The sequence below is a fragment of the Aquariibacter albus genome, assembly GCF_014145335.1.
In the GTDB taxonomy this organism is placed as follows: Bacteria; Pseudomonadota; Gammaproteobacteria; order Burkholderiales; family Burkholderiaceae_C; genus Aquariibacter; species Aquariibacter albus.
Window position 1 is genome coordinate 56,938 of the sequence record NZ_JACIVI010000003.1, and the last position, 218,556, is coordinate 275,493.

Sequence of the window (218,556 nt, forward strand, 5' to 3'; positions counted from 1 at the left end):
CGACGATGCCACACATGAAAGCCTCTCCCGCACCCCGGACCGTCCGGGGCCGAAGGGGGATGCTAGGTCAGGTGGTGTGGAATAGGCTTTCCTTCAAGCCAGTCTGATGAATGATTCATTCCTGTGAAGATTCGAGTGAATGAATCAACCGATCGGATGCTTGATGAGAAACAATCTGCCACATGCCCACGGATGAAGCCCCCCCGCCGCTGGATGCGGCCGACCTGCGCCTGCTGGCCCTGCTGCAGGCCGATGCCGATCGCTCCAACCAGGCCCTGGCCGAGGCGGCCGGCCTCTCGCCGGCCACCGCGCACCGGCGCGTGCGGCGGCTGAAGGCGCAGGGGCTGATCGAGGGCATCGTGGCCCAGCTTGCACCGGCCGCGATGGCCGCCGCCGGCTTGCCGCTGCTGCAGGCCCTGGTGGAGGTGACGCTGGACGTGCAGGCCACCGAGCGCCTGCAGGCCTTCGAAGACGGCGCCCTGGCCGAGCCGGCCGTGCAGCAGTGCTGGCGCGTCTCGCCCGGACCGGATTTCGTGCTGGTGCTGGCGGTGCCGGACATGCCGGCCTATGCCGCACTGGCCGAGCGCCTGTTCAGCGCCGACCTGAATGTGCGCAGCGTGCGCGCTTTCTTCGCGGTGAAGCGGGCGCGTTTCGGCAGCGCGCTGCCCTTGCCGGCCGCCCCACGCGGCTGAGCCGCGGGCCCGGCGCCTCAGCCGGTCGTCTCAGCCCTTGGGCACCTTCACCGGCCGCTGCCAGCCGGGCAGGCTGAGCTGCTTGGGCCGGGCCACGGTGAGCTGGCCGGCCGGCGCATCCTTGCCGATCGTGCTGCCGGCCCCGACGGTGGCGCCCGCGCCCACGGTGATCGGCGCCACCAGCACGCAGTTGCTGCCGATGTGGGCGTCGTCGCCGATCACGGTGCGGTGCTTGTTCGCCCCGTCGTAGTTGGCGGTGATGCTGCCGGCGCCCACGTTCACCCGCGCGCCCACGCTGGCGTCGCCCAGGTAGGCCAGGTGGTTGGCCTTGGCGCCTTCGGCCAGGGTGCTGTTCTTCACCTCGACGAAGTTGCCGATGTGCACCTCGGCGCCCAGCACGGCGCCGGGGCGCAGGCGGGCGTAGGGGCCGATCAGCGCACCGGGGCCGACCTGCACGCCCAGGGTGTCGCCGTCGATGTGGGTGTAGGGGTGGATCACGGCGCCGTCGCCGATCACCGCGTTGCGGATCACGCAGTGCGCGCCGATGCGCACCTCCGCGCCCAGCTGCACCCGGCCCTCGAAGAGGCAGCCGATGTCGACCTCGCAATCCGGTCCGTGCTGCAGCGTGCCGCGCAGGTCGAAGCGGGCCGGGTCGGCCAGGCGCAGGCCGGCGTCCATCAGGGCCTCGGCCTGGCGGCGCTGCAGGCGGCGCTCCAGCTCGGCGAGCTGGCTGGGGCTGTTCACGCCAGCGACCTCCACGGGGTCGGCGCAGCGGCTGGCCACCACGGGGCAGCCTTCGGCGACCGCCATGGCGACGATGTCGGTGAGGTAGTACTCGCCCTGGGCGTTGTCATTGCGCAGTGCGGCCAGCCAGCGGCGCAGGGCGGCGGTGGGCGCGGCCATCACGCCGGTGTAGACCTCGCCGATCGCGCGCTGCGCGGGGCTGGCGTCCTTGTGCTCGACGATGGCCTGCACGGGCGCGTCCGGCCCCTCGCCGGCGCGGACGATGCGGCCGTAGCCGCTCGGATCCTCGGGCTGCATGGTCAGCAGGGCCAGGCGCTCGCCACCGCAGGCCTGCACCAAGGCGCGGGCGGTGGCCGCGCCGATCAGCGGCACGTCGCCATTCAGGATCAGGGTGGTGCCGGCCTCGCCCAGCACGGGCAGGGCCTGCTGCACGGCATGGCCGGTGCCAAGCTGCGGTTCCTGACGCACGAAGGCCAGCGGCAGGCCGGGGAAATCGGCGCGCATCGCGGCTTCGACCGCGTCGGCGCCATGGCCGGTCACGACGATCAGGCGCCGGGCCGCCAGCCCCGCGGCGGTGGCCAGCACATGGCCGAGCAGCGGCCGGCCGGCCAGGCGGTGCAGCACCTTGGGCTGGGCCGAGCGCATGCGCGTGCCCTTGCCGGCGGCCATGATGACGAGGTCGAGCATGCGGGGGGACATCCTGGGTTCGGCGTCGGGGAAGACGCTGTCCGTCCGGGCTGGACGGACCTCCTGCCGCGATTATCCCGGCCCCGCTCGGCCGCCCTGCGGGGCCGCCGAGGGCGGGGGCCGGGCCTCAGTTCGGCGGCAGTTGCAGCGTGAGGGTGCGCGGGCCGGGGGCAGCCTGCGGGAAGTCCTTCAGTGCGGCCTCGAACATCAGGGGGACGACCCGGTCGCTGCTGCCGCCCAGCAGCCGGGCGCGGGTCTCGAAGATCACCTTCTGGCTGCTGCGGTCGCGGATCAGCACCGCCGTCTCGCGCTGGGTCTGCGTCAGCTCGGGGCCGAAGCCCAGTCCGATACTGCTGCCGCGGTAGTAGCGGGACCCGTAGGCGCCGCCGACGTAGACGCCCGGGCCGCGCCACCAGGGGTAGCCGTAGCCGCCGTAGAAGGGGCCGCCCCAGCCCGGGTAGAAGGGGTCCGGCGTCACCACCTTCTGGCTGCGCGAGGCCAGCTGCACGAGCAGCTCGGCCTGCTCGGCCGGCACCTCCTTGAACCCGGCCAGGCTCAGGGCCGGGCGGGCGGCATCCTCCAGGGCCTGCTGGGCGGCCAGGTCGGTCTGCTGCGAGGGCAGGCGCTCGATGGCATAGCTGCCCGGCGTGCGGCCGGCCGGCCAATCGCCGTGGCTGGACACCTCGACCTGCACCTGGTTGAGCGTGGCACAGCCGGACAGCGCACCCAGCGCCAGCACCAGCAGGCTGCCCGTCAGCAGGGCCAGGCGGCGGGATCGGGCGCCCGAGGCGGCCTCGGGCAGGGGAAAGCGTGACATCGTGGACTCCTCGGCGGGACGGCTCGCCGGCTGAAGCCGGCGTGGAACGGAAAGGCAAGGGACCCTCGTCCGGCCGGCAAGTTTCCCGCGTCGGCCTTGGGCGGGTGGGCCCCGGGGTCAGCCGCCCGCGATGCCGGCGGCCACGTGGCCGGCCGGCACATGCGGTGCGGCGTTCTCGACATGGCGGGTCTGGTCGTCGAAGAAGAAGTCGGGCTCGAATTCGGCCAGGAAGGCGCCCTTGTCGAGTCCGCCCAGGAAGAGCGCCTCGTCGACCTCGATCCGCCAGTCCATCAGGGTGCGGATGGCCCGTTCATGGGCCGGCGCGCTGCGCGCGGTGACCAGGGCGGTGCGCAGGCGCATGGCCGGGCGGCCATCGCGCTGCGCCGCCGCACCCGCCGACTGCAGACGCTGCAAGGCCTGCAGCAGGGGCTTGAAGGGGCCGGCGGCCAGCGGTGTGGCGGCGCGGTCGCGCTCATGGGTCTGGAAGGCCTGCAGGCCGCCGCGCTGGAAGACCTGCTCGGCCTCGTCGGAGAAGAGCACCGCGTCGCCGTCGAAGGCGATCCGCACCTCGTCCGGATGCGCGCCCGAGGCCCGCGCCGCATGCGGCAGCACGCGGGCGGCGGGCACGCCCGCTTCCAGCGCGCTGCGCACATCGGCCTCGTGCGTGCTGAGGAAGAGCTGGGCCTTCAGCGGCTTCAGGTAGCGCCAGGGCGAGGCGCCGCGGGTGAAGACGCCGCGCTCGATCGGCAGGCCGTAGTGCTTGGCCGAGCGGAACACGCGCAGGCCCGAGACCGGGTCGTTGCGCGAGAGGATGACCACCTCCACCACCGGCCGGTCGGCGAACTCCTGCCCGGCGGGCGGGTTGAAGGCCAGCAGCTTGCGCACCAGCGAGAAGGCCACGCCGGGCGGCGCCGGCTGCTCGACGCGGTCGAGCTGCACCCGCATGTAGGCGCGGTCGTCGCTCGACTCGAAGAGCCGGTTCTCCTCCTCGAAGTCGAAGAGGGCGCGCGAGGAGATGGCGACGACCAGACGATCGTCCAGGGTCACGGGCATGGCGGGATGGTAGGGCCGCGCCGCGTGGGTCGCAGACATGAAAAAGCCCCGCCGCGGCGGGGCTTGTGTGGAGCCGGTGCCGGACTCAGGCCTGCGGCTTGGCGCGGCGGCGGGCCAGGAAGCCCAGCAGGCCCAGGCCGCCCATCATCAGGGCGTAGGTGCCGGGCTCCGGCACGGGGGGCGTCACGGGGGGCGTCACGGGGGGCGTCACGGGGGGCGTCACGGGGGCCGCCACCAGGCGCAGGGCGGCACTGCCGATACCGGAAAGCGAGGTCACCGCCGTGCCACCGATGCTGTAGCTGCCGGCCGACAGCAGGAAGCTGCCGGAGCTCCAGCGCGGGTCGGCCAGGGCGGCTTCGTAGTCGTCAAAGATCTGGTCACCCAGGCCGGTCGGCACGGAGGTGAGGCCCAGCGAGGTGACGCCGTCGAAGACTTCGAAGCGGTCCCCGGCCTGGAAGGCGTCCGTCACCTGCAGGAGGGCGTCGGTGGCCAGGACGAAGTCGAAGGTCCTGTCCCAGGCGCTTCCGGCGCCACCAAAAATGAAGGTTTCGAAGCCACTGCCGATGGACAGGGCTTGGGCGGGCAGCGATGCGCAGGCCGCCAGGGCCAGCGCGCTCAGCTTGACGTTTATGGTTGTCATTTCTCACTCCTCCTGATGTGTCGCGAACGACTTAGGGGGTATATCACGGCATGGTCTGAAGCTCCGATCCCTAGTTCAAAGGATGGACGACGCTACTGAACGAAACCGATGGGCTTGCGCTTGCCCCCGCCGGCCTCGGGCAGGTCGGCCGGCTGGATGTGGTCGCGGCCGGCCAGCTTGGCATTGCCGAAGCCGGTCATCCAGGCACGCCGCATCTCGCGCGGGGCCAGGGCGGCCAGCAGGGCCAGCACCGCCTCCGAGGGCTCGGGTACGAAGCGCTCGCCCCAGTGGTGCTCGCCGCGGATGGCCTGGTAGAGCCGCAGGGCGATGCGCCGTGCGGCCTCCGGCTCGGGCATCGCCACCTCGTAGACATTCATCCGGTTCAGGATGGGTTCGGGGATGCCGCGCGCGTCATTGGCCGTGGCCACCCAGATGACCTGGCTGGCGTCGATGGCCACCTCGGCGAACTCGTCGGTGAAGGCCTGGGCGGTGTCGTGTTCGAGCAGGCTGTAGAGCGCGCCGAGCGGGTCGTAGGCCTGTTCGCCGCCGGCCTTGTCGATCTCGTCGACGACCATCACCGGGTTCGCATACTCGCCATCCACCAGGGTCTCGAAGACCTTGCCGGGCCGCGCGCCCTTCCACTGGCTGGATGCCCCCCCGACCAGCCATCCGGCGGTCAGCGAGGACATGCTCATGAAGCCGTAGCCGGTGGCCAGCAGCTTGGCCACTTCGCGTGCGAAGTGCGTCTTGCCGACCCCGGGCGGGCCCAGCAGCAGCATGGGGGTGATCTCCAGCGCGTCGCGGCTGTCATGGCAGAGGGCCAGCTGGCGCCGCAGGTCGTCGAGCACGGCGTGGAAGTTGGGCAGCTCGTCGTAGAGCGGGTCCATCACCGGCAGGCCGCCGGGTTTGACCTGGAAGCGCTCGGGGCCCTTCTCCAGCATGCGCTCGTAGGTGGCGCGCAGGCTTTCGTGCTCCTTCTGCGGCAGCTTGTCGAGGCGCTTCTCGACATCCCCCAGCCGGTAGACCGGTCGCATCTGCGCGATCGGGATGCCGCGGTGCGGCGCCGGGACGGTGACCAGATCGGTGGACGGTGCGGACATCGGAATCCTCCAGACGCACGTAGCCTAGAACGCAAGCCCATTCCAGCAGAAGCCCCGGGGTTTCAGGCCCGCAACAGCGGGGTGAATCCGGGCTTCTGGCTTGCGCGGGCTTGTGCAAGCCACATGCCATGCCGCCGCCCAAAGACCGAGGGCCCGGGCCCGCGTTCCCCGGAAGGAAGGCAGGCCCGGGCCCTGCGGGGCACCGGCATCCGGCGGGGCCTGCGCCCCGCCGGACCGTGTCATGGATCAGCCGGCCAGCGCGGCTTCCAGCTTGGCGCGGTGCGCCGGCAGCTCGGCCGGCAGGCCCTGGGCCAGCAGCGTGAACAGCTCGCTGTGCAGCGTCAGCTCCTGCTGCCAGGCGGCGCGGTCCAGGTTCATCACGCTGTCGAAGGCTTCGCGCGAGAAGGCCAGGCCGTCCCAGCGCAGGTCCTCGTAGCGCGGGCTCAGGCCGAAGAGCTGCTCCTCGGCCGGGGCCTGGCCTTCGACGCGCTCCAGCATCCAGGCCAGCACGCGCATGTTCTCGCCGTAGCCGGGCCAGACGAACTTGCCGTCCGGGCCCTTGCGGAACCAGTTCACGCAGAAGATCTTGGGCAGCTTCGCGCCCGAGCCTTCCAGCTTGCGGCCCAGGTTCAGCCAGTGCTGGATGTAGTCGGCCATGTTGTAGCCGGCGAAGGGCAGCATCGCGAAGGGATCGCGGCGCACCACGCCCTGCGCGCCGAAGGCGGCGGCGGTGGTCTCCGAGCCCATGGTCGCGGCCATGTAGACGCCTTCGGTCCAGTTGCGGGCCTCGGTCACCAGCGGCACGGTGGTCGAGCGGCGGCCGCCGAAGATGAAGGCATCGATGGGCACGCCGGCCGGCTGGTCCCAGTCGGCGTCGAGCACCGGGTTGCAGGTGGCGGCCACGGTGAAGCGCGCGTTCGGGTGTGCGGCCTTGGCGCCGGTTTCCTTGGCGATCGCCGGGGTCCAGTCCTGACCCTGCCAGTCGATCAAGTGATCGGGCGCGGTGTCGGTCATGCCTTCCCACCACACGTCGCCGTCGTCGGTCAGCGCGACATTGGTGAACACGACATCGCGGGCCAGCGAGGTCATGCAGTTCGGGTTGGTCTTCTCGTTCGTGCCCGGGGCCACGCCGAAGTAGCCGGCTTCGGGGTTGATCGCGTACAGGCGGCCATCGGCGCCCGGCTTGATCCAGGCGATGTCGTCACCGATGGTGGTGACCTTCCAGCCCTCGAAGCCCTTGGGCGGCACCAGCATCGCGAAGTTGGTCTTGCCGCAGGCGCTGGGGAAGGCGGCGGCGACGTGGTACTTCTTGCCGGCGGGGGAGGTGACGCCCAGCACCAGCATGTGCTCGGCCAGCCAGCCCTGGTCGCGGCCCATGGTGGAGGCGATGCGCAGCGCGAAGCACTTCTTGCCCAGCAGCGCGTTGCCGCCGTAGCCCGAGCCGTAGGACCAGATCTCGCGGGTCTCGGGGTAGTGCACGATGTACTTGGTGCTGTTGCAGGGCCAGGCCACGTCGGCCTGACCTTCGGCCAGCGGTGCGCCGACGGTGTGCACGCAGGGCACGTAGTCGCCGGTCTCGCCGAGCACGTCATAGACGGCGCGGCCCATGCGGGTCATGGTGCGCATGCTGACGGCCACATAGGGGCTGTCGCTCAGCTCGATGCCGATGTGGGCGATCGGCGAGCCCAGCGGGCCCATCGAGAAGGGCACCACGTACAGGGTGCGGCCCTTCATGCAGTCCTTGAACAGCGCGGGCGTGCCGTCGGGCTGGCCGGTCTCCAGGATGCCGCGCATCGTGGCCGGCTCCATCCAGTGGTTGGTCGGGCCGGCGGCTTCCTTGGTCGCGCTGCAGATGAAGGTGCGGTCTTCGACGCGGGCGACATCGCTCGGCGCGCTGCGGGCCAGGTAGCTGCCCGGGCGCTTGGCCGGGTTCAGCGGAATCATCGTGCCGGCGGCGACCAGCTGGTCGCACAGCGCGCGGTACTCCGCCTCCGACCCGTCACACCAATGGATGCGCGCGGCGCCGGTCAGGCGGGCGATGCGGGCGACCCAGGCGATCAGGCCGGCGTGCCGGACGTACTCCGGGGCCTGCACGGCCACAGATTCAGGAAGGGTGTTGTTCATACCGGGTCGGGAAAAGTAAAACTGAATCGGGGCGCCGGATTCGAGGCCATCAAACCCCGGCGAAGACATGGGAGCGCCATGCGCGACGCGCCGCAGGCCCGGTGGGGCGCGGCGTCAGCGTCGGTACGGAGGGGGTGGCCGGTGGCGGCCGGGTGGCCCGTCGGCGCAGTTCGTGGCTGCGGCAGGTGCAGGGATTCTTCTGCGTGACCCGGCGAAGGCCTACCTGAGGACATCCCAGGCAAGCTCCCCCGAGCTTACCGCCAGCACCCCACGTTCCGCTGACGAAGGGGACATCCTGTGTCGCATGCCGGCGGCAGGGCTGTGACAAGCTGCCACAGGCACGGGGAAATCGGCCCGGGAACGGCCGCGCGCGCTCAGCGGGCGGCCCGTCGGGGCAGGAAGCGACCGCGGCCGCGGGCGTAGTCCGCGTAGCCGGGATGGACGCGGCCCATCCAGGCCTCCTCCATCGCCGCTTTCCCGTGCAGCACGCCGGCCAGCAGGACCAACAGTCCGATCGCCAGCAGGGGCGAGGCAGCGACCAGGGTCGCAGCCCCGCCGCACAGCATCACGGCGCTGTACATCGGATGGCGCACCCAGCGGTAGGGGCCGCCGCAGACCAGCCGGCCGCCCGCCTGCGGTTCGGGGTGGATGCGGAAGTTGCCCAGGCCCTGCGCGCCGACCGCGGCGGCCATCAGCGCCAGCCCGGCCAGGCCCAGGCCGACCGCCGCCCCGCCCTGCAGGGCGGACGCCGTCACCCAGCCGCTGGCGGCCTGGGCCAGCAGGCCGGCGATCAGCAGGCACTGCAGCGCCACCAGCCCCCGGCCGAGGCGGCGGGCCGCGGATTCGCTGCCGCCGCGCAGGCCCGCCGGGGCGCTCATCGCACCCAGGTGTTCAGCTCGATGATCGGCAGCAGCACGGCCAGCACGATCACCATCACCACCACGCCCATGCCGACGACGAGCAGCGGTTCCAGCAGCGTGGCCACGGCCATCGCGCGCCGCTGCACCTCGGCGCCGAGCTGGCCGGCCGCGCGGTCGAGCATCTCGCCCAGGCGGCCGGTCTGCTCGCCCAGCCGGGCGAACATGGCCAGCAGGCCCGGGAAGCGCTTCTTGCCGGCCAGGGCCGCGGCCAGCGGTGCACCCTCCCGCACCTGCACCAGGGCAGCGAGGGCATCGGCCCGCATGGCGCGGTTGTTCAGCGTCTCGGCGGCGGCCTGCAGGGCCTTGAGGATGGGCACGCCCGCCCCGGCCAGCAGGGCCAGGGTGGCTGCGAAGCGGGCCGCGTTGTAGCCACGCGCGAGGCGCCCGATCAGCGGCAGGCCCAGCCAGGCCGCGTCGAAACGCAGTCGGAAGGCTTCCTGCCGCCGGGCCTGCAGCAGGCCCAGCACCGCGCCGGTGCCCAGCAGCAGGCAGAGCAGGCCCCATTGCCGCACGAAGTCGCTGACGGCGAGCATCGCCACCGTCAGGAAGGGCAGGGCGCGCTTGCCACCGGCAAAGACACCTGCCACCTGGGGCACCACATAGCTGACGAGGAAGGCCACGATCAGCACCGCGATGCCCGAGACGATGGCCGGGTAGAGCGCCGCCCCGATCAGCTTGGCGCGCAGGGCCTGCCGGGCTTCCAGGTCCTCGGCCAGGCGTTCGAGCACGGCGCCGAGCGCGCCGCTCTGTTCGCCGGCGGCCACCACCGCGCGATAGACCTCATCGAACTCCCGCGGGTGCGCGCCCAGCGCGCGGGCGAAGGGGCTGCCGCCATTCACCTCGGCCCGCAGCTCGGCCAGCAGCTCGCGCAGCGGGGCGCCCTCGGCCTCTTCGGCCAGCGCGGTCAGCGCACGTTCCAGGGGCAGGCCCGCGCCGACCAGGCCGGCGAGCTGCCGCGTCCACAGCGCCAGGCCGGTGCCCGAGAAGATGCGCCGCCGCAGGCCGAAGCTGCGGCGCCCGCCGGCCTCGGCGGCTGGCCCTGCCGCGACCGGCGAGACCGCCATCGGCACCAGGCCCTGGGCCCGCAGCAGGCCGCGCAGCGCACGGGCGTTGTCGGCCTCCAGCAGGCCCTTGCGGGGACGGCCGTCGGCGTCGAGGGCTTCGTAGCGGTAGGCCGGCATCGGGGATCGGCCCGCGGGCTCAGGCGGCCGGGGGGTGGTCGGCCTCGGGCGCGCGGGTGTGCTTCAGGAAGAGCTGCGCCGCCCAGATGCCGACTTCATAGAGCAGGCACATCGGGATGGCCAGCGCCAGCTGCGAGATCACGTCCGGCGGCGTGACGACCGCCGACAGGATGAAGGCGCCGACGATGAAGTAGCTGCGGAACTTGCGCAGCTGCTCGACCGAGACCACGCCGATGCGCACCAGCACCACCACCGCCACCGGCACCTCGAAGGCCAGGCCGAAGACCAGGAAGAGCGTGATCACGAAGCTGAAGTACTGCTCGATGTCCGGGGCGGCCGAGATGCTGCTGGGCGCGAAGTTCTGGATGAACTGCGACATGCCCGGGATCACGATGAAGTAGCAGAAGGCCACGCCCGAGAAGAACAGCAGCGTGCTCGATACCACCAGCGGCAGCACCAGCTTCTTCTCGTGGCTGTAGAGCCCGGGGGCGACGAAGGCCCAGACCTGGTAGAGCACCGCCGGCAGCGCGACCATGAAGGCGGCCATCAGCGTCATCTTCAGCGGCACCAGGATGGGCGAGATCACATTGGTGGCGATCAGCGTCGTGCCGGGCTTGAGGTGGGCCACCAGCGGCGCGGCCAGCAGGTCGTAGAGGCCCGAAGGCCCGGGCCAGACCGCCAGCACGGCAAAGGCGATGCCGACCGCGATCAGCGCGCGGATCAGGCGGTCGCGCAGCTCGATCAGGTGAGCGACGAAAGGCTGTTCGCTGCCTTCGAGCTCGTCGCGGGGTTCAGGGGTGCTCACGCTTGCGGGGACGGCAATTGGGGGCAGGGCCGGAGGGCCCCGCGGGCATCAGCGCGAGGGACGCGGCGGACGGAAACGGGCCACCCGCGCGGCGCCGGACTGCACATGGCCGCGCACGCCGTGGCGGTGGCGGTACCACTGCGGCACGGCGGCACGCTTGGCCCGCCAGTTCTTGCGGGGCGCGCGGGCGCCGGGCGGTTCGCGCAGCGGATCGTTGTAGCCGGCCGGGGTGTCGACGGACTGCACCGAGCCGTCCAGGGCCTGCCAGCCCGGGTCGAGGGCGTTCTGGGTGTCGCGCAGCTCCTGCTGCACGGTCTGCTCGACGTTGCGCGCGGCCGTCTCGACTTCGCGGCGCATCTTCTGCAGCTCTTCGAGCTCCATCGAGCGGTTGACCTCGGCCTTCACGTCGGCGACGTAGCGCTGCGCCTTGCCGAGCAGGTGGCCCACGGTGCGGGCCACCTTGGGCAGCTTCTCGGGGCCGATGACGATCAGCGCCACCGCGCCGATCAGCGCGAGCTTGTCGAAGCCGAAATCGATCATCGCCGGGCGGTCGGGTCAGCAGCCGGCGTTCAGCCGCGGGTCTTCGCGTCGACGTCGACGGTGCGTGCCGCGTCGGCGGCCTGCTGGGCCGTGACCTGCGCGGGGGCCGGAGCATTCGCCTCGCCCGCCGGGGCGCCGCTGCTGCCGTCCTTCATGCCGTCCTTGAAGCCCTTGACCGCGCCGCCCAGGTCGCTGCCGATGTTCTTGAGTTTCTTGGTGCCGAAGACCAGCACCACGATGAGCAGCACGATCAGCCAATGCCAGATGCTGAAGGAACCCATGTCAGATCTCCTGAAGGCCCGCGCCAGCGGGCCAAAGTGGTGAGTTTAGGGGAGGGCCGATGACGGCTTCAGCCGCGGGCCCAGGGGCGCGGACCGCCCATGAAGTGCAGGTGCAGGTGGCCGACTTCCTGGCCGCCGTCGGCGCCGGTGTTCACGATGGTGCGGAAGCCGTTCGTCACGCCCAGTTCGGCCATCAGCCGCACGCCCACCGTCATCATGTGGCCCAGCAGGCCGGCATGCTCGGGGCCGGTCTCGGCCATCGAGGCGATGTGCTGCTTCGGAATGATCAGGATGTGCACCGGCGCCCAGGGCGCGATGTCGTGGAAGGCGAGCATCTGCTCGTCCTCGAAGACCTTGCGGGCCGGAATCTTGCCGTCGACGATCTTGCAGAAGATGCAGTTCGGGTCCTGGCTCATGGGGAGGGTCTTTCGCAGTCAGGCCGGCTCGTCGATCGGCCGACGGTCGTTCAGGTGGATCCAGCCGCGCACGATGCGCACGAGGAACCAGACGGAGATGCCGGTCCAGGCCAGCCAGCCCGGCAGCACGAAGAGGAACCACAGCGGGAAGGTCAGCAGGTAGAGCCCGCCGGCCCAGAGCACGCTGCGGATGCGCCAGCGGAAGTGGCTGGCCTGCCAGGTGCCGGCGGCTTCCTCGCGCTTGACCAGGTCGAGCACGATGGCGATCAGCAGCAGCACGATGCCTGGCTGCAGGCTGGGGATCACCGCCCCCACCGCCACCACCGCATGCAGCAGGTAGCTGACCACGCCGACGGTACGCAGCGCACGTTCCTGGTCTTCGGGCAGCACGATCATGGCTTGCGGGTCCGGCAGGGCCGCTCAGCGCTCGCCGGCTTCGCGGGCCTGGGCCTTGCGCGCGGCGAACTCCTCCAGCCCCGAGAGTCCTTCCCGGCGGCGCAGTTCCGCCAGCACCTCGGCGGGCCGCACCCCGGCATCGGCCAGCGCGATCAGGGCGTGGAACCACAGGTCGGCAGCCTCGTAGACCACCTGCTGGCGCTCGCCTCCCTTGGCAGCGATCACCAGCTCGGTGGCCTCCTCGCCGACCTTCTTCAGGATGCTGTCGCGGCCCTTGTGGAAGAGGCGGGCGACATAGCTCTTGTCGGGGTCGCCGCCGCGGCGCTGCGCGATCACGTCGGCCAGGCGCTCCAGGGTGTCGTCGCTGTTCAGGTCGTGACTCATCGGGCGTAGATGGTGTCGGGGTCTTTCAGCACCGCGTCGACCGCCTGCCAGCGGGCGTCGGCGCCCCGCCCTTCGAGCCGCTCGAAGAAGCAGCTGTGGCGGCCGGTGTGGCAGGCGATGCCGGGTTCGTGCCCGAGCTGGGTGACCTTCAGCAGCACCACGTCCTGGTCGCAGTCCAGGCGGATCTCGTGGACCTGCTGCACATGGCCGCTTTCCTCGCCCTTGCGCCACAGGCGCTGCCGCGAGCGGCTGTAGTAGACGGCGCGGCCCAGCTCGGCGGTCAGCGCCAGGGCCTCGCGGTTCATCCACGCGAACATCAGCACGTCGCCGCTGCCCTGCTCCTGGGCGATCACCGGCACCAGGCCGTCGGCGTCCCAGCGCACGGCATCCAGCCAGGCGCCGGCCGGCGTGCTCGGGCCCGCGCTCATTGCCGCACCGGGATGCCCCGGCTCGCCATCAGGGCCTTGGCCTCGCCGACCGTGTGGTCGCCGTAGTGGAAGATGCTCGCGGCCAGCACGGCATCGGCGCGGCCGAGGGTCACGCCGTCGGCCAGGTCGTCGAGCTTGCCGACGCCGCCCGAGGCGATCACCGGCACCGGCACCGCATCGCTGACCGCGCGGGTCAGGTCCAGGTCGAAGCCGCTGCGCGTGCCGTCGCGGTCCATGCTGGTCAGCAGGATCTCGCCGGCGCCGAACTCGGCCATCTGCCGGGCCCAGGCCACGGCATCGAGGTGCATGTTCTTGCGGCCGCCGTGGGTGTAGACGTCCCAGCCCGGGCCCTTGGCCGCCAGGTCCTCGCCCGTGCGGCGCTTGGCATCGATGGCGACCACGATGCACTGCGCGCCGTAGCGCTCGCTGGCCTCGCGGATCAGCTCGGGCCGCGCGACGGCGGCGGAATTGAAGCTCACCTTGTCGGCCCCGGCATTGAGCAGCCGGCGCACATCGTCGACGCTGCGCACGCCGCCGCCGACCGTCAGCGGAATGAAGACCTGCGAGGCCACCGATTCGATGATCGGCAGGATCAGGTCGCGGCCGTCGCTGGTGGCGGTGATGTCGAGGAAGGTCAGCTCGTCGGCGCCCTGCTCGTTGTAGCGGGCCGCGATCTCGACCGGGTCGCCGGCATCGCGCAGCTCGACGAAATTGATGCCCTTGACGACGCGACCACCGGTCACGTCCAGGCAGGGAATGATGCGTTTGGCGAGCATGATCGATTCAGTGTAGGTCAGGGGCGGCGCCCGCCGCGCCGCCCCGTCCCGGGATGCCCTGCCCCCAGGGCATCCGGCCCCGTGCTCAGTCCGCCTGCTTGCGCAGGAAGGCGGGGATGTCGTAGTCGTCCACGCCGCTGCTCGACAGCGCGTCGACCCGTGCCGCGGCCGTGCGCCCGCTGCGCCAGACGCTGGGCACCGAGCTCGGGTCGTAGGGCTGGCTGGCGCTGCCGGCGCCGGCCGGCCCGCTCATCGTCACGGACACGCCAGCCGCCGGCGCCAGGCCGAGGTTGTCGGTGCCGGTGCGTGCCACCGGCTGGGCGACCGGCGCGGAATGCACCACGCTGATCGGCAGCTGCTGCTGGTGCTTGGCGTCCGACAGGCCGGTGGCGATCACGGTCACGCGCAGCTGGTCGCCCAGGCTCTCGTCGTAGGCGGCGCCGAAGATGACGTGGGCCTCGTCGTGCGCGTACTTGCGGATGGCGTTCATCGCGTTGCGGCTCTCGGACAGCTTCAGCGTGGCCTTGCTGGCCGCGATCAGCACCAGCACGCCGCGCGCGCCCGACAGGTCGATGCCTTCGAGCAGCGGGCAGGCCACGGCCGCATCGGCGGCCTTGGTGGCGCGGTCCGGGCCGCTGGCGGTGGCCGTGCCCATCATGGCCTTGCCGGGCTCGCTCATCACCGTCTTCACATCCTCGAAGTCGACGTTGATCGAGGCGTCGACATTGATGATGTCCGCGATGCCGCCCACCGCGTTCTTCAGCACGTTGTTGGCCTCCTGGAAGGCCTCGTCCTGGGTGATGTCGTCGCCCAGCACCTCGAGCAGGCGCTCGTTGAGCACGACGATCAGGCTGTCGACATTGGCCTCCAGCTCGGCCAGGCCGGCCTCGGCCTGCTTGGTGCGGCGCTTGCCCTCGAACTCGAAGGGCTTGGTCACCACGCCGACGGTCAGGATGCCCATCTCCTTGGCGATGCGGGCGATGACCGGGGCGGCCCCCGTGCCGGTGCCGCCCCCCATGCCCGCGGTCAGGAAGACCATGTTGGCGCCCGCGATCGCGTTGCGGATGCGTTCCTCCGCCTCGTGCGCGGCGGCGCGGCCCGCATCGGGCTTGCCCCCGGCGCCCAGGCCGTTGGCGCCGAGCTGGATGATCACGTCGGCCGCGCTGCGGTTCAGGGCCTGGCGGTCGGTGTTCGCGCAGATGAACTCCACGCCCTGGACCCCGGTGTCGATCATGTGGGCGACGGCGTTGCCGCCGCCGCCGCCGACGCCGATCACCTTGATCCGGGTGTCGATCGGGTTGTCTTCGAGCATCTCGATGGTGTTCACGGGGTCCTCCTGGGGGGCTGGCGGGGGTGGGGCGGGGGGAAGGGGGCGGGACGGTGCGCGGCTCAGAAGTTGCCGACGAACCAGTCCTTCAGACGGCCAAAGAGCGTGGTGACGGATCCAGCCTGCTGCGCGGCCTTGAAGCCGCGGCTGCGGGCGAGACGGGCTTCTTCGAGCAGGCCCATCACGGTGGCGGAACGGGGGTTGGCGACCATGTCGAACAGGGCGCCGCTGTAGGTCGGGGTGCCCTTGCGCACGGGCTTGAGGAAGATGTCCTCGGCCAGCTCGACCATGCCCGGCATCACCGCCGAGCCGCCGGTCAGCACGATGCCGCTGGACAGCAGTTCCTCGTAGCCGCTTTCGCGGATGACCTGGTGCACGAGCGAGAAGATCTCCTCGATGCGCGGCTCGATCACCCCGGCCAGGGCCTGGCGGCTGAGCATGCGCGGTGCGCGGTCGCCCAGGCCTGGCACCTCGACCTGGTCGGCCGGGTCGGCCAGCAGCTGCTTGGCGATGCCGTACTCGACCTTGATCTCCTCGGCATCCTTGGTCGGCGTGCGCAGCGCCATCGCGATGTCGCTGGTGATCAGGTCGCCGGCGATGGGGATGACGGCGGTGTGGCGCACCGAGCCCTCGGTGAAGATCGACACATCGGTCGTGCCGGCGCCGATGTCGACCAGGGCCACGCCCAGGGCCTTCTCGTCCTCGGTCAGCACCGCATGGCTGGAGGCGCTGGGGTTGAGCACCAGCATCTCCACCTCCAGCCCGCAGCGGCGCACGCACTTGATGATGTTCTCGGCCGCGCTCTGCGCGCCGGTCACGATGTGCACCTTCACCTCGAGGCGGCCGCCGGACATGCCGATCGGCTCCTTCACCTCGTGGCCGTCGATCACGAACTCCTGGGGCTCGACCAGCAGCAGGCGCTGGTCGTTCGGAATGTTGATGGCCTTGGCCGTCTCGACCACGCGCGAGACGTCGATGGGCGTGACCTCCTTGTCGCGCACGATCACCATGCCCGTGGAGTTCTGGCCGCGGATGTGGCTGCCGGTGATGCCGGTGTGCACGCGGGTGATCTTGCAGTCGGCCATCATCTCGGCCTCCTTCAAGGCCTGCTGGATGGCCTGCACCGTCGCGTCGATGTTGACCACCACGCCGCGCTTGAGGCCGTTGGACGGCGCGATGCCGAGCCCGGCCACCCGCAGGTCGCCGTCCGGCATGACCTCGGCCACCACCGCCATCACCTTGGCGGTGCCGATGTCGAGTCCGACGACGAGGTCTTTGCTTTCCTTGGCCATGGGGCGTTCTCAGTTCGTGGGCTTTTCACCGGGGGCCAGCGTGCCCAGGCCGCGCAGGCGCAGCGCGTAGCCGGCGGCGTGGCGCAGGTCGGCATGGGCCAGCGGGCGGTCGTGCTTGCGGATCAGCTCCTGCGCGGTCGTGACGAAGGCGCGGGTGCGGGTGGCCAGTTCCTCGGGGCTGCCGCGGCCGAACTCGACGACGGCCCCCTCGCCCAGCTCGCCGCGCCAGGAGCCCCGTGCCGTCAGGGCCAGGCTGCGCAGCTCGGTGTGCATCGGTGCGAACAGCGGGTTCAGGCTGCGCCACATCGACAGCATCGCGGCCGCGTGCCGCGCCGGGCCCTGCAGGGTCGGCAGGGCCTGCTCGTCGACATCGCCGGCATTGGCCTCGAACAGCTCGCCCTGCTGATTGACCAGGCCTTCCACCCCATCGTCGCCGCGCCACAGCGCGGCCGGCTGATGCTCTTCCAGCGCCACGGCGAGCCGGTTCGGCCAGAGCCGCCGCACCACGGCACGGCGCACCCAGGGCACGGCCTCGAAGGCGGCTTGCGCATCCTCCAGGTCCAGCGTGAAGAAGTTGCCCTTCAGCCGGGGCAGGGCCTGGCGGCGCAGCGCCTCCGGGCTGCTGCGCTCCAGCGGCTGCTCCACCACCAGACGCTGCAGCGCGAAGGCCGGCCGCTGCACCAGCAGGCCGAGACCCGCCACCAGCAGCAGCAGGCCGGCCAGCGCGAACAGCGCGGTGCCGGCACGCCGCATCAGGCGCACGTCGCCCGGCAGCGGGCGGGCGGCCTGCGGCGATCGGGGGCGGCGGAGCTCGGGCATGGAGGGCTCAGGCGTCCAGGGCGGCCTGGGCCAGCAGGTGGCTGCACAGGGCCTCGTAGCTCATCCCCGCCTCGCGGGCCGACATCGGCACCAGCGAATGGCCGGTCATGCCGGGCGAGGTGTTCATCTCCAGCAGGAAGACCTTGCGGTCGCTGCGGCGGACCATCAGGTCGGCCCGGCCCCAGCCGCGGCAGCCCAGGGCACGGTAGGCACCCAGGGCCAGGCGCTGGATCTCGCGCTCCTCGGCGGCCGGCAGGCCGCTCGGGCAGAGGTAGCGGACCTCGTCGGTGAAGTACTTGTTCTTGTAGTCGTAGCCGGCCTCGGGCGGCACGATGCGGATCACCGGCAGGGCATGGGCCGAGTCGCCGGCGCCGAGCACCGGGCAGGTCACTTCCTCGCCGTCGATGAAGGCCTCGCACAGCACATCGGGGTCGTACTTCGCGGCCAGGGCCACGGCGGCCGGCAGGTCCTCGGCCCGGCTGACCTTGCTGACGCCGATCGAGGAGCCCTCGCGGGGCGGTTTCACGATCAAGGGCAGGCCGAGCTGGGCCAGCACCTCGGCCAGGCGCGCGGGGCCGTGGTCGCCGGCGCGCAGGTGCACATGGGCCGGCGTGCTCAGGCCCTCGGCCAGGAAGATGCGCTTGGTCATCACCTTGTCCATCGCGATCGCGCTGGCCATCACGCCCGAGCCGGTGTAGGGAATGCCCAGCAGCTCCAGCGCGCCCTGCACGCAGCCGTCCTCGCCGTGGCGGCCGTGCAGGGCGATGAAGGCGCGGTCGTAGCCGGCGCGCTTGAGCTCGTCGAGCGGCCGGTCGGCCGGATCGAAGCCATGGGCATCGACGCCGCGGCCGCGCAGCGCGCTGAGCACGCCGCCGCCCGACATCAGCGAGATCTCGCGTTCGGCCGAGCTGCCGCCGAAGAGCACGGCGACCTTGCCGAGTGCGGCCGGGTCCACCGGCGGCGGCGGGAAGGTGGCAGCCGGCGAATCGGCGCGGACGGGGTCTTGGGGGGCGGCGCTCATCGCGGGGCGTCCTGGGGGGCAGAAGAGGGGGGCAGGGGCAGGGCGGCCAGTAGCGCGGCGGGCAGGCCGCCGATCGAGCCGGCGCCCATGGTGATCAGCACGTCGCCGTCGCGCAGCGACTCGGCGGCGGCTTCGGGCATCGCCTCCATGGTGTCGACGAAGACCGGCTCGACCTTGCCGGCCACGCGCAGCGCACGGCTCAGCGCGCGGCCGTCGGCGGCGACGATGGGCGCCTCGCCGGCCGCATAGACCTCGGCCAGCAGCACGGCATCGGCCGTACCCATGACCTTGACGAAGTCCTCGAAGCAGTCGCGCGTGCGGGTGTAGCGATGGGGCTGGAAGGCCAGCACCAGGCGCCGGCCGGGGAAGGCGCCGCGCGCGGCGGCCAGCACGGCGGCCATCTCGACCGGGTGGTGGCCGTAGTCGTCGATCAGCGTCGCGCGGCCGCCGTCGCGGGTGGCCAGCTCGCCGTGGCGCTGGAAGCGCCGGCCCACGCCGGTGAAGGCGGCCAGCGCCGCCACCAGGGGCGCATCGGGCAGCTCCAGCTCGGTGGCCACCGCGATCGCGGCCAGGGCATTGAGCACGTTGTGGCGGCCGGGCAGGTTCAGGGTGATCGGCAGGTCCGGCATCACCGTGCCGTTGCGGCGCTGGGCGATGAAGCGCATCTGCCCGCCGGGCAGGGCCTCGACCTCGACGGCGCGCACCTGCGCGTCCTCGCCGAAGCCGTAGCCGACCACCGGCCGCGAGATCATCGGCAGGATCGAGCGCACGCCCGGGTCGTCCACGCAGAGGATGGCCGCGCCGTAGAAGGGCATGCGGTGCAGGAACTCGACGAAGGCTGCCTTGAGCCGCGCGAAGTCGTGGCCGTAGGTGTCCATGTGGTCGGCGTCGATGTTGGTCACGACGCTGAGCACCGGGTTCAGGTTCAGGAAGGAGGCATCGCTCTCGTCGGCCTCCACCACGATGAAGTCGCCGGCGCCCAGGCGCGAGTTCGCGCCCGCGCTCAGCAGCTTGCCGCCGATCACGAAGGTCGGGTCCAGGCCGGCCTCGGCCAGCACGCTGGCCACCAGCGAGGTCGTCGTCGTCTTGCCGTGCGTGCCGGCAATGGCGATGCCCTGCTTGAGCCGCATCAGCTCGGCCAGCATCACCGCGCGCGGCACCACCGGGATGCGGCGCGTGCGGGCGGCGATGACCTCGGGGTTGTCGCCCTTCACGGCGGTGCTCGTCACCACCGCCTCGGCGCCGGCGATGTGTGCTGCGTCGTGGCCGATGTGAACGCGGATGCCCAGGCCGGCCAGGCGCTTCGTGACCGCGCCCTCCGACTGGTCCGAACCCGAGATGGCGTAGCCGAGGTTGTGCAGGATCTCGGCGATGCCGCTCATGCCGGCGCCCCCGATGCCCACGAAGTGGATGTGCTTGACCGCGTGTTTCATGGCTGCCCCTCGCCCGACGAGTACGTCGGTCGATCCCCCGAGGGGATCCGGGCCGGCTTGGGAGCGGCCCGGCGCTCGGCCCGCTGCGGATGGAAGGCGTTCATGACTGCGTCAGTTCTTCGAGCTCGTCGGCCACGCGCGCGGCTGCGCGCGGCCGGGCCAGGGCGCGGGCGCGCTCGGCCATGGGAAGCAGGGTGCTGCGGTCCAGGCCGGCCAGGGTGGCAGCCAGGCGCTCGGGGCTCAGCTCGGTCTGCGGCAGGTGCAGGGCCGCGCCGTGCTGGGCCATGAACTGGGCGTTGTCGCGCTGGTGCGCGGTGGTGCGGGCGATGAAGGGCACCAGCAGCGAGGGCACGCCGGCCGCGCAGAGTTCGCTGACGGTGATGGCGCCGGCCCGGCCGATCACCAGGTCGGCCGCGGCCAGTTCGCCGGCCATGTCCTCGATGAAGGCCCGCACCTCGAGGCCGGCCTCGGGCCGCGGGTCCAGGCCGGCGGCGCGGTAGGCGTCCTGCACGGCATCGCGGTTCTGCGCGCCGGTTTGATGCAGCACCCGGGGGCGCTGCGCCGGGGCCAGCAGGGCCAGCGCCCGCGGCAGGGTCTCGTTGAGCACGCGGGCGCCCAGGCTGCCGCCGACCACCAGCAGCTTCAGCGGGCCGCTGCGGCCGGCATAGCGTTCGGCCGGCGCCGGCAGGGCCTCGATCTCGGCCCGCACCGGGTTGCCGGTGACGCGGCCGCGGCGGCCGGCGCGGAGGGCATCGGCGCCGTCGAAGCCGAAGGCGATGCGGTCGGCCACGCGGCCCAGGGCCTGGTTCGACAGCAGCAGGGCCGCGTCGGCATTGACCAGCACCAGCGGCTTGCGCAGCAGCCAGGCCATCAGGCCGCCGGGGACGCAGACATAGCCCCCCATGCCCAGCACCGCATCGGCCCGGCGCGCGCGCAGGATGCGCAGGCTGTCCCAGAAGGCCTTGAGCAGCCGCAGGCTGCCGGTGGCGCTGTGCAGCCAGCCCTTGCCGCGCAGGCCGGTGAAGGCCAGCACGTCCATCGGCAGGCCGCTGGGCGGCACCAGCTTCTGCTCCAGGCCGCTGGGCGTGCCCAGCCAGCTCACCGTCCAGCCCCGGGCCTGCATCTCGCGGGCCACGGCCAGGCCGGGGATCACGTGGCCGCCGGTGCCGGCGGCCATCACGACGAGGTGGCGCGCGCGGCTCATGCCCGGCCCCCCCGCATCAGCTGCCGGTTCTCGGCATCGACCCGCAGCACGATGGCCAGCGCGATGGCGTTCATCACCAGGGCCGAGCCGCCGTAGCTCATCAGCGGCAGGGTCAGCCCCTTGGTCGGCAGCGCGCCCAGGTTCACGCCCATGTTGATGAAGCCCTGGCCGCCCAGCCACAGGCCGATGCCCTGGCAGTAGAGGCCGGCAAACACGCGGTTGAGCATGATGGACGCGCGGCCGATCACGAAGCAGCGCCGCACCAGCCAGAAGAAGGCCAGCATCACGGCCACCACGCCCACGAAGCCCAGCTCCTCGCCGATCACGGCCAGCAGGAAGTCGGTGTGCGGCTCGGGCAGGTAGTGCTGCTTCTCCAGGCTGTCGCCCAGGCCCTGGCCGAAGAGCTCGCCGCGGCCGAAGGCGATCAGCGACTGGGTGAGCTGGTAGGCCTTGCCCGCGGCATTCGTCGGCTCCCAGGGCCGCAGGTAGGCGAAGATCCGTGCGCTCTTCTCCTCGCTCGATGCGATCACCGCGACGAAGCTCAGCACCAGCACGGCCGCGCTCAGCAGGAACATGCGTCCGTTCACGCCCCCGAGGAAGAGCACGCCCATCGCGATCACCGCGATCACCATGAAGGCGCCCATGTCCGGCTCGCGCAGCAGCAGCACGCCGGTCACGGCCAGGGCCACGGCCATCGGCCAGACGGCGCGGAAGAACTTTTCCTTCACGTCCATCTTGCGCGTCATGTAGCTGGCTGCGTAGAGCGCGATGCCGAGCTTGGCCAGTTCGCTGGGCTGGAAGTTCATCACCCCCAGCGGAATCCAGCGCCGCGACTTGTTGACCACCTTGCCGATGCCCGGCACCAGCACCAGCACCAGCAGCAGCAGCGCGACGACGAAGATCCACGGCGCCCAGCGTTCCCAGACGCTCAGCGGCACCTGCGCGGCCAGCAGGCCCGCCATCAGGGCCAGCAGCAGCTGCACGCTGTGGCGCAGCAGGAAGTGATAGGGCTTGTAGTCGGCGTACTTCGGGCTGTCGGGCAGCGCGATGCTGGCGCTGTAGACCATCACCAGGCCGAGCAGCATCAGGCCCAGCACCACCGCGACGAGCGCGCCATCGACCCCGGAGGCCGGCCGCGGCGTGCCACCGCCGGCCAGGCTGTCGCGCACCGGCAGCAGCGTGCCGCCCTCGCGGCGGCCGGCCAGGCGCTCGCGCAGGCGCGCGAGCCAGGCGGCGGGCCGGTGCAGCGGGGTCGCGGGGGTGCTCATGCCAGCGAGCTCCCGCGGGCCTCGGCCAGGGCCTGTGCCGCGCCGGCGAAGACCTCGGCGCGGTGCGCGTAGTTGCGGAACATGTCCAGGCTGGCGCAGGCCGGGCTCAGCAGCAGCGCGTCGCCGCTGCGGCATTGGGCGAAGGCCCAGGCCGTGGCGTCCTCCAGCGTCGCGAAGCGTGCGCGCGGCAGGGCCGCGGCCTCGGGGTGGGCCAGGATCGCGGCTTCGAGGGCCGGGGCGTCGCGGCCGATCAGGGCGATCGCGCGGGCATGGGCGGCCAGCGGTGCGGCCAGCGGTGCGAAGTCCTGGCCCTTGCCCTCGCCACCCAGCACGATGGCCAGGCGACCGGGGGCCTTGTCCTCGCCCAGGCCGCGCAGCGCGGCCACGGTGGCGCCGACATTGGTGCCCTTGCTGTCGTCGACGATCTCGATGCCGTCGAGCAGGCCGATGGGCTCGACGCGGTGCGGCTCGCCGCGGTACTCGCGCAGGCCGTGCAGCATCGGCGCCAGCGGCAGGCCGGCGGCGCTGCACAGGGCCAGCGCCGCCAGGGCATTGGCGGCGTTGTGGCGGCCGCGGATGCGCAGGGCATCGGCCGGCATCAGGCGCTGCAGCAGCAGCGGCTCGGCCTCCCGTTCGCGGCCGCGGCGCGGGGTGTCGTCGGCCGGCTGCGCGCGCACCAGCCAGACGATGCCGCCTTCGCGCTGCAGGCCCCAGTCGCCCGGCGCCTGCGGCGCGTCCAGGCCGAAGCGCTGCACCTGGCGTGCCTCGATGCGGCTGCGCTGCCCGCGGGCGGCCGGCTTGTGCACGCGGGGCTCGGGCACCAGGGCCTCGACGGCCGCGTCGTCGCGGTTGACGACCATCACCGTCTCGCGGCCCTGCACGCTGGCCCAGCTGCCGTGGATGCGGCCCTTGGCCTCGGCGTAGGCGGCCATCGTGCCGTGCCAGTCCAGGTGGTCCTGGCTGAGGTTCAGCACGGCGGCGGCCGTCGGCCGGAAGCCGCCGGGGCCGTGGGCCACGCCGTCGAGCTGGAAGCTCGAAAGCTCCAGCACCCAGACCTCGGGCAGGGCGTTGAACACCGCGGCGCGCGGCGCGGCGGGGGGCAGGGCGAGGGCTGCGCCCGCATCGGCTGCGGCGGGCTCGGCCTCGGCCTCGGCGGGAAGCGGGTCGATCGGGTCGGCCTCGACGCCCTCGGGCGTGCCGGGGGGCTCGGCCGGATCGGCATCGAGGGCCTCGGCGGCCTCGCCGGCCGGGTCCTCCGGGGCGGGCACGGCCCCGGCGGCCTGCGCTTCGACGGCCTCGGCGGCCTCGACCGGTGCCAGCCAGTCCGGCGCGAACAGGCCGCCGGCCGGCGCCTCCCAGCCCGGCTGTTCGGCATCGAGCGCGGCGGCCAGCGTGTCCAGCAGGGTCGGGCCGACATTGCCGGCCACGGCCACGCGGCGACCGGCGCGCTCGGCCAGCCGGCCGCAGAGCATGGTGGTCGTGGTCTTGCCGTTGGTGCCGGTGATGGCGATCAGCCGGGGCGCATAGCGCAGCCGGGCCTCCAGCGTGGCCAGGGCGCTGGCGAAGAGGCCCAGCTCGCCTTCCACCTTGATCCCGCGCCCGGCCGCGGCGGCCAGCAGCGGCGCCAGGGCCGGATCGTTCGGGGCCAGGCCGGGGCTCTTGAGCACGCGGTCGCAGCCCTCCAGCAGGGCCGGGTCGAAGCCTTGCACGCGTTGCGCCGCCGGCACGTCGGCGGCCAGGCGCGCGGCCTGGGGCGGCTCGGCGCGGCTGTCGGCCACGGTGATCGCCGCCGCGCCGAGGCGCCGCGCCCAGCGCGCCATGGCCAGGCCCGAGTCGCCACAGCCCAGCACCAGCAGGCGCTGGCCGGCGAGCAGGTCGGGGGCGAAGGGCAGCAGGCTCAACGCAAGCTCCTCAACGCAGCTTCAGGCTGCTCAGGCCGATCAGGCAGAGCAGCATGGTGATGATCCAGAAGCGCACGACGACCTGCGTCTCCTTCCAGCCCCCCTTCTCGAAGTGGTGGTGCAGCGGCGCCATCCGAAGGATGCGCTGGCCGGTGCCGGTGCGGCGCTTGGTCCACTTGAACCAGCTCACCTGCAGCATCACCGACAGGGCCTCGACGACGAAGATGCCGCCCATGATGGCCAGCACGATCTCCTGCCGCACGATGACGGCGATGGTGCCGAGCGCCCCGCCCAGGGCCAGGGCGCCGACATCGCCCATGAAGACCTGGGCCGGATAGGCGTTGAACCACAGGAAGGCCAGGCCCGCGCCGGCCATGGCGGCGCAGAAGATCAGCAGCTCGCCGGCCCCCGGGATGTGCGGCAGCAGCAGGTAGTTGCTGAACACCGCATTGCCGGTCACGTAGGCGAACAGGCCCAGCGCCGAGCCGACCATCACCACCGGCATGATGGCCAGACCGTCGAGCCCGTCGGTGAGGTTCACCGCATTGCTGCTGCCCACGATGACCACATAGGTCATCAGCAGGAAGCCGGCCACGCCCAGCGGGTAGCTGACCTGCTTGAAGAAGGGCAGCAGCAGGTTGGTCTTGTCCGGCAGTTCGCCGCGGAAGCCGCTGACCACCCATTCGAGGAAGAGCTCGGCGACCCGCGCGTTCGAGGTCTCGGCAATCGAGAACAGCAGATAGAAGGCCGCCAGGCCGCCGATCAGCGACTGCCAGAGGTATTTCTCGCGCGAGGACATGCCCTCGGGGTTCTTGTGCACGACCTTGCGCCAGTCGTCGGCCCATCCGATCGCGCCGAAGCCGAAGGTCACGACCATGACGATCCAGACGAAGCGGTTGCTCCAGTCGAACCACAGCAGGGTGCTGACCGCGATGGCCAGCAGGATCAGCACGCCGCCCATGGTCGGCGTGCCGGTCTTGGCCAGGTGTTCCTGGATGCCGTAGGCCCGCACCGGCTGGCCGATCTTCAGCGCGGTCAGGCGACGGATCACCGCCGGGCCCAGGGCCATGCCGATCAGCAGGGCCGTCATCGCGGCCATCACGGCGCGGAAGGTCAGGTACTGCACGACGCGCAGGAAACCGAAGGTCTGCGGATCGAGGGCCTGCAGCCAGGCGGCGAGGGTCACCAGCATGGGCGGCTCCGGGTCGAGGGGGTGGGGGCCTGTTCAGCCATGGCCGGCCTCCGGGGCGGCACGCAGGGCAGCCACCGCGCGTTCCATGCGCATGAAGCGCGAGCCCTTGACGAGCACGCTGGCCGCCGCCGGTGCCTCGCCGAGCGCCGCCACCAGGGCGGCGGTGTCGGCGAAGGCGCGTGCGCCGGGGCCGTAGGCGCGCGCCGCTTCGGCGCAGGCGCTGCCGGCGCACCAGAGCTGCTCGATGCCCTGCTCGCGTGCATGGGCGCCGACCTCGGCATGGAAGGCCGGCCCCTGGTCGCCCACCTCGCCCATGTCGCCCAGCAGCAGCCAGCGCGGGCCGGGCAGGCCGGCCAGCAGCTCGATGGCCGCACGCACGGAATCGGGGTTGGCGTTGTAGCTGTCGTCGACCAGGGCGATGCGGCGGCCGTGCAGCATGGCCGTGCCCAGGGCCGAGCGGCCGGCCACCGGGCGGAAGGCTTCCAGCCCGGCCACCACGGTGGCCAGCGGCACGCCGGCGGCCAGGGCCGCGGCCGTGGCGGCGAGGGCATTGCGCACGTTGTGGCGGCCGGCCAGGGCCAGATGCAGATGGGCCGGGCCGGCCGGCGTCTGCAGCGCGACGGCCCAGCCCTCGCCGGCCCAGCGGGCCTGGCCCTGCACCTCGGCACCGGTCGCGGGGGCGCCGTCCTCGGGCAGGGCGAAGCGAAGCTGCGGCCGGCCAGCCGCCAGGGCCTGCCAGCGCGCGGCATGCGGCTCGTCGGCCGGGTAGACGGCCGTGCCATCCGCCGGCAGGGCGGCGAAGACCGAGCCGTTCTCCTCGGCCACGGCCTCGACGCTGGCCATGAACTCCTGGTGCTCGCGCTGGGCGTTGTTGACCAGGGCCACGGTCGGCCGGGCGAGGGCCGCCAGCTCGGCGATCTCGCCCGGGTGGTTCATGCCCAGCTCGACGACGGCGGCACGATGCGTCGGCCGCAGCCGCAGCAGGGTCAGGGGCAGGCCGATGTCGTTGTTGAAATTGCCCTGGGTGGCCAGCGCCGCCTCGCCCTGCCAGGCGCGCAGGATGGCGGCCAGCATCTGGGTGACGGTGGTCTTGCCATTGCTCCCGGTCACGGCGATCAGCGGCAGGCTGAACTGCGCGCGCCAGGCCGCACCGAGCTGGCCGAGCGCACGGCGGCTGTCGGCCACCACCAGGCCGGGCAGGCCGGCGGCGGCCAGCCGGTCCGCGTCGTCCACCAGCGCGGCCAGCGCGCCGGCGGCACGGGCCTGCGGCAGGAAATCGTGTGCATCGAAGCGTTCGCCGCGCAGGGCCACGAAGAAGTCGCCGGCCTGCAGGCTGCGCGTGTCGCTGTGCACGCGGGCCAGCGGGGTTGCCCCCTCGCCGACGAGGCGGCTGCCGGGCAGCAGGGCGGCCAGCTGGTCCAGCCGGGCCAGGGGGGGGACGGCTTGGGCGGGCAGGCTCATGCGCGGGCTCCGTTCAGCCAGGCCTGCAGGGCGGTCTCGGCCTCGGCCACGTCGGACAGGGGATGCTTGACGCCGGCGATCTCCTGCGTCGTTTCGTGGCCCTTGCCGGCGATCAGCAGCACATCGGCCGCCGTGCAGGCCGCGACGGCGGCGGCGATGGCGGCGCGGCGGTCGGGCTCGATCATGGCCAGCTGCGGCCGCTGCAGGCCGGCGGCCACCTCGGCCAGCAGGGCCTGCGGGTCCTCGCTGCGCGGGTTGTCGCTGCTGAGCCAGACGCGGTCGGCGCCGGCCTCGGCGGCGGCCGCCATCCGGGGGCGCTTGCTGCGGTCGCGGTCGCCGCCGCAGCCGAAGAGCACGGCCAGCCGGCCGCCGCGGGCCGTGGCCAGGGGGCGCAGCGTGGCCAGGGCCTGGGCCAGGGCGTCGGGGGTGTGCGCATAGTCGACCAGCACCGCCGGCTGCGGCGCCCTGCCGAGCTGCACGCGCTGCATGCGGCCGGGCACCGGGCCGAGTGCCGCGCAGGCCGCGACCACGGCCGGCAGCGGGTGGCCCAGCGCGCGCAGCGCGCCGATCACGCCCAGCAGGTTGTCGACATGGAAGTCGCCGAGCAGGCGGGTGGCCAGCGGCAGGCGGGTTTCGCCCGCCGGGCCGTGCTCGACCACGGTGAAGGCCAGGCCGTCGGGACCGAGCTGGTGGTCGACCGCGCGCAGCCGCGCGCCGGCCTGACCGCGCGCCGAGGTGGTCCAGCAGGCCGGGCCCTCGCCACGGGCTTCGCGGACGGCCAGCCCGGCCGCCTGCGCGGCGACCTCGGCGTCGTCGACGTTCAGCACCGCGGCCTGCAGGCCGGGCCAGTCGAAGAGCCGACGCTTGGCCGCCGCGTAGGCGGCCATGCTGCCGTGGAAGTCCAGGTGGTCCTGACTGAAATTGGTGTAGATCGCGACGCGGATCGGCAGGCCGTCCAGCCGGGACTCGACCAGGCCGATGGACGAGGCCTCGATCGCCACCGCCTTCAGCCCGCCGTCGACCATGCCGCGCAGCGCGCGCTGCAGCTGCACCGGGTCGGGCGTGGTGAAGCCGGTCGGCACCAGCATGGCCGCGCCGCCGCCGACCGGACCCAGGCCCAGGGTGCCGATCACGCCGGCCGGTCGCTCCAGGGCGGACAGCAGCTGCGCGATCCACCAGCTCGACGAGGTCTTGCCGTTGGTGCCCGTGACGGCGACGACGTCCAGCGCCATGCCCGGCAGGCCGAAGAAGGCCGCGGCCAGCGGGCCGGCGGCGGCCTTCAGTCCCGCCACGGCGGCGGTGCGCTGGCGGATGGGCAGGGGCCAGTCGGCGCTCCAGGCGGCCAGGCCTTCGGCCTCGACCAGGGCCACCTGCGCGCCGTGCAGGAAGGCGTCATGCACGTGCGCGCGCGGGTCGCGGGCCAGGCCGGGCCAGGCGATGAAGGCCTCGCCCGCCGCCAGGCGTCGGCTGTCGCTGGACAGGCCCTTCGAGCCGCTGGCACGCAGCCAGGCCAGGGCCTCGCCGACGCTGCCGAGCTGCACCACGCCGTCGAGCGGGCCGAGGGTTTGCGGGGCGGGCATCAGAAGCTCTCCTCCACCGCGCCCTGGCCGCTGCCCCGTGCGACGATGCGCGGCTCGACGGCCAGGTCCGGCGTGACCCCCAGGGTCTGCAGGCTCTGCTGGACGACGTCGCTGAAGACCGGTGCGGCCACCAGGCCGCCGAAGTACTGGCCCTTGCTCGGCTCCTCGACCATCACCGCGACGACGATGCGCGGCGCGCTGACCGGCGCCAGGCCGACGAACCACGAGCGGTAGCGCTTGGCCGCGTAGCCCTTGCCTTCCTGCACGTGGGCGGTGCCGGTCTTGCCGCCCACGCTGTAGGCCTGCGTCTGCGCGAGCGGTGCGGTGCCGCCGGGGCCCGCGGCCAGCTGCAGCATCTGGCGCACCTCGCGGGCGGTCTCGGCGCTGAACACGCGCTCGCCGGCGGCCGGTTCGCTGCGGCGCTGCAGGGTCACGGGGATGATCTCGCCGTCGCGCGCGAAGACGGTGTAGGCCCGCGCGAGCTGCAGCAGCGAGGCCGACAGGCCGTAGCCGTAGCTCATCGTCGCCTTCTCGATCGGCCGCCAGCTGCGGTAGGGCCGCAGCCGGCCGCTGGCGGCGGCCGGAAACTCGACGCGCGGCTTCTGGCCCAGGCCGACCGCGGTGAACAGCTCCCACATCTCGCGCGATTCGAGCGTCTGCGCGATCTTCACCGTGCCGACGTTGCTGGACTTCTGCACGATCTCCGCCACCGTCAGCACGCCATGCGGATGCGCGTCGCTGATCGTCGAACCGGTGATGCTGATGCGGCCCGGGGCGGTGTCGATGCGCGTGTCGGGCTGGATGCGGTGACGCTCCAGCGCAAGCCCTGCGATGAAGGGCTTCATCGTCGAACCGGGCTCGAAGGTGTCGGTCAGCGCGCGGTTGCGCAGCTGCTCGCCCTTCAGCCGGGCACGGTCGTCCGGCCGGTAGCTGGGCAGGTTGGCCAGGGCCAGCAGCTCGCCGGTCTGCACATCGAGCACGACCACGCTGCCGCCCTTGGCGCCATGCTGGGTCACGGCCTGCGCCAGGCGCTGGTAGGCAAAGAACTGGATCTTGCTGTCGATCGACAGCCGCAGATCCTGGCCATCGACGGCCGGCAGGGTTTCGCCGACGGCCTCCACCACCTCGCCGAGCCGGTTGCGGATCACGCGGCGGCTGCCGTCCTGGCCGGACAGGCTGCCGTCGAAGGTCTTCTCGACCCCTTCGAAGCCGCGATCCTCGGCGTCGGTGAAGCCGACCACATGCGCCGCGGCCTCGGCCTCGGGGTAGAGGCGCTTGTCCTCGTGCATCAGGTGCACGCCCGGCAGGGCCAGGCCCTGCACGGCCCGGGCCGTGTCTTCGCTGACGCGCCGGCGCAGGTAGACGAACTTGTCGTTGGCGGCCAGGCGCTGCTCCAGCTCCTCGGGCTTGTAGCCGAGCAGCTTGGCCAGCGGCCGGCGGGCGGCACGGTCGGCCGCACGCTGGCCCATGTCCTTGGGAATGGCCCAGACGGTGGGCGCTGCGACGCTGGTGGCGAGCAGCAGGCCGTTGCGGTCCATGATGCGGCCGCGCTTGGCCGGCAGGTCCAGCTTGCGGGCGTAGTTGCGCTCGCCCTTCTGCTGGTAGAAGTCGTTGTGGATCAGCTGGATCCAGGCCGCCCGGCCCACCAGGCCGAGAAAGCCCAGGCCGATCAGCGCGACCAGGAACTTGGCGCGCCAGGGCGGCGTGCGCGAGGCCAGCAGCGGGCTGTTCGAATAGCGCACGCTGCGCACATGCGCAGCCGCCGTCTGGCGCCAGGGCGCGGCGGTGCTGCCGCGCGGGCTGCGTTCGGCGCGGCTCACCGCAGCGCCTCCGAGGCCACGGCCTCCGGCTGCGAAAGGGCGGTCCGCTCCGCCGCCGGCCGCTCGCCCAGCTGCGGGCCCTGGCTGGCCGGCCAGCGCGCGATGCCGGCCGGCAATTCGATGTAGAGGGTGTGGCCGGGGCTGGCGGGCTGCATGGCCAGCTTCTCGCGCGCAAGCTGCTGCACGCGCATCGGCGTGGCCTGGGCGCGGCGCTCGGCCTCCAGCACCTCGCGCTCGGCCTCCAGGCGCAGGGCCTGCTGCTCGGCCACGAAGATCGCGTGGGTCAGCATGCGGCTGCGGTAGCTGACCTGGACCAGCCAGAGGCTGCTGGCCAGCAGGGCCAGCAGCAGCACGGTCGTCAGGCGCAGGTTCATGCCACGGCCTCCCCGTCGAGGCGCTCGGCCACGCGCAGCACGGCCGAGCGTGCGCGCGGGTTGCGGGCCAGTTCGGCCGCGCCGGGCTTGATCCGCCCGATGGCACGCAGCTTCAGCGCGGGCCCGCGGCCGCCGGCCCAGTAGTCGGGCGAGCGGCGGTCGACCACCGCCCGGCTTTCGCCGGCGATGAAGGTCTTGACGATGCGGTCTTCCAGCGAGTGGAAGCTGATCACCGCCAGGCGGCCCCCGGCACGCAGCCGGGCGAGGGCTGCGGCCAGCGCCTCGCGGAGCTCGTCCAGCTCGGCATTGACGCGAATCCGAAGGGCTTGAAAGGTGCGAGTCGCCGGGTCCTGGCCGGGCTCGCGGGTCCGGACCGCACTTGCCACGACCGTGGCGAGCTGGCGGGTGCGCTGCAGCGGCTCGCCGCGTTCGCGGCTAGCGACAAGCGCCCTTGCAATCGGGCCAGCAAACCGTTCTTCGCCGTAGTCACGGATCACCTCGGTGATTTCGCGCAGCTCGGCGCGGGCCAGGAAATCGGCGGCACTCTCGCCGCGCGTCGGATCCATGCGCATGTCCAGCGGGCCGTCGAAACGGAAGCTGAACCCGCGCTCGGGGGTGTCGATCTGCGGGCTGCTGACGCCCAGGTCCAGCAGCAGGCCGTCGATCTGCGGCAGGCCCCGGGCTTCGAGCACCGTGGCCAGCTCGCTGAAGGGCGCATGCACGATGCTGAAGCGCGGATCCTCGATGCGGCGCGGGCCCTGCTGGGCGTCGGCCACCGCGTCCGGATCGCGGTCGATCGCGATCAGCCGGCCCGCCGGGCCGAGGCGTTCAAGGATCGCGCGGCTGTGGCCGCCGCGGCCGTAGGTGCCGTCCACGTACAGGCCGTCGGGCTTGTGCACCAGGGCCTCGACCGATTCGTTCAGCAGCACCGTGGCGTGCGCGGGCGAACCGTCGCCATGGCTCGGGGCGACCGGCGCGGGGGCGGGCCGGGGAGGGCGCTTTGCCATGCCGACCTCAGAAGATCGCGTTGGCCAGCGACTCGGGCATCGGCTGGGCGATGACCTCGGCCTCCTGGGCGGCGTAGCGGACCGGATCCCACAGCTCGAAGTAGCTGCCCATGCCCATCAGCAGCACGTCGCGGACCAGGCCGCCGGCGCTGCGCAGTTCGGGCGAGATCAGCACGCGGCCGGCGCCATCCACGCTGACGTCCATGGCGCTGCCCAGAAAGATGCGCTTCCAGCCGTCGGCGCTCATCGGCAGCGCCACCAGCTTCTCGCGGAACTGCTCCCAGACCGGGCGCGGATACAGGCGCAGGCAGCCGCTCGGATGCTTGGTGAGGGTGAGCTCGCCTTTCGCGGACGCGTCGAGCAGCTCGCGATGGCGGGTCGGGACGGTCATCCGTCCCTTCCCGTCCAGCGCGAGCGCTGAGGTCCCCTGAAAGTGCAGCAGCGACACACAACTCCACTAAAGTGCATTTTTTCCCACTGTAGCGGAGGGGCAAGCCCGGGGTCAAGCTGCGCACATGTGATTTCTTCAATGAAATCAAGCACTTATCGGCGATTTTTGCGACGCGGAGCCGCTGAAAAAATCAGCCAGAAACAAGGACATGCAAGCATGTCTGGAAGTGCAAAGTGAAGACCCTAATGCAAGCGAGGCCCTCAAGGGGCCTCGCTTCTTCGGGGGGAGGCGGGTCGATCCGCGAGCGCTTGCGGGGACGCGCTCGCGGACGGCTTCAGGCCCTCACCGGGTCTCCGGCGGCCGCGAGACCGTAGTGCGCCTCGATCTGCGCCCAGGCTTCCTCGGCGGTCTCGACGAAGTGGAAGAGGGCCAGGTCCTTGGCGCTGATCATGCCGGTCTCGACCAGCCAGTCGAAGTCGATCAGCCTTTGCCAGAAGCTGCGGCCGACCAGCAGGATGGGCCGCCGCCGCACCTTGCCGGTCTGCTGCAGGGTCAGCACTTCGAACAGTTCGTCGAGCGTGCCGAAGCCGCCGGGCAGGCAGACCAGGGCGATGCTGCGCATCAGGAAGTGCATCTTCCGCAGCGCGAAGTAGTGGAAGCGGAAGCTGAGTGCCGGCGTGATGTAGGGGTTCGGCGCCTCTTCGTGCGGCAGCACGATCGACAGGCCGATGCTCGGCCCGCCCGCTTCGGCCGCGCCGCGGTTGCCGGCTTCCATGATGCCGGGGCCGCCGCCGGTCACGACGACGATGGGCTGGGCGAGCGTGCGCGAGGCGGTGGTGGCCAGCGCCGCGAAGCGCCGCGCTTCTTCGTAGTAGGCCGACATGGCCAGGCCCTGGCGGGCGCGCTGCAGCGCCGCTTCGGCCTCGGCGCGGTCGGCGGCCGCGCCCAGGGCGGCTTCGGCCTCGGCCAGGCGCTGCCGGGCGACGGCGGGCTCGGCGATCCGGGCGCTGCCGAAGATCACCACGGTGGCCTCGATGCCGTGCTCCTGCTGGATCAGCTCGGGCTTGAGCAGCTCCAGCTGCATGCGCACCGGGCGCAGTTCCTCGCGCAGCAGGAAGTCGCGGTCGGTGAAGGCCAGCTCGTAGCTGCTGCCGGGCTGGGGCCGTCCGGGAGGGGGCGGGGTGAGGGTGGCTTCCTGCTGGGCGCTGGGGAAATTGCGGCCGGCCAGGGGTTCGGGCGACACGGATCGGGCTTCGTTCATGCGCCGCAGCTTAACGGCCGGCGACCGCGGCCCCGGGCACGGCCGGGTCGCAGACGCTGCAGCCCGGCCGGCGCTTCAGGCCGATCTCGGTCCATTCCATGCTGCGGCCGTCGAGCATCTGCAAGCGGCCGGCCAGCGAGCGGCCGCTGCCGGCCAGCAGCTTGATCGCCTCGGCCGCCTGCATGGCGCCGACGATGCCGACCAGCGGCGCGAACACGCCCATGGTGGCGCAGCGCACGGCATCGGCCGGCGCCTCGGGCGGGAAGAGGCAGGCGTAGCAGGGGGCGTCGGCCGGCACCGCGGGGTCGCCGTCGTGGCCGCGGCTGTCGAACACGCTGATCTGCCCGTCGAAGCGGATCGCCGCGCCCGAGACCAAGGGCTTGCGATGCGCGACGCAGGCCCGGTTGACCGCATGGCGGGTGTCGAAGTTGTCGCTGCAGTCCAGCACCACGTCGGCGCCAGCCACCAGCGCGTCCAGCTGCTCGGGGCCGGCGCGCTCGACCCGGGCCTCGACCTGCACCTCGGGGTTGATCGCCGCCATCGACTGGGCGGCCGAGCGGGCCTTGGGCTGGCCGACCCGCGCCAGGTCGTGCGCGATCTGGCGCTGCAGATTGGTCAGGTCGACCACGTCGGGATCGACCACGGTGATGCGGCCCACGCCCGCGCTGGCCAGGTAGAGCAGCACCGGCGAGCCCAGGCCGCCCGCGCCGATGACCAGGGCGTGGGCGGCCAGCAGGCGTTCCTGGCCCTCGATGCCCAGTTCCTCCAGCAGGATGTGGCGGCTGTAGCGCAGCAGTTGCTCGTCGTTCATCGCATGGGACGGCCCGCGGGGACTGTAAACGACAAGGACCGCCGCCGCGGTCCTTGGGGGGGAGGGGGCGGTCGCATGGACCCCCGCCCTCAGTTGGCCTTGGCGTCCTCGGCCTTGCGCTCGGTCTGCGTCTTCGACACGACCACCGGCTTGCCCTTCAGGCGGTTGAGCGCCTGCTGCAGCGGAAAGTCCTCCGCGGTGCCGAACTCGGGCAGCGGCTTGGGGCCGTCCTTGGACTTGGCGGCTTCCTCCAGCTTCTTCAGCGCCGCCTCGCGGGCCTTCTCGCGCTCGGCATCCTTGGCTTCCTCGCCCTGGCCGCTGGTGATGTGCTTTTCCAGGTCGGCTTCGCGGGTGCGCAGCACGCTGAACAGATTGCCCTCGGCGGTCTCGTCGATCCAGACATCCGGCACGATGCCCTTGGCCTGGATCGAACGGCCGCTCGGCGTGTAGTAGCGGGCGGTGGTGATCTTGAGCGCGGTGTCCTGCGTGATCTGGCGCACGGTCTGCACCGAGCCCTTGCCGAAGGTCTGGCTGCCCATGACGGTTGCGCGCTTGTGGTCCTGCAGCGCGCCGGCCACGATCTCGCTGGCCGAGGCCGAGCCTTCGTTGACCAGCACCACCATCGGCACGTTCTTCAAACCCGCCGGCAGCTTCTTCAGCGGGTCGTCGCCGCGGCGCGAGTAGTCGCCCGGGTTGGCCTTGTAGGTGGCCTTGGAATCGGCGATCTGGCCGTTCGTCGAGACGACGGTCACGTCCTTGGGCAGGAAGGCCGCCGAAATCGCGACGGCGCCCTCCAGCAGGCCGCCCGGGTCGTTGCGCAGGTCGAGCACGAAGCCCTTGATCGTCGGGTCCTGCTTGTAGAGCTCGGCCACCTTGCTGGCGAAATCCTCGACCGTGCGGTCCTGGAACTGGCTGACGCGGACCCAGGCGTAGCCCGGCTCGATCAGCTTGGCCCGCACGCTCTGGGTGCGGATCTCCTCGCGGGTGATCGTCACCGGGAAGGTCTTGCTCTCGGCCTTGCGGAAGATGGTGAGGATGACCTTGGTGTTGGGCTCCCCGCGCATCTTCTTGACCGCCTGGTCCAGGCTGAGGCCCTTGACCGCGGTGTCGTCGATCTTGGTGATCAGGTCGCCGCTCTTCAGGCCGGCCCGGAAGGCCGGCGAGCCCTCGATCGGCGAGACGACCTTGACGAGGCCGTCTTCCATGCCGATCTCGATGCCGACGCCGACGAACTTGCCCGTCGTGCCTTCGCGGAATTCCTTGAAGCTCTTCTTGTCGAAGAAGACCGAGTGGGGGTCGAGGCCGGAGACCATGCCGCTGATCGCGTCGGTGATCAGCTTCTTCTCGTCCACCGGCTCGACGTAGTCCGACTTGACCAGGCTGAAGACCGCGGCCAGCTGCTGCAACTCCTCCAGGGGCAAGGGCGAGAGCTGGCCACGCGCAGCCGCCTGGAACTGCATGGTGGTCAGTGCGCCCGCCAGGGCGCCGACCGCCACGAAACCCGCCATCTTCAAAGTCGCACCCATGAGCCAACGCTCCTCGAAATCCTGCGATCCAGTATAGGACCCGGTCCAGAGCCCGACCGGCCAGCGGGGACCCTCGCCCCCGCTTTGTCGGCCCGGCGCCCCGCGGGCTTCCCCGGGGCGCGGATCCCGTGATTTCAGGCTTCGCGCGGAAAGGTCACCACGTGGTCCACCTCGGCGCGGATGCCGATCCACTCGCCGAGCTGGTGGTCATGGTGGCTGGGCACGTGGGCCAGCACCTGCTCGCCGCTGGCCAGGCGCAGGGTGTAGAGAAACTCCGAGCCGCGGAAGGCCTTGCGTTCGATGCGGGCCTTCACCGGGCTCGCGTCGTCGTGGACGATGTCGTCCGCCCGCAGCAGCACGTCGCAGTCGCCGTCGCGCACCCCTTCGATGGCGGCGTCGCGCAGCGGACCCAGGGCGGTGTGCACCTGCCATGAGCCGGGGCCGCCCTCGGCGCGGGCCGGGGTGAAGACCCCGTGGCCGATGAAGTCGGCCACGAAACGGGTGGCCGGCCGGTGGTAGAGCCGGTAGGCGCTGTCCCATTGCGCCAGGCGGCCCTGGTGCATCACGCCGATCACATCACCCAGGGCAAAGGCTTCGAGCTGGTCGTGGGTGACGAAGAGCGCGGTGGTGCCGGTCTGCTTCAGGATGCCGCGCAGCTCCTGGGCCAGGCGCTCGCGCAGGTCCACGTCCAGGCTGGAGAAGGGCTCGTCGAGCAGCAGCAGCGCCGGCTGGGGCGCCAGCGCCCGGGCCAGGGCGATGCGCTGCTGCTGGCCGCCGGAGAGCTCGTGGGGCGCACGCTCGGCGGCATGGCCCAGGCCGACCAGGTCCAGCAGCTCGGCCACGCGGGCCTTCTGCGCCGCGCGGGGCTGGCCGTGCAGGCCGAAGGCCACGTTCTGCGCCACGGTCAGGTGCGGGAACAGGGCGTAGTCCTGGAAGACCATGCCGATGCGGCGCTGCTCGGGCGGCAGCTGCAGGCCCGTCGCGGCCTCGCCGATCACCCGCTCGTCCAGCACGATGCGGCCGCCGGCCAGCGGCTCCAGGCCGGCGATCGCCCGCAGCAGCGAGGTCTTGCCGCAGCCCGAGGGGCCGATCAGCACGCCGATCTCGCCGGCCGCCAGCAGGAAGCTCACGGCGTCGACGGCCGGGGCCTGCGGCGCCCGGCCGTAGCGCAGGCTGACCGCCTCGACGGCCAGCGCCACCCGACCGCCGGCGCCGCGCTCGGCGGCCGGGCTCAGCGGCGTGCGGGAATAGGCCGGTCCTTGCATCCGCCTATCATAGCGACCGGACCCCGAATGACATTCGTTCGCATTCTTGTTGACCCGCCGGTTGCCGCGGGCGCCCCCTGCCCATGCGTGGCCTGAGCCTGTTTGCCTGCGCCCTTCTGGCCCTGCCCCTGTTCGGGGTGCTGGGGGCATGGGTCCATCCGCAGGCGGGCAGCTGGGCCCTGCTGCTGCACCAGCTGCAGACCGTGCTGCCGGCCTACGCCCTGCAGTCCCTGCTGCTGGCCGCGGGCGTGGCGCTCGGCACCGCGCTGCTGGGCGGCATGACGGCCGCGGCGGTCACCCTTTTCGAATTTCCCGGCCGACGCGTCTTCGAATGGGCGCTCTTGCTGCCGCTGGCCATGCCGGCCTATGTGCTGGCCTATGCGGCGACCGACTTCCTGCAGTTCAGCGGTCCGCTGCAGACCGGGCTGCGCGCGCTGACCGGCGCCCAGGGCCCGCTCTGGCCCGATGTGCGCAGCCTGCCCGGGGCGATCGTGCTGTTCACGCTCGCGCTCTATCCCTACGTCTACCTGCTCACGCGCGGCGCCTTGCTCGAACGCGGGGTGCACCTGATGGAGGCGGCCCGTCTGCTGGGGGCCGGCCTGGGCCGCCGCATCACCGCGGTGGCCCTGCCGCTGGCCCGGCCGGCCCTGGCCGCGGGCGTGGCCCTGGCGCTGATGGAGACGCTGGCCGACTACGGGGTCGGCAGCTACTTCGGCCTGACCACCTTCACCACCGGCATCTACAAGGCCTGGCTGGTGGCCGACGACCGCATCGCCGCAGCCCAGCTCGCGACCGTGCTGCTGGCGCTGGTGGCCCTGCTGCTCACCCTGGAACGCCGGGCCCAGGCCCGGCTGCGCTTTGCCGGCAGCCGCCGCGGCGCCGCGGCCGCGCAGGAGGCCCGCCCGGTGCGCCTGCAGGGCCGCCGCGCCGTGCTGGCCTGGGCCCTGTGCGCGCTGCCGGTGCTGCTGGGCTTTCTGCTGCCGGTGGCGGTGCTGCTGTTCCAGGTGGCCCGTGAATCGATGCATGGCGGGCCCGAGGGCCTCGGCGGCCTGCCCGGGAACCGTTTCGGCGACTGGGCCCGCAACAGCCTGAGCCTGTCGGCCAGCGCCGCGGCACTGGCCGTGCTGCTGGCCCTGCTGCTGGCGGCGGTGCTGCGCGGGCTGGGCCGGCGGGTCGGGCCGCCGGACTGGGGCGCGCGCCTCGGGCCGCCGCTGATCCGGCTGACCGCGCTGGGCTATGCGGTGCCGGGCGCGGTGATCGCCGTCGGTCTGCTGCTGCCGCTGGCCACGCTGCAGGCCCTGGCGCCCGGGAGCGCCCTGGCGCAGACCCTGACCAGCGTCTTCACCGGCACCGTCACCGGCCTGATCTATGCCTACCTGGTGCGCTTCACCGCGGTGGCGCTGCAGTCGGTCGAAGCCGGCTATGCGCGCATTCCGGTCAGCCAGGACGACAGTGCGCGCATGCTCGGGGCCGGTCCGCTGCGGCTCTTCGCCGGCGTGCATCTGCCGCTGCTCGGCCGCTCGGCCGGTGCCGCTGCGCTGCTGGTCTTCGTCGACGTGATGAAGGAGCTCCCGGCCACCCTGGTGCTGCGCCCCTTCGACCGCGACACCCTCGCCGTGGTGGCCTACAACCTGGCCCGCGACGAGCGCCTGGCCGAAGCGGCGCTGCCCTCGCTGGCCATCGTCGCCGTCGGTCTGGTGCCGGTCATCCTCTTGAGCCGCGCCTTGCGCGCGCGCTGAAGCCGGCCCGCTGTCCGCCATGTCGCGCCGGCTGCACGAAGACGACAAGGTCTCCAACCCGAGCGACGTGCCCTCGCTGGCGGCCCTTGCCGCGGCGGCCGGCGCCGACGGCCCGCGCCGCCGCCTGCTGCTCGGCGGCCTCGGGGCTGCGCTGCTGCCGGCCTGCGCGGCCGGCGGGGCCGGCCAGGTCGTGGCGCCGGCCGCTGGCGAGGCCGGCGAGCGCATGCTCGGCTTCCGCCCGGTGCCCAGCGCCACCGGTGACCAGGTTCTCGTGCCCGAGGGCTACCGCGCACAGCCCCTGCTGCCCTGGGGCACACCGATCGATGGCCGCGCGCCGCCCTTCCGACCCGATGCCGGCAACACCGCCGAGGAGCAGCTGCGCCAGATCGGCGACAACCACGACGGCCTGGCCTACTTCGGCTTCGACGCCGACGGCCGAGGCCCGGGCCTGCGCAGCGACGAAGGCCTGCTGCTGATCAACCACGAGTACATCAACCCCGAGTACTTCTTCGGCCCGCCGCCCCCCGGCCTGTCGGCGGACGCGCTCGCCCGCGAGCGGGTCCGCAAGGCCCAGGCCGGCCATGGCGCCTCGGTCGTCCATGTGCGGCGGCAGGCCGACGGTCGCTGGCAGCAGGTCGAGGGGGCCCGCCTGAGCCGCCGCCTGCATGCCCACACGCCGATGCGCCTGTGCGGCCCCGCCGCCGGTCATGTCCTGCTGCGCACCGCCGCCGACCCGGGCGGCCGCCAGGTGCTGGGCATGCTCGGCAACTGCGGCAGCGGGCGTACGCCCTGGGGCACCTACCTGAGCTGCGAGGAGAACTTCCACGGCTACTTCGGCTGGTCCGGCCGGCGCGCCGCGACCCCGCTCGAAGCGCGCTATGGCCTGAGCCGCGAGGGCTTCGGCCTGGCCTGGCATGCCTGCGATCCGCGCTTCGACCTGGACCTCCATCCGCACGAGGCCCACCGCTTCGGCTGGGTTGTCGAGATCGATCCCTTCGACCCGGATGCCCTGCCGCGCAAGCAGACCGCGCTGGGCCGCTTCAAGCACGAGAACGCCGAAGTCGTGCTCGACCCCGACGGCCGGGTCGTCGTCTACATGGGCTGCGACGAGCGCAACGAATACCTCTACAAATTCATTTCCGAGGGCCGCTTCGACCCCCGCGCGCCGCGCAGTGCGGCCAACCGCCGCCTGCTGGAGCGCGGCACCCTGCATGTCGCCCGCTTCGAATCCGGGGGAGGCCACTGGATTCCGCTGGTCCATGGCCAGCACGGCCTGACGGCGGCCCACGGCTTCCACGACCCGGGCGAGGTGCTGGTGCGCGCGCGCCAGGCCGCCGACCGCGTCGGCGCGACGCCGATGGACCGGCCCGAGTGGATGGCCGCCCATCCGCGGGTACCCGGCGAGGTCTATGCCAGCCTGACCCACAACCCGCAGCGCGGCGGCGACACGCTCAATCCCATCGACGGCCGCGGCCCAGCCGGTGCCGCGCGGCCGCCGGTCGACGGGCCCAATCCGCGCCCCGACAACGTCTGGGGCCACATCCTGCGCTGGCGCGAGGCCGGGGGCCGGGCGGCCGCGCTGCACTTCGAATGGGATCTCTTCGCGCTGGCCGGCCAGCCCGGAATCGGCGGCGCGCGCGCGCCCTCGGCCAATCTGCACGCCGGCAACCTGTTCAACAGTCCGGACGGCCTGGCCTTCGATGCCTTCGGCCGCCTGTGGATCCAGACCGACGGCAACTGCAGCAACCGCGGCGATTTCGCGCAGATGGGCAACAACCAGATGCTGGCGGCGGATCCCGCCAGCGGCGAGATCCGGCGCTTCCTCGTCGGACCCTCGGGCTGCGAGGTCAGCGGCCTGGCCTGGACGCCTGACCGCCGCACCCTGTTCGTCAACATCCAGCATCCGGGCGAGATCGCCCGCGGCCCCGGCCGCCATCCGCGGCTGGCGGCCGACCCCGATCCGGCCCGCCTCGCGGCCGAGCCCACCCTGATGTCGGCCTGGCCTGCCTCGCAGACCGGCGAGCCGCCGTCCCGGCCGCGCTCGGCGACGGTGGCGGTCTGGCGCGAGGACGGCGGGCCGGTCGGCGGCTGAGCGCACGCCACGCCGCGGCCCCGGGGGCTGTCACCCGGCTTTCACGAAGGCTCCGAAGAATGGCCGGCGTCCTGACGACCCACCGACCGCGCCATGAGCCTCGAACCGAACACGCCGAACACCTACGACGACGACGCCATCGTCAACCCCTCCGCCAACGTCCATTTCGGCGAGGTCGTCGCCGCCCGCCTCAGCCGCCGCCAGGTGCTGCGCAGCGGCTTCGGCGCGACGGCCGCAGCCCTGTTCGGCAGCAGCGCGCTGAGCGCCTGCGGCGGGGGCGGCGGCAGCGACGAGCCGGCCGCGCGCACGCTGCGCCTGGGCTTCACCGCGGTCGACAAGAACCAGAACGACCTGGTGACCGTGCCGGCGGGCTACCAGGTCGCGATCCTCCACGCGTTGGGCGACCCGCAGCACTTCGGCGATGCGTCCTGGGCCGGCGACGGCAGCGAGAGTGCCGACTCCTACAACCGCCGCATCGGCGACGGCCACGACGGCATGCACTTCTTCGGCCTGTCCGAGACCGGCAGCTACCAGGCCGAGCGCTCGGATCGCGGCCTGCTCTGCGTGAACCATGAGTACGTGGTCGCGCCCTACGGCCTCCACCCGAGCGGCATGACGGCCGGTGCGGTGCGCGTGGCGTCCGAGGTCGACAAGGAAATCGCCGCCCACGGCGTCAGCGTGGTGGAAGTCCGCCGCGGCAGCAGCGGCAACGCGGTCAGCATGGTGCGCGGCTCGCGCTTCAACCGCCGCATCACCTCGGCCACCCTGATGGCCTTCGGGGGCCCGGTGCGCGGTTCGGACCTGGTCAAGACGGCCGACTCGCCGGCCGGCACCCACACCCGCGGCACCAACAACAACTGCGCCAACGGCTACACGCCCTGGGGCACCTACCTGACCTGCGAGGAGAACTACCTCAACGTCATCAGCCGCGCCGCCGGCGACAACGCGCTGCGCAGCGCCAAGGAAGTGAGCGGCCTGAACCGCTACGGCCTGCCGCAGAACCGCGTCAGCCCCTACCGCTGGGACACCGTGAGCAGCAGCGATGCGCGCTATGCGCGCTTCAGCTCCTCGGTCACCGCGGCCAGCGCCGACCTGGACTACCGCAACACCATCAACACCTTCGGCTGGGTCGTCGAGATCGATCCCTTCCAGCCCGACTCGGTGCCCGTCAAGCGCAGCGCGCTGGGCCGCTTCAACCACGAAGGTGCGTGGCCCGCGCCGGCCGTGGTCGGCCAGCCCATCGTCATCTATTCGGGCGACGATGCGCGCAACGAGTACATCTACAAGTACGTCTCCAACGCCACCTGGCGCGCCAGCGACGTCAACGGCGGCCTGGCTGCCGGCGCCCGTTACCTGGACGACGGCAAGCTCTACGTCGCCAAGTTCAATGCCGACGGCAGCGGCCAGTGGGTCGAGCTCAGCTTCGGCGTGAACGGCCTGGACGCCTCCAACGCCCTCTACCCCTTCGCCGACCAGGCCGATGTGCTGGTGCACTGCCGCCTGGCCGCCGACTCGGTGGGTGCGACCAAGATGGACCGGCCGGAGTGGGGTGCCGTGCACCCGAACAATGGCGAGGTCTACATGACCCTGACCAACAACAACGCCTCGAACCGCGTCGCCCCGACGGCCACCCCCACCGGCCGCCAGGCCCGCCCGGACGCCGCCAACCCGCGCTTCTACAACGACGGCGAGGGCAACACCGGCAACCCCAATGGCCACATCATCCGCTGGAAGGAAACCGGCGCCACCAGCTTCAGCTGGGACATCTACCTCTTCGGTGCCGAGAACGACGCGGCCGCGGACGTGAACCTCTCGGGCCTGACGGCGGCCAACGATTTCTCCAGCCCGGACGGCCTGTGCTTCGACCCGCGCGGCCTGCTGTGGATCCAGACCGATGACGGCGCCTACACCGACGTCACGAACTGCATGATGCTCGCCGCGCTGCCCGGCCGCGTGGGGGACGGCGGCCCGGCCACCGCGGTCGGCGGCACCGCCACGATCAAGGGCGCGAACGCGACGACCGACACCCTGCGTCGCTTCCTGGTCGGCCCGAAGGACTGCGAGATCACCGGCTTTGCCATCACCCCGGACGGCAAGACCATGTTCGTGAACGTGCAGCACCCCGGTGAGGGCAGTGCCAACCTCGGCGCCGGCCTGATCAGCCACTGGCCGGCCAGCCAGACCGATGCGGCCTCCACCGCCCGGCCCCGCTCGGCCACCGTGGTCATCACCCGCAGCGACGGCGGCGAAATCGGCCTGGCCTGAGCCCGGCGCGCCGGCCGGTCCGGCCGGCTGCGCCCCTACCATCCGAACCGCGGCAGCTGCCGCGGTTTTTTCATGGGGTCAGGATGGGCATGCGCGAGGGGATGGGGGCCGGAGCCCTGGGGAAAAGGCGTCTGGGGCTGCTGCTGCTGGGGCTGTTCGGCCTGGCCGGCTGCACCGTGCTCGGCGTGGCCGGGGCGGCCGCGGGGGCGGCGGTGTCGGTGGCCGGCGCCGTCGTCAGCACGGGCGTGACGGTGGGCGGCAAGGTCATCGGCGCGGGCGTCGATGCACTCCGCGAGGACGAGGACGAGAAGGCCGCCCGGGAAGCGCGGGAAGCCCGCGAGGCCCAGGCCGCCCGGACGGCCCAGGCCCAGGCCCGACCCTGAAGCGGGCGTGGCGGGCCGGGCTGCCGCCGCCCGCCTTCAGTCCACCGGCGTCAGCTTGGCCACGCTCAGGGCCAGCCACTTGATGCCGTGGCGGCCGAAGCGCACCTGGGCGCGGGCGTCGGCGCCGCTGCCTTCCAGGGTCAGCAGCACGCCTTCGCCGAACTTGGTGTGGAAGACGCCCTGGCCGGGCCGCAGGGTCGGCGCGCCGGTCGAGGCGGCAGCCGCCTGGGCCTGGGCCGCGCCCAGCCAGGACGGCGGGGTGGCCGGGGCTTCGGACGCACGGTGGCCCCAGGACGCGCCGGGCTCGCGCTCGCGCCGCCCGCTGTCCCCCCCGCTGCGGCCGCTGTCGCCGCGCCAGTGGCCGGCGCCGCCGCTGCCGTAGGGGCTGCCGTGGCCGAAGCCGGCCTGGCGCGGGCTCAGCCACTTCAGCGCGCCCTCGGGCAGCTCGTCGAGGAAGCGGCTCTTCACGTGGTAGCGCACCTGGCCGTGCAGCATGCGGCTCTGGCTGAAGCTCAGGTAGAGCCGCTTGCGCGCGCGGGTGATGGCCACGTACATCAGCCGGCGCTCCTCCTCCAGGCCGTCGCTGTCGCTCATCGCGTTCTCGTGCGGGAACAGGCCCTCTTCCAGGCCGGTGATGAAGACCTGGTCGAACTCCAGGCCCTTGGCCGCGTGCACGGTCATGAGCTGGATCGCGTCCTCACCGGCCTGGGCCTGGTTGTCGCCGGCCTCCAGCGAGGCATGGCTGAGGAAGGCGGCCAGCGGCGAGATGATCTCGCCCGTCTCGGCATCCGGCGTCAGCGGGCCGGGGGCGGCGGGCGCCACCGCGAGCGGCTCGTCCGCCGAGCGCGGCGCCGCCAGCGTGCCCGGTGCGATGGGCGCGCTGCCGGCGGCGGCCGGGCCCAGCTCGTCGACCGGCAGGGCGATGGCGTCCTTGCCGAAGCCCTCCTGGGTCACGAAGGCCTCGGCCGCATTGACCAGTTCGCCCAGGTTCTCCAGGCGCTCCTCGCCCTCCTTCTCGGCGCGGTAGTGGTCGGCCAGGCCGCTGGCCTCGACCACGTGCTCGATGATCTCGCGCAGCGTCAGGCCGGCCGTGGCTTCGCGCAGGCCCTCGACGAGCTTGCGGAAGGCGCCCAGCGAGGCCCCGCCCTTGCCCGGCACCGCGTCGATGGCCTGGTGCAGGCTGCGGCCGCTGGCGCGGGCCGCGTCGACCAGCTGCTCCAGCGTGCGCGCGCCGATGCCGCGCGCCGGGAAATTGACGACGCGCAGGAAGCTGGTGTCGTCGTCCGGGTTCTCGATCAGCCGCAGATAGGCCAGGGCATGCTTGACCTCGGCCCGCTCGAAGAAGCGCAGGCCGCCGTAGACCTTGTAGGGCAGGCCGGCATTGAAGAGGGCGCTCTCGACCACCCGGCTCTGCGCATTGCTGCGGTAGAGCACGGCGATCTCCTTGCGCGGGCTGCCTTCGCGGTGGAGTTGCCGGGCTTCGTCGACCAGCCACTGCGCCTCGGCGAAGTCGGTCGCCGATTCCTGCACCCGCACCGGCTCGCCGGCACCGGCCTCGGTGCGCAGGTTCTTGCCCAGGCGCCGGCTGTTGTTCGCGATCAGGTGGTTGGCCGCGTCGAGGATGTTGCCGTGCGAGCGGTAGTTGCGCTCCAGCTTCACCACCTGGCGCACGCGGTAGAGCTGCTCGAAGTCGGCCATGTTGGCGACCTGCGCGCCGCGGAAGGCATAGATGCTCTGGTCGTCGTCGCCCACCGCGAACACGCCCTGGCCGGGTGCCTCGCCGCGCGCGGGCGGCGGCGCGAAGCACTGCAGCCAGCGGTACTGCAGGGTGTTGGTGTCCTGGAACTCGTCGACCAGCACATGCCGGAAGCGCTGCTGGTAGTGCGTGCGCAGGGCCGGCTCGCGCTCCAGCAGCTCGACCGTGCGCAGCAGCAGCTCGGCGAAGTCGACCACGCCCTCGCGCGCGCACTGGTCCTCATAGGCCGCGTAGATCTCGGCATGCCAGCGGCTCAGCTCGTCGTGGATCGGCAGCTGGCCGGGCCGCAGGCCGGCTTCCTTCGCATTGGCGATGGCCCAGGACGCGGGCTTGGGCGGGCAGCGCTCCTCGGGGATGCCCAGGGCCTTGACCACCCGCTTGACGGCCGAGACCGAGTCGGTCGCGTCCAGGATCTGGAAGGCCTGCGGCAGGCCGGCCAGCTTCCAGTGCGCCCGCAGGAAGCGGTTGGACAGGCCGTGGAAGGTGCCGACCCACATGCCGCGCAGATTGATCGGCAGCAGGGTGCCCAGGCGGGTCAGCATCTCCTTGGCGGCCTTGTTGGTGAAGGTCACCGCCAGGATGCCGCCGGGCGAGACCTGGCCGGTCTGGATCAGCCAGGCGATGCGGGTGGTCAGCACCCGTGTCTTGCCGGAGCCGGCACCGGCCAGGATCAGCGCCGGCTCGGCCGGCTGGGTGACCGCGGCGAGCTGCTCGGGGTTCAGGCCGCGCAGCAGCGGCAGCGCGGTGGCATCGTGTTCGAAGGGGGGCATCGCGGGATTCTAGGAAGGCCCCCGCGGCCCCGCCGGGGCGAGCGACCCCGCCACCTAAAATCCGCCCCCTTGCCTGCCGGACGCCGCCGGCCCCTGCGCGGGGCCCGTCTTCCCCCGCCTCCCATTCCAAGAGCCCCGAGGGTCCTCGCGACCGTCGTTTCGCCCATGACCGAGCTTGCCAAGTCCTTCGAACCCGCCCCCATCGAGCAGCGCTGGGGCCCGCGCTGGGAGCAGCAGCGGCTCTACGCGCCGACCCTGGACCCGGCCCGGCCCAGCTTCAGCATCCAGCTGCCGCCGCCCAACGTGACCGGCACGCTGCACATGGGCCATGCGTTCAACCAGACCATCATGGACGCGCTCACGCGCTTCCACCGCATGGCGGGGCACAACACCCTGTGGCTGCCGGGCACCGACCATGCCGGCATCGCCACCCAGATCGTGGTGGAGCGCCAGCTTCAGGCTCAGGGCGTGAGCCGCCACGCGCTGGGCCGCGCCGCTTTCCTGGAGAAGGTCTGGGACTGGAAGGCGCAGAGCGGGGCCACCATCACCCAGCAGATGCGCCGCATGGGCGCCAGCGTGGACTGGTCGCGCGAGTACTTCACCATGGACGCGGCCCGCGCCGAGGCCGTCACCGAGGCTTTCGTGCGCCTGCACGAGCAGGGCCTGATCTACCGCGGCAAGCGCCTGGTGAGCTGGGACCCGGTGCTGAAGTCCGCCGTCTCCGACCTGGAGGTCGAGAGCGAGGAGGAAGACGGTTTCCTCTGGCACATCCGCTACCCGGTCGAGGGCAGCACGGAATCGCTGGTGGTCGCCACCACGCGGCCGGAGACGATGCTGGGCGACACCGCGGTGATGGTGCATCCCGAGGACCCGCGCTACGCCCATCTGCTCGGCCAGCAGGTGCGGCTGCCGATCACCGGCCGCCTCGTGCCGGTGATCGCCGACGCCTATGTGGACAAGGACTTCGGCACCGGCGTCGTCAAGGTCACGCCCGCGCATGACCCGAACGACTACCAGGTCGGCCTGCGGCATGGCCTGCCCATGCTGACCATCTTCGACCTGGAGGCCCGGGTCCTCGATGCCGAGGGCGCGGCGGTGCCGGCGGCCCTCCAGGGCCTGGACCGCTTCGCCGCGCGCAAGGCCATCGTCGCCCAGCTCGAGGCCGAAGGCCTGCTTGTCGAGACCAAGAAGCACAAGCTCATGGTGCCGCGCTGCGCCCGCACCGGCCAGGTCATCGAGCCCATGCTGACCGACCAGTGGTTCGTCGCCATGAGCAAGCCCGCGCCCGACACCGGCAAGAGCATCGCCCAGGGCGCCATCGACGCCGTGGCCTCGGGCGAGGTGCGCTTCGTGCCCGAGAACTGGGTCAACACCTACGACCAGTGGATGAAGAACATCCAGGACTGGTGCATCAGCCGCCAGCTCTGGTGGGGCCACCAGATCCCGGCCTGGTATGGCTCAGGCGGTGAGCTTTTCGTGGCTCGCAGCGAGGCCGAGGCCCGCGCCCAGGCCGAGGCCGCCGGCTACACCGGCCCGCTGACGCGCGACGAGGACGTGCTCGACACCTGGTTCTCCTCGGCCCTGGTGCCCTTCAGCACCCTGGGCTGGCCGGGCAAGACCATCGAGCAGGACCTCTTCCTGCCCAGCAGCGTGCTGGTGACCGGCTACGACATCATCTTCTTCTGGGTCGCCCGGATGATCATGATGACCAAGCACTTCACCCGGACGCCCGACTGCCCCGAGGGCCGGGTGCCCTTCAGGCATGTCTACATCCACGGCCTGGTGCTCGATGCGCAGGGCAAGAAGATGAGCAAGTCCGAGGGCAATGTGCTGGACCCGGTGGATCTGATCGACGGCATCGCCCTGGCCCCGCTGCTGGACAAGCGCACCCAGGGCCTGCGCAAGCCCGAGACGGCGCCCAAGGTGCGCAAGGCCACCGAGAAGGAGTTCCCCGAGGGCATCCCGGCCTATGGGGCCGATGCGCTGCGCTTCACCTTCGCGGCCATGGCCACGCTGGGCCGCTCGGTCAATTTCGACAGCAAGCGCTGCGAGGGCTACCGCAACTTCTGCAACAAGCTCTGGAACGCGACCCGCTTCGTGCTGATGAACTGCGAGGGTCAGGACTGTGGCCTGGCCGAGCATGGCGCGAACGAATGCGTGCCCGGCGGCTACCTCGACTTTTCCGCCGCCGACCGCTGGATCGTCGGCGAGCTGCAGCGCTGCGAGGCCGCGGTGGCCCAGGGCTTTGCCGACTACCGGCTCGACAACGTCGCGCAGTCGCTCTACAGCTTCGTCTGGGATGCCTACTGCGACTGGTATCTGGAGATCGCGAAGGTGCAGATCCAGGTCGGCGATGCCGCCCAGCAGCGCGCCACCCGCCGCACCCTGATCCGCGTGCTGGAGACGGTGCTGCGCCTGCTGCACCCGATCACGCCCTTCATCACCGCCGAACTCTGGGAGGCCGTGGCCCCGGTGGCCGGCCGCAAGGTGGCCGGCTCCGAGGTCAGCCTCGTGACCGCGGCCTATCCCAGGGCCCAGCTGGAGAAGGTCGATGCCGCGGCCGATGCCTGGGTCGCCCGGCTCAAGGGCCTGGTGGGCGCGGCCCGCCAGCTGCGCAGCGAGATGAACCTCTCGCCGGCCGAGCGCGTGCCCCTGCTGGTGCACGGCGAGGCCGCCGCGCTGGCCTTTGCCGAGGCCGCCGGCCCCCTGCTCAAGGCCCTGGCCAAGCTGGCCGAGGTCCAGCTCGTCGCCGAGCCGGCCGCCTTCGAGGCGGCCACCGCCACCGCGCCGGTCGGCGTGGAGCCGGGTGGCGGCCTGCGCTTCGCGCTGCACGTGGAGGTGGATGTCGAGGCCGAACGCGCCCGCCTGGCCAAGGAAATCGCCCGTCTCGAAGGCGAGATCGTCAAGGCCGAGGCCAAGCTGGGCAACGAGAGCTTCGTGGCCCGCGCGCCGGCCGCGGTGGTCGAGCAGGAGCGTGCCCGCCTGGCCGGCTTCGTCGAGACCCTGGCCCGCCTGCGCGGCCAGCACGCCCGCCTCGTCTGACCCGGCCGGAGACCCGCCCCATGCTCGCCTCGCTGCAGCAGCTCCCGGTGGCCTGGCAGACCGTCGGTCTGCTGCTGCTGAGCAATGTCTTCATGACCTTCGCCTGGTACGGCCACCTCAAGACCCTGGGCGGCAAGCCCTGGATCGTGGCCGTGGGGGTCAGCTGGGGCATCGCCCTCTTCGAGTACCTGCTGATGGTGCCGGCCAACCGCATCGGCGCCACGCAGTTCAGCGTCGGCCAGCTGAAGATCATGCAGGAGGTGATCACCCTGTCGGTCTTCGTGCCCTTCGCCGTCTTCTACCTGCGCGAGCCGCTGAAGCTCGACTACCTGTGGGCTGGCCTGTGCATGGTCGGCGCGGTGTATTTCATCTTCCGATCGCCCTGAGTTGCGGCCAGGCCACCTGGGCGGCGGCACCGAATGACAGAAATGTGACAATGCGCCGCCCCGTCCGACGGGGCGTTTTTGCGTGTCTCCCTCTCGAACGGACGGCGTCCATGGTCTTCGGCAAGCTGCTGCCCCGCGAGGGCAATTTCTTCGAACTGTTCAACGAACACGGCACCCATGTGGTGGCCGGTGCGCGGGCCTTCCAGCGCATGCTGGAGGGTTACGGCAACCTGACGGAACGCGAGCATCAGGCCGCTCTGGTGGACGAGGCCGAGCACGACGCCGACCGCGTGACCGCCGAGGTCAACCGCCTGCTGCACACCACCTTCATCACGCCGCTGGACCGTGACCAGATCCACGGCCTGATCAATGCGATGGACGACATCGTCGACCTGATGCAGGACGCCGCCGAGACCATGAGCCTCTACGACGTGCGCCGCGTCAACGACGAGGCCCTGCAGCTCGGCCAGCTCTCGGCCCGCTGCTGCGAGCGCGTGCAGCATGCGGTCAGCCTGCTGCCCAAGCTCAGCCAGCCCACCGCGGTGGAGGCGGCCCGCAAGACCTGCAAGGAAATCGACCAGCTCGAATCCGAGGCCGACAAGGTCATGCGCACCGCGATGAGCCGCCTGTTCCGCGAGGAGCAGGACGTGCGCGAGCTGATCAAGATGAAGGCCGTCTACGAGATGCTCGAGACCATCACCGACCTGTGCAAGGACGTGGCCAAGCAGATCGAGGGCATCGTCCTCGAGAACTCGTGACCGGGGCCGGGGCACGCCATGGGTGAGGTCGAGATCGGCTTCTGGGTCGTCGCGCTGCTGGTCCTGCTGGCCATCGGCTTCGACTTCATGAACGGCTTCCACGACGCGGCGAACTCCATCGCCACCGTCGTCTCCACCGGGGTGCTGAAGCCGCAGCACGCGGTGGTCTTCGCCGCCTTCTTCAACTTCGTCGCCATCTTCATCTTCCACCTCGCGGTGGCGGCGACGGTCGGCAAGGGCATCGTGCAGCCCGGGGTGATCGACCAGCATGTCGTCTTCGGCGCGCTGATCGGCGCGATCGCCTGGAACGTCATCACCTGGTACTTCGGCATTCCTTCGTCGAGCTCGCATGCCCTGATCGGGGGCATCGTCGGTGCGACGCTGGCCAAGGCCGGACCCTCGGTGCTGATCGCCACCGGCATCGGCCGCACGGTGGCCTTCATCTTCGTGTCGCCCTTCCTGGGCTTCCTGCTCGGCTCGCTGCTGATGGTGGCCGTGGCCTGGATCTTCCGCGGCAAGACGCCGCTGAAGATCGACCGCTGGTTCCGTCGCCTGCAGCTGGTCTCGGCCGGTCTCTACAGCCTGGGCCATGGCGGCAACGATGCGCAGAAGACCATCGGCATCATCTGGATGCTGCTGATCGCCAGCGGCTACGCGGCCAGCAGCGACGCGGCGCCGCCCTGGTGGGTGATCTGGTCCTGCTACATCGCGATCGCGGCGGGCACCATGTTCGGCGGCTGGCGCATCGTCAAGACCATGGGCCAGCGCCTGACCAAGCTCAAGCCGGTCGGTGGCTTCTGTGCCGAGACCGGGGGGGCGATCACGCTCTTCCTGGCGTCCTTCCTCGGCATCCCGGTCTCGACCACGCACACCATCACCGGGGCCATCGTCGGCGTCGGCTCGACCCGGCGGATGTCGGCGGTGCGCTGGGGCCTGGCGGGCACCATCGTCTGGGCCTGGATCTTCACGATCCCGGCCTCGGCCCTGATCGCGGCGATCTTCTATGGCGTCAGCCTGCTGATCTTCTGATCCGTCCGGCCGGCGCGCCCAGTAAAAAGGCTGCCCGCGGGCAGCCTTTTTCATGACCGCGGCTCAGGCCCGGTTCACTTTTTCTCGGCCAGGGCCTTGAGGTTCTGCAGGCCGGACTGGTAGACGCCGGTGATGGCCTTGACCGCGGCCTCGTCGTTCTGGTCCGGCGGCGGGTCGTTGTTCGGGTAGCCGCGGTAGAAGGCGCCGCGCCACTGCACCTTGGCCTTGCCGCCCTCGTCCATCACGGTGATCGTGGAGGTGTAGTTCGTCACCGGCAGCGCCCCGCCGTCCTTGGCGCGGTAGCTGTAGCTCATCTTCTCGGCGTTGTAGCCTTCGAGCGTCTCGGTCAGCGCGCCACCGTTCTTCAGCTTGAGCTGGCGCACCGAGCCGACTTCATTGCCCTTGTCCGCCGGGCTCTCGGCCACGGCGGGGTGCCATTTGCTGAGCGCGTTGAAGTCCTTGATCAGGGCCCAGACGGCAGCCGGCGTGGCGTCGATGGTGATGACTTCGGTGGCCTTCTGGCGCGTCGGGCCGTGGGCCAGGGCGATCGTGGGCGCGAAGGCCAGCGCGACAGCGGCGCAGGCCAGGCGGCGGGAAAACCTCATCTTGTCTCCTGGGAGGGAAGGAAGGGAAGGGGATGACGCTCGAAGGGCGCCTTGCTTCACCGTGGGGTCAGGGTCGGGTCGGATCGGGCCCGGCGCGCGGCACGCCGGTGAAGGCACCGAAGCCGCGCGGGTTGCTGCCGACCGGCAGCGTCGCAAGTGTCCGGCCGCTCGCACCGTCGAGCACGGTCACATTGTCATCCATCCAATTCACGACCAGCACCTGCCGGCCCAGCGTGGCCACGCCCTCGGGGTAGCCGAAGCCGGGCAGGGTGTCGATCACGCGCAGCGTGTCCGGATCGATCACGCTGACCGAGTCGCTGCCCTGGTTGCTCACATAGAGGCGTCGCCCGCCGTCGGCCAGCGCGGCGCTGTAGGGCCGCTTGCCGACCGCCACCGTCCCGAGCGGAGCCAGGCTGCGTGCATCGAGCACGCTCACGCTGTCGCCGTACACGTTCAGCACGTAGAGCCGCTCGCGCTGCGGGTCGTGCGTGAGCGCGAAGGGGTGGGCGCCGACCGCCGCCTGCGCACGTACGCTGCGGCGGACCGGGTCGATCACGCTGACACGGTCCTCGTCGCGCTCGACCACATAGACGCTGTGGCCGTCCGGATGCACCGCCACGCCGGCCGGTGCGCGGCCCAGGGGCAGGGCCCAGCGCTCGGCCAGGGTCGAGGCCTCCAGCACCAGCAGTCGGCCCCCGAACCAATCGGCCAGGTAGACGCTGCGGCCGTCGGGGCTGACGGCGAGGCCGACGGCGCCGCCACCGGCCTTGACCCGGGCGACCACCTGCAGGGTGCGCAGGTCGAGGGCCACGACTTCGTCGCTGCCGGGGTTGCTGACGTAGGCCCGGTCCCCCTGCGGGCTGACGGCGATGCCGGCCGGGCCCTGGCCCACCGCCACGGTGGCGCGCACGCGCAGCGTGGCGAGGTCGATCACCGAGACGTCGTGGCTGCCCTGGTTGGTGATCAGGGCCAGGCCTGGCTCGGCCTGGACCGCTGCGGCGGCAAACAGCCAGGCTGCGGCGAGCCAGCCCCTGCTTCGGGTCCGGAGGCGCCCGGGCGGGTCCGCCGGGCGGGGCCCGAGGCGAGGCGGACGGAGACGGTGCGGCAAGCGGCTCATGCGTCCGATGGGAGGGTCTCGGTCCCGGTCGGTTCCCCGGGGTTGACCCGGGGCGGCAGGCCCCGCCGGCCCAGCTTGAAGCTGATCATGGCCCGCAGGCGCTGGGGCGTGACCGGCTTGGTCAGCAGGTGGAAGCCGAGCGCCTCGGCCTGGTCCTCGTGGCCGCCCAGCGTGCTGCCGGTGATCATCAGGGCGGGCAGTTCGGCCAGGCCAGCCTGGGCCCGCAGGCGCTTGAGGGCCTGCAGGCCGTTGCCGTCAGGCAGCCGGTAGTCGACCAGCACGAGGTCCGGCCGCTGTCCCGCCGGGGCCCCCAGGGCCAGCCAGGCCTCCAGCGCGCCGAGGCTGTCGACGGCATCGACCTGGGCCTGCCAGCCTTCCAGCAGCACGCGCAGGCCGTCGCGCACCGCCGCCTCGTCCTCGACGATCAGGATGCGCCGTCCGGCCAGGGTCAGCTCGGGCCCGCGGCGGGGCGGCGCCGCGGCCGGCGCGCTGCGGGGCAGCCGGCCGGCCGGCAGTGCGAGGCAGAAGACCGAGCCGCGGCCCGGCCAGGAGCGCAGGGTCACCGGGGCGTCCATCAGCCGTGCCAGCCGGCGCACGATGGCCAGGCCCAGCCCCAGGCCCTTGCGCTCCTGCGGCGCCAGCGCAGGCCGGCCCGGCGCCTGGTAGAACTCGTCGAAGATCCGCTCCTGCTCGGCGGGCGTGATGCCGACGCCGCTGTCCCAGACTTCGATCCGCACCTGCCCGCCGCGGCGGCGCGCGGCCACCAGCACGCCGCCGTCCTGGGTGTAGCGGATGGCGTTGGCCAGCAGGTTGCGGACGATGCGATCGACCAGCACCGGGTCGGCGAAGAAGGCCTGCTCCAGGCCCCGGAAGCGAAGCTCCAGGCCCTTCTCGAAAGCGATCGGCGCGTACTGCAGCCGCAGGCGTGCGAAGAGCTGCGCGCAGGCATGGTGGGCCGGCACGGGCTCGACGATGCCTGAATCGATCTTGCTGAGGTCCAGCAGCTCGCCGAACAGGGCTTCCAGCGCCTCGACCGAGCTGTTGATGCTGTTGACCAGGCTCAGCACCTCATGCTGGTCGCGCGTGCGGGCCCGAAGGGCTTCGGCGAACAGGCCGAGGGCGTGCAGGGGCTGGCGCAGGTCGTGGCTGGCCGCGGCCAGGAACTGGGTCTTCGCCCGGCTGGCCGTTTCGGCGGCGCGGCGGGCCTGCTCGGCCACGGCCTTCTCGGTCTGCAGCTGCTCGGCCAGGCCTTCGGTGCGGACCTTCAGGCGGATCGTCCGCTCGAAGGTGGCCCGGTAGACCCGGCCCAGGGTGGCCGTCATCGCGAAGGCCAGGCCCAGCACCCCGGCCAGCACCGGGCCGCCATGGTTGGGGTCGATCGCGACCCGGGCGATCAGCGGCAGCAGGGCCAGCCCGATGAAGCTGGCGAAGACGCGGAACTGGGGCGCCAGCAAGGTGATCGAGCCGACCGCGTAGCTGTAGACGATGACGATCAGGGCGGTCTGCGACAGCGCCGAGCCGTGGCCGTAGAGCAGCCACGGGGCCAGCCCCCAGACGACGCCCGAGGCCATCACGCTGGCGTTCCAGCGCTGCAGCCACAGGGCGGCCTCGGCTTCGCGTGCGAGGGGCGGCAGGCGGCTGTAGCGCTTGCGCAGCAGCAGGCGGCTCAGCCAGACCCCGGCGAAGACCGCGCCCCAGCCCCAGACGGCCCGCGCGGGGGCCGTCGGCAGGAAGATCGCGACGACGACCAGGGCCCCCAGCAGATTGCCGAACAGCGAGACCGCGACCTGTGCATACAGCGCGGCGACCTTGTCGGGCAGCAGGCGCGCGTCGCTGAGGAACGCGTCGTCGTGGCTCGGAAGGGGCAGACCGGCGACGTCGGTCGCCGCGTTCATTTGACGTCGTTGACCAGCGCCGCCGGGCTGCGCTGCGGTCGCTGCCAGCCGGGCAGGAAGCTGCCCTGCACCGACATCTGGCCGACCGCCAGCACGGCCTGGGTGCGCGTGTTCACGCCCAGTGCGCGCAGCACCGCGGCGACATGGTCCTTGATGGTCTCGACCGACAGCCCCAGCTCGCGCGCGATGACCTTGTTCGGCTTGCCTTGCAGCAGCAGCGCCAGCACGTCGGTCTGGCGCGGTGTGAGGCCCAGCTCGGCCAGCGAGACCTGGGCGGGCATCGCCTCCCCGCGGGGCGAGACACCCAGACTGGCGGCCGCGCCGGCCGTGGCGGCTTCGGTGCTCATCGGCGGCACGTAGATGCCGCCGGACATGACCAGCAGCAGGGCGGCGGTCAGCTCTTCGGTGCTGGCGCGCTTGGAGACGAAGCCCATCGCACCCAGGTCGATGGCCCGGATCACGTCCTGGTTGCTGTTCGCCCCGGAGATCACGACCACCGGCAGCGCAGGATGCTGTTCGCGCAGCTCGGCCAGCAGGTCGAAGCCATCGGCATCGCCGAGCTGGAGGTCGAGCAGCACCAGCTCATGGTCGGCGCCTTCGGACAGCAGGCTCCGGGCGGCGGCCGCGCTGTCGGCCTCGACCACGATCGAGCCCGGATGAAGGCTCTCGATGAGTGCCTTCATGCCGGACAAGACCAGAGGATGGTCGTCAATCAGCAACACCCGCATCGTCCTGTCCTTCCATCCCTGTGACTTTTGGGTCCGCTTGTGCGGATCGAATGGTCGGGATGCTAGCCGAGCTTTCCCCCTCGTTGGAGGGGGAGCGGCCCGGATTCGGGGGGCTGGCCACCGGCTCAGTCGGACCGCAGCCAGTCCAGCACCGTCTGCCACTGCGCGAGGTCTTTCTCGACCCGGCCGGGCGCCACGTCCCACAGCGTCAGGCCATGGGCTGCGAGCTGGACGTAGTGCTGCGTCTCGCGCAGGGGGCCGAGCACCGGCACGCCGAGCTGGCCCAGGAAGTCCTGCAGCTGCTGCGCGGCATGGGTGTGCTCGCGCACCCGGTTGCCGAGCACGGCCAGTGGCACCTTCGCATGCTTGCGGCGGGCCTGCAGCTCGGCCAGGAAGGCCGCGCTGGCGCGGATGTCGAAGAGGCTGGCCTGCAGCGGCACCAGCACCCGGTCGGCCAGCTTCATCACCGCGTCGAGCCGCTTGCCGTGCAGGCCGGCCGGGGTGTCGAGCACCAGGTGGGTCGTGCCCTTGGGCGGTCGCACGATGGATTCGTGTTCCGTCAGCTCCCAGCCCCGGATGGTGGGCAGCTCGGGCGGGCGCTGCGCCAGCCAGGCGGACGAGGACTGCTGGCGGTCGGCATCGCCCAGCATCACGGCATGGCCCTGGCGGGCCAGGTAGCCGGCCAGGTTCGTCGACACCGTCGACTTGCCCACGCCGCCCTTGGGATTGGCGACCACGATGACCGGCATTGCCCACCTCCTGTCCAGGATCCCCATGATCGCAGCGCACCATGACGGCTGTCATGCCGGCCCTGCAAGCTGCCGATGCAGGGGCCATGCCCGCTTCGCAGGCACTGTAAGGCGATCGCGGCCGCGCCGACCGACGACGCATGGGACAATCCATCGCCTCTGCGACCCCCGGGCGGCGGTCCGTCCCGCCCGGGCCTGCAGGCCGCACGGTCTCCGGCCTTCTCCCTCCCCCTCGTCCCGCTCAAGGAAGTTCCATGAATCCGACCCTCTCCCTCCTCGGCCTGGCTGCCGCCGCCGTGCTGGCCGGCCTGTCCACCCTGCCGGCCCAGGCCCAGGTCTCGGCCGCCGAAGCCCAGGTCAATGCGCTCGAAGGCCTGGCCGGCAAGCAGCCGGGCACCCGCCGCTCCTTCGCCAAGGGCCTGTGCGCCACCGGCCATTTCGTTGGCAACACCGTCGGCCGCACGCTGTCGACGGCAGCCGTCTTCAACGGCGACAAGGTGCCGGCGGTGATCCGCTTCTCGGTCGGCGGCGGCAACCCGCGCGCCAGCGACAAGGGCAAGTCGGCCCGCGGCCTGGCCGTGGCCCTGGACCTTGCCAATGGCGAGCAGTGGCAGATGGCCAATCTCTCGGCGCCGATCTTCTTCGTCAGCCGGCCCGAGCAGGTCGTGCCCTTCCTGGAGGCGCGCACCGCCGACCCGGCCACCGGCAAGCCCGATGCGGCCAAGCTCAAGGCCTTCAACGACGCCAACCCGGACACCACCAAGCAGGGCGCCTACTTCGCCAGGAACCCGGTGCCGGCCAGCTATGGCGCCACGCCCTACTGGAGCACCAATGCCTTCGTCTTCAGCGACGCCCAGGGCGTGAACCGCCACGTGCGCTGGCAGTTCGTCCCGGTCAAGGGCTTCGAAGGCCTGAACGACGAGCAGCTCAAGGCCCTGCCGGACAACTTCCTGGCCGAGGAACTGCGCAAGCGCGTGGCCGCCGGCCCGGTGGTCTTCGACTTCAAGGTGCAGCTTGCCGAGGCCGGCGACAACCTGACCAACCCGACCGAAGCCTGGCCCGACAGCCGCCTGCTGCTGCCGGCCGGCCAGCTCGTGATCGACAAGGTCGAGGCCGACGGTGCCGGCGCCTGCGAGCGCATGACCTTCAACCCCATCGTGCTGCCCAAGGGCATCGCGCCCTCGGCCGACCCGGTACTCAACGCCCGCGCCGCGCCCTATGGCGTGTCGCTGGGCCGTCGCCTGACCGAGGCGGCCGGCAAGTAAGCCGACTCGAGGCGCAAGCCGCCCGGCCGGGCCCCTGTCGCGGGTCCGGCCGGGCGCATCCAAGGGGCCCCTGCGGGGGCCCCTTACCATTGCGGCATGTCCTTCCTCGACCGCCTGCGCGCCGCCGAGCGCCGGGCCGACAGCCTGCTGTGCGTCGGCCTCGACCCCGATCCCGCCAAATTCCCTGCCCCGTGGACGGGCGACGCGGGCCGCATCTTCGATTTCTGCGCCCGCATCGTCGACGCGACCAAGGATCTGGTGCTGGCCTACAAGCCGCAGATCGCCTACTTCGCCGCGCACCGGGCCGAAGACCAGCTCGAACGCCTGATGGCCTACCTGGCGCGTACCGCGCCCGATGTGCCGGTCATCCTCGACGCCAAGCGCGGCGACATCGGCGCCACCGCCGAGCAGTACGCCCGCGAGGCCTTCGACCGCTACCAGGCCGATGCCGTCACCGTCTCGCCCTTCATGGGCTTCGACACGGTCGAGCCCTACCTGCGCCGGCCCGGCAAGGGCGTCTTCCTGCTCTGCCGCACCTCCAACCCGGGCGGGGCCGACTGGCAGGCCCAGCGCCTGGCCGACCTGCCGGGCCAGCCACGGCTCTACGAGCATCTGGCCGCGATGGCCGAGACCCGCTGGAACCGCAACGGCCAGCTCGGCCTTGTCGTCGGCGCGACCTGGCCCGAGGAGCTGGCCCGCGTGCGCGCGCTGGCGCCGACGCTGCCGCTGCTGATCCCCGGGGTCGGCGCCCAGGGCGGCGATGCCGCGGCCACGGTGCGCGCCGCCTGGCGCGGCACGCCCGAAGGCGGCAGCACCGCGCCGATCGTCGTGAACTCCTCGCGTGCGGTGCTCTACGCCAGTGCCGGGCCGGATTTCGCCGAGGCCGCCCGCCGCGAGGCCCTGGCCACGCGCGACACGCTCAACGCCGCCCGCCGCGGCTGAAGCGCGGCCCGCCGGGGGCTCAGGCCGCCGGCTCGGCCGGTGCCGTCGGTGCGATCGAGAGCAGCGCCGCCAGCAGGATCAGGCCGCCGCCGCCCAGCAGGCCGGGGCTCAGGGCCTGCTCGCCCAGGGCCACCGCCGACAGGGCGGCGATCGGCACCTCGCTGAGCATGATCACCGCCGTGACACTGGCCGGCAGCCGCGCGGCGCCATGCTGCAAGGCCATGTTCGACGCGCTGAAGGCCAGGGCCAGCAGCAGGGCCAGCGGCAGCCAGCCCGGCAGCGGCCAGGGCGCCGGCGGTGCCGGCACCTGGCCGAGCAGGCCCAGCGCCAGGGCCAGGCCGCTGCCGACCAGCAGGCCGCCGAGGAACATGGCCATGCCGCGTGCGCCCGGCGTGGCGGCCGCCTCGCGGCGCAACAGCACATTGTTCAGCGCGAAGCCGAAACCGCCGGCCACGCCCAGCAGCTCGGGCAGGCCCAGGGCCGCGGGGGGGGCCGCATCCGGCGCGGCGCCGCCCTCGGGCAGCAGCACCAGCACGGCACCGCCCAGGGCCAGCAGCACGCGCAGCAGGTCGCGCGCGGTCGGCTTCTCGCCCAGCAGGGCCCAGCCCAGGCCGACCGCCCAGAGCGGCATCAGGTAGAAGAGCAGCACCACGCGCAGCACGTCGCCGATGCTGACGGCCCAGTTGAAGCAGGCGTTCGTCAGCCCGGCGGCCAGCAGCAGGGCGAGCAGCGGCCGGCTGCGCAGCACCTGTCCCAGGGCCCGCGGCTCGCGCCAGGCCAGCAGCAGCACCGCGATCAGGAAGACCGCCCCGGTGGCCCACAGCGCATGCAGGCCGGCAGCCTGCAACTGCCGCAGCGGCCACCAGGACAGGCCCCAGACCGTCGCATTGAAGACCAGGGCCGCCACGGCCCAGCCGCGCCCGGAGTCGGCTGCCGACATGGCGCCGCCGCTCAGTGGCAGTCGCTGCGCGCGATCTGCAGCAGGCGCTCCAGCTCCTCGCGGTGCAGCACGCTGTTGCGCTGGTGCCAGCGGCGGATCAGGGCCATGGTGCCGGCCACGGCCAGGCCGAAGATCGTGATCGCGCCGAAGGCCGACAGGCCCAGGGTCGTCATGCCGGTGTAGGCCGCGCCCAGGCCGAGGATGCAGGCCTGCTCGTTGAAGTTCTGCACGGCGATCGAGCGTCCGGCCCCCATCAGGTTGTGGCCGCGGTGCTGCAGCAGCGCGTTCATCGGCACGACCAGGAAGCCGCCCAGTGCCCCCAGCACCAGCAGGAAGGGCGCAGCCAGCCAGGCATCGCGGATGAAGATCAGCACGATCATCAGCAGGCCCATGCCGATGCCCAGCGGCAGCGTGCGGGTGGCGTCCTCCAGCCGCATGCGCAGCGAGGCCGCCACCGCACCGACGGCTGTGCCGATGGCGACCACGCCGACCAGGGTCGAGGCCTCGGTCGTGCCATAGCCCAGCGCCGCCGCGGCCCAGGCCAGCACGATGTAGCGCAGGTTGCCGCTGACGCCCCAGAACAGCGTGGTCGTGGCCAGGGAGATCTGGCCCAGCTTGTCGCTCCACAGCCGGGCGTTGCAGGCCACGAAGTCGCGCAGCAGGGCCAGCGGGCCGGCCATGGGCAGCAGCCGGGCCTCGGTGCGCGGGATGAAGAGGTTGAAGACCGCGGCGATCACATAGAGCAGCACCAGGGTGGCGATGGCCGCCTGCGCCGGCTCGGTGACGCCCGGCAGGCCCAGGCCGAGCAGATGCGGTGCGATGACCGGGCCGATCAGCTGCCCGCCCAGCACCACGCCGAGGATGATCGAGGCGATGGTCAGGCCCTCGATCCAGCCGTTGGCCTGCACCAGCTGCGAGGGCGGCAGCAGCTCGGTGAGGATGCCGTACTTGGCCGGCGAGTAGGCCGCCGCGCCCAGGCCGACGATCGCATAGGCCGCCAGCGGGTGCGTGCCGAACAGCATCGCCAGGCAGCCGACCACCTTGATCGTGTTCGACACGAACATCACCCGGCCCTTGGGCACCGCGTCGGCGAAGGCGCCGACGAAGGGGGCGAGCACCACGTAGAACAGCGCAAACATCGGCACCAGGGCCGCCCGCTGCCACTCGGGGGCGCCCCCGCTGCGCAGCAGCTCGACGGCGGCGACGAAAAGCGCGTTGTCCGCCAGCGAGCTGAAGAACTGCGCTGACATGATGGTGTGGAAGCCGCGCTTCATGCGCTTGGTTCTGCTCGGTCGGTGGGACAGCCTCGGGAGCGGCCCCTCATGCGGGCCGCGCGCCCGCCGTGTCTCTCAGGGGCGGCGGGTTATAGCACGCGATCCCTGACGGTCGCCGGGCAGGGGGCGGGCTGCCGGCCGGCGCGGGGCCGGCCGTGCCAGGGGCCACACTTGCGGCTGCGCCGACCCCGCGCTGGGGTCGCCGTCGTCCTGAAGCCCTGCCATGCCCCGCCCGATCCAGGCCCTGATCCACCTCGATGCCCTGCGCCACAACCTTGGCCGCGCCCGCGCCCATGCCCCCGACGCGCGGGTGCTGGCCGTCGTCAAGGCCGATGCCTACGGCCACGGGATCGAACGGGTCTACCCCGCCCTGCGCGGGGCCGACGGCTTCGCGCTGCTCGATCTGGCCGAGGCCGAGCGCCTGCGCGCCCTGGGCTGGCGCGGGCCCATCCTGCTGCTGGAGGGCGCCTTCGAGCCGCGCGATCTGGAGACGGTCTCGCGCCTGGGCCTGTGGCATGTGATCCACCGCGAGGCACAGATCGACTGGCTGGCCGCGCACAAGACCGACGTGCCGCAGCGCGTCTTTCTCAAGCTCAACAGCGGCATGAACCGCCTGGGCTTCGCCCCCCAGGCCCTGCGCGGCGCCTGGGCGCGGCTGGATGTCCTGCCGCAGGTCGAGGAGATCTCGCTGATCAGCCACTTCGCGGACGCCGATGCCGGCGGCGCCTTCGACAGCGGCCGGCCGGCCGACCCGGCGGGCCGCGCGCCGCGCGGCATCGCCGCGGCCTGCGCGCGCTGGCTGGATGCGACCGCCGGCCTGCCGGGCGAGCGCAGCCTGGCCAACAGCGCGGCGACCCTGCGCCATGCCCGCACGCGCCTGCGCGATGCGGCCGACCTGGCGGGCGGCCCGGCCCTGGAGGCCGGCGATGCCGCCGACACCCCCCTGGCCGCCGACTGGATCCGTGCGGGCGTGATGCTCTACGGCGGCGCGCCCGACCACCCGCGGCGCACCGCCGCGCAATGGGATCTGCGCCCCGCCCAGACCCTGCGCACCCGCCTGATCGCGGTGCAGGACCTGCAGCCCGGCGACACCGTCGGCTACGGCAGCCGCTACCGCGCGCGCCAGGCCATGCGCATCGGCATCGCCGCCTGCGGCTATGCCGACGGCTACCCGCGCCACGCGCCGGGCGACACCGAATGCGGCACCCCGGTGCTGGTCGAAGGCCTGCGCACCCGCACCGTCGGCCGCGTGTCCATGGACATGCTGGCCGTCGATCTGAGCCCGCTGCACGCGGCCGGCCGGCCGGCCGGGGTGGGCGCCGAAGTCACGCTCTGGGGCGAGGGCCCGCAGGGCAGCCGCCTGCCGATCGACGAGGTGGCCCAGGCCTGCGGCACGATCGGCTACGAGCTGATGTGCGCGGTGGCGCCCCGCGTGCCGGTGCTGACCCAGGACGCGGCCGAGACCGCGGGCTGAGTGTGCCGGCACCCGCAGGTGCGCCGGCGCGAGCGACCGGCCGACAATCCGCGCCGCCGTCGGGGGCGACCGGCGCCGGGATCGGCGCTTGCTTCCCGTCTGCACCCCCTCGAACGGAGACCCGCCGATGAGCTCGCCCCACCTCTCGATGACCGTGCTGATGACGCCCGACATGGCGAACTTCTCCGGCAAGGTGCACGGCGGCCAGATCCTGCGCCTGCTCGACCAGGTCGCCTACGCCTGCGCGAGCCGCTACGCCGGCAGCTATGTGGTCACGCTCTCGGTCGACCAGGTCATCTTCCGCGAGCCCATCCACGTCGGCGAGCTCGTGACCTTCCTTGCCTCGGTCAACCACACCGGCACCAGCTCGATGGAGGTCGGCATCAAGGTGGTGGCCGAGGCCATCCGCACCGAGACCGTCCGGCATGTGAACAGCTGCTTCTTCACCATGGTGGCGCTCGATGACGCGGGCAAGCCGCAGAAGGTGCCGCCCCTGACCCTCGAATCGCCCGAGGCCCTGCGCCGCTTCGAGGCCGCCAAGGTGCGCCGCCAGCTGCGCCAGGAACTGCAGCGCCGCTTCGACGAGACCCGCCAGCCCTCGTCCACCGGCGGCGCCTGAGGCCCGGGCTGCTGCGACGATGAGCCGCATCCTGGTCGATCCCGCCGAGCTGGTGTGGACGGCCCTCCGCGCCCAGGGCCCGGGGGGGCAGAACGTCAACAAGGTCTCGAATGCGGTCCAGCTGCGCTTCGACGTGGCGGCCTCCAGCCTGCCCGAGGCGGTCAAGGCCCGGCTGCTCGCGCGGGCCGACCAGCGCCTGAGCCGCGAGGGCGTGCTCGTGATCAAGGCTCAGACCGAACGCAGCCTGCTGCGCAACCAGGCCGAGGCCCTGGCGCGCCTGCAGGCTCTGGTCGATGCCGCCACCCAGCCGCCCGTGCCGCGCCGTGCCACCCGGCCGACCCGCGCCTCGGTGCGCCGCCGTCTCGACGCCAAGCGCCAGCAGGGCGAGCGCAAGGCCGCGCGGCGCGGCGGCGCGGGCGACTGAGCCCGCCGCCGCGGCGGCTCAGGGCAGGGACGACGGGTCCATCAGCTCGGCGGCCTGGAAGGCCAGCGGCAGCAGGGCGGACAGGGTGTGGCGCTGCGGGCCTGCGGTGCCGCCGTCGAGCCAGATGCTGCAGTCCGGATCGGCCAATTCGGCCAGCACCTGGCGGCATGCGCCGCAAGGCGGCAGCGGCCGGCCGCTGTGGCCGACCACGCCCAGCGCCCGGATCCTCCGGGCGCCTGCGGCGATCGCGTTGAATACAGCCACCCGCTCGGCGCAGAGGGTCAGCCCGTAGGACGCGTTCTCCACGTTCACGCCGACGTGCAGACGGCCCTGCTCGTCCAGCAGGGCGGCACCGACGCGAAAGCCGGAGTAGGGCGCATGGGCCCGGGCTTGGATGGCGTAGGCGGCTTGCAGCAGGGTCCGCCCCTCGTCTGCCGGGTCCTCCGGTCGCATCGTGTCTCCTCGTCCTCGGCCGACCGCCCTCGCGCTCCGCCTGAGGAAGACCTTACTTCACCACGCCCTGCGGCTCCGCTGGCTGCTGCGCCCGGATCCAGTCGTCCAGGTCCTGAACCAACTCCGGGAAGCCGGCCTGCTGCAAGCGCTGGCGTGCGCCGAGCAGGACCCCATCCTTCGGGTCCATCCGGCCCTCGAAGTGGTAGCTGTAGGTCTCCACCGACACTTCGCCGGGCGGGGTGATGCGCTTGACGGTAATCGACATCTCAAGGGTCCAGTTCGGGCGGCAGTTCGCCGCGGAAACCCAGGTCCAGCAAGGGCGACAGGCGTCGCTCCAGCAAGACCTTGATCGTAGCAACGATCTGCTGGGCCGGTGCGGCGGCGGGATCGCGCAGCAGGCCTGGCATCTCGGCCAGACCGTCCAGGGTCATGACCGCCACCACCCGCTTGCGCTGCGCGCTCCGTACCGGGAAGGAGAGCACCCAGCACAGATCCGGATGCAGCTTGGCCAGCTCTTCCTGCGGCATCAGCCCGGCACTCCAGTGCGCGCCGACCAGCCGGGCCGACTGCACCTCGCCGGATTCGAAAGCCTGGCCGGCACAGCCGTGGCCCGGCTCCAGGCTGAGGTCGAACTCCGGAGCATGCAGCATGTTGTCACTGGCGCCGGGCACCATCCGCAGGGTGCCGCCGCGCGGTGCCATCAGGTTCGCGCGCACCGTGGCGGCGTCGATGCCGAGCAGGCTGGACAGCACCTGGCGCATCTGCGCCAGTTCCCGCTGCACCTTGTCGAGCAGGCGCTCGTCAAGCACCGGATAGGCCAGGAAGCGCGCCCACTGCCCGTATTTGGTGACGTTGTGCACTTCGCTGTGACCGCCTTCGACAGCCCAGTCCAACAGCGATTCGGGCGGGTCGGGGAAGGGCTGTCGGCCGGACGGCCCGGCCTTGAGCTGCGTGAACGTGGGCAGATGGCGGGCCACCCAGCCGGCCAGGCCCACGGCCCGGTCGCCAAGCGCGCGCTCGTTGCGCACCACACCCACCCAGCCCTGCGACAACAGCGTCGCCCAGGGCCAATCCAGCGGCAGGATGCTGCCGCTGAGCACGACGCGGTCAAAGCGCAGGTTGCCGTTCTCCAGCCGCAGCGCCTCCATCACCTGGAGCGTGCCGAAGCTGTGCGCGACGATGCAGGGCTTGCGGCAGCCGGTGGTCTCCACCAGCTCAAGCAGCCGATGCCGCACCCGCTCGATCTGCGCTTGTCGGGTGAACGGCCATGCGAAGCGCAGCGCGCCGAACCAGCCGTAGTCAAGGTGGATCGGCACCAGCCCCATGCGAGCCAGATGCGGCGTCAGATCCTTCTGCCAGCTGCCACGCGTGCGGATGCCGTGGATGGTGACAACGAGGCGTGGTGTCTTCATGGCCGATCGAGTCTGGGGCGCAGACCCTCCTGCGGCAAGCCGCCCGCCCGAGGGTTGCCGGCCGACCCGGCGCCGGGCCCCGCCTCAGTCGACGATCAGCCGCGGCCCTTCGTGGCCGGCGGCGACGATCTCGCCGATCTCGGCTGCGGCGGCAAAGCCGTGGACGCGGAAGACGGCCAGCACGGCCTCGACGGCCTCGGGCGTGCAGCTCACCAGCAGGCCGCCGCTGGTCTGCGGGTCGGTCAGCAGGGCCTGGTCGATCGCGTCGCGCCGGCTGCCAAGGGCCACCTGGGCCCCGTAGCCGGTCCAGTTGCGGCCGGAGGCGCCGGTCACGAAGCCCTGTTCAGCCAGGCCGCGCACGCCGGCCAGCAGGGGTACGCGGGCCCAGTCGATGCGCAGGCTGGCGCCGGCGCCGCGGGCCAGCTCCAGGCCGTGGCCGGCCAGGCCGAAGCCGGTCACATCGGTCAGGGCGTGCACGCCGTCGATCGCGGCCAGGTCCGGGCCGGGGGTGTTGAGCTTGGTGGTGCTGGCGATCATCTGGGCATAGCCCTCGGCGCCGAGCTGCTCCTTCTTGAGCGCCGCCGAGAGCACGCCCACGCCCAGTGGCTTGCCGAGGATGAGCCGGTCGCCCACCTTCGCATCGGCATTGCGCTTGACCCGCTTGGGATGGACCAGGCCCAGGGCCACCAGGCCGTAGATGGCCTCGACCGAGTCGATGGTGTGGCCGCCGGCGATGGGGATGCCGGCCGCGCGGCAGACCGACTGGCCGCCGTCCAGGATGCGACCGATGACCTCGACCGGCAGCACGTTGATGGGCATGCCGACCAGGGCCAGGGCCAGGATGGGCCGGCCGCCCATGGCGTAGACATCGCTGAGGGCATTGGTGGCGGCGATGCGGCCGAAGTCGTAGGGGTCGTCGACGATGGGCATGAAGAAGTCCGTCGTCGCGATCAGGGCCTGCTCCTCGTTGAGCTGGTAGACGGCGGCGTCGTCGGCGGTCTCGATGCCCACCAGCAGCTCGGGCGGAATCGGCATGGCGGCCGTGCCCTTGAGGATTTCGGACAGCACGCCCGGGGCGATCTTGCAGCCGCAGCCGCCGCCGTGGGAGAGCGAGGTCAGGCGCGGCACGGGTGCGGGAGCGGGGCAGGTTGCAGGGCTGGGGCTGTTCATCGGGGGCTCCGTGGGGCGGGGTAGGGCGCGTGGCCCGCCGCGGCGTAGCGTGCGGCACAAAAGGGCGGGCGCAGGGGCAAGGACAGGGTCGCGGGGGTCAGCGCAGCCTGACAGGCTTGGTCTTCAGGCGCAGCCGCCCGCTTCGGCCAGACCGAGCCGGCCCAGCCAGTTGCGCAGGCAGGCCTGCTCATGGCCGGGCAGGAAGCGCGGCGCCAGCGCCTCGGCACGGGCCTGCAGGTCGGCGAGCCGGGTGGGCTCGTCGCGCAGCGCGAGCAGGGCCAGGCGCAGGCTGTCGGTGTCGCCGGGGGCGAAGTAGCCGGGCCAGTCCTCGCCCAGCATGCCGACATTGCCGGGCACCCGCGAGGCCAGCACCGGCGTGCCGCTGCAGACAGCCTCCATCACCACATGCGCACCGCCCTCCATGTGGCTGGGATGGAGGAGCAGGTGGGCGCGCTGGATGCGCTGGCGGGTCTCGCCGTGCGGCCGGGCGCCCAGCCAGCGGTAGCGCGGGCAACGCGCGGCCAGGGCCCGGGCCTGCTCGCCCAGGGCCGGGTCCAGCGCGGCGCCGAGGTGGTCGATGTAGAGGTCCTGCCGTTCGGCGAGCGCGTCCGCGAGCGCAAAGATCAGCTCCGGCGCCTTCTCGGCCCGCAGGTGGCCGACGACGAGGGCGCGCAGGTGGCGGTCGGTCTTGGGCAGGGTGCGGCGCGGCGTGGTCGATTGCCAGCAGACGTCGGCGCGCGCCCGGTGCGCGGCCGGCAGGGCCTGCAGGGCCTCGGGCTGCAGCAGCAGCAGTTGGTCGGCCAGGTCCAGCGAGCGCAGGGCCAGCGGATCGCCGGCGGGCAGGTCCTTGTACAGGTCGGTGCCCGTCAGCACCAGGCCCAGCGGCCGGTCGGGATGGGCTGCGCGCCAGCGTGCCACCGCACCGGCCGAGCGCCGCGCATGCAGGGCGATCAGGCCGTCGGGCAGGGGCCCGGGCTCGCTGCCGGTCCAGTCCCCGGCGACGCGGCAATCGGCCTGTCCGCGCAGCAGGCGCGCCCAGCGGGCGGCAGTCTGCCAGTTGCCGTTGTTGTCGGCCGCCCGGGCCGGCGTGACAAGGTGGATGAGCGGACGCGGCATGGCCGGCGGTGTAGCACAGCAGGCCGGCCGCTGTGCCTCCAGGGGCCGGCGACCCGCCGCCTTCGCTGGCCTTGGGCCGGGCCTGAACCGGTCGGCCTACCATGCGCCGCGCCATGGACGTCGACGCCAGCTTCCGCACCGCCGCTGCGCCCCAGCTCGCGGCCATGCTGCGGGCCAGTCGGCAGGCCACGCTGGAGCTGCTGGACGCGCTGGCCGCCCAGCTCGGCCCGGCCCTGCGCGTGCCGCAGCGCGACAGCCTGAACCTGCCGCTGTGGGAAGCCGGCCACATCGCCTGGTTCCAGGCCTGGTGGATCGCCCGCCTGCCGGCCGAACAGCGCCACCGCGGCGCCGAGGCCGACCCCCTGGCCCCGCGCCTGCCGCCGGCCCCGGTGGCCAGCCCGCTGGACGACGACCGCCTGCACGACTCCAGCCACGTCCCCCATGCCAGCCGCTGGCAACTGCCCCTGCCCGGGCTGCAAGCCACCCGCGAGCGCCTGCGCCAGGGCCTGGACGAGACCCTGGCCCTGCTGGCGCACGCCCCGGGCGATGCCGCCGGTCTCTACTTCTACCGCCTGGTGCTGGCCCATGAGGACATGCACCAGGAGGCCGGCTTGATGCTGGCCCAGCAGCTCGGCCTGGACCCGGGCCCGCAGGCGCCGCGCCCGCCGGCGGCCCCGCCCGCGCGGCCCGAGCTGAGCCTGCCCGGCGGCCCCCTCGAGCTGGGCGAGCACGGCGAGGCCGACGCCTTCCACTTCGACAACGAATGCGGCCGGCGCCGGGTCGAGCTGGCGCCCTTCCGCATCGACGCCCGGCCGCTGCGCCAGCGCGATTTCCTGGCCTTCGTCGAGGACGGCGGCTACGAGGACCCGCGGCTCTGGTCGCCCGCCGGCTGGGCCTGGCGCCAGGCCCGCGCGGCCGAGGGCGAGGCCCTGCCGCGCGCGCTGCGCGTGCCCGGCCCGGACGGGGCGCGGGCTCCGAGGGCCCCCGCGGGGGCCGAGCGGCGCGTCTTCGCCCGCTGGCTGCCGGCCGAGCCCGAGGCCGCCCTGCAGCAGGTCAGCGCCTTCGAGGCCGAGGCCTGGTGCCGCTGGGCCGGCCGCCGCCTGCCGACCGAGGCCGAGTGGCTGGCCGCCGCCCGCCTGCCGCCCGCGGCGGGCTTCACCTGGGGCGAGGTCTGGGAGTGGACGGCCGAGCCCTTCAGCCCCTTCGAGGGCTTCCGGCCCCATCCCTACCGCGACTACTCGCAGCCCTGGTTCGGCGACCACCGCGTGCTGCGTGGTGCAGCCTGGACCACGCCGCGGCGTCTGCGCGACCGGCGCATGCGTAACTTCTACCGTCCGGGCCGCCAGGACGTGATCGCCGGTTTCCGCAGCTGCGCGCCCTGAGCCCGGCGTGCGGTCATCGACCCTCGGGTGTAATGCGCCGGTCCAGGCGTCTGACGCACCGTCGAGAACCCATCCTCCCCGCCCCTTTCGCACCCTTCGGAGACCGCCATGCTTGATCGCCTGCCCTCGCGCACCCTCAAGGCCCTGTTGCTGGGCGCTGCCCTGGCCCTCGGCCCGCTCGGTACCGCCCTGGCCCAGACCACCCTGCGCGTGACCACCATCCCCGAGGAAGCCGCCACCGAACAGGTGCGCAAGTTCACCCCCCTGGCCCAGTACCTGGAGAAGAAGCTGGGCATGAAGGTCGAGTTCACGCCGGTCAGCGACTACCCGGCGGCGGTGGAGGCCCTGGTCAACAAGAAGGTCGAGCTGGTCTGGTTCGGCGGCTTCACCCATGTGCAGGCGCAGATCCGCTCGGGCGGCAAGATCATCCCCATCGCCCAGCGCGTGGAGGACACCAAGTTCACCTCGGTCTTCATCGCCAAGACCGATTCGGGCATCAAGACCCTGGCGGACCTCAAGGGCAAGCAGGTTTCCTTCGGCTCGCAGAGCAGCACTTCGGGCCACCTGATGCCGCGCAGCAACCTGCTCGCCGCCGGCCTGGACCCGGAGAGGGACTTCAAGCGCATTGCCTACAGCGGCGCGCATGACGCGACCATTGCCTCGGTCGTCAGCGGCAAGGTCGATGCGGCGGCCCTGGACGTGACGGTGTGGAAGAAGTTCGTCGCCGAAGGCAAGGTCGACACCCAGGCCGTCAACGTCTTCTTCACCACCCCGCCCTTCTTCAACTACAACTGGTCGGTGCATGCCGACCTGCCGGCCGAGCTGCGCGAGAAGATCAAGGCCGCCCTGCTGGCCCTGGATGACAGCACGCCCGAAGGCGCCGAGATCCTCAAGCTCAACCGCGCCAGCCGCTACATCGAAACCAAGCCCGAGAACTACAAGGGCCTGGAGGCTGCAGGCCGCAGCGCCGGCCTGCTCTGAGTGGGCATGAACGACGCTGAGCCCGGCCTGAGGACCGCTCCCGATGCAGCTTGACCTCGACGGGCTGGTGGCCCGTCATCCTGCCGCCCAGCCGGGCAGCCCGGCGGCCCTGCGCGGCCTGGACCTGAAGGTGGAGGCGGGCGAGCAGCTGGCGGTGATCGGCCCCTCGGGGGCGGGCAAGACCAGCCTGCTCCAGGTGCTGGCCTGCGCGATGCAGCCTGCCGCCGGCCGGCTTCGCCTGGGCGGGCAGGACCCCTGGGCGCTGGGCCAGGCCGCGCGGCAGGCGCTGCGCGGCCGGCTCTTCCTGGCGCCGCAGGTGCCGCCGCTGCCGCCGCGGCAGCGGGTCGTCACCTCGGTGCTGGCCGCCCGCCTGCCGGCCCTGAGCCTGCTGCGCAGCCTGCGCGCGCTGTTCTATCCCGACGACATTCCCGGCGCACACGCGGCGCTGGAATGCTTCGACCTCGGCGACAAGCTCTTCGAGCGGGTCGACCGCCTGTCCGGCGGCGAGCGCCAGCGCGTCGGCCTGGCCCGCGCCCTGTTGGCCCCGGCCAGCCTGTGGCTGATCGACGAGCCGCTCTCGGCCCTGGACCCGACCCGTGCCCTCCAGGCCATGGCCACGCTCACCGGCACCGCCCGCACACGGGGCGTCACCCTGGTCGCGACCCTGCACCAGGTCGATGTGGCCCTGGCCCATTTCCCTCGCATCGTCGGCCTGCGCGAGGGCCGGCTGGCCTTCGACCTGCCGGCCGCCCAGGTCGATGCCGCCTGCCTGGCGCGCCTCTATGCCCAGCATGAGCATGAGCTGCGCGGCAGCGCGCCGGCCGGCCTGCCCGAGCCCGCGCCGCTCGCGCCGCAGCCGGTGGTGATGCATTGCCGCTGAAGCCGCCGCGCCTGAAGCTCAAGGCATGAGCCTGACGTCCCTGCCCGCCGCGGCCCGCCGGCCAGCTCCGCCGCGCCGCGACCCGGCCTGGCGCGGCCGCGTCACGGGCCTGCTGCTGCTGGCCTTGGTGCTGGGGCCGATGCTGGTGGCCACCGAGTTCAAGCCCTGGATCCTGGTCGAGCCCGACAACCTCAAGCCCACCCTGGCCTTCCTGCGCAGCTTCGTGCCGCCGGCCACTGGGGGCGAGTTCCTGGCCCTGGTGCTGCGCGAGACCTGGCGCACCGTCGCCATCGCCACCGTCGGCGTCACCCTGGCCCTGGCGCTGGCCCTGCCCCTCACCCTGCTGTCCACCCGGGTGCTGTCGATCTCGGCGCTTCCCGGTCGCATGGCACGGGGGCCGGCCCTGCTGCGACAGGCCGCGCGCTGGCTGCTGATCGTGCTGCGTTCCGTGCCCGAGCTGGTCTGGGCCCTGGTCTTCGTGCGGGTGGCGGGCCTGGGGCCCACGGCCGGCGTGCTGGCGATCGCGCTCACCTACGGCGGCATGCTCGGCAAGGTCTATGGCGAGATCCTGGAAAGCGGCGAAGCCCATGCCACCCAGAGCCTGCTGCGCAATGGCAGCGGGCGCCTGCAGGCCTTCTTCTACGGCCTGCTGCCGCAGAACGCGGCCGAGCTGAGCAGCTACACCGTCTACCGCTGGGAGTGCGCGATCCGCTCCTCGGTCATCCTCGGCTTCGTCGGCGCGGGCGGCTTGGGCCAGCAGCTCGACAACTCCATGAAGATGTTCAAGGGCGGCGAGGTGCTGACCCTGCTGATCGTCTTCGTGCTGCTGGTGGCCGGGGCCGACCGCGTCAGTGCCGGCCTGCGGCGCAGCCTCGGCTGAGAAGTTGTGAAGCAACCCGCATGAGCCTGCATCCGCCCCAGCCCGCGGCCGCCCATCCGCCCGACAAACTGCCGCCGCGGCTTTTCAACGCCCGCTGCCGCGCCTGCTGGTTCAGCCTGGCCCTGCTGCTGCTGGTGCTGGCCAGCTTCCTCAGCCTGGACCTGCAGTGGGGGGCCTTCTTTTCGCGCGAGGCGGCGGCCAGCATGGGGCGTTTCCTCGGGGAGTTCTTTCCGCCCGACACCTCGCCGGCCTTCCTGAAGAAGGTGGCGCTCGGTGCCTGGGAGACCCTGGCCATGTCGGCCCTGGGCACCTTGCTGGCGGCCGCGGCCGGCCTGCTGCTGGCCCTGCCGGGCAGCCGCCTGCACGGTGGTGATGCGGCCTGGGCGCGGCGCCCCACCCGCTGGCTGCTGAATGCGCTGCGCGCCATACCGGAGCTGGTCTGGGCCGCGCTGCTGCTGATCTCGGCCGGCCTGGGCCCCTTCGCCGGCACCCTGGCCCTGGCCTTCCACACCAGCGGCGTGCTGGGCCGGCTGTTCGCCGAGGCGATCGAGAACGCGCCTTCCGGCCCCGGCGATGCCCTGCGCGCCCAGGGCGTGGGCACGCTGCGCGTCTTCCTCTATGCCACCCTGCCCCAGGTGCTGCCTCAGCTCATGAGCTACACGCTTTACCGCTGGGAGAACAACATCCGCGCGGCGGCCGTGCTGGGCGTGGTCGGGGCCGGTGGCCTGGGCCAGCTGCTGGCCTTCCACATGGGCCTGTTCCAGATGGGCAAGACGGCCACCCTGATCGGCGCCATGCTGCTGATGGTCGGTCTGGTCGACGCCCTCAGCCATCTGCTTCGACGGCGCATGGCCGGCTGAGCCGGCCGTTCAGTCGCCGCAGCGGCGGCGCAGTGTGGCGGCGGCTTCGGCGAGGTCCTGCGGCTTGCAGGGGTCCAGGGCCAGCTCGGCAGCGGCGGGCAGGCCGCGCAGATGGCGTCTCTGCGACTGCGCGTAGAGCGGGTCGTAGTGCAGGGCCAGCAGCTCTTCGGCCAGTTCGGCGGCCGGACCTTCGGCGGCCAGCTGCTGCCAGCGCGCGAGCAGGGCATTGGGCAGCAGGCCCTGCAGCTGGGCCAGCCGCGCCTGCAATTGCGGCGCGTCGGCGATCAGCCAGGCGTAGTCCTGCAGCAGCAGCGTGCGGCGCTGCGCGAGGTCGACGCGCAGCTCGGTGACCGGCGCCGCCCGCAGCGCCTCCAGCACCGCATCGGGCAGGGCGATGCGGCCGATGCGCCGGCTCTCGGCTTCGGCAAAGACCGGCCGGGCCGGATCCAGGCGCTCGACGGCGTCGGCCAGCCGCGTCTCGAAGGCTTTCTGGCTGGGCTGGTCCTGGTCGGGCAGGCCGCCCAGCACCGAACCGCGGTGGCCGGCCAGGCCCTCCAGGTCGATCACCTGCGCGCCCTGCGCCGCCAGCGCACCGAGCAGCCGCGTCTTGCCGCTGCCCGTGGGGCCCGAGAGCAGCTGCAGGCGCAGCCGCGGCACCTGCTCGGCGAGCACGCGGATGACATGCGCGCGCCAGGCCTTGTAGCCGCCCTGGAGCTGGCCGGCGTCCCAGCCGATCATGCGCATCACCGTCACCGCGCTGCCGCTGCGCATGCCGCCGCGCCAGCAATAGACCAGCGGCCGCCAGTCCTTGCCCTGTTGCGACCAGAGCGCGTCGACCCATCCGGCAAGGCGCCGCGCGACCAGTGCCGCGCCCACCTTGCGGGCCTCGAAGGCCGACGCCTGCACATAGAGCGTGCCGACCCGCGCCCGCTCGGCATCGTCGAGCACCGGGCAGTTGATCGCGCCCGGCAGGTGGTCGAGGGCGAATTCCGAGGGCGAGCGCGCGTCGATCAGGGTGTCGAAGCCGGCGCGTTCGTGCAGGGGGATCAGCGGCTTGGAGGCCATGGCGATGGGCGGTGGAGGAGCGTGCGTCGCCCCAAAGCACAAGCCCCTGGGCGGTGAAACCGGCCAGGGGCTTGGGATCGATCTGGTGGCGCTTCAGGGACTCGAACCCCGGACCTGCGGATTATGATTCCGTCGCTCTAACCGACTGAGCTAAAGCGCCAAAGCCGCGCATTCTAGCCAGATCTTCAGCCGGGTGCGCAAGGCCCGGGCTCGGCGTGGGTGGGGCGCCACAGGGACTGGCGTGTGCCCGGCGGCTCAGAGCAGTTTGCCCAGGCCCATGGCGATCAGGCTCAGCAGCGCACAACTGGCCAGCGGCAGGCTCCAGACCTTGCCCTTCCAGCGCCAGTGCAGGTCGCCGGGCAGGCGGCCCAGGCCCAGCTTGCGCAGCCAGGGCTGCAGGCCCTGGAAGAGCAGCAGGGCCAGCACGGTGACGATCAGCCAGCGCAGCATGGGCGCACCTTTCGGGCCGGCTTCACAGCCGGTGGCTGCGGTCGCCGGCGCGGAAGCCGCGCGCGTCGAACACCGGCCCCGGCGGAGCCTTGACCAGGCCGATGACCTTGAACAGCTCGCCCATCTCGTGTTCGTTGACCAGCCGGGCCGCGGCGGCGCGGGCGGCCAGAGCGGGCAGGTCGGCGCCCTGCGGCAGCAGGTCGAGCAGGCCGCAGTTGATCAGGAAGCGCGCCTGGCTGGTGTAGCCCAGCACCTCGAAGCCGGCGTCCTGCGCGGCCACGGCCACGGCGGTGAAGTCCACGTGCGCGGTGATGTCCTTGTCGCCCGGGGCGTCGAGCGGGTCCGGGTCGGCGCGGTGGGCCCGGTGGCACATCAGCGTGCCGGCGTGGCGCTGGGGGTGGAAGAACTCGGCTTCGGGGAAGCCGTAGTCGATCAGGAAGGCCGCACCGCGCTGCAGGCGCTCGCCCAGGCTGGCGAGCCAGGCCGTGGCCTGGCGGGCCAGCTCGACGGTGGCGCCGGGCGGAAAGCCGGGGTCGAGCGGCGGGCGCAGCGTGGTCGGGCGGTCGGCCCAGACGAAGCCCGGCGTCGCGTCCGCGGCCGGTGAAGCGGCCGCGGACGCGCCCGGTTCGGCCGGCCGGGACTTGGCGGCCAGGGCCACGCCACGCTCCAGCCACTGCGCGCCGTCCCAGTGCAGCAGGGCGACCGGCAGGGCATCGAGCAGCTCGTTGCCCACCACCACGCCCTGCATCGCTGCCGGCAGCGCGTCGGCCCAGACCACGCGGTCCGCCAGGGCCGGGGCGCGCGCCTGCAGGGTGGCCTGCTGCTTGGCCCGCAGCGTGCCGGACAGGTCGACGATGGTGTAGCGGCGTGGCGCCGCACCCAGGGCCGCCAGACCGTTCAGCAGCTCGGCGGCCAGGGCGCCGGAGCCTGCGCCGAATTCCCAGACCTCGTCGACCCCGGTGGCGGCCAGGGCCTCGGCCACCTGGGCGGCCAGGGCGCGGCCGAAGTGCGGGCTCAGCTCGGGCGCGGTGACGAAGTCGCTCCCGTCGGTGGCGAGCGTGCCGAACTGGCGATCGCCGCGGCTGTAGTAGCCCAGGCCGGGGGTGTAGAGCGCACGGGCCATGTAGTCCTCGAAGCCCATCCAGCCGCCGGCCGCCTGCACGGCCTCGGCGATCTGCCGGGCCAGGGCCTGGCTGGCCGGGCTGGGCGGCGGCGGCGCGTCGGCACGGGCCGTGCCGCGGGGGTTTGCCGAGGGGTCGGCGGCTGGCGCGGAGGGGCTCCGTACACTGCCGGGCGTTCGGGGCGGGGTCTGCATGGCGGCATTGTCGGCGGGCCGCCGGCCCCGCCCGTGCCGTCCTGCCGTCGACCATGCATCCCTTCGCCGCCACCCTCCACACCCAGCAGCTGGCCGCCGAGCGCCCGGTCGCGCTGATCACCGGCGGCGCCCGCCGCCTGGGACGCAGCATCGCGCTCGCCCTGGCCCGCGCCGGCCACGACATCGCGCTGCACCACCGCGGCCCTGACCCGGCCGCCGCCGAGGAGGCGCTGGCCGAGCTGCGCGCGCTCGGCGTGCGCGCCGAGGCCTTCATTGCCGAGCTGCATGACGAGGCCGCCACCGTGGCCCTGCTGCCGCGGGTGATCGACCGCCTGGGCCGCATCGACGTGGTCGTGCACAACGCTTCGCGCTTCCGCCACGACACGGTGGCGACCTTCGGCTACGCCGAGCTGGAAGGCCATGCCCGCGTCAACACCGGCGCGGCCATCGTGCTGGCGCGCGGCCTGCACGCCCACCTGCGCCAGCGCGCCGAGCGGCTGCGCTCGACCGAGCCGGCCGCGCCGCCGCCGCGCGGCTGCATGGTCCACCTGCTGGACCAGAAGCTCTGGAACCCCAACCCCGACCACCTCAGCTACACCCTCAGCAAGGCCGCGCTGGAGGCCGCCACCACGGTGCTGGCCCAGGCCCTGGCGCCGGAGCTGCGCGTGGTCGGCGTGGCGCCGGGTGTCACCCTGCCCTCGGGCCCCATGACCCTGGGCGAGTTCGAGCAGGCCCACCGCATGACGCCGCTGGGCCGCTCCTCGGCCGCCGAGGACATTGCTGAGGCCGTGGTCTACCTGGTGCGCGCCCGCGCCGTGACCGGCACCACCCTGCTGGTCGACGGCGGCCAGCACCTGAGCGCGCAGCCGCGCGACGTGATCTTCCTGGTGCGTGGCGAGGCCGATCCCCACCCGCCCGCCACGCCCATGGGCGACGAGGTGGACGCATGAGCGCCGTCTCCTCCCCGCCGCCCATCCACCCCGGCAACGCGGCCGTGGCCGGCTGGGCGCGCGATCCACGCCTGGCCGGCTGCCGCCGGCTCTTCCTCTGCGAGCATGTGCGCGCGGTCGAGATCGGCATCCACGACTTCGAGCAGCATGCGCCGCAGCGCCTGGTCTTCCATGTCGATCTCTTCGTGCCGCTGGCCGCCAGCACGCCGCAGGCCGATCGCCTCGACGAGGTGGTCGACTACGATTTCATCCGCGCGGTGATCGCCGAGCGCCTCGCCGCGGGCCGCATCGGCCTGCAGGAGACGCTCTGCGACGACCTCGCCCGCCGCCTGCTGGCCCATCCGCAGGTGCGGGCGGTGGCTCTGTCCACCGCCAAGCCCGATGTCTACGCCGACAGCCGCGCCGTCGGCGTCGAGATCATGCTGTTCAAGGATGCGGCCTGAGGCCCGGCCTCCCGCAGCCCCCGTCTTCCCGTTCGACCCAGGACCGCCGATGAGCGCCGAACTTTCCCTGTCCCCCGAGGACACGGCCGCCGCCGCCGAAGCCGTGCTGCGCACGGCCGAGGGCCGCAAGCTGAACTTCGAGGCCAACAAGCTCAGCAAGCGCCTGCACCGCCTGGTCGGCCAGGCCATCGGCGACTTCAACATGATCGAGGCCGGCGACAAGGTCATGGTCTGCGTCTCGGGCGGCAAGGACAGCTATGCCCTGCTCGACATCCTGATCAACCTGCAAAAGCGCGCCCCGGTGGATTTCAGCCTGGTCGCCGTCAACCTCGACCAGAAGCAGCCCGGCTTCCCGGAGGATGTGCTGCCGGCCTACCTCAAATCGCGCGGCGTGGACTTCCACATCGAGGAGCAGGACACCTACAGCATCGTCAAGCGCCTGGTGCCCGAGGGCAAGACCCTGTGCAGCCTGTGCTCGCGGCTGCGCCGCGGCATCCTCTACCGCGTAGCCGACGAGCTGGGCGCCACCAAGATCGCGCTGGGCCACCACCGCGACGACATGCTGGCGACCTTCTTCCTCAACATGTTCTTCGGCGCCAAGCTCAAGGGCATGCCGCCCAAGCTGGTCAGCGACGACGGCCGGCATGTGGTGATCCGCCCGCTGGCCTATGTGCCTGAGCATGACCTGATCGCCTGGGCCCGGCACCGCGATTTCCCCATCATCCCCTGCACCCTGTGCGGCAGCCAGGAGAACCTGCAGCGCAAGCAGGTCGGCCACATGCTCAAGGCCTGGGAGCGCGAGCACCCCGGCCGGCTGGAGAACATGGCCCGCGCGCTCGGCAACATCGTGCCCTCGCACCTGCAGGACCGCGCGCTCTACCCCTTCACCACCCTGCAGGCCACCGGCCTGCCCGATGCCGCCGGCGACAAGGCCTTCGACGAGGACGAGGAGGGCTGTGCCAGCCCCGCCGCGACGGGCGAGCCGGCCCCAGTGCGGTTGCACGGGCTCGGCCGCACGCCCAAGCCCGAGGGGGCCGCCCAGGCCTGGACGGCGGCCGCGACCGACCCCGCCGACGGGCTCGGCGCATGAGCTTCGACCCCCGCGCCGCCGCCCGCAGCGTCTGGGCCCACTGGCAGGCCGGCACTGTGCTGGACCACCTGCCCCCCGGCCAGCGCCCCGCCAGCCGGGCCGAGGGCTACGAGGCGCAGGCCCTGCTGCCCGAGGTGGCTGGCCGCGTGCCGCTGGGCTGGAAGATCGCTGCGACCAGCGTGGAGGGGCAGCGCCACATCCACGTCGGCGGCCCGCTGGCCGGTCGCCTGCTCGGCGGCCAGGTCGGCCGCGATGGCGACACCTTCCCCCTGGCCGGCAACCGCATGCGCGTGGCCGAGCCCGAGTTCACCTTCCACATCGGTCAGGCCCTGCCGCCCCGCGCCGCGGCCTACACGGTCGACGAGGTGCGGGCCGCCGTGGCCAGCGTGCATCCCTCGATCGAGCTGCCCGATTCGCGCTTTGCCGATTTCACCGTGGTCGGCGAGGCCCAGCTCCTGGCCGACAACGCCTGCGCCGGCCGCTATGCCCTGGGCGATGCCAGCGGCGTCGATTGGCGCAGCCTGGACCTGGCCGCCCACCGCGTGCGCGGCCAGGTCTTCCGCAGGCTCGACGGCACCGAGACCGACGTGCTGGACCGCGAGGGCCTGGGCGCCAACGTGCTGGACGACCCCTGCCTGGCCCTGACCTGGCTGGCCAATGAACTCTCGGCCCTGGGCCTGGGCCTGGCCCGGCGCAGCCTGGTGAGCACCGGCACCTGCATGAAGCCGCTGGCCATCGCGCCCGGTGACCGGGTCGAGGTGGATTTCGGGGTGCTGGGCCGGGTCGGCCTGAAGCTCGCGCCCGAGGCCGGCTGAGTCCGCCGCGGGCCGGCCACGGGCCCGGCCTCAGGCCTGCATCCAGCGCTGCGCCGCGGCTTCCACCACGGCCGGCAGCGGCTGGCCGCTGGCATGCAGGGCGCGCAGGCGGTCGGCATCGTTGCCTTCGAAGAGGCTGTCGCGCAGCAGCTGGGTGGCCTCCAGGGCCTGCAGGTCGAGCGCATGCTCGTCGAGCCGCACGAGGGTGCGCAGGATGTCGTCGCGCAGGCGCATGCGCTGCTTGGTCCTGGGGTCCACGAACTCGCCGCGCAGGCCGAAGCGGCAGGCCTGGAAACGGTTGAAGGTGTAGACGAGGTAGTCGTCCTCGCTTGGCTCGAAGGGCCGCTCCTCCAGCAGCTGGCGGCCGATGCACTGCAGGTAGCAGGCGAGGGCGGCGGCTTTGTCGACCGTCAGCGGCGTGTCGCAGACGCGCAGCTCGATGGTGCCGAATTCGGGCTTGGGCCGCAGGTCCCAGTAGAAGTCCTTCATGGACTGGACGACGCCGGTGGCGGTCATCTTGTCGAAGTAGCTGCCGAACTCGTCCCAGCTGCGCACGAAGGGCGCCCGGCCCGAGAGCGGGAAGGCAAAGACGGAATTCAGCCGCGCGGAATCGAAGCCGGTGTCCACGCCCTGCACGAAGGGCGAGCTGGCCGAGAGCGCGATGAAGTGCGGCACGTAGCGGCTCAGGGCATGCAGCAGCCACAGGGCCTGGTCGCCGTCGCGGCAGCCCAGGTGCACATGCTGGCCGAAGACGGTGAACTGCTGGGCCAGGTAGCCGTAGAGGTCCGAGAGGTAGCGGTAGCGCTCGCTGGCGGTGATCTGCTGCTGGCTCCAGTGCTGGAAGGGGTGGGTGCCGCCGCCGGCGATGGCCACGTTGAGCTTGCGCGCGGCGGCGCTGATCTGGCCGCGCAGGTCGCGCAGCTCGTCGCGCAGGCTGGCGTGGCGGGTCTGGATCGAGCTGCCGATCTCGATCATCGAGCGGGTGATCTCGGGCTTGATGTCCCAGGCGCCGGTGTGGCGGGCGGTCTCGCGCAGCAGGTCGTCGGCCTGGGCGACCAGGTCGAAGTCATGGGTCGCGACGATCTGCAGTTCCAGCTCGACGCCCAGCGTCAGCGGTTCCGAGGGGGTGAAGGCTTGCAGCGGCATCGGGGGCTCCGGGTGGGTGCGTTCAGGCGCGGGTCGGCGGGGGCTCGACCGGCCGGGGCCCGGGGGCCGCAGGGATTCCGGCGACGGCCGGGCTGGCCGGCGGGCCGCCGCGCAGGCCGGTGGCGCGCGGCGGCGGGCAGATCTCGCCGGCCAGCTGCCCCAGGGCATAGCGGCCCAGCACCGGGCCGAGCAGCTGCAGCAGCGTGGTTGCGATCAGCAGGGCCTGCCAGAGGCTGCGCTCGGCGTCCTCCTGGCCCAGGCTGTGGCCGTAGCTGCCCAGGCCGATCAGCAGCGCGGTGGGCGTCATCGACTGCAGCGCCATCGCCAGCGCGCCGGCCTGGCGCCAGCCCAGGCCGCTCAAGCGGGCCGTGCCGAGTACGCCCAGCCCCAGGCCCAGCGCGCGGGCCAGCACGATGGCAAGCACCCAGGGCCAGAGCGTGGCCAGGCCCTCCAGGGTCGACAGCAGGCCCAGGCAGACGAAGAGCAGCACGCCCAGGGCCGTGCCGGCGCTGCCAAGCTGCGGCGCCACGCTGAGCCGGTGACCCATGCGGGCGCGGGCAGCCATGCCCAGCACCAGCAGGGTCAGCATCGGCGACAGGCCCCAGCCGCCGGCCAGCAGGGCCGTCGCCACCAGCAGCGCGAGCTGCAGCACGGCCTGCGTGCCCGGATCGCGCACCGGGCGGCTCAGTGCGTCCAGGGCCAGGGCGGCGCCCAGCCCCAGCAGCACGCTGCCGCAGAGCACCAGGCCGGCCCGCAGCAGGGCGTGCAGCCAGCCGGTCTCGGCAGCCACCGCATCCGCGCCCGCCACCAGGGGCGGCACCAGCACGGTCAGGGCCTGCAGTGCCAGCACGGCCAGCACGCTGCTGCAGGCGCTGGCCATCAGCAGGCGCTCGGTCACCTGGCCGCGTGGCTGGCTGGCATGCAGCAGGGCCATGGCGACGAGCGGCGAGCTGCTCATGGCCACCGCCGCCACCAGGGCCGACGCGCCGGCCGGCGCGCCCAGGGCGACGAGGCTGAAGCCGACCAGGCCGCCCGCGGCCAGGCTGCTGGCGCCGATCTGCAGCGCCAGGCCGGGGTTGTCGACCAGCCAGCGTGGCCGCAGTCGGCTGCCCAGCTCGAAGAGCAGCACGCCCATGGCCAGGTCGATCAGGGGCTTCCAGGGGTCCAGGTCGGCCGGCGCCAGCAGGCGCAGGGCTGGCGGCCCGGCCAGCAGGCCGATGGCCATCCAGCCCAGCAGGCGCGGCAGCTTCAGCAGGCGCTGCACCGCATCGCCCGCCAGCACGGCGACGAGGACCAGGCCGGCCAGGCCGAGCACCGGATCCAGGTCGCGCAGGGTGTCCAGCGTCCAGCGGGCGGCCTCGGCGGGCACGGCCACGGCGCTGCCGAGTGCCGATTCCGATGCGGTGGCGGCCTCCGGCGCCGGCAGGACGCCGGGCAGGGCGGCGGCTTCGCCCGCATCCAGCGGGGCGGACGCGGCGATCGGGGCGGGGTCGGGCAGGGGCATGGGCATCTCCTCGTGTTCTTCTGGGCTCGGCTTGCCCGGAGGTGGAGCCCCGGCCGGGCCGCCCGGTTCCCCGGCCCTTGAAAGCCTGCCACCCGGCCCCATCTGCCCGCCACGCGTGCCGCCGACCGGGCGGCGCGACCCGGCAGCCCCGCGGGCCGGCCGGGGTCGAGATCTGTCGAGAGCCTTTTCCCTTCCCCATGAGCAAGCACACCCATGCCTTCCAGGCCGAGGTGCAGCAGCTGCTGCACCTGGTCACCCACGCCCTCTATTCCAACAAGGAGATCTTCCTGCGCGAGCTGGTCTCCAATGCCTCCGACGCCTGCGACAAGCTGCGCTTCGAGGCCCTGGCCGACGACAGCAAGTGGGGCGAGGACCGCGAGCTGCGCCTGCGCATCGCCTTCGACGCCGAGGCCCGGACGATCACGATCAGCGACAACGGCATCGGCCTGAGCGAGGAGGAGGCCATTGCCCACCTCGGCACCATCGCCAAGAGCGGCACCCGCGAGTTCATGGCCGCGCTCGATGCCGACCGGAAGAAGGACGCCAGCCTGATCGGCCAGTTCGGCGTGGGCTTCTATTCGGGCTTCATCGTGGCCGACCGCATCACCGTGGAATCGCGCCGGGCCGGCCTGCCGGCCGCGCAGGGCGTGCGCTGGAGCAGCGCGGGCACGGGCGATTTCGAGGTCGAGGCCATCGAGCGCGCGCAGCGCGGCACCGACGTGATCCTGCACCTGCGCGAGGACGCGGGCGAGTTCCTCTCGCGCTGGAAGTTGGCGGCCATCGTCGGCAAGTATTCGGACCACATCTCCCTGCCCATCCAGATGCGCAAGGAGATCTGGGATGCCGAGAAGGGTGCGCAGACCGTCACCGACGAATGGGAGACCGTCAACAAGGCCGCCGCCCTGTGGGCGCGGCCCAAGGCCGAGCTGGGCGAGGCCGATTACCACGCCTTCTACGAACAGATCAGCCACGACAGCACGCCCCCGCTGGCCTACACGCACAACCGCGTCGAGGGCCGCAGCGAGTACACCCAGCTGCTCTACATCCCGGCCAAGGCCCCCTTCGATCTGTGGAACCGCGAGAAGCGCGGCGGCGTGAAGCTCTATGTGAAGCGTGTCTTCATCATGGACGACGCCGAGGCGCTGATGCCGGTCTACCTGCGCTTCGTCAAGGGCGTGATCGACTCGGCCGACCTGCCGCTGAACGTGAGCCGCGAGCTGCTGCAGGAGAGCCGCGACGTGAAGGCCATCCGCGAGGGCTCGACCAAGCGCGTGCTCTCGATGCTGGAGTCGCTGGCCCACAGCGAGGACCCGGCCGAGCGCGCCAAGTACGCTGCCTTCTGGAAGGACTTCGGCGCGGTGCTCAAGGAAGGCCTCGGCGAGGACTACGCCAACCAGGAGCGCCTGGCCAAGCTGCTGCGCTTTGCCTCGACCCAGGCGGAGGAAGGCGTGTCCCTGGCCGACTACGTGGCCCGCATGAAGGAGGGCCAGGACGCCATCTATGTGCTGACCGCCGACAGCCTGGCGGCGGCCCAGGGCAGCCCGCAGCTCGAAGTCTTCCGCAAGAAGGGCATCGAGGTGCTGCTGCTGACCGACCGCGTCGACGAGTGGCTGCTCAGCCACCTGCATGAATTCGACGGCAAGCCGCTGCAGAGCGTGGCCAAGGGCGCGGTGGATCTGGGCAAGCTCGCCGACGAGGCCGAGAAGCAGCAGGCCGAGGCGGCGGCCGAGGCCGCCCGGCCGCTGGTCGAGCAGCTCAAGGCCACGCTGGCCGAGCGGGCCAAGGATGTGCGCGTGACCACCCGCCTGGTCGAGTCGCCGGCCTGCCTGGTCAGCGAAGAGGGCGACATGAGCGGCCACCTGGCCCGCCTGCTCAAGCAGGCCGGCCAGGACGCGCCGCCCTTCCGCCCGGTGCTGGAGGTCAATCCCGAGCATGCGCTGCTGAAGAAGCTCGACACCCTGCGCGAGGACGGGGGCCGCTTCGGCGACCTGGCCCAGATCCTCTTCGACCAGGCTTGGCTGGCCGAGGGCGGCCAGCTCGAGGACCCGGCGGCCTATGTGCGTCGGGTCAATGCGCTGCTGAGCGCCTGAGGCGGCGGTACGCGGCCGGCCGCCGGGCCGGGCGCGTGCCGCTCAGCGGCCTTCGTCGAGCCGCTCGATCTGTTCCTGCAGCTGTACCGTCTGCTGCGCCCAGTAGCTCGGGCTGTCGAACCAGGGGAAGGCGGCCGGGAAGGCCGGGTCGGCCCAGCGCTGGGCCAGCCAGGCGCTGTGATGGATCAGGCGCAGGCTGCGCAGCGGCTCGATCAGGCGCCGCTCGGCGGGGTCGAAGTCGCAGAAGGCCTCGTAGCCTTCCAGCAGGGCGGCCAGGGCCTGGCGGCTGCCGGCTTCGTCGCCGGGCAGCAGCATCCACAGGTCTTGCACGGCCGGGGCGGTGCCGCAGTCGTCGAGGTCGACGAAGTGCGGGCCGCCGGCCTCCGTCCACAGCAGGTTGCCGGGATGGCAGTCGCCGTGCGTGCGCAGCCAGCGCAGGCCGGGCTGGGCGGCGAAGCGTTCGCGCACGCGGTCGAGCAGCGCATCGACCGTGTCGCGCCAGCGGCCGGCCAGGTCCAGGGGCAGGTGCGGGCTGGCCAGCACGGTCGCGCGGGCCTGCTCGCCCAGCCGCGCCAGGTCCAGCCGCGGACGGTGCAGGAAGGGCTGGCGCCGGCCGACGGCATGCAGGCGGCCCAGGCAGTGGCCGATGCGCAGCAGGACCTCGGGGTCGTCCAGTTCCGGCGCGCGGCCGCCGGCGCGCGGGCTGACGGCCCAGCGCAAGCTGCCGCGCCGCGCCAGGGTGGGCGGCGTGCCGAGGTGTTCGAGCGGGGGCGCTTCGTCGCGCCGCCGTGCGCCGTCCACCGGATGCAGGGTCAGCGGCGCGATCACCGGCACCTCGGCCGCGGCCAACTCGGCCGCGAAGGCGTGTTCTTCCAGGATCTGCGCCTCGGTCCAGCGGCCCGGGCGGTAGAACTTCAGCACGACGAAGCCGCCATCCTCCAGCCCGGCCTGGACCACGCGGTTCTCGTAGCTGTTGAGCTGCAGCAGGCGGCCGTCGCCGAACAGGCCGAGGTCTTCCAGGCGGTCCAGGATGCAGTGCGGCGTCAGCGCCGCATAGGGGGCCTCGGGGTCGGGGGATGCGTCAGCGGCCATCGGGCGATGGTCGCATGCGCGCAGGGCGCAGCCCGGGCCTCACTGGCGGGCGCTGCCCCCGCCCTGGCGCAGCAGCTGCTCGCGCACCTCGCCGACGACCTCGATCAGGTCGCCGACCCGCTGGACCTGCTGCTTGAGCCGGTAGTCGAACTCGGCGGCGTGCGTTTCCATCAGTTCCTCGAACTGGGTGGCCAGGGTGTCGGGCGGCAGGCGCAGCCAGGCTTCGGACTCGCTGCCCTCGCGCTCCAGCGTCGCGCCGGCCTTGCGGGCGATGTGCAGCATCGCGCCGTTCTCGCTGAGGGCGTGGATGTAGAGGGTGGCGATGCCGCGGTTGCGCGCGTGCATCACGGCATGGTCGAACAGTCGCTCGCCGTAGCCGCGGCCGCGAACCTGCGGCAGCACCGACACGCCGAACTCGGCCATGGTCGTGCGGCCCTGCCGCTCGGTTCCGGGGGCATAGGCCAGGTGGGCGGTGGCGATCAGCTGCAGCCGGCGGTTGACGATGCCGAAGAGCTCATCGCGCGAGAAGTCGATGCCCTCGACGTAGTGCAGGACCTGCTCGTCCGACAGGGCCTGGCCGAAGCGCAGGTAGCGATCGGGCTCCGCGAGAGCCAGCAGGTGCTGGGCGATCGCCCCGCGGTCGCTGGGGCCCAGGGAACGGATCGGCACCCAGCGGCGCAGCGCCTCGGCGCGGCGCGCCGGGACGACCCGTGCCGGCGTCGGCTCGGCGGCGCTGGGGTCGGACGGGGGCGATCGATCGAGGTTCATGGGCACGATACTAAGGGTAAACCCGGAATCGTGCTGCGAGGAGGGGCGGGGCGTCGGGGCCTGTCTCGGCTCTCTGGGCGCTGCGTTTCTCGGCTACACTCGCGGGCTTCCTGTTTTTCGGCTGCAGGAAGCCGTGCCCCAAGCCTTGCAGCAAGGGGCGCGCGGCGCCTAAGAGGCCCCCGCTGCATTCGCGGCACCACAAGGGGCACCGACCGCGCCGGATCCCAGCCCAGTTCTCCACTCCTGGATTCGTCATGAAGACCTTCAGCGCCAAACCGGCTGATGTGACGCACGAGTGGTTTGTGATCGATGCCACCGACAAGGTGCTCGGACGAGTGGCCAGCGAAGTCGCTCTCCGCCTGCGTGGCAAGCACAAGCCCATCTACACGCCTCACGTCGATACCGGCGATTTCATCGTCGTCGTCAACGCCGACAAGCTCCGGGTGACCGGCAGCAAGGCCGACGACAAGATCTACTACCGTCATTCGGGCTTCCCCGGCGGCATCTACGCCACGAAGTTCAAGGACATGCAGGCCAAGCATCCGGGCCGCGCGCTCGAGAAGGCCGTCAAGGGCATGCTGCCCAAGGGTCCGCTCGGCTACGCGATGGTCAAGAAGCTGAAGGTGTACGCCGGTGCCACGCACCCGCACACCGCCCAGCAGCCCAAGACGCTTGAGATCTAAGGAGCGGCGATGATCGGCAATTGGAATTACGGCACCGGCCGTCGCAAGTCCTCGGTGGCGCGGGTCTTCATCAAGAAGGGCACCGGCCAGATCACGGTCAATGGCAAGCCGGTCGAGCAGTACTTCGGCCGCCAGACCTCGATCATGATCGTCAAGCAGCCCCTGCTGCTGACGAACAACGGCGAAGCCTTCGACATCAAGGTCAACGTCCATGGCGGCGGCGAGTCCGGCCAGGCCGGCGCGGTGCGCCACGGCCTGACCCGTGCCCTGATCGACTACGACGCGGCCCTGAAGCCCGAACTCAGCCGCGCCGGCTTCGTCACCCGCGACGCCCGCGAGGTCGAGCGGAAGAAGGTCGGTCTGCACGGCGCCCGCCGCGCCAAGCAGTTCAGCAAGCGCTGATCCCGGCCGATGGGTGGAGGACCCGGCCCGGCCAAGTCCTCATCCCCGTCCCCACGACAAGCCGCCCCCGGGCGGCTTGTCCGTTTCTGGGGCGACAATGCAGCCCTTCGCGGCCTGGTCCGCAACCCCGCTTCCCGAGGAGGATTCCCATGAGCGCCCTGGCCGAAACCAGCCCCAGCACCCTGCCCAGCGCCCCCCCGGCGCCGATCGTCTTCACCGACAGCGCGGCCGACAAGGTCAAGCAGCTGGTCGACGAGGAAGGCAACCCCGATCTGAAGCTGCGCGTCTTCGTGCAGGGCGGCGGCTGCTCGGGCTTCCAGTACGGCTTCACCTTCGACGAGATCGTCAATGAGGACGACACCTCGATGGAGAAGAACGGCGTGACCCTGCTGATCGACGCGATGAGCCTGCAGTACCTCGCCGGCGCCGAGATCGACTACAAGGACGATCTGGAAGGTGCGCAGTTCGTGATCAAGAACCCGAACGCGACCACCACCTGCGGCTGCGGCTCGTCTTTCTCGGTCTGAAGCGGCAGTAGCGGCTGTAGCGGCCGCGATCGGCTTGGTCCCGATCGCCGCCCCCCGCCAAGCGCCTCAGGACGTCGTCCGAGGCGCTTTTTTGTGGCCGGACATCCGGCTCGTTCAGGCCGGGTGGTAGGCGCCGAGGATGCGCGGCCCGCGTGCCCCGGTGACGGCCGGCAGATTGCCCGGCTGGTCCAGCAGATGGGCGCGTGCCAGCCAGGCGAAGGCCGTGGCTTCGACCGCCAGTGGAGGCAGGCCGTGCTCGGCGCTGGAGCTCACCCGCCAGCCGGGAAGCGCCTTTTGCAGGCCATGCATCAGCGCATGGTTGAAGACGCCGCCGCCGCAGACGATCAGCGGCAACACGGCGGTGCTGGCCACCGCGGGGGGCCAGCACCGCAGGCTCGCAGCCACCGACTCCACGGTCAGCGCCAGCAGGGTGGCCTGGACATCGCGCGGGTCGGCCTGCGGGGCGCCGTCCAGCCAGCGGTCCAGCCAGGCCGCGTCGAAGGCATCGCGCCCGGTGCTCTTGGGGGCGGGCCGGGCGAAGTAGGGATCGGCCAGGCCACGCGCCAGCAGGTCCGGCAGCACCCGGCCACCGGCAGCCCATGCGCCATCACGGTCATAGGCCGCCCCCTGGTGGCGGGCGATCCACAAGTCCATCAGCGCATTGGCAGGGCCGGTGTCGAAGCCCGTCACCGGACCCTGGGCAGGCAGCAGGCTGAGGTTGGCGATGCCGCCGAGGTTCAGCACCGCGACATCGCGGTCTGGCTGGGCCCACAAGGCCTGGTGGAAGGCCGGCACGAGCGGGGCGCCCTGGCCGCCGGCGGCCACGTCGCGGCTGCGGAAGTCGGCGATCACCGGGATGCCGCAGCGCTCGGCCAGCCAGGCGGGGGCGGCGAGCTGCAAGGTGTAGCCGCCGTCGGCCGGGTCGGGCCGGTGCCGAACGGTCTGGCCGTGGATGCCCAGCGCGGCGAGGGCCGAGGGCGGCTTCCGGGCCTCGGCCAGCAAGGCCTGGACGACGTCGGCATGCACCACCATCAGCGCCCGTGCCGCCAGGCTCGCGCGATGCAGTTCGTCGGGGCCTGGATGGTTGAGCGCCAGCAGCTCCTCGCGCAGCGCCTCGGGCATCGGCAGGTGCTTGCTCGCCAGCACCCGTCCCCAGCCGGCGCCTGGAGCGGGCGACCAATCGACCAGCACCCCGTCGACGCCGTCGGTCGAGGTGCCGGACATCAGGCCGAGGGTCAGCATGGCAGAGGGGGTGGGAGCGGCCGGGCAGCCGCTTGCGCCGACGAAGGGCCGACGGTCCGTGGGGCCGTCGGCATCGGGCTTACTCGAAGCGCTCGCCCAGATTGGCCGCACCGGCCGCGGCACTGAGCTGCAGGCTGGCCGAGCGCGCGCTCTGCGCGAAGCTGGCGCGGGCGGCCTCTGAAAGGGTGACCGGCGCGGAGGCGCGGGCCATGCGGACCGGATCGACCTGCGCACCGCCGACGAGGAATTCGAAGTGCAGGTGCGGGCCGGTGGCCCAGCCGGTGGCCCCCACGGCGCCGATCAGCTGGCCCTGTTCGATGCGGGCACCCTGGCGGACGGCGATGCGGCTGAGGTGCGCATAGCGGGTTTCGTGGCCGCCGGCATGGCGGACCATCACGATGTTGCCGTAGCCGTTCTGGCGACCGGCGAAGGTCACGACGCCTTCACCGACCGAACGCACCGGCGTGCCGGTCGGCGCCCCGTAGTCCACCCCCTTGTGCTGGCTCCAGCGGCCGCTGATCGGGTGCATGCGCATCGCGAAGCCCGAGGTCACGCGCGAGAAGGCCAGCGGCGAGCCGAGGAACATGCGGTTCTTGCTGCGGCCCTTCAGGTCGAAGTAGGCGCCGCGCTTGCCGGGCTCCTGGAACCAGATGGCCTCGTGCACCGCACCGCCATTGTCGAAGCGGGCGGCCAGCACGCGGCCGGCGCCCTGGGCCCAGGCCACCGGTTCGCCGTCGGCCATCAGGCCTTCGTAGAGCACCGAGAAGGTGTCGCCACGGCGCAGTTCGCGGCGGAAGTCGATGTCGGCACCGAAGAGCTCCGCCAGCTGGTTGGTGACGCTGTCGGGCAGCTTGGCATCGTCGGCCGCTGCGTAGAGCGAGCTGACGATCGTGCCCGAGCTGAGGCGGGTCTGCACCGCATAAGGCACCTCGGCGGTGCGGGCCGAGAAGCCGCCGCGCGCCAGGCGCTTGATCTCGAGCCGGTGGAAGTGGGTGGCCGCCCGCTCGTCGAGGGGGGACGGCGCGCGCAGCGTCAGCGCGAGCATGCGGCCGCCTTCGGCCAGCACCTGCACCATCTTGCCCGGGCGGCCGGCGAGCACCTCGCGACCGGCCGGATCCTGGCGCAGGAAGCGCGCCGCCTCCGGGTCGTCCACGCCCAGGCGCTTGAGCAGCGAATCGACGGTGTCGCCGCTGCGCGTCAGGTCGCTGCGGTAGAGCGCCAGGCTGTGCTCGTCGAGGGCCAGCAGCTGCTCCTGCAAGGCGGGGTCGCCGGGCAGGTCCTGTTGAATCAGGCGTTGGGGCAGGTCGGCCGCATCGGGCACATGCGGGGCGACCCCGAAAGCCGTGACGGCGCTGCCGGCCAGCAGCGCGATCACGGCGGCCGTGACCCGGCGGCGGTGACGGCCGACCGCGGCCTCGAGGGCCCGGCCTGCACGCATCAGCAGAAGATCGAAGTTCACCAAGAGGTTTCCGGCTTGGGCAAGACGCTGAGCGCAAGCAAGGCAAGGGCCTGCGGCCAGCGGTCGGCAAGGTGAAGGGCGGAAGGGGGGCGCGGCGGGGCCGGATCGGCCGCGGCCGGAAGGCCGGCAGCACCCTGGCGGGGCCTGCCTAGAATCCGGGCTTTGCGCGGGGTCGGAGTGTACCGGCACCCCTTCGGGGGAGCTTGTGGTTTACCCGCAGACCGATCCCCTGTCCTTCCCGGTCCCGTCCCATGTCAGCTTCCTCTCCCGCCGCCGCGACCCTCCCGCCCAGCGATGCCGTGCAGCAGGCCCTGGCCCTCACCCTGCGCGGCTGCGAGGAGCTGCTGCCGCGCGAGGAGTGGCTGAGCAAGCTGCAGCGCGCCGAGGCCAGCGGCCAGCCGCTGCGCATCAAGCTGGGCCTGGACCCGACCGCGCCCGACATCCACCTCGGCCACACCGTGGTGCTCAACAAGCTGCGGCAGCTGCAGGACCTGGGCCACACCGTCATCTTCCTGATCGGTGATTTCACCGCCGCCATCGGCGACCCCTCGGGCCGCAACAGCACGCGGCCGCCGCTCTCGGCCGAGCAGATCCGCGCCAATGCCGAGACCTACTACGCCCAGGCCAGCCTGGTGCTGGACCCGGCGCGCACCGAGGTTCGCTACAACAGCGAGTGGTGCGACCCGCTGGGCGCGCGCGGCCTGATCCAGCTGGCCAGCCGCTACACCGTCGCCCGCATGATGGAGCGCGACGACTTCACCAAGCGCTTCCAGGGCGGCGTGCCGATCAGCGTGCACGAGTTCCTCTACCCCCTGCTGCAGGGCTACGACTCGGTGGCCCTGAAGAGCGACCTGGAACTCGGCGGCACCGACCAGAAGTTCAACCTGCTCGTCGGCCGCGCGCTGCAGCAAGAGTATGGTCAGGAGCCGCAGTGCATCCTGACCATGCCGCTGCTGGAAGGTCTGGACGGCGTCGACAAGATGTCGAAGTCCAAGAACAACTACATCGGCATCACCGAGCCGGCGAACACCATGTTCGCCAAGCTGCTCTCGATCAGCGATGTGCTGATGTGGAAGTACTTCACCCTGCTGAGCTTCCGCAGCGAGGCCGAGATCGCCGCGCTGAAGGCCGAGGTCGAGGCCGGCCGCAACCCCAAGGACGCCAAGGTCCTGCTGGCCACCGAGATCACCACCCGCTTCCACAGCGCGGCGGCGGCCGAGGCCGCGCTGCAGGACTTCCACCATCGCGCGCGCGGCGGCATCCCCGACGAGGTGCCCGAGCTGAGCCTGGGCGGCGCACCGCTGGGCCTGGCTGCCCTGCTCAAGGCCGCCGGCCTCGCGCCTTCGAGCAGCGAGGCCAATCGCCTGATCGACGGCGGCGGCGTGCGCCTCGACGGCGTGGTCGTCAGTGACAAGGGCCTGAGGTTCGAGGCCGGCTTCTCGGCCGTCGTGCAGGTCGGCAAGCGGAAGTTCGTGCGCGTCACGCTGGGCGCCTGAGCGGCGCCGGCCCCCGGCCTCAGGGCCGCCGGCTGACGCGGATCTGCAGGGCCGGGTGGTTCGGCCGCGCATAGAGCGGCCGCAGGGCCCAGCCCCCCCCGGGGGCCGGTCCCACCACGGCCTGGCCGAGACGGGCCTGCCAGGCAGCATGCTCCGCATCGGCCGGGGCGCCCTCGCCGATCACCACTGCCAGCACCGGACCGCTTGCCGGCAGCGCCAGCCGGTCCGCCGGACCCGCCTGCACCCGCGCCCCGGCCAGCTGAAGCCGCAAGCCGGCCGCCAGGCGGCGGTCGTTGCTCAGCAAGGCGAAGGGGCCCTCCGGCACCACGCCAGCCTGCCGCAGGGCCTGGGCCAGTTCGGCCACCGGCAGATTCAGCTCGTCGGGCTGGCCGCGCCAGCCCGCCAGCACCACCCGGCCGCCGATGCCCAGGCACCACAGCAGCGCGGCCGCCCCCAGCGCGCGCGGCAGCCAGCGCCAGTGGCGGTGCTCGGCCAGCCAGGGTGCCTGCGCGATCAGCAGCAGGGGCAGTGCGACGACGAAGGGCTGCATCCAGCGATCCTTGAAATGGCGGGCCCCACCGGCCAGCACCGCCACCAGGAAGAAGGCCAGCACGGCCAGCAGCAGCGCGGCCAGCAGGCGCCGCGCCAGGCGCGCCCGCGCCTCGGGCGCCGGTGCGCCGGCCGGTGGCCGCAGCAGCGCGCGGCCGAACAACAGGGCCAGCAGCGGCAGCAGCGGCGAGAGGCTGGCCAACAGGGCGCCCGCCGCCCGCAGCAGCGCCCGCGCCGGGCCGCCGTCACCGGCGGCCAGCTTGCCGGCGGCATGGTCGCGGGCCAGGTCGAGGTGATCGATCAGCCACAGGCCGTGCGGCGCGAACGCGGCTGCCGCAACCGTCGCCGTGAGCAGCAGGCCGAGCCAGACCGCCGGCTCGCGCAGCCGGGCGCGCACCGGCGCCAGCGCCAGCAGGCCCAGCCCCATCACCGCCGCGGCCGCCGCGAAGCTGTACTTGCCCAGCAGGCCGGCGGCCAGCGCCAGGCCCAGGGCGGCCCAGCGCAAGGGCTGGCGTGGCTCGGCCACCAGGCCCAGCAGCAGCGCGAAGCTCAGCGCCGCAGCGGTGGTGACCAGCACGGTGTGGGTCAGATCGCGCTGCGCGTCCCAGCCGATGCTCAGCATCAGCAGCGGCGTGGCCGCGGCCACCGGGGCCATGGCCAGCGGCATCAGCCGCCGTGCGGCGCGCCACAGGCTGAAGTAGGTGGTGGCCAGCAGCAGGTTCTTCAGCAGCGAGAGGCCGAGGACCGAAGGCCCCGTCAGCGCGAAGACGGCGATCTGCAGCCAGGTGTAGAGCGGGGGCTGCGCCCCGTAGCCCCAGGCGAAGGCCTGGGTCCAGACCGCCTGCTCGGCCTCGTCGAGCTCCAGGGCCGGGGACACCGCCACCCGCATCGCGAGCTGTGCGCCGAAGTAGGTGGCCAGGAGCAGCAGCACGCGCCGTGCCTCGGCAGCGGAGGTCGGCGGGCGGTCGAAGGCGGGGGCAGGGGTCAGGGACATGGTCGGCACGGCGGTCGGGCGCGCGGATTGTCGGCGCCGCCGCGCTGAGACAATCCGGCGATGTCCGAGCCCGTCCCCCTTGTCTCCCCTGCGCCGACGGCGCCGTCCGCCGCCGGCGCGGACGGGCCCGAGGTCTCCATCGTCATCCCCGTCTACAACGAGGCCGAGAACCTGCCCGACCTGGTCCGCCGCGTCGGCGAGGCCCTGGTCCCGACCGGCCGCTCCTTCGAGCTGATCCTGGTCGACGATGGTTCGCGCGACGCCACCGCCGCGCTGATGCGGGAGGCCGCGGCCCGCACGCCCTGGCTGGTGCCGGTCGTGCTGGCACGCAACTACGACCAGAGCAGCGCGCTGCAGGCCGGCTTCGACCGTGTCCGCGGCCGCTACGTGGTCACGCTCGACGGCGACCTGCAGAACGACCCGCTCGACATCCCGGTCCTGCTCGACCGCCTGGATGCCGATGCCAGCGTCGACATGCTCTCCGGCTGGCGCCGCGACCGGCAGGACGCCGAGATTTCGCGCAAGCTGCCGAGCCGCATCGCCAATGCGCTGATCTCGCGCGCGACCGGCGTGCACCTGCACGACTACGGCTGCGCCCTGAAGGCCTACCGCCGCGAGATCATCGACCGCATCCGCCTCTACGGCGAGCTGCACCGCTTCATCCCCTCGCTTGCCAAGGACGCCGGGGCGCGCATCGCCGAGGTGCCGGTGCGCCACCATGCGCGCACCCGCGGCGTCAGCAAGTACGGCATCGACCGCACCTTCCGCGTCATCCTCGACCTCGTGCTGATCGTCTTCTTCATGCGCTACCGCCAGCGGCCGCTGCATGCCTTTGGCGGCCTCGGCTTGTGGCTGCTCACCCCCGGCCTGGGCATGCTGGGCTACCTGGGGGCGCTCAAGCTGCTGGGGCAGGACATCGGCGGCCGGCCGCTGCTGATGACGGGCATGCTGCTCAGCCTGATCGGCGTGCAGCTCATCGTCGCCGGCCTCGTCGGCGAAATGCTGACCCGCATCTACCACGAGGCCGGCGGGCGTCCGCAGGCCCATGTGCGGGTGGATGGCGCGACCCGGCGGCCGTGAGCCGGCCCGCGCCTGCCGCGCCGCCCGGGCCGCCGGCCGGCGGCTCGACCCGCCGCAAGGGCCCCGTCCTGCTGCGCCTGGCCCTGGGGCTGGGCCTGCTGGCGGCGCTGCTGGCCCTGGTCGATCCCGCGGCCCTGGGCCGCCAGCTCGCCGCGGCCCGGCCGGACTGGCTGCTGCTGGGCCTGGGCAGCGCGGTGCTGGCCAACCTCTGCTCGGCCCTGCGCTGGTGGGCGATGGCGCGCTGGCTCGGCGCCGGGGTCACGCCGGGCTGGGCGGTGGCCCGCTATGCCGGCGGCGTCGCGCTGAATGCTCTGCTGCCCGGCGCGGTGGTCGGGGGCGACCTCTACCGCGCGCAGGCCCTGCGCGCCCGGGGCCTGGGCTGGGTGGCGGCCGGACTCTCGGTGCTGGTCGATCGACTGGCCGGGCTGTGGATGCTCGGCGTGCTGGCCCTGGCCGCGGCCGCCCTGGCCCTGGTGGCCGCGCCGCCCGAGGCCCTGCTCGACCCGCTGGCCCGCCTGCTGCCGGCCGGTCTGCATGCCGCGCTGCGCGCGCAGCCGACTGCCGGCCTGGCGGCGGCCTGCGCCGGCCTGGCCCTGGCCTGCACCCTGGCCCCGCTGGCCCTCACCGCCCGCTCCCCGGCCGCCGGATCGACCGGTCCGGGATCGCCTGCCGCGGCCGGCCCGGAGGCGGTCCCGTCCGCGCCGCCCCCGCGCCGCCAGGCCCTGCAGGCCCTGGCCCGGCGGCCGGGGGCGCGCGGCCAGCTCGGCCTGCAGCTGCTGGCCTCGCTCGGCGTGCAGCTCTTCTCGGTCGGCACCCTGGCCTGTGCCGGCCTGGCCCTGGGCGTGATGCTGCCGGCCTGGGCCTGGGCCCTGGTCGCGCTGCCGATCTTCGTGATGGCGACGCTGCCGATCAGCTTCGGCGGCTGGGGCACCCGCGAGGCCGCGGCCGTCCTGGCCCTCGGCGCCTTCGGCGTGGCCCCGCCGCTCGCGCTGGGCACCGGCCTGCTCTACGGCCTGGCCGCGCTGGCCCAGGCCCTGCCCGGCGCGGCCGTGCTGGCCGCCGAGCGGCGGGCCCGGCCGGGGGCCGGCTGAAGGCCGGCGATACTCGAGTCCAGAAATTGACTCTTCCAGTTCTCCCCGTCCTCCCCCTCCGAATCCCCAGGCCATGCTGCATCTCGTCACCGGCCATGCCGGCTTCATCGGCTTCCACACCGCCTGCCGCCTGCTCGAACGCGGCGACGGCGTGATCGGCCTGGACAACCTCAACGACTACTACGACCCGGCGCTCAAGCAGGCCCGCCTGGCCGCGCTGCAGGCCCTGGCCACGCGGACCGGCGGCTTCTACCGCGATGTGCGCGCCAACCTGGCCGATGCGGCGGCGGTGGACGCCGTCTTCGCGCAGCACCGCATCGAGCGGGTCATCAACCTGGCCGCCCAGGCCGGTGTGCGCTATTCGCTGCAGAACCCGCGCGCCTACGTCGAAAGCAACATCAGCGGCTTCGTGAACCTGCTCGAGGCCTGCCGCCACCACGGGGTGGGCCACCTCAGCTACGCCTCGACCAGCTCGGTCTACGGCGCCAGCACCGCGCTGCCCTACAGCGAGCATGTCGCCGCCGACCATCCGCTGCAGTTCTACGCCGCCACCAAGCGTGCCAACGAGCTGATGGCGCATGCCTACAGCCACCTCTACCGCTTGCCGACCACCGGCCTGCGCTTCTTCACCGTCTACGGCCCCTGGGGCCGGCCGGACATGGCGCCCTTCCTGTTCACCCGCGCGATCCTGGAAGGCCGGCCGATCCAGCTCTTCAACCACGGCCGCCACAGCCGCGACTTCACCTACGTCGGCGACATCGTCGAAGGCGTGCTGCGCGCCAGCGACCGCCCGGCCGCGCCGGATCCGGCCTGGACCAGCGCCGCGCCCGATCCCGCCCGCAGCAACGCGCCCTGGCGGGTCTACAACCTCGGCGCGAGCGCACCGGTCGCCCTGGTCGACTTCATCGACGCGCTGGAGGCCGCGATCGGCAAGCCGGCCATCCGCGAGCTGGCCCCCCTGCAGCCCGGCGACGTGCCCGACACGGCGGCCGACACCACCGGCCTGCAGGCCGACGTCGGCTATGCGCCGGCCACCCCGCTGCGCGAGGGCGTGCAGCGCTTCGTCGACTGGTACCGCGGCTTCTACAAGGTCTGAGCGGCGCAGGCGCCCGCTGGCAAGCGCAGCGTCGCGCGAAAGCCCGGCCGGCCCGGTGCCAGCGGCGAGGCCAGCAGGAGCTCGCCGCCCGACTGCCGCGCCACCGCCTCGACGATGGCCAGGCCCAGGCCGCTGCCTTCGGCCTGGCGGTCGGCGCGCTCGAAGGGACGGCGCAGGCGCGCCAGCATCTCACCCGGCACGCCCGGGCCCTCGTCCTCCAGCACCAGCGCGACCCGGCCGTCCTGCCGCTGCAGGCTGAGCCGCCGCGCCACGCCCGGCCCGCCGTGGCGCAGGCTGTTCTCGATCAGGTTGCGCAGTGCGATGCCGAGGGCATCCAGGTCGCCGTGCACCGTCAGCGGCTGCAGCGCCAGGGTCCAGCCGGGCGGGGCGGCGGGGGCGTCCGTGGCCCCCTCCGCCGGGCCGGCCGGCAGCAGGCCGGCCTGCACGAACTCGTCGAGCACGAGCAGGGCCAGCTCGTCGAGCGCGAGCGGCTCGCGCGCCAGGCCGACCCCGGCATCCACCCGCGCCAGCTGCAGCAGCTTCGCGCTCAGCTCGCCCAGGCGCTGGAGCTGGCGCGCCAGCGTGGCGGCGCGGGCCTGGCTGGCATGGCCGGCCGGCAGCGCGGCGGCCAGTTCGGCCTGCAGGCGCTGGAGCTGGGCCTGGGCCGCCGCCAGCGGCGTGCGCAGCTCGTGCGCGCTGGCGGCGGCGAACTGGCGCTCGGCGCCGAGCAGGCGGCCGAGCCGGCCCAGCAGCGCGTCCAGGGCCTCGACCAGCGGCTGCAGTTCCTGCGGCAGCGCGGCTTCGCCCGCCGGCCCGCGCAGCGCCGGGTCCTCGCCGAGCGGCGACAGGTCGCGCCCGTCGCGCCGGGCCAGCGCCGCCCGGGCCGGCGCCAGCGCGGCAAAGCCGCGTCGCAGCAGCAGATGCTGGCCCAGCGCGACCAGCGGCAGCAGGGCCAGCAGCGGCCCCAGCATCCAGGCCAGGGCCGGGCCGATCACCGCGGCGCGGTCGGCCAGGGCCTCGGCGGCCACGGCGATGCGGCCATCCCGCGCCTGCTCGACATGGACCCGCCAGCGGCCCTCGATGCGCAGGCCCTCGCGGTCCAGCGCGGCCAGGGGCCGGGCCGGTGCCTCCTCGGAGCGCCACAGCAGACGGCCTTGCGGGCTGAAGAGCTGCAGCAGGGTCTCGCCCTCCTGCTCATCCTCCTGCGCGGGGGCCGGGCGGTGCCAGTCCAGCGGCAGGCTCAGCAGGCGGCGGGCCTGGTCCTCCAGCGCCTCGTCGAGCAGGCCCTGCAGCTCGATCTGGCTGCCGACCAGGGCGCTGCCGGCCGCCAGCAGCCAGGTGCCCGCCAACAGCGCCAGCAGGCGGCGCCGCAGCCGGGCCTGCAGGCTCCAGGCCCGGGCGGGTGGCGCTGCGGCGGCGCTCGGCGGGGCACCGCTCATGCCCCGGCCTCGAAGCGGTAGCCCAGGCCGCGCTGGGTGCGGATGGTCCCGGCGCCGAGCTTGCGCCGCAGGCGGCTGATCAGCACCTCGACGGTGTTGCTGTCGGCCTCGCCGCGGCCGGCCTGGGTGTAGACGGCCTGCTCCAGCGCGCTGCGGCTCCAGAGCTGGCCGGGCCGGCTGGCCAGGCGGGCGAGCAGGGCCCATTCCATCGCCGTCAGCAGCACCTCCTCGCCGCTGCGCCAGGCCCGGCAGGCGGCGAAATCCAGCTTCAGCGCATCGGCCTGCAGCGTCGGGGGCGCGACGCTGCCGCTGCGGCGGGCCACGGCCTCGATGCGGGCCAGCAGTTCGTCGAGGTCGAAGGGCTTGACCAGGTAGTCGTCGGCGCCGGCCTGCAGGCCGCGAATGCGGTCGCTGATCTGGTCCCGCGCGGTCAGCACCAGCACGGGCCGACGGTCGCCGACCGCGCGGCGGCGGCGCAGCAGCTCGGTCGCGTCGCCGTCGGGCAGCTGCAGGTCGAAGAGGGCCAGCTCGATCGCCGCCTCACCGGTCAGCCAGGCCTCGGCCTGGGCCACCCGCTTCATCCACTGCACGGCATGGCCGGCCGCTTCCAGGTGGTCGACCACGGCCTGGCCGAGGTCGATGTCGTCTTCGAGCAGCAGCAGGTGCATGGGGGCGGGGCGAGGGCAGGGCGGGCGAGGGTGCCGGCCGCGACTGAACCGATTCTGAACCGCCGGTCGGCGCCGGCCGCTGCCGTTCAGATCCGGTTCAAGCCTGCGGCGGACCATGCCGTCCAGGCCCGGCGCCCGGGGCAGCCCGGCGCGGCCCTCGCCCCGCAAGTCCTTCCCCACCCCGCCAAGGAGTTCGCCATGTCCCCTCGCCTGCCCCGTCTGAAGGCCCTCGCCCTGGCCGCCGCCCTGGGCCTTGCCGCCCCCGCCTTTGCCGGCGCCGACCGCTGCCAGGCCGGTCCCGAGACCGGCTGGAAGCCGCTGGCCGAACTCGTCGCCAAGCTGGCCGCCGAGGGCTGGCGCCTGCGTTCGGTCGAGATCGACGACGGCTGCTACGAAGTCAAGGGCGTCGACAAGGACGGCCGCTATCACGAGGCCTACTTCCACCCGCTGACCCTCGAGCGCAAGGGCTGGGCCCACTGATGGCCGCGCTGCCCTCGCCCCGCCGGGCCTGGATCGGCGTCCTGCTCGGGCTTGGCGGACTGTTCGCGGCCGGGGTGGCCAGCCTCGGCGTCCTGCTCGACGAGGGCCTGCCGGCCTGGCCCGGCGCCTGGGCTGTGCCTGCGTGGTGGCCGCAGGCCCTGCCGCTCGGGCCCTGGCACGCGGCCCTCGGCGCCGGCCTGGCCCTGGCCCTGCTGCTGGGCCTGGGCGCGGCCTTGCTGCGCCTGCGGGGCGGGCCCCGCGGCCTGGCCGCCCTGGCCCTGCTCGACACCCTGCTGCTGGCCGGCAGCGGCACGGCCCTGGCGCCCGGCGGCTGGCGCGACGGCGGCCTGCCGGCCGGGCTGGATCCCTGGATCGCAGCCGGCCTGATCGAAGCCGCCGCCGAGGCCCATGCCGCCAGCGCCGCCCTGCTGCCGCTGCTGATCGGCGCCGCCTGGGCCCTGGCCGCGCTGCAGGCCCGCCGCCGCCGGCCGGCCTGAGCGGCCGGGCCCCTACCATCGGCGCCCATGCGCGCCGCCGACTACCTGAAGCTCTCGATTGCCGTGGCCCTGGCCACCATTGCGCTGAAGGCCGGCGCCTGGTGGTCCAGCGGTGCGGTCAGCCTGCTGTCGGATGCGCTGGAGTCGCTGGTCAACCTGGCCGGCGCGGTCTTCGGTCTGGCCATGGTCATGCTGGCGGCCCGGCCGGCGGATGCCCGCCATCCCTGGGGGCATGACAAGGCGGAGGATTTCTCCACCGGCTTCGAGGGCGTGCTGATCCTGGCCGCCGCCCTCGGCATCGCCTGGGCCGCCCTGCCGCGGCTGATCCACCCCGAGCCGCTGGCGGCCGAGGGCCTGGGCTGGGGCCTCGGCCTCTCGGTGGCCGGCACCCTGCTGAATCTGGGCCTGGCCCGCGCGATGCAGCGTGCGGCCCGGCGCGAGCGCAGCGAGGCCCTGGCCGCCGAGGCCCGGCATCTGATGGTCGATGTCTGGACCACGGTCGGCGTGCTGGCCGGCCTGGGCGCCGTGGCCCTGACCGGCTGGCTCTGGCTCGATGCCGCGATGGCTCTGGCCCTGGCCGGCCTGATCGGGCGCGAGGGCCTGACCCTGCTGCGCCGCAGCGCCGATGGCCTGATGGACCATGCCCTCGACCCGCCGGACCAGGCCGCCGTGGAGCGCGTGCTGGCCGGCTTCGCGGCCCGCGAGCCGCTGCGCTTCGATCACCTGCACAGCCGCCGGGCCGGTCGCAGCGGGCATGTCGACCTGCACCTGCACCTGCCGCCCGACTGGAGCCTGGCCCGTGCCGCCGACTTGCGCGATGCCGTCGAGCGCGCGCTGATGGAGGCCGTGCCCGGCCTGCGCGCCAGCATCCAGCTGCTGCCGGCCGATGTCGAGGCCCACGCGCACCGGCCACCCTCAGCCGGCTGAGCGGGCGGCTCAGACTTCCAGGTTGTCGATCAGCCGGGTGCGGCCGAGCCGCGCGGCGGCCAGGGCCACGGCCGGCGTGTCGCCTTCGACGGGCTGCAGGTCCTCGCGGCGCCGCAGGCTGAGGTAGTCGGGCTGCCAGCCGCGGGCGCGCAGCGCGGCGGCGGCCTCGGCCTCCAGCTGCTCGCGGTGGGCGGCCGTGCGCGGGCCGGCACGCCAGGCGGCGGCCAGGGCCTGCAGCGCGGCCTGGAGCTGCGGGGCCTCGGCGCGCTCGGCCTCATCCAGGTAGCCATTGCGCGAGCTGAGCGCCAGGCCGTCGGCGGCCCGCACCGTGGGCCCGGCCAGCACCTCGATCGGCAGCGCGAACTGCCGCACCAGGCCCTGCAGCACGCGCAGTTGCTGGTAGTCCTTCTGGCCGAAGACGGCGGCATGCGGCTGCACGCACTGGAAGAGCTTCATCACCACCGTGGCCACGCCGGTGAAGAAGCCGGGCCGGAAGGCACCTTCCAGGATGTCGGCCAGCGCGGCCGGCGGCTGCACGGTGTAGACCTGGGGCTCCGGGTAGAGCGCGGCTTCGTCGGGCGCGAAGACCAGGTCGCAGCCGGCACCGGCCAGCAGCTCGACGTCGCGTTCCAGCGTGCGCGGGTAGCGGTCGAAATCCTCGTTCGGCCCGAACTGCAGGCGGTTCACGAAGATGCTGGCGACCACGGCCCGGCCCTGGTCCGCGGCGGCCTCGCGGGCCTGGCGGATCAGGGCCAGATGGCCCTCGTGCAGATTGCCCATGGTCGGCACGAAGACCGGCCGCAGCGGGCCGGCCAGGGCCGCGCGCAGCGCGGGCAGGGTGCCCAGCAGGGGCAGCGGGAAGTCGGACATCGGCGGTTCAGGCAGGGGGCGGGCTCAGTAGCCGTGCTGGGCTTCGTCGGGGAAGCTGCCGTCGCGCACGGCGGCCACGTAGCGGCGCAGCGCGTGCTCGATCGAGTCGCTGCCGGCCATGAAGTTGCGCACGAAGCGGGGCAGGCGGCCGCGGCTGATCTGCAGCATGTCGTGCAGCACCAGCACCTGACCGGCGGTGTCGACGCCCGCGCCAATGCCGATGGTGATCAGGTCCGGGCAGGCGGCCACCACGCTGCGTGCGGTGGCCGAGGGCATCAGCTCCAGCACCAGCATCGCGGCCCCGGCCTCGGCCAGCTCGCGGGCATGGCGGCAGAGCGTGGCGGCACCCGCCTCGTCGCGGCCCTGGATGCGGTAGCCGCCCAGCGCGTGAACGCTCTGCGGCGTCAGGCCGAGGTGGCCGCAGACGGGCACCCCGCGATCGACCAGGAAGCGCACGGTCTCGGCCGTCCAGCCCCCGCCTTCGAGCTTGACCATCTGTGCGCCGGCCTGCATCAGCGCGGCGGCGCTGCGCATGGCCTGCTCCGGGCCCTCGTGGTAGCTGCCGAAGGGCAGGTCGGCGATCAGGAAGGCGCTGCGCCGGCCGCGGGCCACGCAGCGGGTGTGGTACGCGACCTCGTCGAGCGTGACCGGCGCCGTGCTGTCGTGGCCCTGCAGGACCATGCCCAGCGAGTCGCCGACCAGCAGGCAGTCGACGCCGGCCGCGTCGAGCAGGCCGGCGAAGCTGGCGTCGTAGCAGGTCAGCATCGCGATCTTCTCGCCGCGCACGGCCATGTCGCGCAGCCTCGGCAGGGTCAGCGCGGGGCGTGGGGCGGCGGCGGTGGGGCTGGGGTGGCTGCTCATGGGAGGGGGCGCGGCGCCGTCGGCACCGGGGGGCGGATTCTAGGAAGCGCGCCGGGACGGCGCCGCCGGGTAGACGCGTTCAGACCGGCTGGTAGGCCAGGCGCACGTAGATCGGTGCGTAGGCCTCGGCCTGGGTCAGCTCGATCAGGCGCTCGCGGGCGAGCTCGAGCATGGCGATGAAGGTCACGACCAGCACCGCCGGACCGCGCTCGACCTCGAACAGGCGTTCGAACTCGACATAGCGCTGGCCCTGCAGGCGCTTGAGCACGATGCTCATGTGCTCGCGCACCGAGAGCTGCTCGCGGCTGATCTTGTGGTGCTGGTTCAGGCGGGCGCGCTTGAGGATCTCGGTCCAGGCCTCGCGCAGGTCCTCGGGCCGCACCTCGGGCTGGCGCAGCTCGACCGTGGTGTCGATGTGCGCCTGCGCGCGCCAGAAGTCGCGGCCCAGCAGCGGCAGGCGGCCGAGCTCGGCGGCGGCCAGCTTCATCTGCTCGTACTCCAGCAGGCGGCGGACCAGCTCGGCCCGCGGGTCCTCGGCCTCGACCTGGCCTTCGACCTTGCGCGGCGGCAGCAGCATGCGCGACTTGATCTCGATCAGCATCGCCGCCATCAGCAGGTACTCGGCGGCGAGTTCGAGGTTGCGCTTGCGGATCGCCTCCACGTAGCCGAGGTACTGCCGCGTGACATCCGCCATCGGGATGTCGAGGATGTTGAAGTTCTGCCGCCGGATCAGGTAGAGCAGCAGATCCAGCGGGCCCTGGAAGGCTTCGAGGAAGACCTCCAGCGCATCCGGCGGGATGTAGAGGTCGGTCGGCAGCGCGAACAGCGGCTCGCCATACAGCCGGGCGACCGCGGCGACCTGGTCGACGGTCTGCGGCACGGAGTCCGGCGGCAGGGCCGGCCCCGGCTCGGCGAGGCCGCCGGCCGTGTTCATGCCAGGCTCAGGCCTTGTTGTGATAGACGTAGGCCTGCTGCGGCACGCGGGCGGCACGCCACTCGGCCTGGGCGGCGCGGTCCACCGGCTGCTCCCACAGCAGCGCGCGGCCTTCGCGCTGGCGGCTTTCCAGCGCCGGGTCGGCCTTCTTCAGCGCGCTGATGAACTGGGTGGTGTCGGACTGGTAGGGCTTCCAGAAGAGCGGCATTCCAAACTCCTTGCGATGGCCTGGGGAGGAAAGGGTCAGGCCTCGGGTCAACCCGAATTTTAGGCTGGCCGACCCGTCCCCGCCGTGGGGCTGCCCGGCGATGGGAAGATTCCATCCATGCCCCGACCGTCCGCCGCCCCCTCGCCTGCTCTGACGCCTGCCCTGACGCCCGCCGCCCCGTCGGCGCCCGGGGTGCCGTCCGCGCGCCCCGGGCGCCGCGCCCGGCCTGCGGCGGCACCGGTCGAGATCGAGCTGCGCCTGCAGATTCCCCCGGCCGCCCGCGAGGCGGTGCGGGCCTTCCTGCGCGAGGACGGGGGCAGCGCCCAGAGCCTGAAGGCGGTCTACCTCGACACCCCGGACCGCCTGCTGGCCCGCCATGCCATGGCCCTGCGCCTGCGCAAGGAAGGTCGGCAATGGGTGCAGACGCTCAAGTGCGGCGCCGCCCATGCCCTGGTCCGGGGCGAGCACAACGTGCCGCTGCCGGCCGTGCCGGGCGGCGGCCAGCCGCCGGTGGATCCGCAGCGCCATGCCGGCCAGGCCGTCGGCGACCAGTTGCTGGCCCTGCTGGACGCTGCCGCGCGCCACCAGGGCCCGGCGGCCGTGGGCTTGGTCGAAGGCTTCGTGACCGACATCCAGCGCCGCAGCCGCCGCCAGCGCCTGCGCCACGGCACCGTCGAGTTCAGCCTCGACGAGGGCGAGCTGCGCGCCCCCGACGGCGCCGGCGGCTGGCGCATCTGGCCGGTCTGCGAGCTGGAGATCGAGCTGCTCGGCGGCTCGCCCCGCGCTGTCTTCGAGGCCGCCCGCCGCTGGACGGCCCGCGGCCTGTGGCTGGAGCCGCGCAGCAAGGCCGAGCGCGGCGAGCGCCTGCGGCGCGGCGGCGGCCCCGGGCAGCCCGGCCCGGCCTTCGGCGCGCAGCCGCTGAAGCTGCCGCGCGGGGCCGAGGTCTCCACCCTGGCCGGAGCCGCGCTCGACAACGTCGCGGCGCAGGTGCTGCGCAATGCCGGCGAGCTCTGCGGCGGCGCGGCCGGCGCCGAATCCCTGCACCAGCTGCGCGTCGGCCTGCGCCGGCTGCGCTCGCTCGACCGGCTGCGCGCTGGCTGGCCCGGGGTCGCGCCGATCGCCGCCGGGCCGGCCCTGGCCGCGCTCTTCCGCCGCCTGGGCGCGGCCCGCGATGCCGATGCCCTGGGCGAGGGCCTGGGCGCCGAGCTGGCCGCCGCCTGGGCGCAGGCCCAGGGCCTGGCCGGGCCGCCCGCGGGCTTCCTGGCCCGTGCGGCGCCGGCCGAGGCCGTCCCCGATCCCGTCGCCGAGCTGCGCGCCGCCCCGGCCCAGCAGGCCCTGCTGCTGCTGCTGGCGCAGAGCGCGCTGCCGGCCGAGCGCATCGCGCCCATGCTGGCGGACTGGACCCGCGAGCGGGCCCGTCCCGCGGCCCCGGCCGATCGGGCCGACCCCGCGCCGGCCGCCCCCGCCGCACCGTCCCAGCCGCCTGCACCGGCCGACCTCACCCCCGCGCCTGATCCCAGCGCCCGCGCGCAGGCCAGCGCCCGACTCGCGCGCTGGCAGCGCCGCCTCGTGCGCGAGGTCCAGGCCTTCGACCGGCTCGACGACGAGGCCCGCCATGCCCTGCGCAAGGCGCTCAAGCGCCAGCGCTACTGTGTGGAGCTGTGTGCCGGTCTGTACGGCCGCAAGCCGCTGGCCGCCTACCTCAAGCCGCTGCGCGCCGCGCAGGAGGCGCTGGGCGCCTTCAACGATGTCTGCGTCGCCACCGCCCATGCCCGCGCAGCGGCCGAGGCCGGCCAGGCCGAGGGCTGGTTCGCGCTGGGCTGGCTGCAGCCGCGGCGCGCGCAGGTGCTGGCCGAGGCGGGGCGCTGCCTGCAGCGCTTCCGCAAGGCGCCGCCGCCCTGGGCCTGAGGTTCAGCGGCCGGATGGGGCCGCGGCGTCCGACGCGGCCGCGGCCAGCCGGGCCAGCACGGCGGCCAGATCGGGCTGCAGGCGCTCGGAGCCCAGGGCGTCCAGCAGGCCGCCGCGCCGCATCAGCGAGGCCGGCTGCGGATGGGCCTCGACCAGCCACAGGGCGATGCCGCGCCGCGTCAGGTCGCGGCCGAGCTGGAGCAGGACGGCCAGGCCGCTGCTGTCCAGCGCGATCAGGCGCTGCAGGTCCAGCACCAGCACCCGGCAGCCCGGCGGCAGCTGGTCCGGCAGGCCTTCCAGCTTGCCGCTGGCGCCGAAGAACAGGGCGCCGTAGAGCCGCCGCAGCGCCACGCCCGGTGCGGGTTCGGGCGCGAGCTGCACCTCGAACAGCGCGGCCATGCGCCAGATGAAGAACACGCAGGCCAGCACCAGGCCGACTTCCACCGCCACCATCAGGTCGAAGACCACCGTCAGCACGAAGGTGCCGAGCAGGATCACCCGGTAGCTCGGCGCGAACTGCCGCAGCCGCGCGAACTCGTGCCATTCGCCCAGGCGGATCGCCGTCATGAAGGTGATGGCCGCCAGCACCGCCAGCGGCACGTCCTCGGCCAGCGGTGCGGCCACCAGCACCACGATCAGCAGGGCCAGGGCGTGGACGATGCCGGCGACCGGGGTCGTCGCGCCGGCCCGCACATTCGTCATCGTGCGGGCGATGGTGCCGGTGGCCGGCAGGCCGCCGACCAGCGGCACCACCAGATTGGCCACGCCCTGGGCCATCAGCTCCTGGTTGGGGTCGTGGCGCGGCAGCTCGGTGGCGAGCTGGTCGGCGATGCGCGCGCAGAGCAGGGCCTCCACCGCGCCGAGCAGGGCCAGCGTGAGCGTGGGGATGACCAGGTCGCGCGCGCCGGCCCAGCTCAGCGCCGGCCAGTGCAGGGCGGGCAGATGGTCGGGGATGCCGCCGAAGCGGCTGCCGATGGTCTCCACCGGCAGGGCCAGACCGGCTGCGGCCAGGCTGCCGAGCAGCAGCGCGACCATCTGCGCCGGCACCAGGCCCAGGCCGTTGCCGAGCCGGGGCTGGCCGCGCCGGACGAGGGCCACCACGCGGGGCCAGCCCAGGATCAGGCCCAGGCAGGCCAGGCCCAGGGCCAGGGTGGTCGGATCGGTGTCGCCCAGGCCGCCGATCAGCCCGCGCAGCTGCGAGAAGGCGTCGGCCGGCAGGCGGCCCAGCTGCAGGCCCAGCAGATCCTTGAGCTGCGACAGCGCGATCAGCACCGCGATGCCATTGGTGAAGCCGATCACGATGCTGATCGGGATGTAGCGCACCAGGCCGCCCAGGCGCAGCAGGCCCATCAGCAGCATCAGCCCGCCGGCCAGCAGGGTGGAGACCAGCAGATTGGCCAGGCCGTAGCGCTCGACGATGCCGTAGACGATGACGATGAAGGCCCCGGCGGGCCCGCCGACCTGCACGTTCGAGCCGCCCAGGGCCGAGATCAGCAGGCCGCCGACGATGGCGGTGAACAGCCCCGCTTCCGGGCTGACGCCCGAGGCGATCGCGAAGGCCAGGGCCAGCGGCAGGGCCATCACGCCGACGGTGAGGCCCGCGCCCAGGTCGCCCAGGGCCTGGCGGCGGGTGTAGCCGGGCAGGGTGTCGAGCAGCCGGGGCCGGAAACGCGCCAGCCGCCGGCGTGGCGGCGGCCGCAGGGCGGTTTCAGGGGGTGGGGCGTCGGAAGGCATGCGGCCGGCAGTCTGGGGTCCGGAGCCGCATGCAAGGCCCGGGCCGCAGCCCGCGCCCGAGGCCGGCGCCGCGTCAGGCGGACTCAGTGAATGCGCAGGCCCGGCGTGGCGCCGCTGTCGGGCGACAGCAGGTGGATGCCGGGATGGGCCTTCTCGTCCGCATGGCTGGCGGCCAGCACCATGCCTTCGCTCAGGCCGAATTTCATCTGCCGCGGCGCGAGGTTGGCCACCATCACCGTCAGGCGGCCGACGAGGTCCTCGGGCTTGTGCGCGCTGGCGATGCCGCTGAAGACATTGCGGGTGCGGCCCTCGCCCACGTCGAGGGTGAGCTGCAGCAGCTTCTTGCTGCCGGCCACGGCCTGCGCGTCGACGATCTTCGCGATGCGCAGGTCGATCTTGGCGAAGTCCTCGATCGTGATGGTTTCGGCCATCGCCTCGCCGCCGGGGCGGCCGGGATCCGCCACGGCCGCTGCCGGGGCGGCGGCCGGCTCGGCAGCAGCCGGCGGGGCCTCGAACAGCGCGTCGAGCAGCTTGGGGTCGACGCGCTGCATCAGGTGGCTGTAGCTGCCGATGCGGTGGCCGGCCAGCGACTGGCCGGCCTGCGCCCACTGCAGCGGCCCGATCTGCAGGAAGGCCTCGACCTGCGCCGCCAGGGCCGGCAGCACCGGCTTCAGGTAGAGGCTCAGCAGGCGGAAGGCCTCGATGCAGGTCGAGCAGACGGCATGCAGGCGCGCGTCCTGGCCGTCCTGCTTGGCCAGCTCCCAGGGCTTGTTGGCGTCGACGTAGGCGTTCACGCGGTCGGCCAGCAGCATGACCTCGCGCAGGGCCTTGCCGGTGTCGCGGCCGTCGTAGAGGCGGCCCAACTCGGGCGCAGCCTCCCGCAGGGCGGCCACCACGGCCGCGCCCTCGGCATCGAGCGTGTCGGCCAGACGGCCGTCGAAGCGCTTGACGAGGAAGCCCGCCGCCCGGCTCGCGATGTTGATGTACTTGCCGACCAGGTCGCTGTTGACGCGGGCGACGAAGTCCTCGCGGTTGAAGTCCACATCCTCCACCCGGCCGCTGAGCTTGGCGGCCAGGTAGTAGCGCAGCCATTCGGGGTTCAGGCCGAGCTGGAGGTACTTGAGCGGGTCCAGGCCGGTGCCGCGGCTCTTGCTCATCTTCTCGCCGTTGTTGACGGTGAGGAAGCCGTGCACATGCACGGCGTCAGGCACCTTGCGGCCGCTGAACTTCAGCATGGCCGGCCAGAACAGGGTGTGGAAGGTGACGATGTCCTTGCCGATGAAATGCACCTGCTCCAGCTCGGGCTGGGCGAGGTAGCTTTCCAGGTCGCGGCCCAGGCTCGCCAGATGAGCCTGCAGCGAGGCGAGGTAGCCCACCGGGGCGTCGAGCCACACGTAGAAATACTTGCCCGGGGCGTCGGGGATCTCGATGCCGAAGTAGGGCGCGTCGCGGCTGATGTCCCAGTCGCCCAGGCCGACCTGGCCGTCCTCGTCGCGCTTGAACCATTCCTTCACCTTGTTGGCCACCTCGGGCTGCAGGCGGCCGTCCTGCGTCCAGCTTTCGAGGAAGGCGACGCAGCGCGGATCGGAGAGCTTGAAGAAGAAGTGCTCGCTGCTGCGCAGCACCGGCGTCGCGCCCGACAGGGCCGAGTAGGGCTTCTTCAGCTCGGTCGGCGCGTAGACCGCGCCGCAGGCCTCGCAGTTGTCGCCGTACTGGTCGGCCGCGCCGCACTTGGGGCACTCCCCCTTGATGAAGCGGTCGGGCAGGAACATGCCCTTCTCGGGGTCGAAGAACTGCTCGATCGTCCGGGTCTCGATCAGGCCGGTCTCGCGCAGTGCGCGGTAGATGGACTGGGCCAGGGCATGGTTCTCCGGCGCGTCGGTGCTGTGCCAGTGGTCGAAGGCGATGTGGAAGCCGTCGAGGTAGGGCTTGCGGCCGGCGGCGATGTTGGCCACGAAGGCCTGCGGCGTCAGGCCGGCCTTCTCGGCGGCGATCATGATCGGCGCGCCGTGGGCGTCGTCGGCGCACACGAAGTGCACTTCGTGGCCCTGCATGCGCTGGAAGCGCACCCAGATGTCGGCCTGGATGTACTCCATGATGTGGCCGACGTGGAAATGCCCGTTGGCATAGGGCAGGGCGGTCGTGACGAAGAGCTGGCGGGGCATGGTGTGCGGGCGCTGAGGGGCGCCGGCCGGGGCTGCGGGCAAGCCCGCGAGTTTAGGCGGCGGCGGCTCGCCGCCCGGCCGCCCCGGCCCCTGCCGGGGCGCAGGCCCCAGGCTAGACTCGGCGCCCCTGCTTCGGCACGCCCGTTCCTAGCCTGATTGCCCGCCATGTCGCTCACCGATGCCGCCGTCCTTGCGGCGCTCCAGACCGTCGCCGACCCGAACACCGGCAAGGATTTCGTCAGCACCCGCGCGGTGAAGAACCTGAAGGTGGATGGCGGCGACATCGCCTTCGACGTGGAGCTGGGCTACCCGGCCAAGAGCCAGATTCCCGCACTGCGCAAGGCCCTGATCGCCGCGGTGCGCACCCTGCCGGGCGTGGAGAACGTCAGCGTGAACCTGAGCAGCCGCATCACCGCGCACGCCGTGCAGCGCGGCGTGCAGCTGCTGCCGGGGGTGAAGAACATCGTCGCGGTGGCCTCGGGCAAGGGCGGCGTGGGCAAGAGCACCACCGCCGTCAACCTGGCCCTGGCCCTGGCTGCCGAAGGCGCCCGCGTCGGTCTGCTGGATGCCGACATCTACGGCCCCAGCCTGCCGATGATGATGGGCCTGACGGCGCGGCCCGAATCGGCCGATGGCAAGACCATGGAGCCGCTGGCCAACCACGGCCTGCAGCTCATGTCGATCGGCTTCCTGGTCGAGGCCGACAACCCCATGGTCTGGCGCGGCCCCATGGCCACCCAGGCCCTGGAGCAGATGCTGCGCCAGACCAACTGGCAGGAGCTGGACTACCTGATCGTCGACATGCCGCCCGGCACCGGCGACATCCAGCTCACGCTCAGCCAGCGCGTGCCGGTGACCGGCGCGGTCATCGTGACCACGCCGCAGGACATCGCCCTGCTCGACGCCCGCAAGGGCCTGAAGATGTTCGAGAAGGTCGGCGTGCCCATCCTCGGCGTGGTCGAGAACATGGCCGTCTACTGCTGCCCGAATTGCGGCCACACCGAGGCCATCTTCGGTGCGGACGGCGGCAAGCACATGGCCGCCGAGTACGGCGTGGCCCACCTCGGCAGCCTGCCGCTGAACCGCAGCATCCGCGAGCAGGCCGATGCCGGCCGGCCGACGCTGATCAGCGAACCCGATGGCGAGATCGCCGCGCTCTACAAGGGTGTGGCCCGCCAGGTGGCGGTGAAGATCGCCGAGAAGTCCAAGGACTACTCGGCCAAGTTCCCAACCATCTCCGTCAGCAAGGGCACCTGATGGACGCGCCGGCCGCCCGCGAGCGCCCGGCGATCGAAGTCGCCGTGGTGATGGCGCGCGAGGCGGCGCCCAACCGCTGGGAGGACTGGCGCTTCCACCTCGTCGAGGTGCTGGCCATGCAGCCGGCCTTCGGCCGCGCGGCCCGCTGCCTGCACGACGACGGCAAGGTCGCGCGCTTCCTGCACCCGGGCCTGCGCATCGAGCTCTTCCGCGACGAGGCCGAGGGCTATCACCTGAACCTGAGCAGCGGCGCGCCGGTCGTCTTCGTGATGTGGCGTATCGACGAGGCCGATCCCTCGCGGGCCTGGCCCGAGGCGGTGAGCCTGTCCTACCACGAGGCCGGACGCTGGCTGGATGCGCAGGAGCGGGTCGACAACTGCCCGCTGCCCCCCGACTGGCGTGAGTGGCTGCAGGCCTACACCGAGCTGCATCACCAGCCCGAGCCGCGCAAGCGCCGCCGGCCGCAGTCCTTCCTGCCGCCCGGGGCGCGCGGCTGAGCAGACACCATGGGTGCCGACGCCGAGGAGGGCTTCTTCGCGCGCTGGTCGCGTCGCAAGGGCCTGGCTCTCGGGTCCGCGAGCGCAGCGCCGGCGGAGCCCGCCGCCCGGCCGGCGGCCGGCTTGTCCCCGGCCCCTCCGGCCCCGACGGCTGAGCCGGCCCACCCGACAGCGCCGGCCCGCGCCGAGCCGCCCCCTGCGGCCGAACCGCCACCGCCGACGCTGGAGGATGCCGCCCGCCTGCGGCCCGGCGAAGCCGTCGACCGTTTCGTGCGCGCGGGCGTGGACGAGGCCGTCAAGCGCGCCGCGCTGAAGACGCTGTTCGCCGATCCGCACTTCAACGTGATGGACGGGCTCGACATCTACATCGACGACTACAGCCAGCCGGACCCCATCCCGCCGGCCATGCTGCGGCAGTTGCAGCAGGGCGAGGCCCTGGGCCTGTTCCGCGAGGAGCGCGAGGCCGAGGCCCGCGCCGCGGCTGCCCGCAGCGCCGCCGGAGCGCCGCCCGGGCCGGGCGCGCTGCCAGATGCCGGGCCCGGCGCGCCGCGTGAACGGCCCGACGCGCCGCGTGAACGGCCCGACGCCGACGGTGATGCCGACTCCGACGCCCCGACCGACGCCCCGGCAGGCGAATCCGGCCTGGCCGCCCCCGGGCCCGACCCGCTGGTCACCGCGCAAGGGCCATGCGAGGCTGCGTCGCCCCCGACGACCCCGCCGCCCGCCTCGCCATGAAGACCCTGGTCTGTTCCTGCAACGACACCCTGCCGATCGACCCGCCGGCCCTGCGCGAGGCCCTGCGCCTGGCCGCCGGCGAGGACGCGGCCGAGGGCCTGTCGGTCGGCCACCGCCTGCTCTGCCGCCGCGAGGCCGGCGCCTTCCAGCAAGCCGCCCAGGGCCAGGACGCGCTGCTGGTCGCCTGCACGCAGGAGGCCCGCCTCTTCAGCGAGCTGCATGCGCAGACCGAGGGGACGCCGCCGCTGGCCGAGCGGCCGATCCGCTTCCTCAACCTGCGCGAGACGGCCGGCTGGTCGGCCGAGGCGCGCGAGCGGCCGGCCGCCCTGCCGCCCAAGCTGGCCGCGCTGATCGCCGAGGCCCAGCGGCCCGACCCGCCGCCCGTCGCCCAGGTCAGCTACCGCTCGGCCGGCCGCTGCCTGGTGATCGGCGCCCCGGCCGACCTGGCCGGCGTGCTGCCCCTGCTGGGCGATGCGCTGGACCTCACGCTTTTCCTGGACGGCCCGGCCGCGCCGCTGCCGCAGGATCGCCTGGTGCCGGTGCTCGGCGGCCGCATCGAGGCCCTGCAGGGCTGGCTCGGTGCCTTCACCCTGCGCTGGCGCGACGAGGCGCCGATCGACCTGGACCTCTGCACCCGCTGCAATGCCTGTGTCTCGGCCTGCCCCGAAGGCGCGATCGGCCTGGACTACCGCATCGACCTGGCGCGCTGCGACCGCCAGCGTGCCTGCCTGAGCGCCTGCGGCGTCGCTGGCGCGATCGATTTCGAGCGCGAGTCCGCGGCGCGCGAGCAGGGCTTCGACCTGGTGCTGGACCTCGGCGCCCGGCCCCTGCTGGACCTGCACCAGCCGCCCCAGGGCTACCACCACGTGCCCCTGCGCGCCGCCGACGGCGCGGCCCGGCTGAGCGCCGCCGTGGTCGCGCTGCGCGGCTCGGTCGGCGTGTTCGACAAGCCGAAGTTCTTCGACTACCGCGTCAAGCTCTGCGCGCACAGCCGCAACGAGCGCGAGGGTTGCCGGGCCTGCATCGACGTCTGCTCCGCCCAGGCCATCCAGAGCCGCGCGACGGTCGAGGGGCCGGACCGCGGCGGCATCCGGGTCGAGCCCCATCTCTGCGTGGGCTGCGGTGCCTGCACGACGGTCTGCCCGAGCGGCGCGCTGTCCTACCGCTACCCCGGCCCCGATGAGCTGGGCGGCCGCATGCGCACCTTGATCGGCGCCTACCTGAAGGCCGGCGGCGAGGCCGCGGCCGGCCGGCCGCTGCTGCTGCTGCACAGCCAGCAGGGCGGTCGGCAGGCGATCGAAGCCCTGGGCCGCGCGGCCCAGGCCGGGCCGCAAGCCTTCGGCGGCCCGGCCCCGGCACCGCGGCCCGGGGCCATGGCGCGCCGCCGCGGCCTGCCGCTGGCGGTGCTGCCGCTGGCGCTGTGGCACAGCGCTTCGGTCGGGCTGGAGCTGTGGCTCTCGGCCCTGGCCTGGGGCGCGCGCGGCGTGGTCGTCCTGCTCAGCGGCGAGGAGGCGCCGGACTACCGCCGGGCCCTGGCCGCCCAGGCCGCGCTGGGCCAGGCCTTGCTGCAGGGCCTGGGCTGGTCCGGCACGCCGCTGCGACTGATCGACCTGGCCGGCGCCGACCTGCCCGAGGCCGCGCTGGAGGCCGGCCTCCAGGCCGCCCTGGCCGAGGGCTTGCGCCCCGCGCTGGCGCCCGCCGCCTTCGCGGCCGGCAGCGACAAGCGCGCCCAGCTTGAGCTGGTGCTCGACCATCTGCTGGCCCAGGCGCCGCAGGCCGCCGCGCTGCCGGCGGCGCTGCCCCTGCCCTCGGTGCCGGGCTCGGCCTCGCCCTGGGGCGCGGTGGCGATCGACACCGGCCGCTGCACGCTCTGCATGGCCTGCGTCGGGGCCTGCCCGGCCTCGGCCCTGGTCGACAACCCGGAACGGCCCGAGCTGCGCTTCATCGAGAAGAACTGCGTGCAGTGCGGCCTGTGCGTCGGCACCTGCCCCGAGCAGGCCCTGGCCCTGCAGCCGCGCCTGCTGCTGGCCGAGGCCGGTCGCGCACGCCGCGAGCCGCGCGTGCTGCATGCCCAGGAGCCCTTCCGCTGCGTGCGCTGCAGCAAGCCCTTCGGCACGCTCAAGGCCATCGAGAACATGGTCGCCAAGCTGGCCGGCCACGCCGCCTTCCAGGGCGCGGCGGCCGAGCGGCTGAAGATGTGCGGCGACTGCCGGGTGGTCGATCTCTACAGCGACCCGCGCGAAGTCCGCATCACCGACCTCTGAGCCGCCCGGCGCGCGCACCGCGCCGATCCGCCCGCCCCGACGACTGCCTGCCTGCCGAGCCGCCGATGAACCCTGCCGAGCTGCGCGCCCTGTCCTTCGCCTCCGCCGACCAGGCCGAGGAAATCGCCCGCGCCGAGATCTACGGCCTGCTGGCCCGGCTCTTCCTGGCGCCGCCGGATGCCGCTCTGCAGGCCGCCTTCGCGGTGGTCGTGACCGAGGCGCCCGAGCCCGGCGCCTTCCTGGAGGCGCCCTGGCAGGACCTGGTGGCGGCCCTGCGCGCCAGCAGCCCCGAGGCGGCCGCGGCGGAGTACGAGGCGCTTTTCCTGGGGGTTGGCCGGCCGGAGATCTTTCTGTACGCCAGCCACCATCTCAGCGGCTTCCTCAACGAGAAGCCGCTCGTGCAGCTGCGCAGCGACCTGGCCGCCCTCGGCCTGCAGGGCGACCGCGAGCGCGGCGAGACCGAGGACCATGTCAGCGCGGTCTTCGAGGTGATGCGCTATCTCATCGCCGGCGACGATGCCGCCGTCTGCAACCTCGAACAGCAGCGGCGCTTTTTCCGGGCCCATGTGCAGTCCTGGGTCGAGCGCCTGTGCGATGCGCTGCAGGCGCATCCGCAGGCCCGGCTCTATGCCGCGTTGGCGGCCTACACCCGGGCTTTCGTGCAGGTCGAGACCCAGGGCTTCGACCTGCTCGAAGCCTGAGCCGGACGTCATCAGCTTTCCTGCATCGGCACCGGCCTCGGTCGCCGCAGATCTTCATTCCCGAGCGCGGCGCTTTGCGGGCTTTTCCCGGCAGACCGCCAGGGAGGGTGCCGGCCACAATGGTGCACGCTTATGAACAAGGGTGCATGGCTCACCGGCCTGCGCGCCCGGCACGAGGAGACTGTCATGTCCGAGGCTGAAGGTTCGAAGGAAGCCCTGTCCCGCCGCCGCCTGTTTGCCGGCGCGGGCACCGCCGGAGCCATCGCGGCCGTGGCCGCCGTGATGCCGCGCGCGCCGGCCGAAGCCCCTGAGCGGCCGCAGGCCGAGGCGGCGCCGGCCGAGGCCGCGCCCGGCTACCGCGCCAGCGCGCACGTGCTGCGCTACTACCAGACGGCCCGCGTCTGAGGGCCTGCCGGGCCCACGGGCCCGGCCGTGTCCCCGCGCGCCATCCCTTGCACGGCCCGCCGCGGCCGCCGCCCCGAGGAGTTCCCCATGTTGCTTACGCGCCGTTCGTCTTCGGTCGATGCGACTGCGACGCCGTCGATGCTTGCCAGCCTGCAGCGCGGCGTGTCCCGTGCGCTGCCCACCGTCGACCGCCGCGGCTTCCTGCGCCGCTCCGGCCTGGGCCTGGGGGCCGGCCTGGCCCTGCCGCAGCTCACGATGATCCGCAAGGCCGAGGCGGCCGATGGCGCCAAGGCCAGCGCGGCGGAAGGGGCCCGCAAGATCGAGGTCAAGCGCACCGTCTGCGGCCACTGCTCGGTGGGCTGCGCGGTCGATGCCGTGGTCGAGAATGGCGTCTGGGTCCGGCAGGAGCCGGTCTTCGATTCGCCGATCAACCTCGGCGCGCACTGCGCCAAGGGGGCGGCCCTGCGCGAGCACGGCCACGGCGAATTCCGCCTCAAGTACCCGATGAAGCTGGTCGACGGCAAGTACCAGCGCATCAGCTGGGACCAGGCCTATGCCGAGATCAGCGAGCGCCTGCTTGCCATCAAGAAGGAGAGCGGCCCGGATGCGCTCTTCGTGGTCGGCTCCAGCAAGCACAACAACGAGCAGGCCTACCTGCTGCGCAAGTGGATCAGCTTCTGGGGCAGCAACAACACCGACCACCAGGCGCGCATCTGCCACTCCACCACGGTCGCGGGTGTCGCCAACACCTGGGGCTACGGGGCGATGACCAACTCCTACAACGACATGCAGAACGCCCGGGCGGCGATCTACATCGGCAGCAATGCGGCGGAGGCCCATCCCGTCTCGATGCTGCACATGCTGCATGCCAAGGAGAAGGGCTGCAAGATGATCGTCGTCGATCCGCGCTTCACGCGGACGGCGGCCAAGGCCGACGAGTACGTGCGGATCCGCTCGGGGTCCGACATCCCTTTCCTCTTCGGCGTGATGTGGCACATCTTCAAGAACGGCTGGGAGGACCAGAAGTACCTCGCCGACCGTGTTTACGGCATGGAGAAGGTGCGCGAGGAGGTGCTCGCGAACTGGACGCCGGACAAGGTGCAGGAGGCCTGCGGCGTCGACGAGGCCACCACCTTCAAGGTGGCCAAGATCCTGGCCGAGAACCGGCCCGGCACCATCGTCTGGTGCATGGGCCAGACGCAGCACACCATCGGCAACGCCATCGTGCGTGCCTCCTGCCTGCTCCAGCTGGCGCTGGGCAATGTGGGCGTGAGCGGGGGCGGCACCAACATCTTCCGCGGCCACGACAACGTGCAGGGCGCGACCGACGTCGGCCCCAACCCGGACAGCCTGCCCGGCTACTACGGCCTGGCCGAGGGCTCGTGGAAACACTACGCCAAGGTCTGGGGCGTGGACTTCGACTGGATCAAGGCCCAGTACGCGCCGGGCATGATGAGCAAGTCCGGCATGACCGTCTCGCGCTGGGTCGATGGCGTGCTGGAGAAGAACGAGCTGATCGACCAGGACAGCAACCTGCGCGCGCTCTTCTTCTGGGGCCATGCACCCAACTCGCAGACCCGCGGCCTGGAGATGAAGCGGGCCATGGACAAGCTGGACCTGCTGGTCGTTGTCGACCCTTTCCCCAGCGCCACCGCCGCGATGGCGGCCATGCCCGGCAAGCCCGAGGACCAGAACCCCAAGCGCGCCGTCTACCTGCTGCCGACCACCACGCAGTTCGAGACCAGCGGCTCCTGCACCGCGTCGAACCGCTCGATCCAGTGGCGCGAGAAGGTCATCGAGCCGCTGTGGGAGAGCCGCACCGACCACATGATCATGTGCCAGCTGGCCGACAAGCTCGGCTTCGGCAAGGAGCTGGTCAAGAACTACACCATGGTGCAGGGCAAGGGCGGCATGGAGCCCGAGACCGAATCCATCCTGCGCGAGATCAACCGCGCGGTCTGGACCATCGGCTACACCGGCCAGAGCCCCGAGCGCCTGAAGGCCCACATGCGCAACATGCACGTCTTCGACGTGAACACGCTCCGGGCCAAGGGGGGCATCGACCAGGCCACCGGCTACAAGCTCGACGGCGACTACTTCGGCCTGCCCTGGCCCTGCTACGGCACGCCGGAGCTCAAGCATCCCGGCTCGCCCAACCTCTACGACACCTCCAAGCACGTGATGGAGGGGGGCGGCAATTTCCGCGCGAACTTCGGCGTCGAGAAGGACGGCGTCTCCCTGCTGGCCGCCGACGGTTCGCACAGCAAGGGTGCCGACCTGACCACGGGCTACCCGGAGTTCGATCACATCCTGCTCAAGAAGCTGGGCTGGTGGGACGAACTCAGCGACGATGAGAAGAAGGCCGCCGAGGGCAAGAACTGGAAGACCGACGCCTCGGGCGGCATCATCCGCGTGGCCATGCAGAACCATGGCTGCCACCCCTTCGGCAACGCCAAGGCGCGGGCGGTGGTCTGGAACTTCCCCGACCCCATTCCCAAGCACCGCGAGCCGCTCTACAGCAACCGGCCGGACCTGATCGCCAAGTACCCGACCCATGACGACAAGAAGGCCTTCTGGCGCCTGCCCACGCTCTACAAGACCGTGCAGGACGCCAATGTCGACATCGGCAAGCAGTTCCCGCTGATCATGACCAGCGGCCGGCTGGTCGAGTACGAGGGGGGTGGCGAGGAGACCCGCTCCAACCCCTACCTGGCCGAGCTGCAGCAGGACATGTTCGTCGAGCTCAACCCGCGCGCGGCCAACGACCGCGGCATCCGCAACGGCGACATGGTCTGGGTCAAGACCCCGCCGATGCAGCAGGTGCCGGGCTTCCCCGGCATCAAGGTCAAGGCCCTGGTCACCGAGCGGGTCGACGCGGAGACCGTCTTCCTGCCCTTCCACTTCTCCGGCCGCTGGGGGGGCGTCGACCTGGCGCCCTACTACCCGCAGGGCGCCATGCCCGTGGTCCGCGGCGAGGCGATCAACACCGCCACGACCTACGGCTACGACAGCGTGACGATGATGCAGGAGACGAAGACCACGCTCTGCCAGATCGAGAAGGCCTCGGCCTAAGAAGGAGTCCACATGGCCCGCATGAAGTTCATCTGCGACGCCGAGCGTTGCATCGAGTGCAACGGCTGCGTCACCGCCTGCAAGGCGGAGCACGAGGTGCCCTGGGGCGTGAACCGCCGGCGCGTCGTCACCCTCAACGACGGCCTGCCCGGCGAGAAGAGCATCTCGGTCGCCTGCATGCATTGCAGCGATGCGCCCTGCATGGCCGTCTGCCCGGTCGACTGCTTCTACCGCACCGACGAGGGCGTGGTGCTGCACGACAAGGACGTCTGCATCGGCTGCGGCTACTGCAGCTACGCCTGCCCCTTCGGCGCGCCGCAGTTCCCGACCAACGGCACCTTCGGCCTGCGCGGCAAGATGGACAAGTGCACCTTCTGCGCCGGCGGCCCCGAGAAGCACGGCAGCGAGGCCGAGTTCGAGAAGTACGGCAGCAACCGCCTGTCGGAAGGCAAGCTGCCGGCCTGCGCCGAGATGTGCTCGACCAAGGCCCTGCTGGGTGGCGATGGCGATGTGGTGGCGGACATCTTCCGCACCCGCGTGCTGACGCGTGGCAAGGGCAGCGAGGTCTGGGGCTGGGGCACGGCCTACGGCAAGCCGGGCGAGGCCAAGACGCCGACCGGGGGCCGTTCGTGAGCCGCCGCGCCGGTTTTCGTGCAGGCGGGCTCGCCCTGACGATGCTGCTCGGCCTGGCCGCCTGCGGAGACAGGCCGCAGGAGCTGGCCGCCGGTCAGAAGCGTCCCGACGCCCCGAGCTGGCAGGGCGAGGCGAGCGGCTTCGCCGTACCCGGCTGGCAGGCGAACGACCGTGCGAGCTGGGAGCAGCAGATCCGCACGCGCAACCAGCGCCAGAACGAGTACGCCCGCATCGCGCAATGAGCGGCCGGCCCGCGGTGCGCGGGCCGCGTCCTGACTTCCTCCAGCCCGAGGTCGAACCATGAGCATCCGAGCCACCTGCCGTGCCCTCCTGGCCGCCTGCGTGCTGGCCCTGGCCGGCCTGAGCGCCCACGCCCAGGGCCCGGCGGACGCATCGGCCGCGGCGTCCGCCGCCCCGGCCGCGCCGCGTGCCGACGAGAGCAATGCCGAGCGTGCCAAGAGCCAGCCCGGCAACAACGCGCCGTTCTGGCGCGCGGTGCGGGAGTCCGGTCACCAGGCCGGTTTCACCACCCTGCCCGGGGCCGAGAAGGGCGTGCTGATCCAGCCCTTCGTGCAATACCCCGGCTCGCGCTGGACGACGGCCGGCGAAGCCTGGCGCCAGGTCCGCAACCAGTGGATCCTGCCCTATGGCGGCGCGCTGCTGCTGATCGTCGTGCTGGCCCTGGGCCTGTTCTACAAGGCCCGGGGCACGATGAAGCTGCATGCGCCCGAGACCGGCCGCCGCATCGAGCGCTTCACCCATTTCGAGCGGGCTGCGCACTGGAGCAACGCCATCGCCTTCGTGCTCTTGGCGGTCTCGGGCGGGGTCATGGCCTTCGGCAAATTCCTGCTGCTGCCCTTGATCGGCCCGACCCTGTTCGGCTGGCTGACCTACGCGCTGAAGAACGTGCACAACTTTGCCGGGCCGGTGTTCGCGGTCTCGCTGCTGGTGGTCTTCCTCACCTTCGTGCGCGACAACCTGCCCCGCCGCGAGGACTGGGCCTGGATCGTCCAGGGCGGCGGCCTGTTCAGCGGGGCCCACGTGCCCTCGCATCGCTTCAACGCCGGCGAGAAGATCGTGTTCTGGGGCGGCGTCTTCGGTCTGGGGCTGATCGTGGTGGCCTCGGGCCTGGTGCTCGACAAGCTGGTGCCGGGCCTGGGCGAGACGCGCGGCCAGATGCAGATCGCGAACATGGTCCACGCCGTGGCTACGCTGCTGATGATGGCCATGTTCCTCGGCCACATCTACATGGGCACGATCGGCATGCAGGGCGCCTACCAGGCCATGCGCAGCGGCTATGTGGACGAGGCCTGGGCCCGCGAGCACCACGCGCTCTGGCATGACGACATCCAGGCCGGCCGCATCCCGGCCCAGCGCAGCCCGCAGCCGGGGGGTGATCCGGCCATCCTCGGCCGCCCGGCCTGAGTTTCGACGACGAGCCCCTGCAGGGAGACGCCATGCAAGCCCACCCCCTCCGCCATGCCGCCACGCTGGGCGCCCTGGTCCTGAGCCTGCTCGCCCCCGTCGCTGCCAAGCTGCCGCCGCCCAGCCCCGAGGCCAAGGCCAAGGCCGACGAGACCAAGGCCAAGACGGCCCATGGCGACAAGGTCAGCGCCTACAAGCTCTGCCTGTCGATGGAGCGCACGGCGGCGCACTACCACGCGACCGCCAAGACCGCCGGCAAGGAGACGCGCCCGCCGGTGGCCACCCCACCCTGCACCGACCCCGGCCCCTTCGTCTACACGCCGCCCGAGGCCGCGTCCGTGCCCAAGCCCTGAACCCGGCCGGGGCCCAGCGTGCCCCTGCGGTCGCTGGCATCATGGCCGCTCACCCCTGCCCCCACGCGACCCGATGCCGCTGCCCCGACTCACCCAGGCCCAGGCGCCGCTGACCCAGGCCATCGAGGTGCTCGACGAGCACGGTGAACGACGCAACACCGCCATTCCCGCCGAACGGCCGCTGACCGTCTTCGTCGACAAGCGCGAGCTGCTGACCTTGATGACGCTCGGCGCCGCGCCTGAGCTGCTCGTGCTGGGCTACTTGCGCAACCAGCGCCTGCTGGAGCGGCTGGACGACATCGAGTCCATCACCGTCGACTGGGATGTCAACGCCGCCGCGGTCCGCACCGTGTCCGGCCTGCCCGACCTGGAGGCGCGCACCGCGCAGAAGGTGGTCACCACCGGCTGCGGGCAGGGCACCGTCTTCGGCGGCCTGATGGACGAGATCGACCGCATCGAGCTGCCACCGCCGGCCGAGGCCCGCATCAGCCAGCGCGGCCTCTATGCCCTGCTGGAGGCCATGCGGCTGCAGGAGAGCACCTACAAGTCCTCCGGCTCGGTGCACGGCTGCGCGCTGTTCGCGCTCGGTCGCGACACGCAGGGCGTGCAGACCGCCGAACTGCTGCACTTCGTCGAGGATGTCGGCCGCCACAACGCCATCGACACCATCGCCGGCTGGATGTGGATGCAGGGCCTCGACAGCCGCGGCAAGGTCTTCTACACGACCGGCCGGCTGACCAGCGAGATGGTCATCAAGGCCGCGCAGATGGGGGTGCCCATCGTTGTCTCGCGCTCGGGCATCACGCAGATGGGCCATGCCCTGGCCGGCCAGCTCGGCATGACCCTGTTCGGCCGGGCCGTGAACCGGCACTTCCTCTGCTACAGCGGCTTCGAGCGATTCGACGCCGAGCCGGCCGCCGCGCTGGAACGCCGGCCCCTGCCGGGCGATTGAGCGCGGCCGCCCGGGGCCGTGCTCAGGCCAGCTGGGCGTGCAGGGCAACCAGGGCCTGCGTCAGCGCATGGCGCGGCTCCAGGTGGATCATGGGCTGCGCCTGCTGGTGCGATTCGCGCACCTTCACCGAGCTGCCCAGGTAGGGCTGCAGCACCGGCAGGCCCTCGTCGATCAGTTCCTGCACCAGGCGCAGCGGCAGCTTGGCGCGCGGCTGGAACTGGTTGACCACGATGCCCTTCACCTTCAGCTCGGGGTTGTGGTCGGCGCGGATTTCCTCGACGTTGGCCAGCAGGGTGTAGAGCGCCTGGCGCGAGAAATCGTCGCAGTCGAAAGGAATCAGGCAGCCGCCGGCGCCCATCAGGGCCGAGCGCGTGTAGAAGTTCAGCGCCGGCGGCGTGTCGATGTAGATGCGGTCGTAGTCGGCTGCCAGGGCCTGCAGGGCCTCGCGCAGCTTGTAGATCTTGTGGCGCGATTCCAGCTTGGTCTGCAGTTCGTCGAGCCGCGGGCTGGCCACCATCACATCGAGGCCCGGGAAGGGCGAGGCGGTGACGAAGTCGCTGGGTGGCACCGGGCGGAAGCTGAAGCTCAGCGTCTGCTCGAAGAAATCGGCCACGCCGGGCGCCTGCTCGGCGGCCTCGCGGCCGAGCAGGTAGGCACTGGAATTGGCCTGCTGGTCCAGGTCGATCACCAGGGTCTTCAGGCCCTCGTGCGCGCTGATGGCCGCAAGGTTGCAGGTGATGGTGGACTTGCCGACCCCGCCTTTCTGGTTGAACACGACGATGGGCATGGCGGCTTCCTGCAAGGGGAGGGGTGGACACGGCGGGAACGCCGTGCGCGCATTTTGCGGCAATGCAGCAAAAGCGGAACAGGCCCCCGGGCCGGGGGCGGTCCGCTTTCTAGAATCCGGTCTTCACGACGAGGACCCCCGATGAGCATCAAGAGCGACCGCTGGATCCGCCGCATGGCCGAGCAGCACGGCCTGATCGACCCGTTCGAACCCAGGCAGGTGCGCGAGGTCGAGGGTCGCCGGGTCATCAGCTTCGGGACCAGCAGCTACGGCTACGACATCCGTTGCGCGCCGGAATTCAAGGTCTTCACCAACATCCACAGTACCGTGGTGGACCCGAAGAACTTCGACGAGAAGAGCTTCGTCGACTTCCACGGCGACCACTGCATCATCCCGCCCAACAGCTTCGCGCTGGCCCGCACGGTCGAGTACTTCCGCATCCCGCGCAATGTGCTGACCATCTGCCTGGGCAAGAGCACCTACGCGCGCTGCGGGATCATCGTCAACGTGACCCCCTTCGAGCCCGAGTGGGAAGGCTATGTGACCCTGGAGTTCAGCAACACCACCCCGCTGCCGGCCAAGATCTACGCGGGCGAGGGCTGCGCCCAGGTGCTGTTCTTCGAAAGCGACGAGGTCTGCGAGACCAGCTACGCCGACCGTGGCGGCAAGTACCAGGGCCAGGTCGGGGTGACGCTGCCCAAGGCCTGAACCCTGGCCTGGACGGGGCCCGAGTCAGTCGGCGAACAGGTCGCCGGTCTGCGGCCCGGCGGGAGGGCGGCGACGCGGCGCGGTCGCCTCGGGCGCGTCGGCGGCCCGCAGGCTGCTGGCCCGCACGCCCAGCAGGCGCAGCGGCTGGTCCAGCGGCATGCGCTTGAGGCCCAGGCCGGCGGCGCGGCGCAGGGTGGCGGCCTCGTCGCTCGGGGTGTCCAGGGTCTGCTCGCGGCTGAGGGTGCGGAAGTTCGCATCGCGCAGCTTCACGCCGATGCGGCCGGCGCGCAGGCCGCGCTTGCGCAGGTCCTCGGCCAGGCGCTCGCACAGGCGGGTGAAGAGGGTGCCGAGCGCGGCGCGGTCGCTGCGCGGGTGCAGGTTGCGCTCGAAGGTGGTCTCGCGGCTCAGGCTCTTGGGCTCGCGATGGGTCACGACCGGCCGCTCGTCGCGGCCCTGTGCGGCCTCGTGCAGCCAGGCCCCGTAGCGCGGGCCGAAGTGCACGATCAGCCAGGCCGGATCGGCCGCGGCCAGCTCGCCCAGGGTCTGCACCCCCAGGGCCGACAGCTTGTCCGCCGCCCGCGGGCCGATGCCATTGAGCTTGCGGGCCGGCAGCGGCCAGATGCGGGGGGCCAGGTCCTCGGGGCCCAGCACGGTCAGGCCGCCGGGCTTGTCCAGCTCGGAGCCCAGCTTGGCCAGCAGCTTGTTGGGGGCGACGGCGATCGAGCAGCTCAGGCCGGTCGCAGCCCGGACGGCCGCCTGCAGCGCGGCGGCGCAGGCCCGGCCGCCATCCTCGGCCACGCCGGGCAGGAGGCTCAGGTCGAGGTAGATCTCGTCGATGCCGCGGTCCTCGATCGTCGGCGCGAGGCTTGCGGCGGCCGCCTTGAAGGCGCGGGATGCGGCTTTGTAGGCCTCGAAATCCGGCGGCAGCCGCAGGGCTTGCGGCGCGAGCCGCGCGGCCTGCATCAGCGGCATGCCGCTGTGCACGCCCAGGGCGCGTGCCGGGTAGGTGGCGGTGGTGACGACACCGCGGCCGCGGTAGCGTCCCAGGGGCTCGGGGGCCGGCGGGCCTTCGCCCCCGGCCGGGCGGCCGCCGCCGATGACCAGGGGCAGGCCGGCCAGCTCGGGCCGGCTCAGCAGTTCGACGGACGCGAAGAAGGCGTCCATGTCGAGGTGGGCGATGCGGCGCGACACGGCCGGCCGCTCAGCTCGAGGGGCGGCATCCGGCGACCGGCCGGGCGAGACCGCCCGCGCCCGCCGACCTTCCGCTCAGCGCGGCGCGAACTCGCTGGCCAGCGCGCACAGCCGGGCGCTGCGTGCACCGCTGCGGCAGAACGCCAGGATGGGCTTGGGCAGGGTGGCCAGCAGCTCGGCCATCGCGCGGGCCTGCTCGGGCGTCTGCATGCTGCCGAGTACCGGCAGGTGCGCGTACTGCAGGCCCGCGGCCTGGGCCGCCGCCTGGACGGTCGCGCTGAGGGGTTGCTCGGGGCCGCCTTCGCCGTCCGGGCGGTTGTTGATCACGCTGCGGAAGCCCGCCGCGGCGACGGCCGCCATGGCCTCGGGGCCGAGTTGCGGCGCGAAGGCCAGGTCGGCGTTGGCGCGTTGGAGGGGCAGGTCGGAGGGGCTCATGGGCGGGGCGTGGTCAGGATCACGTGACGGGGACTGTAGCGGCTCGCGACTGAGGCCGCCGCGCTCAGCGGCTGAGGCGGCTCTTGACCGCGGCCGACACCTGGGCCATCTCGGCGATGCCGGCCAGCGCGGCCTTGGCGCTGCCCATCAGCTTGCCCATGTCGCCGGCGGCGAGCGCACGGCCCAGTTCGGCGGCCAGGGCATCGCCCAGCGCGTCGACGCGGGCCTGCACCTCGGCGGCATCCAGGCGCTGGGGCAGGTAGGCGGTCAGCACGGTGATCTCGGCCTGTTCCTTGTCGGCCAGGTCCTGCCGGCCGGCGGCGCTGTACTGGCTCACCGAGTCCTTGCGCTGCTTGATCAGCTTGTCGACCACGGCGATGACGGCAGCGTCGTCCAGCGTGATGCGCTCATCGACTTCCTTCTGCTTCAGGGCGGCCAGCAGCAGGCGGATGGTGCCGAGGCGCTCGGCCTCCTTGGCGCGCATCGCGGTCTTCATGTCCTCGGTGATGCGGTCTTTCAGGCTCATGTCGGGTCTCCAGAAACGACGAAGCCCGCAACGGCGTCCCGCGGCGGGCTTGGGGTGCGGCGGCCTGCGAGAGGCCGCCTGCGCCGGATGGCGATCAGTACAGGCGCTTGGGCAGCTGCTGGCTGCGGACGCGCTTGTAGTGACGCTTCACGGCCGCGGCCTTCTTGCGCTTGCGTTCGGCGGTCGGCTTTTCGTAGAACTCGCGAGCGCGCAGGTCGGTCAGCAGGCCGAGCTTCTCGATGGTGCGCTTGAAGCGGCGCAGGGCGACATCGAAAGGCTCGTTTTCCTTGAGGCGAATGGTGGTCATGAACGGGTGGATCCAGTGGGTGCGACCGGTGTCGACGAACGGGCAGTTTCCGGAAAGCCCGGGGCGTCGATCGAGACGCTGTTGCCGGCAAAGAGCGCGAGTATAAGCGAGTCTTTGCGCCGTGCCAGCACCCCGGACCCCGCGCGAACCGGATCGCCGCTCAGGCCCCGGCCGGCTGCAGGCCCAGCGCGCAGGCCTGCGCGCTGGCCCAGGCCCACTGGAAGTTGTAGCCGCCGAGCCAGCCGGTCACGTCGACCACCTCGCCGACGAAGTGCAGGCCCGGCACGCGACGGCTCTCCATCGTCTGCGAGCTCAGCTCGCGGGTGTCGACCCCGCCCAGCGTCACCTCCGCCTTGCGGTAGCCCTCGGTGCCGCTGGGCAGCAGCTGCCAGCGCTGCAGGCGGTCGGCCAAGCCGATGAGCGTCGCGTCGCGCTGCTCGGGCAGGGTGCGCCGGGCCAGCTCGCCGAGTGGCGCGCAGACCTTCTCGGCCAGCCGGGCTGGCAGCCAGGTCAGCAGCTCGTTGCCGAGTTGCTTGCGCGAGCGCTGCTTGGCCTCGCGCAGGGCGGCGGCCAGGTCGATGCCGGGCAGCAGGTCCAGCTCCAGCATCTGGCCCGGTCGCCAGTGGCTGGAGATCTGCAGCACCGCGGGCCCGCTGAGGCCGCGGTGGGTGAAAAGCAGATCCTCCAGGAACTCGCCGCGTGCCGGCTTGTCGCCGGTGGCCACCCGCACCGGCAGCGCGAGGCCGGCCAGTTCGGCGAAGGGCGCCCAGTCGGCCGCGGCGAAGGTCAGCGGCACCAGGCCGGGCCGCGGCTCGACGATGCGATGACCGAACTGCCGCGCCAGGCGATGCCCCCAGTCGCTGGCGCCGATCTTGGGAATGGAGAGGCCACCGGTGGCCACCACCAGCTGGCGCGTGCGCACGGGGCCGCGCGCGGTGTCGAGCTCGAAGCCGCCGGCCGCGGTCTGCCGCACCCCCTCGACGCGGCAGGGCTGCCAGCGCCGCACGCCGCCGGCCTCGCACTCGCGCAGCAGCATCTGGATGATGGATTCGCTGCTGTCGTCGCAGAAGAGCTGGCCCTTGTGCTTCTCGTGCCAGGCAATGCGGTGGCGCTGCACCAGCGCGACGAACCGGGCCGGCGTGTAGCGCGCCAGGGCCGAGCGGCAAAAGGCCGGGTTCTCGGACAGGAAGTTCGCCGGGCCGGCGTCGCGGTTGGTGAAGTTGCAGCGCCCGCCGCCGGAGATGCGGATCTTCTCCGCCACCTTCTCGGCATGGTCGATCAGCAGCACCGACAGCCCCCGCTGCCCCGCCACGCCCGCACAGAACAGGCCGGCCGCGCCGGCGCCCACGATGACGACATCAGCACGGTCCATCGGCCGATTATCGACAGGCCGCCCGCGCGCCCGCGGGCCTAGCATCGGCCGATGTCCTCGCCTGCTGCTCCCGACCCCCTCGGCCCGGCCTGGCCCCTGCTTGAGGCCCTGGCCGATGCGCTGGGCGTCGTGCTCTGGCGCAAGGACGCCGCGGGCCGTTACCTGCGCCTGAATGCCGCCGGGGCCCGCGCCCTGGGCTTCGCCACGCCCGAGGCGGCCTGCGGCCTGGACGATGCCCGGCTGCTTGCACCGGCCCTGGCCGAACGCCTGGCCTGGGCGGCCCGGCCCGGCCCGGTCCGGCCCCGCCTGCTGGACCTCGGCCCCCCCGGCACGCCGGCGCCCTACCTCGGCGCCCAGATCCGCCTGGATCCTCCGGCGGCCGACGGCAGTGCGGAGATCGGCCTGTGGCTCGATGCCCGCAGCCAGCAGCAGGCCGAGGACGCCCTGCGCCAGGCCCTGGGGCAGATCGAGGCCCTGCAGGCTGCGCATGAGCAGCTCAGTCGCGCGGTGCAGCCGTTCGCGCTGGCCGAGGAGCCGGTGCCCGGCCTTTACCCGCCGGCCCAGTTCGAGGCGAACCTGCGCCGCGAGCTGGACCTGTCGCGCCGTGAACACCGCGAATTCGCGCTGGTGCTGATCGAGATCGATGCCGAAGCTCCGGAGGGGCCGTCGATCCCGGCGGCCGACCGGCCCCGGGTGCTGGCCGCGCTCGGTCGCCTGCTGCGCGGCAGCACGCGCGCGATGGACACCCCCTGCCGCCTGGCGGACGAGCGCCATGCGCTGCTGATGTCGGGCTGCAGCCTGGCCGCTGCCCACAAGCGCATGGAAGGCTTCCGCCGCCAGTGCGCGGGCGAGCTGGTGGTGGTGGACGGCCGGGTGCTGCGCTTCAGCATCGCGGTGGGCATCGCCGCCTACCCGACCAGCCATCAAGAAGCCCCGTCGCTGCTGGACGCCGCCGAGGCGGCTCTGCGGGATGCCCGGGCGGGTGGCGGCAACCAGATCGCACTGGCCCGCATCCCCTTCCCCGCCTGAGCGGCGGGGCCCGGGCCTCAGGCGGCCTGCGCGGCCCGGCGCAGCATCTCCGCGGCAATCAGCAGCAGCATCAGGCCGAAGAGCCGGCGCAGGCGGCGGGTGTCCGTCGCATGCGAGAGCCGCGTGCCCAGGGGGGCGGCGAGCACGCTGGTGCTGACGAGCAGCAGCCACGAGGGCAGGTGCACCAGGCCCAGGCTGCCATCCGGCCGGCCCGGCAGGCCCCGACCCACCACGACATAGGCCAGCGTCGCCGCCAGCGCCAGCGGCAGGCCGAGCGCGCTGGAGGTGGCCACCGCCCGGTGCATCGGCACCCGCCAGCGCGCCATCAGCGGCACCGACAGGAAGGCTCCGCCGGCGCCCACCAGGGCCGAGAGTCCGCCGATCAGTGCGCCCGCGGCGAGCAGGCCCGGGCGGCCTGGCAGGCCCTGTCCGGCCCGGGGGGCGGGTGCCGCCGCGAACAGCATCTTCAAGCCGGCGTGGCCGACGAAGAGGCCGAACAGCAGCGTGAGTCCGAGGGCCGGCAGGTGTCGGGCCAGCAGCGCGCCCAGGGCGGTGCCGAGCAGCACGCCCGGCAGCAGGCGGCGCACGATGTCCCATGCGATCGCGCCCCGGGCCTGCTGCGCCCGCACGGCCGACATCGAGGTCAGGCAGATCGTGGCCATCGCGGTGGCCACGGCCATCTTCAACTGCAGCGCCGGGGCCGCGCCCGCATGGGCCAGCCCCTGGCTGAGGAAGGGCACCAGGATCAGCCCGCCTCCCACCCCGAGCAGGCCGGCCAGGAAGCCGCTGACGCTGCCCAGGGCCAGCAGCAGGAGAAGGGCAGGGAGTTCGGGCATCGCGGCGTCGGCCCGAGGCGCCATGCGCCGCGTGGGGCCCGGAGGGCTGAAGAAGGTGTTCGCCGCGAGCCGGGGACCGCAGGCCTGAACCCAGGGGATTCAGGTGGGCGAGGTCAGCAAGGCTTCGGGTTCATCTGACGCGAGACGATCACGCCCGCCTCGCATGTTCCAAGCCCAGGCTCCATGAGAGCATCGGTTCAAGGACATAAAAGCCCCCGCGAACGCAGCGAACGAGGCCAGTGTAGGCCGAGCCCTGTCCCGCGATGAGGCGGCCGCGCGACGCCCCACGATCCCGCAGGGGCTGCGGCGCCGCAAAGGGCGCAGCGGCCTGCCGCTCAGAGCAGGTGGCCGTCCTCGCCGAGCACGCTGTCGATGCGCTCGATCAGGCTGCGGATGCGGGCTTCGACCGCCGGATCGGCCGGGCCGTCCCCGGCCTCCGTGGCGGGGGCCTCGATGGCGGGCGGAGGGGCCTGCTGCTCGCGCTCAACCTTCTGCGAGGCGAGGTTCAGCGCGGCCAGCACGGCAATCTTCTCGCGCGCCTTGATGCGGCCGGCGTCGTGGATCAGGCTCATTTCGCGGTCGACCGCACGGACGGCCGCGTGCAGCGCCGCCTCGCCCTCGTCGGTGCAGACCAGGCGGTAGCTCTGGCCGAGGATGGTCGCTTCGATCTGCTTCACGGCATGTCCCCCGAGGGCGGCGGCACGGCGGCGGCCGGGGCCTCCACCTGCAGGCGGTCGAGCAGGGCGTCGATGCGCTGGCGCGCGGCCGACAGGCGGCCGCGCAGCGAATCGCGCTCGGCCGACACGGCCAGCAGTTGCTGCTCCGCGAGCGCATGGGCCCGCTGCAGTTCCTCGTGGCGCAGCAGCAGCCGCTCCACGCGCGCGCTCAGGTCCTCGATGCTCGACATGCTCTCCCCGCTTCCGATGGCCGCGGATTCTAGGCGGCCGGCCTGCCGCGCCGCGCCCGCTTCAGGGGCGGTCGTTCTTCTCGCGGAAGCCGCAGACCGTGCGGACTGCACAGGCGCCGCAGCGCGGCGCGCGGGCCTGGCAGACGTAGCGGCCGTGCAGGATCAGCCAGTGGTGCGCATGCACGCGGTAGGCCGGCGGGATGCGCTTGAGCAGCTTGAGCTCGACGGCCAGCGGCGTCGTGCCCGGCGCCAGGCCGGTGCGGTTGCCGACGCGGAAGATGTGGGTGTCGACGGCCATGGTCGGCTCGCCGAAGGCCACGTTCAGCACGACATTGGCCGTCTTGCGGCCGACGCCGGGCAGGGCCTCCAGGGCCTCGCGGGTGCCGGGCACCTCGCCGCCGTGCTGTTCGACCAGGATGCGGCAGGTCTCGACCAGGTGCTTGGCCTTGTTGCGGTAGAGGCCGATGGTCTTGATCTGCTCGGCCACGCCCTCGACCCCCAGGGCCAGCATCTTCTGCGGCGTGGGCGCGAGGGCGAACAGCCGCCGGGTGGCCTTGTTGACGCCGACGTCGGTGGCCTGGGCCGACAGCAGCACGGCCGCCAGCAGCTCGAAGACGCTGCTGTAGACCAGTTCGGTGGCCGGATGCGGGTTGGCCGCGGCCAGGGTGGCGAAGAAGGTCTCGATCGCGTCGCGCTTCATCGCGGGGGCTTCGGGTTCAGCCGGCGGCACGGGCCCGCGCACGGGCCAGCGCGGCCTCGATCGCGGCGCGCTTGCGGTCGGCTGCGCCGGGTGCGGCCAGGCGCGGGTCCTGGTCGAGGGTGGCAAGCTTGTCCTGCGCACGGGCCGCCTGCCGTTCGGCGTGGGCCGCCTCGCGCTGCGCACGGCGCTGGCGGGTGGCGGCGTGGGCCTGGCGGGCCGATTCGGCCCGGGCGGGCGACCAGGCCGCCCAGCCGCGGGTGGCGGGCTCGGCCGGCGGGTCGAGCGTGATGCAGTCCACCGGACAGGCGGGCAGGCAGAGCGCGCAGCCGGTGCAGTCGGCGGCGATCACGGTGTGCATCTGCTTGGAGGCGCCGACGATGCAGTCCACCGGGCAGGCGGCAATGCACAGCGTGCAGCCGATGCACCAGGCTTCGTCGATGCGCGCCAGGCGCAGCGGGCCTTCGCTGCCGCAGTCCGGATCCAGCGGAAGCGGCGTCTGGCCGCTGAGCGCGGCCAGGCGCTGCACGCCCTCGGCGCCGCCGGGGGGGCAGCGGTTGATGGCCGCACCCTCGAGGACGATGGCCTCGGCGTAACTGCGGCAATCCGGGTAGCCGCAGCGCGTGCACTGCGTCTGCGGCAGGGCCGCATCGAGTCGATCGATGGCGGCCCGCTGCGCAGCATCGGCCGCGCCCGGGGCCGGGCCCTGCGCGGCACCCGTCATGCTGCTTACTCGGCCTTCGCGCTGTGCCGGCCGATGAAGCTGCGGATCTCCGGATAGGCCAGTTCGCGCCAGCGGCGGCCGGAGAAGATGCCGTAGTGGCCGGCGCCCACCACGTCGTAGTGCGCTTTGCGCGCGGCAGGGATGCTGCTGCACAGCTCGTGCGCGGCCCGGGTCTGGCCGGCGCCGGAGATGTCGTCGAGCTCGCCCTCGACCGTCAGCAGCGCGGTCTCGCGGATGTCCTGCGGGCGCACCGCTGCGCCGTCGATCGTCCAGGTGCCGTTGACCAGCGCGAAGTCCTGGAAGACGGTCTGGATGGTGTCCAGGTAGTACTCGGCCGGCATGTCGAGCACGGCGTTGTACTCGTCGTAGAACTGGCGGTGGGCCTCGGCCGAGTCGTCGTCCCCACGGATCAGGTCGAGGAAGTAGTCGTAGTGCGAGCTGAGGTGCCGGTCCGGGTTCATCGCGACGAAGCCGGTGTGCTGCAGGAAGCCCGGGTAGACCAGACGGCCCGCCCCCGGGTAGTTCGGCGGCACGCGGTAGATCACGTTGTTCTCGAACCAGGCGATGCTCTTGTTCATCGCCAGGTTGTTCACCGCGGTCGGCGATTTCCGGGCGTCGATCGGGCCGCCCATCATCACCATGGCACGCGGCGCCACCTCACCGCGGCTGGCCAGCAGCGAGACGGCGGCCAGCACCGGCACGGTCGGCTGGCAGACCGAGATCACGCTGACGTCCGGGCCCAGCAGGCGCAGGAAGTCCATCACGTAGTGCACGTAGTCGGCCAGGTGGAAGGGGCCGACGGCGGTCGGCACCATGCGGGCGTCGATCCAGTCGGTGATGTAGACCTTGTGATCCTGCAGCAGGGTCTGCACCGTCTGCCGCAGCAGGGTGGAGTGGTGACCCGACAGGGGCGCGACGACCAGCACCGTCGGCTGGCCGCGCATCTTGTTCAGCAGCTCGACGTTGTCGGTGTAGCGCTTGAAGCGCAGCAGGCGGCAGAAGGGCCGTTCCTCGGCGACCAGTTCCTGCACGACCACTTCGGTGCCGTCGACCTGCAGGCGGTTGATGTCGAAGGCCGGCTTCTCGTACTCCTTGGTCAGCCGGTGCATCAGCTCGAAGCCCGCCGACAGCCGTTGCGAACCCGGCGCATGCGTGAAGGGCGAGAGCGGATGGCTGTACAGCTTGGCCGTGGCCGAGGCGAACTCGGAAAAGGGACTCAGCAGCGCACGCTGGGTTTCGTAGAGCTGATAGAGCATCGGAGATCTCCTGGTTCCGGTTCACGACGGCCGCTGGCCGTCGTGGTCCGTCAAAGCACCGCGGCGATGCCGCGGACGACGGCGTCGAGGTTCTTCTCGTTGAGTGCGGCCACGCAGATGCGGCCGGAGTCGACCCCGTAGATGCCGAATTCGCCGCGCAGGCGCTGCATCTGGGCGGCGTTCAGGCCGGAGTAGCTGAACATGCCCTTCTGGCGGGTGATGAAGCTCAGGTCCTGCTGCACGCCGGCGGCCTGCAGCTTGGCGACCAGGGCGCCGCGCATGGCCTTGATGCGCACCCGCATGCCGGCGAGTTCCTCCTCCCACTGGGCCCGCAGCGCCGGCGTGGTCAGCACGGTGGCGACCAGGGTGGCGCCGAAGGTCGGCGGGTTGGAGTAGTTGGTCCGGATGACGATCTTGAGCTGGCTCAGCACGCGACCCGCCTCTTCCTTGCTGCCGCTGACCGCGCTGAGCGCGCCGACGCGTTCGCCGTAGAGGCTGAAGCTCTTGCTGAAGCTGGTCGAGACGAAGAAGTTCAGGCCGGCTTCCAGGAAGGCCCGGATGACCGCACCGTCCTCGGCGATGCCATCGCCGAAGCCCTGGTAGGCCGAGTCGAGGAAGGCCACCAGGCCGCGCGCCTTGACGGCGGCGATGACTTCGCTCCACTGCGCGGGCGTCAGGTCGTAGCCGGTCGGGTTGTGGCAGCAGGCGTGCAGCACGACCACGGTGCCGGCGGCGGCGGCGTTGAGCGCGGCCAGCATCTTGTCGAAGGCGATGCCCTTGGCCTCGGCGTCGAAGTAGGGGTAGGTGCCGACGGTGAAGCCCGCGTTGGTGAACAGCGCGCGGTGGTTCTCCCAGCTCGGGTCGCTGATCAGCACGGTCGCACCCGGGTTCAGGCGCTTGAGGAAATCGGCGCCGATCTTCAGACCGCCGGTGCCGCCCAGGGCCTGCACGGTGGCGATGCGGCCGCTGGCCACGGCGTCGTCGCCGAAGACCAGGGCCTGCACGGCCTTGTCGTACGCGGCGATGCCGTCGATGGGCAGGTAGCCCTTGGCCTTCGGGGCCTCGAGCAGCAGCTTCTCCGCCGCAGCCACGGCCTTCAGCAGCGGCAGCTTGCCGTTCTCGTCGGTGTAGACGCCGACGCCGAGGTTGACCTTGGCCGGGTTGGGATCGGCGTTGAACTGCTCGTTCAGACCCAGGATCGGGTCACGGGGCGCCATTTCGACGGCGGCAAACAGGCTGGAGGACGACATCGGAGGAACTCGCAAGCGAGGGCAGGGGACTGCAGGGGGTGAAGTGTTCCCTCCGGGTGGAAGAGCCGCAAGCGGCGGCTGACCCGACCATCGGCTACGCTGGAGGGTGGCGCCGACCTGGGGAACACCCTGAGTTTACCGGCCGACACTGACCTGACCCTTGCCGCCGATGAATCCCCCGTCTCGCCCCTCCGTGCCGCCCGACACGCCCCGTGCGTCCGGCGAGGCCTCGGCGGCTTCGCCCGAAGGCCAGTTCGTCACGTTTCCGGGCTCGCCCTTCCAGCTCTTCCAGCCTTACCCGCCCGCCGGAGACCAGCCAACGGCCATCGCGGGGCTGGTCGAGGGCATCGAGGACGGCGAGGTCTACCAGACCCTGCTGGGCGTGACCGGCTCGGGCAAGACCTACACCATGGCCAATGTCATCGCCCGCAGCGGCCGGCCGGCGATTGTCTTCGCGCCCAACAAGACGCTGGCCGCCCAGCTCTACAGCGAGTTCCGCGAGTTCTTCCCCAAGAACGCCGTCGAGTACTTCGTCAGCTACTACGACTACTACCAGCCCGAGGCCTATGTGCCGCAGCGCGACCTGTTCATCGAGAAGGACAGCGCGATCAACGAGCACATCGAGCAGATGCGCCTGAGCGCCACGAAGAGCGTGCTGGAGCGGCGCGACTGCGTGATCGTCGCCTCGGTCAGCGCCATCTACGGCATCGGCAAGCCCGAGGACTACACCGAGATGCGGCTGATCGTGCGCGTTGGTGATCGCCTCGGTCAGCGTGACCTGATCGCCCGCCTCGTGCGCATGCAGTACAAGCGCAACGACACCGATTTCTCGCGTGGCAGCTTCCGCGTGCGCGGCGACACGGTCGATGTCTTCCCCTCCGAGCATGCCGAGCTGGCCATCCGCATCGAGCTGTTCGACGAGGAGCTGGAGACGATCTCGCTGTTCGACCCGCTGACCGGTCGGGTGCGGCAGAAGATCCCGCGCTTCGTGATCTACCCCGCCAGCCACTATGTGACGCCGCGCGAGAAGGTGCTCTCGGCGATGGAGTCCATCAAGGAGGAGCTGCGCCTGCGGCTCGATGAACTGGTGAAAGCGGGCAAGCTGGTCGAGGCCCAGCGCCTGGAGCAGCGTACCCGCTTCGACCTGGAGATGCTGCAGGAGGTCGGCCACTGCAAGGGCATCGAGAACTACAGCCGCCACCTCAGCGGCGCGGCGCCGGGCGAACCGCCGCCCACGCTGATCGACTACCTGCCGGCCGATGCGGTGATGTTCCTCGACGAGTCGCATGTGCTGATCGGCCAGTTCGGCGGCATGTACAACGGCGACCGCGCGCGCAAGCAGACCCTGGTGGACTTCGGCTTCCGCCTGCCCAGCGCGATGGACAACCGCCCGCTGAAGTTCGACGAGTTCGAACGCAAGATGCGGCAGACCGTCTTCGTCTCGGCCACGCCCGCGGCCTACGAGAACGAGCATGCCGGCAAGGTGGTCGAGCAGGTCGTGCGCCCGACCGGGCTCGTCGACCCGCAGGTCGAGGTGCGCCCCGCCACCCACCAGGTCGACGACGTGCTGCAGGAGATCCGCATCCGGGTCGACAAGAACGAGCGCGTGCTGATCACCACGCTGACCAAGCGCATGGCCGAGCAGCTCACCGACTACCTCGGCGACAACGGCGTGAAGGTGCGCTACCTGCACAGCGACATCGACACCGTCGAGCGGGTCGAAATCCTGCGCGACCTGCGGCTGGGCCACTTCGATGTGCTGGTCGGGATCAACCTGCTGCGCGAGGGCCTGGACATTCCGGAGGTTTCACTCGTGGCCATCCTCGACGCCGACAAGGAAGGCTTCCTGCGCGCCGAGCGCAGCCTGATCCAGACCATCGGCCGCGCGGCGCGCAACGTCAACGGCCGCGCCATCCTCTACGCGGACAAGATCACCGACTCGATGCGCAAGGCCATCGACGAGACCGAGCGGCGCCGCGCCAAGCAGCTCGCGCACAACACCCTGCACGGCATCGTGCCGCAGGGCATCCGCAAGCAGGTCAAGGAGATGATCGACGGCGTCTACAGCGCCCAGGCCAAGGACGATCAGAAGGCCGAGGCCGCCGCGGCCATGGCCGCGATCGACGAGCGCGATCTCGGCAAGCGCATCAAGCTGATCGAGAAGCAGATGCTCGAGCACGCCCGCAACCTCGAGTTCGAGAAGGCGGCCCGCCTGCGCGACCAGCTCGCGCTGCTCAAGGAACAGGCTTTCGGTGCGACCGGCACCGACAACGTGCTGCCGCTGCCTGCCCTGCCGCGAGGTTGAGCCGGCGCAGTCCGGGCCGTCTGCGCGGATCCCCCCTTCTTTCGAGGGCTTGAGGGTCCGCGCTCTTGACCTTCATCGGAAAGTCATTTTTCCCAATGAACCCGAGCGATTCTGCTGGGGACCATGTTTTGTCCAAGACGTTGATACGTCAGCAGGGGTGTTCCGACCCGGTGGAGACAGGTTCGGGCCGACTCCGCCTATAATCGAGTCATTCAGTCGGAAATAACCGACGGGGGGTGTGGAGAGGAAACCTGCCGGCCTTGCCTCTGCCAAGGAGTGATTCCATGCGTCTGACCACCAAGGGCCGTTTTGCCGTGACCGCCATGATCGACCTGGCGCTTCGCGAGCACACCGGACCGGTCGCCCTGGCCGCCATCAGTGCGCGCCAGCAAATCTCGCTGTCCTACCTGGAGCAGCTGTTCGGCAAGCTCCGTCGCCACGAGCTGGTCGAGTCCACCCGTGGCCCGGGCGGCGGCTACTCGCTGGGCCGCAAGGCCGAGGACATCACCGTGGCCGACATCATCGTCGCGGTGGACGAGGCGCTCGATGCCACCGGCTGCGGCGGCAAGGAGAACTGCATGGGCGAGGACGCCGGCCGCTGCATGACGCACGACCTCTGGACCAGCCTCAACACCAAGATGATCGAGTACCTCGACTCGATTTCGCTGCGCAAGCTCGTCGAGGACCAGCTCGCCAAGGGCATCTCGATCGAGGAGGCGCCGGTCAAGCGGGCGATCTCCTCGGCGCCCGTGGTCAAGCCCATCAAGGTGACGGCGCCGAACTCGGTCTTCGCGCTCGGCAACGCCTTCAGCAAGTGAGTCCGGGCGCCTGCCGGCTGGAGTCTGCGGCTCCGTCGGCTGCCCGCCGAGTCCCCCTTTCCCCGTTTCGCCAGCCCGCCGCGCTATTCCGGCCGAGCCCGCCATGGACATGACCCCGCACTTCCCGATCTACCTCGACTACGGTGCCACCAACCCCTGTGATCCGCGCGTTGTCGACGCCATGATCCCCTGGCTGCGTGAGCATTTCGGCAACCCAGCCTCGCGCAGCCACGCCTGGGGCTGGGAGGCCGAGGAGGCCGTCGAGAAGGCCCGCACCCAGGTGGCCGAGCTGATCGGTGCCGATCCGCGCGAGATCGTCTGGACGTCCGGCGCGACCGAGTCGAACAACCTCGCCATCAAGGGCGCAGCGCAGTTCTACAAGGGCCGCGGCAAGCACATCATCACCGTCAAGACCGAGCACAAGGCCGTGCTCGACACGGTGCGTGAACTGGAACGCCAGGGCTTCGATGCGACCTACCTGGATGTGCAGGAAGACGGCCTGATCGACCTGAACCGTCTGAAGGACGCGATCCGGCCGGACACCATCCTGATTTCGGTCATGTTCGTGAACAACGAGATCGGCGTGATCCAGGACATTCCGGCCATCGGTGCGCTGTGCCGCGAGCGCGGGATCATCTTCCATGTCGATGCGGCCCAGGCCACCGGCAAGACGCCGATCGACCTGGCGACGCTGCCCGTCGACCTGATGAGCCTGGCCTCGCACAAGACCTACGGCCCCAAGGGCATCGGCGCGCTCTACGTCCGCCGCAAGCCGCGCGTGCGGCTGGAGGCCCAGATGCACGGTGGCGGCCACGAGCGCGGCATGCGCTCCGGCACCCTGCCCACGCACCAGTGCGTCGGCATGGGCGAGGCCTTCCGCATCGCCCGTGAGGACATGGCCACCGAGCTGCCGCGCATCCGCGCCCTGCAGCAGCGCCTGATCACCGGCTTGGCCGACATCGAGCAGACCTTCCTGAACGGCCACGCCACCCAGCGCGTGCCGCACAACGTGAACATGAGCTTCAACTTCGTCGAGGGCGAGTCGCTGATCATGGGCATCAAGGGCCTGGCGGTCTCGTCCGGTTCGGCCTGCACCTCGGCCAGCCTGGAGCCCAGCTACGTGCTGCGCGCCCTGGGCCGCAGCGATGAGCTGGCCCACAGCAGCCTGCGCATGACGCTCGGCCGCTTTTCGACCGAGGAAGAGATCGACTACGCCGTGGCCACCATTCGCGAGAACGTGGGCAAGCTGCGCGATCTCTCGCCGCTTTGGGAAATGCATCAGGATGGCATCGATCTGAGCACCATCCAGTGGGCGGCGCACTGAGGCCCGGCCCGGCGCAGCCCCCCACACCGCACTGACAGGAGCACCACCATGGCCTACAGCGACAAAGTCATCGACCACTACGAAAACCCCCGCAATGTCGGCTCCTTCGCCAAGAGCGACGAGGATGTCGGCACCGGCATGGTCGGCGCACCGGCCTGCGGCGACGTGATGAAGCTGCAGATCAAGGTCAACCCCGAGACCGGCCGCATCGAGGATGCGAAGTTCAAGACCTACGGCTGCGGCTCGGCCATCGCCTCGAGCTCGCTGGTCACCGAATGGGTCAAGGGCAAAAGCCTGGACGAGGCGCTGACCATCAAGAACACGCAGATTGCCGAGGAACTGGCCCTGCCGCCGGTCAAGATCCACTGCTCGATCCTGGCCGAAGATGCGATCAAGGCCGCGGTGGACGACTACAAGGCCCGCCACCCCAGCAAGGCCGAGGCTTGATCCGACCATGGCCGTGACCCTGACCGAAGCCGCTGCACGGCACGTGACCCGCTACCTCGCCCGCCGCGGCAAGGGGGTGGGCGTGCGTCTGGGCGTCAAGACCACGGGCTGCTCGGGCCTGGCCTACAAGCTCGAGTACGCCGACGAGGTGGCCCCGGAAGACGTGATCTTCGAAGGCCACGGCGTGAAGGTGCTGATCGATCCGAAGAGCCTGCCCTATCTCGACGGCACCGAGCTGGACTTTGTCCGCGAGGGCCTGAACGAGGGCTTCAAGTTCCACAACCCGCGCGAGCGCGATCGCTGCGGCTGCGGCGAGTCCTTCCGGGTCTGAGTCCCCCGGTGCCGGCCGCCGGCCCGGCGCGCAGGCGCCCAGCACCTCCTTGACGCGGCCCCCGGGCCGCGTTGTCGTTCCTCACTGTCCTGCGTGCACCGCGCCCACCGCATCGCTGCCTTCCCACGATGAGCCTGCCCGCCCTCGATGCCGACGATTTCCAGCTCTTCGGCCTGCCCGCCCGCCAGGCGCAGGACCGTGCCGAGATCGACCGCCGCTGGAAGGAACTGCAGGCGGCCGCCCATCCCGACCGCCACGCCGCCGCCGGGGCTGCCGCGCAGCGGGTGGCCATGCAGTGGGCGGTGCGCATCAACGAGGCCCATCGCCGTCTCAAGGACCCGCTGCAACGCGCCGCGCTGCTGTGCGAACTGGCCGGTGCGCCCATCGAGGCCGAGCGCAACACCGCGATGCCGGCCGACTTCCTCATGCAGCAGATGGCCTGGCGCGAGGCCCTGGATGAAGCTGGCGACGTGCTGCCCGCCATCGAGGCGCTCGACGCCGAACTGCAGGCCGAACAGCGCCGCCGCCTGGCCGCCGTCGAGACCCTGCTTGACGGCCAGCCGCGCGATGCCGCCGCCGCCGCCCGCGAAGTGCGTGCCCTCATGTTCATCAAGCGCTTTGCCGCCGACGTGCAGGACCGCCTCGACGCGCTGGGACAATGACGCCCTGATTCCCGACACCCGATGGCCCTCCTCCAGATCTCCGAACCCGGCCAGTCGCCGGACCCGCACCAGCGCCGCATCGCGGTGGGCATCGACCTGGGCACCACGCATTCGCTCGTCGCCGCCGTGCGTTCCGGCGTGCCCGAATGCCTGCCCGATGACGCCGGCCGCGTGCTGCTGCCCTCGGCCGTTCGTTACCTCGACGGCGGTCGCCGTGTGATCGGCCATGAGGCGCTGGCCGCGCAGGCCGAGGACCCGGAGCACACCCTGGTCTCCGTCAAGCGCTTCATGGGCCGTCGCCTGGCCGACCTGCATGAGGCCGCCACGCTGCCCTACCGCTTCGAGGACGGCCCCGGCATGGTGGCCATCGCCACCCGGGCCGGGCTGAAGTCGCCGGTCGAGGTCTCGGCCGAGATCCTCGCGACCCTGCGCTTCCGCGCCGAGGACAGCTTCGACACCGATGAGCTGTTTGGTGCCGTCATCACCGTGCCGGCCTATTTCGATGACGCCCAGCGCCAGGCCACCAAGGACGCCGCCCAGCTGGCCGGGCTGAACGTGCTGCGCCTGATCAACGAGCCCACCGCCGCAGCCATCGCCTATGGCCTGGAACATGGCAGCGAAGGCCTCTATGCGGTCTACGACCTGGGCGGCGGCACCTTCGACATCTCGCTGCTGCGCCTGCAGCAGGGCGTGTTCGAGGTCGTGGCCACGGGCGGCGATTCAGCCCTGGGGGGCGACGACTACGACCAGGCCCTGGCCGCCTGGGCCCTGGCCCAGACCGGCCGCCGCGTGAGCACGCCCCAGGACAAGCGCACGCTGCTGGTCGCGGCCCGCGCCGCCAAGGAAGCCCTCAGCAGCGCCGCCGAGGCCACGCTGCACGCCGAGCTCGCCGACGGCTCGCTGCGCCTGAGCCTGGATCGCGCCACCTTCGCCACGCTCAGCCGCGCGCTGACCGACCGCACCCTGGTTGCCGTCAAGCGCGTGCTGCGCGATGCCGGCGTCAGCCGCGAGGACGTGCAGGGCGTCGTGCTGGTCGGCGGGTCCACGCGCATGCCGCTTGTGCGCGAGGCGGTCGAGGCCCATTTCGGCTTTGCCCCGCTGACCAATCTGAACCCCGACGAGGTCGTCGCCCTGGGCGCCGCCCTCCAGGCCCAGCAGCTCGCCGGCAACACGCCCAACGGCCTGCTGCTGCTGGACGTGACCCCGCTTTCGCTGGGCCTGGAGACCATGGGCGGTCTGGTCGAACGCATCGTGCCGCGCAACAGCACCTTGCCGATTGCCCAGGCCCAGGACTTCACCACCTTCAAGGATGGCCAGACGGCCCTGGCCCTGCATGTCGTGCAGGGCGAGCGCGAGCAGGTCGAGCATTGCCGCTCGCTCGCGCGTTTCGAGCTGCGCGGCATCCCGCCCATGGTGGCGGGTGCGGCGCGCATCCGGGTTACCTTCACCGTCGATGCCGATGGCCTGCTCAGCGTGGCCGCACGCGAGCAGCTCTCGGGCGTCGAGGCCCAGATCTCGGTCAAGCCCAGCATCGGCCTGTCCGACGAGCAGATCGCCGCGATGCTGCAGGACGGCTTCGCCACCGCCGAGGGCGACATGCGCGACCGCGCCCTGCGCGAGGCGCGGGTCGAGGTCGAGCGCCTGGTGCTGGCCACCCGCGCCGCGCTGGCGGCCGATGCCGACCTGCTCGACGAGGACGAGATCGCCCGCGTCGAAGCCGCCATCCAGGCTGCCGAGGTCCAGGCTCGCCGGCCGGATGCCGAGGCCGATGCCGCCGCCATCGACGCGGCCGTCAAGGCCCTGGCCGATGCGACCGAGGACTTCGCCGCCCGCCGCATGAACCGCGGCATCCGCCAGGCCCTGGCGGGCCGCCGCGTCGACGAGGTCTGAACCTGCCGGCCGCACCCCTTCCCCCAAGGATTCCCATGCCCCTCATCCGCATCCTGCCGCACCCCGAGTACTGTCCCCAGGGCACCGAGCTGCAGGCCGAGCCCGGCAGCTCGATCTGCGAAGCCCTGCTCGAGCACGGCATCGCCATCGAGCATGCCTGCGACATGAGCTGCGCCTGCACCACCTGCCACGTCATCGTCCGCGAAGGCTTCCGCAGCCTCAATGACATGGACGAGAACGAGGAGGACCTGCTCGACCGCGCCTGGGGCCTGGAGCCCGATTCGCGCCTGAGCTGCCAGGCCTTCATTGCCCAGCAGGACCTGGTGGTCGAGATTCCCAAGTACTCGATCAACCACGCCAAGGAAAACCACTGAGCCTTCGGAGTCTCACGCGATGAGCCGCCAGATCATCCTCGACACCGAAACCACCGGCCTTTCTGCTGCCGACGGCGATCGCGTGATCGAGATCGGCTGCGTCGAGCTGCTGAATCGCCGCCTGACCGGTCGCAACCTGCACCTGTACCTGAATCCGGATCGCCCCAGCCATCCGGACGCGCTGAGGGTCCACGGCCTGACCGAGGAATTCCTGGCCGACAAGCCCCGCTTTCCGGCTGTGGCCCAGCGCCTGCTCGACTACCTCGCAGGCGCCGAGCTGATCATCCACAACGCGGCCTTCGACCTCGGCTTCCTCGATGCCGAGCTCGAGCGCATCGGCCGCCCCCCGCTGAAGCAGCAGGTCGAGGGCGTGCTCGACACCCTGCTCCTCGCGCGCGAGACCTGGCCCGGCAAATCGGCCTCGCTCGACGCACTGTGCAAGCGGCTGGAGGTGGACAACAGCGGCCGCCAGCTGCACGGCGCGCTGCTCGATGCCGAACTGCTGGCCGAGGTCTACCTGCGCATGACGCGGGGTCAGGACTCGCTGGTGATCGACGCACTCGACACCGCCGATGTCGCACACCCGGCGGCCCAGGCGGCTGCGGCCCTGGAGCTCAGCCGCATCCCCCTGATCGACATCCAGGTCAGTGCCGAGGAGGCTGCAGCCCACGAAGCCCTGCGGGCTGAACTGGACAAAGCCTGCGGTGGGCTGTCCAAGTGGTCCGCAGTCATGGCATAATCTTGCCTCTCGATTGGTGGTGCATCGAGACAAGCCAAAGGCAGTCTGAATGCACACAGCAGGCGAAGCTGCCTTTAAGCAGCAAACCCGAACGATCGGGCGGTTAGCTCAGCGGTAGAGCACTGCCTTCACACGGCAGGGGTCGCAGGTTCGAACCCTGCACCGCCCACCAGATGAAGCCTCGCGAACGCAAGTTCGCGAGGCTTTTTTCTTGCCTGCTGCCCTCGCGGCGGATGCCGGTGTGGCCGGGGCAGGGGAGGTTCACCAGGGAATGGTCTGTCCCCGGGCGTCGATGAACCACGCACCGCGCTGTGCGGGCAGCGCGTCCAGGGCCTGCATCAGGCCCTGGACGGCAAGCTCTGCAGCTGTGGTGGGGTAGCCGGCCAGGAAGGGCGCGGACAGGGCCGAGGGCACCGTGCCGGGCTGCAGCGCGGCGAACACAGCCTCGGGCCGGCTGCGGGTGCACTCGATGGCGGCGGTCTGCAGCAACATGTTGCCGGCGGCTTTGGCTGCGCGGTAGCCATACCAACCGCCGGCACGGTTGTCGCCGATGCTGCCGACCCGGGCCGACAGCACGGCGAACACGCTGCGCCCCTGTCGCGGCAGCAGCGGGATGAAGTGCTTGAGCACCAGGGCCCGGCCGATGGCATTGACTTCGAAGCAGCGGGCCAGGGCGTGCGGATCGAGATCGTCCAGGCGCTTCTCGGGCCCGCGGCCATCCAGGCTGAGGGCGCCGCAGGCATCGACGATCAGCGCAAAGGGCCCGGCCGCTCGCAGCGCCTCGGCGGCGGTGCGCAGCGTGCTTTCGTCCTCCAGCACGAGCGGCGGCTGGCTGCGTCGGCTCAGGCCCTGCACGGCCGCGCAGCGCGGCTCGGCCTCCAAGGCCTGCATCCAGGCCGAACCCAGTGTGCCGCTGGACCCCAGCACCAGTGCGCGATAGCCCTCAGGCAGTTGCTTCATGCCACGTCCTTTCCGTCGGGCGCACTGTGCCCGACGGCGAACTGCAGCTCCCTGCGCGGGGTCTTGTGACGCGGCCGGCTGCCGGTCTGGGCCTCAGCTGGTCTGCAGGGGCAGGCGGCGCAGGCCGCGGTAGAGCGGGCTGGGCAGCCAGTCCGCCACGCGATCCACCAGACGCAGCCGTGGCCAGCGCCGCAACAGTTCACGCAGCACGACCTCTGCTTCCATCAGGGTCAGCGCCGCGCCCAGGCAGACGTGCGGTCCGCTGCCGAAGGCGAGTGCGCCGGGCGCGGCACGGTCGGGGTCGAAGCGGTCCGGCTCGGCGTGGCGGACCGGATCGCGATTGGCCGCGCCGATCAGGGCGATCAGCAACTGGCCGCGGGCCAGCGGCTGGCCGGCCCGCACATGGCCCTGGGCCACACGCCGAACCGTGTACTGCACGGGGCTGTGCAGGCGTAGCACCTCGCGAACGACCCGTGGCACGGCCTCGGGCTCCGCCTGCAGACGGCTCCAGAGGCCGGGCGTGGCCAGCACCGTGTGCAGCAGGCTGCCGAGCAGGTGGCGGGTGGTCTCATGGCCGGCAAAGAGCAGCATCACCGCCTGAGCCAGCAACTCGTCGGCGTGGGGCAGCAGGCCGGCAGACTCGGCGGCCAGCAGGCGGTCGATCAGGTCGCGCGGCGCATCGTCGTGGGTTCGCGGGGCGGCGCGACGGGCGGCGATCAGGGGCTCGAACAGGCCCGCCAGGATCAGCAGGCGCCGCTGCGCGCGGCGCACCTGCGAGGCTTGCGGATCCAGCGTGGCGAGCAGGTCGGCCAGATCCCCGGCCCCAGCGGCGAAACGGGACAGCCGGGCCTCGGGCACGCCGAGCATGCTGCCGATCACCCCAGCCGGCAGCGGCCGCGCGACGGCATCGATGAAATCGAAGGGCCGGTCCGCCGGCAGGGCCGACAGCAGCCGCCCGAGCCGGCCCTCGATGGCCGGACGCAGGGCCTGCAGGGCCGCAGGTCCGAAGCCGGCCTGCATCAGCGGGCGCAGGCGGCGGTGGTCGGGGTCGTCGACGAACAGCAGGGCCCGGGCCAGCAGGCGCTGGAAGCGGGGCGGGGGGGCGGCTTCCACCGGGGCCTCGGTGCCCTGCAGGCCCAAGCGCCGGGCCAGCTCCCCCCAACCGGCCACCCGCGCGACCGACAGGCGGGGATCGCGCAGCGCAGCTTCCACCTCGGCATGGCTGCTCAGCAGCCAGCAGCCGCCGAAGGCGGTGTCCCACCAGTGCAGCGGACCGCGGCGGTGCAGGGCGGCCATCGGCATCTCCGGGCCGCCGCGGGCCAGGGCCTCGGCCAGGTCAGCGGGCAGCATCGGCCGCGTCGTGGGCGCGTCAAGCAGCGGGCGGGGCAGGGCGAGGTTCACGGAAGGCGGGATGCGGGAGGCAGGTGCAGCAGGGGTGCATCCCCCGTGCCCGTCCGATCAAGCGACCATCAAGCCGGAGGGGCGGTCCGGCGGCGGATGTCGCCCGGGGCCATGCCGGTGCATGGGCACCGCGCAGGGTCCGCGAAGGGCGGGCCCCGCAGTCGCCCAGTCTGCATGGCTGGTGCCCCGACCCGGGTTCGAACCGGGACGGACCGGTCAAGGTCCGGCGGATTTTCTTACCTCCACGGCTTTCGCCGCCCGCGGCCAGGGCCGCGGTTCGGGGTCTGGAGCGCGCCTTCACCATGCCGGCCGCCAAGCCGGTGCAGGTGCCCGCCGTCCGCTCTCTACACCTTCCACCCGCGGCCGGGCCGCGGGGGCTTGGCTCGGCGTTGCCTCGCAGCGGCCGGGGCCGTGCAGGGGGTTCGCCGAATTTGACGGGATTCACGCCGGCCGTTTCCGCGCCGGGTGCTCAATGACTCAAGTCCGCTGCGTCTGCCTGTTTCGCCATCGGGGCGACGCGGACCGCATGGTAGCCGCCCCGTCCGGGGCGGCTGTCGCTCACAGGCGACCGGCCAGGCTCAGGGCCATCGTCTCGTCCTCGGTGAAGAGGCGCGAGCGGGTCAGGAAGGCCTTGCCCTCCGGCCCTTCGAGCGAGAAGGTGCCGCCGTGGCCGCCTTCGACCACGTCGATGATGAGCTGGGTGTGCTTCCAGTACTCGTACTGCTGGGCGCCGATGTAGAAAGGCAGACCGCCGATCTCGCCAAGCTTCACGTCGGCCGTGCCGATCATGACCTCGCCTTCGAGGTAGCAGTTGGCCGCGCTGTTGTCGCAGCAGCCGCCCGACTGGTGAAAGATAAGCTTCGGGCCGTACTTCTGCTTGAGCACGCCGATCAGCTCGATCGTCGCCTGGGTGGCAATCACCTTGTCGACCATGATGTTTTCCTCCTGGGAATGCGAACGGGGGCTTGGAGGCCCCCGTTCGTGGTCAAGCGCTGAGGCCTACTTCGTCGATCAGAAGAAGCCGAGCTTGCTTTCGCTGGTGCTGACCAGCAGGTTCTTGGTCTGCTGGTAGTGGTCCAGCATCATCTTGTGGGTTTCGCGGCCGATGCCCGACTGCTTGTAGCCGCCGAAGGCCGCGTGGGCCGGGTAGGCGTGGTAGCAGTTGGTCCACACGCGACCCGCCTTCAGGGCACGGCCCATGCGGTAGGCGACGTTGCCGTTGCGGCTCCACACGCCGGCGCCCAGGCCGTAGAGCGTGTCGTTGCCGATCTCGACGGCTTCGGCTTCGGTCTTGAAGGTGGTCACGGCCAGCACCGGGCCGAAGATCTCTTCCTGGAAGATCCGCATCTTGTTGTGGCCCTTGAAGACGGTCGGCTCGATGTAGTAGCCGCCTTCGAGCTCGCCACCCAGGATCTTGCGGTTGCCACCGACCAGCAGCTCGGCGCCTTCTTCGCGGCCCAGTTGCAGGTAGGAGCTGATCTTGGTGACCTGCTCCTGCGAGGCCTGGGCGCCGATCATGGTGTCGGTGTCCAGCGGGTTGCCCTGCTTGATGGCCTTGATGCGGTCCACGCAGCGGGCCATGAACTCGTCATAGATCGATTCGTGGATCAGCGCGCGCGACGGGCAGGTGCAGACCTCGCCCTGGTTGAACGCGAACAGCACCAGGCCTTCGATGGCCTTGTCCAGGAAGCCGTCGTCGGCCGAGGCCACGTCCGGGAAGAAGATGTTGGGCGACTTGCCGCCCAGCTCCAGGGTCGCCGGGATCAGGTTGTTCGCCGCGGCCTGGCCGATCAGGCGGCCGGTCGAGGTCGAGCCGGTGAAGGCGATCTTGGCGATGCGGGTGCTGGTGGCCAGCGGGTGGCCGGCTTCGCGGCCGTAGCCGTTGACGATGTTCAGCGTGCCCGGGGGCAGCAGGTCGGCGATCAGCTCGGCCAGGATCAGGATCGAGATCGGAGTCGACTCGGCCGGCTTGAGCACCACGCAGTTGCCGGCGGCCAGGGCCGGGGCCAGCTTCCACGCCGCCATCAGGATGGGGAAGTTCCAGGGGATGATCTGGCCGACGACGCCCAGGGGCTCGTGGAAGTGGTAGGCGATCGTGGTTTCGTCGATCTCGCTGATCGAGCCTTCCTGCGCGCGCAGGCAGCCGGCGAAGTAGCGGAAGTGGTCGGCCGACAGCGGGATGTCCGCGTTCAGCGTCTCACGGATGGGCTTGCCGTTGTCGACGGTCTCGGCGTAGGCCAGCTTCTCCAGGTTCGCGTCGATGCGGTCGGCGATCTGCAGCAGGATGTTGGCGCGCACGGCCGGGGCGGTCTTGCCCCACTTGTCGGCGGCGGCGTGGGCGGCGTCCAGCGCCAGTTCCACGTCGGCGGCGTTCGAGCGCGCGACCTTGGTGTAGGGCTTGCCGGTGATCGGGGTGATCACGTCGAAGTACTGGCCGCTCAGCGGGGCCTTCCACTGGCCGCCGATGAAGTTGTCGTACTGGGCCTTGTATTCGACCTTGGCGCCGGGGGTGTTGGGGTAGGCGTAGAGCATGCGAGGTCTCCTCGAATCGCGGACGGATGGTGATGTCGACCGCATATGCAGCGTGGGGTCTGCCGGTCGTCTGAGTACAGTGCGCAGGGCCCGTGCCAAGTCGGGACGCTTCGGCGATCTTGCGGGTTCCCCCGGGGGGCTTGCGCCCTTTTGGGTCCGCTCTCCCGACAGATCGCCTCGCTGAGGACCGTCGGAACGTTCGGCGTGCTCCTGGATGAGACGAGGTCTGCGGCTGCGGTGTGCGAGCTCTGGCCCAGACTGGCGCATCACCGTTCATCCATCCCGGGATGAAAAATAGGCATGTGAGTGCATAGCTTGGAGGGGCCACTCCAGCCCCACGCTGAGCGCCTGCCCTTCGGGTTCGGCAAAGACCGTTCCCTCGTGCATGTGGGCCACCGCCTGCACGATGGCCAGGCCCAGGCCGTAACCCTCGCGCTCGGAGCGGGCGGCATCGCCGCGCACGAAGCGGTGGAACATCCGTGCCCGCAGGGCCTCGGGCGGCGGCGTGCCGGGGTTGAGCACGTCCAGCCGCAGGCGGCCCAGCGGACCCGGGCCCGCCCGCCAGCGGGCCCGCAGCAGCACCTCGCTGCCGGGCGCGCTGTGCGCGATGCCATTGCTCAGCAGATTGCACAGGGCCCGTCGCAGCAGGGCCGGATGGCCGTGCAGCGGCGGCGCATCGGCCCCCTGCAGGGCGGGGTCCACCTCGATGCGCAGCTTCACCCGGGCGGCCTCGGCCAGGGCTTCGACGAAATCGGTGCAGTGGCTCAGCTCCCGCGCCAGGCTCAGGGGCTGAGACTGCGCAGCCTGCACCCGGTCGCCACGGTCGGCGCGGGCCAGGAAGAGCATGTCCTTGACCAGGCCGCCCAGGCCCTCCAGCACTTCGAGCTGCGCGCCGAGGGCCTCGCGCAGTTCCTCGGTCGAGCGGGGGCCGGCCAGCATCACCTGGCCGCCGTTGATCAGGGTGGCCAGGGGCGTCCGCAGCTCGTGGGCCACGTCGGCATTGAAGGTCTCGAGCTGGCGGTAGGCCGCCTCGCGGCGCGCCAGCACGCCGTTGAAGGCCTGGGCAAGGGCATCGAGACCGGGATCGCCATGCCGTTCGGGCAGGCGTTGGCCCTCCGCGCTGGGGGCCAGCGCGGCACTTGCCCGGGCCAGTCGGCGCAAGGGCTGCAGGCCCTGCCAGCACGCCAGCCCGCCCAGCAGCGCCGTGGCCAGCAGCCCGGCCAGGCCCAGGCCCAGCAACTGCCGCAGGTGGCCTGCCAGCAGGGCCTCGCGCGGGCGGCCGTCCAGGGCCACCACGATCTCGCCCACCCCCAGGCCGACGCCATCGCGCGGGTTCAGGCCCAGGTCCAGGCCGTTGGTATGTGGCATGGGCATGGGCAGCGGCAGCCTCAGGGCCTGCATCAAGGTACCGTCCTCGCGGCGCACCTTGCAGGGCCCGTCGGCCTGGCCGGTCTCGACCAGCTCGGGCCGGCCCGGGCCACCGTGCAGGGGCTGGCCGGCTGCGTCCAGCAGCCACATGCGCAGGCGGCCGTGGCCCAGCAGCAGGGTGTCCAGCTCGCCGCCCAGGGCGGTCAGGTAGGGGTCGCGGACCCGTGCCTGCTCGATCTTCTGCCGCAGCAGTTCGGCCCGGCCCACCAGCTCGACCCGATCCAGCTCCTGCAGCGTGGTCTCCAGCGTGTGCTGAAAGGCCCAGCCCATGGCCAGCATCACCAGGCTCACGATCAGGCCCAGCGTCAGCGTGAGCCGGCGCGCCATCGAGGGCCGCTTCATCGCGGGGCCGCCGCGCCGCGCGACTCCAGCACATAGCCCATGCCCCGCACGGTGTGCACCAGGGGCTCGCCGAAGGGTTCGTCCACCTTGGCGCGCAGGCGCCGCACGGCCACGTCGACGAGGTTGGTGTCGCTGTCGAAGTGCATGTCCCAGACCTGCTCGGCCAGCAGGGTGCGCGAAAGCACCTCGCCCTGGCGCCGCATCAGCAGCGAGAGCAGGGCGAACTCCTTGGCGGTCAGGTCGATGCGCTGGCCGCCGCGCTCGGCCCGGCGCTTGAGCAGGTCCAGCCGCAGGTCGCCGGCCAGCAGCTCGGTCGCGGCCCGGCCCGGGCCGCCCGGGCCGCCGCGCCGCAGCAGGGCCTGGATGCGCGCGAGCAGCTCCGAGAACGCGAAGGGCTTGACCAGGTAGTCGTCCGCCCCGCCCTGCAGGCCGCGCACGCGGTCTTCCACCGCATCGCGGGCGGTCAGCATCAGCACCGGCGTCTGGCGCTTCTCGCGCAGCGCAGCGAGCACGCCGAAGCCGTCCAGGCCGGGCAGCATCACGTCGAGCAGGATCAGGTCGTAATCGCCCTCCAGCGCCAGGTGGCGGCCGTCGATGCCGTTGTTCGCACGGTCGACGATGCCGCCCTGCTCGCGCAGGCCCTTGTGCAGGTAGTCGCCCAGTCGGGGCTCGTCTTCGATCAGCAGGATGCGCATGGGGCAGGACTCGCAGGGCCGTGGATGACAACTTGGTCATCCGGGCGCCCGATTCCTGACGGGGTCCGATCGCCACAGTACGTTCCATGCACTCGACACGGAGTCGGTGCAGCCCCCCGAAACAGGAGCCTCTCATGACCCCCCGCACCTCTCGCACCTCCCGCACCACCGCCACCCGCCAGGCCCTCCGTGGCTTCGCCGCCAGCCTCGGCCTGCTCGCCCTGGCCGGTGCCGCCCAGGCCGCTGGCCTCCATGGCCTCAGCCACGACGGCTACATCAACCAGGGCGATCACCTCGTCTTCGTCGGCGTGCCGCAGGGCGGCGAGGTCGGCAAGACGCGCGCCCAGGTCGACGCCGAGCTGAAGGCCGCCCGCGCCAATCCCGTGCTGCAGGACGGTTGGCGCCAGGACGGCGACGGCCTGCGCTATGTCGGCCACTACGCCCCGGCGGGCGCCGGCAAGAGCCGCATGGCCGTGCTCGAGGAACTGCGCGCCTGGCGCGCCCGGCCGGTTCACCCCGACGGCTGGACCAGCCTCGGCGACGGTGCCTATTTCCACGGCGTCGCCACCGAGTACAAGCTGAGCGCGATGCCGGCGGAAACGGTGCAGCGTTGAGTCGCGGCATCTGGGGAGGGGGGCGTCGATGACGGCCCTCTCCCCGGCCCGCGGCGCCTCAGCCGAACAGGCGGCTCAGGCCCTCGGCCCCCAGCCAGAACACCCCGCCGATGTAGACCATGCCGACCAGCGAGACGAGGTAGCCGGCGATGACCGCCGCGCCGTCCTCCTCGATCATGCCCAGGGCGACCAGCAGGATGGCCCAGGCCGGGAAGGTGTTGGACAGCGGAATCGGCAGCGGCAGCATGAACACCGCCGCGCTGATCACGATGGCCAGGCCATTGACCCGCTGCATCAGCGCCGGCCGCACCAGGCCGCCCAGGCGCGGATGCACCAGCTTCTCCAGCCAGCCGGCCACCTTCAGGCCGATCTGGATCACTTTCTGCAGCGTGGCGAACCCCACCTCCACCTGCATCAGCCGCGCCGGCAGCCAGGGCGGCTGGCGCAGCGCGATGCGCAGCCCCAGCAGCAGCATGACCAGGCCGAAGGGCGTGGACATGCCCGGGGGCGTCACCGGCTGGCAGAAGGGCAGGGCCATGAAGATGATCAGGATGTTGAAGCCCCGGTCCTTCAGCACGTCGACGATGCCGGCCACCGTCATCGGCCCGCCGGCCGCCCGGGCCAGCACGCTGCGCAGATCGTCCGAGAGGGTGGGCGGCGGCGCGGCGGGCGCGGCAGGCGGGGTGGGGGCGGAAGGCGGCATCGGGTCGGGTCGGGTCAGGACAAGGGGGCGGCCCTTGGAGCCGGGCCGGCGATCAGGGTTGCAGCCAGCAGGCGGCGTGCCGGTCGAAGCGGGCGCGACGGTGGCCATCGCGGTGCAGCTCCAGCCAGTCGATCTGCAGCACCTCGGCTTCGAGCGCGGCGAAGTGCGCGCGTTCCTCGGCCGGCGGCGCCGTCGGGCCGTCGTCCAGGGGCGCGCCCGGGGCGCGGGCCGAGAGGTAATCGCCCACGCTGGGCGACAGCTTGACCCGTGCCCAGCGCGAGGCCAGCGCCAGGCCGCCGGTGTGCAGCATCACCCGCAGCCGCAGCCGCAGCTGCCAATGCAGGCGCGGTGACCAGGCCAGCAGCACCGCCTGCGGCTGCCGCGCCAGATGCGCCACCTTGGCGGCGCGGGCATCGCTGTAGATCCACAGCCGCCGCTGCGCCGCATCCACCTCGCGCAGCACCACGGTGCGGGCCTCGGGCAGGCCTTCGGCATCCACCGTCGCCAGGGCCGGGGTCCGCCAGGCGTGGTGGCGGTCGTGGCAGGCGCGGGCCAGCTGTTGCCAGATCGCCGCCTCGATGGCCGGCAGCCCGGTCAGCCGGGGCGGCTGGGCCTGGTCGGCGGCTTCGGCGCTGCTCACCGTGAGGCGGCGGCCGGCCTCAGCCCTGTTCCCGGCGCAGTGCCGGGAAGAGCAGCACGTCGCGGATGCTCGGGGAGTCGGTCAGCAGCATCATCACCCGGTCGATGCCGATGCCGCAGCCGCCGGTGGGCGGCATGCCGTACTCCAGCGCACGCACATAGTCGGCGTCGAAGAACATGGCCTCGTCGTCGCCGGCGTCCTTGGCCTCCACCTGGCCCTGGAAGCGGGCAGCCTGCTCCTCGGCGTCGTTCAGCTCGGAGAAGCCGTTGGCCATCTCGCGGCCGGTGATGTAGAGCTCGAAGCGCTCGGTCACCTCGGGCCGCGTGTCGCTGGCGCGGGCCAGGGGCGAGATCTCGGTCGGGTGCTCCATGATGAAGGTCGGCTGCCAGAGCTTGTCCTCCACCCCTTCCTCGAAATAGGCCACCTGCAGCGCGGCCAGGCTCTTGGCCGAGAGGCGGTGCTTGGCCTCGCTCAGGCCCAGGCGCAGCAGCTCGCCGCGCAGCCAGTCGGCATCGTCCACGCGCTCGCCCGCGTCGGTGTGGGCCAGGATGGCCTCGCGGATCGTCAGCCGCGCGAAGGGCTGCGACAGGTCCACCTCGCGGCCGGCATAGCTCAGCACCTCGGTGCCCACCGCGCTGCGCGCGGCATGGCGCAGCACCTGCTCGGTGAAGTCCATCAGATCGCGGTGGTCCCAGTAGGCCGCGTAGAACTCCATCATCGTGAACTCGGGGTTGTGGCGGACGCTGATCCCCTCGTTGCGGAAGTTGCGGTTGATCTCGAAGACCCGCTCGAAGCCGCCGACGATCAGGCGCTTCAGGTACAGCTCCGGCGCGATCCGCAGGTACATCTGCTGGTCCAGCGCGTTGTGGTGCGTGACGAAGGGCTTGGCATTGGCGCCGCCCGGGATCGGGTGCAGCATCGGCGTCTCCACCTCCAGGAAGGCGTGGTCCACCATGAAGCTGCGGATCGCCGACACGGCCTTGCTGCGTGCGGTGAAGCGCGCCCGGGCCTCGGCATCGGTGATCAGGTCCACATAGCGCTGGCGGTACTTCTGCTCCTGGTCCGTCATGCCGTGGAACTTGTCCGGTAGCGGCCGCAGGCTCTTGACCAGCAGGCGCACCGAGCTGGCCTTCACCGTCAGCTCGCCCGTCTTGGTGCGGAACAGCGTGCCCTCGCAGGCCAGGATGTCGCCCAGGTCCCAGTGCTTGAAGGCGGCGAGGGTCTCGGCGCCCACCGCATCCTGCGTCACGTAGATCTGGATGCGGCCACCGGTCGGGCCGGCCGAGCCGTCCTGCAGCGTCGCGAAGCAGGCCTTGCCCATCACCCGCTTGAGCATCATCCGGCCGGCGATCGCCACCGCATAGGGTGTGGCCTCCAGCGCCTCGCCGCTGACCTCGGCCTGGCTGGCATGCAGCTCGCCCGCGGCATGGCGGGGCTTGAAATCGTTGGGGAAGGCGATGCCCTGGCTGCGCAGCGCCGCCAGTTTCTCGCGGCGCTCGGCGATCAGCTGGTTCTCGTCGACGGGGGCGGTGGCGGAGGAGGGATGGGGGGCGCTCATGGAATGTCCGGCTGCGGGTGCGGGCCCTGGGTGGCGGCGCACGAAACCCACGATTCTAGAAAGTCTTGGGGCTTGTCCCGGGGCGGGGCAGGAGGGAGTCCTGGGCGCACGATTTCTACAATGCCGCGCCGAGCTCCTGGCTGCATCCCGGTCGCCTGCCGGTGCCTCGCGGTGACCCCTGCCCCCGCGGGACGGACCCGGCGACCGTGCCCCCCGGCTGCGGCGGCTCGCAGCGCGGACAATCCCGCCGCCCCGGGCGGACGGTGGCCGGTCCGCCCGGCGTGGTGCCCCGTCCCGGCATTCCCCCGCCGCATCCCCCGAGCCTCTTCGACCCCCATGAGATTGCGTCCCTGCGTCGTCTGCGATCACCCGAACCCCGAGCCGGTGTTCGAGAAGGACGCCCATCAGATCGTGCGATGCAGCCACTGCGGCATGGTCTACGTCGGCGACGATCCGGCGGCGATCGATTTCTTCGCCCTCTACGGGGAGAGCTACTACACGGGCGGCAGCGAGGCCGTCTTCGCCGACTACGTGGGCCAGCAGGCCCTGCGCCGTGCCCATGCGCGGCGCAAGCTCGCGATCCAGCGCCACCTCGCGCCGCGGCTGCCGCGCAGCGGGCGCCTGCTCGACGTGGGCTGCGCGGCCGGCTTCTTCCTGGCCGAGGCGCAGGCGTATTACGAGGTGCAGGGCGTCGAGCTGTCCGAATGGAGTTCGCAGTTCGCCCGCGAGCAGCTCGGTCTGCCGGTCCGCACCGGCACCCTGCAGGAGGCCGCCTTTCCGGGCGAGCACTTCGACATCGTCACCCTCTGGGATGTGATCGAGCATGTGCCCGAGCCGCTCGCGCTGCTGCAGGAGGTCGCCCGCGTGCTGCGTCCCGGCGGACGCGTGGTGCTGACGACCGGCGACTGGGGCAGCGACTACGCGCAGGCCCGCGGGGCCGACTGGCACCTGATGACGCCGCCCTGGCATCTGAGCTTCTTCAGCCGCGCCACCCTGGCCGAGAGCGCGCGGCGCGCCGGGCTGAAGGTGATCGGCTGGCGCAGCGAGGGCGTCTACGGTGACGGGCGCTTCTGGCGCAGCCGGCCCGGCCTCTTGCTGACCCGCCTGCTTGACCGCGGCGACATCGTTCGCCTCACCCTGGGCAAGTGATCCGCCATGGACCCGGTGGCCCGTGGGACCCTGATCAACTTTTCCACCCGTGTCCTGTCGGTGGCCGCCCTGCTGGGCCTGACCACGCTCAGCGCCCGGATGGGCACCGAGGTGCAGGGGGCCTTCGCCCTGTTCACCAGCGCCGAGGGCGTGCTGATCGCCCTGCTGTCCGGCTTCGGCGTCGCCCTGGCCCGTCAGACCTCGCAGGGTGGCGCACGGCAGGCCGCGCCCCTGGCCGGGGCCACCGTGCTCGCCTGCCTGCTGGCGGGCTGGGCCGCAGGGCTCTTGCTGGCTGGGCTGGCCTGGTTCGGGCCGGCCGCCTACGGCATGTTCCTCTGGCTGGCGCTGGCCGCACCGCTGCTGCTGCTGGGGCCCAGCCTGGCGGGGCTCTGGCTGGGTGCGGGGCGCATGGCGCCGCTGGCCGCCCAGACCCTGCTGCCGCCGCTGCTGGCCCTGGCCGGCCTGGGCCTGGCCGCGCTCGGCTGGCCGGAACAGGTCGGCCTGGGCCTGCTGCTGGCGATCTGGCTGCTGGCCAAGGTGCTGGTCAGCCTGGGCGTGGTCGGCGTGCTGTGGCACGGGGAGGGGCTGGCCCGACCCGATCTGCCGCGTCTGCGGGCCGAGCTGCCCTTCGTGCTGACCATCGGTCTGACCAATCTCGTCGGCCTCTTGAACTACCGCGCCGGCCTGCTGCTGGTCGAGCGGCAGCTCGGCCTGGACCGTGCCGGCGTGTACTCGATCGGCATCGTGGTGGCCGAGCTGCTGTGGTTCGTGTCCTCCTCGCTGACCCAGGCGGTCTATGGCCGCATCGGCACGCCGGACGGTGAGCGTGCCGCCCAGCTCACCGTGCGCACGGCCCAGCTGTCCTGGGTGGCGCTGCTGGTCTGCATGCTGCCGCTGGGCCTGCTGGCGACGGCGCTGGTGCCGCGCGTGCTCGGTCCGGCCTATGCCGACAGCCTGGCGGTGATGGCCTGGATGCTGCCCGGCGTGCTGCTCTTCGGCGGCGCGTCCTCGCTGTCGGCCTACTTCACCAACCATGCCGGCCGGCCGCAGGTGGCAGCCCGGGTGGCCGGGCTGTCGCTCGGGCTCAATATGCTGCTGTCGCTGGTGCTGATCCCCGGCCTGGGCATGCGTGGCGCGGCGCTGGCGACCTCGCTGTCCTACGCGCTCGGCGTGGTCTATCTGGGCGGACTCTTTGCGCGCCACGCCGGTCTGCCGCTTTCGGCGCTGTGGTGGCCGGGGGCATCCTTGCGGCAGGATCTGCGGACGGTGGCGGGGCTTCTCGGCCGCTGGCTGCCCTGGAGGAAGGCTTCGTGAAGCGCTTGATCAACCGCGTCTGGCGGGCCCTGGTGGCGCCGCGCATGGTCTACGGCTGGCGCCGTCCGGGCGGGGGCCGCTGGCTGGCCCACACCCGCATCAGCACGGCCACCCGGATCGAGCGGCCCGAACAGCTCGACCTCGGCGATCACGTCTACATCGGCCCTTTCAACCTGATCGATGCCTCGGGCGGCCTGCGCATCGGCGAGGGCTGCCAGATCACCACCCATTGCGCCCTGCTCAGCCATTCCAGCCACCAGGCCCTGCGCCTGGCCGGACGGGCTTATTGGGGGCATGCCGCGCCGCCCGGCCTGGTGCGCCGGGCGGTCGCCATCGGTCCCTACACCTTCATCGGCCCGCACAGCACGGTGATGCCGGGGGTCTCGATCGGCCGAGGCGTGCTCGTCCGCGCTTACAGCTATGTCGATGCCGATGTGCCCGATTTCGCGATCGTCGGGGGCCAGCCCGCCCGCGTGCTGGGCGACACCCGCGATGCGGACCGGCGCGCGCTCGAGGCCGATCCGGCCTGGCAGGCGAGCTATGCCGCCTGGGCCCACCCCGGGGATGCCGATGCCTGAGTTCCTTGCCCGCCTGGCTCCTGCGGCCCTCCGCGCCCGCTGGCGGCCTGCCTCGCCGCGCCCCCTGCCTGCCCCTGCCCCCTTGAGCCAAGGTCCCCGGCCCGAGGCCGATCCGTGGCATCCGGGCCCCGCCAGACGGCCGACGATCCGGTCCGGGGGCTGCCGATGAGCCGCGGGCATGTCACTTTGCTGGGCGATGCCAACAGCGTCCACGTCCAGCGCTGGGTCCGCGAGATGCAGCAGCGCGGCTGGACGCTCAGCCTGGTCACCGCCCGGCCCCAGCCGATCGAGGGGGTCGAGATGCACGTGCTGCGCCCTGTGCGCCGGACGAGCGACTGGCTGTTCCGCGTCGACGAAGCCCGCCGCGCCGTCGCGGCCCTGCGGCCGGATATCCTCCATGCCCACTACATCACGTCCTACGGCTACCTCGCGGCCCGCTGTGCGCACCCGCGCCGCGTGATGACTGCCTGGGGCACGGACCTGCTCGTCAGCCCCTGGCGCACGCCCTGGCTCCGGTGGCTGACGGCCTGGACCCTGGGCCGGGCCCGCTGGGTGTCCGGCGATTCGGCCGACCTGCTCGCCGCGGCGGAGCGGCTGTGTCCGGCCACCCCGCGGGCGCTGATCCACTGGGGCGTGGACCGCAGCCGCTTCCAGCCTGCGCCCTGGGCCGAGAAGCCCGCGCTGGACATCGTCAGCCTGCGCAGCTGGGAGCCCAACTACCGCATCGATCTCATCCTGGAGGCCGTGGCCCAGCTCGCGGCCCAGCCCGGCGGCCTCGCGTCCCCGTTGCACCTGCACCTGCTCGGGGGGGGATCGCTCGCGTCCGAGCTGCGCGAGCAGGTCCGACGCCTGGGGCTGAGCGATCGGGTCACCCTGCATGGCCGGCTCGACGACGCTGGCATGGCGGCCGTGATGCGGCGCTGCAAGCTGTCGATCTCCGTGCCGCTGAGCGACGCCACCTCGGTGTCCGTGCTCGAAAGCATGGCGTGCGGCCTGGCGGTGATGGCCAGCGACCTGCCGGCCAATCGCTGCTGGCTGGCCCCCCGGATGCTGGTGCCGGCGGGCGACGGTCCGGGCCTGGGCCAGCGCCTGATGGCGCTGGCGGCAGACGATGCCGCGCTGCGCGAGGAGGGGCAGCGCAATGCCGAGCGGATCGCCCGGGATGGCGACCGCCGCGTCCAGATGGACGCGGTCGATCGCCTCTACCAGGCGCTGATGGCCGGGCCGGGAGCGGATCGGCCATGACGGGCACGCCCGACGCACGGTCGGCCCAGACCGTCTCCCTCATCGTCCCCTGCCGCAACGAGCGCGAGCATGTCGATGCCTTCCTCGACTCGGTGCTGGCCCAGCGCCTGCCCCCGGGCCTGGCCCTGGAGATCGTGCTGGCCGACGGGGCCAGCGACGACGGCACCCGGGCGCGGCTGGAGGCCCGCGCGGCGGCCGAGCCGCGGCTGCGCGTGGTCGACAACCCCGAGCGCATCACGCCCACCGCGCTGAACCACGCGATCGCGCAGGCGCGCGGCGAGGTCGTCGTGCGCATGGACGTGCACACGGTCTACGCCGAGGACTATGTGGCCGCCTGTGTGCAGGCCTTGCAGACCACTGGCGCGAGCTGTGTCGGCGGGGCCTGGCGCCCCGGCCCGGCGCGCAGTGCGCGGCAGGCGGCGATCGCGCGGGCCTTCGAGAGCCGCTTCGGTTCGGGCGGTGCGGCGTCGCGGCGGGAGGGCTGGTCGGGGCCGGTCGACACGGTCTACCTCGGCGCCTGGTGGCGGGACGAGCTGCTGCGCCTGGGGGGCTTCGACCCGGCCCTGGTCCGCAACCAGGACGACGAGCTGAACCTGCGCATCCACCGCAGCGGCGGCATGGTCTGGCAGAGCGCGGCGATCCGCAGCTGGTACACGCCACGGGCCAGCTTTGGCGCCCTGGCGCGGCAGTTCTACCAGTACGGCTACTGGAAGGTGCCGGTGATCCGCAAGCACCGGCTGCCGGCCGCGCCGCGGCATCTGGTGCCCTTCGGCTTCGTGGCCACGCTGCTGGGTGGCGGGCTGCTGGCGCCCTGGTGGCCGCCGGCCGGCGGCCTGGCCGCCAGCCTGGGCGGTCTCTATGCCGTGCTGGCGCTGGGCGCTGCGGCCGCCGACGCCCGGCCCTGGCGTGAGCCACTCGCCTGGCTCGGCATTGCCTGCGCCTTTGCCTGCATGCACCTGAGCTACGGTCTGGGCTTCGGCCGCGCGCTGCTGGAGACGGTGCTGCTGCGTCGCGGCCCGGCGGCCTCGGCCACCCGCCTGACGCGCTGAGCCCCCTGCATTCCCCGCTCTGCTGAGCTGCCCCATGAGCCCGTCCCCTGCCTCCGACGAGACCGCCCGTGTCGTCGAGCGCTATGCCCGCCGGCCTGCGCTGGATGCGCGCTACAGCATGCTCCGGGCCGAGGTGATGCAGGCCGTGCACGAGCGCCAGCGCGCGCTGGCCGGCCTGCTGCGCGCGGCCGCGCGGCGCGATCCGCGCTGGGCCGAGCTGCCCGCCCTGCGGCTGACCGAGGTGGGCTGCGGCGCTGGCGGCAACCTGCTGGAGTGGCTGCGCCTGGGCCTGCTGCCCGAGCACCTGACCGGGCTGGAGCTGCTGCCCGAGCGCGCCGCCAGCGCCCGCGACCTGCTGCCCGCCGGGCTGGCGGTGATCGAGGGCGATGCCTGCATCGCGCCCGTCGAGCCCGGTAGCCAGGACCTGGTGCTGGCCTCCACCGTGTTCAGCTCGCTGCTCGACGCGGCCTTCCAGCAGCGCCTGGCCGATGCCATGTGGCGCTGGCTGCGCCCGGGGGGCGCGGTGCTCTGCTACGACTTCGCCGTCGACAACCCGCGCAATCCGGACGTGCGCGGCGTGCCGGTGGCCCGGCTGCGCCAGCTCTGGCCGCAGGGGCGTCTTGCCTGTCGTCGGGTGACGCTGGCCCCCCCGATCGCCCGGCGCCTGGCGGCCCTCCACCCGGCCCTGCCGGCCCTGGCCAATGCGCTGCCCCTGCTGCGCACCCATCGCCTGGCCTGGATCGAGCGACCGCCTTTCCGGGGGGCGGATGCAGGCTGACACCGGCCCGGCCCTTGCATGGCGATACAGTCCCGGGCAATCGCTGTCGCGCCCGCCCGGCAGCTTCCACCCCCACCCAAAGATATCCACATGAAGATTACTGTCGTCGGCACCGGTTATGTCGGTCTGGTTACTGGGGCCTGTCTGGCCGAAATGGGCAACCATGTGGTTTGCCTGGACCTGGACGCCCGGAAGATTGAAATCCTCAACAACGGCGGCATCCCCATCCACGAGCCGGGTCTGCTGGAGGTGGTGCAGCGCAATGCGAAGGGCGGTCGCCTGGAGTTCACGACCGATGTCGACGCGGCCGTGGCCCATGGCACGGTGCAGTTCATCGCGGTGGGCACGCCGCCGGACGAGGATGGCTCGGCCGACCTGAAGTACGTGCTGGCCGCGGCCCGCGCGATCGGCGAGCGCATGACCGACTACAAGGTCATCGTCGACAAGAGCACGGTGCCCGTCGGCACGGCCGACAAGGTGCATGCGGCGGTGGCCGAGGCCCTGGCCGCGCGGGGCGAGACGATGGAGTTCTCGGTGGTGTCCAACCCCGAGTTCCTCAAGGAAGGCGCGGCGGTCGAGGACTTCATGCGGCCCGACCGCATCATCGTCGGCGCCGAGGACGAGCGCGCGATCCTGCTGATGCGCTCGATCTACGCCCCCTTCGTGCGCAACCGTGACCGCCTGCTGGTGATGGACCTGCGCAGCGCCGAGTTCACCAAGTACGCGGCCAACGCCATGCTGGCCACCCGGATCAGCTTCATGAACGAGCTCTCGCGCCTGGCCGAGCGCGTGGGCGCCGACATCGAATGGGTGCGCCAGGGCATCGGCAGCGATCCGCGCATCGGCACCCACTTCCTCTACCCCGGTGCCGGCTACGGCGGTTCCTGCTTCCCGAAGGACGTCAAGGCCCTGGTGCGCAGCGGCGCCGAGGTCGGCCTGAACCTGGGCGTGCTGGAGGCCGTGGAAGCCGCCAACGAACGTCAGAAGCAGGTGCTGGTCGAGAAGGTGGTGGCGCGTTTCGGCGCCGACCTGAGCGGCCGCCGCTTCGCCATGTGGGGCCTGGCCTTCAAGCCCGGCACCGACGACATGCGCGAGGCGCCGAGCCGCGTGATCGTGGCCGACCTGATCGCCCGGGGGGCCGAGGTCGTGGCCTACGACCCGGTGGCGATGGAGGAGGCCCAGCGCGTCATGCCCGGCCAGGCCGGCCTGCGCTACGCCGCCAGCGCGCCCGAAACCCTGCCGGGGGCCGACGCGCTGCTCATCGTGACCGAGTGGAAGGAATTCCGCAGCCCGGATTTCGATGCGATCCGCGCCCAGCTCAAGCAGCCGCTGGTCTTTGACGGCCGCAATCTCTTCGAGCCGATCGACATGGCCCAGCTCGGCATCGAGTACCACGCCATCGGCCGCCCGGCGCCCAAGCGCGCCTGAAGCCCGCATGGCCTGCCGATGAGTGAACGCGCCGCGGACCTGCCGCCCTTCGTCCCCTTCGCCCTGCCGGAGATCGGCGAGGCCGAGATCGCCGAAGTCGTCGACACCCTGCGTTCGGGCTGGGTGACGACCGGGCCCAAGGCGCGTCGCTTCGAGCAGGACTTCGTGGCCTTCCTGGGGGGCGATCCGGCGCTGCAGGCGATTGCGGTGAACTCCGCCACCGCCGGCCTGCACCTGGCGCTGGAGGCCCTGGGCATCGGCCCGGGCGACGAGGTGATCACCACCACCCACACCTTCACGGCCACGGCCGAGGTGGTGCGCTACCTGGGGGCCGATGTGGTGCTGGTCGACATCGACCCGGCCACGCTCTGCATCGACCCGGCGGCGGTGGAGGCGGCCCTCACCCCGCGCAGCAAGGCCATCGTGCCGGTGCACTACGCCGGCCTGGCCGCGCCCATGGAGGCGCTGCTGGCCCTGGCCCGCCGCCACGGCCTGAAGGTGGTGGAAGACGCTGCCCACGCCCTGCCCACGAGCTGTGGCGGCGCCCTGGTGGGCACGCTGGGCAGCGACGCGACCGTCTTCAGCTTCTACGCGAACAAGACCATCACCACGGGGGAGGGCGGCATGCTCGTCACCCGCGATCCGGCCCTGGCCGAGCGCGCCAAGGTGATGCGCCTGCACGGCATCAGCCGCGATGCCTTCGACCGTTTCACCGCGCAGGCCCCGAGCTGGTACTACGAGGTCGTGGCGCCCGGCTTCAAGGTCAACCTGACCGACATCGCCGCGGCCCTGGGCCTGCAGCAGCTCCGCCAGGCCGAAGCCTTCCGTGCGCGCCGCGCCGCGATTGCCGCGCGCTACGACGCGGCCTTCGCCGACCTGCCGGTGATCCTGCCGCCGCGGCCCGGCGCGGCCGGCGCCACCGCGCCGGACGACCTGCATGCCTGGCACCTCTACGTGCTGCGCCTGGCCGACGATGCGCCCGCCCTGGGCGCCGGCCGGCCGGGCGCCGGCGGCGACACCGGCGACCGCGATGCCTTCATCGAGCAGCTCTACGCCCGCCGCATCGGCTGCAGCGTGCACTACATCCCCCTGCACCTGCACCCCTACTGGCGCGAGCGCTACGGCCTGCGCGCCACCGACTTCCCCCACAGCCAGCGCGCCTACGAGCGCATGCTCAGCCTGCCGCTGTTCAGCGCGATGCGCGACGAGCAGGTCGATCGCGTGATCGCCGCCGTGCGCGACACGCTGCGGGGTGCGGCGGCCTGAACGGGCTGCCCGGGGCACCGTGGGCAAGCGCCTTCTCGACCTGCTGGCCGCCGGCCTGGGCCTGCTGCTGCTGGCCCTGCCGATGGTGGCGATCGCCCTGGCCGTGCGGCTCGATTCGCCCGGGCCGGTCTTCTTCCGCCAGCTGCGCGTCGGGCGCCACGGCCGGCTGTTCCGCATCCACAAGTTCCGCACCATGGTGGCGGATGCCGAGCGGCGCGGCCCGGGCATCACCGTGGGCGAGGATACGCGCATCACCCGCGTCGGCGCCTGGCTGCGGCGCCACAAGCTCGACGAGCTGCCGCAGCTGATCGATGTGCTGCGGGGCCGGATGAGCCTGGTCGGTCCGCGGCCCGAACTGCCCCGCTACGTGGCCCACTACGGGCGCCTGCTCGGTGCGGCCGATGCGGCCCGCCTGCTGGCACTGCGGCCGGGCCTCACCGATCCCGCCTCGCTTGCCTTCCGCGACGAGGCGGCCCTGCTGGCCGGTGACGCCGACCCCGAGCGCCTCTACGTCGAGGAGCTGCTGCCGCGCAAGCTGGCCCTGGCCCTGGCCTATGCCGAGCGTGCCAGCCTGCGCACCGATCTCGGCCTGATCCTGCAGACCCTGGCCGCGCTGCTGGGGGCGACCGCCCCCCGGCCGCCGACCTCCTGAGACCCCAGCGATGAGCCGCCTGCCACCCTCCGTTCCGCCCCCGGCCGAGCCGCCCGGGGGCTGGCTGCTGCGCGTCGAGGCGCTGCTCACCCGGCTGCGGCCAGCCCGCACCGCGCTTTCGCTGCTGATCGACGCGCTGGTCGTGGCCTTCACCTGGCAGGCCACCTACCTGTTCCGCCTGGGCTTCGACGACTGGTTCGCGCTGCGGCCGTCCTACGACCCGCTGGTGCTGCTGGGCATCGTCATCGTCTATGCCGCGGCGGGCGTGGCCCTGGGCGTGCCGCGGGCCGTCTGGCGCTTCATCGGCTTTGGCGAGGTGCAGCGCCTGGCCCTGGTCTGCCTGGTGGCCGGGGCGGTCTCGGCCAGCGCGGTGCAGATGGCCGGGCTCTACGCCACGCCGCGCGCGGTGCTGGCCCTGCATCCGCTGATGACGCTGTTCGGCCTGGCCGGCGTGCGCATTGCCTACCGCATGTTCTACGAGCACCTGCGGATGCGGCTCAGCGGCCGCGGCGGGGCCGCGCGGCGCGCCATCGTGCTCGGCGCCGGCGATGCGGCGCGGCTGCTGATCGCCGGCATCCAGCACCAGGGCTGGACCGTGGTCGGCCTGCTCGACGACGACGCGGCCAAGCAGGGCAGCCGCATCGGCAATGTGCCGGTCCTCGGCCGGCTCGACCGCCTGCGTGCACTGGCCGAACTGCATGGCGCCAGCCATGTGATCGTGGCCATGCCCTCGCTGCGGCGCGAAATCCGCCGCAAGGTCTTCGAGCAGGCCGCGGCCGTCGGCCTGCCCGTGCTGACCGTGCCGAGCGAGGCCGAGCTGCGCGAAGGGGCCGCCGTCAGCCGCGTGCGCGACATCGAGCCCGAGGACCTGCTGGGCCGCGAGCCGGTGCTGCTCGACGAGGCCGGCATCGCCGAGGGCGTGGGCGGCAAGGTGGTGCTGGTCACGGGTGCGGGCGGCTCGATCGGCAGCGAGCTGTGCCGCCAGCTGGCCCGCTACGGCCCGGCCCGCCTGCTGCTGCTGGAGCTCAGCGAGTTCAACCTCTACGCGATCAGCGAGGAGCTGGCCGAGCGCTTCCCGCACCTGGCGGTGGAGCCCCTGATCGGTGACGTGCGCGACCTCGACGGCCTGCGCCGCCTGTGGGCCGCGCGCCAGCCGCAGATCGTCTTCCATGCCGCGGCCTACAAGCATGTGCCGCTGATGGAGGAGGCCAATGCCTGGCAGGCCCTGCGCAACAACACCCTGGGCACCTGGCAGGCCGGCCGGGTCTCGGCCGAGCAGGGTGTCGAGCGTTTCGTGCTGATCAGCACCGACAAGGCGGTGAACCCCACCAATGTGATGGGCGCCAGCAAGCGCGCGGCCGAGATCGCACTGGCCCATCTGGCCGCCACCGAGCCCGGCACGCAGTTCATGGCCGTGCGCTTCGGCAATGTGCTGGGCAGCAGCGGCAGCGTGATCCCGAAGTTCAAGGCGCAGATCGCCCGCGGCGGGCCGGTGACGGTGACCCATCCGGACATCACCCGCTACTTCATGACCATCCCCGAGGCCGCACGCCTGGTGGTGCAGGCCGCGGTGCTCGGCGAGAGCGGCCGCGTCTACGTGCTGGACATGGGCGAGCCGGTGAAGATCGTCGACCTGGCCCGCGAGATGATCCGCCTGGCCGGCCACAGCCTGGAGGAGATCCCCATCGCCTTCAGCGGCCTGCGACCCGGCGAGAAGCTCTACGAGGAGCTGCTGGCCGATGCCGACGCCACCCTGCCCACGGCGATCGAGCGCCTGCTGGTGGCGCGGATCGCGCCGCCGGCCGAGGCCGCGCCTGCCCTGCTCGACTGGATCCAGGCCCGCGACAGCGCCAGCCCGGCCGAAGTGCGGGCCCTGCTGGCCCGCGTGATTCCGGAGTACCGGCCGGCGCGGCACTGAGGCCGCGCGGCCTCAGCCCAGCAGGGCGAGCAGCCAGGCGCGCAGCGCGGGATCGCCGTCTTCGCCCTCGGGCAGGCTGAGCGGCTGAGCTTGTGCCGCCTTCAGGCTGAGGCCGCCGGCCGTGGCCTCCAGCTGCAGCGGGATCAGGCCCTCGCCCAGACCCTCGGCCGTGTCGTTGCCGATCAGCACGATCAGCCCGGCCTCGCGCAGCAGCGCCAGGGTGGCGGGCAGCTCGGCCTGCAGGCCTGCGGGCAGCGCGCTGCGCTCCAGGCGCAGGGTGTGGCGACCCGCGGCGTGAAGGGCCCGCTCGGCCTGGTCGAGCAGGCTGGCGCGCACGCCGGCCTCGCCCCCGACGAAGGCCAGCACCGCCGCCTGCTGGTGCTTGATCGCGGCCCGTGCCGCTGCATCCACCGGCGTGCTGCGGGCCTGCGGGCCCTGCAGGGCCTGCAGCAGCATGCCGGCGCCGACGGTGTTGTTGCTGAGCCGGTCGATCAGGATGAAGCCGCCGGTGTCCCGGTTGGCCACGTAGGGATCGAAGGGCAGGGCCTTGTCCAGCGTCAGCGTGCAGACCGCGATGCCGTTGAGCTCCAGCTGTTCGGCCGGATGCTTCTCCAGCGTGTTCACGTTGAGCTGGTGACGGATCGCGCCGACCGTGGCCGGCACGGTGGCCGTGCCCAGCTTCATCAGGTAGCGACGACCCGGGCGCATCGGCTCTTCGTGCATCCAGACCAGGGTGGTCTCGAACTGGCTGGCCGCCGCGGCCGGCTGGTCCGGGCCGCAGAGCAGGTCGCCGCGCGAGCAGTCGATCTCGTCGGCCAGGGTCAGCGTGACGGACTGGCCCGCCACGGCCTCGGGCAGGTCGCCGTCGGCGGTGACGATGCGCGCGACCGTGCTTTCCTTGCCCGAGGGCAGCACCCGCACGCGGTCGCCGGGGCGCACCACGCCGCCGGCGATCTGGCCGGCGAAGCCGCGGAAATCCAGGTTGGGCCGGTTGACCCACTGCACCGGCAGGCGGAAGGGACCGCGCTGCAGGCGGGTGTCGTCGATCTCGACGGTCTCCAGGAACTCCATCAGCGCCGGGCCCGTGTACCAGGGCATGCGCGCGCTGCGCTCGGTGATGTTGTCGCCCACCAGGGCCGACATCGGGATCGGGTGCAGCGTCACGCCCTGCATGCCGAGCTGCTGCGCGAAGGCGCCGAAGTCGGCCACGATGCGGTCGAAGACGGCCTGGTCGTTGCCCATCAGGTCCATCTTGTTGATGGCCAGCACGATGTGGCGGATGCCAAGCAGCGAGACCAGGGTGGCGTGGCGGCGGGTCTGCGTCAGCACGCCACGGCGGGCATCGATCAGCAGGATGGCGACATCGGCCGTGGACGCGCCGGTGACCATGTTGCGGGTGTACTGCTCGTGGCCCGGCGTGTCGGCGACGATGAACTTGCGCCGGTCGGTGCTGAAGAAGCGGTAGGCCACATCGATGGTGATGCCCTGCTCGCGCTCGGCCGCCAGGCCGTCGACGAGCAGCGCGAAATCGATGTTCTCACCCTGGGTGCCCCACTTCTTGGAGTCAGCCTCGATCGCGGCGAGCTGGTCCTCGAAGAGCATCTTCGATTCATAGAGCAGGCGGCCGATCAGCGTGCTCTTGCCGTCGTCCACGCTGCCGCAGGTGATGAAGCGCAGCAGGCTCTTGCGCTCGTGTTGCTGCAGGTAGGCGTCGATGTCCTGGGCGATGAGGTCGGAAACGTGGGCCATGTCAGAAATAACCTTCCTGCTTCTTCTTCTCCATCGAGGCGGCGGTGTCGTGGTCGATCATGCGACCCTGGCGCTCGGAGGTGGTCGTCAGCAGCATCTCCTGGATGATCTGCGGCAGCGTGGTGGCGGTGGATTCCACCGCCCCGGTCAGCGGGTAGCAGCCCAGGGTCCGGAAGCGCACGCTCTTCAGCTGCGGCTGCTCGCCGGGGCGCAGGGGCATGCGATCGTCGTCGACCATGATGAGGGTGCCATCGCGTTCGACCACCGGCCGCTCGGCCGCGTAGTAGAGCGGCACGATGGGGATGTTCTCCAGGTGGATGTATTGCCAGATGTCCAGCTCGGTCCAGTTGGAGATCGGGAAGACGCGGATCGACTCGCCCTTGTGCTTGCGTGCGTTGTAGAGCTTCCACAGCTCGGGTCGCTGGCTCTTCGGATCCCAGCGGTGCTCGGCGCTGCGGAAGCTGAAGATGCGCTCCTTGGCGCGGCTCTTCTCCTCGTCGCGCCGTGCACCGCCGAAGGCGGCGTCGAAGCCGTGCAGGTCCAGGGCCTGCTTCAGGCCCTGGGTCTTCCACATGTCGGTGTGGATCTGCGAACCGTGGCTGAAGGGGCTGACCCCCAGGGCCTTGGCTTCGGGGTTCTGGTGCACCAGCAGTTCCATGCCCAGTTCGCGCGCCATGCGTTCGCGCATCGCGTACATGGCCTGGAACTTCCAGGTGGTGTCCACATGCAGCAGCGGGAAGGGCGGCGGGGCCGGGTAGAAGGCCTTCTTCGCCAGGTGCAGCATCACCGAGCTGTCCTTGCCGATGGAATAGAGCATCACCGGCTTGTCCGCCTCGGCCACCACTTCGCGCAGGATGTGGATGCTTTCGGCTTCGAGGCGTTGCAAATGGGTCAGGGCGGCAGTCATCGGACGATCAGCACGGGACAGGAACACGGAAAGCGGCCGGCGGCGGCGCGCAACCCGTCAGGATAGCCGACCCGGCGGCTCCGGCCTGGCCGGGCCACCGGCCGCGGGCTCAGTCGATGCGCAGCGGCTCGAAGCCCTTGACCAGCTGGTCGAGGGCCTGGATCTGGCGCAGGAAGGGCTCCAGCCGATCCAGCGGCAGGGCGCTGGGGCCGTCGCACTTGGCGCGCGCCGGGTCGGGGTGGGCCTCCAGGAACAGCCCGGCCAGGCCGACGGCGATGCCGGCCCGCGCCAGCTCGGCCACCTGCTGACGGCGACCGCCGGAGGCGGCGCCCAGCGGGTCGCGCTGCTGCAGGGCGTGGGTCACGTCGAAGATCAGCGGCAGGCCGCCGCTGATCTTCTTCATCACGTCGAAGCCCAGCATGTCGACCACGAGGTTGTCGTAGCCGAAGCAGGTGCCGCGGTCGCAGAGCAGGATCCTCTCGTTGCCGGCCTCGCGGAACTTCTCGACGATGTTGCCGACCTGGTGCGGGCTGAGGAACTGCGGCTTCTTGATGTTGACGACCCGGCCGGTGCGGGCGAGGGCGACGACGAGATCGGTCTGCCGCGCGAGGAAGGCCGGCAGCTGCAGCACGTCGATGACCTCGGCGGCCGGCGCGCACTGCCAGGGCTCGTGCACGTCGGAGATCACCGGCACGCCGAAGGTCTGCTTGACCTCCTGCAGGATCTTCAGGCCTTCGTCCAGGCCCGGGCCGCGGTAGGAATGGATGGACGAGCGGTTGGCCTTGTCGAAGCTGGCCTTGAAGACATAGGGAATCTTCAGCTTCGCGCAGACCTGCACATAGGCTTCGGCCGCCTGCAGGGCCAGCTCGCGCGACTCCAGCACATTGATGCCGCCGAACAGGACGAAGGGGGCATCGTTGGCGACGGTGATCGCCGGGGTGATCTCGATCGGGAGCGTGGACATCGGTGGAGGCGGTGGGGCGGGGGGAGGCGGGACGCTGCCGGCCAGGGTGGCCCGGCAGCGAAGCCCGGAGTCTCGCGCATCCCGCCGCCGGCCTCCCCGCCTGCGGCCGCCGCCGCCGGATGGCTCAGGCGAAATGCTTCGCGTCGGCCAGCTGCGGGGCGGCGAGGTCCTTGGGCGAGAGGGTCGGCGCGACGCCCAGCGCGGGCCACTCGATCCCGATCGTCGGATCGTCCCAGCGGACCGCGCCTTCGCTGGCCGGGGCGTAGTAGTCGGTCGTCTTGTAGAGGAAGTCGGCGACCTCGCTCAGCACCAGGAAGCCGTGCGCGAAGCCCGGCGGGATCCAGGCCATGCGATGGTTCTCGGCGCTCAGTTCGAAACCGGCCCATTGGCCGAAGCGGGGGCTGCTGCGGCGCATGTCGACCGCCACATCGAAGACCTTGCCGGCCACGACGCGCACCAGCTTGCCCTGGGCATGCGGGTCGAGCTGGTAGTGCAGGCCGCGCAGCACGCCGCGTACGGAGCGCGAGTGGTTGTCCTGAACGAAGGTCGTCGGCCCGCCCAGCGCGGCATCGAACACGCGCTGGTTGAAGCTTTCGGTGAAGAAGCCGCGATCGTCGCCGAAAACCTTCGGTTCGATCACCAGGACTTCCGGCAGCCGCGTGGGCGTGATCTGCATCAGAACACCTTCTCCGTGAGGATCTTCAGCAGGTACTGACCATAACCGTTTTTCTTCAGCGCCTGACCCAGGCGTTCGAGGGTTGCGGCATCGATCCAGCCGCTGCGGTAGGCGATCTCCTCCGGGCAGGCCACCTTCAGGCCCTGGCGCTTCTCCAGGGTGGCGATGAACTGGCCGGCCTCGAGCAGGCTGTCGTGGGTGCCGGTGTCCAGCCAGGCGTAGCCGCGGCCCATGATCTCGACGCTGAGCTGCTGCTGCGCGAGGTAGCGGGCGTTGACTTCGGTGATCTCCAGCTCGCCGCGGGCCGAGGGCTGGATGTCGGCCGCGATGTCGCAGACCTGGCTGTCGTAGAAGTACAGGCCGGTGACGGCGTAGTGGCTCTTGGGGACGGCCGGCTTCTCCTCGATGCTGATCGCGTTCTGCGCGGCGTCGAACTCGACGACGCCGTAGCGCTCCGGATCCTGCACGTGATAGGCGAACACGCTGGCGCCTTCCGTCCGTGCTGCGGCATTGCGCAGCAGGCCCTGGAAGTCGTGGCCGTAGAAGATGTTGTCGCCCAGCACCAGCGCGCTGGGTGCGCCGCCGACGAAGTCGCGGCCGAGGATGAAGGCCTGGGCCAGGCCGTCCGGGCTGGGCTGCACGCAGTAGCTGAGGTTCAGGCCCCATTGCGAACCGTCGCCCAGCAGGGCCTGGAAGCGCGGCGTGTCCTGCGGCGTGCTGATGATGAGGATGTCGCGGATCCCGGCCAGCATCAGCGTCGTCAGCGGGTAGTACACCATCGGCTTGTCGTAGACCGGCAGCAGCTGTTTGCTGACGGCCAGGGTGGCCGGATGCAGTCGGGTGCCGGAGCCGCCCGCGAGGATGATGCCTTTGCGTTGCATGGGAAACCGTGGAGTCGGGAAAGGACGTCAGGCGCCGAGCACTTCGCTCAGCATGCGGTCGACCCCCGGCTGCCAGTGCGGCAGGTTTAGGTCGAAGGCGCGGCGCAGCTTGCGGGTGTCGAGGCGGGAATTCAGCGGACGCTGCGCCGGCGTGGGGTAGGCGCGGGTCGGGATCGGCAGGATGGCCTCGGGGGCTACGCGCAGGGCGTGGCCGCGGGCGCGGGCCCATTCGATGACGTGCCGGGCGTAGCCGTGCCAGCTCACCTCACCGCCGGCCACCGCGTGGTAGGTGCCCGCCAGGGTGGGCTCCTGGGCGAGGCGGCGCAGGGCGTGCGCGCTCAGGTCGGCCAGCAGGTCGGCCCCGGTCGGTGCGCCGATCTGGTCGTCGATGACCGTGAGCTGCTCGCGCTCACCCGCCAGACGCAGCATGGTCTTGGCGAAGTTGCCCCCGCGGGCCGCATAGACCCAGCTGGTGCGCAGGATCAGGTGGCGGCAGCCGCTGGCCCGGATGGCCTCCTCGCCGTCCAGCTTGGTCCGGCCGTAGACGCTGAGCGGGCCGGTGGCAGCCTCCTCGTCGCGCGGTGTGTCGCCGCTGCCGTCGAAGACATAGTCGGTGCTGTAGTGCAGCAGGGTCGCGCCAAGCGCGGCGGCCTCGCGGGCCAGCACGCCGGGCGCAACGGCATTGATGGTGGCCGCCACGGCCGGCTCGCTCTCCGCCTTGTCGACGGCGGTGTAGGCCGCGGCATTGACGATCACGTCGGGTCGCACCGCCTGCACGGTGGCGGCCAGGGCCTCGGGCTGGCGGAAGTCTGCGGCCAGATCCTGGCTCTGGGTGCCCAGCGCGACCAGTTCGCCCAGCGGCGCGAGGGCACGCTGCAGCTCCCAGCCGACTTGGCCGCCCTTGCCCAGCAGCAGGATCTTCATCGGGGCGGCCTCAGGCGGGGTCCGCGACGCGGCCGCCATAGTTGCGGGCCAGCCAGTCGCGGTAGCTGCCGCTCTGCACCTCGGCCACCCACTCGCGGTTTGCCAGGTACCAGGCCACCGTCTTGCGGATGCCGGTGGCAAAGGTCTCGGCCGGGCGCCAGCCGAGCTCGCGCTCGATCTTGCGGGCGTCGATGGCGTAGCGGCGGTCGTGGCCCGGACGGTCGGTCACGTAGGTGATCAGGCGTGCATAGGGGCCGGCCGGGTCGGGCTGCAGCTCGTCGAGCAGGCTGCAGACGATGTTGACGATGTCGATGTTGGCCTGCTCGTTCCAGCCGCCGATGTTGTAGGTCTCGCCGAGGCGGCCGCCGGCCAGCACGGCGCGGATGGCGCTGCAGTGGTCCTTCACATAGAGCCAGTCGCGGATCTGCTGACCATCGCCGTAGACGGGCAGGGGCTTGCCGGCCAGGGCGTTGACGATCATCAGCGGGATCAGCTTCTCGGGGAAGTGATAGGGCCCGTAGTTGTTCGAGCAGTTGGTTGTGACCACCGGCAGGCCGTAGGTGTGGTGCCAGGCCCGCACCAGGTGGTCCGACGCGGCCTTGCTGGCCGAGTAGGGGCTGTTGGGCTCGTAGGGGTTGGTCTCGGCGAAGGGCGGGTCGCTGGGCTTGAGCGAGCCGTAGACCTCGTCGGTGCTGACGTGGTGGAAGCGGAAGGCCGCCTTCTCCGCGCCTTCGAGCGTGCCCCAGAAGGCGCGTGCGGCCTCCAGCAGCGTGAAGGTGCCGTCGACGTTGGTGCGCATGAAGGCGCCCGGACCGTGGATCGAGCGGTCCACATGGCTTTCGGCCGCGAAGTGCACGAGGGCGCGCGGGCGATGGGTGGCCAGAAGGCGGTCGATCAGTGCGCGGTCGGTGATGTCGCCATGCACGAAGACATGCCGCGGGTCGTCCTTCAGCGAGGCCAGATTGGCCAGGTTGCCGGCATAGGTCAGGGCGTCGAGGTTGACGACGCCCTCGGCGGCCGGATCGGCCAGCCAGTCGAGGACGAAATTGCTGCCGATGAAGCCGGCGCCTCCGGTCACGAGAATCATGTCTTGTCTGCCGAGTTGCGGCCGTAGGTGTCTTCGAAGCGGACGATGTCGTCCTCGCCCAGGTAGCTGCCGGACTGCACCTCGATGATCTCGAGCGGGATGCTGCCGGGGTTGGCCAGACGGTGGGTCTCGCCCAGCGGGATGTAGGTGCTCTGGTTCTCGCTGAACAGGCGCTTGCTGCTGCCGCAGGTGACCTCGGCGGTGCCGGAGACGACGATCCAGTGCTCGGCACGATGATGGTGCATCTGCAGGCTCAGCGAGGCCCCGGGCTTCACCAGGATGCGCTTGACCTGGAATCGCGGCCCGGCGTCCACGCTGTCGTACCAGCCCCAGGGGCGGTGCACGCGGCGGTGCAGTTCGCCTTCCCCGCGGCCGGATTGCTGCAGGCGCGCGACGATCTGCTTGACCTGCTGGCTGCGGCTGCGGTCGGCCACCAGCACGGCATCGGGGGTCTCGACGACGACGAGGTCCTCGACGCCGACGGTGGCCACCAGCCGGCTCGTGGCATGCACCAGGGTGTTCTGGCTGTCCTCGAACAGCACGTCGCCCTGGGCCACATTGCCCTGGGCATCGGCTGCGCCGACCTGCCAGACGGCATCCCAGGCGCCGAGATCGCTCCAGCCGGCATCCAGGGTCAGCGTGACCAGCGGGGCCGGGGCCTGGGCATCGCCGGGCAGGCGTTCCATGACCGCGTAGTCGATCGAATCGGAGGGCGTGGCCTCGAAGGCGGCCTTGTCCGGCCGCACGAAGGGCGCGTCCAGCTTGCGCGCGGCCCAGGCTGCGCGCGCGCCGGCGGCGATGTCGGGCCGGTAGCGGTCCAGCGCCGCCAGCCAGGCCGAGGCCTTCAGCACGAAGAGGCCGCTGTTCCAGGCATAGCCGCCCTCGGCCAGGTAGCGCTCGGCGGTCGCGCGGTCGGGTTTCTCGACGAAGGCCTGCACGCGGCGCACCGGGCCACCGTCGGCGGCGGCCGTGCTCTTGATGTAGCCGTAGCCCGTCTCGGGGCGGGTCGGGGCCACGCCCAGGGTGACGATCTGGCCGGCCTGCGCGGCCTCGACGGCCTGGGCCAGCAGGGCCGTGAAGGCGGCGGTGTCGCCCACCGTCTGGTCGGCCGGGCTGACCAGCAGCACCGGGTCGCCGCCGTCTTCCAGCGCCGCCAGGGCAGCCAGCGCCAGGGCCGGCGCGGTGTTGCGCGCCGCAGGCTCCAGCACGACGGCAGCGGGTTGAACGCCGATCTCGCGCAATTGGTCCAGCAGCAGGAAGCGGTGTCCCTCGGCGCCGATCAGCAGCGGGGCTCCCATCGTGCCGGCCCGATGTCCCAGGGCCTGCAAACGCTGGACGGCCTGTTGCAGAAGGGTGTGCTCGCCCCCGAGGGCGAGAAACTGCTTCGGATACAGCGCGCGGCTCAGCGGCCACAGGCGGGTGCCGGAACCCCCGGACAGGATGACGGGAACGATGGACATGGGTGGACGTGCCGCGCGTGGCGGTATCGAAGGGGCGAGCGCACTATAACGACGGAGTCTTGCGTGTCCCCCGGGAGGCGAGGCCGTCCCGCCACAGGCGCGGGGCCGCGATCCCGGGGTCGCATCGACAGGGCTTGCAAAACCCGGGCCGGCTGTTTCGGGCGATTCCCGCTTCGCGTCGATAATCCCCCCCCGATGCAAGCAGAAAACACCCCCGAGGCGCAGGTTGATGCGCCCCCCGCCCGTTTCTCCACCCTGCCGCTGGACGCCAAGCTCCTGCGGGCCGTGGCCGATGCCGGCTACGAAACCATGACGCCGATCCAGGCCAAGGCCATCCCGGTGGTCCTGTCCGGCCGGGACGTGATGGGCGCGGCCCAGACCGGCACCGGCAAGACGGCGGCCTTCTCCATCCCGCTGCTCCAGAAGATGATGCGGCACGAGAGCGCCAGCGTCTCGCCGGCCCGCCACCCGGTGCGTGCGCTGGTGCTGGCGCCGACGCGCGAACTGGCCGACCAGGTCGCCAACAACGTCAAGACCTACGCCAGGCACACCCAGCTGCGCTCCACCGTGGTCTTCGGCGGCATCGACATGAAGCCGCAGACCCTGGAGCTGAAGAAGGGCGTGGAGGTGCTGATCGCCACGCCGGGCCGCCTGCTCGACCACATCGAGGCCAAGAACTGCAACCTCTCGCAGGTCGAGTACGTGGTGCTCGACGAGGCCGACCGCATGCTCGACATCGGCTTCCTGCCGGACCTGCAGCGCATCCTCAGCTACCTGCCCAAGACCCGCCAGACCCTGCTGTTCTCGGCCACCTTCTCGCCCGAGATCAAGAAGCTCGCCCAGAGCTACCTGCAGGACCCGCTGCTGGTCGAGGTGGCCCGACCGAATGCCACCGCCTCCACCGTCGAACAGCGCTTCTACCGCGTCGAGGAAGACGACAAGCGCGCCGCCGTGCGGCAGATCCTGCGCGAGCGCGGCATCACCCAGAGCATCGTCTTCGTCAACAGCAAGCTCGGCGCGGCGCGCCTGGCGCGGGCCTTCGAGCGCGACGGCCTGCGCACCAGCGCCCTGCACGGCGACAAGTCGCAGGACGAGCGCCTGAAGGCCCTGGCCGCCTTCAAGGCGGGCGAGGTCGACCTGCTGGTGGCCACCGACGTGGCCGCCCGCGGCCTGGACATCGCCGACCTGCCGGCGGTCTTCAATTACGACATTCCCTTCCATGCCGAGGACTACGTCCACCGCATCGGCCGCACCGGCCGGGCCGGGGCCTCGGGCCTGGCCTTCACCTTCGTCGATCGCGACGACGGCCGCCTGACCGGCGAGATCGAGAAGCTGCTCAAGAAGAAGCTGGAGGTCGAGCCCTACGAACTGCGCGACGAGCGTCCGCGCCGCAGCCTGCCGCCGCGCGCCCGTGAGACCGATTTCAGCGACGAGCGGCCGGCCGCGCCCCGGCGCAGCAGCGCGTCGCCCCCGCCGCCGCGTCGCGCACCGGCCAGCGATCCCTTCTTCGACCGGCCCTACGAGCCGCCGGCCGAGGACCAGGCCACCGCGGCCTGGGACCGTGCCCCGGCGCCTGCCGCGGCGGGCAACAGCCTGTCGCGCTTCATCAAGCCGCGCCGCCGGATTGCCGCCCTGCTGGGCGGTCCCAAGGGTTGAAGCCCGCGGTCCTCGCGGCGCCGTCGACCTGGCGGCGGCTGCTGATCGGCGGTCTGCTGCTGGGCCTGGTCGTCGCGCTGCAGCCCTACCACCCCGAGCCGGGTGAGCTGCCGCACTTCGACAAGGTCAAGCACGTCGCAGCCTTCCTGGTCTTCGGCTGGATGGCGCAGCGCGCCTGGCCGGATCGGCTGCATCTGCCCCTGCTGGGTCTGCTGGCCTATGGCGGGCTGGTCGAGATCGGCCAGGGCCTGCTCACCACCACCCGCAGCGCATCCTGGGCCGATCTGCTGGCCGATGCCCTGGGCCTGCTGCTGGCCTGGGGCTGGGCGGCGTGGCGGCTGCGCCAGGCGCCACGGCCCACGGCGGGCTGAGCGGCGCGCTCAAGCCCCGCCTCCGCAAGCCCCGGGGCTTGCGCATTGCCGGCGCGCCGGCCCCGGCCGCTCAGGCCGCCAGCCAGGCAAAGACCGCTGGCCGGTGGCGCGGGAAGCTGGGCGGTTCCGTCCGCCAGGCCGACACGCTGCGCGTGCGGCACCAGCCGCCCGGCAGCGTCAGGCCGCAGGCCACGGCCAATCGGGTGCCGGGCTGCAGATGGCGCAGCAGGGCCTCCATCAGCACGGCATTGCGGTAGGGCGTCTCGATCGCGAGCTGGGTCTGCTGCTCGCGCGCTGAACGCTGTTCCAGCTCGCGCAGGCGCTGCGCCCGGCCGGCCTCGTCCTGCGGCAGGTAGCCGGCGAAGGCGAAGCTCTGGCCCTGCAGGCCGCTGGCGGCCAGCGCCAGACTCAGGCTGCTGGGACCGGCCAGCACCTCCACGGCCAGGCCTTCGCGGTGGGCCGCGGCCACCAGCTCGGCGCCTGGATCCGCCACCCCGGGCAGGCCGGCTTCCGAGATCAGTCCCAGGTCCTGCCCCGCGCGCAGCGGCGCGAGCAGGGCCTCGTGCGCCTTCAGCAGCGCGACCCGGTCGGCTGCCTGCGGCCGGCCCTTGGCCGGGCGCGGCAGCTCGGTGATGGCCACGGCCTGCAGCGGCTGGGCCAGGGGCTGCACGGCATCGACCCGTTTCAGGAAGGCGCGGGTGGTCTTGGCGTTCTCTCCCACCCAGTGGCCGAGCCGGGCGGCCTCGCGCAGCACGGCCTGGGGCAGCACCTCGCGCAGGTCGGGCGGCGCTTCGCCGGCCTCGAGGGCACCGAGGTCCAGGGTGTTGGGCACCAGGATCAGGCGGCCGGCGCTCATGCCGCAGCCCCCAGCGGGTCCAGACCGACGCCACGCAGCAGGGCGGCGGTGGCGATCAGGGGCAGGCCGATCAGGGCCGTCGGGTCCTCGCTTTCGATCGCTTCCAGCAGCGCAATGCCCAGGCCTTCGCACTTCGCGCTGCCCGCGCAGTCGAAGGCCGGCTCCCGCGCGATGTAGCGCGCGATCGCCGCCTCGTCCAGGCGGCGGAAGCGCACCCGCACGGGGATGCAGTGTTCGCCCTGCAGGCCGCCCGGCCCGACCAGGGCCAGGGCGCTGTGGAAGACCACGGACCGGCCCGAGAGGCGCTGCAGCTGGGCGCGCGCGCCTGCCGCGTCGCCGGGCTTGCCGAGCGCTTCGCCGGCCAGGTCGGCCACCTGGTCGGCGCCGATCACCCAGGCGTCGGGGTGGCGGCGGGCCACCTCCAGCGCCTTGCTGCGGGCCAGGCGCTCGGCCAGGGCCTGCGGGGATTCGCCCGGCCGCGGGCTTTCGTCGACCTCGGGCGCGACGCAGGTGAAGGGCAGGTGCAGGCGGGCCAGCAGCTCGGCGCGGTAGCGCGAGCTGGAGCCGAGAATCAGCGGGGCGGCGGTCATGCCGGGATTGTCGGCGTCGCGCCCGGCCGGCCGGGCGTGAGGGGCCGCCGCCTAAACTGTGGTGGATGAGTCTGCGCCCCGCCAACCCCCGAGCCCTCGATGTCGCTGCCTTTGCCGAGGCCGGCCAGGACCTCTCCGGCCGCTGGCCGCTGGCCGAGCTGGAGCGCCTGAGCGAGTCCGCCGCGCCCGAGGCCCGGCCCGGTGCCGAGGACCTGGTGCAGTGGTCGCTGCGCGGCGAGCATCGCCCGCGGACCGGCGGCGACCCCGTCGTCCGTCTGCACCTCCGGGCCGAGGCCCGCCTCTTCCTGAGCTGCCAGCGCTGCCTGGCCCCGGTGGAGACGCTGCTGCAGATCGACCGCAGCGTGCGCTTCGTCCGCGACGAGCACCAGGCGGCCGAGCTCGATGCCCTGAGCGACGAGGATGTGCTGGCGATGACGCGCCGCCTCGATGTGCAGGCCTGGGTCGAGGACGAACTGCTGCTCGACCTGCCGCTGGTGCCGCGCCATGCCCGCTGCCCCGCGCCCCTGCCGGGTGCGCAGGCCCTGGGGGTGGGGGATGCCCTGCCCGAGGTCGAAGGGGCCGATCTGCCGCAGGCCGAGGCACCGGAGGCGCCGCGGATCCAGCCCTTCGCCGGCCTGGCCGCGTTGCGGGCCAGCCTGGGCGGTCCGCCGGCCGGGTCCGAAGCCGGGTCCGGCGCGGCGGAGCCGGCGCGCCCGCCGCGGCGCAAGGGCCGTGGGCCGGCACGCTGAAACCGGACGCCCTTCGCCACCCTGCTACACTCGCGGGCTTTACCTCGGACGCCACTGCGGCTTTCGAGCCCCGTCCGTCTTGCTTTACTGGAGCCAACCATGGCCGTTCAACAGAACAAGAAGTCGCCCTCCAAGCGCGGCATGCACCGCTCGCACAACGCCCTGAACCAGCCGGGCACCGCGATCGAGCCGACCACGGGCGAAATCCACCTGCGCCACCACATCAGCCCGACCGGTTTCTACCGCGGTCGCAAGGTGCTGAAGACCAAGGCCGATGCCTGAGCGTGATCCGGCCGGTCGCCGTTCGCGCCGCGGACGGCAATCGGCCCCGCACGGCGCGACCCTGCCGCCCGGCCCCCTGTTCTGCAGGCGGCCGGGCGTCTCCTTTGCAGTCGCGCTGAGCCCCGGCGCCCGCATGCGATGAGCGCAGCCCTGCCGATCCGGCTGGCGGTCGACGCGATGGGGGGCGACCACGGTCCGGCCATCACGCTGCCGGCCTGCCGTCGTTTCCTCGAACAGCATTCGGAGGCGGAGCTTCGGCTCGTCGGCCGGCCCGAGGCCCTGGCCGAGGCCGCCGGCTGGCCGCGCACGCGCATCGTCGCCGCGACCGAGGTCGTGACCATGGACGATGCGGTCGAGGTGGCGCTGCGCCGCAAGAAGGACTCCTCGATGCGTGTCGCGCTCGGCCTGCTGAAGGCCGGCGAGGACGGGCGCGCGCAGGCCGATGTCTGCGTGTCGGCCGGCAACACCGGCGCGCTGATGGCGGTGGCCCGCTACCTGCTCAAGACGGTCGAGGGCATCGACCGGCCGGCCATCGCCACCGTGATGCCCAACCAGCTCGATGGCTACACCACCGTGCTGGACCTGGGGGCCAATGTCGATTGCACGGCCGAGCACCTGCTGCAGTTCGCGCTGATGGGCAGCGCCCTGGTCGCGGCCGTCGACGGCAAGAACGATCCCAGCGTCGGTTTGCTGAACATCGGCGAGGAGGCGATCAAGGGCAGCGAGGTCATCAAGCAGGCCGGCGAGCTGCTGCGCGCCGCCGGCGAGTCCGGTCGCCTGAACTTCCACGGCAACGTCGAGGGCAACGACATCTTCAAGGGCACGACGGACATCGTGGTCTGCGATGGCTTCGTCGGCAATGTCGCGCTGAAGACGGCCGAGGGCCTGGCGGCCATGCTGTCGAACTTCATCAAGCAGGAATTCACCCGCACGCCCTACGCCAAGCTGGCGGCGCTGGTCGCCCTGCCGGTGCTCAAGCACTTCAAGGCGCGGGTCGACCACCGGCGCTACAACGGTGCGGCCCTGCTCGGCCTGCGGGGCCTGGTCTTCAAGAGCCACGGCTCGGCCGATGCCTTCGCCTTCGAGCAGGCCCTGAGCCGCGCCCACGATGCGGCCCGGCGCGGTCTGATGCAGCGGGTTCACGATCGCCTGCAGGCCGCGCCGCCGGCCCGTGCCGACGCGCCGACCCCCGCCGCGGCCTGAGGCCGCCCGCGTTCCCTTCGAGATTCCGCGCATGGCCTCCTCTCCTTCCCCGACGCGCTTCACGCGCATCGCCGGCACCGGCAGCCACCTGCCGCCCCGGCGCCTGAGCAACCAGGACCTGGTGGATCGCCTGGCGGCCGACGGCATCGAGACCTCGGACGACTGGATCGTCGAGCGCACCGGCATCCGCTTCCGCCACTTCGCCGCCGAGGGCGTGAGCGCCAGCGACCTGGCGGTGGAAGCCGCCCGCCACGCGCTGGAGGCCGCCGGCTGCACCCCGGCCGACATCGACCTGATCGTGGTCGCCACGTCCACGCCGGACATGGTCTTCCCCTCGACCGCCTGCATCGTGCAGCGCAAGCTCGGCGTGCCGGGCGGCGCGGCCTTCGACGTGCAGGCCGTCTGCTCGGGCTTTGTCTACGGCCTGACGGTGGCCGACGCACTGATCCGCACCGGCACCGCGCGGCGCGCGCTGGTGATCGGCGCCGAGGTCTTCTCGCGCATCCTCGACTTCAAGGACCGCACGACCTGCGTGCTCTTCGGCGACGGTGCCGGCGCCGTCGTGCTGGAGGCCAGCGAGACCCCCGGCCTGCTGGCCAGCACGCTGAATGCGGACGGTCGCCAGGTCGAGATCCTCTGCACGCCCGGCACCGTGTCCGGCGGCCGGGTGATCGGCGAGCCGCTGCTGCGCATGGACGGCCAGGCCGTCTTCAAGCTGGCCGTCGGCGTGCTGGAAGAAGCCGCCCGCAAGGTGCTGGCCCAGGCCGGCCGCACGCCCGAGGACGTGGACTGGCTGATCCCGCACCAGGCCAACATCCGCATCATGCAGATGACGGCCCGCAAGATGCGTCTGCCGGCCGAGAAGCTGGTCGTCACCGTGGACCGCCACGGCAACACCTCGGCCGCCTCCGTGCCCCTGGCGCTGGACGAGGCCGTGCGCAGCGGCCAGGTGCAGCGCGGCGACACCGTGCTGCTCGAAGGCGTCGGCGGCGGCTTCACCTGGGGTGCGGTGCTGCTGGACTTCTGAGTCCGCCGCCGCGGCGGCCTGCGGGCCGCGCCCTTTCATCCTTCCTGTTTCCCGATCTCCCATGACGACGACCCCGCTTGCTTTCGTCTTCCCCGGCCAGGGCTCGCAGACCGTGGGCATGCTCGATGCCTGGGGCGACCACCCCGCCGTGCGCGACACGCTGGCCGAGGCCTCGGCCGCGCTGGGCGAGGACCTGGGCGCGCTGATCGCCCAGGGCCCGAAGGAACAGCTCGACCTGACCACCAACACCCAGCCGGTCATGCTGACCGCCTCGGTCGCCGCCTGGCGGGCCTGGCGGGCCGAGGGTGGGGCGCTGCCGGCCGCGGTGGCCGGCCATTCGCTGGGCGAGTACAGCGCCCTGGTCGCTGCCGGCGTGCTCAGCCTGGCCGATGCGGTGCCGCTGGTCCGCTTGCGCGCCCAGGCCATGCAGGCGGCGGTGCCGGTGGGCACCGGTGGCATGGCCGCCATCCTCGGCCTGCCGGCCGAGAAGGTGGTCGAGCTTTGTGCCGAGCTGGCCGCGGCCAGCGGCGAAGTCGTCGAGGCCGCCAATTTCAACGACCCGGCGCAGACGGTGATCGCCGGCAGCGCCGCCGGCATCGCCCTGGCCTGCGAGAAGCTCAAGGCGGCGGGCGCCAAGCGCGCGCTGCCGCTGGCGGTGTCCGCGCCCTTCCACTCCAGCCTGATCCGCCCGGCTGCCGAGGCCCTGCGCGAGCGCCTGGCGCAGACCCCGCTGAACGCGCCGCAGATCCCGCTGATCCACAACGTCGACCTGAGCTGGGCCGGCACGCCCGACCAGATCCGCGACGCGCTGGTGCGCCAGACCTACAGCGCGGTGCGCTGGGTCGGCACCGTGCAGGCCCTGGCCGCACGCGGCATCACCCACGTGGTCGAGTGCGGCCCCGGCAAGGTGCTGCAGGGCCTGGTCAAGCGCATCGAGCCCGCGATGACGACCGCCGGCATCGCCGACCCGGCCAGCCTGGCCGACACCCGCGCGCTGCTGGGCTGAGCCCGCCCGAACGAACGTCGAAGAAAGCCCATCCGATGAGCCTGAACCTCTCCCTCGCCGGCCAGGTGGCCCTGGTCACCGGCGCCAGCCGCGGCATCGGCCGTGCCATCGCGCTGAGCCTGGCCGAACAAGGCGCCAAGGTGATCGGCACCGCCACCAGCGACAGCGGCGCGGCGGCCATCGGCGAGGCCCTGGCTCCGCAGGGCGGCCTGGGCCTGAAGCTGGATGTGACCGACGACGCCGCGCTGGACGCCGCCATCGAGGGCATCGTCAGCACCCATGGCGGCCTGCACATCCTGGTGAACAACGCCGGCATCACCCGCGACACCCTGGCCATGCGCATGAAGGACGCCGACTGGGACGCGGTGCACGACACCAATCTGCGCGCCGTCTTCCGCGCCAGCCGTGCGGCCATCCGGCCGATGATGAAGCAGCGCCAGGGCCGCATCATCTCGATCACCTCGGTGGTCGGCGCGTCCGGCAATGCCGGCCAGGCCAACTACGCGGCGGCCAAGGCGGGCGTGGCAGGCATGACCCGTGCATTGGCCCGCGAACTGGGCAGCCGCAACATCACCGTCAACTGCGTGGCGCCCGGTTTCATCGCCACCGACATGACGCATGAGCTCCCCCAGGCGCAGAAGGATGCGCTGATGCAGCAGATTCCCCTGGGCCGTCTGGGCCAGGCCGAGGAGATCGCCGCCGCCGTCACCTTCCTGGCCTCGCCGGCCGCCGCCTACATCACCGGCAGCGAGCTGCATGTGAACGGCGGCATGTTCATGGCCTGAGGCCGCTCCCGGCCTCCCGTTTCTTCACCCCGGACGGTCAAGCCGACCGTCCGGCCCCCGCAGCCCCGGGACCGTCTCACGGACCGCATAGAATCCCGCGCTGTTTTTCAGCACTCTCCTAGGAGGAGACATGAGCGATATCGAAGCCCGCGTCAAGAAGATCATTGCCGAGCAACTCGGCGTGGCCGAAGCCGAAGTCACGAACGAGAAGGCTTTCGTGGCCGACCTGGGCGCGGACTCCCTCGACACCGTCGAGCTGGTGATGGCCCTCGAAGACGAGTTCGGCATCGAGATCCCGGACGAAGAGGCCGAGAAGATCACGACCGTCCAGCTCGCGATCGACTACGCCAAGAACAACGCCAAGGCCTGAGCGGAAGCGGAGCGATGAGCAAGCGTCGTGTCGTCGTCACCGGCCTCGGGCTGATCACGCCCGTGGGCAACACGGTGGCCGAATCCTGGTCCAACCTCGTCGCCGGCAAGAGCGGCATCGGGCCGGTCACCAAGTTCGACGCCTCGGCGCTGGCCTGTCGTTTCGCCGGAGAGGTCAAGGGCTTCAACGTGGAGGATTACTTCCCTGCGAAGGAAGCCCGCCACATGGACACCTTCATCCACTACGGCCTGGCGGCTTCGCTGCAGGCCGTGGCGGATGCCGGCCTGCCCACCGGCGATGCGCTGTCGCCGGAGCAGGCCGAGCGCATCGGCTGCCTGGTCGGCTCGGGCATCGGCGGCCTGCCGATGATCGAGGCCACCCAGTCCGATTACCTGGAACGCGGTCCCCGCCGCATCTCGCCCTTCTTCGTGCCGGCCTCGATCATCAACATGATCTCGGGCCATGTCTCGATCAAGTGCGGTTTCAAGGGCCCGAACCTGGCCATCGTCACCGCCTGCACCACCGGCCTGCATTCCATCGGCCAGGCCGCGCGCCTCATTGCCTACGGCGATGCCGACGTGATGGTGGCCGGCGGCGCCGAGAGCACGGTCTCGCCGCTGGGCATCGGCGGCTTCGCCGCGGCCCGCGCGCTGTCGAGCCGCAACGACGATCCGGCCACCGCCTCCCGCCCCTGGGACAAGGACCGCGACGGCTTCGTGCTGGGCGAGGGCGGCGGCGTGATGGTGCTCGAGGAGTACGAGCACGCCAAGGCGCGCGGCGCCAAGATCTACGCCGAGCTGGCCGGCTTCGGCATGAGCGCCGACGCGTACCACATGACCGCCCCGGACGTGGACGGCCCCAAGCGTTCCATGCAGCTCGCGCTGAAGGACGCCGGCCTGAACACCGACCAGGTGCAGTACCTGAACGCCCATGGCACCTCCACGCCGCTCGGCGACGTGAACGAGACGAATGCGATCAAAGCCGCCTTCGGCGCCGACGCCAAGCAGCTCGTCGTCAACTCGACCAAGTCCATGACCGGCCACCTGCTGGGCGGCGCGGGCGGCATCGAGTCGGTCTTCACGGTGCTCGCCATCCACCACCAGATCTCCCCGCCGACGATCAACATCTTCAACCAGGATCCCGAGTGCGACCTGGACTACTGCGCGAACACCGCGCGCGAGATGAAGATCGATGCCGCGCTGAAGAACAACTTCGGCTTCGGTGGCACCAACGGCTCGCTGGTCTTCAAGCGGGTCTGAGCCGGCTCGGTTTCCGCCCGGCCCGGCGGTCCGCCTGCCGTCCGGTCCGAGCCTGAGGCCTCCTGATGTCCACCCCCCGCGCCGTGCAGGTGCAGGTCGCTCCGGCTCCCCGGTGGCGCCTTGCGCTGCGCGTCGTGGCCGGCCTGGCGGCCCTCGTCCTCGGGGTCTGGCTGCATGCGCACGGGCAGGCGCTCGCCCTGGTGCTGGGCCTGCCGCTCGCCATCGGACTGCCGCTGCTGCTGGCGCCGGCCCGGCTCCTCGGTCCGGACCGTCCGCGCGCCCTGGCCTGGGACGGGCGCCAGTGGCGCCTGCCTCCTGAGGATCGGCCCGTCGCCATCCGCCCCATGCTGGACCTGGGAGACGCCCTGCTGCTGCGCCTGGACGGTCACGGTGCACGGCGGCCGATGCCGCGCTGGTGGGCCCTTCAGCGCCGCTGCACTGCGGGCGACTGGGCCGCCCTGCGCGCTGCGCTATATTCCGCCCGCCCCGAAGGGAGCCCCCCCGCGTCGGGCGAGCCCCTGCCGCCCGACCGCCTGCCGTGACGACCCCTGACGCCGAAGCCGATGCCCTGCTGGTCGACCGTGTGAAGCACGGCGACGTCCGGGCCTTCGAATTGCTGGTCGTCAAGTACCAGCGCCGCATCGAGCGTCTGATTGCGCGCATGGTCCGCGACGTCGATCTGGTGCAGGACATTGCGCAGGAGACCTTCATCCGCGCCTACCGGGCTCTCCCGCAGTTCCGCGGCGAAAGCGCCTTCTACACCTGGCTCTACCGCATCGCGGTGAACACGGCCAAGAAGGCCCTGATGGAACTCAAGCGTGACCCATTGATCACGGAATCCGCCCGTCTCGGTCGCGACGAAGACGGCGAGGAAACTTCCCGCCTCGAAAACGAACTGAGCGATGGCGAGACCCCGGACAACGTGCTGGCCAGCCGTCAGGTCGCGGCAGCGGTCAACACCGCCATCGAGCACCTGTCCGACGATCTCCGCCAAGCGATCCTGCTCCGCGAGATCGAGGGGCTGAGCTACGAGGAGATCGCCACCGTGATGAACTGCCCGATCGGCACGGTGCGCTCACGTATCTTTCGGGCACGGGAAGCCATCGCCGAGCGCCTTCGTCCGCTGCTCGACACCCGCGAAGGGGAGCGGTGGTGAGTCCTGTCCCGCACTGTGTGTCTGCTGTTTCCGGAGTCCGGTCGTGAATCCCCAGTCCGCCCCTGCTGACGCCCGACAGGCTGAGCACCTGTCCGCCCTGGTCGATGGTGAAGCCCGTGCCGAGGATCTCGGTGCGTTGCTGGCGGGCTGGCGCACCGAGCCGGCGCTGCGCAAGCGCTGGCACGACTACCACCTGATCGGTGACGTGCTGCGTTCCGACGAGCTCGCAGCCGAGCCCGCGCATGACGCCGCCTTCCTCCAGCGCTTCCGCGAGCGCCTGGCCCAGGAGCCGGTGGTGCTGGCCCCGGCTGCGGCGTCGCCGCCGGTGCGGCGGCTGCGGCCCGGACGCTGGGCGGCCTCGGCCGCGGTGGCCGCAGCCTGCGTGCTCGTGCTGGGTGCGTTGCTCGTCACCCGCGGTCCGGGCGAGCCGGCGGCCGGTCCGCAGCTCGCGGCGGCGCCGGCCGAGCTGCGGCCGGTGCTGGTCGGGCCGGCCGCGCCCAAGGCCCTGGCCACGGCGGCGGTCTCTCAGGCCGAGACCGGGGTCGTGCTGCGCGATGCAGGCCTCGATCACTACCTGGCAGCCCACAAGCAGTTCGCCGACCGCCTGGGTTCGGGCGAGCCTTCGCCCTTCCTTCGCAGTGCCGCCCATGCGGACACGGAGCGCTGAGTCGGGCCGCCTCGCCGGCCTGGCCCGGCGCCGTCTGGTCGGCCTCGGCCTGGCGGGCCTGATGGTCGGGGCGCTGGCCGCGCCGGTGGCCGAGCCGCCGGCGAGTGCGCCCGAGGCCCTGGAGACGCTGGAGCGCATGCAGGAGGCCCTGCGTCGCAAGAACTTCCAGGGGACCTTCGTCGTCACCGCCGGCGGGCAGGCCCGCAGCACGCGCATCAGTCACTTCAATGTGGGCAACCAGCAGTACCAGCGTGTCGAAACCCTCGACGGCCTGCGCTGCGAGGTGTTCCGCCACAACGATCAGGTGCACACCGTCTGGCCCGGTCTCGGCAAGGCCCTGATCGAGGAGCGCCGGCCGCTGGCGGCCTTCCCGGCCTTGATCGAAGGCGGCAGCGAGCGGCTCGACAAGCTCTACCAGGTCCGCGAGGTCGGCAGCGATCGCGTCGCGGGCCACGAGGCCCGGGTGCTTGAGCTGCGTCCGCGTGACCGCCTGCGTTTCGCCCATCGCCTGTGGATCGAACGACGGACCGGTCTGCTGCTGCGCACCGAGGTGCTGGGCGAGGATGGCACCGTCCTCGAATCGGTGGCCTTCTCCGAACTGCAGCTCGGCGTGAAGCCTCAGCCCGAGCTGGTGCTCGGGCCGATGCGCCAGCTCGACGGCTACCGCGTCCAGCGCAGCCGGCTCGATCCGGTGGCGCTCGACGAGGCCGGCTGGATGCTGCCGGCCCTGCCGCCGGGCTTCCGCCACCTCAGCTCGGTGCGGCGACCCATCGAACGGCCGCTGGCTCCTGCCGCGCCGTCCGGCCGGGCCGAGGCGCCCCAAGGGGTCGAGGTGCTGCAGGCCATCTACTCCGACGGCCTGACGCATGTCTCCCTCTTCATCGAGCCCTTCGAGGCACGGCTGCATCGCCGCGAGCTGATGTTGAGCACCGGTGCGACGCAAACCCTCGTCCGTCGTCAGGGCGATTGGTGGATCACCGTCGTGGGAGATGTTCCTGTCGCCACACTCCAAGCCTTCGCGGCCGGCTTGGAGCGACGTCGCTGAGCGGCTGCGGGGCGAGGGCGTGGTGCGGTGAACGCACGGCTTCAGCTCCCCGCCAGGAAACTCCGGCGCTCGCCCGGAGTCCCTGCGTCGCGACGGGCCCGCGCCGCCCTGCGCTTCCCAAGAGAACGACAGCATTCACGAGGCCACCATGTCCATCGATCCGACCCCTGTTCGTGCCGACGCGTCGCGTCGCGCCTCACCCTTCCGGCTCGGCCTGTTCGCGGTGACGATGCTTGCCCTCGGAGGCGCGGCGGGCGTCGCGCTCTGGTCGCCGCTGCCCACCCAGGCCCAGGCCGGTCCCGCGGTCGCCCCGCAGCCCCTGGCAGCCCTCCCGCTGGCCGCGGCGCCGGCACCGCTGGTGCGTGGCCTGCCCGACTTCAGCAGCCTGGTCGAGGCGGTCGGCCCCTCGGTCGTCAACATCCGCACGACCGAGAAGACCAAGGTTAGCCAGGGCGGCGAAGGCGATGAGGAGATGCAGGACTTCTTCCGCCGCTTCTTCGGCGCCCCGCCCGGCGCCATGCCGCCCGGGGCCATGCCCCCGGGGGCTGCACCCGCCCCCCGTCGCGGCGGCCCGCCGCGTGGCGGCAACGGGCCCGACGAGGAGACCAATCGCGGCGTTGGTTCCGGCTTCATCCTGACGCCAGACGGCTATGTGATGACCAATGCGCACGTGATCGACGGCGCCGACGAGGTCTACGTCACCCTGCCCGACAAGCGCGAGTTCAAGGCCAAGGTGATCGGTGCGGACAAGCGCACCGACGTGGCCGTGGTCAAGATCGAGGCCAGCGGCCTGCCGGCGGTGAAGATCGGCGACGTGAACCGCCTCAAGGTCGGCGAATGGGTGATGGCCATCGGCTCGCCCTTCGGCCTGGAGAACACGGTGACGGCGGGCATCGTCAGCGCGAAGGCGCGCGACACCGGCGAATTCCTGCCCTTCATCCAGACCGACGTCGCGATCAACCCCGGCAACTCCGGCGGCCCGCTGATCAACATGGCGGGCGAGGTGGTCGGCATCAACTCGCAGATCCTGAGCCGCTCGGGCGGCTTCATGGGCATCAGCTTCGCCATCCCGATGGACGAGGCCACCCGGGTCTCGGATCAGCTGCGCAGCCTCGGCCGCGTGGTGCGGGGGCGCATCGGCGTGCAGATTGCCGAAGTGCCCAAGGAGATCGCCGAATCCATCGGGCTGGGCAAGCCCAGCGGGGCACTGGTGCGGGCGGTCGAGCCCGGCGGCCCGGCCGACCGGGCCGGCATCGAAGCGGGCGACATCATCACGCGCTTCGACGGCAAGACGGTCGAGAAGTCGGGGGACCTGCCGCGTTTCGTCGGCAACACCCAGCCGGGTGCGAAGTCCTCCATCGAGGTCTTCCGCCGCGGCCAGAGCCGCCAGCTCGGCGTGACCGTGGCCGAACTCGAGCCGGAAAAGGTCAAGACCGCGCTCAAGCCCACGCCCAGCGCCCCGTCGCCGGTCGGTGCGCTCGGCCTGACGCTCAGCGACCTCAATGCCGAGCAGAAGAGCGAGCTCAAGCTCAAGGGCGGCGTGCGCATCGAGAAGGTCGAGGGCGCGAGCGCCCGGGCCGGGCTGAACGAGGGCGACATCATCCTCGCCGTGGCCAATGTCGAGATCAGCGACATCCGCCAGTTCGAGGCCGTGGTCGCCAAGGCCGACAAGAGCAAGCCGATCAGCGTGCTGTTCCGGCGGGGGGACTGGGCGCAGTACGCGCTGGTGCGCCCCACCGCGCGCTGAGCCCCACCGTCCCCGGGGGCAGGCCGGCTCAGCCCGGTTGGTCCCCAGCTTGTCCACAATGCTTTGTGGATAAAATGTGGGCAACTTGGGTCGAATCCGGCTGTTCCCGCCACCGGTCCGGCCCTGCGCCGCGGTCGGCAGGATCTGCTTGGCTACAATGAAGCCCCAACAAGCAGTTGCCAAACCTTCTGTTGGAGGGCACGTTCGATCTTGGACGTGCCATTTTTTTTGCGTGCGGCCAGGTCCCTCAGGGCCCGGCCCCGCCTCGCGAGACGGCCCCTGATGCGGGGGCCTCGCCCCCGGGCGATCGCGTCGATCGCACAGCACGGACCGCATGGATCACATCCGCAACTTCTCGATCATTGCCCACATCGACCACGGCAAGAGCACGCTGGCTGACCGCATCATCCAGCGCTGCGGCGGGCTGTCGGATCGCGAGATGGAGGCCCAGGTGCTCGACTCGATGGACATCGAGCGCGAGCGCGGCATCACCATCAAGGCCCAGACCGCGGCCCTCCAGTACAAGGCCCGCGACGGCAAGGTCTACAACCTCAACCTGATCGACACCCCCGGGCATGTCGACTTCAGCTACGAGGTCAGCCGCTCCCTGAGCGCCTGCGAGGGCGCGCTGCTGGTGGTCGACGCCAGCCAGGGTGTCGAGGCACAGACGGTGGCGAACTGCTACACCGCGCTGGACCTGGGCGTCGAGGTGGTGCCGGTCCTCAACAAGATGGACCTGCCCTCGGCCGACCCGGAGAACGCCAAGTCCGAGATCGAGGACGTGATCGGCATCGATGCCGCCGAGGCCATTCCCTGCTCGGCCAAGACCGGCCTGGGCATCGACGAGATCCTCGAGGCGGTCATCACCCGCATGCCGCCGCCGCGCGGCCAGGCCGACGGCCCGCCGCGGGCGATGATCATCGACGCCTGGTTCGACAACTACGTCGGCGTCGTGATGCTGGTGCGTGTGGTCGACGGCCAGATCGGCAAGGGCGAGCGCATCCGCCTGATGGCGACCAACTCGGTCTACGGCATCGAGCACCTGGGCGTGTTCACGCCCAAGAGCGAGAACCGCGACGCCCTGCGCGCCGGCGAGGTGGGCTTCGTCATCTGCGGCATCAAGGAGCTGGCCGCGGCCAAGGTGGGCGACACCATCACCCTGGAGAAGAAGCTGCCCAACAACGCCGGCCCGGCCGATGCGCCGCTGCCCGGCTTCAAGGAGATCCAGCCCCAGGTCTTCGCCGGCCTCTACCCCAGCGAGGCCAGCGAATACGACCAGCTGCGCGACGCGCTGGAGAAGCTCAAGCTCAACGACAGCGCGCTGCGCTTCGAGCCCGAGGTGAGCCAGGCCCTGGGCTTCGGCTTCCGCTGCGGCTTCCTGGGCCTGCTGCACATGGAGATCGTGCAGGAGCGCCTGGAGCGCGAGTTCGACCAGGACCTGGTCACCACCGCGCCCAGCGTGGTCTACCAGGTGCAGCTGGGCGGCGTGGCCGGCGAGGTGATCGAGGTCGAGAACCCCTCGAAGATGCCCGAGGTCGGCAAGATCGCCGAGATCCGCGAGCCCATCGTCACCGTGCACCTCTACATGCCGCAGGACTATGTGGGCACGGTGATGACGCTGTGCAACCAGAAGCGCGGTATCCAGCTCAACATGGCCTACCACGGCAAGCAGGTCATGCTGACCTACGAGCTGCCGCTGGCCGAGATCGTGCTGGACTTCTTCGACAAGCTGAAGTCCGCCACCCGGGGCTACGCCTCCATGGACTACGAGTTCAAGGAGTACCGCGCCGCCGACGTGGTGAAGGTCGACATCCTGATCAACGGCGACAAAGTCGACCCGCTGGCCATGATCGTCCACCGCTCGCAGAGCCAGTACCGCGGCCGCGCGGTGGCCGCCAAGATGCGCGAGCAGATCCCGCGGCAGATGTACGACGTGGCCATCCAGGCCGCCATCGGTGCCAACATCATCGCCCGCGAGAACATCAAGGCCCTGCGCAAGAACGTGCTGGCCAAGTGCTACGGCGGCGACATCACCCGCAAGCGCAAGCTGCTCGAGAAGCAGAAGGCCGGCAAGAAGCGCATGAAGCAGATCGGCACGGTCGAGGTGCCGCAGGAGGCCTTCCTGGCCATCCTGCAGGTCGATGACTGAGCGCGCCGTCCTGTCCCCGCCCGCTGCTGCGCCCTCCGTTCCCGCCTTCCACGCCTTCATGCCATGAGCGCACTCACCGGCCTGCTCTACGCCGTCCTGCTGACCTACCTGGGCGGCTGGTACCTCGGTCACTGGACCGGCAACTTCTCGCTGCTGCTCTTCCTGCTGACGGTGGCCACCGGCGTCTACTGGCTGGCCGAGCGCTTCCGCTTCGCGCCCGCCCGGGCGGATGCCGCGCGCGCGCTGGAGCAGCAGGATGCCCAGCGCCGCGAGCAGCTCGCCCGCCAGGGCATCACCCAGGTCGACGGCAGCCTCGACGAGGCCCGCCGCCGGGTGCTGGCCCAGCCCTGGTGGCTGGACTGGACCGCCGGCCTCTTCCCGGTGATCCTGATCGTCTTCGTGCTGCGCTCCTTCCTCTTCGAGCCCTTCAAGATCCCCTCCGGCTCGATGATCCCGACCCTGGCCATCGGCGACCTGATCCTGGTCAACAAGTACCACTACGGCGTGCGCCTGCCGGTGCTGCACACCAAGGTCATCGACAACCATGCGCCGCAGCGTGGCGACGTGATCGTCTTCCGCTACCCGGTCGACGAGCGCATCGACTACATCAAGCGCATCGTCGGCCTGCCCGGCGACCGCGTCGCCTACGTGAACAAGCGTCTGTCGATCAACGGCCAGCCGGTGGCCCGCACCGCGCTGCCCGAGTTCTACGACGAGGACAGCCTGCGCTACGCCCTGCAGTTCGAGGAGGCCCTGCCGCGTGCCGAGGGCCAGACCCACCGCTTCCGCATCCTCAACGACCGCGACCGCAGCGGTTTCGTGCTGCCGATGCCCGAGTTCCGTGGCCCCAAGGACGCCTGCAGCTACACCGCCGAGGGCGTGAGCTGCACCGTGCCGGCCGGCCACTACTTCGTCATGGGCGACAACCGTGACAACTCGCAGGATTCGCGCTTCTGGGGCTTCGTCCCCGAGGGCAACATCGTCGGCAAGGCCTTCTTCGTCTGGATGAACTTCGGTAATCTGGGCCGCATCGGGGCCTTCGACTGAGCCCCGGCCTGCTGCACCGCCCGCCGATGCCCGAATCCACCGCCGACCGCTCCCGTCCCACGCACCCGCTGCGGCCTCGCAGCCTGCGCCGTCCGGCGCGGGGCCTGGGCCTGATCGGCCTGCTGCTGGTGATCAGCCTCGGTGCGATGGCCGCCGTCCTGGCCCTGCGCGCCGCTCCCCTGGTCGGCGAGCGCCTCACCATCCAGCGCACGCTGCAGCGCATTGCCAGCCAGGGCCTGGAGAGCGAGGCCGCCATCCGTGCGGCCTTCGACAAGCAGCGGCAGGTCGATGCCGCCATCGTCAGCCTCGACGGCCGCGACCTGGAGATCCGCCGCGCGGACGGCCGCTTCCTGATCGACTATGCCTACGAGAAGGAACTGCCCCTGGTCGAGCCGGTGTCGCTGCTGATCCGTTTCCATGGCTCGGTGGCGCCCTGAGCCGCGCCGGGTCGCCTGACGTGCCCTCCCCCCGTCCCCCGGTCCGGCGCGGTGGCCCGCGGCTGAAGCCGCCGGCTCCTCCGCGGCCGCAACCCGCCGCCGCGACCACCGCCGAGGAGCTCCAGCAGCAGCTGGGCCACCGCTTCAGCGACCTCGGCCTGCTGCGCCGGGCGCTGACCCACAAGAGCTTCGGCAGCGACCACAACGAGCGGCTCGAATTCCTCGGCGATGCCGTGCTCTCGGCCGGGGTGTCGGTGCTGCTGTACCGCAGCTACCCGCAGGCCGACGAGGGCGAGCTCAGCCGCGTGCGGGCCCATCTGGTGCGGGAGGAGTCGCTGCACCAGATCGCCGTCGAGCTGGGCCTGCCCGCGCTGATCCGCCTGTCCGAGGGCGAGGCCCGCAGCGGCGGGGCGCAGCGCCCCTCGATCCTGGCCGACGCGCTCGAGGCGCTGATCGGCGCGGTGCAGCTCGATGCCGGCCTGGCCGCGGCCGCGGCCATGGTCGAGCGCCTCATCGCCCCGCACCTCGACCGCACCGCCACCGCCGCCTGGACCAAGGACCCGAAGACCGAGCTGCAGGAGTGGCTGCAGGCGCGCCGCGAGCCCGTGCCCAGCTACCGCATCGCCGCCACCCTGGGCCGCGAGCACGACCAGACCTTCGTCGTCGCCTGTGCGATCCCCACCCGCCAGATGGAGGTGCAGGGCGAAGGCCGTTCGCGCCGTGCTGCCGAACAGGCGGCCGCCCAGCTGGCCCTCGACACCTTGAAGGGCCGCTGAGCCCGCCGTCCCATGAGCCCCACCCCTGACGACCTGCCCGAGGACATGCTGCCGGAGGACGCGCTGCCCGACGAGCCGCCGTCCGAGGACGACGGGCCCGATCCCACCGCCGACGTGCTCGCCGCTGCCTTCGGCGCGCCCAAGGCGGGCGGCCCCGTCGGCGCGCCGGTGCCCACCCGCTGTGGCCATGTCGCCATCGTCGGCCGGCCCAATGTCGGCAAGTCCACGCTGCTGAATGCGCTGGTCGGGCAGAAGGTCAGCATCACCTCGCGCAAGGCGCAGACCACGCGCCACCGCATCACCGGCATCCGCACGGTCGGCACGGCGGCCGCCGGCGGCGCGCAGTTCGTCTTCGTCGACACGCCCGGCTTCCAGACCGAGCACATCGTCCGCGGCACCGCCACGCTCAACCGCAAGCTCAACAAGCAGGTGCAGGCCGCGGTCGAGGATGTGGACCTGGTGCTCTTCCTCGTCGAGGCCGGCCGTTTCGATGCGGCCGATGCCAAGGTGCTGGCCCTGATGCCGGCCGGCACGCCGGTCGTGCTGGTGGCCAACAAGCTCGACAAGGTCACGCGCCGCCAGGACCTGCTGCCCTGGCTGCAGGGCATGCAGGCGCGCCATCCCTTCGCCGAGTTCATTCCCATGTCGGCCACGCGTGAATCCGACATCGAGCGCCTGCTCGCCATCCTCACGCCCTACCTGCCCGAGCAGGCCTGGCTGCATGAGGAGGACGCGCTGACCGACCGCAGCGAGCGCTTCCTGGTCGCCGAGCTGATCCGCGAGAAGCTCTTCCGCCTGACCGGCGACGAGCTGCCCTACACCTCGACCGTCGTGATCGAGAAATTCGAGGAGGCCGCGCCCAAGGCCGATGGCACGCCGATGCACCGCATCGCCGCGTCCATCGTCGTCGAGCGGGATGCGCACAAGGGCATGGTCATCGGCGATGGCGGCGAGCGCCTCAAGCGCATCGGCACCGAGGCGCGGGTCGAGCTGGAGCGCCTGCTGGGCGCCAAGGTCTTCCTGGAGCTCTGGGTGCAGGTGCGCTCCGGCTGGGCCGACGACGAGGCCCGCTTGCGCGCCTACGGCTACGAGTGAGCTGCCGGCCCGGCCTCCGCGCATGAGCCCGGCCGCCGCCTCCGGCCGCGCGCGCGCCGCGCCGCGTGCGGCGCCGCCGCAGGCGGCCTACCTGCTGCATCGCCATGACTGGAGCGAATCCAGCCTCATCCTCGACCTGCTGGGCCGCGACGAGGGCCGCGTCGTGCTGGTCGCCAAGGGCGCCAAGCGACCGCATTCCAACTTCCGCACCGTGCTGCTGCCGCTGCAGCGCCTGCTGGTCGTACACGGCCGGCGCAAGCCGCAGCCGCTGGATGCGCAGGAGGAGGGCGGCGAAGTCCTGCCGCTCAGGAGCGCCGAATGGGCCGGTGGCCCGCCGCTGCCGCAGGGCCAGGCCCTGCTGGCCGGCTTCTACCTGAACGAGATGCTGCTCAAGCTGCTGCCGCGCCACGACCCGCACCCGCGCCTGTTCGACGCCTACGCCCTCACCGTGGCCGCCCTGGGCGCACGGCCCACGCCACCGCTGGCCCCGCTGCTGCGCGCCTTCGAGCTGCTGCTGCTGCGCGAGCTGGGCCTGCTGCCGGCCCTGGACCACGACACCCTGCGCCAGCGCCCGCTGGCCGAAGCCGATCCCGCGCAGCCCGCCGCCCTGCGGCCCGAGGCCGGCCTCGTGCTGCTGCCGCCCGGGGATGAAGGTCCCGAGCGCGCCCCGCCCGCGCTGCCGGCCGCGCAGTGGTGCGCGCTGGAAGCCGCCCTCCAGGCCCTGGCCCCGCAGCTCGGCGGCACCGAGCCGCCGGCCGGCGCCGCGGTGGAGCACGCCTTCGCCCACCTGCAGGCCGCCTGCGTCGCGCCGGCCCTGCGGCCGCTGCTGCGCGGGGTGCTCCACTACCATCTCGGCGGCCGGCCGCTGCACACCCGGCAGCTCATGGCCGATCTGGCCGCCCCCTGACGCCCCCGCGCTTCCTGCGCCTTCCGCGCCCCGCCCCCCGATGATCTTCGCCCCGGCCCCCGACGCCCCCCTGCTCGGCGTCAACATCGACCACGTCGCCACCTTGCGCAACGCCCGCGGCGGGCCCTTCCCCGACCCGCTGGCCGCTGCCCTGCTGGCGGTGGAGGCGGGCGCGGACATCATCACCTTCCACCTGCGCGAGGACCGCCGCCACATCCGGGACGAGGACGTCATCCGCCTCAAGCAGGCCATCCGGGCCCCGCTGAACTTCGAGGCCGCCGTCACCGACGAGATGCTGGACATCATCGAGCGTACCCGGCCCGAACATGTCTGCCTGGTGCCTGAGCGCCGCCAGGAAGTCACCACCGAAGGCGGGCTGGAGGTGGCCGGCCAGAAGCCGCGGCTGCGCGAGGCCTGCGCCCGCCTGGCGGCGGCCGGCTGCCGCGTCTCGCTCTTCATCGATGCCGATCCGGCGCAGATCGAGGCCGCGGCCGAGGTCGGCGCGCCCTGCATCGAGCTGCACACCGGCGCCTACGCCAACGCCTGGTGGGCGCAGGACGCGGCCGAGATGGCTCGCCTGCGCGCCCGCCTGCACGCCGGCCTGCAACGCGGCCGCGCCCTGGGCCTGCGCACCCATGCCGGCCACGGCCTGGCGCTGTGGTCGCCCGGCACCTCCCGGCCGACGCCGGAGGCGCCCAGCAGCACCGCCGTCATCGCCGCCCTACCCGAGGTGGCCGAGCTGCACATCGGCCATGCGCTGATGGGCCATGCCCTCTTCGTCGGCCTGGCCCAGGCCATCCGCGACTTCCAGGCCGAGGCCGTGCAGGCTCGCGCCGCGGCCCGCTGAACGGCTCGGGACCGATCCCGTGATCGTCGGCCTTGGCACCGACCTCTGCGACATCCGCCGCGTGCAGGCCGCGCTGGACCGGCGCGGCGCGCGCTTCGCCGAGAAGGTGCTGGGCCCGCAGGAGCTGGCCGTCTGGCGCGCCCGCACGGCCAAGGTGCCGCTGCGCGGCCTGCGCTACCTGGCCACCCGCTTCGCCTGCAAGGAAGCCTTCTCCAAGGCCATCGGCCTGGGCATCCACCACCCCATGAGCTGGCGCGCCTGCCAGGTGCTCAACAGCCCCTCCGGCGCGCCGCAGATCGTGCTGGGCGGCGCGCTGGCGCCCTGGTTCGCCGCCCGCGGCTGGAAGGCCCATGTCACCTTGACCGACGAGGGCGACCTGGCCTGCGCCTTCGTCGTCGTCGAGACCGATCCGGCCGCCGCCGCCCCCTCTCTGCCCTGAGCCCGCGCCCCCTCGGTGCCGGCCGGACCCTGCCATGACCGAAGCCCTCCACGCCCCCGTCGTCCTCGACATCGCCGGCACCACGCTGAGCGCCGACGACCGCCGTCGCCTGCGCCACCCGCTGACCGGCGGCCTCATCCTCTTCGCCCGCAACTGGCAGGACCGCGCCCAGCTCACCGAGCTCTGCGCCGCCATCAAGGCCGAGCGGCCCGATGTGCTGATCGCCGTCGACCATGAGGGCGGCCGTGTCCAGCGCTTCCGCACGGACGGCTTCACCCCGCTTCCGCCCATGCGGGCCTTGGGCGCCCTGTGGGCGCAGGACGGCAAGGGCGGCGAGGGCGCCGGCGTGATGGCCGCCACCGAGGCCGCCACCGCCTGCGGCTACGTGCTGGCCGCCGAGCTGCGCGCCTGCGGCGTGGACTTCAGCTTCACCCCCGTGCTGGACCTGGACCACGGCCCCAGCGGCGTGATCGGCGACCGCGCCTTCCACCGCGATCCGCGTGTCGTCACCCTGCTGGCGCGCAGCCTCATGCACGGCCTGCTGCTGGCGGGCATGGCGAGCTGCGGCAAGCATTTCCCCGGCCATGGCTTCGTCGCGGCCGATTCGCATACCGAGGTGCCGGTGGACCGGCGCAGCCTCAAGGCCATCCTCGGCGACTGCGCCAAGCCCTATGGCTGGCTCGGCCCCGCGCTGCAGAGCGTGATGCCGGCGCATGTGATCTACCCCAAGGTCGATGCGCGGCCGGCCGGCTTCTCCGAGGTCTGGCTGCAGGACGTGCTGCGCGAGCGCCTGGGCTTCACCGGCGCCGTCTTCAGCGACGACCTCAGCATGGAAGGTGCGCGCCGCGTGCCCGGCGTGCAGGGCGGCGCGGTGCTGCCCTATGCCGAGGCCGCCGTGCTGGCCCTGCAGGCCGGCTGCGACCTGGTGCTGCTGTGCAACCAGTCCCTGGTGGAGGGCGGCCAGCCGGTCGACGAGTTGCTCGATGGCCTGCAGGCCGCCGCCGAGGCCGGCACCTGGCAGCCCCAGCCCGACAGCGAGGCCCGCCGCCTCGACCTGCTGCCGCAGACCGCTCCGCTGCCCTGGGACGAGCTGATGCAGCACCCCGTCTACCTGAGCGCGCTGGACCGTCTGCCCTGAGGCGCCGGCCCCGCCCACCCCCCGTCCCGGAGCCCCGAGCATGTCGCTGCAGCCCACCCCCTTCCGCGCCGCCCTGGCCGGCCTGTTCTCGGCCCTGAGCTGGCCCCTGCTCTGGGCCCGCTTCGGCGGCGGCCCGGCCAGCTCGGGCCAGGTCGAGCTGATCGTCGCCACCCTGCTGCTGGTGGCCCTGCCGGCCCACCTCTTCGTGCTCGGCCTGGGCCAGGGTGCGGCGCCCGGCGGCCGGCTCGACCGCGCACTGCTGCTGCGCATCGGCGCCTGGCTGGCCGCCGCCGCCCTCGGCCTGCTGCTCGCTCCGCTGATCCCGCAGGCCGCCCCCGCCGCAGCCTGATCCGGCCGTGCCCTCCCATCCCGCCCCCGAGCTGCTGCATCTTCTCGATGCGGCCGGCCTCCAGGCCCTGCGCAGCGCCTGGGCCTGGCGCCTGGGCGAGGTCTGGCAGCCGCTGATGGCCAGCGTGATCGGCGACGTCTTCGTGCTCACCCCGGCCGGCAGCGTCTGGTGGCTCAGCACCGCCAGCGGCGACCTGGAGCAGGTGGCCGACAGCCCGGCCGATTTCCGCGCCCGCCTGTCCGATCCCGAGGCCCAGGACGAATGGTTCCTGCCCGGCCTCGTCCACGCCCTCCAAGAGCACGGCAAGACCCTGCTGCCCGGCCAGCTCTATGGCTACAGCGTGCTGCCCGTCTTCGAGGGCGGCAGTTTCTCGGTCGAGAACATGCTGCCCGTGGACGCCGCTGCGCACTACACGCTCAGCGGCGAACTGCTGCGCGCCGCAGCCCGCCGCCGGCCGGGGGAGGCGCTGGGGGCGGTGTCCCTGGGGGATTGAGGGGATTGGGCTGCTTGAGCCTCAGGCTCAGGGGGCGCAAAGACAGCAGGCTCCGGGGCGTCCATCAAAGGCATGTCCGCTGCAAGAGAGTCCTGAGCTAGTTGTGATGCTGCAATTGGTCACTGCAATTTGCTTGGGGACGATGTATTTGCCAGTGTTGCAAGAGCAGTCGCCAGGTTTACCTTGCGTTCCTCCGGTACCGTTCGAGCAAATTGCAATTGCATCGAGTGGCAGTGCTTCAGTTGCAGGAGTGGTTTCGAACGAAATGAGATCCTCCGACCCAGCTCGGAGAGAGCAGCTCCCCGACCCGACGATGGTGATCGTCGTTTTTCGTGTGCTGGCCTCCACCAAGCTGTTGTAGATGACGCGACCAGCGTCTGTGGTCAGATTGATTGCGTAGCCTGAGGTGCTGTTGCATGCAGGTTTGTTGCTGAGGCTGCTTGCGATGAAGGTCACAGCCCTGCCTTCGTTTGGATAAGTGACGATCTTCTTGATCACGCCTTGTGTTTGACTTGCCTGTGCAGATAGACATCCCGCAGCGCCGACACCTGTCAAAAGCATTGAGAAGAAAACCTTCAAAATTTTCTTGAGGTTCATCGAGATACTCCCTGAAGTTTGACGGCACCACCCAAGGTGCGCTTCGAGCTTAGCGCAGGAGTGGGCGTTCAAGCTGTCGCCTTGGTTTCGTATCCGTGTTGTCGTCCGACAGTCCGCGCAGGGACTCTGCCGTCTCTTGCGATGCCGTGTGCACGGGCTCCTACTGCGAATGGCAAGCATGCCCCGCATTCTTTGCTTGGTGCCGTTGTCCTCCCCCCGTCCTGAGGCGTGCAGTACCGCGTGCTGCTGGTCCGTTACGTAAGGGGCTCAGGCCGGCTGGAAGGCATAGCCCTCGCCCTGGGCGGCGATGCGGCCGAAGGCGGGGAAGGGGAAGTGGTAGCCGCCGACCAGGGCCTGCGTCTCGACCACGCGCTGCAGGGTGGCGCGGCGCACGCGGCGTGCGGCCTCGGCGTCCATGTCGAAGCTGACGGCCCAGTCGGGGTTGCGGGCGAAAAGCGCCGGCACATTGGTGAGGTCGGCCACGTAGACGAAGGTCTGGCCGGCGGATTGCAGCTCGAACAGGGTGTGGCCCGGGGTGTGGCCGAAGGCCGCGACCGAGCGCAGGCCGGGGGCCAGCTCGCTGCCGGGTGTGAAGCGCTGGAGCTGCCCGGCCGGCAGCTCGGAGAAGACGCGCCGCGCGAGCTGGAAGCCGCCGCGCTGGGCCTCGGGCCGGGCGTTCATCGCCGCCTCGTCCATCCAGAAGGCGTGCTCGGGCTCGGGCACCAGCACCTGGGCGCGCGGGTAGACGAGGCTGCCGTCCTTGCGGCGCAGGCCCTGGATGTGGTCGCCGTGGTAGTGGCTGATGAGCACGGTGTCGATGTCGCCGGGCTGGAAGCCCGCGGCGGCCAGCTGGCCGAGCAGGCGGCCGGTGCTCGGGCCGCCGTGTTCGCCGAAGCCGGTGTCCATCAGGATGCGGCGGCCGCCGCTCAGCACGAGGAAGGCGGTGAAGGGGATGTCGATGTGCCCGGTCGGCAGGCCCTGGCGGGCCAGCAGTTCGCGCACTTCGGCCAGGGGCGCGTTCTTCACGAACTCCTCGCCCAGGGGGCGGCGGGCGATGCCGTCGTTGAGGGCGATCACCTCGGCCTCGCCCACCTTCATGCGGCGGAAGCCGGGCGTGGGCAGGCTGGGCGTGCCCAGCTCGGCCGCCGCCTGGGCCCAGGCGCCCGGGGCCGCGAGCCAGGCCAGCGGGGAGACGGCGGCGGCGGACAAGCCGGCGGCAAGAAGGTGGCGACGTTGCATGGGGGCGGTGGCGGAGCCGGGAGTGGATCGGTGCCGCGATGATGCGGCCCACCCCCTGCCTTTGTCGGGCCCGGGATTTGGCGCCGGGACCTGTCCCCCAAAAGAACAAGGCCCCGCAAGCGGGGCCTTGGAGCGACCGGGCTGCCGCGGGGCCGCGGCGGCGGATCAGCCTTCGAAGGGCAGCTTGAGCTCGCCGAGGTCCTTGCGGGTCTCGACCAGGATCAGCGGGCCTTCGTCCAGCACGACCGGCGGCTTGGGCTCGCGCGGCACATGCACCGGCGCCGGGGTGGCGGCGATGGCGGCCTGCACCTCGGCGACCTTGGCGGCGTCCGACTGCACCCACTCCAGGCCGGCGCCGCGGGCGACGCCCTCAAGCTGCTCGATCGGCAGCGCGTAGCGGGGCAGGGCGGAGGCGCCAGGGGCCGCGCTCGGGCCTGCGGCGACGAGCGGCGCCGGGGAGGGCGCCTCGACCCGGGCATCGGCTGCCGTTTCGGCGACGGCTTCAGGGACGGCGTCCACCGCGGCTTCCGCCGGCAAGCTGGCGGGCAGCTCGGCCGGAGCCGCTGCGGCCACCGGCTCGGCAAGCGCGGCGTCCTTCACGACTTCGGTGGGCGGCTGGGGCGCGGCGCTCGTTTCGGGAGCACGGTCTTCCCACCAGGCTGCGGCCGCGGGGGCCGGCGCCGCGGCTTCCGCCGCGTCCGCGCGGTCGAGGGCGTCTTCGCGGCCGGCCTCGGCCGGGCGATCGCCCTCGGGGCGGGCCTCGCCGTCGCGGCGGCGGCCACGGCCCCCGCGGCGCGGACGGCGCGCTTCGCCGGATTCGCCGCCTTCGGCTTCACCACCGACCGGGGGGGCGGCTTCCTCGCGCGGGGGCTGTCCGATGGCCTCGGGGGCCGGGCCCTCCGCGACAGCCTCGCCGCCCTCGGCGACCAGGCTGTCTTCGCTGCCTTCCGGACGTTCGCCGCGTTCGCCGCGGCCCCGACCGCCACGACGGCGCCGACGGCCGTTGCGCTCGCTGGCCTCGGCCTGCGCGGCCGCGTCGGTGCCTTCGGCCGCCGGGCCGACGGCGCTCAAGGGTTCCAGCACGACGGCGTTGCCTTCCTGCAGGGCCTCGACCGGCGCGGCCACCTCGGTGCGGCGCTCGCCGCGTTCGGCACGCTCCCCGCGCTCGGCGCGTTCGCCCCGTTCCGGGCGCTCACCGCGCGGCGGGCGGCGGTCTTCACCCGCACGGGTTTCGGGGGCGGCTTGCGCATTGCCCTCGGTTTCGCTGCGCGGGCCGCGCGGGCGGCCGCCGCGGGCTTCGCCGCGTTCGGCGCGGTCCGGGCGTTCGCCACGCTCCGGGCGCTCGCCGCGCTCGGTCCGCTCGCCGCGTTCACCGCCGCGTTCGCCCTTTTCGCTGCTGCGACCGCCCCGACCGCCGCGGCGGTCGCCGTTGCGGCCCTCACGGCCCTCGGCCGGCTTGGCCGCGGTCGGGTTGCCGACCGGGGCTGCCGGCGCGGCGGGCAGCGCCTCCGGTGCTGCGGCCGGGGCGCCGAAGAGGCGCTTGAGCCAGCCGAAGAAGCCAGCGCCGGCAGCGGGTGCCGCCACGGCCGGGGCCGCCGCGACCGGCGCAGGCGCCGGGGCGGCGACCGGCGCCGTGGCCACCGGGGCCGGTGCAGGGGCCGCGACCGGCGCGGGCTGGTCGGGCAGCACGCCCTTGAGCACGGGCTCCTGCTTGGCCTTGGCCTTCTCGCGCCGGCTGATCGAGACCTCGTCGTCCGGCTCCTCGATCATGGTGTAGCTGGCCTGCAGGTTCTCCAGGCGCGGATCGTCGTGGCGCAGGCGTTCGAGCTTGTAGTTCGGCGTCTCCAGGTGCTTGTTGGGCACCAGCAGCACGGTGGTGCGCTGCTTGAGCTCGATCTTGGTGATCTCGGTGCGCTTCTCGTTGAGCAGGAAGCTGGTCACCTCGACCGGTACCTGCACGTGGACGGCGGCGGTGCCTTCCTTCAGGGCCTCTTCCTGGATGATGCGCAGGATCTGCAGCGCCGAGGATTCGGTGTCGCGGATGTGGCCGGTGCCGTTGCAGCGCGGGCAGGTGATGTGGCTGCCTTCGCTCAGCGCGGGGCGCAGGCGCTGGCGGCTCATCTCCAGCAGGCCGAACTTGCTGATGGGGCTGAACTGCACGCGGGCGCGGTCGTTGCGCAGCGCGTCGCGCAGGCGGGTCTCGACCTCGCGGCGGTTCTTGGACTCCTCCATGTCGATGAAGTCCACGACGATCAGGCCGCCCAGGTCGCGCAGGCGGGCCTGGCGGGCGATCTCGTCGGCGGCTTCGAGGTTGGTCCGCGTCGCGGTCTCCTCGATGTCGGTGCCGCGGGTCGAGCGGGCCGAGTTGACGTCGACCGAGACCAGGGCCTCGGTGTGGTCGATGACGATGGCGCCGCCGCTGGGCAGGTTGACCGTGCGGCTGAAGGCCGTCTCGATCTGGTGCTCGATCTGGAAGCGGCTGAACAGCGGCGCGTCGTCGCGGTAGCGCTTGACGCGATGCGCGGTGTCCGGCATCACGTGCAGCATGAACTGCTTGGCCTGCTCGTAGATGTCGTCGGTGTCGATCAGGATCTCGCCGATGTCCGCGGTGAAGTAGTCGCGGATCGCACGGATGACGAGCGAGCTCTCCTGGTAGATCAGGAAGGCGCCCTTGCCGCCGGTGGCGTCGTCGATGGCCGTCCAGAGCTTGAGCAGGTAGTTCAGGTCCCACTGCAGCTCGTCGGCCGAGCGGCCGATGCCCGCGGTGCGGGCGATCAGGCTCATGCCCTTCGGGTACTCGAGCTGTTCGAGGTTCTCCTTGAGCTCCTCGCGCTGCTCGCCCTCGATGCGCCGGCTGACGCCGCCACCGCGCGGGTTGTTGGGCATCAGCACCAGGTAGCGGCCGGCCAGGCTCACAAAGGTGGTCAGCGCGGCGCCCTTGTTGCCGCGCTCTTCCTTCTCGACCTGGACGACGAGGGACTGGCCCTCCTTGATCACGTCCTGGATGCGTGCGCTCTTGGCCTCGACGCCTTCCTTGAAATAGCTGCGCGCGATTTCCTTGAAGGGCAGGAAGCCGTGGCGGTCCTCGCCGTAATCGACGAAGCAGGCCTCCAGCGAAGGCTCGACGCGGGTGACGACGGCCTTGTAGATGTTGCCCTTGCGCTGTTCGCGCCCTTCGATCTCGGTTTCGAAGTCGAGCAGCTTCTGCCCGTCGACGATGGCCAGGCGCCGCTCTTCCGGCTGCGTGGCATTGATCAGCATGCGTTTCATCTGACATCTCCCGACCGCCCCCGGGGGGCGGTCGACTCGGCCCCGGCCGCTGCCCAGGCAGGCGGAACGGGGCGGGCGGCCTGCCGGTCCTCTCCGCGGGATGCGGACAGGGGCAGGCCCGTCGATGCACGAAACGACGTCAGACGCCGGAAGGAATCGCCCTGGACGATCCACCGAGCCGCAAGGCTCGACGGGGTCGCGTTGGCACGAGCGTCGCCCCGGGGCGGTGGGATCAGGATGCGCGGCCGGGCACGCGGGGCGGCTCGGCGGCGTCGGGTCGGCCCGGATCCTGGCGCGACGAGCCGCCGACGCCCCGCGCCGCACGGGGCGGGGCAGGGCGGCGGGCAGGCGCGAGGACGGGGTGGGTCGACTTCATCCGGATGGATCCGGTTCGGGGGCGGGACGCGGGCGACAGCCGCATGCAACCGGCCGGGTGGGCCGGGGCGGCGCGGCTGCCGCCGGGAAACCTTGTTTCGGAGGGTCTGGGCATCGGTTCTGCCGTTGCGGACCCGGATCCACCGTTCGCTTTGGGAGACGGTCTGACCGGGTCGACGCAGCGTTGCATCACCTCAAAGTGGCGCCACCAGCGGTGGCGCGGCGTCCGGGGCGCGGCGCGAGCGCCGGTAAACTCAGGCGAATCAAACACTTACGGCGCGCTTGTGGACCGACGGATTATAGGTGGCCGCAGCGCCCGTTCGAAGTCGCTGAATGCGGCCCCGCGCGGGGCTTCCACCGCCCCTTCCGCGCCCCGGGCGCCGGCCCCGGCCGCCCCGCGCAGCGCCGCGCCGGAACCGGCGGTGCAGTGGGTCGAGGTGGGCGAGGCGGGCGATGGCCAGCGGCTCGACAACTTCCTCATCCGCACGCTCAAGGGCGTGCCCAAGACCCACGTCTACCGCATCATCCGCAGCGGCGAGGTGCGGGTGAACAAGGGCCGCGCCTCGGCCGACACCCGGCTGGCCCGCGGGGACAGCGTGCGCCTCCCGCCGGTGCGGCAAGCCCTGCGCGGCGAGGCGGCCGGCGAGGCCCCGGCCCCGCCGCGCGAGTTCCCCGTCGTGCATGAGGACGAGGCCCTGCTGGTGATCGACAAGCCGGCCGGCGTCGCCGTGCACGGCGGCAGCGGCGTGAGCTTCGGCGTGATCGAGCAGCTGCGCCGTGCCCGCCCCGGCGCGGCGATGCTGGAGCTGGTGCACCGGCTCGACAAGGAAACCTCCGGCCTGCTGATCGTCGCCAAGAAGCGCCAGGCCCTGGCCCTGCTGCAGGAACAGCTTCGCCAGCGCGAGACCGGCAAGACCTACGCCGCCCTGGTGCAGGGCAGCTGGCCGGCACGGCTGAAGGTGATCGACGTGCCGCTGCACAAATACCTGGACAGCGAGGGCGAGCGCCGCGTGCGTGCCACCACGCCGGAAGATCCCGAGGGCAAGCGCTCGATCACCCTGGTGCGGGTGCTGCAGCGCTTTGCCGGTTACACCCTGCTCGACGTGACCATCAAGACCGGCCGCACCCACCAGATCCGCGTGCACCTGGCCGGTGCCGGCCATCCCATCGTCGGCGACGACAAGTACGGCGATTTCGCCCTCAACAAGGCCCTGGCGCGGGGCGAACAGCCCGGCGTCCCCCTTCGCTTCGAACGCATGTTCCTCCACGCCCGACGCCTGAGCTTCAGCCACCCGGTCCAAGGCGAGACCCTGAACCTGGAAGCCCCGCTGCCGCCGGCCTGCGCCGCCCTGCTGGCCGCGCTGCCGCCCGCCGCCGACCGGCCGGAGGCGGCATGAGCCCCGTCCCGCGCCGCTTCGAGCTGATCGTCTTCGACTGGGACGGCACGCTCTACGACTCCACCGCGCTGATCGTCCAGGCCTTGCGCGCGGCCTGTGCCGATGTCGGCCAGCCGGTGCCCAGCCCCGAGGCCGCCAGCCATGTGATCGGCCTGGGCCTGCACGAGGCCCTGCGCCAGGTCGCCCCCGGCCTGCCGGCCGCCCAGATTCCCGAGCTGGTGGCGGCCTACCGCGTGCACTACCTGGCCGAGCAGCACGGCCTGAGCCTCTTTCCCGGCACGGTCGACCTGCTCGACGGCTTGCGGGCCCGCGGCCACCGTCTGGCGATTGCCACCGGCAAGTCACGTCGCGGCCTGGACGAGGTGCTGGCCCTGCCGCCCGGTCAGGGCGCGCCGGCCGGGCGCCGGCTCGGCCACTACTTCGAGGCCAGCCGCACCGCCGATGAAACCCACAGCAAACCGCACCCGAGGATGCTGCTGGAGCTGATCGAGCACTGCGGCGTGCGCGCCGAGCACACCTTGATGGTGGGCGACACCAGTCACGACCTGCAGCTCGCCGCGAATGCCGGCACCGCGGCCCTGGCCGTGGGCTATGGCGCCCATCCGCCGGAGCAGCTCCGCACCCTGTCGCCCCTGGCCGTGCTGCCCTCCGTGCAGGCCCTGGACCAGTGGCTGCGCGACCACGCCTGAGACTTGCAAAGTGAGCGTGCACTCTTGGGGCAGGCCGCTCTGCCGCAGCGCAGACCTGCCCGAGCGCGGCGCGGCCCACCGCTTCGAGCTGCCGGGGGCCGACGGCCGCCCGCAGGCTGCCTTCGTGCTGCGCGTCGAGGGTGAGCTGCGCGCCTACCTGAACCGCTGTGCGCACCAGCCGACCGAGCTGGACTGGAACCCCGGCCAGTTCTGGGACGCCGAGGGCCGCGAGCTGATCTGTTCGCTCCACGGTGCGGCCTACGAACCGCGCAGCGGCCGCTGCCTGGGCGGTCCCTGCGGCCGGGGTCGGCTGCAGCCGGTGGCCGTGCACGAGCAGGACGGCTGGGTCTACGGCCCGGCCCCCGCAGCCGGCGGGTCGGCCGACGACAATGCGCCGAGCGCCCCGAACCCCCTTCCCCATGCACGCTGACGAAGCTTCCTCCCCCGCGCCGACGCCGCCGGCCGCCGTGCCAGCCGCCCCGCATCCCTTCGACGAGATGGCCCGCGTCTGGCTGGCCGACCGCAGGCGCGAGCGCCGCTGGCGCACGATCTGGCGTGTGCTGTGGCTGCTGCTGGCCGTGGCCGTCTTCGCCGGCACCCTGGCCGACGCCCGTCGCGCCAGCGCGCCGAGCGGCCCGCACACCGCGCTGGTCGAGGTGCGCGGTGCCATCGATGCCGAGGGCGAAGCCACGGCCGACGCCATCAACGCCGCCCTGCGCAGCGCCTTCGAAGACAAGGGCGCCCGGGCCGTGGTGATGCGGATCAACTCCCCCGGCGGCAGCCCGGTGCAGGCCGGCTTGGTCTATGACGAGATCCAGCGCCTGCGCAAGCTGTACGACAAGAAGCTCTATGCCGTCTGCGAGGAGCTCTGCGCCTCGGCCGCCTACTACATGGCGGCGGCGGCCGACGAGATCGTCGTCGACAAGGCCTCGCTGGTCGGCTCCATCGGCGTGCTGATGGACGGCTTCGGCTACACCGGCGTGATGGACAAGCTCGGCGTCGAGCGTCGCCTGCTGACGGCCGGCGCCAACAAGGGCTTCCTCGACCCCTTCACGCCGATGAGCGAGGCCCACCGCGCCTACGCGCTGGCCACCCTGGACCAGATCCACCAGCAGTTCATCGAGGCCGTCAAGGCCGGTCGCGGCGAGCGCCTGAAGATCACGCCCGACACCTTCAGCGGCCTGTTCTGGAATGGCCAGTCGGCCTTGCAGCAGGGCCTGGCCGACCGCATCGGCAGCCTCGACCAGCTGGCCCGCGAGGTGATCGGCGCCGAGGAAATCATCGACTACACGCCCAAGGAGAACCTGGCCGAGCGCTTTGCGCGCCGCTTCGGCGCGGCCGCGGGCGGGGCCGTGGTCGGCGCGCTGCGCGGGCTGCCGACGCTGCGCTGAGTCGGCAGCGCCCCGCCGCCGCGGGGCCTCAGCTGAGCTGCTGGGCCCGTTGGCGGGCCGCCTGCTCGGCCGCGAAATCGCCGAACTCGCGGGCGAGGTGGGCCTCGCCATGTTCGAGGATGAAGTAGCGGAAGGCCTCGGCCAGCGGCGACATGGTCTTGGCCAGGGTGTGGACCACATGCCAGCGCCGCACCAGGGGCAGGCCCTCGATGTCCAGCACCGCGATGCGCTTGCTGCGCAGTTCCAGGCCGATGGTGTGCAGGGACAGGAAGCCCAGGCCCATGCCGGCCATCACGGCCTGCTTGATGGTCTCGTTGCTCGACATCTCCATCACCACCGAGGGGCTGATGCGGACGTCGTCGAAGAATTGCTCCATGGCCGCGCGCGTGCCCGAGCCCGGCTCGCGCACGATGAAGCCCTGATTGGCCAGCGCCACCGGCGGCAGGCGGCCGTGCGCCAGCAGGGCATGGTCCACCGGGCAGGCCACCACCAGCGGATGCACGGCAAAGGGCTCGGCGCGGGTGGCCAGCTCCTTGGGCGGGCGGCCCATCACGGCCAGGTCGCATTCGTTGTCGTTCAGCGCGGCGACCAGGGTCTCGCGGTTGCCGACGAAGAGGCGGATGTCGATCTCGGGATGCTCGCTGCGGAAGCGTGCGAGCAGCTTGGGCAGGAAGTACTCGGCGGTGCTGACCATGCCGATCACCAGCCGGCCCGAGCGTAGGCCGCGGAAGCGCGCCACCGTGTCTTCGGCATCCTTGAGCGTCGCGAGGATTTTGCGCGCATGGACCAGCAGGTACTCGCCAGTCACCGTCAGGGACACGCTGCGGCCGGAGCGGTCGAAGAGCGGCAGGCCGACCTGGCCTTCCAGCTCCTTGATCTGCATCGACACCGCGGGCGGGGTCAGGTGCAGTTCTTCGGCGGCCTTGGCAAAGCTGCCCAGCCGCGAGGCGGCCGCGAAGCAGCGCAGCTGGCGGAGGGTGACATTGCGCATCGGGTGGGGGCTCGGGAAGGCGAATCGTGGGCCGAGGAGGAGTGGCCCGGCGTGTCCGGACGGCGCATAGGTCAGTCGCTCTTAATCGACCCTGCACTTCTTTTGACTGTACCTAAGCCTTCCGCGGACATATGGTTGCGCCATGCCGGAAGTAAGACCCTCCGGCGTCCGTTTTTGTGCCTGTTCCGGCTTCGGGGAATCGCCCGCGGTCGCCTCGCATTCCCCGGTGTCGGGAGGGAGCTGCGAGCCTCGGCAAGGACCATCCGGTCGTGCCGTGAGGAACTTGGCTGCGGGTCCCGTCGATGGTCACCCACCACGACTTCATCGGATCCCTGCCAGCACGACCATCGGGTCAACCCCGTCGGGCCGTGGTCCAGGCACGTTTTCTTCCGATCGGCCCGGCCGGGATGCAAGGCATTCCGGCCGGTGCTCGCCGGGTCGCCTTCCCCGCATCCGTTACGCTAGACGCCATCCGGGCGGCGCTCGCCCGCGAGGAGGAGACCGCGCATGCACCTGGGCCGCACCACGCTTTCGAAGTTCCTGATCGAGGAACTCCGGGGCGGCAGCGAAGCCCCGGACCTGGGGGCCCTGCTCGTGGACGTGGCCGCGGCCGTCAAGGCCATCGCGGCCATGGCCGGCAAGGGCGCCCTCGGCCTCCCGCCACCAGGTGCCGAGACGGCGGGGGGCGGACTCGAGCACCTGGCCCGCCAGACCCTGCTGCAGGCCTGCGAATGGGGTGGCCTGGTGGCCGGCATGGCCACCCCGGCGCTGGAGGCACCGTATGCGCTGCCGCCGCAGTACCGCCGGGGTCCCTTCCTGCTCCTCTTCGAGGCCATCGAGGATTCCGGCGACCGGGTGGGCAACGCTGCCGTCGGCACACTCTTCTCGGTGCTCCGCCATGCGGGCGAGGCGGTGCCGCAGGCCGAGGCCTTCCTGCAGCCGGGGGTGCGGCAGCTGGCGGCCGGCTATGCGATCTACGGCCCGGCGACGATGCTGGTGCTGACCGTCGGCCGTGGCACCCACGGCTTCACGCTGGACCGCGAGGTCGGCAATTTCATCCTGACCCACCCCGACCTGCGCATTCCGGCCGAAGGCGGCGAATGCGCGATCGATGCCAGCCACGAGCGCTTCTGGGAGCCGCCGCTGCGCCGCTATGTGCGCGAGTGCAAGGCCGGCCGCGCCGGCGAGCGTGGCCGGGCTTTTTCGCTGCGCTGGATCGACAGCACGGTGGCGGCCGTGCACCGCGTGCTGACCGTCGGCGGCGTGTTCATGGTGCCGCGCATGCGAGCCGATCCGGATGCGCCGGTCGACGAGGCCGTGCCCCAGGACACGCTGCCGCTGCACCAGCTCTGTGGCGTGAACCCGGTGGCCTGGCTGGTCGAGCAGGCCGGCGGACGGGCTTCCACCGGCCGGGGGCGCGTGCTGGAAGTCGAGCCCAAGGCGCTGCATGCGCGGGTGCCGCTGATCCTGGGCTCATGCGATGAGATCGAGCGCATCGAGCGCTACCACGCCGAGCACGACAGCGGTGCGGACGAGGCCTATGTCAGCCCGCTGTTCAACCAGCGTTCGCTCTACCGCGCCGAGGCCCGGCGGGGTCCGTCCCGCGGCTTCGGCCGCCAGCCCTGATCCTGAATCTGATTCCGCGAGTTTCCGGCCCATGTCCCGCCGCCATCCCATCATCGCGGTCACCGGCTCGTCCGGCGCCGGCACCACCACCGTGATGAAGAGCTTCGCGCACATCTTCCGCCGCGAGGGCGTGAAGGCGCAGATCGTCGAAGGCGATGCCTTCCATCGTCACGACCGTGCAGCCATGCGCGAGGCGGTGCGCGCCTCCGAAGCCGAGGGGGCGAACTACCTGTCGCACTTCGGGCCCGAGGGCAACCTGCTGCCGCGCCTGGCGCAGTGCTTCGCCGACTACGGCCGCGGCGGCGGCGGCGAGATTCGCAAGTACGTCCATGACGAGGACGAGGCGGCCGTGCATGGCGCGGCGCCCGGCTGCTTCACGCCCTGGCGCCCGATCGAGCCCGGCAGTGACCTCTTGTTCTATGAAGGCCTGCACGGCGGCTACGTGGGCCCCGACGCCGACATTGCCCAGCATGTGGACCTGCTGATCGGCGTTGTGCCGATCATCAACCTCGAATGGATCCAGAAGCTGCACCGTGACGGCACCCTGCGCGGCTATTCCAAGGAAGCCATCACCGAGACCATCCTGCGCCGCATGCCGGACTATGTGAACCACATCTGTCCGCAGTTCAGCCGCACGCATGTCAACTTCCAGCGCGTGCCGACGGTCGACACCTCCAACCCCTTCATCGCCGCCGACATCCCCAGCGCCGACGAGAGCATGGTGGTGATCCGCTTCGCCGACCCCAAGGGCATCGACTTCCCTTACCTGCTGTCCATGCTGCAGAACAGCTGGATGAGCCGCCCCAACAACATCGTCGTGCCGGGCGGCAAGATGGGCCTGGCCATGCAGCTCATCTTCACGCCCATGGTGCTGCGGCTGATGGACCTCAAGCGCCGCATCTAGCCGCCGCCCGAGCCGCCTCCCCGATGCGTCTGCGCCCCACCCCACGCCCGCCGCTGGCTGCGTTGATCTTCGACGTCGACGGCACCCTGGCCGAGACCGAGCGCGATGGCCACCGTGTCGCCTTCAACGAGGCCTTCGCCGCCTGCGGCCTGGACTGGCACTGGGACGATGCGACCTACGCCCGTCTCCTGGGCGTGACTGGCGGCATGGAACGCATGCTGGCCTGGTGGGCCGGACTGCAGCCCAAGCCGCCGCGGCCCGAGGCGATCGCCGCGATGCGCGAGGCGCTCCGCCCGGTGCATCAGGAGAAGACCCGGCGCTATGCCGACCGTGTGGCGCTCGGCCATGTGCAGCTGCGGCCCGGCATTGCGCGCCTGCTGCGTGAGGCGCACCGGGTCGGCATGCGCATCGCCATCGCCAGCACCACGGTGCCGGCCAATGTCGAAACGCTGCTGCGGCTGACGATCGGCCCCGAGGCGCCCGGCTGGATCGAGCAGCTCAGCGCTGGCGACATGGTGCCGCGCAAGAAGCCTGCGCCCGACATCTACCTGCATGCGCTGGAGCACCTCGGCCTGGCGGCCGATCAGGTGCTGGCGCTGGAGGATTCGCACCTTGGCCTGTCGGCCGCGCGGGCCGCCGGCCTGCGCTGCATCGTCACCCGTGCGCTCTACACCGAGGGCGAGGACTTCTCCGGGGCCTGGGCCGAGCTTGACCAGCTCGGCGAGCCCGGCGAGCCCGGCCGGGGCCACATCGACGGCCGGCCCTGGCAAGGCGTGGTCGACGTGGCCACCCTGCGCGAATGGGCCTTCCGGCCGGATTGGTGAGGCCGGTCCCGGCCGCTAGCCCGGCATGAGTGCCGCGAGCCGCTGTCGCAGCACCGGCACCCCCCAGTCCATGAAGGCCCGCAGCCGCGACGAAGGCCGCCGCCCGGCCGGATGCAGCAGCTGAACCGGCCGCGGGGGCGGCTCGGCATCCTGCAGCACGCGGACCAGCCGGCCGGCGGCCAGGGCCTCCGCCGCCTGGTAGCCCAGCACCCGCACCAGGCCCAGCCCGGCCTCGGCGGCGGCCAGTGCGGTGTCGACCTGGTTGGTGCTGAGCACGCAGGGCAGAGTCCGCTTCACCGTCTGGCGGCCGCGTGACAGGGTCCACTCGGGCCCCTGGCCCAGGCCGCTGAAGTGCACGCCGCGGTGCCCGGCCAGCTCGTCCGGCGTTTCCGGCCGGCCGTGCGTGGCCAGATAGGCCGGGCTGGCGCAGACGATGCGCGGCGTGTGCCCCAGCGGCACGGCGATCAGCGAGGAATCCGGCAGCTCGCCGATGCGGATGGCCAGGTCCAGACCCTCCTCCAGCAAGTCGACCACCCGGTCGAGCAGCAGCAGTTCGGCATGCATCGCGGGGTGCGCCGCCAGGAAGCCGTTGAGCACGGGCCCGACATGCAGGCGGCCGAACTGCACCGGGGCGGTCAGCGCAAGCCGGCCGCTGGGCTGCTGGCGGCGCGCGCTGAGCTCTGCCTCGGCCTGTTCGATGGCGGCCAGCACCTGGCGGCAGTGGGCCAGGTAGTCGCGGCCCTCTTCGCTGAGGGCCAGGCGGCGTGTCGTGCGATGCAGCAGGCGCACCCCCAGGGCCTGTTCCAGTGCGGCCAGCATGCGCACCACGGCCGGCGGCGAGCTGTCCAGGCTCTCGGCCGCGGCGCGCAGGCTGCCGCTGTCGACGATGCGCACGAAGGTCTGCATGGCGCGGAGCTTGTCCATCGGGAAGGCGGAAGGTGAGTGATCCGAGAAATGGAACGATGCATTGATGTTCAAGCCATTTGTTCCATCCTGCAAGACCATCACCATGCGGCCACGCCCGGAGTGCCCGGGGTTGAGGAGCTTCGATGGCCCATGCCCACGCCCAGATCTATGCCTCGGCCAGCGTCTTGGACGAGCAGCAGGCCCGCGGCAGCGCCGCGGCCCAGGCGCGTCGCCGCGCCGAGGCCGGGCCCAACGACTGCCTGGGCCCGCGCGAGATCGATTACCTGGCTGCACGTGACAGCCTCTACCTGGCCACCGTCAGTGCCGACGGCTGGCCCTATGTGCAGCACCGCGGCGGTCCGCCCGGTTTCCTGCATGTGCTCGATCCGCGGACCCTGCTGATGGCCGATCGGCCCGGCAACCGCCAGCACCTGAGCGCGGGCCATCTGCAGGCCGTGCCGCGGGCGGCGCTGATCCTGGTCGACTACCCGACGCGGCGGCGGCTCAAGCTCGTGGCCGAGGTCACGCTGCTGCGCCCCGACCAGGCCCCTGCCGCGGCCTCTGGGCTGCCCGGCCTCGACGGTGCCGAGCGCCTGATCCGCTTCGACCTGCGCGGCTACGACTGGAACTGCAGCCAGTTCATCACCCCGCGCTACCGCGCCGACGAGTGGCTGGCTGCCGGCCCCGAGACGGCGCCCGCCTGCCCCTGATCCCCCTGCACGGTCCAAGGAGACCCACGATGCGCCTGCACGACCTCACCCTTTCCGGCAACTGCTACAAGGTCCGCCTCTTCGCGGCCCTCATCGGCCAGCCGCTCACCCTGAAGCCGGTCGACTTCCTCGGGGGCGAACAGCGCCAGCCGGCCTTCCTGGCCCTGAACCCCTTCGGCCAGATGCCGGTGCTGGAGGACGAAGGCCGCGTGCTGCGCGACTCCCAGGCCATCCTGGTCTATCTGGCGCGCAAGCACGGCGACCCGGCCTGGCTGCCGGAGGACGCCGGTGGCCTGGCCGAGGTCATGCAGTGGCTCTCCACCGCCGCGAACGAGGTCCAGCATGGGCCCGCCGATGCGCGGCTCGCGCTGAAGTTCGGGCTGCCGATCGACCTGGCCGCGGCCCAGGCCACCGCCGCGCACGTGCTGGGTCTGCTCGATGCCCATCTGCAGCGCCACGACTGGCTGGCCTGCGGCCGACCGACCGTGGCCGACTGCGCGGTCTATCCCTACTGCGCGCTGGCCGGGGAGGGCGGCATCGACCTCGCGCCCTATCCGGCCCTGCGCGCCTGGTTCGACCGCCTGCGCGCCCTGCCGGGCTATGTCTCCATGCCCGGGCTCTGAGCCGGCGCGATCCCCCGCTGCGGCCTGCGGGCCGCGATCCAGGGCCCTGCAGCGCAGGGCCCTGCGTGGTCCCGCGCCGGAAAGCAAAAAGCCCGGTTCCTTTCGGAACCGGGCTCTCGCCATGCAGTGTTGGTAGGCGCGATTGGACTCGAACCAACGACCCCCACCATGTCAAGGTGGTGCTCTAACCAGCTGAGCTACGCGCCTGCAAGCCGATGACTATAACAGCATTTTCAGCCTTGTGCCTCAAACGCGTCGCGCCACGGTCACGCCCGCAATCTGCCGCACTTGCAGCAGGGTACTGTCCAGCCGGGCGGCATCGCCCACCTCCACCGTGAAGGTCATGGCCGCGATCCCCTTGTTGCTGTGGGTCGAGGCGCCGATGACATTGGTCTTCTCCTTCGCGAAGACTTCGGTGATGTCGCGCAGCAGGCCCGGCCGGTCATGCGCCTGCACGAAGACGTCCACCGGGTAGACCGCAGCCTCAGCCCCTGAGCCTGGCTTGCCCCAGGTCACGGGGATGACCCGCTCCGGCGCGCGCTGCTTCATCTGGCGGAAGTTGCTGCAGCTCTCGCGGTGCACGGCCACGCCCTTGCCGCGCGTCACGTAGCCGCCGATGCGGTCGGGTGGTGCCGGCTTGCAGCAGCGCGCCAGCGTGGTCATCAGCGAAGCGACGCCGACGACCAGCACCCCGCCGCCCTCGACGGCCGCCTCGCTGGCGCCCCGAGCCAGTCGCTGGGCCAGCAACTCGTCCGCGTCGGGCGCGGGCTCGCTCGGGCGCAGGGCCAGCTCGATCGGGCGCAGCGGAAACTCGTCCTTGCCGACGCCTTCGAACAGGGCCTGGGCATCGCGGAAGCCCAGCTGCGCGGCCAGTTCGTCGAGCTTGATGGTCGTGCGTCCCTCGCGCTGCAGCAGCTTCTCGACCGTCTCGCGGCCGCGGGCGATGGTCTGGGCCTGGGCGATGGCATTGAACCAGGCGCGCACCTTGGCCCGTGCCCGCGGGCTGGCCAGGTAGCCCAGCTCGGGGTTCAGCCAGTCCAGCGAGGGGCCGCCTTCCTTGGTTGCGATGATCTCCACCGTCTGCCCGCTCTGCAGCGGGGTGACCAGCGGCACCATCGCGCCGTCGACCTTCGCGCCGCGGCAGCGGTGGCCCAGCTCGGTGTGCAGGGTATAGGCCAGATCGATGGCGGTGGCGCCGGCCGGCAGCTCCACGATCTCGGCCTGCGGCGTGAAGACGAAGATGCGCTCATCGAACCAGCGATCCGGCACGGTGGCCGCTTCGGCGCCGCTGGCATCCGGCGCGGGCGCAGCCAGCTCGCGCTCCCAGGCCAGCAGCTGGTGCAGCACGGCCTTGCGGGCCTGGGCGAGCGGGGCCTGCAGGGTGTCGTCGGCCTGCACGCCGGCGTAACCGCGGGTGCCCGCCTCCTTGTAGGCCCAGTGGGCGGCCAGGCCGCTCTCGGCCTGCTCGTGCATCTCGCGGGTCCGGATCTGCACCTCGATCGGCCGCAGGCCGTCGGCCGGGTCCAGCACCACGGTGTGCAGCGAGCGGTAGCCGTTCGGCTTGGGCCGGGCGATGTAGTCGTCGAATTCCTCGGGCAGCGGCTGCCACAGCTCGTGCACGCGGCTCAGCGCGGCATAGCAGTCGCGCACGCTCGGCACGATCACGCGCAGGGCCTGCAGGTCGAAGATGCGGTCGATCGGCAGGCGCTTGCCCTGCATCTTCTTCCAGATGCTGTAGAGGTGCTTGGGCCGGCCCTGCACTTCGGCCTGCACGCCGCTGGCGGCCAGGGCCTCGGCCAGGCGGGCGCGGACGGTCTCGACGCCCGCCTCGCGCTCGCCGCGCTTGGCATCGAGCAGGCGGGCGATGCGCTGGTAGGCCTCGGGCTGCAGGAAGCGGAAGGACAGGTCTTCCAGCTCCCACTTCAGCTGCCACAGGCCCAGGCGGTTGGCCAGTGGCGCGAAGACCTGGGCTGTCTCCTCGGCCAGGGCACGCGGGCAGGGCTGCTTGCTGGCCGCGTAGTGGCGCAGGGTCTGCAGCCGCGAGGCCAGGCGCAGCAGCACCACGCGCAGATCGCGCGAGAAGGCCAGCAGCATCTTGCGCACGCGCTCGATCTGCGCGGCGCGGTGTGCCGCGCTGCTGCTCTCGCGCGCATCGGCCAGGGCGTCGCGGGCGCTGCGCTGCAGTTGCACCAGCTTGCGGGTGTGGCTGACCAGGCCGGCGTAGCCCGGCCCGAAGGTCTTGGCCACCACCTCTTCCGGCCGCGCCAGGTATTCGCCGGCGTAGACCAGGTAGGCCGCGGCGGCCACGCCGGGCGCCGCACCCAGGCCGAGCAGCAGCCCGGCCACGCCGTCGGCATGGGCCAGCGCGGCTTCGCCGGTGTCGAAGACTTCGCCGCTCAGCAGCGGTGCGGCGAAGGCCCGCGCACGGGCCAGCAGCTCGTGGGCTTCCTCGGCGGCCACGCCGACGGAGCTTGGGGTGTCCGGCGCATCGGCCAGTTGCACGATGGCCGCGCTGGCCGGGACGGAAGCGGGGGGAGGAGGCTGCATGCCCTGGGGGATGGCCGCTTCAGGCGGCGCGGAGGAAATCGGTGACAAGGGCCTGCTGGGCCGGATCGACCAGGGTCGGGGCATGGCCGACCCCGGCGAGATCCACCCAGCGGGCGCGCGGGCCGCGCTCGGTCATGGCCTGGGCGGTCTCGGGGCTCAGCAGATCGGATTCGGCGCCGCGCAACAGCAGGGTCGGCATGTCCAGGCGCTCGTAGCAGCCCCAGAGCCAGGCCTCCATGGCCGCGACCTGCTGGGGCGCCACCGCGCGGAAGGGCAGGGCGATGGCCGGGTCGTGCTGGGTGGTCCACGGCCCGGCGGCCTGCGGATCGTCGGCGGCGGTGCGCGGCTGCACGCTTGCGGCCTCGCCCGCACGCAGCGCGGCGGCCTCGGCGGGCGGCGTGTCGCGCAGGCGTTCGGGCAGCAGCTGATGCAGGCTCAGCGCGCGCCAGTCGGCCTCGCTGTGCGGGCCGAAGCCCAGGCCGATCGCGCGCAGCCAGGCCACGCCCTCGTCGAGGCTTGCGAAGCTCGGGCGCTCGCCGACGTAGTCGCCGATGCGGCCGATCGCCTGCGGGTTCAGCGTCGGGCCGACATCGTTCAGCACCAGGCGACGGATCAGGCCCTGGCCGCGGCCGTCGCGCATCGCGCCGACGACCATGCCGATCAGGCCGCCCATCGAGGTGCCGACCCAGTCCACCGGCCCCGCCGCCAGGCGGCCCAGCAGGGCCACCAGATCGGCCGCATAGGTCGGCAGGCCGTAGCCGGCCGGATCGGCCAGGCGGTCCGAGCGACCGCGGCCGACCACGTCCGGGCAGACCACGCGGTGCGTGGCCTGCAGCGTGCGGGCCAGCGCGTCGAAATCGCGCCCCTGCCGGGTCAGGCCGTGCACGCAGACGGCGACCGGCGCGGTGGACCCCGCCGGGCCGGTGCAGGGCCAGTCCCACCAGGCCAGGCGGTGCAGGCCGCGGGGGTCGGCACAGAGGAGGTGGTGCAGGGTCGGTTCGGTGCAGGGCATGGCGGCGGCGGGAAGGCGGTGCGCGGGATCGGCACGCAGGCGCCATGGTGCATCAAGCGCCGCGCCGCCCGTTCGCCGGGGTGGCAGGCGACTTGCAACGGCCTGCGGGAATAATCGACATCCATCCCCCGCGAGGCCGGTCGAGAAACGGTCCGCATCCATCCCCGACAGGAGTGTTCCCATGTTGTCAGGCAAGACTGCCGTCGTGACCGGCTCGACCAGCGGCATCGGCCTGGGCATCGCGATCGAACTGGCCCGCCAGGGCGCGAACGTGGTGCTCAACGGCTTCGGCGACAGCGCCGCCCCGCTGGCCGAGGTGCGTGCCCTGGCCGCGGCCGGCGCCCAGGTCGATTTCCATGGCGCCGACATGAGCAAGCCGGCCGAGATCGCCGCATTGATCGCCTTCGCCGAACAGCGCTTCGGCGCCGTCGACATCCTCGTGAACAACGCCGGCATCCAGCATGTCGCGCCGGTCGAGGATTTCCCGATCGAGAAGTGGGATGCCATCCTCGCGATCAACCTGAGCTCGGCCTTCCACACCATCCGCGCCGCCATGCCCGGCATGCGCGCGCGCAACTGGGGCCGCATCCTCAACATCGCCTCGGCCCACGGCCTGGTGGCCTCGGCCGGCAAGAGCGCCTACGTGGCGGCCAAGCACGGCCTGGTCGGCCTGACCAAGGCCGTCGCGCTCGAGACCGCGACCACCGGCATCACCGCCAACGCCATCTGCCCCGGCTGGGTGCTGACCCCGCTGGTGCAGAAGCAGATCGACGATCGCGCCGCCCGCGAGGGCATCTCGGTGCGCCAGGCCGAGCAGGACCTGCTCGGCGAGAAGCAGCCCTCGCTGCAGTTCACCACGCCGGCCCAGCTTGGCGAGCTGGCCGTCTTCCTGTGCTCGCCCGCGGCGGCCAATGTGAAGGGCCAGTCCTGGGCCATGGATGGCGGCTGGACGGCGCAGTAAGCGCCCCGTCGCCTGGCTCAGGGCAGCAAGACCACGCTGCCGCTGACGCTCACGCCGACCACGCCCTTGCCGGCTTCCACCGGCACCGGCGCGTCGGCAGCCATCACCGCCATCTCCGCACGGCGGAACATCGGTCGCGGCTGGGGCGCGCTCTCGCTGCCCTGCAGCCGGACCTCGCCCAGCGCATAGCCGGAGAAGCCGAAGGCCCTGGCCGTGTCGGCTGCCTTCTGGCGGAAGGCAGCGATGGCCTGGGCGCTGGCCTCGGCTTCGTGGCGGCGTGCCGTGTCGCGTGCGATCGAGGGGCTGACGCCGATCACGTTCAGGCCGCCCAGCCGGCCGGCGGTCTGCGCGATGCGTGCGCTGTCGCGACCTTCCAGCACCAGCTCGGCCTGGCCCTGCCAGCCGCTGATGCGGCCGTCCTTGCCGTAGCGCGGGCTCAGGTTGAAGCCGCCGGTGCGCACGATCAGGGCATCGCCCTCGGCCGCGGCCCGGGCGGTCTTCAGCGCGGCCTCCAGCGCCTGCTTCAGGGCGGCCTGCACCTGGGCGGCGTCGCTGCCCTCGCGCACGGCCTGCAGGGTGAGGGTCAGCCAGTCCTGCGCAACCTCCAGCTGCGACTCCGCCTGCAGGTGGACCACATTGCGCGGTGCCGTGGCCTCGGCCCGCGTCGGCCCGCTCAGGGCCAGGCCCAGGGCCAGGCCCAGCAGCAGCGGGTGGAGGGGGCGGAAAGGGCTCGACGGCATGCGGTTCTCCAGGGTTGGGAGCCGGTGGACCGCACGCGGCGGAGCCGGTTCCGTGGACGATCCGGCATCCTGCCCGGCCCTGCCGCCGCGCGTGCCCCCGCGGGGCTGGCAAGATATGTAACAAGCCGATCCCGCCGCGCGGGCCGTCGGCGGCGATGCATACCATGTCGCGCCCCCTGCGCCCATCCCGGGTTGCACGGAACGCCCGAACAATGACCGCCGAAGCCAAGACCCGTCCCAACCGCATCGTGGTCGTCGATGACGATGCCCGCATCCGTGACCTGCTGCGCCGCTACCTGGCCCAGGAAGGCTTTGATGTGCTGCTCGCCGAGGATGGCAAGGTGCTCACCCGCACCCTGACCCGCGAGGCCGTGGACCTGATCGTGCTGGACCTGATGCTGCCCGGCGAGGACGGCCTGTCGATCTGCCGCCGCCTGCGTGCCGCCAACGACGCGACGCCGATCATCATGCTCACCGCCAAGGTCGAGGATGTGGACCGCATCGTCGGCCTCGAGGTGGGCGCCGACGACTACCTGCCCAAGCCCTTCAACCCGCGCGAGCTGCTGGCCCGCATCCATGCGGTGCTGCGTCGCCGGCCGGCGCCCGAGGCGCCGGGGGCCCCGTCACGAGAAGCCCAGGCGGTCAGCTTCGGCCCCTTCGAGTTCGACCTGACCCTGCGCCGCCTGACCCGCGACGGTGAGAGCATCCCGCTGACCACGGGCGAGTTCTCCATGCTCAAGGCACTGGTGCGCCACCCGCGCCAGCCGCTGGGCCGCGACAAGCTCGCCCAGCTCGCGCGGGGCCGCGAGTTCGAACCCTTCGACCGCAGCCTGGACGTTC

The 218,556-nt window shown here is 72.1% G+C and carries 212 protein-coding genes, 3 tRNA genes, 1 other RNA gene and 2 pseudogenes (2 of these 218 cut by a window edge); 107 read left to right on the top strand and 111 right to left on the bottom strand.

Features of this window, described 5'->3' with window-relative positions; translation table 11 throughout:
* Positions 1-16, bottom strand: the start of a protein-coding gene (glmS, locus tag H4F90_RS09605; protein WP_182663956.1) for a glutamine--fructose-6-phosphate transaminase (isomerizing). Its footprint begins 1,868 nt before the window's first position; 16 of the gene's 1,884 nt are visible here — the first part of the coding sequence; the start codon lies at positions 14-16; its stop codon lies beyond the left edge, outside the window.
* A 166-nt stretch (positions 17-182) separates the two neighbouring features.
* On the opposite strand from glmS, the gene H4F90_RS09610 reads away from it, so the two are divergent.
* Complete coding sequence (locus tag H4F90_RS09610; RefSeq protein ID WP_182663958.1) at positions 183-692, top strand: Lrp/AsnC family transcriptional regulator; 510 nt, start codon at positions 183-185, stop codon at positions 690-692.
* 30 nt (positions 693-722) lie between these two features.
* Here H4F90_RS09610 and glmU read toward each other — a convergent pair whose 3' ends face one another.
* The 36 genes and pseudogenes from glmU to H4F90_RS09785 form a co-directional block, all read right to left on the bottom strand.
* Entirely contained in the window at positions 723-2,123 is a 1,401-nt protein-coding gene (gene glmU / locus H4F90_RS09615; protein WP_235972139.1) for a bifunctional UDP-N-acetylglucosamine diphosphorylase/glucosamine-1-phosphate N-acetyltransferase GlmU, read from the bottom strand.
* Positions 2,124-2,250: 127 nt separating this feature from the next.
* Positions 2,251-2,940 (bottom strand): DUF4136 domain-containing protein, encoded by a 690-nt coding sequence (locus H4F90_RS09620; protein ID WP_182663963.1) that lies wholly within the window; start codon positions 2,938-2,940, stop codon positions 2,251-2,253.
* Positions 2,941-3,057: 117 nt separating this feature from the next.
* Entirely contained in the window at positions 3,058-3,993 is a 936-nt protein-coding gene (locus H4F90_RS09625) for a 5'-nucleotidase (protein WP_182663965.1), read from the bottom strand.
* An 85-nt stretch (positions 3,994-4,078) separates the two neighbouring features.
* Positions 4,079-4,633 carry a PEP-CTERM sorting domain-containing protein gene (locus H4F90_RS15605; protein WP_235972140.1) on the bottom strand — a complete coding sequence of 185 codons (555 nt, stop codon included), beginning with the start codon at positions 4,631-4,633 and terminating at the stop codon, positions 4,079-4,081.
* Positions 4,634-4,725: 92 nt separating this feature from the next.
* Positions 4,726-5,733: an AAA family ATPase gene (locus tag H4F90_RS09635; protein WP_182663967.1), complete on the bottom strand. Its 1,008-nt coding sequence runs from the start codon at positions 5,731-5,733 to the stop codon at positions 4,726-4,728.
* A gap of 246 nt (positions 5,734-5,979) precedes the next feature.
* Positions 5,980-7,857 carry a phosphoenolpyruvate carboxykinase (GTP) gene (locus H4F90_RS09640; RefSeq protein ID WP_182663969.1) on the bottom strand — a complete coding sequence of 626 codons (1,878 nt, stop codon included), beginning with the start codon at positions 7,855-7,857 and terminating at the stop codon, positions 5,980-5,982.
* A 374-nt stretch (positions 7,858-8,231) separates the two neighbouring features.
* Positions 8,232-8,735, bottom strand: a complete 504-nt coding sequence (locus tag H4F90_RS09645; RefSeq protein WP_182663970.1) for a methyltransferase family protein — start codon at positions 8,733-8,735, stop codon at positions 8,232-8,234.
* A complete protein-coding gene (gene gspF, locus H4F90_RS09650; RefSeq protein WP_182663971.1) occupies positions 8,732-9,958 on the bottom strand; it encodes a type II secretion system inner membrane protein GspF in 1,227 nt (408 codons plus the stop codon). The genes H4F90_RS09645 and gspF overlap by 4 nt, the downstream gene beginning before the upstream one ends.
* A 19-nt stretch (positions 9,959-9,977) precedes the next feature.
* Positions 9,978-10,763 carry a twin-arginine translocase subunit TatC gene (gene tatC, locus H4F90_RS09655; RefSeq protein WP_182663972.1) on the bottom strand — a complete coding sequence of 262 codons (786 nt, stop codon included), beginning with the start codon at positions 10,761-10,763 and terminating at the stop codon, positions 9,978-9,980.
* A 48-nt stretch (positions 10,764-10,811) separates the two neighbouring features.
* A pseudogene (gene tatB, locus H4F90_RS15855) lies at positions 10,812-10,943 on the bottom strand (Sec-independent protein translocase protein TatB); the annotation flags it as partial.
* Between the two features lie 128 nt (positions 10,944-11,071).
* Positions 11,072-11,303: pseudogene (gene tatB / locus H4F90_RS15860) on the bottom strand (Sec-independent protein translocase protein TatB); the annotation flags it as partial.
* A gap of 29 nt (positions 11,304-11,332) precedes the next feature.
* On the bottom strand, positions 11,333-11,584 hold the full coding sequence (gene tatA / locus H4F90_RS09665) for a Sec-independent protein translocase subunit TatA (RefSeq protein WP_182663974.1): 252 nt from the start codon (positions 11,582-11,584) through the stop codon (positions 11,333-11,335).
* Between the two features lie 68 nt (positions 11,585-11,652).
* Complete coding sequence (locus H4F90_RS09670; protein WP_182663975.1) at positions 11,653-12,000, bottom strand: histidine triad nucleotide-binding protein; 348 nt, start codon at positions 11,998-12,000, stop codon at positions 11,653-11,655.
* An 18-nt stretch (positions 12,001-12,018) separates the two neighbouring features.
* Positions 12,019-12,396 (bottom strand): DUF4870 family protein, encoded by a 378-nt coding sequence (locus H4F90_RS09675; protein WP_182663976.1) that lies wholly within the window; start codon positions 12,394-12,396, stop codon positions 12,019-12,021.
* Between the two features lie 24 nt (positions 12,397-12,420).
* Positions 12,421-12,780: a phosphoribosyl-ATP diphosphatase gene (locus H4F90_RS09680; protein ID WP_182663977.1), complete on the bottom strand. Its 360-nt coding sequence runs from the start codon at positions 12,778-12,780 to the stop codon at positions 12,421-12,423.
* Positions 12,777-13,208, bottom strand: coding sequence for a phosphoribosyl-AMP cyclohydrolase (hisI, locus tag H4F90_RS09685; protein WP_182663979.1), 432 nt, complete (start codon positions 13,206-13,208; stop codon positions 12,777-12,779). Before hisI ends, H4F90_RS09680 begins: the two co-directional genes overlap by 4 nt.
* Positions 13,205-13,984 (bottom strand): imidazole glycerol phosphate synthase subunit HisF, encoded by a 780-nt coding sequence (gene hisF, locus H4F90_RS09690; RefSeq protein ID WP_182663981.1) that lies wholly within the window; start codon positions 13,982-13,984, stop codon positions 13,205-13,207. Before hisF ends, hisI begins: the two co-directional genes overlap by 4 nt.
* Positions 13,985-14,069: 85 nt before the next feature.
* Positions 14,070-15,296, bottom strand: coding sequence for a cell division protein FtsZ (gene ftsZ / locus H4F90_RS09695; protein WP_182664495.1), 1,227 nt, complete (start codon positions 15,294-15,296; stop codon positions 14,070-14,072).
* Positions 15,297-15,373: 77 nt separating this feature from the next.
* Entirely contained in the window at positions 15,374-16,603 is a 1,230-nt protein-coding gene (ftsA, locus tag H4F90_RS09700) for a cell division protein FtsA (RefSeq protein ID WP_182663983.1), read from the bottom strand.
* A gap of 9 nt (positions 16,604-16,612) precedes the next feature.
* The gene (locus H4F90_RS09705) at positions 16,613-17,422 is read right to left on the bottom strand and encodes a cell division protein FtsQ/DivIB (RefSeq protein ID WP_182663985.1); all 810 of its coding nucleotides are present in this window, start codon (positions 17,420-17,422) and stop codon (positions 16,613-16,615) included.
* A gap of 7 nt (positions 17,423-17,429) precedes the next feature.
* Entirely contained in the window at positions 17,430-18,443 is a 1,014-nt protein-coding gene (locus H4F90_RS09710; RefSeq protein ID WP_182663987.1) for a D-alanine--D-alanine ligase, read from the bottom strand.
* Positions 18,440-19,876, bottom strand: coding sequence for a UDP-N-acetylmuramate--L-alanine ligase (gene murC, locus H4F90_RS09715; RefSeq protein ID WP_182663989.1), 1,437 nt, complete (start codon positions 19,874-19,876; stop codon positions 18,440-18,442). Before murC ends, H4F90_RS09710 begins: the two co-directional genes overlap by 4 nt.
* A 100-nt stretch (positions 19,877-19,976) precedes the next feature.
* Positions 19,977-21,080: an undecaprenyldiphospho-muramoylpentapeptide beta-N-acetylglucosaminyltransferase gene (murG, locus tag H4F90_RS09720; RefSeq protein ID WP_182663991.1), complete on the bottom strand. Its 1,104-nt coding sequence runs from the start codon at positions 21,078-21,080 to the stop codon at positions 19,977-19,979.
* Complete coding sequence (gene ftsW / locus H4F90_RS09725) at positions 21,077-22,348, bottom strand: putative lipid II flippase FtsW (RefSeq protein WP_182663993.1); 1,272 nt, start codon at positions 22,346-22,348, stop codon at positions 21,077-21,079. The genes murG and ftsW overlap by 4 nt, the downstream gene beginning before the upstream one ends.
* Positions 22,345-24,249 (bottom strand): UDP-N-acetylmuramoyl-L-alanine--D-glutamate ligase, encoded by a 1,905-nt coding sequence (gene murD, locus H4F90_RS09730; RefSeq protein ID WP_328700888.1) that lies wholly within the window; start codon positions 24,247-24,249, stop codon positions 22,345-22,347. Before murD ends, ftsW begins: the two co-directional genes overlap by 4 nt.
* Before the next feature lie 10 nt (positions 24,250-24,259).
* Positions 24,260-25,441: a phospho-N-acetylmuramoyl-pentapeptide-transferase gene (gene mraY, locus H4F90_RS09735; RefSeq protein ID WP_182663995.1), complete on the bottom strand. Its 1,182-nt coding sequence runs from the start codon at positions 25,439-25,441 to the stop codon at positions 24,260-24,262.
* A gap of 33 nt (positions 25,442-25,474) precedes the next feature.
* A complete protein-coding gene (locus H4F90_RS09740) occupies positions 25,475-26,902 on the bottom strand; it encodes a UDP-N-acetylmuramoyl-tripeptide--D-alanyl-D-alanine ligase (protein ID WP_182663997.1) in 1,428 nt (475 codons plus the stop codon).
* Positions 26,899-28,482 carry a Mur ligase family protein gene (locus H4F90_RS09745; RefSeq protein ID WP_182664000.1) on the bottom strand — a complete coding sequence of 528 codons (1,584 nt, stop codon included), beginning with the start codon at positions 28,480-28,482 and terminating at the stop codon, positions 26,899-26,901. The genes H4F90_RS09740 and H4F90_RS09745 overlap by 4 nt, the downstream gene beginning before the upstream one ends.
* A complete protein-coding gene (locus tag H4F90_RS09750) occupies positions 28,482-30,233 on the bottom strand; it encodes a peptidoglycan D,D-transpeptidase FtsI family protein (protein WP_182664500.1) in 1,752 nt (583 codons plus the stop codon). The genes H4F90_RS09745 and H4F90_RS09750 overlap by 1 nt, the downstream gene beginning before the upstream one ends.
* 65 nt (positions 30,234-30,298) lie before the next feature.
* A complete protein-coding gene (gene ftsL / locus H4F90_RS15755) occupies positions 30,299-30,676 on the bottom strand; it encodes a cell division protein FtsL (RefSeq protein ID WP_182664002.1) in 378 nt (125 codons plus the stop codon).
* Entirely contained in the window at positions 30,673-31,683 is a 1,011-nt protein-coding gene (gene rsmH / locus H4F90_RS09760; RefSeq protein ID WP_182664004.1) for a 16S rRNA (cytosine(1402)-N(4))-methyltransferase RsmH, read from the bottom strand. Before rsmH ends, ftsL begins: the two co-directional genes overlap by 4 nt.
* A gap of 7 nt (positions 31,684-31,690) precedes the next feature.
* Entirely contained in the window at positions 31,691-32,122 is a 432-nt protein-coding gene (locus H4F90_RS09765; protein ID WP_407926180.1) for a division/cell wall cluster transcriptional repressor MraZ, read from the bottom strand.
* 286 nt (positions 32,123-32,408) lie between these two features.
* Positions 32,409-33,335, bottom strand: coding sequence for an LOG family protein (locus H4F90_RS09770; protein ID WP_182664008.1), 927 nt, complete (start codon positions 33,333-33,335; stop codon positions 32,409-32,411).
* A 10-nt stretch (positions 33,336-33,345) separates the two neighbouring features.
* Positions 33,346-34,146 carry a HesA/MoeB/ThiF family protein gene (locus H4F90_RS09775; protein WP_182664010.1) on the bottom strand — a complete coding sequence of 267 codons (801 nt, stop codon included), beginning with the start codon at positions 34,144-34,146 and terminating at the stop codon, positions 33,346-33,348.
* 89 nt (positions 34,147-34,235) lie between these two features.
* The gene (locus H4F90_RS09780; protein ID WP_182664012.1) at positions 34,236-35,672 is read right to left on the bottom strand and encodes a S41 family peptidase; all 1,437 of its coding nucleotides are present in this window, start codon (positions 35,670-35,672) and stop codon (positions 34,236-34,238) included.
* A gap of 134 nt (positions 35,673-35,806) precedes the next feature.
* Positions 35,807-36,937, bottom strand: a complete 1,131-nt coding sequence (locus H4F90_RS09785; RefSeq protein ID WP_182664014.1) for an ABC transporter ATP-binding protein — start codon at positions 36,935-36,937, stop codon at positions 35,807-35,809.
* Between the two features lie 83 nt (positions 36,938-37,020).
* On the opposite strand from H4F90_RS09785, the gene H4F90_RS09790 reads away from it, so the two are divergent.
* The 4 genes from H4F90_RS09790 to H4F90_RS09805 all read left to right on the top strand — a co-directional run bounded on the left by H4F90_RS09790 (position 37,021) and on the right by H4F90_RS09805 (position 43,416).
* Positions 37,021-38,676 carry an ABC transporter permease gene (locus H4F90_RS09790; RefSeq protein WP_182664016.1) on the top strand — a complete coding sequence of 552 codons (1,656 nt, stop codon included), beginning with the start codon at positions 37,021-37,023 and terminating at the stop codon, positions 38,674-38,676.
* A gap of 19 nt (positions 38,677-38,695) precedes the next feature.
* Positions 38,696-40,768 carry a PhoX family protein gene (locus tag H4F90_RS09795; RefSeq protein WP_182664018.1) on the top strand — a complete coding sequence of 691 codons (2,073 nt, stop codon included), beginning with the start codon at positions 38,696-38,698 and terminating at the stop codon, positions 40,766-40,768.
* Between the two features lie 93 nt (positions 40,769-40,861).
* Complete coding sequence (locus tag H4F90_RS09800; protein ID WP_182664019.1) at positions 40,862-43,033, top strand: PhoX family protein; 2,172 nt, start codon at positions 40,862-40,864, stop codon at positions 43,031-43,033.
* Positions 43,034-43,122: 89 nt separating this feature from the next.
* A complete protein-coding gene (locus H4F90_RS09805; protein ID WP_182664022.1) occupies positions 43,123-43,416 on the top strand; it encodes a hypothetical protein in 294 nt (97 codons plus the stop codon).
* Positions 43,417-43,452: 36 nt separating this feature from the next.
* On the opposite strand, the gene H4F90_RS09810 is transcribed toward H4F90_RS09805, so the two are convergent.
* Positions 43,453-45,942, bottom strand: coding sequence for an ATP-dependent helicase (locus tag H4F90_RS09810; RefSeq protein WP_182664024.1), 2,490 nt, complete (start codon positions 45,940-45,942; stop codon positions 43,453-43,455).
* A gap of 165 nt (positions 45,943-46,107) precedes the next feature.
* On the opposite strand from H4F90_RS09810, the gene H4F90_RS09815 reads away from it, so the two are divergent.
* The 4 genes from H4F90_RS09815 to H4F90_RS09830 all read left to right on the top strand — a co-directional run bounded on the left by H4F90_RS09815 (position 46,108) and on the right by H4F90_RS09830 (position 51,157).
* Positions 46,108-48,984: a valine--tRNA ligase gene (locus H4F90_RS09815; protein WP_182664026.1), complete on the top strand. Its 2,877-nt coding sequence runs from the start codon at positions 46,108-46,110 to the stop codon at positions 48,982-48,984.
* Positions 48,985-49,004: 20 nt separating this feature from the next.
* A complete protein-coding gene (locus H4F90_RS09820) occupies positions 49,005-49,370 on the top strand; it encodes a DMT family protein (RefSeq protein WP_182664028.1) in 366 nt (121 codons plus the stop codon).
* Between the two features lie 110 nt (positions 49,371-49,480).
* Positions 49,481-50,128, top strand: coding sequence for a DUF47 domain-containing protein (locus H4F90_RS09825; protein WP_182664029.1), 648 nt, complete (start codon positions 49,481-49,483; stop codon positions 50,126-50,128).
* A gap of 18 nt (positions 50,129-50,146) precedes the next feature.
* Positions 50,147-51,157: an inorganic phosphate transporter gene (locus H4F90_RS09830; RefSeq protein ID WP_182664032.1), complete on the top strand. Its 1,011-nt coding sequence runs from the start codon at positions 50,147-50,149 to the stop codon at positions 51,155-51,157.
* A 74-nt stretch (positions 51,158-51,231) separates the two neighbouring features.
* Here the strand turns inward: H4F90_RS09830 and H4F90_RS09835 are convergent, their stop codons facing one another.
* From H4F90_RS09835 to H4F90_RS09855, 5 genes are all read right to left on the bottom strand, one after another.
* On the bottom strand, positions 51,232-51,762 hold the full coding sequence (locus H4F90_RS09835; RefSeq protein ID WP_182664035.1) for an SRPBCC family protein: 531 nt from the start codon (positions 51,760-51,762) through the stop codon (positions 51,232-51,234).
* A gap of 67 nt (positions 51,763-51,829) precedes the next feature.
* Complete coding sequence (locus H4F90_RS09840; RefSeq protein ID WP_182664037.1) at positions 51,830-52,879, bottom strand: YVTN family beta-propeller repeat protein; 1,050 nt, start codon at positions 52,877-52,879, stop codon at positions 51,830-51,832.
* Positions 52,876-54,774 carry an ATP-binding response regulator gene (locus H4F90_RS09845; RefSeq protein ID WP_182664039.1) on the bottom strand — a complete coding sequence of 633 codons (1,899 nt, stop codon included), beginning with the start codon at positions 54,772-54,774 and terminating at the stop codon, positions 52,876-52,878. Before H4F90_RS09845 ends, H4F90_RS09840 begins: the two co-directional genes overlap by 4 nt.
* A complete protein-coding gene (locus H4F90_RS09850) occupies positions 54,771-55,502 on the bottom strand; it encodes a response regulator (RefSeq protein ID WP_182664041.1) in 732 nt (243 codons plus the stop codon). The genes H4F90_RS09845 and H4F90_RS09850 overlap by 4 nt, the downstream gene beginning before the upstream one ends.
* 125 nt (positions 55,503-55,627) lie before the next feature.
* Positions 55,628-56,251: a ParA family protein gene (locus H4F90_RS09855; RefSeq protein WP_182664044.1), complete on the bottom strand. Its 624-nt coding sequence runs from the start codon at positions 56,249-56,251 to the stop codon at positions 55,628-55,630.
* A gap of 254 nt (positions 56,252-56,505) precedes the next feature.
* On the opposite strand from H4F90_RS09855, the gene H4F90_RS09860 reads away from it, so the two are divergent.
* Positions 56,506-57,516 carry a catalase family peroxidase gene (locus H4F90_RS09860; RefSeq protein ID WP_182664046.1) on the top strand — a complete coding sequence of 337 codons (1,011 nt, stop codon included), beginning with the start codon at positions 56,506-56,508 and terminating at the stop codon, positions 57,514-57,516.
* A gap of 96 nt (positions 57,517-57,612) precedes the next feature.
* Complete coding sequence (gene pyrF, locus H4F90_RS09865; RefSeq protein ID WP_182664048.1) at positions 57,613-58,458, top strand: orotidine-5'-phosphate decarboxylase; 846 nt, start codon at positions 57,613-57,615, stop codon at positions 58,456-58,458.
* A gap of 19 nt (positions 58,459-58,477) precedes the next feature.
* On the opposite strand, the gene H4F90_RS09870 is transcribed toward pyrF, so the two are convergent.
* Both H4F90_RS09870 and lplT read right to left on the bottom strand, forming a co-directional pair.
* Entirely contained in the window at positions 58,478-59,398 is a 921-nt protein-coding gene (locus H4F90_RS09870) for a DMT family transporter (RefSeq protein WP_182664050.1), read from the bottom strand.
* Positions 59,399-59,409: 11 nt separating this feature from the next.
* A complete protein-coding gene (gene lplT, locus H4F90_RS09875) occupies positions 59,410-60,672 on the bottom strand; it encodes a lysophospholipid transporter LplT (RefSeq protein WP_182664052.1) in 1,263 nt (420 codons plus the stop codon).
* Positions 60,673-60,895: 223 nt separating this feature from the next.
* Here lplT and alr point away from each other — a divergent pair, with 223 nt between their 5' ends.
* From alr to arfB, 3 genes are all read left to right on the top strand, one after another.
* Positions 60,896-62,146 (top strand): alanine racemase, encoded by a 1,251-nt coding sequence (gene alr / locus H4F90_RS09880; protein ID WP_182664054.1) that lies wholly within the window; start codon positions 60,896-60,898, stop codon positions 62,144-62,146.
* A 127-nt stretch (positions 62,147-62,273) separates the two neighbouring features.
* Complete coding sequence (locus H4F90_RS09885; RefSeq protein WP_182664056.1) at positions 62,274-62,765, top strand: acyl-CoA thioesterase; 492 nt, start codon at positions 62,274-62,276, stop codon at positions 62,763-62,765.
* Positions 62,766-62,784: 19 nt separating this feature from the next.
* Positions 62,785-63,189 carry an alternative ribosome rescue aminoacyl-tRNA hydrolase ArfB gene (arfB, locus tag H4F90_RS09890; protein ID WP_182664058.1) on the top strand — a complete coding sequence of 135 codons (405 nt, stop codon included), beginning with the start codon at positions 62,785-62,787 and terminating at the stop codon, positions 63,187-63,189.
* Between the two features lie 18 nt (positions 63,190-63,207).
* Here arfB and H4F90_RS09895 read toward each other — a convergent pair whose 3' ends face one another.
* The 5 genes from H4F90_RS09895 to senB form a co-directional block, all read right to left on the bottom strand.
* A complete protein-coding gene (locus H4F90_RS09895) occupies positions 63,208-63,642 on the bottom strand; it encodes a cytidine deaminase (protein WP_182664060.1) in 435 nt (144 codons plus the stop codon).
* Between the two features lie 52 nt (positions 63,643-63,694).
* Positions 63,695-63,907, bottom strand: a complete 213-nt coding sequence (locus tag H4F90_RS09900) for a hypothetical protein (RefSeq protein ID WP_182664062.1) — start codon at positions 63,905-63,907, stop codon at positions 63,695-63,697.
* A 1-nt stretch (position 63,908) separates the two neighbouring features.
* Positions 63,909-65,054 carry an esterase/lipase family protein gene (locus tag H4F90_RS09905; RefSeq protein WP_182664064.1) on the bottom strand — a complete coding sequence of 382 codons (1,146 nt, stop codon included), beginning with the start codon at positions 65,052-65,054 and terminating at the stop codon, positions 63,909-63,911.
* Between the two features lie 84 nt (positions 65,055-65,138).
* Complete coding sequence (gene selD / locus H4F90_RS09910) at positions 65,139-66,224, bottom strand: selenide, water dikinase SelD (protein WP_182664066.1); 1,086 nt, start codon at positions 66,222-66,224, stop codon at positions 65,139-65,141.
* 123 nt (positions 66,225-66,347) lie between these two features.
* Positions 66,348-67,340, bottom strand: coding sequence for a selenoneine biosynthesis selenosugar synthase SenB (senB, locus tag H4F90_RS09915; RefSeq protein WP_182664068.1), 993 nt, complete (start codon positions 67,338-67,340; stop codon positions 66,348-66,350).
* Between the two features lie 113 nt (positions 67,341-67,453).
* Between senB and senA the strand changes: the two genes are divergently transcribed.
* The 5 genes from senA (at position 67,454) to phnE (ending at position 72,323) form a co-directional block, all read left to right on the top strand.
* A complete protein-coding gene (gene senA, locus H4F90_RS09920; RefSeq protein ID WP_182664070.1) occupies positions 67,454-68,722 on the top strand; it encodes a selenoneine synthase SenA in 1,269 nt (422 codons plus the stop codon).
* Between the two features lie 108 nt (positions 68,723-68,830).
* Positions 68,831-69,703 carry a putative selenate ABC transporter substrate-binding protein gene (locus H4F90_RS09925; RefSeq protein ID WP_182664072.1) on the top strand — a complete coding sequence of 291 codons (873 nt, stop codon included), beginning with the start codon at positions 68,831-68,833 and terminating at the stop codon, positions 69,701-69,703.
* 43 nt (positions 69,704-69,746) lie between these two features.
* Positions 69,747-70,583 carry a phosphonate ABC transporter ATP-binding protein gene (locus H4F90_RS09930; RefSeq protein WP_182664074.1) on the top strand — a complete coding sequence of 279 codons (837 nt, stop codon included), beginning with the start codon at positions 69,747-69,749 and terminating at the stop codon, positions 70,581-70,583.
* Positions 70,584-70,608: 25 nt separating this feature from the next.
* Complete coding sequence (locus H4F90_RS09935) at positions 70,609-71,463, top strand: PhnE/PtxC family ABC transporter permease (protein WP_182664076.1); 855 nt, start codon at positions 70,609-70,611, stop codon at positions 71,461-71,463.
* Between the two features lie 20 nt (positions 71,464-71,483).
* On the top strand, positions 71,484-72,323 hold the full coding sequence (gene phnE / locus H4F90_RS09940) for a phosphonate ABC transporter, permease protein PhnE (protein ID WP_182664078.1): 840 nt from the start codon (positions 71,484-71,486) through the stop codon (positions 72,321-72,323).
* Between the two features lie 9 nt (positions 72,324-72,332).
* Here phnE and mnmH read toward each other — a convergent pair whose 3' ends face one another.
* The 4 genes from mnmH to H4F90_RS09960 form a co-directional block, all read right to left on the bottom strand.
* On the bottom strand, positions 72,333-73,388 hold the full coding sequence (gene mnmH, locus H4F90_RS09945) for a tRNA 2-selenouridine(34) synthase MnmH (RefSeq protein ID WP_182664080.1): 1,056 nt from the start codon (positions 73,386-73,388) through the stop codon (positions 72,333-72,335).
* 83 nt (positions 73,389-73,471) lie between these two features.
* Positions 73,472-73,548: transfer RNA gene (locus H4F90_RS09950), tRNA-Met, on the bottom strand.
* Positions 73,549-73,643: 95 nt separating this feature from the next.
* The gene (locus H4F90_RS09955) at positions 73,644-73,838 is read right to left on the bottom strand and encodes a DUF2905 domain-containing protein (protein WP_182664082.1); all 195 of its coding nucleotides are present in this window, start codon (positions 73,836-73,838) and stop codon (positions 73,644-73,646) included.
* 22 nt (positions 73,839-73,860) lie between these two features.
* Positions 73,861-75,153, bottom strand: a complete 1,293-nt coding sequence (locus tag H4F90_RS09960; protein WP_182664084.1) for a class I SAM-dependent methyltransferase — start codon at positions 75,151-75,153, stop codon at positions 73,861-73,863.
* A 53-nt stretch (positions 75,154-75,206) separates the two neighbouring features.
* Between H4F90_RS09960 and H4F90_RS09965 the strand changes: the two genes are divergently transcribed.
* Genes H4F90_RS09965 through H4F90_RS09980 form a run of 4 tightly spaced genes read left to right on the top strand, consistent with a single transcriptional unit; the run spans position 75,207 to position 78,451 of the window.
* Positions 75,207-76,103, top strand: coding sequence for an SDR family oxidoreductase (locus H4F90_RS09965; protein ID WP_182664086.1), 897 nt, complete (start codon positions 75,207-75,209; stop codon positions 76,101-76,103).
* Positions 76,100-76,546 carry a dihydroneopterin aldolase gene (locus tag H4F90_RS09970; RefSeq protein WP_182664088.1) on the top strand — a complete coding sequence of 149 codons (447 nt, stop codon included), beginning with the start codon at positions 76,100-76,102 and terminating at the stop codon, positions 76,544-76,546. Before H4F90_RS09965 ends, H4F90_RS09970 begins: the two co-directional genes overlap by 4 nt.
* 49 nt (positions 76,547-76,595) lie before the next feature.
* Positions 76,596-77,636 carry a tRNA 2-thiocytidine(32) synthetase TtcA gene (gene ttcA / locus H4F90_RS09975; RefSeq protein ID WP_182664090.1) on the top strand — a complete coding sequence of 347 codons (1,041 nt, stop codon included), beginning with the start codon at positions 76,596-76,598 and terminating at the stop codon, positions 77,634-77,636.
* The gene (locus H4F90_RS09980; protein ID WP_182664092.1) at positions 77,633-78,451 is read left to right on the top strand and encodes a 2-keto-4-pentenoate hydratase; all 819 of its coding nucleotides are present in this window, start codon (positions 77,633-77,635) and stop codon (positions 78,449-78,451) included. Before ttcA ends, H4F90_RS09980 begins: the two co-directional genes overlap by 4 nt.
* Before the next feature lie 30 nt (positions 78,452-78,481).
* Here the strand turns inward: H4F90_RS09980 and H4F90_RS09985 are convergent, their stop codons facing one another.
* Together H4F90_RS09985 and H4F90_RS09990 are read right to left on the bottom strand one after the other, a co-directional pair.
* Positions 78,482-79,597, bottom strand: a complete 1,116-nt coding sequence (locus tag H4F90_RS09985) for a YbdK family carboxylate-amine ligase (RefSeq protein ID WP_182664094.1) — start codon at positions 79,595-79,597, stop codon at positions 78,482-78,484.
* 22 nt (positions 79,598-79,619) lie between these two features.
* Positions 79,620-81,101, bottom strand: a complete 1,482-nt coding sequence (locus H4F90_RS09990; RefSeq protein WP_182664097.1) for a cation:proton antiporter — start codon at positions 81,099-81,101, stop codon at positions 79,620-79,622.
* Between the two features lie 197 nt (positions 81,102-81,298).
* Between H4F90_RS09990 and htpG the strand changes: the two genes are divergently transcribed.
* Positions 81,299-83,191: a molecular chaperone HtpG gene (htpG, locus tag H4F90_RS09995; RefSeq protein WP_182664099.1), complete on the top strand. Its 1,893-nt coding sequence runs from the start codon at positions 81,299-81,301 to the stop codon at positions 83,189-83,191.
* Positions 83,192-83,233: 42 nt separating this feature from the next.
* Here the strand turns inward: htpG and H4F90_RS10000 are convergent, their stop codons facing one another.
* Positions 83,234-84,283, bottom strand: coding sequence for a serine/threonine protein kinase (locus tag H4F90_RS10000; RefSeq protein WP_182664102.1), 1,050 nt, complete (start codon positions 84,281-84,283; stop codon positions 83,234-83,236).
* A gap of 39 nt (positions 84,284-84,322) precedes the next feature.
* Positions 84,323-85,051: a GNAT family N-acetyltransferase gene (locus tag H4F90_RS10005; RefSeq protein WP_182664104.1), complete on the bottom strand. Its 729-nt coding sequence runs from the start codon at positions 85,049-85,051 to the stop codon at positions 84,323-84,325.
* 254 nt (positions 85,052-85,305) lie between these two features.
* Between H4F90_RS10005 and rplM the strand changes: the two genes are divergently transcribed.
* The 3 genes from rplM (at position 85,306) to erpA (ending at position 86,663) form a co-directional block, all read left to right on the top strand.
* Positions 85,306-85,734 (top strand): 50S ribosomal protein L13, encoded by a 429-nt coding sequence (gene rplM / locus H4F90_RS10010; protein WP_182664106.1) that lies wholly within the window; start codon positions 85,306-85,308, stop codon positions 85,732-85,734.
* Between the two features lie 9 nt (positions 85,735-85,743).
* Positions 85,744-86,136 carry a 30S ribosomal protein S9 gene (rpsI, locus tag H4F90_RS10015; RefSeq protein WP_182664108.1) on the top strand — a complete coding sequence of 131 codons (393 nt, stop codon included), beginning with the start codon at positions 85,744-85,746 and terminating at the stop codon, positions 86,134-86,136.
* A 149-nt stretch (positions 86,137-86,285) separates the two neighbouring features.
* Positions 86,286-86,663 (top strand): iron-sulfur cluster insertion protein ErpA, encoded by a 378-nt coding sequence (gene erpA / locus H4F90_RS10020; RefSeq protein ID WP_182664110.1) that lies wholly within the window; start codon positions 86,286-86,288, stop codon positions 86,661-86,663.
* 114 nt (positions 86,664-86,777) lie between these two features.
* Here erpA and H4F90_RS10025 read toward each other — a convergent pair whose 3' ends face one another.
* Positions 86,778-87,905: an anhydro-N-acetylmuramic acid kinase gene (locus H4F90_RS10025; RefSeq protein ID WP_182664112.1), complete on the bottom strand. Its 1,128-nt coding sequence runs from the start codon at positions 87,903-87,905 to the stop codon at positions 86,778-86,780.
* A gap of 79 nt (positions 87,906-87,984) precedes the next feature.
* Positions 87,985-89,364 carry a peptidoglycan DD-metalloendopeptidase family protein gene (locus H4F90_RS10030; RefSeq protein ID WP_328700891.1) on the bottom strand — a complete coding sequence of 460 codons (1,380 nt, stop codon included), beginning with the start codon at positions 89,362-89,364 and terminating at the stop codon, positions 87,985-87,987.
* 251 nt (positions 89,365-89,615) lie between these two features.
* Here H4F90_RS10030 and tyrS point away from each other — a divergent pair, with 251 nt between their 5' ends.
* Complete coding sequence (tyrS, locus tag H4F90_RS10035; RefSeq protein WP_182664114.1) at positions 89,616-90,860, top strand: tyrosine--tRNA ligase; 1,245 nt, start codon at positions 89,616-89,618, stop codon at positions 90,858-90,860.
* A gap of 19 nt (positions 90,861-90,879) precedes the next feature.
* Here tyrS and H4F90_RS10040 read toward each other — a convergent pair whose 3' ends face one another.
* Entirely contained in the window at positions 90,880-92,403 is a 1,524-nt protein-coding gene (locus H4F90_RS10040) for a glycosyltransferase family 39 protein (RefSeq protein ID WP_182664116.1), read from the bottom strand.
* Between the two features lie 60 nt (positions 92,404-92,463).
* On the opposite strand from H4F90_RS10040, the gene H4F90_RS10045 reads away from it, so the two are divergent.
* The 3 genes from H4F90_RS10045 to H4F90_RS10055 all read left to right on the top strand — a co-directional run bounded on the left by H4F90_RS10045 (position 92,464) and on the right by H4F90_RS10055 (position 95,670).
* Entirely contained in the window at positions 92,464-93,483 is a 1,020-nt protein-coding gene (locus tag H4F90_RS10045) for a glycosyltransferase family 2 protein (RefSeq protein WP_182664118.1), read from the top strand.
* Positions 93,480-94,574 carry a lysylphosphatidylglycerol synthase transmembrane domain-containing protein gene (locus H4F90_RS10050; protein WP_328700892.1) on the top strand — a complete coding sequence of 365 codons (1,095 nt, stop codon included), beginning with the start codon at positions 93,480-93,482 and terminating at the stop codon, positions 94,572-94,574. Before H4F90_RS10045 ends, H4F90_RS10050 begins: the two co-directional genes overlap by 4 nt.
* A gap of 73 nt (positions 94,575-94,647) precedes the next feature.
* Positions 94,648-95,670, top strand: coding sequence for an NAD-dependent epimerase (locus H4F90_RS10055; RefSeq protein WP_182664120.1), 1,023 nt, complete (start codon positions 94,648-94,650; stop codon positions 95,668-95,670).
* On the opposite strand, the gene H4F90_RS10060 is transcribed toward H4F90_RS10055, so the two are convergent.
* The gene (locus tag H4F90_RS10060; protein WP_182664122.1) at positions 95,658-97,109 is read right to left on the bottom strand and encodes a sensor histidine kinase; all 1,452 of its coding nucleotides are present in this window, start codon (positions 97,107-97,109) and stop codon (positions 95,658-95,660) included. The genes H4F90_RS10055 and H4F90_RS10060 overlap by 13 nt on opposite strands.
* On the bottom strand, positions 97,106-97,777 hold the full coding sequence (locus H4F90_RS10065; RefSeq protein ID WP_182664124.1) for a response regulator transcription factor: 672 nt from the start codon (positions 97,775-97,777) through the stop codon (positions 97,106-97,108). The genes H4F90_RS10060 and H4F90_RS10065 overlap by 4 nt, the downstream gene beginning before the upstream one ends.
* 198 nt (positions 97,778-97,975) lie before the next feature.
* Between H4F90_RS10065 and H4F90_RS10070 the strand changes: the two genes are divergently transcribed.
* The 3 genes from H4F90_RS10070 to H4F90_RS10080 are packed head-to-tail and all read left to right on the top strand — an operon-like array spanning position 97,976 to position 99,681.
* Positions 97,976-98,257, top strand: a complete 282-nt coding sequence (locus H4F90_RS10070) for a PepSY domain-containing protein (protein WP_182664126.1) — start codon at positions 97,976-97,978, stop codon at positions 98,255-98,257.
* Positions 98,257-98,754: a hypothetical protein gene (locus tag H4F90_RS10075; protein ID WP_182664128.1), complete on the top strand. Its 498-nt coding sequence runs from the start codon at positions 98,257-98,259 to the stop codon at positions 98,752-98,754. Before H4F90_RS10070 ends, H4F90_RS10075 begins: the two co-directional genes overlap by 1 nt.
* A 27-nt stretch (positions 98,755-98,781) precedes the next feature.
* The gene (locus tag H4F90_RS10080) at positions 98,782-99,681 is read left to right on the top strand and encodes a cation diffusion facilitator family transporter (protein WP_182664130.1); all 900 of its coding nucleotides are present in this window, start codon (positions 98,782-98,784) and stop codon (positions 99,679-99,681) included.
* 9 nt (positions 99,682-99,690) lie between these two features.
* On the opposite strand, the gene panC is transcribed toward H4F90_RS10080, so the two are convergent.
* The 4 genes from panC to H4F90_RS10100 all read right to left on the bottom strand — a co-directional run bounded on the left by panC (position 99,691) and on the right by H4F90_RS10100 (position 102,554).
* Positions 99,691-100,536, bottom strand: coding sequence for a pantoate--beta-alanine ligase (gene panC, locus H4F90_RS10085; RefSeq protein ID WP_182664506.1), 846 nt, complete (start codon positions 100,534-100,536; stop codon positions 99,691-99,693).
* A 39-nt stretch (positions 100,537-100,575) separates the two neighbouring features.
* Positions 100,576-101,412, bottom strand: coding sequence for a 3-methyl-2-oxobutanoate hydroxymethyltransferase (panB, locus tag H4F90_RS10090; protein WP_182664132.1), 837 nt, complete (start codon positions 101,410-101,412; stop codon positions 100,576-100,578).
* A gap of 79 nt (positions 101,413-101,491) precedes the next feature.
* The gene (locus H4F90_RS10095; RefSeq protein ID WP_182664134.1) at positions 101,492-102,346 is read right to left on the bottom strand and encodes a segregation and condensation protein A; all 855 of its coding nucleotides are present in this window, start codon (positions 102,344-102,346) and stop codon (positions 101,492-101,494) included.
* 7 nt (positions 102,347-102,353) lie between these two features.
* A complete protein-coding gene (locus H4F90_RS10100) occupies positions 102,354-102,554 on the bottom strand; it encodes a DUF3460 family protein (RefSeq protein ID WP_182664136.1) in 201 nt (66 codons plus the stop codon).
* 117 nt (positions 102,555-102,671) lie between these two features.
* Here H4F90_RS10100 and H4F90_RS10105 point away from each other — a divergent pair, with 117 nt between their 5' ends.
* On the top strand, positions 102,672-104,462 hold the full coding sequence (locus tag H4F90_RS10105) for a CYTH and CHAD domain-containing protein (protein WP_182664138.1): 1,791 nt from the start codon (positions 102,672-102,674) through the stop codon (positions 104,460-104,462).
* A gap of 3 nt (positions 104,463-104,465) precedes the next feature.
* Here the strand turns inward: H4F90_RS10105 and H4F90_RS10110 are convergent, their stop codons facing one another.
* Complete coding sequence (locus H4F90_RS10110) at positions 104,466-106,196, bottom strand: SulP family inorganic anion transporter (protein ID WP_182664140.1); 1,731 nt, start codon at positions 106,194-106,196, stop codon at positions 104,466-104,468.
* Between the two features lie 83 nt (positions 106,197-106,279).
* Positions 106,280-108,361, bottom strand: a complete 2,082-nt coding sequence (gene metG / locus H4F90_RS10115) for a methionine--tRNA ligase (RefSeq protein ID WP_182664142.1) — start codon at positions 108,359-108,361, stop codon at positions 106,280-106,282.
* Between the two features lie 165 nt (positions 108,362-108,526).
* Between metG and apbC the strand changes: the two genes are divergently transcribed.
* The 12 genes from apbC (at position 108,527) to H4F90_RS10175 (ending at position 120,655) form a co-directional block, all read left to right on the top strand.
* Positions 108,527-109,618: an iron-sulfur cluster carrier protein ApbC gene (gene apbC / locus H4F90_RS10120; RefSeq protein WP_182664144.1), complete on the top strand. Its 1,092-nt coding sequence runs from the start codon at positions 108,527-108,529 to the stop codon at positions 109,616-109,618.
* Positions 109,618-110,115, top strand: a complete 498-nt coding sequence (locus tag H4F90_RS10125; protein ID WP_182664146.1) for a DUF3305 domain-containing protein — start codon at positions 109,618-109,620, stop codon at positions 110,113-110,115. The genes apbC and H4F90_RS10125 overlap by 1 nt, the downstream gene beginning before the upstream one ends.
* A gap of 9 nt (positions 110,116-110,124) precedes the next feature.
* The gene (locus H4F90_RS10130; protein ID WP_182664148.1) at positions 110,125-110,850 is read left to right on the top strand and encodes a DUF3306 domain-containing protein; all 726 of its coding nucleotides are present in this window, start codon (positions 110,125-110,127) and stop codon (positions 110,848-110,850) included.
* Positions 110,847-113,114 carry a 4Fe-4S binding protein gene (locus tag H4F90_RS10135; protein ID WP_182664150.1) on the top strand — a complete coding sequence of 756 codons (2,268 nt, stop codon included), beginning with the start codon at positions 110,847-110,849 and terminating at the stop codon, positions 113,112-113,114. Before H4F90_RS10130 ends, H4F90_RS10135 begins: the two co-directional genes overlap by 4 nt.
* A 65-nt stretch (positions 113,115-113,179) precedes the next feature.
* Positions 113,180-113,815 (top strand): TorD/DmsD family molecular chaperone, encoded by a 636-nt coding sequence (locus tag H4F90_RS10140; RefSeq protein WP_182664152.1) that lies wholly within the window; start codon positions 113,180-113,182, stop codon positions 113,813-113,815.
* A 186-nt stretch (positions 113,816-114,001) separates the two neighbouring features.
* Positions 114,002-114,220, top strand: a complete 219-nt coding sequence (locus H4F90_RS10145) for a formate dehydrogenase (RefSeq protein ID WP_182664154.1) — start codon at positions 114,002-114,004, stop codon at positions 114,218-114,220.
* 87 nt (positions 114,221-114,307) lie between these two features.
* Positions 114,308-117,292: a formate dehydrogenase subunit alpha gene (locus tag H4F90_RS10150; protein WP_182664156.1), complete on the top strand. Its 2,985-nt coding sequence runs from the start codon at positions 114,308-114,310 to the stop codon at positions 117,290-117,292.
* Positions 117,293-117,304: 12 nt separating this feature from the next.
* Complete coding sequence (gene fdh3B / locus H4F90_RS10155; protein WP_182664158.1) at positions 117,305-117,925, top strand: formate dehydrogenase FDH3 subunit beta; 621 nt, start codon at positions 117,305-117,307, stop codon at positions 117,923-117,925.
* Positions 117,922-118,167 (top strand): hypothetical protein, encoded by a 246-nt coding sequence (locus H4F90_RS10160; RefSeq protein WP_328700895.1) that lies wholly within the window; start codon positions 117,922-117,924, stop codon positions 118,165-118,167. The genes fdh3B and H4F90_RS10160 overlap by 4 nt, the downstream gene beginning before the upstream one ends.
* A 58-nt stretch (positions 118,168-118,225) precedes the next feature.
* Positions 118,226-119,350: a formate dehydrogenase subunit gamma gene (locus tag H4F90_RS10165; RefSeq protein ID WP_182664160.1), complete on the top strand. Its 1,125-nt coding sequence runs from the start codon at positions 118,226-118,228 to the stop codon at positions 119,348-119,350.
* A gap of 32 nt (positions 119,351-119,382) precedes the next feature.
* Positions 119,383-119,703 carry a hypothetical protein gene (locus tag H4F90_RS10170; RefSeq protein ID WP_235972142.1) on the top strand — a complete coding sequence of 107 codons (321 nt, stop codon included), beginning with the start codon at positions 119,383-119,385 and terminating at the stop codon, positions 119,701-119,703.
* Between the two features lie 73 nt (positions 119,704-119,776).
* A complete protein-coding gene (locus tag H4F90_RS10175) occupies positions 119,777-120,655 on the top strand; it encodes a formate dehydrogenase accessory sulfurtransferase FdhD (protein WP_182664161.1) in 879 nt (292 codons plus the stop codon).
* Between the two features lie 22 nt (positions 120,656-120,677).
* Here H4F90_RS10175 and H4F90_RS10180 read toward each other — a convergent pair whose 3' ends face one another.
* Complete coding sequence (locus tag H4F90_RS10180; RefSeq protein ID WP_182664163.1) at positions 120,678-121,442, bottom strand: ParA family protein; 765 nt, start codon at positions 121,440-121,442, stop codon at positions 120,678-120,680.
* Between the two features lie 141 nt (positions 121,443-121,583).
* On the opposite strand from H4F90_RS10180, the gene dcd reads away from it, so the two are divergent.
* The gene (gene dcd, locus H4F90_RS10185) at positions 121,584-122,150 is read left to right on the top strand and encodes a dCTP deaminase (RefSeq protein ID WP_182664165.1); all 567 of its coding nucleotides are present in this window, start codon (positions 121,584-121,586) and stop codon (positions 122,148-122,150) included.
* A 24-nt stretch (positions 122,151-122,174) separates the two neighbouring features.
* Here dcd and dinB read toward each other — a convergent pair whose 3' ends face one another.
* The 5 genes from dinB to H4F90_RS10210 all read right to left on the bottom strand — a co-directional run bounded on the left by dinB (position 122,175) and on the right by H4F90_RS10210 (position 125,981).
* Entirely contained in the window at positions 122,175-123,341 is a 1,167-nt protein-coding gene (gene dinB, locus H4F90_RS10190; protein ID WP_182664167.1) for a DNA polymerase IV, read from the bottom strand.
* Positions 123,342-123,416: 75 nt separating this feature from the next.
* On the bottom strand, positions 123,417-123,776 hold the full coding sequence (locus tag H4F90_RS10195; RefSeq protein ID WP_182664169.1) for a TIGR01244 family sulfur transferase: 360 nt from the start codon (positions 123,774-123,776) through the stop codon (positions 123,417-123,419).
* A 64-nt stretch (positions 123,777-123,840) separates the two neighbouring features.
* Positions 123,841-124,302: a GatB/YqeY domain-containing protein gene (locus H4F90_RS10200; RefSeq protein WP_182664172.1), complete on the bottom strand. Its 462-nt coding sequence runs from the start codon at positions 124,300-124,302 to the stop codon at positions 123,841-123,843.
* Between the two features lie 94 nt (positions 124,303-124,396).
* A complete protein-coding gene (gene rpsU, locus H4F90_RS10205; protein ID WP_182664174.1) occupies positions 124,397-124,609 on the bottom strand; it encodes a 30S ribosomal protein S21 in 213 nt (70 codons plus the stop codon).
* Between the two features lie 160 nt (positions 124,610-124,769).
* Positions 124,770-125,981, bottom strand: coding sequence for a BaiN/RdsA family NAD(P)/FAD-dependent oxidoreductase (locus tag H4F90_RS10210; RefSeq protein ID WP_182664176.1), 1,212 nt, complete (start codon positions 125,979-125,981; stop codon positions 124,770-124,772).
* A 51-nt stretch (positions 125,982-126,032) separates the two neighbouring features.
* Between H4F90_RS10210 and H4F90_RS10215 the strand changes: the two genes are divergently transcribed.
* Entirely contained in the window at positions 126,033-127,010 is a 978-nt protein-coding gene (locus tag H4F90_RS10215) for a GGDEF domain-containing protein (RefSeq protein ID WP_182664177.1), read from the top strand.
* Positions 127,011-127,027: 17 nt separating this feature from the next.
* Here H4F90_RS10215 and H4F90_RS10220 read toward each other — a convergent pair whose 3' ends face one another.
* From H4F90_RS10220 to H4F90_RS10255, 8 genes are all read right to left on the bottom strand, one after another.
* Positions 127,028-127,846 (bottom strand): sulfite exporter TauE/SafE family protein, encoded by an 819-nt coding sequence (locus tag H4F90_RS10220; protein ID WP_182664179.1) that lies wholly within the window; start codon positions 127,844-127,846, stop codon positions 127,028-127,030.
* 55 nt (positions 127,847-127,901) lie between these two features.
* Positions 127,902-128,079: non-coding RNA, 6S RNA (gene ssrS / locus H4F90_RS10225), on the bottom strand.
* 102 nt (positions 128,080-128,181) lie between these two features.
* On the bottom strand, positions 128,182-128,523 hold the full coding sequence (locus tag H4F90_RS10230) for a cell division protein ZapA (protein WP_182664181.1): 342 nt from the start codon (positions 128,521-128,523) through the stop codon (positions 128,182-128,184).
* On the bottom strand, positions 128,520-128,753 hold the full coding sequence (locus tag H4F90_RS10235) for a DUF904 domain-containing protein (RefSeq protein ID WP_182664183.1): 234 nt from the start codon (positions 128,751-128,753) through the stop codon (positions 128,520-128,522). Before H4F90_RS10235 ends, H4F90_RS10230 begins: the two co-directional genes overlap by 4 nt.
* A gap of 61 nt (positions 128,754-128,814) precedes the next feature.
* On the bottom strand, positions 128,815-129,453 hold the full coding sequence (gene nth / locus H4F90_RS10240) for an endonuclease III (protein ID WP_182664185.1): 639 nt from the start codon (positions 129,451-129,453) through the stop codon (positions 128,815-128,817).
* Between the two features lie 16 nt (positions 129,454-129,469).
* On the bottom strand, positions 129,470-130,174 hold the full coding sequence (locus H4F90_RS10245) for an RnfABCDGE type electron transport complex subunit B (RefSeq protein WP_182664187.1): 705 nt from the start codon (positions 130,172-130,174) through the stop codon (positions 129,470-129,472).
* Positions 130,175-130,179: 5 nt separating this feature from the next.
* Positions 130,180-131,430: a polyhydroxyalkanoate depolymerase gene (locus H4F90_RS10250; RefSeq protein ID WP_182664189.1), complete on the bottom strand. Its 1,251-nt coding sequence runs from the start codon at positions 131,428-131,430 to the stop codon at positions 130,180-130,182.
* 50 nt (positions 131,431-131,480) lie between these two features.
* A complete protein-coding gene (locus H4F90_RS10255) occupies positions 131,481-132,680 on the bottom strand; it encodes an amino acid aminotransferase (protein ID WP_182664191.1) in 1,200 nt (399 codons plus the stop codon).
* Between the two features lie 169 nt (positions 132,681-132,849).
* On the opposite strand from H4F90_RS10255, the gene uvrB reads away from it, so the two are divergent.
* The 10 genes from uvrB to H4F90_RS10305 all read left to right on the top strand — a co-directional run bounded on the left by uvrB (position 132,850) and on the right by H4F90_RS10305 (position 141,742).
* On the top strand, positions 132,850-134,985 hold the full coding sequence (uvrB, locus tag H4F90_RS10260; protein WP_182664193.1) for an excinuclease ABC subunit UvrB: 2,136 nt from the start codon (positions 132,850-132,852) through the stop codon (positions 134,983-134,985).
* A 284-nt stretch (positions 134,986-135,269) separates the two neighbouring features.
* Entirely contained in the window at positions 135,270-135,803 is a 534-nt protein-coding gene (gene iscR / locus H4F90_RS10265; RefSeq protein WP_182664195.1) for a Fe-S cluster assembly transcriptional regulator IscR, read from the top strand.
* A 103-nt stretch (positions 135,804-135,906) separates the two neighbouring features.
* Positions 135,907-137,127 (top strand): IscS subfamily cysteine desulfurase, encoded by a 1,221-nt coding sequence (locus tag H4F90_RS10270; RefSeq protein WP_182664197.1) that lies wholly within the window; start codon positions 135,907-135,909, stop codon positions 137,125-137,127.
* Between the two features lie 48 nt (positions 137,128-137,175).
* The gene (gene iscU, locus H4F90_RS10275) at positions 137,176-137,574 is read left to right on the top strand and encodes a Fe-S cluster assembly scaffold IscU (protein WP_182664199.1); all 399 of its coding nucleotides are present in this window, start codon (positions 137,176-137,178) and stop codon (positions 137,572-137,574) included.
* Positions 137,575-137,581: 7 nt separating this feature from the next.
* The gene (gene iscA, locus H4F90_RS10280; protein ID WP_182664201.1) at positions 137,582-137,905 is read left to right on the top strand and encodes an iron-sulfur cluster assembly protein IscA; all 324 of its coding nucleotides are present in this window, start codon (positions 137,582-137,584) and stop codon (positions 137,903-137,905) included.
* Between the two features lie 128 nt (positions 137,906-138,033).
* Complete coding sequence (gene hscB / locus H4F90_RS10285) at positions 138,034-138,567, top strand: Fe-S protein assembly co-chaperone HscB (RefSeq protein WP_182664203.1); 534 nt, start codon at positions 138,034-138,036, stop codon at positions 138,565-138,567.
* Between the two features lie 21 nt (positions 138,568-138,588).
* Entirely contained in the window at positions 138,589-140,457 is a 1,869-nt protein-coding gene (gene hscA, locus H4F90_RS10290; RefSeq protein ID WP_182664206.1) for a Fe-S protein assembly chaperone HscA, read from the top strand.
* Between the two features lie 35 nt (positions 140,458-140,492).
* Positions 140,493-140,831 (top strand): ISC system 2Fe-2S type ferredoxin, encoded by a 339-nt coding sequence (fdx, locus tag H4F90_RS10295; RefSeq protein WP_182664208.1) that lies wholly within the window; start codon positions 140,493-140,495, stop codon positions 140,829-140,831.
* 19 nt (positions 140,832-140,850) lie between these two features.
* Entirely contained in the window at positions 140,851-141,570 is a 720-nt protein-coding gene (gene dnaQ / locus H4F90_RS10300; RefSeq protein WP_182664210.1) for a DNA polymerase III subunit epsilon, read from the top strand.
* A 97-nt stretch (positions 141,571-141,667) separates the two neighbouring features.
* A tRNA-Val gene (locus H4F90_RS10305) sits at positions 141,668-141,742 on the top strand.
* 89 nt (positions 141,743-141,831) lie between these two features.
* Here H4F90_RS10305 and H4F90_RS10310 read toward each other — a convergent pair.
* The 6 genes from H4F90_RS10310 to H4F90_RS10335 all read right to left on the bottom strand — a co-directional run bounded on the left by H4F90_RS10310 (position 141,832) and on the right by H4F90_RS10335 (position 148,928).
* Positions 141,832-142,530 carry an SDR family NAD(P)-dependent oxidoreductase gene (locus H4F90_RS10310; RefSeq protein ID WP_182664212.1) on the bottom strand — a complete coding sequence of 233 codons (699 nt, stop codon included), beginning with the start codon at positions 142,528-142,530 and terminating at the stop codon, positions 141,832-141,834.
* Between the two features lie 93 nt (positions 142,531-142,623).
* Positions 142,624-143,931, bottom strand: coding sequence for a cytochrome P450 (locus H4F90_RS10315; RefSeq protein ID WP_328700898.1), 1,308 nt, complete (start codon positions 143,929-143,931; stop codon positions 142,624-142,626).
* A gap of 558 nt (positions 143,932-144,489) precedes the next feature.
* A complete protein-coding gene (locus H4F90_RS10320) occupies positions 144,490-144,864 on the bottom strand; it encodes a DUF779 domain-containing protein (protein WP_182664214.1) in 375 nt (124 codons plus the stop codon).
* Between the two features lie 78 nt (positions 144,865-144,942).
* Positions 144,943-146,463, bottom strand: a complete 1,521-nt coding sequence (adh, locus tag H4F90_RS10325) for an aldehyde dehydrogenase (protein WP_182664216.1) — start codon at positions 146,461-146,463, stop codon at positions 144,943-144,945.
* A gap of 273 nt (positions 146,464-146,736) precedes the next feature.
* A complete protein-coding gene (locus tag H4F90_RS10330; RefSeq protein WP_182664218.1) occupies positions 146,737-148,233 on the bottom strand; it encodes a heavy metal sensor histidine kinase in 1,497 nt (498 codons plus the stop codon).
* Entirely contained in the window at positions 148,230-148,928 is a 699-nt protein-coding gene (locus H4F90_RS10335; RefSeq protein ID WP_182664220.1) for a heavy metal response regulator transcription factor, read from the bottom strand. The genes H4F90_RS10330 and H4F90_RS10335 overlap by 4 nt, the downstream gene beginning before the upstream one ends.
* Before the next feature lie 134 nt (positions 148,929-149,062).
* Here H4F90_RS10335 and H4F90_RS10340 point away from each other — a divergent pair, with 134 nt between their 5' ends.
* Positions 149,063-149,542: a DUF4148 domain-containing protein gene (locus tag H4F90_RS10340; protein WP_182664222.1), complete on the top strand. Its 480-nt coding sequence runs from the start codon at positions 149,063-149,065 to the stop codon at positions 149,540-149,542.
* Positions 149,543-149,600: 58 nt separating this feature from the next.
* On the opposite strand, the gene H4F90_RS10345 is transcribed toward H4F90_RS10340, so the two are convergent.
* The 3 genes from H4F90_RS10345 to lysS are packed head-to-tail and all read right to left on the bottom strand — an operon-like array spanning position 149,601 to position 152,443.
* Complete coding sequence (locus H4F90_RS10345; protein ID WP_182664224.1) at positions 149,601-150,245, bottom strand: exopolysaccharide biosynthesis protein; 645 nt, start codon at positions 150,243-150,245, stop codon at positions 149,601-149,603.
* Between the two features lie 52 nt (positions 150,246-150,297).
* On the bottom strand, positions 150,298-150,885 hold the full coding sequence (locus H4F90_RS10350; RefSeq protein ID WP_328700900.1) for a pyridoxamine 5'-phosphate oxidase family protein: 588 nt from the start codon (positions 150,883-150,885) through the stop codon (positions 150,298-150,300).
* A 19-nt stretch (positions 150,886-150,904) separates the two neighbouring features.
* A complete protein-coding gene (lysS, locus tag H4F90_RS10355) occupies positions 150,905-152,443 on the bottom strand; it encodes a lysine--tRNA ligase (RefSeq protein ID WP_182664226.1) in 1,539 nt (512 codons plus the stop codon).
* Between the two features lie 336 nt (positions 152,444-152,779).
* Between lysS and H4F90_RS10360 the strand changes: the two genes are divergently transcribed.
* The 10 genes from H4F90_RS10360 (at position 152,780) to H4F90_RS10405 (ending at position 163,820) form a co-directional block, all read left to right on the top strand.
* The gene (locus H4F90_RS10360; protein WP_182664228.1) at positions 152,780-153,592 is read left to right on the top strand and encodes a class I SAM-dependent methyltransferase; all 813 of its coding nucleotides are present in this window, start codon (positions 152,780-152,782) and stop codon (positions 153,590-153,592) included.
* 6 nt (positions 153,593-153,598) lie between these two features.
* Positions 153,599-154,906, top strand: a complete 1,308-nt coding sequence (locus H4F90_RS15890; protein WP_182664230.1) for a lipopolysaccharide biosynthesis protein — start codon at positions 153,599-153,601, stop codon at positions 154,904-154,906.
* On the top strand, positions 154,903-155,484 hold the full coding sequence (locus H4F90_RS10370) for an acyltransferase (RefSeq protein WP_328700901.1): 582 nt from the start codon (positions 154,903-154,905) through the stop codon (positions 155,482-155,484). Before H4F90_RS15890 ends, H4F90_RS10370 begins: the two co-directional genes overlap by 4 nt.
* Positions 155,485-155,649: 165 nt before the next feature.
* A complete protein-coding gene (locus tag H4F90_RS10375) occupies positions 155,650-156,729 on the top strand; it encodes a glycosyltransferase (RefSeq protein ID WP_182664232.1) in 1,080 nt (359 codons plus the stop codon).
* Positions 156,726-157,778, top strand: coding sequence for a glycosyltransferase family 2 protein (locus H4F90_RS10380; RefSeq protein ID WP_182664233.1), 1,053 nt, complete (start codon positions 156,726-156,728; stop codon positions 157,776-157,778). Before H4F90_RS10375 ends, H4F90_RS10380 begins: the two co-directional genes overlap by 4 nt.
* 34 nt (positions 157,779-157,812) lie before the next feature.
* On the top strand, positions 157,813-158,556 hold the full coding sequence (locus H4F90_RS10385) for a methyltransferase domain-containing protein (protein WP_182664235.1): 744 nt from the start codon (positions 157,813-157,815) through the stop codon (positions 158,554-158,556).
* A 90-nt stretch (positions 158,557-158,646) separates the two neighbouring features.
* Entirely contained in the window at positions 158,647-159,984 is a 1,338-nt protein-coding gene (locus H4F90_RS10390; RefSeq protein ID WP_182664237.1) for a UDP-glucose dehydrogenase family protein, read from the top strand.
* 18 nt (positions 159,985-160,002) lie between these two features.
* Positions 160,003-161,250, top strand: a complete 1,248-nt coding sequence (locus H4F90_RS10395) for a DegT/DnrJ/EryC1/StrS family aminotransferase (protein WP_182664239.1) — start codon at positions 160,003-160,005, stop codon at positions 161,248-161,250.
* Positions 161,251-161,269: 19 nt separating this feature from the next.
* A complete protein-coding gene (locus tag H4F90_RS10400) occupies positions 161,270-161,902 on the top strand; it encodes a sugar transferase (protein ID WP_182664241.1) in 633 nt (210 codons plus the stop codon).
* 10 nt (positions 161,903-161,912) lie between these two features.
* Entirely contained in the window at positions 161,913-163,820 is a 1,908-nt protein-coding gene (locus H4F90_RS10405) for a polysaccharide biosynthesis protein (RefSeq protein ID WP_182664243.1), read from the top strand.
* A gap of 12 nt (positions 163,821-163,832) precedes the next feature.
* On the opposite strand, the gene cysN is transcribed toward H4F90_RS10405, so the two are convergent.
* From cysN to H4F90_RS10445, 8 genes are all read right to left on the bottom strand, one after another.
* Positions 163,833-165,569, bottom strand: coding sequence for a sulfate adenylyltransferase subunit CysN (cysN, locus tag H4F90_RS10410; RefSeq protein ID WP_182664245.1), 1,737 nt, complete (start codon positions 165,567-165,569; stop codon positions 163,833-163,835).
* A 1-nt stretch (position 165,570) separates the two neighbouring features.
* Entirely contained in the window at positions 165,571-166,497 is a 927-nt protein-coding gene (gene cysD / locus H4F90_RS10415) for a sulfate adenylyltransferase subunit CysD (RefSeq protein ID WP_268911862.1), read from the bottom strand.
* An 88-nt stretch (positions 166,498-166,585) separates the two neighbouring features.
* The gene (kdsA, locus tag H4F90_RS10420; RefSeq protein ID WP_182664249.1) at positions 166,586-167,440 is read right to left on the bottom strand and encodes a 3-deoxy-8-phosphooctulonate synthase; all 855 of its coding nucleotides are present in this window, start codon (positions 167,438-167,440) and stop codon (positions 166,586-166,588) included.
* Between the two features lie 124 nt (positions 167,441-167,564).
* Complete coding sequence (gene rfbC, locus H4F90_RS10425; protein ID WP_182664252.1) at positions 167,565-168,116, bottom strand: dTDP-4-dehydrorhamnose 3,5-epimerase; 552 nt, start codon at positions 168,114-168,116, stop codon at positions 167,565-167,567.
* Positions 168,116-168,997, bottom strand: coding sequence for a glucose-1-phosphate thymidylyltransferase RfbA (gene rfbA, locus H4F90_RS10430; RefSeq protein ID WP_182664255.1), 882 nt, complete (start codon positions 168,995-168,997; stop codon positions 168,116-168,118). Before rfbA ends, rfbC begins: the two co-directional genes overlap by 1 nt.
* A gap of 27 nt (positions 168,998-169,024) precedes the next feature.
* Positions 169,025-169,921: a dTDP-4-dehydrorhamnose reductase gene (rfbD, locus tag H4F90_RS10435; RefSeq protein WP_182664257.1), complete on the bottom strand. Its 897-nt coding sequence runs from the start codon at positions 169,919-169,921 to the stop codon at positions 169,025-169,027.
* Between the two features lie 10 nt (positions 169,922-169,931).
* Positions 169,932-171,008, bottom strand: a complete 1,077-nt coding sequence (rfbB, locus tag H4F90_RS10440; protein WP_182664259.1) for a dTDP-glucose 4,6-dehydratase — start codon at positions 171,006-171,008, stop codon at positions 169,932-169,934.
* Entirely contained in the window at positions 171,005-172,468 is a 1,464-nt protein-coding gene (locus H4F90_RS10445) for a mannose-1-phosphate guanylyltransferase/mannose-6-phosphate isomerase (protein WP_182664261.1), read from the bottom strand. The genes rfbB and H4F90_RS10445 overlap by 4 nt, the downstream gene beginning before the upstream one ends.
* 195 nt (positions 172,469-172,663) lie before the next feature.
* Here H4F90_RS10445 and H4F90_RS10450 point away from each other — a divergent pair, with 195 nt between their 5' ends.
* Both H4F90_RS10450 and H4F90_RS10455 read left to right on the top strand, forming a co-directional pair.
* Positions 172,664-174,124, top strand: a complete 1,461-nt coding sequence (locus tag H4F90_RS10450; protein WP_182664263.1) for a DEAD/DEAH box helicase — start codon at positions 172,664-172,666, stop codon at positions 174,122-174,124.
* The gene (locus tag H4F90_RS10455; RefSeq protein ID WP_235972143.1) at positions 174,121-174,495 is read left to right on the top strand and encodes a VanZ family protein; all 375 of its coding nucleotides are present in this window, start codon (positions 174,121-174,123) and stop codon (positions 174,493-174,495) included. Before H4F90_RS10450 ends, H4F90_RS10455 begins: the two co-directional genes overlap by 4 nt.
* A 70-nt stretch (positions 174,496-174,565) precedes the next feature.
* On the opposite strand, the gene H4F90_RS10460 is transcribed toward H4F90_RS10455, so the two are convergent.
* Complete coding sequence (locus H4F90_RS10460) at positions 174,566-175,351, bottom strand: SAM-dependent methyltransferase (RefSeq protein WP_182664265.1); 786 nt, start codon at positions 175,349-175,351, stop codon at positions 174,566-174,568.
* A complete protein-coding gene (locus H4F90_RS10465) occupies positions 175,348-175,941 on the bottom strand; it encodes a Maf family protein (protein ID WP_182664267.1) in 594 nt (197 codons plus the stop codon). Before H4F90_RS10465 ends, H4F90_RS10460 begins: the two co-directional genes overlap by 4 nt.
* Positions 175,942-176,006: 65 nt before the next feature.
* Between H4F90_RS10465 and H4F90_RS10470 the strand changes: the two genes are divergently transcribed.
* From H4F90_RS10470 to H4F90_RS10585, 24 genes are all read left to right on the top strand, one after another.
* Positions 176,007-176,690 (top strand): YceD family protein, encoded by a 684-nt coding sequence (locus H4F90_RS10470; RefSeq protein WP_182664269.1) that lies wholly within the window; start codon positions 176,007-176,009, stop codon positions 176,688-176,690.
* A 99-nt stretch (positions 176,691-176,789) separates the two neighbouring features.
* Entirely contained in the window at positions 176,790-176,972 is a 183-nt protein-coding gene (rpmF, locus tag H4F90_RS10475; RefSeq protein WP_182664271.1) for a 50S ribosomal protein L32, read from the top strand.
* A 138-nt stretch (positions 176,973-177,110) separates the two neighbouring features.
* Positions 177,111-178,175 carry a phosphate acyltransferase PlsX gene (gene plsX, locus H4F90_RS10480; RefSeq protein ID WP_182664273.1) on the top strand — a complete coding sequence of 355 codons (1,065 nt, stop codon included), beginning with the start codon at positions 177,111-177,113 and terminating at the stop codon, positions 178,173-178,175.
* Between the two features lie 31 nt (positions 178,176-178,206).
* Positions 178,207-179,202 (top strand): beta-ketoacyl-ACP synthase III, encoded by a 996-nt coding sequence (locus H4F90_RS10485; protein WP_182664275.1) that lies wholly within the window; start codon positions 178,207-178,209, stop codon positions 179,200-179,202.
* A gap of 61 nt (positions 179,203-179,263) precedes the next feature.
* Positions 179,264-180,208, top strand: a complete 945-nt coding sequence (gene fabD, locus H4F90_RS10490; RefSeq protein WP_182664277.1) for an ACP S-malonyltransferase — start codon at positions 179,264-179,266, stop codon at positions 180,206-180,208.
* 35 nt (positions 180,209-180,243) lie between these two features.
* Entirely contained in the window at positions 180,244-180,993 is a 750-nt protein-coding gene (fabG, locus tag H4F90_RS10495) for a 3-oxoacyl-ACP reductase FabG (RefSeq protein WP_182664279.1), read from the top strand.
* Positions 180,994-181,123: 130 nt separating this feature from the next.
* Entirely contained in the window at positions 181,124-181,363 is a 240-nt protein-coding gene (acpP, locus tag H4F90_RS10500; RefSeq protein ID WP_182664281.1) for an acyl carrier protein, read from the top strand.
* 14 nt (positions 181,364-181,377) lie between these two features.
* Positions 181,378-182,622, top strand: a complete 1,245-nt coding sequence (fabF, locus tag H4F90_RS10505) for a beta-ketoacyl-ACP synthase II (protein WP_182664284.1) — start codon at positions 181,378-181,380, stop codon at positions 182,620-182,622.
* Positions 182,623-182,687: 65 nt separating this feature from the next.
* Entirely contained in the window at positions 182,688-183,164 is a 477-nt protein-coding gene (locus H4F90_RS10510; RefSeq protein WP_182664286.1) for a hypothetical protein, read from the top strand.
* Positions 183,161-183,778, top strand: coding sequence for an RNA polymerase sigma factor RpoE (gene rpoE, locus H4F90_RS10515; RefSeq protein WP_182664288.1), 618 nt, complete (start codon positions 183,161-183,163; stop codon positions 183,776-183,778). The genes H4F90_RS10510 and rpoE overlap by 4 nt, the downstream gene beginning before the upstream one ends.
* A gap of 43 nt (positions 183,779-183,821) precedes the next feature.
* Positions 183,822-184,445, top strand: a complete 624-nt coding sequence (locus H4F90_RS10520; protein WP_182664290.1) for a sigma-E factor negative regulatory protein — start codon at positions 183,822-183,824, stop codon at positions 184,443-184,445.
* A complete protein-coding gene (locus tag H4F90_RS10525; RefSeq protein WP_182664292.1) occupies positions 184,426-185,490 on the top strand; it encodes a MucB/RseB C-terminal domain-containing protein in 1,065 nt (354 codons plus the stop codon). Before H4F90_RS10520 ends, H4F90_RS10525 begins: the two co-directional genes overlap by 20 nt.
* 229 nt (positions 185,491-185,719) lie before the next feature.
* On the top strand, positions 185,720-187,237 hold the full coding sequence (locus tag H4F90_RS10530) for a Do family serine endopeptidase (RefSeq protein ID WP_182664521.1): 1,518 nt from the start codon (positions 185,720-185,722) through the stop codon (positions 187,235-187,237).
* Between the two features lie 334 nt (positions 187,238-187,571).
* Positions 187,572-189,386 (top strand): translation elongation factor 4, encoded by a 1,815-nt coding sequence (gene lepA, locus H4F90_RS10535; RefSeq protein ID WP_182664294.1) that lies wholly within the window; start codon positions 187,572-187,574, stop codon positions 189,384-189,386.
* A 63-nt stretch (positions 189,387-189,449) separates the two neighbouring features.
* Positions 189,450-190,433, top strand: coding sequence for a signal peptidase I (gene lepB, locus H4F90_RS10540; protein WP_182664295.1), 984 nt, complete (start codon positions 189,450-189,452; stop codon positions 190,431-190,433).
* 26 nt (positions 190,434-190,459) lie between these two features.
* Positions 190,460-190,870 (top strand): DUF4845 domain-containing protein, encoded by a 411-nt coding sequence (locus tag H4F90_RS10545; protein WP_182664297.1) that lies wholly within the window; start codon positions 190,460-190,462, stop codon positions 190,868-190,870.
* A 62-nt stretch (positions 190,871-190,932) separates the two neighbouring features.
* On the top strand, positions 190,933-191,646 hold the full coding sequence (gene rnc / locus H4F90_RS10550; protein ID WP_182664523.1) for a ribonuclease III: 714 nt from the start codon (positions 190,933-190,935) through the stop codon (positions 191,644-191,646).
* Positions 191,647-191,658: 12 nt separating this feature from the next.
* Positions 191,659-192,741: a GTPase Era gene (gene era / locus H4F90_RS10555; protein ID WP_235972145.1), complete on the top strand. Its 1,083-nt coding sequence runs from the start codon at positions 191,659-191,661 to the stop codon at positions 192,739-192,741.
* A gap of 22 nt (positions 192,742-192,763) precedes the next feature.
* Complete coding sequence (gene recO, locus H4F90_RS10560; protein ID WP_182664299.1) at positions 192,764-193,648, top strand: DNA repair protein RecO; 885 nt, start codon at positions 192,764-192,766, stop codon at positions 193,646-193,648.
* Between the two features lie 40 nt (positions 193,649-193,688).
* The gene (locus H4F90_RS10565) at positions 193,689-194,495 is read left to right on the top strand and encodes a pyridoxine 5'-phosphate synthase (RefSeq protein ID WP_182664301.1); all 807 of its coding nucleotides are present in this window, start codon (positions 193,689-193,691) and stop codon (positions 194,493-194,495) included.
* Positions 194,496-194,514: 19 nt separating this feature from the next.
* Positions 194,515-194,934, top strand: coding sequence for a holo-ACP synthase (acpS, locus tag H4F90_RS10570; protein ID WP_182664303.1), 420 nt, complete (start codon positions 194,515-194,517; stop codon positions 194,932-194,934).
* Between the two features lie 34 nt (positions 194,935-194,968).
* Positions 194,969-196,072 carry a beta-N-acetylhexosaminidase gene (gene nagZ, locus H4F90_RS10575; protein ID WP_182664305.1) on the top strand — a complete coding sequence of 368 codons (1,104 nt, stop codon included), beginning with the start codon at positions 194,969-194,971 and terminating at the stop codon, positions 196,070-196,072.
* Positions 196,073-196,112: 40 nt separating this feature from the next.
* On the top strand, positions 196,113-196,421 hold the full coding sequence (locus H4F90_RS10580; RefSeq protein ID WP_182664307.1) for a hypothetical protein: 309 nt from the start codon (positions 196,113-196,115) through the stop codon (positions 196,419-196,421).
* A gap of 7 nt (positions 196,422-196,428) precedes the next feature.
* A complete protein-coding gene (locus tag H4F90_RS10585) occupies positions 196,429-196,914 on the top strand; it encodes a T6SS immunity protein Tdi1 domain-containing protein (protein WP_182664309.1) in 486 nt (161 codons plus the stop codon).
* A 27-nt stretch (positions 196,915-196,941) separates the two neighbouring features.
* On the opposite strand, the gene H4F90_RS10590 is transcribed toward H4F90_RS10585, so the two are convergent.
* The 3 genes from H4F90_RS10590 to H4F90_RS10600 all read right to left on the bottom strand — a co-directional run bounded on the left by H4F90_RS10590 (position 196,942) and on the right by H4F90_RS10600 (position 202,020).
* Positions 196,942-197,511, bottom strand: a complete 570-nt coding sequence (locus H4F90_RS10590; RefSeq protein WP_182664311.1) for a hypothetical protein — start codon at positions 197,509-197,511, stop codon at positions 196,942-196,944.
* A gap of 267 nt (positions 197,512-197,778) precedes the next feature.
* A complete protein-coding gene (locus tag H4F90_RS10595) occupies positions 197,779-198,750 on the bottom strand; it encodes an MBL fold metallo-hydrolase (protein ID WP_182664313.1) in 972 nt (323 codons plus the stop codon).
* Positions 198,751-198,915: 165 nt separating this feature from the next.
* Positions 198,916-202,020, bottom strand: a complete 3,105-nt coding sequence (locus H4F90_RS10600; protein WP_182664315.1) for an Rne/Rng family ribonuclease — start codon at positions 202,018-202,020, stop codon at positions 198,916-198,918.
* Between the two features lie 797 nt (positions 202,021-202,817).
* Between H4F90_RS10600 and H4F90_RS10605 the strand changes: the two genes are divergently transcribed.
* From H4F90_RS10605 to H4F90_RS10620, 4 genes are read left to right on the top strand one after another with little or no spacing between them, the layout of a single operon-like run.
* Positions 202,818-203,792: an RluA family pseudouridine synthase gene (locus H4F90_RS10605; RefSeq protein WP_328700903.1), complete on the top strand. Its 975-nt coding sequence runs from the start codon at positions 202,818-202,820 to the stop codon at positions 203,790-203,792.
* Positions 203,789-204,481 (top strand): HAD-IA family hydrolase, encoded by a 693-nt coding sequence (locus tag H4F90_RS10610; protein ID WP_182664319.1) that lies wholly within the window; start codon positions 203,789-203,791, stop codon positions 204,479-204,481. The genes H4F90_RS10605 and H4F90_RS10610 overlap by 4 nt, the downstream gene beginning before the upstream one ends.
* 10 nt (positions 204,482-204,491) lie before the next feature.
* Positions 204,492-204,911, top strand: a complete 420-nt coding sequence (locus tag H4F90_RS10615; protein ID WP_328700904.1) for a Rieske (2Fe-2S) protein — start codon at positions 204,492-204,494, stop codon at positions 204,909-204,911.
* Entirely contained in the window at positions 204,901-205,872 is a 972-nt protein-coding gene (locus H4F90_RS10620; protein WP_407926179.1) for a S49 family peptidase, read from the top strand. The genes H4F90_RS10615 and H4F90_RS10620 overlap by 11 nt, the downstream gene beginning before the upstream one ends.
* Before the next feature lie 28 nt (positions 205,873-205,900).
* Here H4F90_RS10620 and H4F90_RS10625 read toward each other — a convergent pair whose 3' ends face one another.
* Entirely contained in the window at positions 205,901-206,863 is a 963-nt protein-coding gene (locus H4F90_RS10625; protein WP_182664325.1) for a LysR family transcriptional regulator, read from the bottom strand.
* Between the two features lie 507 nt (positions 206,864-207,370).
* Here H4F90_RS10625 and H4F90_RS10630 point away from each other — a divergent pair.
* The 3 genes from H4F90_RS10630 to H4F90_RS10640 are packed head-to-tail and all read left to right on the top strand — an operon-like array spanning position 207,371 to position 210,217.
* Positions 207,371-208,489, top strand: a complete 1,119-nt coding sequence (locus tag H4F90_RS10630; RefSeq protein ID WP_182664327.1) for a class 1 fructose-bisphosphatase — start codon at positions 207,371-207,373, stop codon at positions 208,487-208,489.
* A 31-nt stretch (positions 208,490-208,520) separates the two neighbouring features.
* Positions 208,521-209,393: a phosphoribulokinase gene (locus tag H4F90_RS10635; protein ID WP_182664329.1), complete on the top strand. Its 873-nt coding sequence runs from the start codon at positions 208,521-208,523 to the stop codon at positions 209,391-209,393.
* Between the two features lie 23 nt (positions 209,394-209,416).
* Entirely contained in the window at positions 209,417-210,217 is an 801-nt protein-coding gene (locus H4F90_RS10640; RefSeq protein WP_182664331.1) for an HAD-IA family hydrolase, read from the top strand.
* A 15-nt stretch (positions 210,218-210,232) separates the two neighbouring features.
* On the opposite strand, the gene H4F90_RS10645 is transcribed toward H4F90_RS10640, so the two are convergent.
* Positions 210,233-211,141 carry a LysR family transcriptional regulator gene (locus tag H4F90_RS10645; protein ID WP_182664333.1) on the bottom strand — a complete coding sequence of 303 codons (909 nt, stop codon included), beginning with the start codon at positions 211,139-211,141 and terminating at the stop codon, positions 210,233-210,235.
* A gap of 125 nt (positions 211,142-211,266) precedes the next feature.
* On the opposite strand from H4F90_RS10645, the gene H4F90_RS10650 reads away from it, so the two are divergent.
* A complete protein-coding gene (locus H4F90_RS10650) occupies positions 211,267-211,833 on the top strand; it encodes a pyridoxamine 5'-phosphate oxidase family protein (RefSeq protein WP_182664335.1) in 567 nt (188 codons plus the stop codon).
* A gap of 29 nt (positions 211,834-211,862) precedes the next feature.
* The gene (locus H4F90_RS10655; protein WP_182664337.1) at positions 211,863-212,456 is read left to right on the top strand and encodes a glutathione S-transferase family protein; all 594 of its coding nucleotides are present in this window, start codon (positions 211,863-211,865) and stop codon (positions 212,454-212,456) included.
* Positions 212,457-212,586: 130 nt separating this feature from the next.
* On the opposite strand, the gene H4F90_RS10660 is transcribed toward H4F90_RS10655, so the two are convergent.
* From H4F90_RS10660 to H4F90_RS10670, 3 genes are all read right to left on the bottom strand, one after another.
* Positions 212,587-212,663 (bottom strand) — tRNA-Val (locus H4F90_RS10660).
* A 39-nt stretch (positions 212,664-212,702) separates the two neighbouring features.
* Positions 212,703-215,003: a RelA/SpoT family protein gene (locus tag H4F90_RS10665; protein ID WP_182664339.1), complete on the bottom strand. Its 2,301-nt coding sequence runs from the start codon at positions 215,001-215,003 to the stop codon at positions 212,703-212,705.
* Positions 215,004-215,022: 19 nt separating this feature from the next.
* Positions 215,023-216,015, bottom strand: coding sequence for an alpha/beta fold hydrolase (locus H4F90_RS10670; RefSeq protein WP_182664341.1), 993 nt, complete (start codon positions 216,013-216,015; stop codon positions 215,023-215,025).
* 181 nt (positions 216,016-216,196) lie between these two features.
* Between H4F90_RS10670 and H4F90_RS10675 the strand changes: the two genes are divergently transcribed.
* Positions 216,197-216,976 carry a 3-hydroxybutyrate dehydrogenase gene (locus H4F90_RS10675; RefSeq protein WP_182664344.1) on the top strand — a complete coding sequence of 260 codons (780 nt, stop codon included), beginning with the start codon at positions 216,197-216,199 and terminating at the stop codon, positions 216,974-216,976.
* A gap of 17 nt (positions 216,977-216,993) precedes the next feature.
* Here H4F90_RS10675 and H4F90_RS10680 read toward each other — a convergent pair whose 3' ends face one another.
* A complete protein-coding gene (locus tag H4F90_RS10680) occupies positions 216,994-217,716 on the bottom strand; it encodes an SIMPL domain-containing protein (protein WP_182664346.1) in 723 nt (240 codons plus the stop codon).
* A 212-nt stretch (positions 217,717-217,928) separates the two neighbouring features.
* On the opposite strand from H4F90_RS10680, the gene ompR reads away from it, so the two are divergent.
* Positions 217,929-218,556: the 5' portion of an osmolarity response regulator transcription factor OmpR gene (gene ompR / locus H4F90_RS10685; RefSeq protein WP_182664348.1), read on the top strand. 107 nt of this gene lie beyond the right edge of the window; 628 of the gene's 735 nt are visible here — the first part of the coding sequence; its start codon is at positions 217,929-217,931; the stop codon falls past the right edge of the window.

Excerpts from the sequence above, each read along its gene's own strand:
- H4F90_RS09610 (WP_182663958.1), top strand. The coding sequence starts at position 183 with ATGCCCACGGATGAAGCCCCCCCGCCGCTGGATGCGGCCGACCTGCGC.
- glmU (WP_235972139.1), bottom strand. The coding sequence starts at position 2,123 with ATGCTCGACCTCGTCATCATGGCCGCCGGCAAGGGCACGCGCATGCGC.
- H4F90_RS09620 (WP_182663963.1), bottom strand. The coding sequence starts at position 2,940 with ATGTCACGCTTTCCCCTGCCCGAGGCCGCCTCGGGCGCCCGATCCCGC.
- H4F90_RS09625 (WP_182663965.1), bottom strand. The coding sequence starts at position 3,993 with ATGCCCGTGACCCTGGACGATCGTCTGGTCGTCGCCATCTCCTCGCGC.
- H4F90_RS15605 (WP_235972140.1), bottom strand. The coding sequence starts at position 4,633 with ATGACAACCATAAACGTCAAGCTGAGCGCGCTGGCCCTGGCGGCCTGC.
- H4F90_RS09635 (WP_182663967.1), bottom strand. The coding sequence starts at position 5,733 with ATGTCCGCACCGTCCACCGATCTGGTCACCGTCCCGGCGCCGCACCGC.
- H4F90_RS09640 (WP_182663969.1), bottom strand. The coding sequence starts at position 7,857 with ATGAACAACACCCTTCCTGAATCTGTGGCCGTGCAGGCCCCGGAGTAC.
- H4F90_RS09645 (WP_182663970.1), bottom strand. The coding sequence starts at position 8,735 with ATGAGCGCCCCGGCGGGCCTGCGCGGCGGCAGCGAATCCGCGGCCCGC.
- gspF (WP_182663971.1), bottom strand. The coding sequence starts at position 9,958 with ATGCCGGCCTACCGCTACGAAGCCCTCGACGCCGACGGCCGTCCCCGC.
- tatA (WP_182663974.1), bottom strand. The coding sequence starts at position 11,584 with ATGGGTTCCTTCAGCATCTGGCATTGGCTGATCGTGCTGCTCATCGTG.
- H4F90_RS09670 (WP_182663975.1), bottom strand. The coding sequence starts at position 12,000 with ATGAGCCAGGACCCGAACTGCATCTTCTGCAAGATCGTCGACGGCAAG.
- H4F90_RS09675 (WP_182663976.1), bottom strand. The coding sequence starts at position 12,396 with ATGATCGTGCTGCCCGAAGACCAGGAACGTGCGCTGCGTACCGTCGGC.
- H4F90_RS09680 (WP_182663977.1), bottom strand. The coding sequence starts at position 12,780 with ATGAGTCACGACCTGAACAGCGACGACACCCTGGAGCGCCTGGCCGAC.
- hisI (WP_182663979.1), bottom strand. The coding sequence starts at position 13,208 with ATGAGCGCGGGCCCGAGCACGCCGGCCGGCGCCTGGCTGGATGCCGTG.
- hisF (WP_182663981.1), bottom strand. The coding sequence starts at position 13,984 with ATGCTCGCCAAACGCATCATTCCCTGCCTGGACGTGACCGGTGGTCGC.
- ftsZ (WP_182664495.1), bottom strand. The coding sequence starts at position 15,296 with ATGCTCGAAGACAACCCGATCGACACCCGGATCAAGGTGATCGGCGTC.
- ftsA (WP_182663983.1), bottom strand. The coding sequence starts at position 16,603 with ATGGCCAAGGAAAGCAAAGACCTCGTCGTCGGACTCGACATCGGCACC.
- H4F90_RS09705 (WP_182663985.1), bottom strand. The coding sequence starts at position 17,422 with ATGCCCGAGCTCCGCCGCCCCCGATCGCCGCAGGCCGCCCGCCCGCTG.
- H4F90_RS09710 (WP_182663987.1), bottom strand. The coding sequence starts at position 18,443 with ATGAGCGCCGCCCCCCAAGACCCCGTCCGCGCCGATTCGCCGGCTGCC.
- murC (WP_182663989.1), bottom strand. The coding sequence starts at position 19,876 with ATGAAACACGCGGTCAAGCACATCCACTTCGTGGGCATCGGGGGCGCC.
- murG (WP_182663991.1), bottom strand. The coding sequence starts at position 21,080 with ATGAGCCGCGCGCGCCACCTCGTCGTGATGGCCGCCGGCACCGGCGGC.
- ftsW (WP_182663993.1), bottom strand. The coding sequence starts at position 22,348 with ATGAGCACCCCCGCGACCCCGCTGCACCGGCCCGCCGCCTGGCTCGCG.
- mraY (WP_182663995.1), bottom strand. The coding sequence starts at position 25,441 with ATGCTGGTGACCCTCGCCGCCTGGCTGCAGGCCCTCGATCCGCAGACC.
- H4F90_RS09740 (WP_182663997.1), bottom strand. The coding sequence starts at position 26,902 with ATGAGCCTGCCCGCCCAAGCCGTCCCCCCCCTGGCCCGGCTGGACCAG.
- H4F90_RS09745 (WP_182664000.1), bottom strand. The coding sequence starts at position 28,482 with ATGCCCGCCCCGCAAACCCTCGGCCCGCTCGACGGCGTGGTGCAGCTC.
- ftsL (WP_182664002.1), bottom strand. The coding sequence starts at position 30,676 with ATGAACCTGCGCCTGACGACCGTGCTGCTGCTGGCCCTGCTGGCCAGC.
- rsmH (WP_182664004.1), bottom strand. The coding sequence starts at position 31,683 with ATGGCAAAGCGCCCTCCCCGGCCCGCCCCCGCGCCGGTCGCCCCGAGC.
- H4F90_RS09770 (WP_182664008.1), bottom strand. The coding sequence starts at position 33,335 with ATGAACGAAGCCCGATCCGTGTCGCCCGAACCCCTGGCCGGCCGCAAT.
- H4F90_RS09775 (WP_182664010.1), bottom strand. The coding sequence starts at position 34,146 with ATGAACGACGAGCAACTGCTGCGCTACAGCCGCCACATCCTGCTGGAG.
- H4F90_RS09780 (WP_182664012.1), bottom strand. The coding sequence starts at position 35,672 with ATGGGTGCGACTTTGAAGATGGCGGGTTTCGTGGCGGTCGGCGCCCTG.
- H4F90_RS09785 (WP_182664014.1), bottom strand. The coding sequence starts at position 36,937 with ATGCAAGGACCGGCCTATTCCCGCACGCCGCTGAGCCCGGCCGCCGAG.
- H4F90_RS09790 (WP_182664016.1), top strand. The coding sequence starts at position 37,021 with ATGCGTGGCCTGAGCCTGTTTGCCTGCGCCCTTCTGGCCCTGCCCCTG.
- H4F90_RS09795 (WP_182664018.1), top strand. The coding sequence starts at position 38,696 with ATGTCGCGCCGGCTGCACGAAGACGACAAGGTCTCCAACCCGAGCGAC.
- H4F90_RS09800 (WP_182664019.1), top strand. The coding sequence starts at position 40,862 with ATGAGCCTCGAACCGAACACGCCGAACACCTACGACGACGACGCCATC.
- H4F90_RS09805 (WP_182664022.1), top strand. The coding sequence starts at position 43,123 with ATGCGCGAGGGGATGGGGGCCGGAGCCCTGGGGAAAAGGCGTCTGGGG.
- H4F90_RS09810 (WP_182664024.1), bottom strand. The coding sequence starts at position 45,942 with ATGCCCCCCTTCGAACACGATGCCACCGCGCTGCCGCTGCTGCGCGGC.
- H4F90_RS09815 (WP_182664026.1), top strand. The coding sequence starts at position 46,108 with ATGACCGAGCTTGCCAAGTCCTTCGAACCCGCCCCCATCGAGCAGCGC.
- H4F90_RS09820 (WP_182664028.1), top strand. The coding sequence starts at position 49,005 with ATGCTCGCCTCGCTGCAGCAGCTCCCGGTGGCCTGGCAGACCGTCGGT.
- H4F90_RS09825 (WP_182664029.1), top strand. The coding sequence starts at position 49,481 with ATGGTCTTCGGCAAGCTGCTGCCCCGCGAGGGCAATTTCTTCGAACTG.
- H4F90_RS09830 (WP_182664032.1), top strand. The coding sequence starts at position 50,147 with ATGGGTGAGGTCGAGATCGGCTTCTGGGTCGTCGCGCTGCTGGTCCTG.
- H4F90_RS09835 (WP_182664035.1), bottom strand. The coding sequence starts at position 51,762 with ATGAGGTTTTCCCGCCGCCTGGCCTGCGCCGCTGTCGCGCTGGCCTTC.
- H4F90_RS09840 (WP_182664037.1), bottom strand. The coding sequence starts at position 52,879 with ATGAGCCGCTTGCCGCACCGTCTCCGTCCGCCTCGCCTCGGGCCCCGC.
- H4F90_RS09845 (WP_182664039.1), bottom strand. The coding sequence starts at position 54,774 with ATGAACGCGGCGACCGACGTCGCCGGTCTGCCCCTTCCGAGCCACGAC.
- H4F90_RS09850 (WP_182664041.1), bottom strand. The coding sequence starts at position 55,502 with ATGCGGGTGTTGCTGATTGACGACCATCCTCTGGTCTTGTCCGGCATG.
- H4F90_RS09855 (WP_182664044.1), bottom strand. The coding sequence starts at position 56,251 with ATGCCGGTCATCGTGGTCGCCAATCCCAAGGGCGGCGTGGGCAAGTCG.
- H4F90_RS09860 (WP_182664046.1), top strand. The coding sequence starts at position 56,506 with ATGAATCCGACCCTCTCCCTCCTCGGCCTGGCTGCCGCCGCCGTGCTG.
- pyrF (WP_182664048.1), top strand. The coding sequence starts at position 57,613 with ATGTCCTTCCTCGACCGCCTGCGCGCCGCCGAGCGCCGGGCCGACAGC.
- H4F90_RS09870 (WP_182664050.1), bottom strand. The coding sequence starts at position 59,398 with ATGTCGGCAGCCGACTCCGGGCGCGGCTGGGCCGTGGCGGCCCTGGTC.
- lplT (WP_182664052.1), bottom strand. The coding sequence starts at position 60,672 with ATGAAGCGCGGCTTCCACACCATCATGTCAGCGCAGTTCTTCAGCTCG.
- alr (WP_182664054.1), top strand. The coding sequence starts at position 60,896 with ATGCCCCGCCCGATCCAGGCCCTGATCCACCTCGATGCCCTGCGCCAC.
- H4F90_RS09885 (WP_182664056.1), top strand. The coding sequence starts at position 62,274 with ATGAGCTCGCCCCACCTCTCGATGACCGTGCTGATGACGCCCGACATG.
- arfB (WP_182664058.1), top strand. The coding sequence starts at position 62,785 with ATGAGCCGCATCCTGGTCGATCCCGCCGAGCTGGTGTGGACGGCCCTC.
- H4F90_RS09895 (WP_182664060.1), bottom strand. The coding sequence starts at position 63,642 with ATGCGACCGGAGGACCCGGCAGACGAGGGGCGGACCCTGCTGCAAGCC.
- H4F90_RS09900 (WP_182664062.1), bottom strand. The coding sequence starts at position 63,907 with ATGTCGATTACCGTCAAGCGCATCACCCCGCCCGGCGAAGTGTCGGTG.
- H4F90_RS09905 (WP_182664064.1), bottom strand. The coding sequence starts at position 65,054 with ATGAAGACACCACGCCTCGTTGTCACCATCCACGGCATCCGCACGCGT.
- selD (WP_182664066.1), bottom strand. The coding sequence starts at position 66,224 with ATGAACAGCCCCAGCCCTGCAACCTGCCCCGCTCCCGCACCCGTGCCG.
- senB (WP_182664068.1), bottom strand. The coding sequence starts at position 67,340 with ATGCCGCGTCCGCTCATCCACCTTGTCACGCCGGCCCGGGCGGCCGAC.
- senA (WP_182664070.1), top strand. The coding sequence starts at position 67,454 with ATGGACGTCGACGCCAGCTTCCGCACCGCCGCTGCGCCCCAGCTCGCG.
- H4F90_RS09925 (WP_182664072.1), top strand. The coding sequence starts at position 68,831 with ATGCTTGATCGCCTGCCCTCGCGCACCCTCAAGGCCCTGTTGCTGGGC.
- H4F90_RS09930 (WP_182664074.1), top strand. The coding sequence starts at position 69,747 with ATGCAGCTTGACCTCGACGGGCTGGTGGCCCGTCATCCTGCCGCCCAG.
- H4F90_RS09935 (WP_182664076.1), top strand. The coding sequence starts at position 70,609 with ATGAGCCTGACGTCCCTGCCCGCCGCGGCCCGCCGGCCAGCTCCGCCG.
- phnE (WP_182664078.1), top strand. The coding sequence starts at position 71,484 with ATGAGCCTGCATCCGCCCCAGCCCGCGGCCGCCCATCCGCCCGACAAA.
- mnmH (WP_182664080.1), bottom strand. The coding sequence starts at position 73,388 with ATGGCCTCCAAGCCGCTGATCCCCCTGCACGAACGCGCCGGCTTCGAC.
- H4F90_RS09955 (WP_182664082.1), bottom strand. The coding sequence starts at position 73,838 with ATGCTGCGCTGGCTGATCGTCACCGTGCTGGCCCTGCTGCTCTTCCAG.
- H4F90_RS09960 (WP_182664084.1), bottom strand. The coding sequence starts at position 75,153 with ATGCAGACCCCGCCCCGAACGCCCGGCAGTGTACGGAGCCCCTCCGCG.
- H4F90_RS09965 (WP_182664086.1), top strand. The coding sequence starts at position 75,207 with ATGCATCCCTTCGCCGCCACCCTCCACACCCAGCAGCTGGCCGCCGAG.
- H4F90_RS09970 (WP_182664088.1), top strand. The coding sequence starts at position 76,100 with ATGAGCGCCGTCTCCTCCCCGCCGCCCATCCACCCCGGCAACGCGGCC.
- ttcA (WP_182664090.1), top strand. The coding sequence starts at position 76,596 with ATGAGCGCCGAACTTTCCCTGTCCCCCGAGGACACGGCCGCCGCCGCC.
- H4F90_RS09980 (WP_182664092.1), top strand. The coding sequence starts at position 77,633 with ATGAGCTTCGACCCCCGCGCCGCCGCCCGCAGCGTCTGGGCCCACTGG.
- H4F90_RS09985 (WP_182664094.1), bottom strand. The coding sequence starts at position 79,597 with ATGCCGCTGCAAGCCTTCACCCCCTCGGAACCGCTGACGCTGGGCGTC.
- H4F90_RS09990 (WP_182664097.1), bottom strand. The coding sequence starts at position 81,101 with ATGCCCCTGCCCGACCCCGCCCCGATCGCCGCGTCCGCCCCGCTGGAT.
- htpG (WP_182664099.1), top strand. The coding sequence starts at position 81,299 with ATGAGCAAGCACACCCATGCCTTCCAGGCCGAGGTGCAGCAGCTGCTG.
- H4F90_RS10000 (WP_182664102.1), bottom strand. The coding sequence starts at position 84,283 with ATGGCCGCTGACGCATCCCCCGACCCCGAGGCCCCCTATGCGGCGCTG.
- H4F90_RS10005 (WP_182664104.1), bottom strand. The coding sequence starts at position 85,051 with ATGAACCTCGATCGATCGCCCCCGTCCGACCCCAGCGCCGCCGAGCCG.
- rplM (WP_182664106.1), top strand. The coding sequence starts at position 85,306 with ATGAAGACCTTCAGCGCCAAACCGGCTGATGTGACGCACGAGTGGTTT.
- rpsI (WP_182664108.1), top strand. The coding sequence starts at position 85,744 with ATGATCGGCAATTGGAATTACGGCACCGGCCGTCGCAAGTCCTCGGTG.
- erpA (WP_182664110.1), top strand. The coding sequence starts at position 86,286 with ATGAGCGCCCTGGCCGAAACCAGCCCCAGCACCCTGCCCAGCGCCCCC.
- H4F90_RS10025 (WP_182664112.1), bottom strand. The coding sequence starts at position 87,905 with ATGCTGACCCTCGGCCTGATGTCCGGCACCTCGACCGACGGCGTCGAC.
- tyrS (WP_182664114.1), top strand. The coding sequence starts at position 89,616 with ATGTCAGCTTCCTCTCCCGCCGCCGCGACCCTCCCGCCCAGCGATGCC.
- H4F90_RS10040 (WP_182664116.1), bottom strand. The coding sequence starts at position 92,403 with ATGTCCCTGACCCCTGCCCCCGCCTTCGACCGCCCGCCGACCTCCGCT.
- H4F90_RS10045 (WP_182664118.1), top strand. The coding sequence starts at position 92,464 with ATGTCCGAGCCCGTCCCCCTTGTCTCCCCTGCGCCGACGGCGCCGTCC.
- H4F90_RS10055 (WP_182664120.1), top strand. The coding sequence starts at position 94,648 with ATGCTGCATCTCGTCACCGGCCATGCCGGCTTCATCGGCTTCCACACC.
- H4F90_RS10060 (WP_182664122.1), bottom strand. The coding sequence starts at position 97,109 with ATGAGCGGTGCCCCGCCGAGCGCCGCCGCAGCGCCACCCGCCCGGGCC.
- H4F90_RS10065 (WP_182664124.1), bottom strand. The coding sequence starts at position 97,777 with ATGCACCTGCTGCTGCTCGAAGACGACATCGACCTCGGCCAGGCCGTG.
- H4F90_RS10070 (WP_182664126.1), top strand. The coding sequence starts at position 97,976 with ATGTCCCCTCGCCTGCCCCGTCTGAAGGCCCTCGCCCTGGCCGCCGCC.
- H4F90_RS10075 (WP_182664128.1), top strand. The coding sequence starts at position 98,257 with ATGGCCGCGCTGCCCTCGCCCCGCCGGGCCTGGATCGGCGTCCTGCTC.
- H4F90_RS10080 (WP_182664130.1), top strand. The coding sequence starts at position 98,782 with ATGCGCGCCGCCGACTACCTGAAGCTCTCGATTGCCGTGGCCCTGGCC.
- panB (WP_182664132.1), bottom strand. The coding sequence starts at position 101,412 with ATGAGCAGCCACCCCAGCCCCACCGCCGCCGCCCCACGCCCCGCGCTG.
- H4F90_RS10095 (WP_182664134.1), bottom strand. The coding sequence starts at position 102,346 with ATGAACACGGCCGGCGGCCTCGCCGAGCCGGGGCCGGCCCTGCCGCCG.
- H4F90_RS10100 (WP_182664136.1), bottom strand. The coding sequence starts at position 102,554 with ATGCCGCTCTTCTGGAAGCCCTACCAGTCCGACACCACCCAGTTCATC.
- H4F90_RS10105 (WP_182664138.1), top strand. The coding sequence starts at position 102,672 with ATGCCCCGACCGTCCGCCGCCCCCTCGCCTGCTCTGACGCCTGCCCTG.
- H4F90_RS10110 (WP_182664140.1), bottom strand. The coding sequence starts at position 106,196 with ATGCCTTCCGACGCCCCACCCCCTGAAACCGCCCTGCGGCCGCCGCCA.
- metG (WP_182664142.1), bottom strand. The coding sequence starts at position 108,361 with ATGCCCCGCCAGCTCTTCGTCACGACCGCCCTGCCCTATGCCAACGGG.
- apbC (WP_182664144.1), top strand. The coding sequence starts at position 108,527 with ATGTCGCTCACCGATGCCGCCGTCCTTGCGGCGCTCCAGACCGTCGCC.
- H4F90_RS10125 (WP_182664146.1), top strand. The coding sequence starts at position 109,618 with ATGGACGCGCCGGCCGCCCGCGAGCGCCCGGCGATCGAAGTCGCCGTG.
- H4F90_RS10130 (WP_182664148.1), top strand. The coding sequence starts at position 110,125 with ATGGGTGCCGACGCCGAGGAGGGCTTCTTCGCGCGCTGGTCGCGTCGC.
- H4F90_RS10135 (WP_182664150.1), top strand. The coding sequence starts at position 110,847 with ATGAAGACCCTGGTCTGTTCCTGCAACGACACCCTGCCGATCGACCCG.
- H4F90_RS10140 (WP_182664152.1), top strand. The coding sequence starts at position 113,180 with ATGAACCCTGCCGAGCTGCGCGCCCTGTCCTTCGCCTCCGCCGACCAG.
- H4F90_RS10145 (WP_182664154.1), top strand. The coding sequence starts at position 114,002 with ATGTCCGAGGCTGAAGGTTCGAAGGAAGCCCTGTCCCGCCGCCGCCTG.
- H4F90_RS10150 (WP_182664156.1), top strand. The coding sequence starts at position 114,308 with ATGTTGCTTACGCGCCGTTCGTCTTCGGTCGATGCGACTGCGACGCCG.
- fdh3B (WP_182664158.1), top strand. The coding sequence starts at position 117,305 with ATGGCCCGCATGAAGTTCATCTGCGACGCCGAGCGTTGCATCGAGTGC.
- H4F90_RS10165 (WP_182664160.1), top strand. The coding sequence starts at position 118,226 with ATGAGCATCCGAGCCACCTGCCGTGCCCTCCTGGCCGCCTGCGTGCTG.
- H4F90_RS10170 (WP_235972142.1), top strand. The coding sequence starts at position 119,383 with ATGCAAGCCCACCCCCTCCGCCATGCCGCCACGCTGGGCGCCCTGGTC.
- H4F90_RS10175 (WP_182664161.1), top strand. The coding sequence starts at position 119,777 with ATGCCGCTGCCCCGACTCACCCAGGCCCAGGCGCCGCTGACCCAGGCC.
- H4F90_RS10180 (WP_182664163.1), bottom strand. The coding sequence starts at position 121,442 with ATGCCCATCGTCGTGTTCAACCAGAAAGGCGGGGTCGGCAAGTCCACC.
- dcd (WP_182664165.1), top strand. The coding sequence starts at position 121,584 with ATGAGCATCAAGAGCGACCGCTGGATCCGCCGCATGGCCGAGCAGCAC.
- H4F90_RS10195 (WP_182664169.1), bottom strand. The coding sequence starts at position 123,776 with ATGAGCCCCTCCGACCTGCCCCTCCAACGCGCCAACGCCGACCTGGCC.
- H4F90_RS10200 (WP_182664172.1), bottom strand. The coding sequence starts at position 124,302 with ATGAGCCTGAAAGACCGCATCACCGAGGACATGAAGACCGCGATGCGC.
- rpsU (WP_182664174.1), bottom strand. The coding sequence starts at position 124,609 with ATGACCACCATTCGCCTCAAGGAAAACGAGCCTTTCGATGTCGCCCTG.
- H4F90_RS10210 (WP_182664176.1), bottom strand. The coding sequence starts at position 125,981 with ATGGACCGTGCTGATGTCGTCATCGTGGGCGCCGGCGCGGCCGGCCTG.
- H4F90_RS10215 (WP_182664177.1), top strand. The coding sequence starts at position 126,033 with ATGTCCTCGCCTGCTGCTCCCGACCCCCTCGGCCCGGCCTGGCCCCTG.
- H4F90_RS10220 (WP_182664179.1), bottom strand. The coding sequence starts at position 127,846 with ATGCCCGAACTCCCTGCCCTTCTCCTGCTGCTGGCCCTGGGCAGCGTC.
- H4F90_RS10235 (WP_182664183.1), bottom strand. The coding sequence starts at position 128,753 with ATGTCGAGCATCGAGGACCTGAGCGCGCGCGTGGAGCGGCTGCTGCTG.
- nth (WP_182664185.1), bottom strand. The coding sequence starts at position 129,453 with ATGAAGCGCGACGCGATCGAGACCTTCTTCGCCACCCTGGCCGCGGCC.
- H4F90_RS10245 (WP_182664187.1), bottom strand. The coding sequence starts at position 130,174 with ATGACGGGTGCCGCGCAGGGCCCGGCCCCGGGCGCGGCCGATGCTGCG.
- H4F90_RS10250 (WP_182664189.1), bottom strand. The coding sequence starts at position 131,430 with ATGCTCTATCAGCTCTACGAAACCCAGCGTGCGCTGCTGAGTCCCTTT.
- H4F90_RS10255 (WP_182664191.1), bottom strand. The coding sequence starts at position 132,680 with ATGTCGTCCTCCAGCCTGTTTGCCGCCGTCGAAATGGCGCCCCGTGAC.
- uvrB (WP_182664193.1), top strand. The coding sequence starts at position 132,850 with ATGAATCCCCCGTCTCGCCCCTCCGTGCCGCCCGACACGCCCCGTGCG.
- iscR (WP_182664195.1), top strand. The coding sequence starts at position 135,270 with ATGCGTCTGACCACCAAGGGCCGTTTTGCCGTGACCGCCATGATCGAC.
- H4F90_RS10270 (WP_182664197.1), top strand. The coding sequence starts at position 135,907 with ATGGACATGACCCCGCACTTCCCGATCTACCTCGACTACGGTGCCACC.
- iscU (WP_182664199.1), top strand. The coding sequence starts at position 137,176 with ATGGCCTACAGCGACAAAGTCATCGACCACTACGAAAACCCCCGCAAT.
- iscA (WP_182664201.1), top strand. The coding sequence starts at position 137,582 with ATGGCCGTGACCCTGACCGAAGCCGCTGCACGGCACGTGACCCGCTAC.
- hscB (WP_182664203.1), top strand. The coding sequence starts at position 138,034 with ATGAGCCTGCCCGCCCTCGATGCCGACGATTTCCAGCTCTTCGGCCTG.
- hscA (WP_182664206.1), top strand. The coding sequence starts at position 138,589 with ATGGCCCTCCTCCAGATCTCCGAACCCGGCCAGTCGCCGGACCCGCAC.
- fdx (WP_182664208.1), top strand. The coding sequence starts at position 140,493 with ATGCCCCTCATCCGCATCCTGCCGCACCCCGAGTACTGTCCCCAGGGC.
- dnaQ (WP_182664210.1), top strand. The coding sequence starts at position 140,851 with ATGAGCCGCCAGATCATCCTCGACACCGAAACCACCGGCCTTTCTGCT.
- H4F90_RS10310 (WP_182664212.1), bottom strand. The coding sequence starts at position 142,530 with ATGAAGCAACTGCCTGAGGGCTATCGCGCACTGGTGCTGGGGTCCAGC.
- H4F90_RS10320 (WP_182664214.1), bottom strand. The coding sequence starts at position 144,864 with ATGGTCGACAAGGTGATTGCCACCCAGGCGACGATCGAGCTGATCGGC.
- adh (WP_182664216.1), bottom strand. The coding sequence starts at position 146,463 with ATGCTCTACGCCTACCCCAACACCCCCGGCGCCAAGGTCGAATACAAG.
- H4F90_RS10330 (WP_182664218.1), bottom strand. The coding sequence starts at position 148,233 with ATGAAGCGGCCCTCGATGGCGCGCCGGCTCACGCTGACGCTGGGCCTG.
- H4F90_RS10335 (WP_182664220.1), bottom strand. The coding sequence starts at position 148,928 with ATGCGCATCCTGCTGATCGAAGACGAGCCCCGACTGGGCGACTACCTG.
- H4F90_RS10340 (WP_182664222.1), top strand. The coding sequence starts at position 149,063 with ATGACCCCCCGCACCTCTCGCACCTCCCGCACCACCGCCACCCGCCAG.
- H4F90_RS10345 (WP_182664224.1), bottom strand. The coding sequence starts at position 150,245 with ATGCCGCCTTCCGCCCCCACCCCGCCTGCCGCGCCCGCCGCGCCGCCG.
- lysS (WP_182664226.1), bottom strand. The coding sequence starts at position 152,443 with ATGAGCGCCCCCCATCCCTCCTCCGCCACCGCCCCCGTCGACGAGAAC.
- H4F90_RS10360 (WP_182664228.1), top strand. The coding sequence starts at position 152,780 with ATGAGATTGCGTCCCTGCGTCGTCTGCGATCACCCGAACCCCGAGCCG.
- H4F90_RS15890 (WP_182664230.1), top strand. The coding sequence starts at position 153,599 with ATGGACCCGGTGGCCCGTGGGACCCTGATCAACTTTTCCACCCGTGTC.
- H4F90_RS10375 (WP_182664232.1), top strand. The coding sequence starts at position 155,650 with ATGAGCCGCGGGCATGTCACTTTGCTGGGCGATGCCAACAGCGTCCAC.
- H4F90_RS10380 (WP_182664233.1), top strand. The coding sequence starts at position 156,726 with ATGACGGGCACGCCCGACGCACGGTCGGCCCAGACCGTCTCCCTCATC.
- H4F90_RS10385 (WP_182664235.1), top strand. The coding sequence starts at position 157,813 with ATGAGCCCGTCCCCTGCCTCCGACGAGACCGCCCGTGTCGTCGAGCGC.
- H4F90_RS10390 (WP_182664237.1), top strand. The coding sequence starts at position 158,647 with ATGAAGATTACTGTCGTCGGCACCGGTTATGTCGGTCTGGTTACTGGG.
- H4F90_RS10395 (WP_182664239.1), top strand. The coding sequence starts at position 160,003 with ATGAGTGAACGCGCCGCGGACCTGCCGCCCTTCGTCCCCTTCGCCCTG.
- H4F90_RS10405 (WP_182664243.1), top strand. The coding sequence starts at position 161,913 with ATGAGCCGCCTGCCACCCTCCGTTCCGCCCCCGGCCGAGCCGCCCGGG.
- cysN (WP_182664245.1), bottom strand. The coding sequence starts at position 165,569 with ATGGCCCACGTTTCCGACCTCATCGCCCAGGACATCGACGCCTACCTG.
- kdsA (WP_182664249.1), bottom strand. The coding sequence starts at position 167,440 with ATGTCCACGCTCCCGATCGAGATCACCCCGGCGATCACCGTCGCCAAC.
- rfbC (WP_182664252.1), bottom strand. The coding sequence starts at position 168,116 with ATGCAGATCACGCCCACGCGGCTGCCGGAAGTCCTGGTGATCGAACCG.
- rfbA (WP_182664255.1), bottom strand. The coding sequence starts at position 168,997 with ATGCAACGCAAAGGCATCATCCTCGCGGGCGGCTCCGGCACCCGACTG.
- rfbD (WP_182664257.1), bottom strand. The coding sequence starts at position 169,921 with ATGAAGATCCTGCTGCTGGGCAAGGGCGGCCAAGTCGGCTGGGAGCTG.
- rfbB (WP_182664259.1), bottom strand. The coding sequence starts at position 171,008 with ATGATTCTCGTGACCGGAGGCGCCGGCTTCATCGGCAGCAATTTCGTC.
- H4F90_RS10445 (WP_182664261.1), bottom strand. The coding sequence starts at position 172,468 with ATGTCCATCGTTCCCGTCATCCTGTCCGGGGGTTCCGGCACCCGCCTG.
- H4F90_RS10450 (WP_182664263.1), top strand. The coding sequence starts at position 172,664 with ATGCAAGCAGAAAACACCCCCGAGGCGCAGGTTGATGCGCCCCCCGCC.
- H4F90_RS10460 (WP_182664265.1), bottom strand. The coding sequence starts at position 175,351 with ATGAGCGCCGGCCGCCTGATCCTGGTGCCCAACACCCTGGACCTCGGT.
- H4F90_RS10465 (WP_182664267.1), bottom strand. The coding sequence starts at position 175,941 with ATGACCGCCGCCCCGCTGATTCTCGGCTCCAGCTCGCGCTACCGCGCC.
- H4F90_RS10470 (WP_182664269.1), top strand. The coding sequence starts at position 176,007 with ATGAGTCTGCGCCCCGCCAACCCCCGAGCCCTCGATGTCGCTGCCTTT.
- rpmF (WP_182664271.1), top strand. The coding sequence starts at position 176,790 with ATGGCCGTTCAACAGAACAAGAAGTCGCCCTCCAAGCGCGGCATGCAC.
- plsX (WP_182664273.1), top strand. The coding sequence starts at position 177,111 with ATGAGCGCAGCCCTGCCGATCCGGCTGGCGGTCGACGCGATGGGGGGC.
- H4F90_RS10485 (WP_182664275.1), top strand. The coding sequence starts at position 178,207 with ATGGCCTCCTCTCCTTCCCCGACGCGCTTCACGCGCATCGCCGGCACC.
- fabD (WP_182664277.1), top strand. The coding sequence starts at position 179,264 with ATGACGACGACCCCGCTTGCTTTCGTCTTCCCCGGCCAGGGCTCGCAG.
- fabG (WP_182664279.1), top strand. The coding sequence starts at position 180,244 with ATGAGCCTGAACCTCTCCCTCGCCGGCCAGGTGGCCCTGGTCACCGGC.
- acpP (WP_182664281.1), top strand. The coding sequence starts at position 181,124 with ATGAGCGATATCGAAGCCCGCGTCAAGAAGATCATTGCCGAGCAACTC.
- fabF (WP_182664284.1), top strand. The coding sequence starts at position 181,378 with ATGAGCAAGCGTCGTGTCGTCGTCACCGGCCTCGGGCTGATCACGCCC.
- H4F90_RS10510 (WP_182664286.1), top strand. The coding sequence starts at position 182,688 with ATGTCCACCCCCCGCGCCGTGCAGGTGCAGGTCGCTCCGGCTCCCCGG.
- H4F90_RS10525 (WP_182664292.1), top strand. The coding sequence starts at position 184,426 with ATGCGGACACGGAGCGCTGAGTCGGGCCGCCTCGCCGGCCTGGCCCGG.
- H4F90_RS10530 (WP_182664521.1), top strand. The coding sequence starts at position 185,720 with ATGCTTGCCCTCGGAGGCGCGGCGGGCGTCGCGCTCTGGTCGCCGCTG.
- lepA (WP_182664294.1), top strand. The coding sequence starts at position 187,572 with ATGGATCACATCCGCAACTTCTCGATCATTGCCCACATCGACCACGGC.
- lepB (WP_182664295.1), top strand. The coding sequence starts at position 189,450 with ATGAGCGCACTCACCGGCCTGCTCTACGCCGTCCTGCTGACCTACCTG.
- H4F90_RS10545 (WP_182664297.1), top strand. The coding sequence starts at position 190,460 with ATGCCCGAATCCACCGCCGACCGCTCCCGTCCCACGCACCCGCTGCGG.
- era (WP_235972145.1), top strand. The coding sequence starts at position 191,659 with ATGAGCCCCACCCCTGACGACCTGCCCGAGGACATGCTGCCGGAGGAC.
- recO (WP_182664299.1), top strand. The coding sequence starts at position 192,764 with ATGAGCCCGGCCGCCGCCTCCGGCCGCGCGCGCGCCGCGCCGCGTGCG.
- H4F90_RS10565 (WP_182664301.1), top strand. The coding sequence starts at position 193,689 with ATGATCTTCGCCCCGGCCCCCGACGCCCCCCTGCTCGGCGTCAACATC.
- nagZ (WP_182664305.1), top strand. The coding sequence starts at position 194,969 with ATGACCGAAGCCCTCCACGCCCCCGTCGTCCTCGACATCGCCGGCACC.
- H4F90_RS10580 (WP_182664307.1), top strand. The coding sequence starts at position 196,113 with ATGTCGCTGCAGCCCACCCCCTTCCGCGCCGCCCTGGCCGGCCTGTTC.
- H4F90_RS10590 (WP_182664311.1), bottom strand. The coding sequence starts at position 197,511 with ATGAACCTCAAGAAAATTTTGAAGGTTTTCTTCTCAATGCTTTTGACA.
- H4F90_RS10595 (WP_182664313.1), bottom strand. The coding sequence starts at position 198,750 with ATGCAACGTCGCCACCTTCTTGCCGCCGGCTTGTCCGCCGCCGCCGTC.
- H4F90_RS10600 (WP_182664315.1), bottom strand. The coding sequence starts at position 202,020 with ATGAAACGCATGCTGATCAATGCCACGCAGCCGGAAGAGCGGCGCCTG.
- H4F90_RS10610 (WP_182664319.1), top strand. The coding sequence starts at position 203,789 with ATGAGCCCCGTCCCGCGCCGCTTCGAGCTGATCGTCTTCGACTGGGAC.
- H4F90_RS10620 (WP_407926179.1), top strand. The coding sequence starts at position 204,901 with ATGCACGCTGACGAAGCTTCCTCCCCCGCGCCGACGCCGCCGGCCGCC.
- H4F90_RS10625 (WP_182664325.1), bottom strand. The coding sequence starts at position 206,863 with ATGCGCAATGTCACCCTCCGCCAGCTGCGCTGCTTCGCGGCCGCCTCG.
- H4F90_RS10630 (WP_182664327.1), top strand. The coding sequence starts at position 207,371 with ATGCACCTGGGCCGCACCACGCTTTCGAAGTTCCTGATCGAGGAACTC.
- H4F90_RS10635 (WP_182664329.1), top strand. The coding sequence starts at position 208,521 with ATGTCCCGCCGCCATCCCATCATCGCGGTCACCGGCTCGTCCGGCGCC.
- H4F90_RS10640 (WP_182664331.1), top strand. The coding sequence starts at position 209,417 with ATGCGTCTGCGCCCCACCCCACGCCCGCCGCTGGCTGCGTTGATCTTC.
- H4F90_RS10645 (WP_182664333.1), bottom strand. The coding sequence starts at position 211,141 with ATGGACAAGCTCCGCGCCATGCAGACCTTCGTGCGCATCGTCGACAGC.
- H4F90_RS10650 (WP_182664335.1), top strand. The coding sequence starts at position 211,267 with ATGGCCCATGCCCACGCCCAGATCTATGCCTCGGCCAGCGTCTTGGAC.
- H4F90_RS10655 (WP_182664337.1), top strand. The coding sequence starts at position 211,863 with ATGCGCCTGCACGACCTCACCCTTTCCGGCAACTGCTACAAGGTCCGC.
- H4F90_RS10665 (WP_182664339.1), bottom strand. The coding sequence starts at position 215,003 with ATGCAGCCTCCTCCCCCCGCTTCCGTCCCGGCCAGCGCGGCCATCGTG.
- H4F90_RS10670 (WP_182664341.1), bottom strand. The coding sequence starts at position 216,015 with ATGCCCTGCACCGAACCGACCCTGCACCACCTCCTCTGTGCCGACCCC.
- H4F90_RS10675 (WP_182664344.1), top strand. The coding sequence starts at position 216,197 with ATGTTGTCAGGCAAGACTGCCGTCGTGACCGGCTCGACCAGCGGCATC.
- H4F90_RS10680 (WP_182664346.1), bottom strand. The coding sequence starts at position 217,716 with ATGCCGTCGAGCCCTTTCCGCCCCCTCCACCCGCTGCTGCTGGGCCTG.